This window comes from Pseudomonas sp. JQ36, assembly GCF_053851495.1.
On record NZ_CM132642.1, the window covers coordinates 2,683,406 to 2,912,827 of the forward strand.

Consider the following 229,422-nt stretch of genomic DNA (forward strand, 5'->3'; position numbering starts at 1 on the left):
TGGCACCGCACCTACGGCAACACCGCCGATTACGTCCGCGAAGAAGGCGACAGTCGCAGCGAAGCACGGCTCGTGCTCGGTGTGCGGCTGTGGTTCTGAATTCCCACTGAAAAACACCCCAGAGGTCTTGCATGCGCACGTTGAATATCACCCTTGTACTCGCCAGCGGATTGCTCCTGAGCAGCCTCGCCCAAGCCCACCCGAAACTGCTGTCATCGACCCCGGCCGATGGTGCCGACGGCGCGGCACCCGACAAGATCGAACTGCACTTTTCCGAGAGCCTGCTGACCCGGTTCTCCGGCGCCAAACTGGTCATGACCGAGATGCCCGGCATGGCTCATTCGCCGATGCCGATGAAGGCCAAAGTCAGCGCCGGCAGCGACCCGAAATCGATGCTCGTCACCCCGCTCGCGCCATTGCCCGCCGGCACCTACAAAGTCGAGTGGCGCGCGGTGTCGTCCGACACGCACCCGATCACCGGCAACGTCACGTTCAAAGTGAAGTGAGCGATGGCTGAGTTGATCAACATCATTCTGCGCCTGGCGTTGTATGTGGATTTGTTGCTGTTGTTCGGGGTGGCGTTGTTTGCGCTATACAACGTCAACGCGCCGCTGCGTTTCAAGCCGCTGTTGCGTGGATTGGCGTTGCTCGGTGCCCTGCTGTCAGTCGCTGGACTGCTGCTGATGACGAGCGCCATGAGTGGCGAAACCGAACTCGCCGCACTCTGGCCGCACCTGCAGATGATGCTGCTGGAAACGGACGTCGGGCTGGCATGGGCGCTGCGCATGATTGCGCTGATCGTGGTGCTGGTTCAGCCGGGGAAGTGGCTCGCGTCGATGGCCGGCGCGGTCGCCCTCAGCTCCCTCGCCTGGAGTGGGCACGGGGCAATGGACGAAGGCTGGCTGCGACTCTGGCATTTCCTCAGCGACATCCTGCATTTACTGGCGGCGGGGGCATGGTTGGGCGGCATGCTGGCGCTGGTGCTGCTGACGCGGGATGGTGTGGATGAAGCGCGGACTCGCCTGCTGGCTGCGGCGGTGAAACGCTTCGAGTGGATCGGCGCGGCGATTGTGCTGACGCTGTCGGTGAGCGGCGTGGTCAATTACCTGTTCATCGTCGGCCCGAGGCTGGACGACGTGCTGCTCGGCACCTATGGGATGTTGCTGGCGATCAAGGTTTTGCTGTTTGCCGCGATGCTGGTGCTGGCCGCGCTGAACCGCTTTCACCTTGGGCCTGCGCTGAAGCGATCCATACGCGATGGACAGCACGCAATCGCGGCGAATGCACTCAGGCGCAGCGTGCTGCTGGAACTGGGCCTGGCCCTGCTGATCGTGGCGTTGGTGGCGTGGCTCGGCACGTTGAGTCCGGACGCGGGATGACACCCGCGAAGGCCTTTCACTACACTGGCTCACCGTCCTCTGCAGAAGCCCGATGTCCATGACCATTCTAAAAAGCACGATGATCCTTTGCGGCGCGCTGACCCTGGCCGCCGGCGTTCAGGCGCAGGAAAGCCCTTCGCACCTCGACAGCATCCAGCAACAAGGCCAACTGCGCGTCTGCACCACCGGCGACTACAAGCCCTACACCTTCAAGCGCACCGACGGCGACTTCGAGGGCATCGACATCGCCATGGCGCGCTCGCTGGCCGACAGCCTCGGGGTCAAGGTCGAATGGGTGCAGACCACCTGGAAAACCCTGATGCCGGACATGCAGGCCGGCAAGTGCGACATCGGCATGGGCGGCATTTCGGTGACGCTGGAGCGGCAGAAAAAAGCCTACTTCAGCAACACCCTCGACAGCGACGGCAAGATCCCGCTGGTGCGCTGCGCCGATGTCAGCAAGTACCAGACCGTCGAGCAGATCAACCAGCCCAACGTGCGTCTGGTCGAACCCGCCGGCGGCACCAACGAAGCCTTCGTCCACGCCTTCCTGCCCAAGGCGCAACTGGCGCTGCACGACAACGTGACGATCTTCCAGCAACTGCTCGACAACAAAGCCGACGTAATGATCACCGACGCGTCGGAAGCGCTGTATCAGCAGAAACTCAGACCGGGGTTGTGCGCGGTGAATCCGCACCAGTACATGCAGTACGGCGAAAAGGCGTACCTGCTGCCGCGCGATGACATCAGCTGGAAACTGTACGTCGATCAGTGGCTGCATTTGAACAAAGTGACTGGCAAATATCAGCAGGTCCTTGGCGAGTGGCTTGCGCTGCCGCAGTAATCTCCAAGGCACAAACACTTGTGGCGAGGGAGCTTGCTCCCGCTGGACTGCGTATCAGGCCTTCTCTTGAGGGGCCGCTTCGCGCCCCGGCGGGAGCAAGCTCCCTCGCCACATTGATTTTCAACCAGGAAATCTATCAATCGTCATGCAGCATCCCGGAGCTGTCAAAGACGAATGGCGGAACAAGCGCCCTGCACTGGCGCCGGTAATCGAACGGATCAACGCTGCTTGATTGACACCAAAATCGCGTCAATTCCGACATTTACAATAACCCCATCGGGTTTAACAAAGGTTTACATCAACTGGTTTTTTCATTCGGTATCGTTATTGCAACTCACCGAAAGGAATCAAACGTCAAATGCAGTCGGGCACCCAACTGGTCAATCCAGAACTGATAAAAATTCGACGACTGTTCGCAACCCCATTGGCGAGTATCCAGTACCCGGGTGCAGAAAAACTCAACGCTGAGTTGAAAGCCATCATCTCCAATCACATGGCTCAAGATCGCAACGGTACCCAACGCAGCAACGACGGCGGTTGGCAGTCCGCCAATGACTTCGCAAATTGGGAAGGAGATGCCTGCAAAGCGCTGGTTAAATTCGCCAAAGCATTCGCCGGCCAACTCACCGCCGTTCATAGCGACCTGTATGGACTGACCGAGCCGCACTTCGAATGGAAGCTCAACGCCTGGGTCAATGTAAATGAAGCTGGCCACAGCAACTCACTTCATGGCCACCCCGGCGCGTTCTGGTCCGGCGTTTACTGGGTAGATGCCGGCGGACGAGAAGATGACCCGATCGTCGACGGTGACTTGGAATTCATCGACCCGCGCGGAATGGTTGCCTCGACCTACAACCCGGCCTTGCGCATGAGAGTCGAAGACTGTCTGACTGCCGGCTTCAGCACGGTCTGCGCCGCCAAAAGCGGAACCTTCATCATGTTTCCCTCATGGCTGATGCATTCGGTAAGACGCTTCGAAGGGAAGAGGCCACGAATATCCATCGCGTTCAATTTTGGAACTTGAGACGCCCGCCCCCTCAGTCCTTTACCGGCCTGGGTATCGCAATACGGCTACTGGTCTTGACCTCGCGCAATGCCAGGCTGGACTGGATCGACGCAATACCCACCTGGCGCCTGAGCACTTGCTCGATGAAATCGCTGTAGCTATCCAGATCCTCGGCCAGCACCTGCAACACATAATCGGCATCGCCGGTGATCTTGTGACAGGACAGCACCTGGGGCAGTTGCGCAATCACCGCCTCAAAGGCGTCCGGCGCATGATCGGCGTGGGTGGAAAAACGGATGTGCACGAACGCCATGATATCCAGCCCGAGCATGCGCCGATCAAGGTTGGCCTGATAGCCCTTGATCACCCCGGCCTCCTCCATTCGCTTGCGCCGTCGCCAGCACGGCGTAAGGCTCAGTGAAAGCCGCTCACTGAGTTCAGAGTTGGAAATACTGGCGTCTTCCTGCAGCAACTCAAGAATCGCCAGGTCGGTCTCGTCGAGACTGATGCGTTTGGATATTTTTTTCTGCATGACGTCGATCCTGAGTAAAAACGCCCGAATAATTTACTGAATCAAGAAAACAAAGCAAAGAAAGCGCAGGTCAGCCGGAACAGAATATTTGCACTGGCTCACATTAACGGATGCGCAGAATGTTTACAGTTTTCAGTGATTCCCATCGGTTGCACCACGGCACCGAATTGAAAGATGGCGTGCTCAAACCGTCGTTCGAACAACCGAGTCGGGCCGATACCGTGCATAACCGCGTCAAACAGGTCGGCCTGGGGCAAATCGTCGAACCACGCGCGTTTGACCGCTCGTGCTACGTCAACGCGCACAGCGAGCGCTACGTCAGTTTTCTGGAAAATGCCTGGCGCGAATGGTGCGCAACCGGGCGCACGCACGATGCTTTGCCGCTGGTCTGGCCGGTGCGCGATCTGGGCAACGAGCAAGTGCCGACGTTCATCGATGGCAAGCTCGGTTTCTATGCCATGGATGCCGGTTCGCCGATCACCGCCACGACCTGGCAAGCGGTGAAAACCAGCGCCGATATCGCCCTCACCGGCCTCGCACTGATCGATGAAGGCCATGACAGCGCCTTTGCCCTCTGCCGCCCGCCCGGCCATCACGCCGCGCGCGAATACATGGGCGGTTATTGCTACCTCAATAACGCCGCGATTGCCGCGCAACAGGCCATCACCCAAGGCGCCAAACGTGTCGCGGTGCTGGACGTCGACTTCCACCACGGCAACGGCACCCAGAACATTTTCTACCAGCGCAGCGATGTCATGTTCGTGTCGCTGCACGGTGAGCCCGCGGTGTCCTACCCGTACTTCTCAGGTTACAGCCACGAAGTCGGTGCGGGTGTCGGCGAGGGTTACAACCTCAACTACCCGCTGCCGAAAAACACCACCTGGGAAAGCTACCGCAACGCCCTGATCCACGCCTGCAAAAAACTCCAGCAGTTCGCACCTGAAGTGCTGGTGATCTCCCTGGGTGTCGACACGTTCAAGGACGACCCCATCAGCCACTTCCTGCTGGAAAGTGAGGACTTCATCGGCATCGGAACCCTGATCGCCAGTGTCGGCTGCCCCACCCTGTTCGTGATGGAAGGCGGCTACATGGTCGATGAAATCGGCATCAATGCGGTGAACGTGCTGCATGGTTTCGAGAGCAAACGCAGCTGAACCATCCCGCGCTCTACAGCCTTTCAATGTCTGAATCGGAGAATAAGAACATGACGCTTTTTATAGATGTCGATGACGCTGCACGCCTGTTCACCCAAGTCGGTATCCGCCGCGCCATTCGCGAAATGGCAAGCTACATCGAAGCGGACTACGCACGCTGGGCGCAGTTTGATAAATCGCCGCGCACGGCCAATCATTCGGCAGACGGCGTGATCGAGCTGATGCCCACCGACGACGGCCAGCAGTACTCGTTCAAATACGTCAACGGCCACCCGAACAACGTTCAACAGAATTTGCTGACGGTCATGGCCTTCGGTCTGCTGGCGGATGTGCAGAGTGGTTATCCGACCCTGCTCAGCGAACTGACCTTGACCACCGCCGTGCGCACCGCTGCCACCTCCGCGCTGGTCGCTCAATCGCTGGCTCGCCCGGGCTCGACATCGATGGCCCTCATCGGCAACGGAGCCCAGAGTGAGTTTCAGGCACTGGCCTTTCATGAAATGTTGGGCATCAGCGAAATCCGCATCTTCGACATTGATCGCGACGCCTCACTCAAGCTGAAGCACAACCTCGCGGCGTTTCCGCAGATCGACGTGATTCTGGCCAGCTCGGTGAAGGACGCGGTCAAGGGTGCGGACATCGTCACCACGGTCACCGCCGACAAAACCTACGCAACGATTCTGACACCCGAGATGATCGAGCCCGGCATGCACATCAACGCGGTCGGCGGCGACTGCCCGGGTAAAACCGAACTGCATGCCGAGATCCTGCGCAACGCTCGGGTCATCGTGGAATTCGAGCCGCAAACGCGCATTGAAGGCGACATTCAGCAGTTGGAAGCCGACTCTCCAGTGGTCGAATTTTTCCGGATCGTGCAGGGCGAAGTTCCCGGCCGCGAGAGCGATACGCAGGTGACAGTCTTCGACTCTGTGGGTTTTGCCCTGGAAGATTTTTCGTCACTGCGCTACCTCAACGACCTGGCTCAGCAACGGCAAATCGGCCAGCGTATCCACCTGGTACCGACGCCCGCCAATATCAAAAACCTCTTCCAGTTGCTGGAGCTGCAACCGGCACCAGCCTCGCGTCTGCGCACCGTCAGTTGATTCGGTAATGGCCGCCCCCCCGGCGACTTGGCGGGGGGCCATTCACCGTTCCGGCATCGCCGTGATTAGCCGCTGCCGCTCTAACAAGAACGCTCGACACCTACTTTCTGCCAAAACTCAAAAACATAAAATCAAGAGGTTTTGCAATGAAATCGAACCCTTCCGGGCTGCTTGAACAGCCCGCGCTGCAGCGCACGCTCAGCAATCGTCACATCCAGTTAATGGCCATGGGCGGTGCCATCGGTACGGGTCTGTTCATGGGTTCCGGGAAGATCATCGCCCTCTCCGGGACGTCGATCATCCTCATCTACATGATCATCGGCCTGTTCGTTTTTTTCGTCATGCGAGCCATGGGCGAGATGCTCCTGTCCAACTTGAACTTCAAAACCTTTGCCGATTTTGCCGGCGCCTACCTTGGCCCGCGCGCGGCCTTCTTCCTCGGCTGGTCGTATTGGTTGAGCTGGAGCGTGGCAGTGATCGGCGATGCCGTTGTGGTCGGCGGATTCTTCCAGTACTGGTTTCCCGATGTCCCGGCGTGGATACCCGCCGTCGGCATGCTGGCGACATTGTTCGCGCTCAACGTGCTGACGGTCAGGCTGTTCGGTGAGGTGGAGTTCTGGTTCGCGATCATCAAGATCATTGCCGTCGTGACCTTGATCGGCGTCAGCACCGTGCTGATTGCCAGCTCGTTCGTGTCCCCCAGTGGTGTCACCGCGTCCCTGAGTCACCTGGTGGATAAACAGGCAGCTTTCCCTAACGGCCTGTTCGGCTTCTTTGCCGGATTTCAAATGGCGATTTTCTCCTTCGCCGGCACCGAGTTGATCGGCACCGCTGCCGCCGAAACCCGCTCTCCGGAGAGGACCTTGCCCAAGGCCATCAACTCGATTCCGCTGCGGATCATCCTGTTCTACGTGCTGGCATTGACCTGCATTATCGCCGTGACGTCGTGGCAGCAGGTTTCTCCGGTCAAGAGCCCCTTTGTCGAACTGTTTCTCGTGGCAGGGTTTCCCGCGGCCGCCGGTATCGTCAACTTCGTAGTACTGACATCGGCGGCATCATCGGCCAACAGTGGCGTGTTTTCATCGAGCCGCATGCTGTTCGGCCTGGCCAACCAGCACAACGCTCCGGGCCTGTTCCGGCGATTGTCGGGCAACAGCGTGCCGCTGCTGAGTCTGACGTTCACCACGCTGCTGATGCTGATTGGGGTGCTGGTGCTGTTCATCGTTCCGGAAGTCATGACCGCCTTCACCATCGTCTCCACCGTGTCGGCGATTCTGGTGATTTTCACCTGGTCGACCATCCTCGCGTCTTACATTGCCTATCGCAAAAAACGCCCGAACCTGCATGCGAAGTCGGCTTACAAAATGCCCGGTGGCGTACCGATGGCGTGGTTCTCCCTGGCGTTTCTGGGCTTTGTGCTGTGCTTGCTGGCATTGCGACCTGACACCCGGATTGCCCTGATGGTCATGCCGGGATGGTTCGTATGGCTGGCGATTGCTTACCAGTTGACCCGCTCAAGGCAGGCGAAATCTGCAGTTGAGTCGGCGAGCCAGTTTGGCTGACCCTGCACGCCTGAGCCGTCACCTGAACCTGACGGCTCTGGCTCAACAACGTGCCCCCGTCAAATCGGCTGCCACGCCTGCGCAGGAATCTGCGCCATTGCCTCGAACGCCGGTTTGGCAAACCAGAAACCCTGCATCAGATAAATCCCGCAATCGGCCAAAAAGTCCCTTTCCTCCGGATGCTCGATGCCCTCGGCAATCACCTCGATCCCCAGTTCAGTACACATGCCCACCACGCCCCGCACAATCGCCTGACGCACGCGATCACGGTGGATATCGCGGATCAGCGCCATGTCCAGTTTGATCAGATCCGGCTGAAAGTCCGCCAGCAGGTTCAGGCCGGAATAACCGGCGCCAAAGTCATCGATGGCGGTCTTGAAGCCGAACTCGCGGTACTCGCGCAGAATATTCATCAAGTGTTTGTTGCTTTCGACGTGCTCACCCTCAACCGCTTCGAAGATCAACCGCTCAAGCGGAAACGCATGCGCGCGCGCCGCCTCCAGCGTGCTGCGAATGCACAGATCCGGGCGATAAACGGCGTTGGGCAGGAAGTTGATCGAAAGAAACCCGGTGAGCCCCAACTGCGCTGCCGTGGAGATCGCCCGCACGCGGCACAGTTGATCGAAGCGATAGCGGTTCTGGTCATCGATCTGCTGCAGAACCGATAGCGCCCCTTCGCCCTGCACGCCCCGGACCAGCGCCTCGTGGGCGAAGGTCGATTGATCACGCACATCGACAATCGGCTGGAACGCGAAGGAGAACGCCATATCGGCCTCGCCTTTTTGCCGGCATCCTTGGCACCCCCCGCTGGGCTGGGGGAAGATTGGTGTATTGGTCATGACGCCCCCTGAGAGCGGGTTGCAACCATCCATGGCCCAGAAAAAATTACTGCAAGGACCGGGTGGCGCCGCTTGGCGGCCCCCGCTTATACAGGCTGACCGGTCAATTCCGGCCAAGTTCATTGCGAAATGCCATCAGGTGCGGAAATGCGCCGTCATGCGTTGCAGGTCCTGCCCCAGCGATGCCAGTTCAATGGTCGCGGCAGCACTTTCTTCGCTGGCGACGGCCGACTGATCGGCCACATCGCGCACACTGACGATGCTGCGATTGATCTCATCGGCCACCGCACTTTGCTGCTCGGCGGCGGCGGAAATCTGCAGGCTCATTTGCTGGATCGTGCCGATCGAATGGTTGATCTCGGTGATCGCCTGCTCGGCCTTCTGCGCCAGCACCACGGTGTCCAGCGTGCGCTCGCGGCTGGATGTCATCAGCGTAGATGCCGCTTGCGTACCCTGCTGCAAGGTGACAATCAGCGCTTCGATTTCCTTGGTCGAATCCTGGGTGCGCTGCGCCAGCGAGCGCACTTCATCGGCAACCACGGCAAAACCACGGCCCTGCTCCCCCGCCCGCGCCGCTTCAATCGCCGCATTCAGCGCCAGCAAGTTGGTCTGCTCGGCGACTGCCTTGATCACATCGATGACCTTGCCGATCTGCTCACTGTCCTGGGACAGTACGTTCATCGCTCCGCCCAACTCTTCGATCGCCACCGACAGTTCGCTGATCTGCACAGTCGCCTGCTTGACCACCGCACTGCCGTGACGCGCCTGCTGATCGGCCAGGGTCGCGGCGGCGGATGCGTCGGTGGTGTTGCGCGCCACCTCCTGCACGGTCGAGGCCATTTCGTGCATCGCCGTGGCGACCTGATCCACCTCGACTTTCTGCTGACGCACACCGGCGCTGGTCTGTTCGCTCATCGCCGAGAGCTTCTCCGCCGATGTCGAAATATGCGTCACGCCATTACCGATCCCCTGCACCAGCGTGTTCAAACTTTGCGCCATGTCCTGCATCGCGTTTTGCAGATCGCCCAATTCATCCTTGCGGCTGGATTTGGCTTGCACCGTCAGATCGCCCTTGGCAATCCGTCGCGCCAGCTCAACCGTCAGCGCCAGCGGCCCGGTGATCTGCCGCGAGATCAGCACCGCAGCCAACAGACCGACCACCAGCGCCAGCACCGTCAGCACGGCAATCTGGATAAACGCACGATGTTGATCGTCCCGCGCCAGACGCTGCTGCGTGTCCATCAGGCCGGTCATGATGCTGTCCATGGCCTGGCTCTGCTGATCGACCTGCTGGCGCAGGCTCTGCTTCTGCTCGAACAGCGCGGCGACCTGCACCAGCACCTCACGATAACGGCGCATCCCGGCCTGCGCCTCTTCAAGTTGACTCGACAGAGCCGCCGGCAACCCGCTGCGCGCCTTGCTCATGTCGGCCAGAAACGCATCGGTGGTGTCCAGCAGCACCTTCTTGTTGGCCTCGCTCGGCACAGCGATATAACGCCGCAGCATCAGACGAAACATCGTCATGCCATTGCGCAGATCCGCCACCGTGCGCAAGTCCGCCACCCGCGCGCTGTCGGCAGACGCCAACGCGCTGGCCGTGGTGCTCTCGAACATGCTGTTGAAGGTCTCGGCGTACTTGTCCGACATCGCCCCCAACGGTTTCAGCGCATCGCTGGTCGCCTTGTCCGCCTCGACCAAACGCTTGACCTGCTGATCGTAAGCCAGCGTGGTGTCCTGCAAACGCTTCAAGGCCTGCTGGTTTTCCGCCCGCGTCAGGGTCTGCAACGCCTTGGCGATCAGCCCTTGCAACACCGTCAGCTGCGACTGATAAGCCTCGGCATAAGCGACATCCGCCGCCGCTTCGTACTGCTTCTCCGACAGACGCATGTCCTGCGTCGCATCGTTGAGCGTGCCGATCAGACGCGTGGTGTCCAAACGATCAACCAGCACATTGCTGCTGCTATAGCCAATGAAGGCCACCGCCCCCATCGCCAGCAAAAGAACACCAAACCCGGCCCCCAACTTTCGGGAAACCTTGATGTTGCCCAGGAAATTCGATGCTTCTGCCATGTTCAGCCTCTAACGCCCTGACGCGATTCAGCGTCAGGCACAAAAAGTAGATCTCTGATAACCGGAGTTACCGCTCATATTCGGGGTCGTCGTCCTGGGCGAGATACGGGCAGCTTCCACTGACCCGGCTGCAACTGGCCAATGCGAAAAACCGTACTGACGGCCCACGCACCAGCGGACAAATCCAAGACTGACGCTGGATTTATCGTTTCAGCAAAAGTGTTGGAACGGATGCTATAAATTTTGGGAAAAGTTGTACAACTTTATATTTTTGTATAATCGTTGAACTTTTTTGAGCGCGTGATGACGCATTGCCATCATTTTTTGTGGCACATCGCTATTGCTGTGGAAACAGGCTGAAAACCGCCATTTTGGACGGTTGTTTTGCGCATCGACAGAACGCCCTCCGCGACCACGACCTCGCCGCTCGCCACGGAGGGCAGCGCTCTACGCCTTCAACTCGACGTTATCCAACGCCTGATTCACCGCCAACTCCCCCAACATCACCACCTGAGCAATACCCAGCAGCGTCTTGCGGTGCGAGACATCCAGCAACGCGGCGAAATCGTTGAGCATGGTCGTGGCGGAACCCAGGGATTCGCTGGCGTTGGCGAGCAGAGATTCGGTGTCGTAGGCCGGGTTGGCAAAGAACATTGGTTTGGATTGATCACCGCTGGCCATGATCTGGCTGGCCGGGGTGAGGTAGTGATCGAGGGCGCGTTCGGCGGCTTCGTGGAGTTTGCGGGAATCGAGGGATTCGTAGGGGGATGCGGGGTTGGATTCGGGTGGATTCGGTGTTGGTTTGAACATAGATGGAGCCTCTAGTGCGAATACTAAAAGGAGCCATCACCCTCGCTACCAAACGATAGGTGGCGGCCATACGCGGGTTGGTAGACCGGTCGCACTAGAACCCGGCGCCCACGAATGAGCCCCACGCATGACCACCATGAAATCGGAGCCCTGAGAAAGGACTGCACACGGTGACGCCATGAGTCTAGAAACGAAGCGGGCTACCAAACCCGATCACTGGTTTGCAGTGACACAGGGACGATAGAACCCACGAGCTAGACGCACAAGCCGGCGGATTCTGTCTTAGGTGTAGGGGGTGGCGCAAGGTGGTGTAGGGCTGAGGTAGTACAGACAACCTCATCTTAAACAGACTGAATCTCAACCGTTTAAATTGAAGGCGCTGTACCAAGGCACGAGTCCAAACAAGTCTGATAGAGTCGGCACCGGTTCATTCGTTGACAGGGAGTCAAACATGGCAAAGCCAGCCGCACGCATCACCGATCCCACCAGTTGCCCAATGCCTGGGCACGGCCCCAAGCAATCGCTTCCGGTTCCCCCGACGTATTCTTCGACGGACTTGCGGCTGCTCGAAAAGGCGACGCTTGCACTTGTGGCAGCGCATTAGCTTCAGCGGTTTCAGGGACAGTGTTCATCAATGGAAAAAATGCTGCTCTCGTCGAGACGGTCGGCACTCATGGCGACGTTGTCATTGGAGGTTCAGGTACGGTGATCATTGGTGATTCGCATACCCCTGCCCCTTTCATTCCACCTATACCAATGGTCGTTCATGGCAACTGGATTGGGTTCAAAGTTCCGGCCAACGAAAGCTATGAAGGACTTTCCTGCGTCGCTCATTTTGAAGACGGCTCGAAAATGGAAGGCGTGTTTGACGCAAAAAACACGGTGAAATTTTTAAATCCCACGGGCAAGGCCTGTACTGCCATTGATTATGGAACTGACGAGGTCCAGAGCGGCCCGTCGATTCTGGAAACTATTCTCGGCAAAATTCAGAGATAAGGAATATCTCATGACAGAACCAATGCTCATTACCGGTAGCTACGTCTTGAAGAGAGAGCACGATCTTCATAGCTCACCTTTAGAAATGGCGATCGCTGGGATGGAGGGTGCAGCAGCACGTTTTGCGACTGATGCTATCAAAGACGCTAATACTCGTTTGAAATACCAAGCCAAGATCAAGGAAATGTCTCGCCTGGTTGAGGCTGAGGTCATGGCAGGAAATGTTTCAGCCAAAGGCGGCGTTGCTTACTGCCAAGAAATGCGAAACAACATTATGAACGAGCACCGCAAGTTTACGTCTGCTCAGGGCGTCGCCGTTGCGGAATACATCAAGCTCAACGGCCCAACACTACAGACCACTCTAGACAAATACGCTCACACGCTATTCAAGAGAAAGTTTGACCTTTTGACCGATGCAGAAAAGTCTAAAGTCCATTATCTGATTCTGAAAAAGTCCGGTGTAGACAATGCCAAGGTTACTCGTGGCACGAAGATGATGAAAGTTACCGGTAAAGTCGCATGGATTGTAACCGCTGCCTTCGCTGCCTCTGAGATCTACAAAGCAGACAACAAGCCAAAAGAAGCCGGACGCCAAGGGATTATCCTGGGTGGAGGCGCCGCCGGTGGTGCGTTAGCCGGATTGAGTATTTCTATGCTGTGCGGCCCCGCCGCCCCGGTCTGTGCAATCGCAGTTGTGGTTGCGGGAAGCGTAGTAGGAGGTATTGTTGGGGACTTGGTGGCAGATGGTCTGGATGAAGAACTGGAGGAATTTTTGACATGGGACGTTCAATGACGGATGAGGAACTCGCTTACGTCTATTGGGCGCTGTCTGACGCTTTTGTTGATACAGAAGTTGATTATGAAGCTATTGCGCGTCAAACCGAAGACTATGACCCTGAGGAAATCAGGCGAATTCTTTATCATGAGGTAGCGCCTATCTGTCATACGAACCTTGAGACGGTGATTCCAATGATATGGTCAGCATTCAATTTAGAAAACTTGAAAGCTGACATAAAGGAAATGCTGAAGGCAAGAGAGAAAAGCAACTTCCGCCGACAGCGGGACAAATTACTAATACGCTGGCTTGAATTCAGATATGGCTACATCTGGAAGGAAATCCAAAAACACTATCAAAAATAAATCCCCACACAAAAAAAACAAAGCCAATACACCTACTTCCCTGCAACGAGTTAAAGGACTAAGAAATGGCCCACCTAACAGACAACTGTATAGGCGATGAAAAAAAGAGACAAATCTGCAGCATATACAATATCAATGTCATTTCCAGAATCGCATTGATGCCTGGCACTAAAATACAAGGTTGCTGCAGAGAACTTGAGGACGAACATACTATTTTTCATTACCAGAACAAAACAAAATTAAATGACGAAGGATTTTTTTCAGTTGGAAAGAGCTGCGCCATCAGCTTTACAAAATTGATAGACCAAAAACTTCCACCACTTGTCGACCCCATGCAACATGCGACCCCTTCTATAATTCCAGGCAGCACCAATACGGCCACAACTGGGCAGGCTACCGCTGCGCCACCTGCAATCAACCAAGAACTTTACACTGCAATTAACTTATTTGCGATATTACAGAACACAATACCAAAATATGCTTTACAGCGAATATTATTAACCATTCGTAACTCACCACACAAAGCAATTGATGAAAAAGTTGTGTGGGACTTCATCAAGGTACTGTCGTCGTTCAAGAAAACATTGCATGAACTGATTGAAGAAGCAAAAAGCATACACCCCAACATGAAAACCTACAGCTTTCCAATAATCAACTCCATCGCCAGCAAAAACTGGATCAGCCTACCTTAAATAAAAAAAATAAGAACCGGATTACTATACCGACCTTCTAGATCTCCGCTATCACGGAAAAATGGGGTGAATTTATCGACGCCCCATACCCATTCTTAGGAACAAGTTAATCCGTCACCTTTTTACTCACAGGGGCGAGACTCAACATAAGATCAACTTACTTTAAGCCGTAAAAAACCGCTAGACGCTACTCATCATACATCGAAATCTCTGCTCGCAATTTATTTGCCGTCACGAACCCCGCTAACTGAACAAACATCACTACAAGAACACTAAAAAGACAAGCACCGCGAACTGACAAAGCTGCCCATATCCAATATTTCATATGCTCAATCTTTTGCACAAACGCCATATCACCTATGGCGCCAACAACAAACGCGACCATCAGAAAAACCACAACCAAAATGACATTGACGATAACTTCGCTTTTCAAATCAGTCAAAGAATTAATAACCATTACATAATCTGTTGGTTTTCGCTGCTTCAATTTCTTAGGTACATCCTTCATAACGCCTTCGACATAGTTAAAAAATGCCAAGGAAAGAGCCCCAAAAAGTGCGCCCAAAACAAAAATAACGGGGTTTACATTGCTAAATAATGGGCTCACCGATCCTGCTGTCCCCCACAACGACAGGTAACAGAGGCTGAAAGACGTCATAAAAACAAACAGCAGGCGAACCATTCTAACGCCTCAACAAATCACCTATAGCAGAGTAAACATCAGCCACCATCCGAGCATCGTGAATAGAACGACCCGGTGCAGGCTGTCCAGTTTCAAGTTCCAGTTGATTCTCTTGCATTACCACATCGTCAGAAGGAACATTCAAATCAATTTTCACAATGGCCGATGTACTTTTATGTACTTGCCTGCCGTTGTGATCGCCTTCAGTCGTGACACTCCATTTTCCTTCCCCTTCCTCAATATAGTCTATGTAATCTCCTACCGGGGAAGCCGGAACTTTTAAATCGCCAAATTCGTTACTCAGAGAGATTTTCACCTCATCCTGACCGAAAAGTTCCTTCATCGCCTTGAGGGCATCACGAGCTTTTATGTTAGTTTCTAAAATATTTGGAGAAATGAGTTCCAATTCAATTTCAAAAATCTTTTTATGAGATCTGACCACATTCCAAAACTCCCCTCTGACAGTCTTAGGCTCAATAAATATTGAATAATTGAATTCATTTAGAATGGGATCTTTAAGCCCCGCCTGAATGGCATTAGCGATTTGCTCATCCGTGCCAAACCGCCAATCATGCTGCACAAAAATGTACTGATCCACAGTATCAACCACGGTAATCACTGGAACCCAATCATCAGCGTCGTGGGCCACTATGTCACCGGGAACCTTATCACCAACTTTAGTTAATTTATGTTTGGCCGTCTTTCCTACTAAAAATCTGCCTTTAGGAAATTCGTCAACAATGGGTTCAGCGTATGAAAACCCTACAAAACTATAACGAACTTTGTTCTTCACAAACTCACGACCGTCGTCTTGAAGGGCTGTTACCACCACGGCCCCCTTGGGTTTAGGTAAGGGAGAGAAAACAAGAGCACCCTGCTTATTCTCGATCAGCGAGTATCTCAGAACTAGAAACGGCTTAATTCCTTTCACAACACAATCCTTCGACGACGTTAATAAGACTCAAAAAAGAAAAAAGGAGGTGGATATAATTACCTTCTTTTCCGACAGAAAATGAATCAACCCTCTCTCATCAACTCAGCATGCTACGAAGCAATCAATCAATTTATTAAAACGACTCAACAGGCTTTTTGGCCTCAGCCAAAATCTTATTCGTTTCTAAACGAGGAAACGTAAAGCGAATAATCATCCCCGAATCCGCCCCTTGCCCCGCCATCACCAACTCAGCTGAACGAATATTCTCTGGTGCAGCAGCCAACGCACTAACAGCATTGGTTTGCCCTTTAGCGTTCAGCCCTTCAAGAAAGGTGTAAGTCAGATTCCCAGACGCCAGACCAACCTGTTCAAAATTGGAAATCTTCGTCGTTAGCTCTTCGGTACTTCTCGACTTTCTCGCGGTATCGAACATATCCAGGATGGATTTTTCATCGCTAAGGGAAACCAGCGTGAATGATTTGGAAAGCCCCGCGATGACTTTGACATAGAGGTTCTGATCGAAGGGGCTGATCAGTGAAACCATCATCAGCTTGTCACCGGAAAAGATTAGCGCGACGGTAAATTTCTCTTCCAGGAAATCCACATCGTCGATGCACCTCGCGGTTCCGCCGACGTCTTCGGAGCAGTCGTAGTAACCGGCCGCTTCGGTGAATTTTGCGAGTGGGGTTTGGTAGACGTAGTTCTTGAACAGCTTTTCTTCAGCGAAAGCCCCCTGAGCGGAGGCAAGCATGGCGGCGGCGACGAGAACAGATGATGCGAGTTTTTTCAGCATGGGATCCCTTCCTCACTTTTATTGATAGCCCGATGCTATCAGTCCATTTCAAGGCTGTCTTGCTTAATCCCACACTTGATGAGGTTGTATTTCCGCCGAATATCACTGAGCCCGACCGGTCATTCCTGATAAACTCCCCACCTCCCAGCCCCACCCAATCCAGAACCGCCAATGTCCCCAATCTCCGCCACACCCGCCCCACTCTCCCGCCGCTTCTCCGTCGCCCCGATGATGGATTGGGCGTAGTACCCACCAACGCCCTAGCCAGGCTGGCGAATCCGCCGAAAGCCCATCGCTTTGTAGCAATTTATAAGCAGGCCGCAAGTCCTGCTTGTCGGGGGCACGTCCGATACTTTGCTTCCAGTTTTTCGAAGGGAGTGAACGCGATGCTGGATTACTCGCTACCGGGTGTAGAAAGCACAGATTCGCCCACCCAGGCACAACTTCATGTTTTCACAAACTTCAATGCCTCGCGCGCACGGATGCTTTAAACGGTTGCGAAACTAGTTTTAATTAATGGGACCCTGCCTGCTGCGCGCATTGAAATTTCAACCATACCTTAGAATTATAGCACCTAAAAAATATAGCCGAAAATTCTTAACAAAGAAGACGGCAATCAGAAACAATTATCAAATAATTCAATCACATAAAACAGCGTATGCGCAAATACCTATTTTTTTGTGTCTTACTTGCTTTACACTTTTTGATAAATAAGTGAAACACTTCTATCGCGAGCACAAACCAGGCCAAATGCAACATTTATTTTATGACACCTGCAACTTGAAATGCTCAAAACTCGATCTACAGTAAGGACGGCGGAGGTTAGATGGAAGTCAGCCTTCTTATAAATCACATCTTATGCTCAGTGCGTTCTCTGGAGAATTATTATGGAAAAAGGTATCGAGTGCGGAATTAGATTTAAAGACTCAATACTGACTCTACCAGACGAAGAGTTTTCATACAAACTAGATATCATGATCCCACAGTTAGCAGTGATGATTTCTCAGCAACGACTTGCAGCGCAAGCTCAGCAAACAGCAGCTCAAACTAAGTCCTTTGACGTACCTTTTGAAACATCCCTATCGTACAAGACAGTTGAATTATATTGCGAAGCGAAGTCAGCCGCGTTTGACATCAAAGAAAAAGGCCTAGAGTGCGGAATACGAATTAAAGAATTTGCACTTGACTTCCCTGAAGCGTCATTCAAGGTATATCTAGGCGGCTGCCTTGAGACTTATAAGGAGTCCGTCATACAGCAACGTAAAAATTATCTAGAACCAGTAGGAATCAAGGCTATGGATCTAGAAGAAATTAAGGGAGTAGAGCTTTACTGCTCAATAAAAAATTTCTGCGGATAAGTTAATAAGAGAACAGCCATGACAAACAAAAGAGCACTTATTGTCAGCATCGAAAAATACGCCGATTCCAGACACAATCTTCCAGGATTAGCCAACGATGTGGCAGCTATTATGGCTGTTCTCACTAAATTCGGGGTTACAGACGTCGAGGTTCTTAGAGACTCCAATGCAACAAGTGAAGGAATTCGTAATGGGCTAAACGCCTTAGTAGATGGCGCGTCAGAAAACGATGTAAGGGTTTTCTATTACACAGGTCATGGAACATGGGTCCCTAAAGGGTTTTCCGGTGGCGAAGATGAGCCTGATGGAAGAGATCAAGCGTTTGTACCATATGAAGCCACTACCGCATCACTGATACTGGACAATTGGATGGGCCAATTTCTGAAAACAAAACTACATCCAGGCTCGATTTTTTACGGAATATATGACTGCTGCAACTCAGGACATTTATACAAATCCTTCCTACTCAACTCAACGAAAAATTTTGAAATTGACGCCCCACTTGTCAAAGCAGTAGATTTTTCTAGCTTAAATTTTACCGGGCTTCCAGTGATGTTCAATACACCCGAATCCGGAAATTCCTTAAGCATCAAACGAATTATTCTGGATGAAAATCAGACAAACGCTATTCATGTAGGAGCCGCAGAAGCCGAAAAACCGGCGGAAGTAAAACCGATAAATGGTGTTCGTCGTAGCGTTTTCACATGGGCACTTGAGCAAATTGCATCCCCCGGCATAAATTTAACCGATTTCGCTGAAGCACTAACGAAAAAACAGGCCGAAGTTACCACTGGCCATACTCCACAGATCACATATTCAACAAACAATCGTTATCGTAAATTTCTTGAATAAAGCAACAAAATATCATACTCAATACTGCTAAAAATTTCCAAAAAGACATCTAGGATTTAGTTCTGCTGCTTTAAAACTGCCTGCTGACGGTGTCAGCAGGCTTCTTTTTCTGCTTAACTGGTTCGCTGACTTCATACGCTTTTTCAATCCAACAGATTGATGATGGATGGGGCGTAGTACCTCGCCTGCATCCCGCCCAGCCTTGCCATGCCCTCAAATACAAAATGCTTTGTAGCAATTTTTAAGCATCCAGCGCCCATCGCCCCACGAAACGCATTACCGGTACTAAGCTTTTCCTTTTACCGAACGGGTCGATGTTGTTACTGACGAATATTTGGTTTTGAGCAAATTAGATCGGACAGGAAATTTACCGCATAGCGAAATTCGAAACTTTAACGCTAGGGAGTGAGCAAATGATGCTAGTAAAAAGCTGCGAAAAAAAATTCAATATTAAAAATGGAACCTTAAAGATAGGAACTCTACGCGACTACCAAACCACTGAAAAAGAAGAAATTGCAGATCAAGAAGAGGGACTATTACGCTTCAATATTAACATTGAAGGCCCAGTCACAGTAAGCAACACGTGGGCGAACACACTATTTGGCAAGACCATGTCGTTTGGTAATGGCGATTACTTTAGTTTTTCAGGTGGGTGCAAGGTTTTAGTCAAAAAAATACATCAAGTAGAAACAACAGAAACCCATACAACTTTCAAAGACTCTTCAGCAAGTATCACCAGAAACACTCTAAACTGTTTTATTTTTTGCATGTCAGAACTAGCAGACCTCAAAGAGGCAATAGGTATATTTCCCAAATATGACGACGACTGGTCTATTCCATTGGAGCGAGCCGAAGAATTCGGCTTAGCGCTAGCAGTGTTATTACGCGAAAAACTTCACGAGTCTCGATTGAAAGGAAAACACATTATTCCAGAAGATATCAGCATTGAAAACCTTCACATTAGAATAGAACAGGGAAAAATAGGATATTACTCAAGAAACATAAACATTACAAGCAGCAACACTACCCCTCTAAAAGAACTTTACAATCGACTAGAACACATCGACTTTACAAAGCCACCAGAACCTTTTCAAAAAGAGCATGAGTACAGATTCAAATTCATCCTTATTTCAGATGGAAAGATCATACCTCCACTAGTCGATTATATAATAATAGATTCTTCAAAGCTTTTTCATTTCATAGTGTGATGCCGTGATGAGGCAGTCGGCCAGGCGGTATTTGCCGCCCATCCAACGGGAGAAAATACCGACTCGACAGTCACTCTCGGACTCAAACATCAAAAGCTCCGCCGTCCAGCTATGGCGACGGAGCTTTTGGTGCGTGTCAATGAGTATGTATAGGGATTCAAACCCTTCCGTTGTCGTCTCAGGTCGCTTAAGGCCAAAAAAAACGGATTTTCCGCTCGTTCCTTTGTCGTCAAGCGACCTGATACGGTCTCAAGCTTGCACTAAATTTGCCCTAAACATCATTATGAATTCGCTCGCGATCTAGATGTGAAGTAATACGCCCCAATGGCTTCAGTGCATCCTGAATCGCTGCCATATTTGCCGACGGTTTCAGTGCATCCTGAAGCGCAGCTATATGCGCCATAGGCTTCAGTGCGTCTTGTATTCCAGCCATCGCCGAAAACTTCATTGCGTCTTGAATCGCAGCCAGCGCCGAAGACTTCATTGCTTCTTGAATCGCAGCTATCGCCGAAGGCTTCATTGCTTCCTGAATCGCAGCCAGCGCCGAAGGCTTCATTGCTTCTTGAATCGCAGCTATCGCCGAAGGCTTCATTGCTTCTTGAATCGCAGCTATCGCGGCCGAAGGTTTCATTGCTTCCTGAATCGCATCCAGCGCCGAAGGCTTCATTGCGTCCTGAATCGCAGCCATCGCGGCCGAAGGTTTCATTGCTTCCTGAATCGCAGCCAGCGCCGAAGGCTTCATTGCGTCTTGAATCGCAGCCAGCGCGGCCGTAGGTTTCATTGCGTCTTGAATCGCAGCAATTTGTACCATTGACTTCATTGCATCTTGAAACGCTTCCAACTGCGCCAATGGCATCGCCGTCGCCCGGCGAATAGCGTCCGAAATAGGTTCGGGGGATATGCCGAGGTTTGGAAAATGCCCAGGCGTGCTCACACGATTTTCTCGCACTAGCGGCTGCTGTATTGCGCGCGCTGTGGCGCGGAATGCGTCAAGATGGATAAGTCCCAGTGCGGCCGCCACGTGCTCCGCTTTTTCGAACGGCACACCCCAGTAGCGCGATATACGCAGTGAAATTGGCGCAATGAATTGCTCTATTGCTAGTGATTGGCCGGAATAAACGGGTCCGTTAAGTTTAGCCTGCAAGCGCAGCTCTTCGTATCCTCCATAGCCGAGGATTTGAGCAAAGGTTTGCTGCGCGAAAGAAAGCTTCGGCTTAATAGACTGATTGGGATGGTGCTTACTAAGCTTGGAAATAGAGCTTCTGATGCGACCGCGAGCAAAGTCGGCCGATGTGACGGGAATACGAATCATAAAACACCTCATACAGGGGCACAGAGTTCGTACAGCAGCTGGCGAGCCGTGGTGCACCTGACTAGGGTCAAGTTTCGTATCAAAAGAATAGGTATAGCGACTGAAACAGTTTGGTCTCGTATCCTAAGAATTCGCGCAAGGCCAGCAGCGCCGAACGAGACCAGTCCGGCTTAGCTGAAAGCTTAAAGATCTAAAAAATATTGTCAAGCTAAACCAGAGACGTTCTAGTTTTCGAAGCTCCCAAGCTGATAGCAAGGGTTCGATCCCTTCACCCGCTCCACTTTTTACAATGCCTCCTGCCCTGCGTCACCAAGGTGTCTGTTCCGATTTTTATTGTCCGATAACGAACACAACCTGACACCTCTGCTACCTGCAAGCTATCCTCCACAACTGATCAAGCTTTGTCGTATAGCTCTGACTCATCATCTCGCGCCGCATGGCCCAGTCGGGATTGATCGGCACACCCGCAGACCGAAGTGTTCCCCGCCCCCACCTCTCGTTGATCTTATCTAGCACCGTCATGAGATTTGTCGCCTCGGCCGTTTGCGTGGTGGCGAATAGATCCTCAGTAAATTCACCAGGTTGGCATAGATTGACGAGCATCACTTCTGCCTTGCTGTATTTGAATCCCGGCCGGAACACGCGATCGACAGCATCGACGGCTGCCTTAGTGAGCAGGCGCACATCATCGGTGGGATACGGTAGCTCAACCAGTAAGCCGTTTGCGTACTTGGCCTCGTCCGGATTGAACATGCCAGTACGAATGCTTACGCGGATCTTCTTGCACAGCGAATTCTGCGCACGGAGTTTTTCCGAAGCACGCATCACATAAGTTGCGACAGCCTCCCTGATTGGTGCCAACTCCGTGAGGCGCTTGCCGAACATGCGGCTGCAACAGATCTCCTGCTTTGGCGGATCCGGCTCGTCCAGCTCAAGGCATGCCGTGCCGGCCAATTCCCGAGCAGTCTTCTCGATCACCACACTAAAATTTTTTCTTAGGGTCCAAGCATCTGCCTTGGCGAGATCCATCGCCGTCTTGATACCCATGGCATCCAAGTGCCCTTTCATGCGCCTACCCACGCCCCACACCTCCGCGACGTCCGTGTTGCGTAGCACCCAGTCGCGCTTGACCGAGTCGCAGATGTTCACGACGCCACCGGTTTGCGCCTGCAGGCGTTTGGCGGTGTGGTTGGCCAGCTTTGCCAGGGTCTTGGTGTGCGCGATTCCGACACCAACTGGGATGCCCGTGCAACGCAGTACCTGGCTGCGGATCTTGCGGCCGAGGCTATCCAAGTCGCTGATGCCGGTGAGGTCGACGAAGGCCTCGTCGATGCTGTACACCTCGACGGCCGGCACCATCGACTCGATCAGGGTCATGACTCGCTCGCTCATGTCGCCGTAAAGGGCGTAGTTCGAGGAGAACGGGACGATGCCATGCTGCTTGAGCTTGTGCTTGATCTGGAAATACGGCTCGCCCATTTTCACGTAGGGCTTGGCGTCATAGCTACGTGCGATGACGCAACCATCGTTGTTCGACAGCACCACGATGGGCGTCTTGGCCAGGTCTGGGCGGAACACGCGTTCACAGCTGGCGTAGAAACTGTTGCAATCGATCAGGCCGAATACCGGCTGCGCCTTAGACATGGCTGCGCACGCTGCTTGTGACTACTCCCCAAATCGCCAGCTCGTCACCTTCAAGTACGTAGCGTGGCGGATATTTGGGGTTTTCCGACATCAGAATGACTTCCCTACCGCGGATGCAGAGGCGCTTGCACACAGGTTCATTGTTCAACAACGCAATGACGATGTGTCCGTGGGCTGGCTCGATTGATCGATCGACAATGGCCAAGTCCCCCTCATAGATCCCAGCACCCTGCATGCTTTCACCCGTGAGCGACACCAGGTAAACGTGTGGCGCGCGAATGTTCAGCACCTCGTCCAGTGATATCTGCGCTTCGATGTGATCCGCTGCCGGCGACGGGAATCCGGCCGGGACGCGAAAGAGGCACAGCGGCACCTTCGAGCCGCCCTGACTGATGGGACCTAGAATTGAGTAACTCATAACGCACGACTTCCAGAACTGTACGGATATACAGTTAACTTTCTGAAGGCCTTGCGGTCAATTTTTGTAAGAAATATCAGATAGGCGGGCGAGCGATGTGCAGACGACTTCGCAGTACGATGGCATTGACGACTTCGTGGCCGCTCTAAGGACGCCTATTGCTCACAACAACTCGACCGGTGAGTAACCGTTTCGATACTACAAGGCCGCGCCAACCATGCAGCTCAACCGCTTCTACCAGGAGGAGATTAATTCACGCTGATAGTTATGTGGGATAGCCACCACCCTGGACGAATGACGGCGGCGTACCGATCAATGCTCGAGTGGGAAAGACCTCTCGGGGTCCATTCTTTCGCGTGATCTGGTCACAACGGGCGATGATTGGGGTCAATAACTGGTTCGAATGGTACCGGGAGCGATCCCCATTCTCTGTACGCGGGTATCGCCAATAACCACAGGAAGGGCAAAGTCCTGATGAGCAGCTGGCAAGAGTAGACTCCACACGTCTACACCTGATTTTTTACGTCTTTGCTATGTTTTCGGTGGCAATATCGCTTTGACTTTTCTTATTATAAATACAGCGCCTAATAGATAAGGCACAAAAGACAGTCCAAACAAGACGTATCCATACCACCATAACCAACACCACCCAAGCGTAATGCAAACATTAAAATCTGCCCTCACAGCAACTACTAGCATCGGACATACAATCCCCAACAAAAACACTGCAAGAATATTTACACAAAACCAAACTAGATTTTTTAGATCGAACCTCGACCTCCAGCGGTCACGAACCTTAAGAGCCAACTCCAACGATGGCATAACTGTTTGCGCAAGCCGGTCAATAGTAAGAAAAAAGTGCCTGACTTTGTTTAGATCGGTCTGACTTCTCAACTCATGGTCTTTTAGAATATTTTCGTGCATATCCCGCCGCGCATCGAACACTTCTGAAAGCTGAGGAAGTCTTTCTCTCATTGGTGCCAGACCTTCCTCTCTCATTTCCCTGTCTTCAGAAAACACTTTATCGAGTTTAATCTTCACATTTCGTTGAACTATAGCTATCGCTGTCCCCTCAAGTTTGTCCTTAAACTCTACAAGTTCGCGCATTCGCCTTCTCATATCGTTTAAAGTTTCCATATCGGAGCTCCGCACTAAAACTCCTCTATCTACGCCCGAGGGTGTATACCCCCTTACTACACCTAGAAAAGGATAGGCAAGAAAGGCGTGAGTTGAAAAACGCATAAACCTTTCACACCACCCCCCAAACTTAACATCATCAACACTCCCAGTTAACCGTTTTGTCCGCCAACCCTCCATCCATGTCATCAACCTTATTAATTCATTCCAGTCAAACGTGCGATTAAGTGCAAACTCCTCATATGCACCTTCCACGAAGAAATCTGGAGAGCATACTTTCACTACCTCATCTTTCGCCTGGGCAAATAAGTCCTCAGCCTCTTGGAGCTTTTGTACTCCATAAACAGCTAACCCACAAATTAGCGCGCCAAAAAACCCAAACAAAACTGTATGAATCGTAGGCATTGCCGTTAAAAGCGAGTCCATTTCCCCTCCAGAGCTCTATTGCAAATTTAAGAACAACATGACAGCTACTCCTGCCCTTTATAAATATCTATAATTCTTCAACGAGAATCTTATAAGCTCACGCTCAGCGCCATAATTGATTAATTCTAGTACTAAATAGCTGGCTCGCCATTTCCGGATGTTCGGTCCATCCGTTTACACTAGCGGCAGGAGCAATCGAAAGCAGTTGCCGACCGGCTATACTTGCAGGAACCATCTGTAGGGACGGTGGCCGTTCCGGATGTTGACGCATTCCGATCGGCCGCTCTTTTTCACTTCGGTGTTGAGACTTCTTTGGCGTATGCCTGACAGGCCGCGAGGGCGATCAGCCCCCGGTCGCCGTCGTCGGTGACGCCGATAATTCGTTGAGCATGCGCCGGGTCAAGTTCGGCTCTTGTGGGACCATGAACCACGCCGCCGGCGGCGGTGGTGGCGGGCATCGATCCAGTGCCGGCGCCGCTGGTGGCGTCGAGTAAGACTGACAGGCGCAAATCAGCAGTAGCAAGGCGGTCGCGCAGGCGACCTTGATCACGTTGGGCATCGCTCAAGGCTCGGTAATGGGTCTGTTCGCTGGTCGCTAGGCGCTGCTCAAGCGCGAAACGTTTGTCCTGCTCAGCACGCTGTTGTGCGGCCAAAGCCTGGGCCAGTTGGTTGAGGGTTTCGCTATGCAGCCTGGACTGCTCGCTGAGCCGACTACCGTATCGCCAGTCCTGCACTCGCCAGGCGACGGCAGCGGATCCGCCGACCAGAGTGGCCAGCAGGACCGCGTTGGCCAGCATCCGATACGGCACCGGGATCAGTTCGCCGAGGCGCATAGCACCGCCCTCGCCCGCTCCCACAGCTGCAGACGATCCTGCAGGCCATTCAGACCGCCATTGATCCTGCGGGTGATCGCATTGAATTCGTTCTGATCCGCGAGCGCGTTCAATCCATTCACCGACCAGAACCATGCAGCCGATTCAGCAGCCCATTGCGGCAACTCCAGCAGCTCTGGGGTTCGCAGCAATCGCTCGCCGCCGAACAGCGCCAAGCTGCAGCGCAGGTAATTGTCGTGGCCGGTGATCTGGATCAAGCCGCGACCGCGATAACGCTGGCCATCGCCGTCCGCTGCCGGGGTGTTGCCCAGTTTAGCGGCCAGGGCACCGGTGTCGTATTTGCTCAGGTATTGGTCGCCGCCCAGCTCCCGAACGTACTGCAGCTGACCCGACTCGTGTCCGATTTGAGCTAGGAACGCGGCTTGGCGTTTCGGCGTGTTGATCTGTCGGTGCGCCATGGCAGCGTTGAGTGCAGATACAAAAACGCCCGCTTGGCGGCGGGCGTTGGGCATGATGGATTGCAGTTGCTGTTCGGTCAGTGACATCGATGTCTCCTTGATTTGTGAGGATGCGGCGCTATTGCTTGAGCTGAACGACCTTCAGATCCTTTGCCGCTTTTTTCTTCTTGCCCTTGGCTTTCGCTTTACCTTTCTTGCCGCCGTTGCACTCGACCGTCGTGCTCCAGCCGGCCTGTGTGAACACCTGCTCCACGGAGTCGACCAAGTACTCGCCATCGAGGCCGACCTTGAATCCCTGGGCATTGATCGAGCGTTCGGCGAACAGGTCAGTGCGTCCGACCATCTCCAGCCGGACACCGGCGGTGGAACGGTTGAACGCGGTGAGACGTGCCTTGGCGGCGGCTTCGGCTGCGGACTTGTTCGGGTAGATGTGGCGGTCGGTGTGTATGGGCGGCAAACCGTCGGGTGATTCGTCGTTATTCAAGGTAACCACCGCGAGCTTCCCGGTTTTCTTGTCCTGATGCTTGGTCGATACCGCCTTGTGCGTGTTGCGATCACCGAGCCGAAATTGAAAGCGACTGACGTCGCGCCGCTGGATCAGCAACACACCGAAGGACTTGCCCGAGGCGCTCTGCCCCCCCTGACGTGACATCACCAGAAGCTTTCCGTCGGCGACCTTGGCCGTGCAGTCGTACTGTTTGGCCAGACGCGTGATGAAATTGAAGTCCGATTCATTGAGCTGATCGGCACGCGGCACCTTGGTTTGCATCGGGCACACCGGTTGCCAGCCATTGCGTGCGGCGACGTCAGCCACGATCCGCGACAACGGTACGTTTTCCCAACTACCGCAGCGGATCGTCTTGCCACTGCCGCGCATGTCGCTGGCCTTGCCAGTGATCACCAGCGTATCCGGTGGACCGGATAACTCGATCTCGTCGACGACATAGCGGCCGATGCGGGTCAGTGACGTTTCAGCGTAACCCAGGAATACCTCGATGCTGGCACCGCGCGGTGGCAACACCACCGAACCATCACGGTCATCGATGCGTAACTCGAACTCATCGGATTCCATGCCAGGTTTATCAGTGGTTTTGAGCTGCAGCAGTCGATCGTTGATCCGCTGCGTGATGTCGGCGCCGTCGGCGACGATACGGAAGGTGGGGGTCATTTATTTTTCCCATAAAAAAACCCGCACGAGGCGGGCTTGAAGGAAATGAAACAAGAGAAACGGCGTTCGCCGTAACGTGAATGTAGTTCATTAGTTCCACAGTGCCAGTCCTTCTTCAATCGGACCAGGTAGATCCGGCAGCTCGATCACGATGCCAGCGCGGTAAGGTTGCGGCTCATCGGCTAACCCCTGATTGGCATCGAGCACCGCCTCAACCGTGCCATCAAGGTGCCCAAAAGCGTGGTAACACAATGTGTCCAACAGATCCCCATCAGACGTTCTGCAGGTCGTCGCCATAACGCACAAACTCCAAAGTAAACGCCTGCTTGCGCGGGATCCCGCCCTGCAGCAGCGCGCTCTGTTCTTCTTCAACGCTCTTCAGACACCAGGTGCCGAGCACGTCGCCATAGCCGGTGGTCAAGGTCAGCGGCTTGAGTTGGGCACCGAGGCTGCGCAGAGTGTCCAGTTGTTTGATCCCGCCTTTGAAGCCGGGAAAGATCGCGCCCTTGAGCGTGATCTTTTCCTCACCGATACCGACCGCTTGCTGTGCCGGCCGACGGGTGAGTCGCTCCTGCGAAGCCCATCTAAACTCAGTCGAGCGCCGCAGTTCATCAAAGGCTGCGGTGTCCAGATTGAAGTAGTAGGGCTGCGCCTGCGGATCCTGTGGTTGCACGATCAGTAGATGCGGGAACGGCTTCACCGCTTCCGGCAATGGGGTTGCATCACCACCCAGCGAACCGGTCGGCACGATGTTGGCCAGCGACGGGCTGACCTTGCCGGCGACCTTGTTGATTGCGGCGGACGCCCGGGCGGCCTGTTCCTTCAGCTCGCCCATGCGCTCATCGATCTGCGATACGGCACGCGTAGCTTTGTTGTACGTGGCCACCGCCTGGCCGACCTTGGCCTGAGCCGCGTTGACGCCGCGCATGACACGCTGCAGCTTTGCTCCAATCGCCGAACCGACAAAGGGAATCCCTTCCAGCTCCGAGGCCGCGCCGCTGATCTCGCTGATGGCACCGTTGACTGGCCCCATCATGCCGTCGAGGCTGCGCCGACCGCTCTCTCCTGCTGCCGCCAAATTTTTCAATCCCGACTGCAGCTGTTCCATGTAGGCCATTGGCCCTCCTCGTTACACATGCGGTTCGTCGAACAGCGAGCGGTTTTGCAACTGCTGCGTGGACTGACGCCACTGCTGATCGATGTAGGGTTGAAGCTCTCGCGCCAGTTGCGCCGGATCCTTCACGTCGCCCTGTACGGTGACATGCAGAGGCGCCTGAATATCGAACCGCTGCTCGACCTTGGTTGACTGAGGTTTCGCAGCTGCAGGCGGTGCGAGCATAGTCGGTACCGCTGGGGATGCCGGCTGATTTAATGCACGCGTGACATCCCCCATTGCTGTTGCAGTCGGCTCCCGTTCAGGCAACAGAGGCTTGGAAACAGGTGAATTTGGAACCTGTGCCGGCAGCGCTTGCATCGGAGCCGGTAACGGCTTGCGACTATCGGGAGTCGCTTGAGGTACGGGCGCAGCGCCGGTCAGCAGCGGCAACATTTTCGGCTGCGGCCGAACCATGTCTTTGACGACCGGTACCGGCGCAAATGAACGGGCGATATCGCCCATCACTGGCGGGATGTTTTGCCCAGCATTGACCATCATCAGTGGGCCGGCGTCCGGCACTTTCTTGAGTGAGTCTGGGGTTCCGAACATCTCTTTGCCCGTAAAGCCGCCGAGTGCGTCGCCGCCCATGTACCCGAGATAACCACCGATCAAACCGCCGACGATGTTGCCGATGATCGGCACCGCCGTACCGATGGCCGCACCAGCAGCGGCGCCGGCCAACGTGCCGGCCAAACCACCTGCAGCCTTTCCATAGCCTTCGGCTTTTTCATCCTGCGTCTCGGCGTTCTCATAGGTGTCATAAGCCTGATAACCCGCCTGTGCGACTGCAAGGATTGCTGGGCCTTTCATGCCGCCCACGATCTTGGCACCCCGCCCACCACCTCCTCCTCTCCCGCCGCCTTTACCCCCTTTGCCTTTCTTACCTTCTCCACCGACATCAAGATCACCGCCATTGAGCCCACCACCAGCACCAGGCAGGTTGGTGACAATGACTTTTTGCGGAATGTTCGGGTTGCCCATTAAAGTGCCGCGCCCGATATTCATCAGGCCTTTGCCCATCTTGAATGCACTGACAGCACCTTTGAGCGCGACAAGGCCCGCCACAGCGGTGCCGATGGCCGTCACCAAACGCGGTGACTCGTCGGACAGGCTCGCGAGTTGGCGGCTGACGTTGGTGATGCCCTCCGCGACCGCATCGGTGACCGGTCGAATCGCATCACCGATGCTGCGCATGGCATCGTCCATGCTCTGGGCCATCTCGGACCATTTTTGCGCGGACGTTTGCCGGCGCTCAGCCAGGTTCTTGTCGAGGATCCCGGTGGCATTGGCCGAGTCCTTCTTCAACTGCTCATACAGATCCTTGTTCTGCATGTACGCGGTCAGAGCGGCCTTAACCTGCATGTCGGCGAACAGGTCGCCGGTACGCAAGGCTTCTTCCAGGGACTTCATCATGCCCTTGGCCTTTTCTGGATCACTCTCCTTGCTGATGCCGGCCACAGCTTTGGCCATCTCTGCGGCCCGCTTGGGGTCAGTCGCTTCGATGTATTTCTGGGCCAGCGCGAAACTGGACTCCAGTGTGGATTTGCCGTTCTGCAGACCGGTTTGCATCGACCCCTTGTAGTCAATGCCCGCCTTCTCATAGGCCTTGACCGTTTCGCCGGAACCGATTTTCTCCATCCAGTTTTTGAGGTTGTTGGCCGCTTCGTCCGAGCCGCCGGCAGTCTTCATCTGCACCTGCAACATCGCGCCCAATTGCGACACCGAGTCCATACCGGTGATGCCCAGCTTGCCCATGCCGGCCAACAGCTCTGGGAACCACTTGGCCATGTCGACCGCTTCAAAACTGCCTGCCTGTCCCTGGTAGGCGATGGCTTCCAGCGCCTTTTGCATCACGGCCGGGTCGGTGATCTTGGCGTTCTGGCCCAGGGCGTTGATCATCTTGGCGGTTTCCGTGCCGTCCGATCCCTGCCCCACGGCGAATTTGGCCGCCGTCGGCGCATAGGCCAGTGCCTTGTCCAGCTCCATGCCGGCGCCGACCAGGGCGTTGACCAGCTCGGCGACCTGGTTGCGCGCCATGCCGGTATCACGCGACGTGTCGATCACGGTTTTGGAGAGCTGAGTTTCTTCTGGCGTGTTGGCAATGTTGGCCTTGATTGCGATGTCACGAATGATCGCGCCGTAGTCCGCGCTGACCTTGGTTGGAATCGCTACGGCGGCAGTCAGCGCACCAGCCTGGCCGAGGGTGCTTTTCATCCCCTGCCGACCTTCGTCCAGTTGCCGGTGGCCGAGCGCCTTGAGTTCAGCACCGGCGGCGACACGGCCCATAATGGCGTAGGCCTTACTCAGCCGCCCGACCTCGACGCCCTGTTTCTTGAGAAGGTCGAGGTTCTTTTCGTATTTGGACAACAGCTTGTCGGCACCGGCGGCGCCGGTTGCGTGCGCCTTGCGCCACTCCTCGCGCAGACGCACGGTGTCGCCGATGGTGTTCTGCAGCACGCGGGCTTTGCTGCCGACCGTGTCCAGATGCTTGATCTTGCTTTCGACGTCCTTGAACGCTTTGCCCACCGTCGGATCGACGGCGCCGCCGATGACAAAGCCGAGTGCGAGGTTCTTCGCCATGTGCGTGTCCTGGGGTCGAGGATGATTGGAAATGGCTCAGTCCGTGAGCCACCACACGATGTCGTTGAAGGGCATGGCCATGATCTCGGCTGCCGAGAAACCAGTCTCCTTGGCCAGTCGCTTGGCCAGTCCCTTCAACGTTGGCCCGTCAAATCTCGTCGTCTTGGACCAGACGAAAATAGCCTTTCTGCAACCGCATGTAGTCGACCAGCTTGAGGGCCATCAGATCCTGTTCCGGGGTCTGAGTCAGCGAGGAAAACAGGGACATTTCGCGCTTTTCTTCATCGCCGTTGCAGCTCGCTTGCGCGGCCCGAATGTCTCGCACGCACGGCGCACGAATGGTCAGCGTGTCGACCAGCACACCCGACAGTTCGGTGGGGTGTCGCAGTGAGATGCGAAAGCCCTCCTCGGTCAGTTGCAGCCAGCTTGGCAGTGGTTTTTCTTGAGTGGCTTGATTGGTTTGCGTCATTTCATCGTTTCCTTAAAGGCCGAGGGCCGAACGTTCATCAGCGAGCTGGTCGACGCCGTCGACGACCAGGACCATCCCCAGCATGTCGATCTCGTAAACCACCCGGCCGGCAACTTCGAGCTTGTAGTAGGTCAGTGCCATGGTGTGTTTGGTCTCGGCCTTGTCGCCGGGCTTCCAGTCGCCCATGTCGACTTCCTTGATGCCGCCCCGCATGGTGACGATCACCGGCGTGACCTTACCCTTGAGGCCTTTGAACGCGCCTCGGAACACCGCGCTGCAGGCGGTGCGATCAGACAGGCCGAAAAACTTCAGCGATTCACGGCGCACACCATTGGTAGTGAAACCGGCTTCGAGCTTTTCCACGCCGGTCGGGATCTCCACCTCGCCGGCCATGCCGCCGCCTCGGTAGGTTTCGGTTTTCAGGACCACCTTGGGCAAAGTGAGACTCGGCATTTCACCGGCAAAACTGACGCCGTCGATAAACCCGGCGCAGTTGGAGAGAACTTCAGGAATCATCAGGGTGCCTCCTTAGGCAGCTTCAAGCACTTCGGTCATCCACTCGCTGGTGACCTCGAAAAGGAAGTTCGGGTTTTCCGCCGGCGGCACGTCGGTGAAGCGGATCCGCCAGTACACCTTGCCCTGCTCGATCTGGCTGGCCGTGTTCAATTCGTGATCCGGGAACACTTCGAAGTTGATCACCGCGCCTTGGTTCTTCAGGTCGCGCATGAACGCTTCCAGACCATCGGTGACGTCCTTGACGTAGGTCTTGGTGATGGAGCGGTCAACCGCCCATTTGTGGCCGGCCTGTACCGCATCCATGAGGATGAACAGCGTGCGCACGCGGGTGACGAACGCCCATTTCGGATCGCTCGACAGCGTGCGGTTACCCCAGAGACGGAAACCGTCGTCACGAATGATCGTGGTGATGTTCGCGTTGTTGAGCAGGTTGGCTCGGCAGGTCTCATCGCCATCCAGGTACTCAACCGCACGGGTGGTACCGGTGATGCCGGTGAACTCCTTGTTCGACGGCGAGGCCCAGAAGCCGTAGGCGGCATCCGTCCAGGCAAACAGGCCAGCAGTCCAGGCCGAACCAGGCGCGTCCACCGTCTTGCTTTCGCCGGTGTCCCAGAACTGCACACCGGGGTCGACCATGAACAGATTGCGACTGCCGAAGTTTTTCGCGTAGGCCATGGCGGCCTCGTCGGTGGTACATGGCCCGTCGATGATCCCGATAGCCCGCAGCTTTTGCGCCAGGCTATCCATGGCCGTGGCCACTGCTTGCGTAGCCGAATGGCCGGGGGCGATCAGCAATCGCGGCTGGGCGTTGAACAGGCTCTTGCCATCGAGCAGCGCCTGCAGACCGGTACGCTGACCGGACGCCAACTCACCCCCGATGATGGCCGAGGTCTGCAGCGCCGGGTCGTCCATCTTCGGCACACCGATGGCGACGATTACTGCCTTGGCCTTGGCGTAAATCGCCTTGCAGGCCTTGGTGATCGCTGAATCGGCGCCGAACGCTGCAATGGCTTCACGTTCAGTGGTGATCAGCTTGAGTTCGCCGGCCTTGGCCGTACCGCCACCCACCAAGCCTGGGCTGAAGGTGTCGCACAGGCCGATGATCGACGAGGACGGCAGCGAGATAGTGCGTGCGCCGGTATCGACCGCTGTGGTCGTGACGCCGTGAAAGAAACTCATAAGGCTCGTTCTCCAGAAACGAAAAAGCCCCGCGTGTGTGCGAGGCTCAAGGTGTTTGTATTACGGGTGGCGGAATGAAAAACGCCCCGTGAGTGCGGGGCGTTCAGGCGATTTGCGCGGCCAGCCAATCCGGCGCCGGCGGGCGATGCTCAAGGAATGGAAACTCGCCGCTCTCCGGCCAATTGCGCAACGCCCGGCGATAGCTCTGTAATTCGGCGTACTGGTCGACGGTCAGCGTTGTGGCCGCGCTTTCTTCCAGCTCGTCGCGGTGCCGCGAAACCATTTGGTCAGTAGCCAGCAGCTCGCCGTCGCGCCACTTGCGCTCCTGCTCAGCAAGTTGCTCAACCGTCGGCGCGGGTAGATCGGCCAGCACCGGATAACCCTCTGCATCGGCTGTAATAATCTTGCCCGCTGCCTGACCATCAAGCAGCGCTTGATACTGTTCTACCTCGATCAATTTGGCCCTCTCCGGGATCAAGCAATCCGGGTTATCGACCAACACCATAGGCGGATCGCCGGATTCATCCTCGCTAGGACTCCACTCGGGATCCTGAATCAGCATTTTGCGCGGCCCGTGAAAACTTTCGTCGTAGAACGCACGCGGGTTGTCGTGAAAAAAAAGCGCCATTCTTGTTCCCCTAATTAGTAGCCAATCGCACGCCAATACACCGAAATGGACGGGGCGCTAGCTCGGCCAACAAATCCGTTCAGGTTAGAGTTATTTTCAAGCCACGCGGAGACGGCGCCGGAAGTCGGTGCTATCGCCGTCATCTCAACCGACAGAACGCCCCCCGCAAACGTGATCGGGAACAACACCGAAACGGGCGCGCCAACCGTCGGCGAACTCGTCCAGATCCCCCACTGTTCAATCACTCCGCCGCTGGTTCTCTTATAGCCTTGAACAGCGCGAGATTGCGCATGACTGCCCACACCCACCACCAGCCAAAGCGTGCCGTATTTGGTGATCGATATTTCGTCGCAATACTCCAGAGCAAAGCTGGTGGACGTGCCGGAAATGTTAAATGCACCGATGAAACAATCACCGGCCGGCGAGTTGAACGTGACGCGCCCCACTCCCAGGTTCACAAAGCGGATCGAGGCGCCATCCCCTATCATCGAGAGCGCCGGCATGCTCAAGGTGATATTTGAATTCGAAGAGGTCACGAACTCACAGCCAAAGTCCGCCGCTGTCAGCGCGCGGCCGGCGATAATCGACGTCGATGATCGCTTGTTGCCGATGGCACGCTGTACGAACTCAGTCGTCGCGAGCAACTTGCCATTGTCGAACTGAGCCGGCGTTGAGCCAAACACCTGCGAGTATTGAAGCTGTGCAGAACCCGAAGCCCACCAACTGCCTGCGCCATTGCTGGCAAGATCCAGCGTCGCACCGGGCTGCAGAGTAATCGTGCTAATCGGCGCAACACTGCCGGGGTAAATATTGTCCGTGCCGGCACACATCACCGTAACTAAGCCGCCGCTGACGTTGCGAAAGTGGATCGCCCCGCCCGGGCTGACCGTATTGGCAGCGGGCAGCGTTACGGTGAACGTGCCACTGGTAGACACCAGCGTACCGATCGCCGCCGCCGTTAACACGGTGTTCGCCACCAGAAAGGTAAAGCCGCGATAATTCCCGCTTGCCCGTTGCACGAATTCGGCAGTCGCCAGCGCCTTGCTATTATCGAACTGCGGCGGCGTCTGCCAATTGGCCCCGGTCATGACAGCCGCATATTTCAGCGCGACAGCCCCTCCGACCAGATTCCAGAGCGTTCCAATGCGAACGAATACAGCGGTGTCGCCCTGGCCCAAGACAATATTTCCCGGCGTGCCGACGGCGCCAATGCTGTCACCGGCTGCGGCCGTTGCGGTCACAGTGCCCTGCACGCAAAAGATTGTCACGGTGCAACCCGGTGTCAGCACTGCACCGGTTGGCAAAGTTGCTGTCAGCGGTGCGCTGGGACTGCCAAAGGCCGCTACGCGGCCCACGTCTGCAAGCGTTAGCGCTGTCGATACGGAATAGTTAACGTACCCGCCGTATTCGACCCCGGCGCGCTTCAAAAACGCCGCGTTAACCAGCAGTTGCGAGCTGTCGAACTGAGCCGGCGTGTTCGCCGTAGGACTGATCAGTGCGGGCGAGTTGATCGGTGCAAAACCTTGGGTCACGTTCTGAAAAGCCAGCGCCGTGGCACCCAGGACAATCTGGCCGTCCGTGACCAACTGCCAACGTGTGTCGGCCAGCGTAGCTCCCTGCTCAACCGATACGATCAGCGCCGAGGTCACCTCGGCATTGCTATCAGCATCAGGTGCGCGCTTCCAAGCGGGCGCCGAAGCAATCCAAATACCGTTTTCTTTGGCTTGGGTCTGATTTTTAACCAGCACCCGGTCACCCTCCAACAGCGCCACACCGTCGATGGTCTGAAGCCCTGAAAGCGCAATATTGGCCGTTGTTGCCAGCCGAACAGATTGCTTGCTGTCGAGCTTGTAAAGTTCTTCCTGAATTCGGGCGTCGACGAATTCACGAGTTGCCAACACCACGGACGGGTCAATCTTGAGTGTGATGTTAGCGGTGCTGGAAACGATCAAGCTCATCCGCACCACCTGCGTGCGGCCCGAACCCTGCGACAGGATGGGCTTGAAGCTTGGCGCACAGTTGGCAACTGCCACCAGATCGCCGTCCGCGTCGTACAGGCCGACTTCACGGATCCAGCGCCCGCCTTCATCGGCCGGAATGACCTGCTCGGCAATGATCACCGCCGGGTTGACCGGGTCGATCTTGAGCTGATTCAACGGCCGGCGGCGCCACTCGTTGATCAGTTTGGTTTGCTTGGCGCTGGGCTGCGGGTCGTCACCGTTCGCATCCCCCAGCCCCATTTCCTTGATATTCCACGGCACGCCCAAGACGTTGGCGTTTGCCAGCTTGGCCGCCCCCACGTCCGTCAGGATCGCGAAAAATTTAGAGTTCGCATCAATCATGAATAGATATCCAGAGTGTCTATGGTGTGTTCCCGACCGACCACGCCGAAGGTGCCGGTTATGTCGATGACCTGCATTTCAGGTGGGTAGATGTCGAGTTCGTCGCCGTCGTACAGGCTCACGCCAACATTAAGGTTGCCTTGCGTTTCAAGGCTGATGGCCAACCCAGTAAGTTGCCGGCTGACGGGCTTGGCGTCGTCGATCAGGCGTTCAAGTTCGAGATACATTTCCTCGGTGATGCCAGTGTCCAGCACCCCCACCTTCAACGCGAAGGTGCCCGGCACCCCCTGCGGCACGGTGTTAAACCATTCCACGATCTCGATCAGGTAGCCCAGCGGCTCGACCACACGACGCAAGGCTCCGATAGTGCCCTTGTGCTTGTGGATGAAGAACGAGGCCTTGATGGCAGCACGCTTGACCGACTCAGACCACGCCGGATCCCAGCGGTCGACCGACCAAGCCCAGGCCAGATGTGGCAGCAGGTGCACTGGACAGGTGTCGGGGTTGTACAAGGTGCGCAGCGGAATCAACGTGTTTTCGGCGAATGTCGCCTCGATACCCCGTTCCAGGGGAGTGCTGTTGAGCGGCAAAAGACTACGCACATCAACCTCCCAACACGACGGAATAGCCGGTGCAGTAAGCCGCCTGCGCCTTGGTCGGCTTGAGATCCAGCCAGTCCTTCAGCTCCACGCGAGCCACACCGGCAACGTGCAACTGCGCATCGACGCCAGAGCGCGCCACCTCGACGCCCAAGCGGCGCCGCGGATTGATCCAGGCCTCAAGCCGCTTGATCGCTTCGGAAAGCGCGGCGTCGTTTTCCGGTCCGGTACCTTTCATGTGCAGCACGGCGTCGACGCGGTAGCGCAGGATCTGCGCACCGCGCACCGTGACGCGGTCACCCACCGGGCGCACGTCGTCGTCATTGACGGCCGTGGCAACCAGCTTCAACAATTCAGGCCCAGCCGTACCGTCACCCTCAAGGCCCAACACCGTGACATCCACACAGGCAGGTGATGGGCTTTCCGCCGTGGCATCCGCCACCAGCGCCGAAGCATTGCGCGCGTGCAGAATGTAGCTGTTTCGCGGCCCTGCGGTGGTCAGTCCCTCATAGGCCAATTGCACACGCTCGCGCAGAGCGTCGTGTGATTCCATCACCGACTCGACCGGTGGTACCGCCAGTGGATCGGCAGGTTGAATCACCAGGCGCTTCAGATTGACGTTGGCCGCGAGGTGCTCCAGATCAGCGCCCGTGGCATAAGCCAGCAACTGCGCCTTGGCCGCGTCGTTGACCCGTGCCCGGTTGCCGAGCTTGATGTAGCTGGCGACCTCCAACAGCTTGGTCACCGGATCACTTTCCAGAGAGGCCGTCCAGTTCCCGCCCATGTGGCCGCGAAACACGTCGAGTGCCTCGCCATACACTTCTTCAAAATCCAGCGGTTCCAGCACGTCCGGTGCCGGCAGCTCCGACAGATCCACCAGGGTACTCATACCCACACCTCCAACGTGCCGCGCACACCGAGGTATTCGCCGCTGACTTGTATGTTGATTTTGCCGCCCAGCACGGACAGCACACGCACCCGTTCCAGCTTCAAACGTGGCTCCCACCGTCCCAGCGCCCGGGCCGCCTCAGCCTGCACGGCGCTTTTCCAACCCTCGTTTACTGGCAGGTCGACCATGCGCCGCAGTTTGCTGCCGTACTCCGGACGTTCACGACGGCTCACCAATGGCGTGCCGAGGATGTCCCCGATGGACTGGCGTAAATGCTCGATGCCGGAGATGGGTTGCCCGGTGTGGCGATCCATTCCGATCATCGGGTTTACTCCTTGAGTTGCTCGAACTCGGCATGGGCTTTGAGGGTTTTCAGCGCCACATCGTCGGCGCTATCGACCGTAACCTTGTTTTTCGCCACGGCGAGCGTGCGGCCGTCCGGCAGGATGATCGTGCGCGAGGTGTAGAGCGTGTCGCGAAAGGTCACCGAAGAGGGCAGCACCACTGGGCTGACTGGGGAAGACTCAGATGCAGTTGAATCATCTTGATGTTTAGCCATGGGAACTCCAGGCATGAAAAAGCCCGCACGCTGCGGGCTGGATAAATGTTGAGTTAGTGCTTGTGATGGTTGTCACTTTGGCCGGCGGCCAGAATGTCGGCATCGCTGGTGATGCTTTCGGTAGCGTGCAGTGGGCCGTTGATGTTGACCGGCCCTTTGACGTTCACAACGCCCTCCAGATTGATCGTTCCGGACTTCACGGAGACGGCATTTTCAGTGACTTCGGCCAGGGTTGATCCGACTTTGATCGTGACCGTGCCGCTCGGCACGCTGATGGTGTAGCTGCTCGTCTGCCAGTCGTAGACCAGAGATCCTCCATCGTCGAAACGCCAGACTTCAACGTGATCGCGATTGTCCGGCGGCGCGCCGCCATTCCCATAAAGGCCGGGAATGAATGTGCCCTGCGCCACCTCGCCACTGGCACTGATCAGGGTGCCCTGCTCGTTGAGGCTCGGCGCCCGCCAGTGCCGCGCCTTGCCGGCGGCGATGCTGTGCCATCGTACCCAACCACTGACCCATTCACCGTCCGACACCCGGCACACCGGTGGTGACGCGGCCAGATCCACCGCCACCACATAACAGTCCTTCACCAGCCCAGCGAGCATGCGGTCATGCTGGGCGCTCACATAGCCACCACTCATGCCAGACTCTCCGGCGCAAAATACTTGTCCCGGTTGGCCGGCCCCGCATCAGGATCAACGCCAAACAGCAGCGTGCCCGGCGGCTGATCCGGCCACGGCCATTGTGCTTCGCCAAGGTAGACCTGCTGCATCCATTCCACGACCCATACCGTGTAGCCGTCCAGTTCGGGCTTGGTCCAATCCGGCATGGCCTGAACGAACTCGGCCGGTTCGACCTCGACGCCCCAGGATTGCATCCGCAGTAACACAGCCAATTGCCCGACGATAAACACCGCTTGTTGGTGGTGATCGGGCTGGATCGGATCGGTAATCACCCGCGCCTCGAACTTGCAGGACAGGCCTGTCTCGCCCGTTCCCGGGTCAATGCCTGGCTCTATTTCTGCGAGTTCGACCAGCACCGCCGGCAGTGGAATGCTGCTTTCGATGATCGGCCAAGCCGCGACAATCTGAAGGTCCGGCAGATGATCCTGAATGCGCCGCTCGATGGCTTGATACAGCCGCTCAAGACTGAACGGCTCGTCGACTTCATCCGTCATGTCATTTCCCCTTCAAGTGCTTCTGCACTTCGAAATTGAGTTCCTGTTGCAGGACATGCACCAGGTGTTCGTCAGCTTTGCGCACCCAGCTTTCGAAGTGGGGTCGGGCCTGCTCCACAGACACCTTGGCTTTAGCCAGCGGGAAGCGGTTGTCGTGTTCGGCGATCCAGCCCGAACTCTCGCCACCCGCCCCGCTAACATCACTGTCGGGGTAGTCACTGGCGTCGAAATGCTTGCTCGCTGTGCGAATCCAGACATCCGCGCTATTGCCGTAGACCTTCTTGAAGAACGCGCCTTGAAAGCGCCGGCCTGCCACGGAGACACCGGACCGACTCTGCCGAGGCCGACCGATGCGGCTGGCCTCCATGGCGTTGAGACCAAACCACAATTTGCCACTGTTGGCACCGCCACTGACCGGGTAGGCCCGCAGCCGCTGCCGCACAGCAGCGACCGCAATCCGCTCCTGCCGGCCTACGGCGCGGGCGATGTGGGTGGCGAGCCAGCGCAAGGTTTTGTTGATGGCTCGACGCTGTGCAGCGGCGGCGGCCTTTGGCATAAGGGCGGCAAAATCCTGAAAGGCTTTCAGGTCTGCCGCCGAGGTTTGCAGCGAGATCATCCCGCCACCGGCCGAGGGTTTGAAGTAGCTGCCGACGCTCATGGGCGCTTCCTCAAAATCAAGGCAACCAGACCGTCACCGGTCGGCTCCAGCTGCAGCAGATCGTAGTCCCCACCGCCGTCCAATTCCGGCACCTCGACAGTGACCAGCAACCCTTTGCTCAGGCCTTCCGCATCCGCGACGCGAATCTCGAAGCGTGGCTCACGAATGGCGGTGTTCATCCGCCCCATTCGCGGTTGTAACCATGGCGCCGAGAACATACCGAGTACTGGTTCGCTACGCCCTTCGATTCGCGCGCTGTCACCCAACGTTACGAAAACGATGTCGTCGACATCAGTCATCAGCTCGCGAATGCCCATGACTACATCTCCAACAGGATCTGCGCCAATGGCCGAGTGCACATGTGCAGCGGGTTGGACTGCGCTTCACCGGCCATGCCCTTGTTGAACGGCAAGGGTTCGATCTTGCTGTAGTACGGCACGCCTTCGGTGTTGACCGTCTCCATGTAGTCGGCCGGTGCAAACACCGAGATGTACAGATCCGGGACACCTTCAGGAATCAGCAGCGCTTTGTCGTCGTGCACGAAAGTGATGCCGGCGATCTTGCCGCGGTAGCGCTCCCAGGTAATGCCGCCGTAATCGAAGCTTTCACGCGCGTCACCGCGCAACGATGCCGCTTGCTGCGTATTGAGGTAGGTGTCTTTCACCTCCTTGAGTTTCAACATGGCGTTCCAGAAGTTTTTGCCACAGAACGCGCGCGACCCACTACGGGTAACGCTCCCCAGAGCGTCTTCCTGCAAATCAAGGGCATCACCACACTTGATACGAAAGTCCTCGTCCGAGCCACCAAAGCCCATCGACAAACTTTTTCGTTTAACGCCGAAACGGTCATAGAGGTCGAGCAATACGGTTTTGCCGTCAGCGTCGTAGATCTTGCCGTTCAGCGCACCAAGGCGCTGAAACTCGTGAGTGACGTCCAACTGACGGCGCGCTTTGGCCAGTCGCTTATTGACCACGTCCTGCACCGACTGCAACTCGGAGCGCGTACCGAACGCGCGAATGCCCTGAATCTCGTCAGCCTTGATGGTGAAGCGCTCCGGCAAATGCACGGTGTTGAACGGGATCAAGTTGCGCTTGCTACCCGAAACTACCAGACCAGACGTACCGCGTTCGCCGGCCGGCACCAGGGCCAGAGTGTCGCCGTCCTTCTCGATCTGCACGGTCAGGGTGGTGATGCCCTCTTCCTGAAAAAGTCCGAGGCTACCGATGCGCCCGGGTACGTATTCTTGTTCGTTGATGGCGGCGGTCAACGAGGACACCGAAAACGCCTCGTCGTTGAAGATTTGAATGTCAGCCATGAAGCAGTCTCCAGAAAACAAAAAACCCGCACAGGGCGGGCTGAAAAAATCGAAGGTGAACGACTTAGCGCACGATCACGTTATGAGCGGCCAGCGCTTTCTCAGCAGCCAGATCCAGACCTGTGAGATGCGCTTCGCTGACCTCGGCCAGACGCACCACGGCGCGTCCGCGACGGACAATGTCGGACGTGCTCAGCGGACCGAAAAGAATCGCTTGCGCGTTCTCGCTACCGTCTTCGGCGGTCGGGTTGTACGGAGCGAATTCGCCGGTGGCGGTGACCAGGCCGAGGATCTGGCCAGGTTCCAGCGCGGGACCGGCGGCGACGTTGATCGCTTCGCGAGAAATGGTGCCGGCACCCTCGGACAGTAGGAATTCGCCGGCGTGCATCGGTTCACGTTGAATGTTCATGCAGTAGCTCCAGTTAGAGTGGATCGTTTGCCGGTATGCGCCGCTTGGCGTGCCGACCAGATCGAGGGCTGGTCGATTTGTCTGGCTTGAACCTTCGGCGGTGGGTCATCAGCCAGCGGCAGGCTGTTGTCGATTTCAAAACCCTTGCCACTACCGACCAGCTTGTCGAAGAGCCGGGCACGCACCGCCGAGGCATCCAAGCCGGCCGAAACGTATTCGGCACTGAACTCCGGTAACCGCGCGGCGACGCACAAGTCGTTGATGGCTTTGGCGTGGGTCAGCGCCGCCTGCACCACCGCTTCGCTTTCCAGCTTGGTGACGGCGAGCAGCGGTTCGATCAGGTTGCTGATACCCGCTGCCGTGCAACGCTGGCTGATTAGCACCGCGAGTTGTGCGGCATTGGTCGCCGGCGCCGGCGGGTCATCCGGGATCGGCGGCACTGGCTCCGGTGTGGGTTCAGGCTCCGGGTCCACGGGTTCATCGAGTTGGGCGAGCAGCTCGGCCGGGGCATGGTGAAAGCGCTGCAGTACAGCGCCCTGCCCCAGACACGCCTTGACCTTGACGCCATCGCCGACCTCGTCGGCCAGTCCTAGGGCCACGGCCTCATTCGCCGTCAACCAGGTTTCGGCCGCAACCAAGCGGCGCAATTCGGTTTCGTCAATATCCGGCGCCTTGGCCTTATACGCCGCAATGATGGCCTCCATCGTCTGGTCCAACACATCGGCGACCTTGCGAAAGCTCTCGGCGTCGCCGGCGGCGTAGGTCCAGGGATTGTGAATCATCAGCATGGCATTGGAGGCAATTACCACCCGGTGCGCGCCGCACACGGCAACGCTGGCCGCGCTGGCCGCCAAGGCATCAACCCGGCCAGTGCAACGCTCGCCAAGCCGCGATAGCGCGTTATGCATCGCCAATCCGTCGAACAGATCGCCGCCGACACTGTTGAAGGCGGCGATCACGGGCGACACACCGTCGTCCACCGCGCGCAGATCCTGAACGAACTGGTTTGCGGTGATGCCCCAGGTACCGATCTCGCCATAGACGAACACTTCAATGGTTCGCTGCTCGGCTTCGCCGTTAGACTGCATCGCGTACCAGCTCTTGTCCGAGACCTCCACGCGCTCGCCAGCCTTGTTGTAAATGCGCGGTCGCGCTTGTTTGCTCATGGTTGCTCCTTGTCGTCGAGCGACTCGATGACGTCGAGGGTGTTGTAGTTGAGGCCCAGGCCAACGGCCCGGGCGAGGTCTGCGGCGTTTTCCGCATCGACTGTTTCGGCGTCGTATCCGGTTCGCAGCACCATCTCGCTGCGCGAGGCAAATCCGGCTTTGACTTCCATCGTGCGCGCCTGCACGTCCTGCACGGGCTGTATGTAGGCCCAGCCCTGCGGTACCCAGCGGGTGCGCAGATATTCGCGTCGACGCTGGGCGTAATCCTTGAGTACCAGCGCACCGGACAGCACCGCCATGTCCATCCACGCGGCACGGACCGGACGACACAGCTGATGCACGTAGACGCTGAACTGCAGCTGCTCCAGCCGGCGGCGAAACTCGTTGAGCACCACCCGCAACGCCCGGTCGTTGATCTCACGCATATCGCCGGTGAGGATCTCGTACGGCGTACCAGTACCGGCGGCAGCGGCCATCAATTGCTGTCGCATGAAGTCCGGGTAGTTGTTGCCGGCGTCGGGCGGTTTGGAGAATTCCACCTCCTCGCCCGGTCCGAGCTCCTGCATGGTGCCGGGTTCGAGCGCGACCATCGGCGTGAAGCCATCTCGGTCCGTAACCAGCGGCGCGCCGGTAACCGGGTCACGCGGCATGGGACCCGATTCAGGCGTGGGTCGAGTGATAAAGCCAGCGAACAGGTTGGCCACCTCCTGGCGAAACAGCACCGCGTCGTCGTAGTTGTCCAAGCTGCGCAGGCGCTTGAGCACCGGCGACAAGCGCGGCACGCCTCGCAACTGGCCGGGTTCCAGTGGCTCGAAGATGTGCAGCACTTGCGTGGCCGGCACGCGCACCAGCTGGTTGTAGCCGGAATTCAACGACGAGGGATCGCCCGGGTGCGAGCGGTACATCCAGTACGCCACGCGCTTGCCGGCCGGATTGAACTCAATACCGGCGCGGATCACGTTGCCATCGCGGGTTGTTTCGAACTTGTCGTGCGGCACGAACTCCGGCGCGAGCAACTGCAGTTGCAGCGGCACTGCATGACCGTCGTCCAGGCTGCGTGGCCGCAGACGAATGAAGCACTCACCGGAAGTTTCCACCGTACGTGCGGCTAGCGCCTGCTGGCCATAGAAATCGGTCAGGTCATCGGCATCCGACTCATCGACCCAGTCTTCCCACAGTTCCTGCAGCTGCTTGCGCAGTGCATCGTCGTCCGTCTTCGGCCGCGGATTAATACCGGTGCCGATCAGGTTGCTGACGCGTTTGTCGATGACGTTGAAGGCATACGGATCGTTGCGTACTGCCGCGCGCGAACGTGCACGCAGGTTGCGCAGAGCCGGGGTATTGATGGCGTTCAAGCCACTGTCGGGTGCATCCCAGCCGGCGGAGCGACGGCCCTCCCCGGCGCCCTCGTAACTGGCCTTGATGTTCGACGGCAGCAAGAATCCGTTACGGGTTAGCGTCGGATAACGAGCCATTACAGTCCCTTGCCTCCGTGGTAAAGCCGGACCACGCGCGAACGTGGCCCGGCAGCGTTGAGCAGCGAGGTGCGAATTTCGTCGCGGGCCTGTAACAGCTCGGTGATGGTGCGGTACTCGACGGTGCGGTCGCCGAAGCGAACGGTTTTTTCACCGCGCGCGATGGCCTTCTCGATTACGTCGAGGTGCTGTTGGGTAAAGGACATATCAGCGTCTCTTCAAATAACCGCTGGTAGAGCTGCGGCGTTGTGACGGCGATGCAGCAGGTCGCGGGGGTGCGACAGGTGCTGCCGGTGTAGGCGGTGCCAGCTGGGCTTGCCGGAAAACAGCCGGCAGCGCTGTTTCTGCAGATTGGGCTTGTTCAACACGCGGGGCCTGGACAGGCTGGACCGGTGCATCGTCGAACAGTCCGGATTGTGCCAAGGCTTGCCGCACCCGATCCCAGTCATGCTCCTGGTACCGATTAATGCCCAAGTAATGCGCCATGGCCAGGCAATACACCATCAGGTCTAGTGCTTCGTTGCGCTCGGCTTTGCCCTTGATCCACTCGACACGTTTATGGCCGCGGACGTAGCGGGCGACCTTTCGTTCTGCCACACATTGGGCGAAGAAGTCGTCCGGCAAATCGTTGGCAAAATGCAGCGAGCCGGGTCCATCCGGGAACGGGTAACGGTTGTAGATCCAGTCCTTGGCGGTGTCGGTACCGACGAACCACAGCTCGGCGCCGTGGCGCTCGGTCTGACCCTTCCAGGTCACGTCGACCATCGAGGGCCTCTGGGCAATCACCGGCCTGCCGGGCTTGCTCGCACCTTTGATGGCGAAGATGTTGCGCCAGCGCCGCATGCGGCAGAACTGGTAGACCTCATCGGTGTGATGGCCCCCGGAGTCGACAGCCGTGGCAAGAATCGCCAAGCCGACACCGCAAGGGTGCCGGTAGCGAGCTTTGAGCAAGTCATCAAGTACCGCCCAAGTTCGCTCATCAGCGGGATCGCCTGAGATCACCTTGTGATCAATCACCCAACGCTCCATACCAACGCCCCAGCCCATGACCATCAACTCCAGACGGTTAGCCTGAACGTCGACGGCGGCGGTCAGCATCAGCGAACCGGACGGCATTGAGCCGAGGCCATAGCTTTCCAGACGCGCCCGGTCCATTAGAACATCGGCTTTGGCTTGCTCTTGAGCGCTGTCCCAGACCTTGGCCAGGCGGGTGTTGTAGAACACCTGCATCGGTTCAAGATCGCCTTTCGCCTGTGCCCGCTTGGCCTTCTCGTACTGCCTGGCAAGCGTACGCCAGTCCATCCAGCCTGGTGGCGAGTACAACGCGTTGAGATGGAAGCCAACCGTTTCGCCATCACCTTCGGCATGGGCTATCCACTCGCCATTGGCAAGCATCCAGCCCTTATGGTGCTCCTCGATCAACACGTCGCACTCAGGCCCAGCACACTGGTAGTGAATGAGCTGGTAATCCTTGGAGTAGAGCAAACGTTCCCACTCCAGTACCTGCTTGTGCCCGCAAGTTGGACACGGCACGTAGAAGTAACGTTGATCGCTGGACTCGAACAGATCACTGATACGCGAAGCACCTTTGATCGTTGGTGAGCTGGAGAAGTAGAACTTGGCATTCCGGCCAAAGGTACTGCCCCGAGTCTCTGCCAGCTCGATGGGATCACCCTCCTCTCCGACGTCGACTTCCCAACGATCCACCTCATCGCCGTACACATAGCGCGCTGATAGCTCGGCCAAGTTGGCCGCTGAACCCGCAGTGGTCACGTACAGCGAACCACCTTCAAACTCTTTGGTGTCCATCGTGTTGCGGGAGTCACGAGACCGACTGGACGCCACTCGCTTACGCAGAACGGGCGTGGCCTTGATGGTCTTGCTGATCCTCGATGACACCCGCTTAGCCAGGCTAAGGCTCGGCAGCAGTGTCAGGATATTGGACGGTGCCATATGGATCAGGCCACCAATCCAATTTAAGGCGATTTGGGTTTTCATCAACTGCGAAGCCACCATCGTAACGACGCGCTTGCAGGGGTGAGCTGGCGATAAACAGCGCATCGGCTCACGTGCGTAAGGGGTGCGAGAGGTGCGGTATTGGCCGGGTTCAGCGGCACCTGAATCACGCGGAATACGCATGTATTCGTCGGCCCACTCGTCCACCCACACATCCGGGTCAGGTTGAAGCCCCCGGAAATAAGCCTCGCAGTACACCGTCGCTCCATCAGATCTGGTCAGGTTCATCTATCACCTCCCAGTTAGTATCCAGTGTGTGGCCGAATTCCTCAGAGGACATACGGCCGGCGTCCTCAAGCCGTTGTCTCAATGCTGCAGTCAGGTGTCGTTCGATCTCCCATGGATCCGACATGGCCGCCAGTTCCGGAGCAAGTTGCGGAGGCATACCCAGCAACGTGTCGCGAAGCATGCGACCGGCGTTGTATGCCCCGGACTGAACTGCCGTAACCTCGACTGTTGAGCCCTGTGCTTTGTGAAACTCCATCTCGGCCATCTGCGCCAAGTAGAACTCACGGTGCGCGCGTGCCTTCTGAAAATCCGGATGCTTGTCTGTCGTCGGAGCCGCCAGCGGCGGCGCAGCCATGGAAGTCGGCTCGGTTTGGGTCGACAGTTGGCTGTAAACGTTGCGCTGAATCCGATCTTGTTGATGGCGTTCAGCAACGGCGGCCTTGCTCGGGTCGGCGGTGTCGCGAATCAGCGCTTCGGTGGCATGTACATCAACCTGTTTGCCATTGGGCGAAAGCACCAAACGGTTGTTGTCTTTCAGCCAGGTGATGTAACTCGGCGACCTGCCGAGCCGGGCCGCGAAGGCGCTCTTCGACAGGTAGGTTGGTTCTGTCATGAGTCCTCCTTTTTCAACGTATTTCAATGAATCCTTTCAAGATTTCAGTGATTGAAATTTCAGTAAGCTGGGAAGTCCGCGGCTAACAGTTTCCCGCGGGTTTCCGACCCCGTGTCCTTCAGATCCCCCTAGGGTCCCCGGCGGTTTTCGGCGCCCTAGATCGGTGCATCACCCCTGCGCGCCTCCGGCGGGCGGGACTTCGCTGACGCCCAGCCGCTTGGCGGCCCAGCGTTCGTACAACCCGATGGCCACATCCGCACCGGCCATCGCCGTGAGACACCCCAAGGCGCCCGCCGTCCAGATCGTCATACCGGCGGCGATCATCAGCATCATCGCCGACACTCCGCAGACAATGCAGGCCCCGGACCGAAGCGCGAGGCGGCGCAACAATGCCCAGCCCCGCGCCCCATCCTTGTCGGCTCGCCACATCTCCCCCGATACGCCACCGACCAGAGCCAGGACGATCACTAACCAGATCGGCATCTCTGCCAGCGCTTGTTGCTCGTTTGTCATCGCCAACCCCTAAACGCAAAAACCCGGCGCGATGGCCGGGTTTGGTGGTGGGTGCCTGCCGCTCTCTGCGGTCGCACCTATCGAAGATGACTACTTTTTACAGGTCGATTCCGGTGGCAGCAACCCTGTTTTAATGCCACCCGGTGAATAAGTGGGTAACGCCGGGTGAACGCCTAGCGAATGTCGGTGAATACACCACCACGGCATTCTGTTGCTTCAGCGGTGTCCCATTCGTCCCACTTCCTAGAATCGAAGTGGGACGCCTGAGAGCGCCTAAATTCGGGGCTTCGCCCCACTGTCCTACTTATCTTTCTCCTTTCTCGTGTAAAGGAGGAAATTTAAAGAACACGCATGCGCGTGAAAAGCGCGTACTGCTGCCCGCTACGCTTACACGGGCGGGAGGCACTTTGTAGCAGGACGGTAGGACAGCCCAACAACGACAAGGCCCGCACCTGTCCCACTACATCAAAGCGCAGCGGGACAAGACGGGCCAGTGGGACAACCACAACCGGAGCGATGCCTAGGGTCACGCAGCCGCCCCCATCAGCACCCAGTAGATCTGCAGATGCGCATCATGCAAACGCTGGTAGTACGTGTCACGGCCACAACCGCAGTGCGCGTACCGCAAGCGCATATCCACATCGAGCGTGCAGTAATGCTCCCGCACAACCGTCTCCAGCTCGGGCGCCAGATGCTTGGTCACGATCAGCTCGATGTCGAGAGAACTCTCCAGCGGCGCACGAAAAGCCCGCCGACCACGAATCAGTTGCCCATTGCTCTCCATCATCATGGCAACCATGTTCCCCCCAGCAAGCCCCCCTTTTGAGTGTTCGGAATGCAGCTCCTGCGCCCATAACCGAAGCAGCGAATCGATCCCTTTAATCAAAACAAGGCTCCTCGAACGCTTCCCGCTGCAACGCCGAAGCACCGCCCCACCCTGCCGGCTTCTTGTAAGCCCACGGCCGCTGACCACTTTTCACCAGCGCAGGCAACCGCACACGCCGCCACCCCAGCCGATGCATGATCGCCCCGACACGCATCTGCTCCGGCTTGCCCCAGTGCCCAAAGTCCAGCTTCAGCGCATTGGCCAGCACCTCGCTGCCCGTGGTTGTCTCGCCGATCTGCGACTCCTCAAGCCAGGTCAGAATCGGACCTTCCCACTCATCCACCACAAAGCGCTCGTCCTGCTCCTCACCGAACATCGACGCCTCATCCAGCGTCACCCACCAAAGGTCGCCCGCGTCATAGCAGAACACCGCCTCGGCCCAGAGCTGTTCACGGATCGAACGCAACAATTCCAGATCCACCTTGGTACACGCCACCGGCCAATAACGCCGGTTACCGGTCGCGTCCTTCAGGTACTCGTCCTGGTTAGTCGTACCAACGAACACGCACTGACGCGGCACGTCCATCGTGCGGCGGCCGTAGCTCTCGCGGTAGGTGTCCGTCGACGCGGAGAAAAACTGTTTGGCCTTGGTACTCTCGGCCTTGTTGAAGCTGTCCAGTTCGCCCAGCTCGACGATCCATTTGCCCCGGATCGCCTGAAACCCGTCCTTGTCGCCCAGGGCGAACGGAGTATCCATGAACCACTCACCGCCGAGAATGCTCATCGCCGTCGACTTACCTGCGCCCTGCGCGCCCTCAAGGATCATCACCGAGTCAGCCTTGCAGCCCGGCTTCATCACCCGCGCCACGGCTGACAACATCCAGCGTTTGCCAACCTTGGACGAGTAGTCAGTCGCCTTGACGCCCATAACGTTCGTGAGCCAGCTTTCCAGGCGTGGCACGCGATCCCATTCGAGCTTGCGCAGGTACTGCCGCACCGGATGAAACGCATGGTCATGTGCAACCACACTCACCGCCTCGATCACATGCGAGGCCTTGACCCGCAAGTTGTACTGCTGCGCGAGCCACTTCATCACCCGCACATCATCAATGTCCGCCCAATCGCCGGTGCCACCACCATAAGGTGCCGCACGCAGCTTCACGATCTTCGAACTGAATGCGCTGTAGCTGATCACCCCAGCCCAACGTGGATCATTGGCCAATATCAATTCAACGTTCTGCATGTGTGCGATCAGAGCGCCGCTATCGCTGCGAGCTAGTAGATCTTTCCAACCACCTGCAGCCGGCGGCTTGACCACGGCCAGCACCTGACGGCGCACAGCCTCCAAACCCTCGGCGACATGCAGATCGTTGAAGTCGGTCCACTTCACTTCCCGATCGCTGGAGAAGATCGGCGCAACCACCTGGCCACCGACGATCAGTGCCGCGTTATTCGCCTTCTCTTCACCGGGATTCCAAGCGTCACCGTTTGGCTTCGTGGTCTTCCAGTCATCGTCCCTGCAAATGATCAGAGGGCAACCGGCAAACCGCTCGCGCATGGCCTTACACACGGCCAGCAAGTTACCCGCGTCGAATGCCACCGCCACGGTCAGTGACGTCGCCATATGCAGGCTGGCGCCTGTTGCGTAGCCCTCACATACCAGCACTGGATCACCCGGATCGGCATCCGGACCGATGAGGTGGAAAGCACCCTCTTTTGACATCCCGTAGGGCCAGTAAGACTTGTCGCGACCGGTATCTTCCTGTTTGCTCGGGTAAATCACCTGAAGCCCGACGATATCGTCCCGCGCATTGCTCATGGGAACCAGGACTGCCCCAGAACGCGGCGCGTAGCGTACCCGTAAACCGACAATCTGCTTGCGGTCCAGATACTCGCTACGACCTTTCTCCGGCATGCGCTGGAACAAGCTGTCCGCTCGCTTTGCCGCTCGACGTGCCGCATTGGCCGAGATCTCGGCAGCCCGACGCTTTGCCTCTTCCTGTCGAGCGCGCATGACCTCACGCTCTTCCGGCGACATCCGCCCGGCCTTGACCTTGATCTTCTGCGACTCACCCGAACGCCAATCACCGAATGCGCCGAAAATCAGCGTCTCGCCCTTCTCGGTATGATGCTCATGGGCGATGTACCAGCCGTTCTTTTCCTTGCCCTTGTCCTGCGCCGTCTTGCACCGGGTGAGCTTGCCGAATACCAATGGCTGCGCAGGCTCAAGCCCATAGTCGGCGAATTGCCCCAGAACCTCATCCAGCATGGCGAGCCCCCTTCAGTTCGTCGGCAGAAAGGCATCCCACGCATTGCGTACAGCCGGGCTGCGCCAAACGACGGGCCGCAGGGATCGGATCATCACACGTTTCGCAGAATAGAAACGAATGCGCCGCCAAAGCAGGCTTGGAGGCGTTGCGTGCAGCGAGCGCTTGATCGATACGCTCTTGCACCAGGTCATTAGCGAAGTCAGCGATATCAGCCACGATCAACACCCCGCGTCGTCTGGTTGACATACGTGGCGCGGTTGAATAACCCCAACAACCCCTGAATTCCACGAAACACCTGCAGGCGAATTGCGGCCAGTTCCTCATCAGTGACGACACCGTCACCAATGCTCCTGGCCCAAGTGTCCGCCAGATCTGCCACCTTGCGGAAGTACTCCGCGATACCGGTGGTCAACGTCTCGGGCATGTCATTGGTGTACGCCTCGGCCAGCTCTTGCCATGTTGTGTCACCGACCAACGCATGCACCGCATCTAGAATGCGGCGATCCTTGGTCAGCTCCAGAATCTCGCCGAACTCTTGAATGTTCACCGTGTGGCTTGGGTGAGTTGGGGAAAGCTTGTGTTGCAGCGTGGTGGCATTCCGGCCGGTGGTGGCGGCGATGGCAGCGGCACCGCCGGGGTAGTCCCGTGCGGCATGGTAAAGCGCTAGATCGAGCGGGAGAACTTCCCGCTGCGCCCGGTCTAGAGAGCTCAGAATGATACGGCTCATGGCATTAATCCTTGTAAGTTGCCAGTGCCGCGCGGCATGCAGTGGTGATACATTTGCCGCGTGGCTTGAAAGGGCCCAAACGCCGGCTAGATCTTCGGGATCGACACCGGCACCGTGCCGGGGCGAGCAATCCGTTGCTCACCCTGGCGCAACAGCTGTCCAATCTGTGGTGGAAAAGGCAGCAACACCAAGGCTTCCGAGCCTTGGAAAAGCGCGATAAAGAGAGGAGGTTGCATGTGGTGTGCCCGCCTTCCTTTATCGCGGCCCGACAGCACTGTGGTGGTGCATTTCGGGAGGAACGAGGCGGCCTTAGGGTCGCCTTTTTTCTTAAAATTTCTTTACTGCAAACTCGGTGATTCGAAATGTGCGAGTGCCTCAGATAACGGAGCCCATCCTTAACAGAGCTTTGATCACAGCTACGCGTGGATCCCTTTTTCATCTATTTAGCGGTCATCCTCAAATGGCTTGCTGAAATGACGCATCGTTCCTCCAAGCTCTCAAGCTCCGCTGAGTCAAGGCTAGCTATGTAATGCAAGCCACCGTTTTCTCCTCTTGAACATAAAATTAACCTGAATGGTTGTTTTTTTCAATACCAGAACGGACATTCACCAAAAAGGTTAATCCATACAAAATCAGTGAATGAAAATCTCAGACACTCGACTCCAAAATTTCCGTAGGATCCTTACGGAAAAAAAAATGCGTCTGACCGATGCAGCTGATCTCTTGGGTAAAGCCCCGGCTCAAGTCAGTGCATTTGGTGGGAAAAATCCATCGAAGGGAATCGGTGATCAGATTGCGAGAGAAATCGAAAAGGCGTTTGCTCTACCCACTGGCTACATGGATATGCCATACAGTGTTGGAGAATCCAGCAATGCGACAGTTATCAGCCAAACAGGTCGCAAGCTACCTTTGATAGGCTCAATCGCAGCGGGCCAATGGTGTGAAGCAATTGAAAATTTTGACCCAAACAATGCTGAAGAATGGTTAGAGGCGCCTGGACCTGTCGGCGCCCATGCCTTCGTTCTCCGTATCGAAGGGATTAGTATGGAGCCTAAGTTTTCAGAAGGAGACAAAGTCGTTATTGACCCAGCATTAGAAGCCCTCCCTGGCCACTTTGTTGCCGCGCGTAGGACCAGCGACGACTTTGTCACTTTGAAACAGCTTAAACAGGAAGGAAATGAGCGATATCTTTATGCGCTTAATCCAGACTGGCCCGAACGCATCATTCGTCTCACTGAAGAGTGGAATATTTGCGGAAGGGCCAAGTGGAAAATATCTGATCTATGAACAGGGGGCGTACTCAAATACGCCCGCATCAACTATAGTGCCTTAACCAATACGCATCTCCCCTCTTTCAGGTCTGCGGCAACCTGCTTAAATTTTTTCTCAAAAACTAAATCTCCTGGATATTTCACAAAAACCTTTTGATTCCTTCCAATGTGTCTAAAAGGATCGCTCTCCATACTTGCAATAATTGCTGCCGCCTGTTTTCTAATATCCGGCCATAGACCTGTAAATGGCGACTCAGAAAACACTTGTCTATCGATTATATTTTTCAAACTCACCGCGTATTCAAGAGCAGCATCTCTACTGCCCCTTCGGCCATAAAAGGTCATTGCATAAAAATGAATGAGTGCAGACCATTCTGGATTCTTCCTTTCAATGGGAACCTCATACTTCCTCCATACCGATATTGAAAAGAGAAACTCTTGGAAAAATCCTCTATTCAAGAAATGATTCATAATAAGAATTAGACATTCAATATCATTATCTTGGATTAGATCTGGAGGACACCCAGCATACAGCTCCGTCAAAAAATTAACTTTATACAACTGCAGGTCTTGACTATTAGATGATAATGCTAACGCTCTGTAAACTTTAATTTTATTAAGAGCTGAAGCTCCCTCATTCAAATAACTATCAACACATCTAATCAGAAGTGGGATACCTGTACCTTCGACCTCACTCAACTCGACGCTATCATACAAATCAACAAGCGCATCAAAAACTGTAAGCTTGCCACGATAGTATTTCACCAGTACAAATTTGATCAAACGATCAAATATGGCAAAATCTTCCACGGAACTGACTTCACACAAAGTTAGACCAAGAACTCTTTTACTTAACCCCAGCCCCATTTCGGAAACATGAGCCAACTCAACATCATTGGCAATCAATATATTAACGAGCTCGGAAACAACACTAAGTTTTCCAACTTTGTCTTTGAGTAACTGCGCCTTCGCCACCAGTAGATATGGCATATATTTAATTGGCGAGAACACCAAAGCTTTATCTAGCATATCCAATGCCAGAGACTCTTCACCAACCGAGAGATACATTTTTGAAGAGTTGTAATACGCTGAAACCAAGTAGTCCAACACGGCCTCACTTGAGTCCATTGTGGAAAGCGCGGTGATCAAAGAGCCGCTTAAATCAATCGCCTCGTTCTTATATTCCTGCACCCCAAGCTTACTATAGAGCAACAATAGATTAACTTTTGCGTTTGTCGCTGTTGTCCAACTTGAACCAGCTGCAGCTTCGGAAAGCCAAACGAGAGCTGCCTTGTAGTCTCGTAAATCCATATTGACTACACCCAAATAAAACCGGACGAGCTGCAAAAATTTCTCATCATCAGTTTCTTTCAGGCAAGCTTCAAGTTCGATTACAGCATCTGACTTACGACCAATATAAAAATAACTTAGCGCAAGCTGCAATCTATGTAATTCTGAAACAACTACTTCTTCATTCTTACTCGCGAGCGCATCTTCATAATTACGAATAGCCAATTCATAATTTCGCTGAGCATATGCTTCTGCCGCTGTCACGACTGAAGACTGGCGCGCCGAATTTACATGTTCAATCCATCGATCCGAAAGGGCCTCGTCAATCACACGATTTTTGATGGCGAGTTCACCGCCAACAGTCTTTGTAATCCCGGCAAGAAAAAGCCGACTCTTAATCTTGTCTTCCGGAAATTCTGATTTATTATAGCGAATAGAAACTATTGCGCTCCTGATTTGAGAGTCGTTTTCCACCAACGTCCTAATATGATCTATTGGCGCCTTATCGAACTCTTGCAAATACAACCTGGACACAAGCGCATCTACCACATCAGAATTTAATACGGTGCCTGCTAACGCCATATCCTCTAACTCAGAACACACATCCCAAGTCATTCTCGGATTACCATCAACCCAGTAGAAAATACGACCTGAAACCTCCGCAGAGAAATCCAAGCCTACCTTACATATAAATTCGTCAAACTCATCTCGATTAAAATCTTCTAAATAAATTTTCTCGCCTATATTAAATGGAGAAATATCTTTATTTTTTATCAGGTCTGCAGGCTCAGCAACACCCGAAAGGACATAAGTCAACCTAAGATACTCAGGAAAGTTTACCCGATTAAAATACATGCTCCTCACTTGAGCCAAAACGACATCAGAGTAGCTACAACCAACAAGCGAGTCTATTTCATCTAGAACTATTACCAAATTCTTCTTGGTGGATCTCAACAAAATCCTAAGATGTCGATCATATTCGACATTCGCTTCCAGCCCTGAGTTTTCTCTCTGATCTTTAATTTTGGGCAAATGCGGATCAAATACATCAGGGTCAAACTCAATGAGCATGTCTATGACATTACGAAACCAAAGTCGAGCGCTATCAAAGCGATTTGACAAGTCAAGATACAGTACTAAATCGTTAACTCTCTCCCGCTTCATATTGATCAGAAGATTGGTCTTCCCCATTTGACGGGCAACGAGGACATAAGGAGGGCGCCCCATCCCATCAATTACACTTCGCAGCTGCCTGTCGGCTGCGCGCTCAATGTACTGATGAGCGGACACTATCGTGTTAGGGTTAAGTTTCTTATTAATCACTTTAACTCCTCCTCTACAGACTCAAGCAACTCGATGATATTTTTATCTGTAGAAGCCTCAACTCTAGCCTTTCTAAAAAACGCCTTCACAAAGCGAGGAGATCCTTTGCTTTTACTAATAATCACATCAAACTCATGATCTTGAAGGGAATGACTAAGAGCTGTCGCAATCATATTTGACAGTTTCATTATTTCATCTGGCGACCACAACTGAAAATCGACAAACTGAATTTTATCATGAATTTTATTTCTATCAGGGTGCACATCTTTTTTAGGGCATCTCAACGACGAAAACATCCATATCAATCGACCTTCTGCATTTGCAGTTTCTGCCAATATAATAAGCTGATATGCAATATCGATAAATCTCGTGTACTCCACTCCTGACGGGAGAGGAATTTCCTCAATTAAAACCGCGACCGCACTTGGAGACACTAACGATGATATATATGGCCTGAGATAGCTTATCAGCGATTCAAGGCTTTCAACCTTCCCTATTGAATCGCATTCAACACCGTTTTTTTCCAACAGAATTCGACAAACTTCCCTCATCAGGGTCAGTGCGGAAGGAGCTTCAAAGCTATCCAAGGTAATATGATAAAACTTCCATTTTGAAAGCTCTACTAAACGCCTCAGCGAAGCCGTTTTACCAACCCCAGGCGGACCGCTGACCCAAACATGAGAGCTTTTTATAGCTTTAGACAAGCTCTCATCGGCACTACGGGGCAAATAGAATGGCTCAGCCACTTTCGTATAAGCATCAAACAAAACATCTCCCTCAGGAATCGCGGGGCCTGCAGCGCCCTCCAACGGAAAAAAATTTTGCACAAAGTTTTTGAGAAAAATAAACCTTAAATCCCCCGAGTCTTCGGGCTTGGTTACATTGATATGTCCGTACTCAATAAGAGTACGTACATTATCCGCCCCTATAAATGGGGCTGCACTATCCTTTGAAACAATCGCATCCCCACCGGCAATCAAATTCAAAACCTTTATATCTTTCTCAACTTTCAACTTGACCCAGTCAATATTTAAAGTGTCTAGAAAGTCAGTTCGTTTACACAGTTGTTTTAAATGCGAATGACCGAATGAAAAAACTTTAGCAATGCTAGCCAAACCTGCCCCTGTTAAAGGAGAAGCATAGAGTAGCAAACCAAGGACTTTGTGAGTCCGCCCTTCTTTAACAGCCTCAAGAATGAAATGCCTAGATACAATTCCACCTAAGCTGTGCGCTACAATAATTATTTCTTTTCCAGAATGCTTTGCTTCGATAAATGATTGCAAACCATTTGAAATCTCCTGCACTCCAGACATTTTTTTCATAAAAGGAGCACGCCAAAGAGCCGTTGGATAGGCATAGCAATCATAAGCGATATGCCTTAATTCTGACGACTCACACAAAACCTTCAGCATGGTTCCCCAGGTTCCAGATGCCGACCCGGAGAGACCATGAACAAATAGTATTACTTGATGCCCCTCACCAGTCCTGCTGGTGGGCGCATCATTTTTATCAGACGAAAATAGATTCCTTAGCTTTTTACCGATTCCCATGGGCGCTCCTACATTTAAGAAGCGCCGAAATACGATTCAGCATCATTTTCCATGCCATGACTATGTTCATCCGTCAAATCAAAATGCAGCCATTACCTGCAAAATGATGCCTACAAACTGCCACTATGGCACAAACACGCAGCCTCTAAAAACAACCCATATGGTGGTTTAATCTTGACAAATTAACCTTTAAGGTTAATTTGGTGATCCTCAGTTCACCACAGAGAGATGCGCCACCATGCACACCACTGCCACCTTGCACGTCCACCCTGCCGCAGCTACTCCCCTCCAAATTTTTGATATTCGCCGATTGGCCCTTGAATTCGGCTGCGTGTTTGTCACCACCAAACCGAAGCTGAAGGCTCGCACTGCTACCGCCCCATTTACCCCAAATGGCGGAGGGCACGCAGCATGATCAAGTACAAAATCGACAACCGCACCCTGCAGTTGCTCAACGCCCAGGTCAACCTTAGCGAGACGTTCAACCACGTCCTCCGGACAGCGCCCAAGCGTGATTGCCTGGCGTTCCGTCTCAAGGTCGAACGCGGCACAACGGAGAGTACCTTCGTCGTTGAACTGGGTAGCGAACGCCATACGCTGACCCTGCAGAACGACAAGAAAACGCACCTCAAGCTGGCCGACTTCATCGAAGAAATTGCCAACGGCCCATTCGACGCAAGCAACACCAGTGACCTGGTGCAGCGCCCGCATGCCAGCCGCGAATACGGCCGCTTCGAAGTCTGGGACAAACAACGCGTTTTCGAATTGGTACGTACCGGCGGCGTGCTGAGCCTCGACATGGGCTTCGACTATCCCCTACAGGTCGCGCTGCACCGCACGCAATCGCGTTCAGGCGTCACCACCATCCTGAGCATAGGCAACAAAAGCCCGCACACCCGCTGCTTCACCGCGTACGGGACCGATGTCGAGATCTACGGCAAGGTCACCGAGTCCATCAACCACCTCGCTGCAGCGGCCACCCCAGCCGCGCACGCGGCATAAGGTGGGCGCCATGGAACGCAATCTCGCCCAAGCCGCAGCCCAGCTCGGTATCACCCGGCCAAAGCTCATCGCTCGCATGCGGGAAAAAGGCCTGCTCAACAAGAAAAACCTACCGGCTTACCCCAATCGTGACCGTGACTACCTGCGCATCAAGGACGGCCAGTGGTACCACGACCAGCTCGGCATGCAGTACTGCCGGTCGACCAAGGTGAAACAACCCGGCATCCGCTGGCTGGCCGAACAGTTGGGCATCGACCTGCCTGCCATTCCGGCAGCCCCCCGTGACGTGGCCTAGGGATTACGCCCGCCAGATCATCGCCATGCGGACACGAGAGGAGCGCAACACCGCGCTCCTCGAAGTGCCCGAACATCTGCGCGAGCTGACCAAACGGCACTGCCTGAACGCCTGGATCCACCCGGCCAGAAAACAACGCAAGGAGGTCCAACAAAGCCATGAGTAATACAGCCCAAAACACGCTGCGCCTACACCCGGCTCCGGAGTCAGCCACCGTCGAACTGCTCTACCGCATCTTCGGCGACGTCCTGATCCCGCTGGAGAAAGTGCGCGAGCAGTACTTCCGCAACCTCAACGAGCAATCCTTCGTCGCCGAGATAAGCAGCGGCCGCATCCAGCTCCCCATCACCACGCTAGACACCAGCCGCAAGGCACCGAAGTACGCCCACATCCGCCACGTCGCCTCACTGATCGACATCCGCGCCTACAAGGCCGACGAAGACATGCAGAGACAGCAGGAAGAAACCACCGAGTAACACCTGAAACCGAACGGCTGCCACCACCAGCCAATGAAACCACCAGGAGCACACCACATGACTGCAGTTCAGATCTGCGCACTGATAGCAATCGCCCTTACAGCGGGCGCCCTCTACTGGATCGCCTACAGGGACGGCTTCAAAAGCGGCTGCACCGACAGCTATTCAGAGGGTTACAGCGAGGGCCATGAAGACGGGGGCATCGTCGGGTTTGAAGACGGAATGGAGGAAGGTAAAACCAGACAGCATCATGAGAACTGGGAAGCGATGAAAAAATTGGAAGATTCTACCTACGACGCTCGTGACCAATACAAGCAGCTTTACGCCCATTACGAGCGAGCCCTCGCTGCGTCAAAACTGGGTGAACAAGAACGACTGATCCTACTGGAAATCGCTGAGAAACTTCGGATCGCCTCTGAGACGTTCAGCGCCTTTCGCACCGGCAAAAAACTGGAACGCGACACCCGCGCCCTGCGTGATCAGACGCTCGCCATCGCAGCGCTACTTGAGCCAGCAAATCAGGAGAGCGCCGCATGACCCTGACCTGCCCACAATCCAACACCCACCATAACCCGGCGCACGCCCCACCAGCGGCTGATGAACCAACGCGCAATCGAACCTCGGAGGAAAGCGGTATGCAAAAGGACCAGCAAAACACCCAATCCACGACCGCTTTGCTCCGCAAGGAAACCCGCGTCGACGCATTAGAAACAAACAGCCTCTGCTGCGCAGCAGCAGGCATTATTGCTCATTCCAGCAGCACCACCGAGGCGCTTATACCCCACGAAAAGCTGCGCGAGGCAGCCACACCCAAGGCAACGCTAATCGCTCCGGATCGCCCGCCCGCGCAGCTTGTTCAGGGGTATAAGCGTCCTTCATTGGAGGCCGCGTGAATGAGCTGGCTCTTTTCGCAGGCGCTGGTGGCGGAATACTCGGCGGCCACCTCCTCGGGTGGCGCACCGTTTGCGCCGCTGAGTGTGATGCCTACGCTGCACAGATTCTGGCGCAACGACAAACCGATGGACTGCTCCCGCTTGTCCCGATTTGGTCTGACGTGTGCAGTTTTGACAGACGACCATGGCAAGGCCTTGTTGACGTGGTTTCGGGAGGATTTCCTTGTCAGGACATCTCGGTTGCAGGCAATGGCCTGGGTATCCCCGGCGCCCGCTCCGGACTGTGGCGGCAGATGGCACGAATTACCGATGAGGTACGACCGCGCTACGTCGAACTGGAGAACTCACCATTGCTTGTGGGAAGAGGACTTGCCGTGGTGCTCGGTGACCTTGCCGGAATGGGGTATGACGCGCGATGGGGTGTTATCGGAGCGGCTGACCTCGGTGCCCCTCATCAGCGGGATCGGATCTGGCTCATCGCAGAAGACACGCGTCAGGCGGTGGCCAACACCGGTGGCGAGCATGGCAAAGGGATCCTCCCCTGCCGCACTGTTACGCCGATCAGGCGCCGACCGCTCGAACGATCGCCTGGATCACGCGGTGATGGCACTGGATGGTGGTCATCTGAACCCGGAATGGGCCGAGTGGCTGATGGGCTGGCCCATCGGGTGGACCGACTTAAGGCCATTGGCAATGGACAGGTTCCAGCGGTGGCTGCGAGCGCATTCAAATTACTCTCTGACAGACGATAACCAGGAGGTCGCATGAACACTCTTTTCCTGTTGATGGCCCAGTACAACGGGCAAGCGGTCATCCCCCTGGATCGCGTGTGTGCCGATTACATGAATTTGACCGTGGAAAAATTCAAACAGAAGCGCTTGGCCGGCGAGATCGATATTCCGGTGGTGCGCCTAGGCGCCAATAGCCAGAAGGCTGGGCTGGGCATCCACCTGAAGGACCTTTCTGACTACATCGACCGGCAGCGCGAAAAAGCAGCGAAGGAGCAAAACCAGCTCATGGGTAGAGCGATGTACTAAGGGGCGAATGCCCCTTTTTCAGGCTTTAAACAACCGAAGTTGATTGTTGATCGCTGATTATGAAAGAGAAAATTGCTGTATTTTTTTTCTAACCCATGTGCCTCAGCCCACGAATAAATTTCATCATATTTAGCTTTCGCAGAATTGTACTTTGCTTGATCGTCGCCGCAGTTTGGCTTTGCATTTAAATTGACACCCAAAGCGGAAAACTCAGACATGAGCATCTGGAGTTTTTCCTCTGCAGCCTTATTGATCTGCGCCTTGCTAATAGATTGCTGCTCCACCATGAGTAGGGCCGAAACTTTCTCCTGCTCAAGCTCTTTGGCCTTGAGCTGAGCAGTTTTTTCGACATTCATTGACTCAGTATGCGTTACTAGAAACTCACGTTTTTGCAGCTCCAACTCCCGCTTGAACTGGGCCTCAACGACACTAAGCTTCTCTTTCTCGAAAGCTACCTTTTGCGCATCGAGATCCTTGTAGCCGTTCCAGAGAAACAACGCGCCGCCAGCGAATAGTGTCGCCATGCAAAGCACAGCCGCGCTGTAACGCCTCGCCACAAGATAAATACCTTTTAAGTCCATCAAACAACCACTCGCTCAAATGCTGAAATTTATGCACATAAAACCTAGGCTATGACTCTATCCAGCCATTTCCACATGGAGTACCGATTCCCTCTCCCGCGCAAATGCGTGTATCGCCGAAGTGAATTCCAATCCCGATGCCCGGATACGCTCGATACTCTGGGAATGTCCCAGTCCATCTCGAACAGGCGACTCACGCCTTCATGCCTTAGATCATGGAAGTGCAGATCCTCAATACCCAGCAGCGGACACGCCCGCGTGAACGACGCGGATACCGACTTGGAATTGTACGGAAATATCTCCCGCTCTGTCCTGGGCATGCTCTGCAGGATCGCCCACGCCTCATCGGGCAAATGGCACCACACATCGTTGCCGATCTTCTGTCCGGGGTTCTTCATGTCTCGCACTAGGACGGCCTGCCGGGACTCGTCGAGATCATCCCAGCGGATCCGCGTGATCTCCTCCTGCCGGCGCGTCGAGAAGAGAGCAAACGCAACCATCTTCGGCATGTTGATCGACTCAGGCCGACGTACCTGCATCTCGAAAAAATGCGCCATCAACCTGTCCAACTCGTCGAGCGTGGGCCGACGGTTCCGCTCCTTGCTTTTGCTCACCATCCCGAGCTTTCGCAATACCTTGCGCGCGTCCGGCATGGCCAGAGGATCGACTTCATAGCCCCACGCCGGTCGCGCCACGGACAGCACCGCCCCCAGGTGCGAGAGATCATTGCCAACCGTCTGCGCCTGGACGCCGCCGCCTTCCTTGCCCATCCGCCACTGTGCAAACTCCACCAGCTTCTGGCTGGTCAGGGCCGAGTCGTCTAGGTCGCCCAACCAAGTATCCTTGATCGCCTTCAACGTCGCGTTCTTGGTCTTGCCCAGCGGCCGGATCTTCTCGTACTCGTCCAGGTACTGCTCGATCATCTTCCTGATCGTCACACCCTTACGGTTTGCACGCTCAATCGCACCAGGCTCAGCCAGCTCCGTCTCACGCCGTTTGATCCAAGCCTGCGCGACCTGCTTTCGGTCGAAGGTTTGGCTTTCCTGATAAACTGTGCGCCCGTCCCGATTGATCCGTATCTGCGCCGTGTAGGCCGTCGAGTTGTCCTTGCGCTTGCGTGATGTGATCGTGCCCATTTCCAGTTGCTACATTGCCGATTTCGCTTGCTACATTGTAGCAACCGACTTCAGAAAACAAGGAAAAATGGGTAAAAACCGCTGTATAAAAGATCAGTATGAATGAATTTCGAAAAACCTGAAGTGCCCGTAAATACTAGTTATAACCGTTCCGAGCCCTCTCGCCGCTTCAGTGTGGCTCCGATGATGGATTGGACTGATAGGCATTGCAGATACTTCCTACGCCTCCTGTCGAAGAATGCCCTGCTCTACACCGAAATGGTCACCACCGGCGCCCTCCTTAACGGCGATCACGAACGTTTCCTCCGTCACAACGAAGCCGAGCACCCGCTGGCGCTGCAGTTGGGTGGCAGCGTCCCGCTTGATCTGGCCGCGTGCGCGCGCATGGCGCAGGAGCATGGTTACGACGAGGTGAACCTTAATGTTGGCTGCCCGAGTGATCGGGTGCAGAACAATATGATCGGTGCGTGCCTGATGGGGCATCCGCAGTTGGTGGCGGATTGTGTGAAGGCGATGCGCGATGCGGTGTCGATTCCGGTGACGGTGAAGCATCGGATCGGGATCAATGGGCGGGACAGTTACGCCGAGTTGTGTGATTTCGTCGGGACGGTGCGGGATGCCGGGTGTACCAGTTTTACCGTGCATGCGCGGATTGCGATTCTGGAGGGGTTGTCGCCGAAGGAGAATCGCGACATTCCGCCGTTGCGCTATGACGTGGCGGCGCAGTTGAAGGCGGATTTTCCGGAGCTGGAGATTGTGCTGAACGGCGGGATCAAGACGATGGAGGCCTGCCATGAGCATTTGCAGACTTTTGACGGTGTGATGCTCGGGCGTGAGGCTTATCACAATCCGTATTTGCTGGCGGAGGTCGATCAGCAGTTGTTCGGCAGCAGCGCGCCGGTGATCAGCCGTGCCGAGGCGCTGGCGCAGTTGCGGCCTTATATTGCCGAGCATTTGCAGGCGGGCGGTGCGATGCATCACATCACCCGGCATGTGTTGGGGCTGGGTACCGGGTTCCCGGGGGCGCGTAAGTTCCGTCAGTTGTTGTCGGTGGATATTCACAAGGCCAAGGATCCGCTGGCGTTGCTGGATCAGGCTGGCGAGTTGCTTGAAGGCCGTTGATTGATGGTTTGACTGTGCGGGCAACGAATGAGCGTTGCCCGGAATTTTGCTGTGCTGACAGGATGTCTTTTGTTTATGCCCGCGTTTCGCTGTGTTTCGTTCAAGCGTTTTATCCTCCTCACTTTAATCTCGACTATCTCCTCTAGCGCCTTCGCCTCCTGCGACTTTGTGAAGGGGTGTGGTAAGGGGGATGGTGGCCCTTTCGAGTCGACTCAGCTTTCCGGCTTTCTGTTTTTCACGGCGACGGTGGCCTCGTTCGATGCGACCTCGGATGCGTCCAGACTCAAGAAACGTGTTTACTCGCCAGAGGAAATCGAAGCGGCGCGCTATTACCTCGCCAGCGAGGGCATGCTGCAAGCCGCGTATTTCACATCAGCCTTGCAGCGCTACCGCCAAGAATTGCCCGACTCGGCGTTGAACGACCTCGCGGTTGCTACATTGATCAGCAGTCAGTGATCAGACCGCTGCCTCCGTCCAGTTCACCCAGCCAAACACCCACGTCGCCAGAATCAACAAGCCAAACGCGATCCGATACCAGGCGAACGCCGCATAACTGTGGTTGGCGATGAATTTGAGCAGGCCGCGCACGGCGATCATGGCGAAGATGAAGGCGATGACAAAACCGAGTGCGAACACTGGCAGGTCGCCAGCCTGGAACAGGTCGCGGTATTTGTAGCCGGAGTACACCGCGGCGCCGACCATGGTCGGCATGGCGAGGAAAAACGAGAACTCTGTGGCGGCTTTCCGGGACAAGCCGAACAATAAACCGCCGATGATGGTCGAGCCGGAGCGTGACGTGCCGGGAATCATTGCCAGGCATTGTACGAAGCCGATTTTCAACGCGTCTGACCAGCGCATGTCGTCGACGTGATCGACGCTCACCACGTGGCTGCGCTGTTCGGCCCACAACATGACGATGCCGCCCACCACCAAGGCCATGGCCACAGTGATCGGGTTAAACAGGTATTGATGAATTTTGTCAGCGAACAGTACGCCGAGGACCACTGCCGGCAGGAAAGCTATCAGCAGGTTGAGGGTGAAACGCTGCGCATTGCGTTGGGTGGGCAGACCTTTGACGATGTCGAAGATCTTCGGGCGAAACTCCCAGACCACAGCCAGGATCGCCCCCAGTTGAATAATGATGTTGAACGCCATTGCGCGTTCGCCGCCGAACTCCAGCAGGTCGGCGACGATGATCTGGTGGCCGGTACTGGAGATCGGCAAAAACTCGGTCAGGCCTTCTACCGCGCCCAAAATCAACACCTGGATAAAGGTCCAGAAATCCATTAATCCTCCGTCAGAGCGCTCGTGATGAGCGACCGGTCAACTGTATTCAGGAATTGAGTATCTGAAGTTAAACAATCGGTATAAAGCGACACCCATTGCCTGATCAGGCGACGGAGAATATGTCTTATCAAAAGACACACTCAAGCCATGTTAATAAACGTCCGCCTACGAACTACACGAAAAATATTTAGGGCTATAGTAGAAAAAAGTTCGATTGGCCAATAAAGTGTGATCCAGCTCACATTGTCTCAGGATCGTCCACAGTGGCAATTGGACATGAATAAAGCCGTGGCCATAGATTCAAAATAGTGGCACAATTCCACATCGCCATCATGTAACGACTAGTTCACAACCCCGAGAAAATCAACTAAAAGCTTGAAATGCTTAATTATTGTTAGAAAACTCGGGAGCCACGTCTAAAAATCGCGTGAATGTTACCAATTGTCAGTCACAGATGAGAACCGGTGCTTTAACATCCCGATGTCAGCACCTAATTCGAGTCAAAGCATGATGCTCTCAGGGAACTTGGCGACTAGAAGTCCGCGCCCGACAAACGACGTACCCGGTGTTCTTACTCTGGGTCGTACCCGTGGCGTGGCCGAACATTTCAGGGCGCTGATCGCAAAGCACGTACGCACTGATATGGTACTTGAGGCGGGTTCGTACACTAGTTCCTATAACGATGAACTTTCCGGTTCGTATCGTGCCATCTTCGTCGTTATCGACAGTCCGCAAGCGCTGGAAGACAATCTTGCGCTGATCGAAAACCTGCGCAGCGACAACTTGAAGCCAATTATCTGCGCAGTCATTACCGGTCGCGGCGCGTTCAACAAGATCAAGTACTTCCTGGCCGGGGCCGACTTCTGTATCAAACTCAATACCCTTTCCGACGAGGGCGACGAGTTGCTCGGTGAGTTCTTCAACAGTGAAGAATGGCAGCGGGATATCAATCTGACACTCGACCCGACGCGCATCTGCCTGCTGGGCGGCGCCAGCCAGAAACTCGACATCTCGTTTGCCGAAATGAAGATCCTGGAAGCCTTTGCGCAGACCAGTAATCACATTCTCAGCCATGATGAAATCGCCAGCATCATGGGGCTCAATACCAATTTCTACGATCCGAGGGCGCTGGAAAAATCCATCAGCCGCTTGCGTGGAAAAATCAAGGACATGTATGGTACCAATGCGATTCAGAGTATCCGCGGCTACGGCTATCGCCTGATGCGGGGTCTGATATCGACTGCCTGACTCTCGGGCAGCCATCCTCTTTGCATAATCACGAAGGATCGTCATATGCAACCATACAGCTCAAGTTGTACTTCAAATCTACTAATAATCAAGCCATTGAATGAGCACGGCTACACCGAACCATAACAATAAACTTAACAACATAGCAGCAGAACGAGTGGAACTTATCGAGGCCATTTTGGGCCCAGACCCTGCCTGTCGGTTACTTCCAAGGAAGTCATTGCTCGCCTGCCGATTTACCTTTTCGCCCATTTTGGTGCAAATTTTAGGAGAGAGACATGGAAACTAGTACAACCCTCCCAAGAAAATATTTTGTCGTCGTGACCAACAGTACAACGTCGCAGCGTGAACTTGAGAGCATTCTGTCCAGCGAGCGCTTCAATTCGTTTGGCACGTCTCAGGCACAAATGTTTATTGAAGGTGCTACTTCGCCCTCTTCCGCTCCCATGCTGATGGAGTTCTCTTACCCAAGCGGCGCCCGGAAAAACGTCGCCCGTACGATTGAACACGATACCCAGCGCATACTGGCCACCCTCGAGTCGGAATGGCTCGCAGCACAATCGGCCAATCCGTTTCACCAAGTACCGACGATGAGCGCGGACGCCAGCCACCAGACTTCAGCCAATGAAGACGGCGCTCCCTGCAGCGAGACCTGGCATCTGGACAACGATCAAGGCGCGCTGGTGAAGGAAGGCGTCGAAATCAGTCTTACCGGGCTTGAAACCGCGCTGGTGCGCAAAATGCTCCATCACGAAGAACGCGTGGTCAGTCGAGACGACCTGATCCTCAGCATCGGCCGCGAGCCGGAGCAGTATCGTGGCCTGGAAATGTGCCTGAGTCGCCTGCAGGACAAGTTCAAAAACGCGAGTAATGGTGAGCGATTGTTCCGTGCCGTAAGAAACCGCGGTTATTGCCTCATTCAGGAAATCGTTGCGTAAGTACCGCCGATATCCGCGAACAAACAAACAGAAACAGTGCGATTACAAAAACAACAAGAGCACTCTGTTTGGCTTCACCTCTCCTGGTAAATTCAAGCTCCCTGCCTCCACCCCTCCTACAGTAACAAACACAACATAATTTATTCACCCCCTGCTCTGCGACCTTTTCTAACAGCCTTGTATTTGATTATTAAAAAGTTGGCACTGTGCCATCTTGTTAGAACTCGTCAGACACCCTCTCCAGCAATAACTTAGTCTATTGATTGACGACAGTTCGGCCTATCGACGTTGTTACCTCAGGACACTCGTCCAATAACAACAACAAGCCTATCTAGCAACTCGGACTTCAACTGTCGAAACCTGAATGGACGTATTTCTGGGGATATCTCATGGAACTTTCTCTACGAATCAATCGAAATAACGGCCTCAAGGGACTTACCTTCTGGGGCCAATGGGCATTGGCGCAGGCTTTCATTGTTGCGTTGTTATTCATACTCGCTGAACGGCAGACGGGGACCGTCGAGTTTTATTACCGCATGTGCGCGACACTGGCGGTACTGGCCTCGGTGCCGGCGTATACGTTCAGCGGCGTGTATCGCAAGCAGGACAATTACCTGACCGGGCTTGGACGTTTGTTCATGGGCTGGTCGATGACCATGGTGGCGCTGGCCGGCATCGCGTTCGTGTGCAAGGCCGACGAAGTGTTCTCCCGAGAGGTGACGCTGAGCTGGGCGGTCTACGGCTTCCTCGGTCAGGCGTTGATGTACGCGCCACTGCATGCCTTTTCCAAGTACTACCAGCGTTCCCGCACCAGCGCGCAGAAGACCCTGATCGTCGGCACTGGCGAGCTGGCTCTGGGTCTGGCGAAGAAGATCAGTCAGGTGGAAAACCTGCCGCTGGTGGGTTTGGTCAGCAATGGCGCGAAGCCGAACCTGGATTCGGATGCGCCGCGTGTGGTCGGTGATCAGGAAGATTTGCTCAAGCTGATCAAAGACCATGACATCCGCCGGTTGTACATCACCCTGCCGCTGGCCGAAGCCGCGAAAATCGAAGCGATGTACGTCGATTTGCTCGGCGCCAACGTCGATGTGGTCTGGGTGCCGGACTTGAACAGTCTGACCCTGCTCAACCACTCGGTGAAGGTGGTGGATGGTCTGCCGGCGATCTGCCTCAACGAAAGCCCGCTGACCAGCCGCCCTACTGCTGCGCTGAGCAAGAGTCTGGTGGAAAAAGGCGTGGCGCTGCTGGCGATTATCCTGTTGAGCCCGGTGCTGCTGCTGATTGCGTTGGCGGTGAAGATCAATTCGCCGGGGCCGGTGTTCTTCAAGCAGGATCGTCACGGCTGGAACGGCAAGGTGATTCAGGTCTGGAAATTCCGCTCGATGCGCGTGCACGATGACCGCGAAGTGGTTCAGGCCAGCCGCAATGACTCGCGCATTACTGCGGTTGGCCGCTTCATCCGCCGCACCTCGCTGGATGAGTTGCCGCAGTTGTTCAACGTGCTGCAGGGGCAAATGGCCCTGGTCGGCCCACGTCCGCACGCTGTAGCGCACAACCACTACTACTCGGGGAAAATCCTCGCGTACATGGCCCGCCACCGAATCAAACCGGGCATCACCGGGCTGGCGCAAATCAGCGGCTGCCGTGGCGAGACCGACACCATCGACAAGATGCAGCGTCGGGTGGAGATGGACCTGCATTACATCAACAACTGGTCGTTGTGGCTGGATCTGAAGATCCTGGTGAAGACGCCGTTTACGTTGTTGTCGAAAGATATTTATTGATGGGCTGGTGACAAGCCAGGCGATAGCGCAAGGGGACGAAAGTCCCCTTTTTTGTGCGTGGGATTTGCTGGTGGGTCAGGCTGTTGCGAGGGTGACAGTGCCGCCGCCTTCGCGGGCAAGCTGAACTGGTCAAGTAATCTTGGACACTGATTAAGGTTTCACGCCGCCAACTTCTCCTTGGCGACTGGTGACCGATAGTCGTTGTAGCTATGTGGCCTGGTGATGTTGTAGCGCGATACATAGCGCTGCACATCCGCTCGGGCCTCGTGTTCCGATCCGTAGCCTGCTTCTGGCACCCACTCTGATTTCAAACTTCCAAAGAAACGCTCCATCGCAGCGTTGTCCCAGCATTCGCCTTTACGGCTCATGCTCTGCCGGAGTCCATGTTCCAGCAGTTCATTTCTGAATTTATGGCTGGTGTACTGGCAACCTTGGTCGGAGTGAAACAGTACGTCTTTTGGGCGACCGCGTAGTTCAATCGCCATCCGCAGGGCTTCGCAGGTCAGCGTGGCATCGGAGATCATCGAAAACGACCAGCCCACGATCCGGCGAGCGAACAAGTCCAGAACCGCCGCGAAATACAGCCAGCGCTTGCCGACTTTGATGTACGTCACGTCCCCACACCACACCTGATTGACCGCCGTAACATCAAACTTGCGTTTGAGCACATGCGGTGCCACCAACGCTTCCACGCCGGGTGACTTGTACTTATGGCGCCGGCGTTGACGGCTGACAATGCCTGCTTCTCGCATCAAGCTGCGAGCCATGAACCGCCCGACATCATGCCCGCCGGCTTGCAGCTGTTTAGCCAAGGTACGAGCGCCCGCAGACTCTCTCGACGCCTTGTGGTGCTTGACCAGCATGGCCTTGAGCTGCTCTCGCTTAGGGCTCACTTTGCCTTGGCGCTGACGCCATGCGTAAAAGCTACTGCGGTTTATTCCGAACACACGACAGCAATCGTTAACGCCGTACTGCTCGCCCAGCTCACAGATCAACGAGAGTGATCTTTGGCGTCCAAAAGCAGGAGAGCACTGGCCTTTTTTAGGATTTCGATATCCCGATCTTTTTGCCTGAGCAAGGCTTTAAGTTCCTGAATCTCTCGCTGATCCGCGGTGATCGCCTTGGCTCCCACCGGAGTCGAGCCCAAGCGTTCCTTGCGAACCTGATCGACCCAGCGGCGTAAGGCCGTAGGGCCAATATCCAAACTGGCACAGACCTCGGGAACCGACTGCCCCTCGTCCAGCACCATGCTGGCAGCCTTGAGTTTGAACTCACTTGAATAAGATTTACGCATATCCAAACACCTCAGATTTGGGCGCCATCATAGCGCCCGATTGAGGTGTCCAAAATCATTAGGCCAGTTCAAGCCCGCTCCCACAGGGGATCTCGGTATGGATCGGGTATGTGCCTCACCACAAAACACTGTGGGAGCTTGCCTGCAAGCGATAGCGGTGGGTCAGGCAGCACAGGTGTTGAACGTGCCGCCGCCTTCGCGAGCAAGCCCGCTCCCACAGGGATCTCGGTATGGATCGGGATATGTGCCTCACCACAAAACACTGTGGGAGCGTGGCTTGCCCGCGAAAGCGGTGGGTCAGGCGACAGAGATGTTGAATGTGCAGACGCCTTCGCGGGCAAGCCCGCTCCCACAGGGATCTCGGTATGGATCGGGATATGTGCCTCACCACAAAACACTGTGGGAGCGTGGCTTGCCCGCGAAAGCGGTGGGTCAGGCAGCACAGATGTTGAATGTGCCGACGCCTTCGCGAGCAAGCCCGCTCCCACGGAATCTCGGTATGGATCGGGATATGTGCCTCACCACAAAACACTGTGGGAGCGTGGCTTGCCCGCGAAAGCGGTGGGTCAGGCGACAGAGATCTTGAACGTGCCGACGCCTTCGCGAGCAAGCCCGCTCCCACGGAATCTCGGTATGGATCGGGATATGTGCCTCACCACAAAACACTGTGGGAGCGTGGCTTGCCCGCGAAAGCGGTAGGTCAGGCGACAGAGATGTTGAACGTGCCGACGCCTTCGCGGGCAAGCCCGCTCCCACGGGGGATCTCGGTATGGATCGGGATATGTGCCTCACCACAAAACACTGTGGGAGCGTGGCTTGCCCGCGAAAGCGGTGGGTCAGGCAGCACATGTGTTGAATGTGCCGCCGCCTTCGCGAGCAAGCCCGCTCCCACGGGGGATCTCGGTATCGATCAGAATTTGTGGTCTCCCACAGATCCTTGGGAGGTTACTCGGTAATCTTCGAGAAGTTGCGATAGAACATGTCACCCTCGCGGCTATCGGTCATTGAGTGCAGCTGGAAGCTGCGATTGAGCCTCGCGCCGCCGTCACGGGTCAGCGGAGCCCAGACCAGGTTGGCGCGGCGCATGGTCGACATGCTCATCATTTCGTCGAACGGGATCGACAGGTAGATGCCCTTGTCGAAACTACCCTCCCCGTACTCGGCGCTGCCGGCGGTAGTGATTGTCGCCCAGGCGCCGAAACGCACGCCATTGAAGAACTCGCGGGAGATGTCGAGTGTGCCGCCCCAGTCGCCGGCCAGATAACGACCCACGCTGACCGCAGCCAGCGTGTCGTACGGCAAATCGGTATAGCCGGTGATGTGCCCGGTCCAGACCGAGTAGTCGCGCAGGCCGAAACCCTGGTCGAACTCGCGCTGACGCACGTAGTTCAGATCCGCCCCGACCGACCAGCGCTCACCGGTCGGCCGGAACAGCACCTCACCGCCGACGCCGGCAAACATCGACTCCAGATAGCCGCCGTAGACCATGCCATACAGGTCCTTGTCCAACTGCTCGGCATGACTGACCTGGAACAACGGCATGGTCACTTCCGAGGTGGTCAGGTATTGACGCAAATCAGTACGCACCCGCGGCAGACCGCTCGGCGCGTCGTAGGTGAACTTGTCGAAGTTGTTCACCAGGTTGGCACTGAGCAAACCGTTCCACCAGGTGTTGCGGTTGAAGCGGTACTCCGCGTCCGCGTCGGCACTGAACTGATAGAGCAAGCCATCCGGGCCGCCGACGTTCTGTTTGAAGCCCAGGCCGACGCCATAATTGAAGTGCTGCGGCGCTTCGCTGTAGAGGGTTTTCTCGTTGTGCGGCATCGCCGGGTTGATCTCGGTGGTGCGGTGCAGCGACTCCAGCGGCTCCTCGTTGTTGATCACTTCGCGGAAGGTCTGGCGTGGCACGCTGGTCTCTTCCAGCGGCAGGTCATAGCGCTTGTTGACCACGGTGAACCAGTTGATGTCGTCGTTCACGCTGTTGTCGAGAATCCGGCTCGCGCGACCAACGGCCTTCGACGAATGGAAGTAGCGCTGCTGCTCGCCGTACACGATCAACTCGGAATCACGCTGGCTGATGCGCTCGACCTTGTACCCGGCATTCTGCTGCAGGCGTTGCGACACGTCGGCCCAGTTGACCTGTTCCATCGGTGTGGTCGGCATCTTCGCCGGCAGCGGCTCCGGCGTCGGATCGTAGGTCTTGGCCGGCGCCTTGCGGCTGACGAAATTGGTGTGGAAGGTGATGCCGAACATCGCCGTGTTGCCCCGCTCCCACGCCGCGCTGACGTCTACCGAATCAGCCACCTTGAACACCGCGCCGAAGTTGATCGGCGAGTCCTGCTTGATCACGTTGTCCTTCGGCTCGTGCTTGTAATCGTTGCCTTCGTATTCGAGCTTCAGACTGAGTCGATCCCACGGCGTCTGGTAGCTCACACCACCGAAGAACGACGGCCGACCGCGAAAGTACGAGCCGGAGTTGACGTCACCGGTACCTTCGAGAGCCGGCCGGGTGTCGAAGCGATCACTGACGTAGCCCAGCGGGTTGTCGAGATCACCGCGATTCCCGAGATAACCCCAGGCAATGCCGGCGCTGAAATCGAAATTGTCGAAGCGCTTGTTGGCGACGAAGAACTCACTGGAGAACAAGCCCGTACCACCGATGTCTCGGAAGCCCAGCGCGACTTCCGGAGCCCAGTGGCTTTCCTGCCACAGCCGGACTTTGGCGTCGACCGCCTTGTCCTTGTAGCTCTGGCTGCCACTCAGCGCCTCGGAGCCGTACGGCCGGTTGGTGATCGCGGTGTAACGGAACGAACCTTCGAGCCAGTCCAGTGGCTGCAACGACACACTGTAGCGGCTGTAAGGCTCGGTGCGGTTGGCGTTGACGCTCAGCTCGCCGGCCGGGGCCATGCGCGCGGTCGGGGTCTGCAACAGACCGGTGCCGCCGAAATCATTTTGGGTAATACGCGGTTCGGCATGCACCAGACCGCACGGCAACAACAACACAGCTGCAAAACGTAACTTCAACGAACCACCTCAGCCAGCTGCGTGGCAATCAATTCGGCCAACTGCTGATTCAGTTCAGGAACAGGCGGATCCAGATCATCGTTTTTCACCGGCACCAGAATCTTGCTGCCGGCCACGGGGAACTGCCCGCTCTCGCGATTCCAATGCGCAATGCCCACACGTCGCACCGCACCATTGGGCTGGATCAGCCACAGGTAATCGGCCTCGGCATCGTCCAGCGGCGTGCAGCTTTCCAGATACTCACGCGCTTCCAGCAGGGGCTGATAAGGCAGGTGGCAGGTCTCGGCGACCGCGCCCAACACTTGCACCTCGTCGACCCGTTTCGGGTAGATCAGCCGATCGCCATCGTCCAGACGAATGTTGCGCGCGAAACCGACTTCCACCGCGACCGGATCGAGGTCCGCGACCTGACGCCCGGTGACCGGCATCTGCCGCACCTGCTCGGCCAGGCGCAGCGCCAGCGCCGCGCGACTCGGGCGGTCAAACAACGAGGCCATGCGCTGCAACACATCGAGATCAAACAACACCCCGGCCTTGAGTCGGGCCTGTTCTTCCAGCAACGACTGACGCAGCAACACGCCGGCCAGCCAGTAACCCTCGGCATTCGGCACCGCCACGCTGATCACGTCGAGCAAGCGTCCGCCCGGCGGCAACTCCACCGGCCCCGGATTGGCCACATCACCACTGACCGTGACCGCTGCCTGACTGACGCCGCTGAGTAACAGCAAACCCGCCGATAACATTCGTAAGCGCTTCACGGCAGATGCCTGCGATCAGGGGTCAGTTGCACGATGCGCACACGCATTTGCGTGGTCAGTTGCTGCTCGCTCTGCAGGATGAAACCGTCCAGCGGATCGACCCAGTAATGGTTGGTCGCGCGCAGGCCAATGGCCGGGACGTCGATACGTTCGTCGACACGCAGCACGGTGTATTCCTTGTCGAGAATTTGCAGGGTTTGCGTGGATCGACGGGAGAACCGGCTGTTGACGATCAAACCGATTTCCTGGCCCTTGTACAGGTCGATCCAGCGCTGACTGGTGAAGCCATCGGCGACTTGATGCAGGCCGCGCTTGAACGGCGCGTTGTCGGCCAGCCGCGTACCGTCCAGGTCGCCCTCCACACCGAGGCCGATGGTGCGCACGGCAAGGCCGTCACGCAGCAGCAACACCTGTTTGCCGGAAGCGACCCAGAACTGCAGGTCTTCACGCTCGCGCACCAGCGCCAGCACCCCGGAGCCGGACGGCGTGGTCAGTTTGACTTGCGGGTACTTGACCTCGGCCACCTGGGCCGCGCTCACGTCCAGCTCATCCGGGCCGAGCACCGCCGACTTGAGGTTGCGCACCGAGGCGGTCATCAGTGGGTTACAGCCACACAACATCAAGGCCGCCATCAGGCAGACGCCAACTTTCAAGGTTTTCACAGTCGGCCTTATTTGCTGTTGTTACTGTATTCGCTCCAGTTCTTCGCAGCGGAAGCCCCGGTCCCGACAATCGATGCCGACGGCACCAGTTGGCTGATGAAGCGGTTCCAGCGCGTGACGTTGGCCGGGCCGACGTACACCACATCCTGCGGACGCACTTCAAAGTGCGAAGCGAGTGCCATGGCGGTCGGCGACTGGGCTTCCAGTTGATAGATCTTCGCCGGCTCGACATCAAGGTTTTCCACCCCGCGAATCACGTACACCGCGTTGCCGTTGGAGGTGGTCTGACTCAGACCGCCGACCGAACCGAGCACGTCGGACAGGTTCATCGTCGCGGTCTTGAAGCTCAGCGCACGCGGCTGATTGACCTCACCCATGACGTAGATGCGCTTGTTGTCGTTGTACGGCAGGTACAACTGATCGCCGCCCTTGAGGAAGACGTGCTGCAACTCGGAATCCTGCTGGTTGAGCGAGTCGAGATTGAGCGGATACACCCGGCCATTGCGGGTCAGCAGCAGGCCCGAAAGGTCGGCGTTATTGGTGTCGATGCCGGCAGTGCCGAGGGCCTCGACCACGCTCAGCGGGTTGGTGGAAATCGGCTGCGGACCAGCCTTGGCCACGGCGCCGGAAACCACCACTTTCTGACTGGCGAAACGCAGCACCGCGACATCCACCTGCGGCTCGGCGATGAACGCCGACAGGCGGGATTCGATGTCCGAGCGCAATTGTTGAATAGTCTTGCCGGCCGCCTGCACTTCCTTGATGAACGGGTAGTACAGCGTGCCATCGGAGCGCACCAGTCGACCGTTGGCGTCGATCTGCTGTTGTGCCCCCGATGGCGCGGTCAACTCCGGGTGATCCCAGACCGTGATGTACAGCACATCGTTGCTGCCGATGCGGTATTCGGCAGGCGTGGCCAACAGCTCCGCCGGCACCGTCTCACGCTTCTGCGTGGCGCGGGTCATCGAGATCAGCTTGGGCGTGATCGGGATCAGCTCGACCCGACTGCTTTCACTGGCGCCCTGGCGCGTGATGTCGACGGTGCTCAGGTATTGGCCGGGGGAAAACATGCAACCTTGCAAAGCGATACTTGCCAACAGCAAAAGAGAAAAACTACGAGTCATAATGGCACTACGCTATTCAAGGGCGAATCTAAAAATAAAGTCACCCGACTTGCGTCGGGCGACCCTGTACTGCACTAACAAATGTTCCTGTTAGTTGTGCGTGCCGGTGGTGCCGGTAGTACCGGTGGTGCCAGTGGTACCGCCGTTGGCACTTCCGCCGCTGTTGGACGCCGCGACTGCACTGGCAACCATTGCAGTACTGGCAGCAGGCGCTGTAGAAGCCGCAACACTGCCAGATACATTGGTCACCGCAGTAAGCGGCGCTTCAGCGGCGGACGCCCAGTTGCTCAACATCGTCAACAGGGCAATCGCCATCACTTTTTTCATATCAACTCCTTTCTAACATTCGACCTGTTAAAAACCGGCCTGAGTTAGCGGTGGTAGCGTTCAAGTCCGCGAAAAGCGCGAACAAGATCCGTCGTTCTTTCACAGTCTTACCCAACTGATAAAAGTCGAACGGCAGGTTTATATCTACGGACTTGCAAAAGGCATTTCCAGCGTATTTTCCCGACGATATCTAACAGCTGACCGAAACTAACATTCAGTATTAGAACGACATCATTCGAGATAACCGCGCGGATGATTCGATTGCCAGCGCCAGGTGTCGGCGACCATGTCCTGCAAACTGCGCGTGGCTTTCCAGCCGAGTTCTTTTTGCGCTTTCGAGGCGTCGGCCCAGCTCTCGGCGATATCCCCGCTGCGCCGCGGCATCACCCGGTACGGCACCGGACGTCCACTGGCCTGTTCGAAGGCGTGCAGCACTTGCATCACGCTGTAGCCGTCGCCGGTGCCGAGGTTCCAGGTATGTATGCCCGGGCGGTCGGCAATCGATTGCAAGGCTTTGAGATGGCCATCGGCGAGGTCGACAACATGGATGTAATCGCGCACCCCGGTGCCGTCGATCGTCGGGTAATCGTCGCCGAAAATCGACAGCTCCTGCAGGCTGCCGACCGCGACCTGGCTGATGTAAGGCAACAAGTTGTTGGGGATCCCGTTGGGATCTTCGCCCATGTGCCCGCTGGCGTGGGCGCCGATCGGGTTGAAGTAACGCAGCAAGGCGATGCTCCAGCGCGGCTCGGCCTGGCTCAGGTCGCGCAACACGTTCTCGACGATAAGCTTGGATTGACCATAGGGATTGGTCGGAATGCCGGTGGGGAAATCCTCGCGGATCGGCATCTCTTCAGGCTCGCCGTACACCGTGGCCGAAGAGCTGAACACCAGCCGGAACACCCCGGCTGCGGCCATCGCCTGACACAGCGTGATGCTGCCGCCGACGTTGTTCTCGTAGTAATCCAGCGGCTTGCGCACGCTCTCGCCGACGGCCTTGAGCCCGGCAAAATGCAGCACCGCGTCGATCGCATGCTCGCGGAAAATCCGATCCAGCAACACCCGGTCGCAGACATCGCCGCGAATCATCAACGCGCTTTTGCCGCAGATACCTTCTATAGCGTGCAATGCCGCATCGCTGCTGTTGCAAAGATTATCCAGTACAACAACTTCATAACCTGCTTCAAGCAGCGCAAGTGTGGTGTGCGAGCCGATATAGCCGGCGCCACCCGTTACCAGAGTCTTCATAGCGCGGTCCGTCATTGGATAAGTGACAAGTAGCCTGTCAAGTCCCTTTCATTGAATCTGTGGCGCACCACACAAATAAGGACGACAACAGCCTCAAACAAAATTAGTTCAACCACTGGCAATAAATATTTTTGCAGGTCAAACTGTATTGCCTGGTACTTATTAGCACCCCAAGTACACTCATCACTATCAACAGATACCGACTAAAAATAACTAATAACGTTGTTACCGACATCTCATAACATTGTCATGTTTTACCCCCTGCGCTAATTGCCATTAACAACCTGACTCAGGTATTAAAGTACTCGTTCAATAATCATTGAAACTTGTGCGCTTTCGTAAGTGCGCGCATCCGTTGCCTGTGTTCCATGACTGTCCAGGATACTTTTATGATTCGTAAATGTTTGTTCCCCGCTGCCGGTTACGGCACGCGTTTCTTGCCGGCAACCAAAGCCATGCCCAAAGAAATGCTGCCGATCGTCAACAAGCCGTTGATCGAATACGCCGTTGAAGAAGCACGGGACGCCGGCCTGCAACACATGGCCATCGTCACCGGTCGGGGCAAGCGTGCGCTGGAAGACCACTTCGATATCAGCTACGAACTCGAACACCAGATCCGCGGCACCGAGAAAGAGAAATTCCTCGCCGGCACCCGCGAGCTGATCGACACCTGCACCTTCTCCTACACCCGTCAGGTGGAAATGAAGGGCCTCGGTCACGCGATTCTCAGCGGCCGCCCGTTGATCGGCGATGAACCTTTCGCCGTGGTGCTGGCCGATGACCTGTGCCTGAACCTGGAAGGTGACGGCGTGCTGTCGCAGATGATTCAGCTGTACAAGAAATTCCGCTGCTCGATCGTCGCGATCCAGGAAGTCCCGGCCGACCAGACCCACAAGTACGGGGTGATCGCCGGCGAGCTGATCTCCGAGGGCATCTACCGGGTCAATAACATGGTGGAAAAACCGGCGCCGCAGGACGCGCCGTCGAACCTGGCGATCATCGGCCGCTACATCCTTACCCCGGACATCTTCGACCTGATCGCCGACACCCAACCGGGCAAGGGCGGCGAGATCCAGATCACTGACGCGCTGATGAAACAGGCGCAGAACGGTTGCGTGCTGGCCTACAAGTTCAAGGGCCTGCGCTTCGACTGCGGCGACGCCGAGGGTTACCTGCAGGCGACCAACTTCTGCTACGACAACGTCTACCTCAAGGGCCGCTGAGACGGCCCCCGCCCACTTCTCTTTTCAGGAGGCAACCCATGAACATGGCACAGCATGCAGCAGAGATTGAACGGGAGGTGGGCAACCTCGGGGCGGTGAGCTGGCTGTCGCACCATCAGCCGTTGCCCAGCGCCAACGAGTCGTGGCTGGGCAGTATTTTGCTGGTGGAGCGCATCGGCATGTTTCCGGCGTCCGGCGACATTCGCCGGATGCTGGCGGATCCCTATCCCCTGCTCGCCCATCTGAAACAACTATATGCCGAGCAGGCGCTGGAAATGGACGATCGTGATGGGCTGAAGGTGATCTTCAGCGACTGGCGCTTCCGCGTACGCCTGTGCTGCAACGAGCCGGCGATCATCATCAATGTCGAGACGCGGTGTGCCACGCAACTGATGCCGCAGAAGACTGCGGAGCTCCTGAGCCAGATAGATAACTTCAAATAAAGCACGCCCGTGTAGGAGCTGCGGCACGCTGCGATCTTTTGATCTTGTTTTCAAGATCAGGATCAAAAGATCGCAGCGTGCCGCAGCTCCTACAAGTCGCAACTGTCCGCGTTGATGCCACTGACGATCCAGCGATAGAAGTAATCGGCAATCACTTTCCCGCCCGTGGCCGGCTGCGGATGAATCTTGTCCGGGCCGATCATCGCCGCCGCATAGCTTTTGACGTCAGGGCCGAACGCGCATTGCAGATTGGCAAAACCCAGATGCTGCTCATGCGCCCACGGCTGCAGCACCTGCGCATACGCCGACATCGGATAGGCGCTTGAGCGCGTGGTGTCCTGACGCATGATCAGGTTGATGCTCGCCGCCGGTTGGATCTCCCGGATCATCGTTACCAGGCCCTGAACGTTCTGCAGATACTCCGCAGGTTTGACGCCGAAGCCTTGGTCGTTACCGCCGAGCATGATCAGATAAACGTCGGCGGGGATCTTCGACACGGCGGCTTTCCACTGCACCTGCCATTGCGGGTCGCGGTGATAGAAGTCCGCCGAGGCCGCGCCCGAAGCTGCCAGTTTCGAAACCCGCACGCCGTTCTGTTCGTTGCTCATCCACAAGCCAAACAAGGTCGGTGCGCCCTTCACCACTTCCAGTTTGAACGACCAGTCTGCGGCTGAAGAGAGACCTGCGAGCGGTACTTCCTGTACGCCCGCACCCTTGAGCGTCAACGGTTGCCAGTCTTCCGAGGGTGTCCACCGGTAGCGCAGCTCACTGGCTTCGCCGTTGCCCAGGTAGAGCAATTTCGCCTGGGTGACTTTGGTGTCGATGGCGGGTGTCGGGCTGGCATCGATTTGCAGCCAGGCACCGGGCTTGCCGGTTACCGTGCGGCTGTCGGGGCTGGCCTGACCGAGACCGGACACCTGCCAGCCACCACCGAAGTACTTTTCGCTGCTGCGGGTGTATTTGAAATGCGTGCCGCCCAGCGCCGCGCCGTGGTTGAAGCCGACATAACCGGGGCCGGCAAAACCGACCTCGCCGGCCACGCGCTGCACCAGTTTGTTCAGGTAGAAATCCTGCCCGGCGCTGTAGCTGTCGCCGATCACCGAGACCGACAAAACCTTTCCGGCCTTGCCTTCGCGCCACTGCGCAAAGCGCTCGCGGGCATCGCCCACTTCCACCACCGACGCTGCGACGGGCTGAGCGTCATTTACTGCCAACATGCATTATTTCCTTCAGTCTGGAATGCGGGGACTGGAGTACGACCCAGATCCATTGTAGGAGTGAGCCTGCTCGCGATGGCGTTGGTTCAGACGGTGCAACTCTGATTGACAAACCGCTATCGCGAGCAGGCTCACTCCTACAGAGATTGCGGTCATCTGCTGAATCTGTGTCCAGCACCGAAAACTGTGGGAGCGGGCTTGCTCGCGAAGCTTTTCAACTATTGGCCGGCACCACCGGAGCAATGCTCGCCAGCGGTTTTTTCTTCGCCGCGCGCTCGCCCAAAAACAGCACCGAAGTGACATTGAAGCGACTGAAAATCATCGACAGCACCACCGGCCCCAACAGACCAGACAGCAGTCCGCTGAGCACCAGAATGCTTTCGTCTTTCACCCCCAGCCGTCCCATGACAAACCGCGAAGTCGCCGCGAACAACACATGGAACAGAAAGATCGCGTAAGAGTAGCCGCCCAGCCAGGTCAGCCACTTCGAGCGCATGTCACTCGACAACAAAGCGATGCAGGACACGCAGCCGACAGTCAAGCCGATCAGGCTGCGGCGGTCGACGATCAACTCACGGTCAATCGCCGCTACATACAGCAGCGTCAGCGAAATCAGCACAAACACTAGCGGCCCGATCACCTTGAACCGTTGCTTCAACGCCTCGACATTTTCCTGGCCGATCATCCCCGCCACAAAAAACGGCAGCAGGTAAATCGCACCATTGATGCCGAACGCATCGAGCTTGAACGGCGGCAACAGAAACACTGCCGCGGCGAAGGCGAACAGCAGATACAAGCGCGTCATCGAGCGCAGCATCCCGCGCCATTCCAGCAGACCGACGAACATGAAAATGATGAACACCGCCTGCAGGAACCAGAAGTGATTGACCGGTACCCAGAACGACAGCAACGCATCGATTACGCCGACGTCCTTGTTCACCCCCGGCCCCACCGCCTGCAATACCGAGAACGGCACGCCGACGCAAAACAGCGGCACGATCAGCCGTCGCACCTTGCCGCTGAAGAACGCGGAAAAGTCATTGCCACGGATTTTGTAGATCGAATAGATGTAGCCGGAAATAAAGGTGAACAGCGGCATGCGCACGTACACCATCGAGTCGGCGATCACTCGGAACGGCGAGCCGAGATCGATTTTCAGCCCTCCGCCCAACGGGCCAATGACGTGATAGAGCACCAGCAGCAGGCACGCCAGACCACGCAGGGTTTCGATCTCCAGCGATTTTTTCTTGCTCGACATAAACACCTGCCTCAATTCAGAACTCGTGATTCAACCCGCACCGGTTTGTTCGCGCGCAACATCAGGCCCAGACCGACAAACAGCACCGGCACCACCATGGAAAAGTGCCGGGCGAAGGAACCGAAGTCTGGCTCGAACAGGCCTTGCACCAGCAGGAACGCCAGCGGAATCGCGATCAGTTCCTTGGGTTTGGTTTCGATCGGCGCGCCTTTGTAATCGGTGGAGGTGATGACTTTGAACAGCAGCAGCGCGGTCATGATCATCAGCGCCACAAAGATCACCTGGCCCGGCCCGGACAACAGAATCAGCTCCACCGGGAACGACAACCGGAAAAAGATGATCATCGAGTCCAGCGCCTGCGAGACGAAGTCACTGCCGCTGAGCCACGAGACGATCAGCGATTTCGAGCCCTCCTCGCCCGCCGTGCGCAACTCGTTATTGCTGGCGCGAATCGATGACACCGGGAAGCCCAGCGCCAGTTGAATCGCCATGGCCACCGCCAGGTAAAACAGGAACAGCATCAGGAAGAAAGTGAAGCGCGACACGTACTTTTTCATCACGCAGACGCCGACCCACGACAGCGAAAACAGAATCCAGTAAGGCCGGATCAGCACGCCGTAGATCACCGCCGACAGAAAAAATCCGCCGCGGTACTTACGCGTCAATGCACTGAACAAAATGCTCAGCACCGCCACCGAAACGATGATTTCCTTGGTCAGGTTTTCCAGGAAAAACGAGCGCACCACGCCCCACAGGCACAGGGTGCCGAAGATCGCCAGCGGCATGCGCCGGAACACCACCACTGGAATCGCCGTGAGGAAGAAGTTGCAGAACATCCCGTAGGCCCAGGCGTTGGTCAGGTTGATCCCGGTGGGCCGCAGCAGGAACGCCGAACATTCATAAGAGGAGCGATCCGGCGAGAACGGGTTCCAGAAATTGCAGTTGTCGGCGCGGGCGTAGGACGACCACAAGGTCATGGCATCCGGGCCCGGAGCACGCGGGATCAACAGCGGCATCGCCACCGACAGAAACAACCCGGTGAACAGAATCAGGAACGACAGCGAAGAATCGAGTTTGCGTCCGCGAAACTCGATGCACGGCAACTTCAACCCCATGCCAGCGCCCCTTTGGCACGGGTCGCGCGGGTCAGCACGGCGATTACCCCGAGTTGCACGATGATCGCGAAGACATTGCCCCACGCCGCGCCATAAATCGAATAATGCTTGATCAGCAGGTAGCTGACCGGCACCGACACCAGCAAGCAAATCGCCGCGCTGGCGAATGACACCCGACTGTTTTTCGAAGCGATCAGACCACCCCAGACGATGTCGCCGATGGCCCGCAAGGCAAAGGAAAAGATCAGCACACCAAGGATCGCGTTGTCCGGACGCGGCACGCTGGTGGCGACGTAATCGAGCACCACGTTGAAGAACAGATAGATCAGCACCGCCACCGCCGCCGACACCACTAACGAGCGCATCACCCATTTGTTGACGAACAATTGCCGGACGGTGAACGCCTGCTGATCCGCCTGAAACCGCTTGGCCAACACCGGAATACCGACCACCGCCACCACTGCGTAAGACAACGCCTGCAAGGTGTTCGCCGCCGACCACGCGTACACGTATTTACCGAGGCTGGCGTAGGGTTCGAGGTCGGCAATCAGAAAGCGCTCGGCGTACTGACTGAGCGCGATCAACCCCGTGCCGAAGTAGAATGGCAACCCGGCCTTCCACACGGTCGCCGTCGTCAACGCCGCGCTGACCCGGCCCTTGTGCACGTTCACCACGATCAGGTAACCGGCGACGATCACCAGCACGTTGGCGGCCACCCACAGCCACAGCACACTGGCGATTCCGGAGACCCAGCCAAGCATCATCCCGCCCACCGCCAGCAGCGCCCAGAGACCGGTCTTGATGAAGAACAGCAGCGCACCCGCCGTGGCTTTCTGTGCAGAAAACACGAACGAGTTGATCTCGAACGACAGGTGTTCGGTAAGCAGCACCAGCGTCACGCAGAGGATCAACGCGGTGCTCGCCTCGACCTGCTGGAACAGCGAGTAAATCCCCACCGTTACCAGCGACAGCAGCAGCCCCACCGCAAGGTAGAGCAGCAGGACTTTGTCGACCACCCGCCGCGAGCTGCCGCCAACGCTGATCAACCGATTGATCTCGGAACTGAAACCGACGCTGTAGAACTTCGAGGCGATCAGCGACGCTGCGACCACCACGCCATAAAACCCCAGCGCTTCGTAGCCCAGGTAATGGGTGATGGCCAACACCAGCAAGAACTTCGCGCCCAAGGCTCCGCCGCGCAGCAGCAAGCGAAATATCATCGAACGACGCCTTTGATGATCTCGTCCATCATCACTGTCTTGGCTTCGATTTCGCGGCAAGTGTCGGTCAGGCGCTTGCCGAAATTTGACAGGGCGTTCGGCGCGTACACGGTGTCGATGATCTGCTCGACATTGATGTCGCCGCCGTTGATCACCCAGTCTTCCACGCCCATGTCCTGATAGGCGCCAAAGCCTTTGCGCTCGTAGCTGATGTGGTACGCCGGGACACCGGACAGCAGCGACTCGATGGCGCCGTGCAGGCGCACCGAAATCACCAGGTCCGGCTGATATTTGGCAATCGTCGCCTTCAACGGCAGCAGATCTTCGGTGATGCCCAGCTCACGATAGAACGCACCGTCATCGTTGCCGCGAACGGCACTTTGCACCGCGCAGACCACTTTGCTTTTGTTCTTCAGGCGCTGCAGCAGCAGCTTCAGGTTGGCGACGTAGGCGACCTTCTTGTCCTTGCTCCACTCCGGCGGCTTGCGCAGCACCACGCACACCGTGGCCGGCGATGCGGCGCAGCGGGTGAACTTCGGTTGCTGAAGGATCTTGCTGGCCAGTGACTGCACCGCCAGATCCGGCGCGCGGTAGACGTTTTCGCAGGCATCGAACATCGCCGAGGAACGGTTATCGCGCACGAACACCGCGTCGGCGCTGGCGTAGTGATCGACGATCTTGCGGCTCTCGCCATGGAACGGGCCGATGCTTTGCGGCAGGTACACCGACGGCACCTTGCTGAGGATCGCCGTTTCCAGTTGCTTGGCGTGGCCGAGTTTCAGCTTGATGTGTTCGAAGGCACTTTTCGAGCGCATGTAGCCGCCACCGACGCCGACGATCAGATCGGTCTTGCGCAACAGATCCGCCAGCCCGGCATACGACTGATTGAGGAACACCGCCTGCTTGACCCGCCCCAGGCCCTTGGCTGCCATCACCGGCGCGTCGAAACGCGGGTGCGGCAAGTAGGCGAAAGACTGCGGGTCGGACGCCACGACATTGATCGCGGTGTCCTCGCCAAAGTTGCGCTGCACCAACGCGATGGCCAGATCGACGAGCAGGCCGTCACCGGAGTTGGAGGCACTGTAGCCATGCAAAATCGTTACGTTCATAAGCTGAGTTCTACTTAATAAGTGGGAGCGCAATACACGTCGTAGGTCTGGCGGATCATCAGCGCGGCGCTGAAACGCTCGCGCACGATGTTCCGGCCTTCACTGCCGAGGTCGAGCAACCGCGGCTTCTGGATTCGCGCCAGCACATCGGCCAGCGCCTGGTGATCACCGGTGGGAAAGACGTAGCCGGACACTTCATGGGTGACCAGTTCGGGCAGCGACGTGCAGTTACTGGCGATCACCGGCAACCCCATGGCCATGCCTTCCAGCGGCACCATGGCAAAACCTTCCCAGCGGCTCGGAACGATCAACGCGTCGGCCTGCTGATACAGCGCCTGCACTTCGGCTGGCGTGACCCACGGCAGGTACTCGACGGCGTCCATCTCGGGGCACTCGACCTTGTCCTCGTTGACCGCACTGCCGACCACCGTCAGTTTCAGATCACTGCGCTGCACCTTGGCAAAGGCCTTGAGCAACACGTCGAAACCTTTCTGGTAGTCCAGACGACCGACGAACAGCAGATGAATCGGCGCGGGGCTCTCGGCCTTCGGCGCTTCGTCGCGTTGGTGGATGCCGTTGTAGATCAGCTTCATGCGCTTGCGCTGAATGCCGAACCGCGCCGCCTTGTCCATTTCGTAACGGCTGACGCAAATGATCACGTCGGTGACTCTTTGCAGGACCCGCTCGATCCACGCGTAGAGCTTCTGCTTGGTCGGCGAGCTTTCCATCAGGAACGAAAAGGCGTGCGGGCAGTAGACGATTTTCGGCTTGCGCCAAGGCCGCAGAAGCACGCAGACCACGCGGCCGATCACCCCGGAAAAGGTGCTGTGCAAATGCACCACATCGGGTTTTTCCTTGAGCATCACTCGGGTCAGTTGCCAGGCAAATCGCAGCAGCGAACGCACATCCCGCCCGCTGCGTTCGAAGGTGCGAATCTGCTGTGCATCGATGCCGTGCAGCTCTTTTTTCTGGTCGAGCGGCACCAGGTAGACCAGCTCGTAGTTCGAGTCATGGCCTTCGGGCGACGCCGAGATGGTGCGGATAACGGTGGCGACTCCACCTTTTATCGTTTCAGCCACGTGCAGTATTTTCTTCACAACCCACCCACTTTCATGCCTGTTGGAACGTCCCTGAATCTCAGGATTTGTCCGACGCGTATTCGTAGTTGTAATAGCCGTAGCTGCCATTGCCGTAATAACTGGCAGCGCGCTTCTCGACGCCGTTGAACACCGCGCCCTTGAGCTCGATGCCGTTCTGCGCGAAGCGGCGAATGGTCGCTTCAATTTCCTTGGCCGGGTTTACCGCAAACCGGGTGACGATCAGGCTGATGCCGGCTTCGCGCCCGACAATCGCCGCGTCGGTCACCGCGAGCAATGGCGGCGTATCGATGATCACCACGTCGTAGCGTTCACTGAGTTCGGCCAGCAGATCGCGGAAATTGGCGTGCATCAACAGCTCGGAGGGATTGGGTGGAACCTGGCCACGGCTGATGAAGTGCAGGTTGTCGATTTCCACCGTGTTGACCGCCTGCTCGATGCTGCAGCGCTTGACCAGCAGATCCGACAGGCCATTGGCGATCGGCACATTCAACGTCTTGTGCAGGTGGCCCTTGCGCATGTCGGCGTCGATCAGCAGCACGCGCTGACCGCTCTGCGCCATGACCGCTGCGAGGTTGGACGAGACGAAGGTCTTGCCGACCTGTGGGCTGGGGCCGGAGATCATGATGCGGTTGTTGGTCGAGTCCAGCGCGGCAAAGTGCAGACAGGTGCGCAGGCTGCGGATCGATTCGATGGACAGGTCGGTCGGGTTGCGCAGGGCCAACAGATAGGCCGGCGTCTCGGCGGTGCTTTTGACCCGGCCCTTTTTCGTGTCCTCGTCGCGCTGCAAGGCGCTGTAAGGAATCGAGGCGTACACCGGCAGCCCGAGCTGCTCGATGGCTTCCGGCCCCTCCAGACCTTTGCTCAACGATTTGCGCAACAGCACCAGGGCCACCCCGACAAAGGCGCCGAGGAACGTTGCGATCAGCACGATCAAAGCTTTTTTCGGTTTGACCGGACTGCTCAGGTCAACATCCGCCGGATCGATCAGGCGCACATTGCCCACCGCCCCGGCACGGACGATGTCCAGTTCCTGGGACTTGTTCAGCAACTGCGTGTAGATCTGCGAAGCCACTTCCACATCGCGGGTCAGGTTGAGCAATTCCTGCTGGGTGGCCGGCAGATCGCCGACCTTGCCTTCCAGCGACTTCTGCTGCTGGGTTAATTCACCGATCTGCGACATCAGCGCGCGATATGCCGGATGCTGTTTGGTGAACTTGCGATCCATTTCCGCCTGCTGCATTTTCAGCTCGGAAATCCGCGTTTCCAGCGCCACGGACTGACCGAGCACCGATTGCGTTTCCATGGAAATGTTCACGGTCTTGCCATGGGTCTGATAGGCGTTGAGCGCATCGCTGGCTTTGGCCAGATCGCGTTTGACCTGCGGCAACTGGCTTTGCAGGAACGCCAGGCTCTGCGCCGCTTCCGCCGAGGTGCGGCGCACGTTCTGATCGACGTACAGCGCGGCGATCTTATTGAGGATCTTCACCGCCTCGGCCGCATCGGCGCTGGCCAGTGCCAGACGGATAATCCCCGACTCTTTACCTTGCTCGGAAATATCCAGCGCATCCTGGTAACCCTGAATGGTCACGATCCGTGGATTGCGCACCACTTCGAAACGGGCACCCGGATTGGCTTGCAGGCGCTCGATCAAACCCTCGACGCCATCCTGGGCGAAGGCTTCGCCGGCGACGCCCTCGACCAGCAGGTTGTCGTTGTCATCGAGCAACTGAAAATGCTGTTGTTCGCCAGCAATCAGGGTGAGCTTCTTGCCCAACAGTTCTTTGGGCAGATTGAGCCGGGCGAACTCCAGACGCTCACCGCCCCAGGCGTAGCTGTTGAAGCCAAAACGCGGCGGCGCCACGCTGAACTCGGTTTCACCGCGATAACGCCGGGCGAGAAAACCGCCGATGACCGGGAAGGTGTTGGGGGTGACGTCAATGTCCAGGCGCAGGTCATCGACAGTTTTGCCGATCACCGCGCGGGACTTGATGATGCCGATTTCGGTCACCGACGGCGATTGCCCGCCAAGCATGCTGCTGAGGTCGGAAAAGCCGAGCATGTCGTTCTTTTTCGGTTCGACCTGAACCAGCGCGTTCGCCAGGTACACCGGCGTCGCCAATACCGCATAGGCAACGCCGGCGGCCATGAAGGCACCGGTGAATGCACCGATCAGCCATTTCTGGTCGATCAAACTGCCGAATATGCCGAGAAGATCAATACTGTCTTGATTGTCATCACGGTTGGCGATTACTGACGGTAACTGCATAAGTCTTTCTTACCATTCACTGATCTGAAGAATATTCATCAATGTCCGAGGCGCTGCGCCCACGAGCTAACAGCATCTTCAATCAATGCATGGGCATGAATAAAAGCGGCCTTACCTTGACGATACGGATCCTGTATTTCTCGTTCGCTCTGCCACTTGCCGAGAAGAAATACTTTGCCCCGGGCGTGCGAGGCAATCTTCAGCACCTGATTCACATGTTGTTTTTCCATGACCAGAATCAGGTCTGATTCATTGACGATATCGGCGGTCAATTGCCGGGCCTGGAAACCTTCGGCGCTGTGCCCGTGGTCTTCCAGCACCTGACGTGCCGACGCCTCCATACCTTCGCCAACCCGCGCAGCGAGGCCTGCGGAAGTCACCGAGATGGTTGAGGGGGTCAGCGCGTTACGCAGCAGAAGTTCTGCTGTCGGACTTCGGCAAATATTGCCAACGCACACGACAAGGATCTTTTTGAACAAGGTTTACATTCCTGTGTAATATCATTCTGCCAACATCTAGAGCGGATCTTAATGAACCCACTAGATCATTCTGCACTCAGAAATAGATTCGCCCTGTTAGTACCAGCGTATTAAGTACCACAGGGTCAAAAGCCGCCAAAACACAATTACCGGACTAAAAATAACTGTGATTTTCAGGTTGGCTTTTCCTGACAAAAAATAACATTCATGCACTAAGCACTCTTGTCAGTTTCGAAACTGGAGTAAGGGGATAACTATTCGTCGTTGTCATTCTCATCCGGAGAGCAGACATGAAATCAGCCCATCTCAAACAGCTCGGCGCCTCGGCGCTGCTGGCACTCAGTGTTGCCACTCATGTTCACGCCAGTGAACTGTTTCCCAATCTTCCCGCCAGGACCATCGGCGTCCAGGTGAAGATCCAGAACTTCACCGCCGACGACGCCGCCAACATCAAGGCTGCCGGCTTCAGCTTCGTACGTTTCGGGGTATGGAGCGACAGCCTCAGCGCCAAGGCCTATCAGAAACAGGTCAGCGACGCATTCGCCGCCGCCCGGGCCGCTGGCCTGCCGGTGCTCCTGACCGTGCGCGCGATCAAGCCATTGACTGCAACGCCGGCCAACACCAATGAACTGGCGACGGCGGGCGAAGCATTTGCCAACGCCCTGACCAACCTTGAAACCACCTACAGTTCGCAGCTGGTCGCCATCGAGATCTGGAACGAGCCGGATCTGGAAACCTACTGGCCAACGCGCAATTTCGACACGACGTTTGTGCCGTTCATGAGTGCTGTGTGCAAAACACTTCAGGACAAACCGCAGTCCGCACCGCGAATCGGCTACGGTTTCGCGCGGCCGCCAACCGCCGGTTCGGCGTCCACCGTGGCGTTGAACCGCATCGTCAGTGAGCACCCCAAATGCCTGAATGCGATTTCCTACCACCCCTATGGCATGACGGCTACGCAGATCAGCAACGCGCAATCGTTCATCCAGCAGAACTTCCATCTGCCGGGGGTCATCAGTGAATGGGGAATTTCGGCGCTCGGTTCCAACGGCGGGATTGAAGGGCAAGCCAGCAAAGTCGGCGCGTTCATAGCCGACGTCAAAAGACTGAACATTCCGCTGACCTCGATCTATGAATGGAAAAACAGCGACTCGGGCAGCAATGAACGGGAGAAGAACTTCGGCTTGCTGACCTCGGACGGCCAGCCAAAACCCGCGAGAGCGGCGGCCGAATTGCAGCTCAACGCCCAATAAGTCAGCGGCAACTGGCCTGGTCACAGGTCAGTTGCTTTGAACCTGCGGCCGATTTTGGCATCGTATTCATCGATACCGCGCCCCACCGTTCAAACAGCCGTTCTCAGGTTGTTGCCCCCGGGGAACCCGTTACGCCTTGATGCCCTTGAGTGGCCGTCAGCGCTCGGGTAATGTCGTCAAACCCACAGGACAGAGCACACCCATGACTTCCAAGCTGGAACAACTCAAACAGATGACCACCGTGGTTGCCGACACCGGCGACTTCGAAGCGATCGCCCGGGTCAAGCCGGTCGATGCCACCACCAACCCTTCCCTGCTGCTCAAGGCAGCCGCCATCCCGGCCTACGCCGAGCTGCTGAACGCCTGCGTCAGCGACTGCAAGGGTGACGTGGGCCTTGCCAGCGACCGCTTCGGCGTCGCCGTGGGCCAGGAAATTCTCAAAGTGATTCCGGGCCGGATTTCCACCGAAGTGGATGCGCGCCTGTCGTTCGACCAGGACGCCGTGCTCAAGCGCGCGCATCGCCTGATCGAGCTGTACGACAAGGCCGGCGTCGGTCGTGACCGTGTACTGATCAAGATCGCTTCGACCTGGGAAGGTATCCGCGCTGCCGAGATCCTCGAGAAGGAAGGCATCCAGACCAACCTGACCCTGCTGTTCTCCTTCGCTCAGGCTGCCGCTTGCGCTGACGCCGGGGTGTTCCTGATCTCGCCGTTCGTGGGCCGCATCTACGACTGGTACAAAAAGGCCAACGGCAACGACTACACCGGTGCCGATGATCCGGGCGTGCAGTCGGTCACGCGCATCTACAACTACTACAAGGCCAATGACTACAAGACCGTGGTCATGGGTGCCAGCTTCCGCAATCTGAGCCAGATCGAGCAACTGGCCGGCTGCGACCGTCTGACCATCAGCCCGGACCTGATCGACAAGCTCGCGGCAGACACCGGCAAACTGGAGCGCAAACTCGCCCCGGGCCACGCCGGCGAAGCGCGCCTGAGCCTCAACGAAGCACAATTCCGCTGGCTGTCCAACGAAGATGCGATGGCTACCGAGAAACTGGCCGAGGGCATCCGTCAGTTCGCCCGTGACCAGGAGAAGCTTGAGGCGCTGTTGCAGGCCAAGCTGTGATCTGAATCGCTGAAATGCAAAAAGGGCGAACCCGGTTGGGTTCGCCCTTTTTTTGTGCCTGTGTCCCGTCCTGAATAAGGTTTACACCTTCTGATCTGTTTTTCAGGAGGACGTAATGGAATCAGCAAAAAGGCGTAGTCAGCGAGACTACACGCTGACCTTTAAATTGTCGGTCGTCGATCAGGTCGAAAAAGGCGAGCTGAGTTATAAAGAGGCTCAGGAGCGCTACGGGATTCAAGGCAAAACGACCGTTCTGACGTGGTTACGCAAGCACGGTCGGCAGGATTGGAGCCCAGGCAGATACATTGGCTCGCCGAGGATGGGGTCTATGCCCGACAAAAACCGACCATTAACGCCAGAGCAACGCATCAAAGAGCTTGAAGAGCAGTTAGCTCTGTCCAATCAGAAAGCGCAGTTTTTCGAGGCGGTCGTGGATGTCTTGAAGAATGACTACGGTCTCTCTGTCGTAAAAAAGCGTCCCGGCAAGTCCTCGCGCAAAAACGAATCAAAAACCTGAGCATCAGCAGGGCTTGCCAGTTCATGGGGATAAGCCGACAGGCTTACTACAAACGCAATCGCGCCGATGCTGCTCGTCTGGGGCTGGATCAGAAGGTTGCCGATTTCGTTCAGCAAAAACGTCAGCGGCAGCCGCGTTTGGGCACCCGAAAGCTGCATTACTTGCTGCATTGCCAGCCCCAACTTGAACTGCAAGTGGGTCGAGATCGGCTGTTTTCGATTCTGCGGGAAAGACGTTTATTGGTAGCTCGCAAGCGGTCTTATCACAAGACGACCAATAGTCATCATCGCTTTCACCGCCACCCGAACCTGCTCAAGCCAGGTCCTGATCAGGTTGTTCCAAGCGGCCCGGAACAAGTCTGGGTGGCTGACATCACCTATTTGCCCACTCAGGACGGTGTGGCCTATCTGAGCCTGGTAACGGATGCTTTTTCGCGAAAGATCGTGGGCTATCACGTCCATGAAAGCCTTCACACCGAGTCGGTAGCACAGGCACTGCGCCGGGCGGTAAAGCACCGTCGGACAGAGCAGCCGTTGGTGCATCATTCAGATAGAGGTATCCAATATTGCTCGGGGATGTACCAAGCGTTGCACGCGAAGTACGGTATTCGATGCTCAATGACGGACGGCTATGACTGCTACCAAAATGCCTTGGCAGAGCGGGTCAACGGGATATTAAAGACAGAGCTTATGCTCCAGCGACCACAGGATTTAACGCAGGCGAAGAAGATGGTGAGTGAGTCGGTATCGATCTACAACGGTGAGCGTCCGCACCTGTCTTTGAAATACAAAACGCCCGATGCGGTGCATCGGGCGTCAGGGTGAAACAGGTGTAAACCTATTTCAGGACTAGACACTGCTGGATTATTAGTGTTTTGGCGAGAGCTATCGCGAGCAGGCTCACTCCTACAGTGGATCTGTAGATTACTCAAGATTATGCGTCGAATGAGAAACCCTGTAGGAGTGAGCCTGCTCGCGATAGGGCCAGCAGGCCCTACCCACATTTCAGGCCATCAATGGCGCTCGAGGGCATTCACCAGATCATGGAAGGCTTCACGATTGGAGTCGTTCAGGCCCATGAGGATCTTGTGCGCTTCGAGCACCTTGATCCGCACCACTTCTTCTGACTGATCCTGATCCGGCAGGTCGTCCAGGCACTCGGGGCACGGCACCGGGTGGTTGACGATGTTGAACACCTGCTCGAAGCCCATCGACTGCAGCAGACGGGTAATGTCTTCGTGGGTGGTGACGACGGTCGGCAGCAGGCCGACCTTTTGCCGCGACAGGATCGACAGCTTGGCCAGCAGGCCCAGGGTGGTGCTGTCGATGCTGCGGGTTTCGGTCAAATCGATCACGATCGCGTTGAAATTCAATGCGGTGAAGATTTTCTCAATAGTCGCATCCAACGCCGAACACAGGGTCAGGCGAACTTCACCGACGAACTTCAGGACGAAGGTGCCGTCCTGCTCGGCGAACTGGATTCTACCGGTACTCATTGAAGGTTCCTGCTCAACACCAACAGGGCGATATCATCCGGCATCTCCCCTAGCGTGGCCAATCCAAACACTTGCCGCAGACCATCCAGGCTGCCGCCCGCCGCCTTCACCCGTTGGGGCAAAGCGGCTTCTTTATCTTTGAGCGTAGGTTCTGGCAATAGATCCAGAATACCGTCAGACATCAGCGTCAGGCTGAACGTCGGTGGCAGCTCAAGCACGTGATCTTCGTAGGTGGCCTCGTTGAAAAGGCCCACCGGTAAACCGCGGCCTTCGAGGTAACGAACACTGTCAGGCGTGTACAACACAGGCAACGGCAGATGGCCGCCGATGCTATAGGTCAACAAACCGGTCTCCTCGTCGATGACTCCACCGACCATTGTGACGTGTTTGCCCAGCTTACAACTGATCAGCCCCCGGTTGATATGACCAAGGACTTCCGAAGGCTTGAATTCCGGCAAGGTGCCGTTGCGCTTGGACTCGAACAGCAGGCGCGTGGTCATGAACTTCAGCAGCACCGTGACGAACGCTGAAGAGGCGCCATGCCCCGATACGTCGGCCAGGTAGAACGCCACCCGACGCTCGTCGACACGGAAGTAGTCGACAAAATCACCCGACAGGTACAACGACGGGATGATCTGGTGGGCAAACTGGAACTCATCGATGCGCCACGGGCTTTCCGGCAGCATGTTCATCTGCACCTGGCGACCGGCGTTCTGGTCTTCCTGGAGCAGGTTCAGGCTGGCTTCGAGCTCGCGGTTGGCCTTCTCCAGCTTCTCGCGGTAGCGCTGGTTCTCCAGCAACAGGCGCGCACGATCCAGCGCGCGACGCACCGAATGCTCGAGCACGGCCAGGTCTTCGAGAGGCTTGATCAGGTAGTCCGCCGCACCGAGGCGCAGCGCCTCGACCGCGTCGTTCATCACGCCGGCACCCGAAACGACGATCATCGGCGTTTGCGGTGAGCGCTCGGTGACCTGACGGATGAGTTCGAGACCGCCCATCTGCGGCATGCGCAGATCGCAGATGACCAAGTCGGGCTTGTCTTGCTCGAATACCTGAAGACCCTGTTGGCCGTTGCTGGCCTGCAGGACGCTGAAACCACTGTCTTCCAAATAGGCCGCGAGGCTCGCGCGCACTACTTCGTCATCATCGATTATCAGCAGCGTGGCACTGGTTTTTGGCATGTGGGCAAACGGCGCCAGAATTAGGTTGGCGTAGCAGGCGGGGCATTGGCCCGGCTCAGACTACTGGATTCGCTTTCTAGCCTCTCTGCTGCACCGCTTTCGAGCATTGAGCCGGAACGCGATTGCACCAGAGGTGCCCTTCTAAGGCGCAGACGGTACTCCCATCCGCGGGGCGTTTCAAGCATGCGCCGATGGTCGCTTGACGACTTTACTTGTCAAATCACCGAGAGTTATAAGAACAGCTCAAACCGTAACCCAATGGAAGGTCGAAGCCATGAGTCAAACCGGTCGGGACTACAGCGAAAAGCGCGATTTCATCCGCATGCGGGTCGATGCCGATGTGGTGTTGATTCATGAAGGTGATGAGATCGCCGGCGTGTGCATCGACCTCTCCAGCAGCGGCATGCAGGTCGAAGCGCCGCGCCAGTTCGCGGTCGGTGACCGTTTGAGCGTGCGCATCGATTCCGATCATGCGGCGCTGAGCGGGCTGGAGGCGGAGACCGAAGTGGTCTGGGTCAAGTCCCAGGACGGCGCCAGCCAGAAGCTCGGCCTGACCATTCTGAAGATGAAATAAGCGCACACAAAAAAGGCGGCCTCATGGGCCGCCTCCTTGTCATCGGTCGAGATTAAAAATCGTCTTCGACCTGACCATCCTTCACTTTGAACTCGCGGTTCTGCAAGTAAGCGTTGCGGATGAAGGTGTACTTGTCGCCGCTGATCAGCTTCTCGCTCGACAGCAGGCTGGCGCGAGTGTCGACGATGTTCAGGCCGAAGATCGAGTTACGCGTCGGCACGTCGTCGATGTAGCGGTACATCCCGGTGAAGCTGTCGACGTATTTCGACGGCGCGTCACGCAGGGTGCTTGGGCCCATCAGCGGCAGCATCACATAAGGACCGCTGCCGACGCCCCAGTAGCCGAGGGTCTGGCCGAAGTCTTCGTCGCTGCGGTTCAGGCCCATCTTGGTGCCGACATCGAAGAAACCGAGCAGGCCGAAAGTGGTGTTGAAGATCAGGCGAGCGGTGTCGACGCCAGCGGCAGCGGGCTTGGCCTGCAGGATGTTGTTGGCAAGGTTGGTGACGTCACCGACGTTGCGGAACATGTTGTGGATGCCGTCTTCGAGGAACTGCGGCGTCACGAACTCATAGCCCTGCGCCAGAGGCTTCAGCGCATAGGTGTCAACGAAGTCGTTGAACTGGAAGATCGGGCGGTTGACGCTTTCCCAAGGGTCTTCTTCCGTTGCCGCCTGAGTGGCGAACGGCGCCAGCAACAGACCGGCACATACACTTAGCTGAGCGAGCGGATAGCTCCAGCGCATAGAAAAACTCCTTGGATTTGTACTGTCGCGGACATCGGAGCCCGGGCATTAAGGCCGCTAGTATAAGCGCAAAAGCCTGTTTGGACAGTCGGCCAATTGTGCAAAGTTGTAGGAGGCTTCCCACACCGCGCGTCACATAGCAGTCACGCAACTGTCACCTGGAATGACTAGCCTAATCGCTATTTCAGGGACGTAGCCATGTCACATGCCGAAACCTTGCCCCTCGCCGCGCCCGGCCTGACAGCCGTACTGTTCGGACTCAGCGGCTGTCTGGTGGATTTCGGTGCGCGCGCCCGGCAACAGACGATCGCCTTGCCCGAACATACCGAGGCCACGCCAGGTGCGCTTGACAGTCTGCACAGCTTGCAGCGCCAGCAAATTCCCTGCGCCTGGCTGGATGACCTGCCCCCTGCCCTCGCCCAATCGTTGTCGGCCGCACTGCCAGCGTCAATCAAGCCTGCGCAACATTCGGCAACAATCAATCCATGGCCCGCGCCGAATGCCTGCTGGCAAGCCCTGATGGATTTAAATGTCGGCAGCCTGGACGGTTGCGTTCTGGTCAGCGGCGAGCCGCGCCTGCTGCAATCGGGCCTCAACGCCGGGCTATGGACCATCGGCCTGGCGTCCTGCGGTTCGCTGTGCGGCCTGTCGCCGAGCGAGTGGCAAGCGCTGAGCCAGAACGAACGCGACCAACGACGCGGCAAGGCAACCCTGCAGTTGTTCGGGCTGGGCGTGCATTCGGTGATCGATCATCTGGGCGAACTCGACACCTGCCTGGCCGACATCAACCTGCGCCGCCTCAAGGGCGAAAAGCCCTGACCGGGATCATGCAGGTTGCAGCAGAGTGGATTAATCTAAAGGTCAGCCATAGACCTTTGGCGCGCGGCTGCGGTCAATGCCAGTGCCTCTTGATAAAAGGAACCCCACCATGCCCGCCCAAGAACTGCAAAAACAACTCGACACCCTGCGCGAGCAACTGGAGCAGAATCCGCCGCTAACCGAAGCCGAGCGTGAAGATCTGCATGCGCTGATGGCGCAGATCGAGTCGGAAATCGAACTGGAAAGCGTCACGCAGGAAACCAGCATCGCAGACGGTGTGAACCTGGCGGTGGAACGCTTTGAAGTTGAACACCCGGCCATTGCCGGCACCCTGCGCAATATCGTCAATGCGCTGGGTAGCATGGGCATTTGACTGCCCTGCGCTGAAACGCAAAAAGCCCTGCCAGCGATGGCAGGGCTTTTTCATTTCCACAACTTGAAACGCATTCCAATGTGGGAGCGGGCTTGCTCGCGAAAGCGGTCTGTCAGCCAATGCATCATCGACTGACAGACCGCTTTCGCGAGCAAGCCCGCTCCCACAATTCAGATGTTTATTGGCGGACCAGACGGTGGTTCGGCAGTTGTTCCGCTTCAGTGCTGCGATACGGGTTGATGTCGAGCCCGCCGCGACGCACATATCGTGCAAACACCGTGAGCTTCTCCGGCTTCAGCAAACGCTGCAGGTCGAGGAAGATCCGCTCCACGCACTGTTCGTGGAAGTCCGAGTGTTGGCGGAAGCTGACGATGTATTCCAGCAGACTGGCGTGATCCAGCGCCGCACCGCGATATTCCACCACCACGCTGCCCCAGTCCGGCTGACTGGTCACCGGGCAGTTCGATTTGAGCAGATGGCTATGCACGGTCTCTTCGACAATCTTCGAATCATCGCAACGCAGCAGCTCCGGACGCGGATGCTCATAGTTGCTGACGCTGATGTCCAGATCATCAATGCACACGCCCGGCAACGCCACGACGCCTTCGGCTTCGACGTCCTTCAGGCTGCGTACACGTACGCCGACCGGTTTGCCGGCAGCGGCCGACAGGTCCTTGACCAGCGTCGCTTCCAGGCTGGCGGTGTCGGCAAACGAAGTCTGGTTCAGCGAGTTCAGGTACAGCTTGAACGACTTCGATTCGATGATGTTCGGCGAATCGGCCGGAATACTGAATTCACCGATCGCCACCACCGGTTTGCCCGAGGGCAACAGCCACGACAGCTCAAAGCAGTTCCAGAAATCCACACCTTTATACGGCAGGGTTTCGGCGGTCAGCCCCAGTTCGGCCCATTTCGCGGTGCGCGGAATCGGGAACAGCAAGGACGGCGTGTACGTGGCGATGTATTCGCTGGATTTGCCCAGCGGCGAATGTTCGGCTGCGGGATGCATGGCGGAAACCTGACTGAATAATCAGCGGATTCTATCAGCCTTTGCGCCCGCCTTTGAGTGCTTACTGACTGACAGTCAGTTTGCCGACCATGCCCGCCTGGTAGTGACCGGGAATATTGCAGGCAAATTCCAGACTGGTGGCTTTGCTGAAAGTCCAGGTCAGCTCGGCGCTCTTGCCCGGGTCGACCAGCACGCTGTTGGGGTCGTCGTGCTTCATGCCGTGGCCCATGCTGCCGTGATCCATGCCTGCCATGTCGTGGGACATTTCTTTCATGCCGGTAGGCGTGAGCATGCCGCTTTGCTGCATCTGCAACATTTCCTGCTGGTGTCGGGCATGCATCGCCGCGTCACCGAGGTTGAATTCGTGCAGCAACTGACCTTTATTCACCAGCACAAAGCGAACCGTCTCACCGGCCTTGACCTGAATCGCCTTGGGCTCGAACGACATGTCGTTCAGCACCACCTCGATGCTGCGGGTGGCCTGGGCCGCCGGGGCCGGCTGGCCGAAGTCATAGCTGTGCGCGGGCGCGGCCCAGACAGGTGAACTCAGCGCCAGCAAACAGGCGGCAACGGCCAGAGGGTTGCGCAAAAACATAGTCATACTCCAACAAGATAAGGTTCAGCCTGTGGGAAACTCTAGCCCGCGTGCGCTGGCAGCTACCTGACAGGCAGATTACAACTTTGTCAGGTTGGCGCGTGTCGCCTGCTCCCACGGTATAACGCCTTTGTTCCTACAACCCGAGCCGCCCATGAAACTGCTGATCGTCGAAGACCAACCGAAAACCGGCCACTACCTGCGCCAAGGCCTGACCGAGGCCGGCTTCAACACGGAACTGGTGGCCGACGGCGTCAGCGGTCAGCAACTGGCGTTGAGCGGTGATTATGCGCTGTTGATCCTCGACGTGATGCTGCCCGGGCGCAGTGGCTGGCAGATTCTGCAAGCAGTGCGCAGCGCCGGCCTCGACACACCGGTGCTGTTTCTCACCGCCAAGGACGCCGTGGAAGACCGGGTGCACGGCCTCGAACTCGGCGCCGACGATTACCTGGTCAAACCCTTCGCCTTTTCCGAATTGCTGGCCCGGGTGCGCAGCCTGCTGCGCCGGGGCAGCGCGACGCCGCAGGAAACCAGCCTGCAACTGGCCGACCTGCGTCTGGACCTGATTCGCCGCCGGGTCGAACGCAATGGCCAGCGCATCGACCTCACCGCCAAGGAATTTGCCCTGCTGGAAATGCTTCTGCGCCGCCAGGGTGAAGTGTTGCCGAAATCGCTGATTGCCTCGCAGGTCTGGGACATGAACTTCGACAGCGACACCAATGTGATCGAAGTCGCGATCCGCCGCCTGCGCCTGAAGATCGACGATGACTTCCCCAACAAACTGATCCACACCGTGCGCGGCATGGGTTACGTGCTTGAAGAGCGTCCGGCCTGATGCGTCGCCTGTCCCTGAGTTCTCGTCTGGCCTTGCTGTTTGCCGCCTGCACTGCCGTGGTCTCGCTGTTCGCCGGTGTGCTGTTCAACCGTGCCAGCGAGGCGCATTTCATTGAGCTCGATCAGCAATTGCTCGATGGCAAGCTGATTGGTCTGCGCCGGGCCTTGCAGGATGTGCAACCCGCTCAGCGTGAGGCGCGGCTGGCGGATGAGCTGAGCCGTCAGGCCGATCTGGCGCTGCGTATTACCGGCAGTGACGGCCAGCGCTGGTACGACAGTTCGACGCAGATCCCCACGGATTTGCCGAAACAATCCGGCCTGGCGACCGTGAGTCAGCAAGGCACTGACTACCGCGTGCTCAACGCCCCGCTCCACCCGGATCAACTCGATTCGCCGCAACTGACGCTGCTGCTGGACATCACCCATCACCAGCACTTCCTGCAGCGCATGCAGCATCTGATCTGGCTGACCATCGGCTTGTCGGCCCTGGCCACTGCGCTGCTCGGCGCGTGGGCCGCGCGCAGCGGTTTGCGCCCGTTGCGCCGTATGAGCGCAGTCGCCCGTGGGATTTCTGCGCATTCGCTCAACGCCCGACTGCCGGAAGCGCAAATGCCGCCGGAGCTTGCGCAAATGGCCCACAGCTTCAACGCCATGCTCGGACGCCTCGATGACTCGTTTCAACGGCTGTCAGCGTTCTCGGCCGACATCGCCCATGAACTGCGCACACCGCTGTCGAACTTGCTGACCCACACCCAAGTCACCCTCACCCGCCCACGACCGCTCGAGGATTACCGCGAAGCCCTGCACAGCAACCTCGAAGAACTGCAATGGATGGCACAACTGGTCAACGACATGCTCTATCTGGCCAAGGCTGACCATGGTTTGCTGATGCCTAAGCGTGAGGTGCTGGAGCTGGCGGATGAGAGCGATGTGTTGCTGGAGTTTTTCGCGCCACTGGCCGAGGACGCCGGGGTGACGCTGAGCCGCGAAGGTCATGCGCGTATAGAGGGCGATCGCAGCATGCTGCGCCGGGCCTTGTCGAATCTGCTGGATAACGCGCTGCGCTTTACTCCGGCGGCGGGCAGCGTGAGGCTGTCCATTGTCGATCAACTGGATGCCGTGCAGGTGTCGGTGGAGAACAGTGGCGAGGGCATTTCAGCAGAGTTGTTGCCGCGGCTGTTTGACCGGTTTTATCGGGCGGATCCGGCTCGGCAGGAAGGCAGCAGTGAGCATGCGGGGTTGGGGCTGGCGATTACCCAATCGATCGTCCGCGCGCATGGTGGGCAGATTCATTGCGAATCGGCTGCGGGGTGGACGCGGTTTGTGATTGAGTTGCCCAAGAAGGATTGAGGCCGACAGTTCCGGCCCCTTCGCGAGCAAGCCCGCTCCCACATTGGATCTGCGTTAACCCTGAATTTGTATCACTGTGGGGGTTAGCTAGCCACACAGGGGATCTGTGTCATACACAAATTCCCTGTGGGAGCGGGCTTGCTCGCGAAGGCGGTATTGAAGCTCAGGAATATCTCAGCGCGTGAGCCGGTTCGATCTTCGCCGCCCGCAACGCCGGATACACCGTCGCCAGGAAGCTCAGAACAAAGCCCGCCGAGCAGATCAACAGCACATCCCCGCCCTGCAATTCCGAAGGCAGGTTGCTGACGAAGTACACGTCGGAACTGAAGATATGCTGCCCGGTAACGCGCTCGACCCAGCCGACCATCTCGCTGACATTCAGTGCCGCGATCACGCCGAGCACGCCGCCAATCAGTGTGCCGACAATCCCGATCACCGTGCCCTGCACCATGAAGATCGCCATGATCTGCCGTGGCGTGGCGCCGATGGTGCGCAGGATCGCGATGTCCGCGCCCTTGTCGTTCACCACCATGATCAGCGTGGCAATGATGTTGAACGCCGCCACGGCGACGATCATCAGCAACAGCAGGCCGATCATGGTTTTTTCCATTTTCATCGCGCTGAACAGGCTGCCCTGGGTGTGAGTCCAGTCGTCAGCCTTGAACTCGGCACCGAGGCCTGCGGCGATGTCCGAGGAGACTTTCGGCGCGGCGTACAGATCCTTCACCGCCAGGCGCACGCTCTGCACCTGATTCGGTTGCCAATGCTGCATGGTCGCGGCATCGGCCACGTGGATCAGGCCCATCGAACCGTCCAGTTCGGCGCCGACCTTGAACACACCGACCACGTTCAGGCGCTGCATGCGCGGGGTGATGCCACCCGGTGCGGTGCTGACTTCCGGGACGATCAGGGTGATCTTGTCGCCGACATTGAGACGGAAGCGGCGCGCGGTGATTTCACCGATCACCACGCCGAACTCGCCCGGTTTCAGGTCATCGAGACGCCCCTGCACAATGTGCTGGGCAACGATCGACACCTTGCCTTCCTGGGCCGGATCGACGCCGCTGATCTGGATCGGCTGCATCAAACCCTTGTAGGACAGCATGCCTTCCATCTCGGTGAACGGCACGGCGGCGGTCACTTCAGGATTTTTCAGCGCGGCGGCGGCGACCGGCTGCCAGTCATCGATCGGCTTGACGCCGACGATGGTCGCGTGCGGCACCATGCCGAGGATGCGCGAACTCATTTCACGCTGGAAGCCGTTCATCACCGACAGCACCACAATCATCGCCAGCACGCCGAGGGCGAGCCCGATCATCGAAGTCATCGAGATGAACGAAACAAAGCGATTGCGGCGCTTGGCGCGGGTATAGCGCGTGCCGATAAAGATCGATAACGGTCTGAACATTCGCTGGGGCACCGTATAAAAATAAAAGACCCGATGCCTTACACAGGCACCGGGTTTCGGTCGGTCAAATGGCGGTCAGGCAACCTTCTTGCAACTGCAGGACGCGGTCCATCTGGCGGGCCAGATTCATGTCGTGAGTCACCACCAGGAACGCGGTGCGCATCGAAGTGCTGAGTTCCAGCATCAAGTCCTGGATGCCTTCGGCGGTGTGCGAATCAAGGTTACCGGTTGGCTCGTCGAGCATCACCAGGCCTGGATTGTTCACCAGCGCCCGGGCGATGGCCACACGCTGGCGTTCGCCACCGGACAGCTCGGCCGGTTTGTGCTCCAGACGATGGCCCAGCCCCACGCGCTCCAGCAACGCGGTAGCGCGCTGACGTGCTTCCGGGATCGCGGTCTTGCCGATCAGCAGCGGCATGCAGACGTTTTCCAGCGCGGTGAACTCCGGCAGCAAGTGGTGGAACTGGTACACGAACCCCAAGGCACGGTTACGCAGCAGGCCACGCTTCTTCTCGCTCAGCGCCGACAGCTCTTCGCCGTCGAGCCAGACGCTGCCCTCGGTTGGCGTGTCGAGACCGCCCAGCAGGTTGAGCAAGGTACTTTTGCCCGAGCCGGACTTGCCGACGATCGCCACACGTTCGCCCGGGCGCAACTCCAGTTGCAGACCGGCCAACACTTGCACCGACTCCGGGCCTTCCTCGTAGGATTTGCCCAAGTTGCGGCAGCTCAAGATTGCTTTATCACTCATGCCCGACTCACTCATAACGTAGCGCCTCCGCCGGCTGGGTGCGCGCGGCACGCCAGGCGGGATACAGGGTGGCGAGGAAACTCAGGACCAACGCAGCGGCGCAGACCATGACCACATCCTGGCTCTGCACCTGCGACGGCAGGTAATCGATGAAATACACGTCGGCGTTGAGGAACTTGTGGCCGATCAGCCCTTCGAGGGCGGAAATCGCCGCACTGACGTTGAGCGCGGCGAGAATACCGAGCACCGCACCAATCGCCGTACCGACCACGCCAATCACGGTGCCCTGCACCATGAACGTGCGCATGATCGTCCCTGGTGTGGCGCCGAGGGTACGCAGAATGGCAATGTCGCTCTTCTTGTCATTCACCACCATTACCAGCGTGGAAATGATGTTGAACGCAGCCACTGCGACGATCAGCAGCAACAGCAGGCCGATCATGGCTTTTTCCATGCGGATTGCCTGATACAGGTTGCCGTGGGTGCGGGTCCAGTCGCGGGCGTAGTAATGGTCTTCGCCCAGCTGCTGGGCGATGGTCCAGGCCACGCGTGGCGCCTGGAACAGATCATCGAACTTCAACCGGATGCCCTGCACCTGATCAGGCTTCCAGCGGTGCATCTTCGCCAGATCCTGCAGGTTGGTGACACCCAGATAGCCGTCCAGCTCACCGGCGCCGACATGGAAGATGCCGACCACGGTAAAGCGCTTCATGCGCGGGAACATCCCGGCCGGGGTCACGCTGACCTCCGGCGCGACGAAGGTGACCTTGTCACCCAGGCCTACGCCGAGCTTGGTCGCGGCCTTGTCGCCGATGACGATGCCGAAGCTGCCCGGCGTCAGGTCGTCGAGTTTGCCCTGCTTCATGAAGTTGTCGATGATCGACACATTGCGTTCGAGCGCGGGGTCGATGGCGTTGAGCAACACCTTGGACACCTGGCCGTTGTTGGTCAGCAAACCCTGCATCTGGGTGAACGGCGCAACCGCCGTCACCTGCGGGTTCTGCTTGACCTTGGTCGCCAGGCTTTGCCAATCGTTGATCGGTTCGCCGGTTTCAAGAGTCGCGTGGGGCACCATGCCCAGCACGCGGGTGCGCATCTCATGATCGAAGCCATTCATCACCGATAGCACCACGATCATCACGACCACGCCAAGGGCGAGCCCGATCATCGAAGTCAGGGAAATGAATGACACAAAATGATTGCGACGCTTTGCACGGGTATAACGCGTGCCGATAAATACGAAGAGAGGTCTGAACATGTCGGGGCTTGTTCGGAGGGAAAAGGAACGTCCTTGTGGCGGGGGTCGATAACCAGCTTTACACTCAGACCACCGCCGCTACCATGGGTTCGCCATGTCGACATTAGATGAAGAAGATCGCCGCGAATACTACCGTATCGAGGACACGATCGCACTGGAAATTCGGCCCCTGTCCGCTCCCGAAGCCGCAGGCCAGGAAGTGTTGCAGGATGCTTCCCCGCTGTTCAACCTGCTCAGCGAACTGCACCTGAGCGAATTCGAGTCGCAGCACCTGTTGCGCCAGATCAGCGAGCGCGACCGGGCGATCGCTGCGTTCCTCAAATCCCAGAACAAACGCATCGACCTGCTCAGCCAGGTGGTCGCCCTGACCGTGCTCGGCCATATCGGCGAGCCACAACCGGTGATCATCTCCGAAGGCGGGATCGACTTTCAGCACCCGACCCCAATCGCCACCGGCGCGCACCTGTCGGTGAAACTGGTGCTGATGCCCCAGGCGCTGGGCCTGCTGCTGCGCGCCCGGGTCACCCATTGCGACCGCAAGGGCGACGGCTACGACGTCGGCACCGAGTTCGAACACTTGACCGACGCCCAGCGTCAGTTGCTCGCCCGCTATATCTTGCAGAAACAGGCCCAGGAACGACGCCTGGCCCGTGAACAGAACGAATCCGGCATTTAAATTAAGGAAGCACCGTGACCCTCATCTACGGCCACCGCGGCGCCAAGGGCGAAGCACCGGAAAATACCCTGACCAGTTTTCAGGAATGTCTCAAGCACGGCGTGCGCCGTTGCGAACTTGACTTGCACCTGTCCAAGGACGGCGAGTTGATGGTCATCCATGACCCCACCTTAAAACGCACCACCGAGCGGCGCGGCAAAGTCGTCGAGCACAGCGCCGCCGAACTGGTGACCTACGACGCGCGCAAGGGCGGCCCGGGCTGGATCAAGCCGTGCCCGATTCCGACGCTGGAAGAGCTGTTCGAGAAGTGTGATTTCGAGCACTGGCAGCTTGAAGTCAAAAGCGCTTCACGCACCCGCGCGGCCACCACGGTGCTGGCAATTCGTGAAATGGCTCAGCGCCACGGCCTGCTGGACAAGGTGACAATCACGTCGAGTTCGCGGGAAGTGCTGAAAGCGGCACTGGACTTGGTACCGGACGTGTCACGGGGACTGGTGGCCGAATACGCCTGGCTCGACCCGTTGAAGGTCGCCGCCAGCTATGGCTGTGAGATTCTGGCGCTGAACTGGACGCTGTGTACGCCGGAACGCCTGCAGAAGGCGCAGCGTCAGGGGCTGCATGTGTCGGTGTGGACCGTCAACGAGCCTGCGCTGATGCGCAGACTCGCCGACTTCGGCGTTGACAGCCTGATTACAGACTTTCCCGGTTTGGCCACTGCCACCCTCGAGAATTGCTGAAATCGGTCTCCCCGGCCGGCTCAGGCCACCGGCCGGAGCCCGTCAAAAAAGCCGGTTGAGGCCGTCGTACGCCGCTACCCGATAGGCTTCGGCCATGGTCGGGTAGTTGAACGTGGTGTTGACGAAGTACTTCAGGGTGTTCAACTCGCCCGGCTGGCTCATGATCGCCTGACCGATGTGCACGATCTCCGACGCCTGATAACCGAAGCAGTGAACGCCCAGCACTTCCAGGGTTTCACGGTGGAACAGGATCTTCAGCATGCCTTGCGGCTCGCCGGCGATCTGCGCACGCGCCATGCTCTTGAAGAACGCCTTGCCGACTTCGTACGGCACCTTGGCCTGCGTCAGCTCCTGCTCGTTCTTGCCGATCGAGCTGATCTCCGGAATGGTGTAGATGCCGGTCGGCACGTCATTCACAAAGCGCCAGCTACCGTTATCGACGATGCTGCCGGCAGCCGAACGACCCTGGTCGTGGGCGGCACTGGCCAGGCTCGGCCAGCCGATCACGTCGCCGGCGCCGTAGATGTTCGGCACGCAGGTGCGGTAAGCCTCGTCGACTTCGATCTGGCCACGGCTGTTGACCTTGACCCCGATGTTTTCCAGACCGAGCTGGTCGGTGTTGCCGGTACGGCCGTTGCACCAGAGCAAGGCATCGGCCTTGATTTTCTTGCCGGACTTGAGGTGCAGGATCACACCGTTGTCCACGCCTTCAACGCGATCGTAATCCTCGTTGTGGCGCACGGTGATGTTGTTGTTGCTGAAGTGGTAGCTTAACGCCTGGGAAATTTCCGAGTCGAGGAAGCTCAGCAACTGACCACGGTTGTCCACCAGTTCAACCAGTACCCCCAGACCGCTGAAGATCGAGGCGTATTCGCAACCGATCACGCCAGCGCCGTAAACGATCAGTTTGCGCGGGGTGTGGCCGAGGCTGAGGATGGTGTCGCTATCGTAGATACGCGGGTGATTGAAATCGATGTCCGCCGGGCGGTACGGGCGCGAACCGGTGGCGATGATGATGTGCTTGGCCACCAGCTTCTCGACAACACCGTTGGCGCAGACCACTTCGATGGTTTGCTCGTCGGCGAAGCTGCCGGTGCCGAAGAACACGTCAACGCGGTTACGGGCGTAGTAGCCAGTGCGCGAAGCGACTTGTTTGGAGATAACCTTTTCAGCGCTTTTCAACACGTCCGGGAAGGAGAACCAGCGCGGCTCGCCGATTGCCCGGAACATCGGGTTGGTGTTGAACTGCATGATCTGCCGCACCGAGTGACGCAGGGCCTTGGACGGGATGGTACCGAGGTGGGTGCAGTTACCGCCGACCTGGCGACGGCTGTCGACCATCGCCACCTTGCGCCCTGCTTTGGCGGCGTTCATTGCCGCGCCTTCTCCCGCCGGGCCGGAACCCAACACCACCACGTCGTAGTTGTAGACAGCCATGCGTACTCCTCAGAACAGGCCGCGGTGCCAGCAGCACCTGCGGCTAAATCACGCCGAATCGCGGCGCGAAGGAACAATTGGGGGTCAGTAAAGAACCCGGACACAGTCTATAGAAGCGTCAACGCCGCGCACATTAACCCTTGGTCGCGTCGTAGGCTACTTTTGCCTGCACTACAACGCCAGCTTTCGTACTGTTTTCAGTCAACTTTTGCGCCACTGAGGCGCTCGAAAGCTGCACTGGTGCGGATAACAAAACCTGTATCGGCACGAATCACGAAGAATGCACCAATGTCGTATTTTTCGGCATAGTCCCAAGCCCTTTCAGGCCCGAGAATCAGCAACAGCGTCGATAGTCCATCGGCCATCAACGCTGAAGGATGAATCACCGTGACTGACGCCAGGTTGTGTAGGACCGGTGCCCCGCTCCGCGCATCGAAGGTGTGGGAATAACGCCGGCCATCCTGCAGGAAATAGTTGCGGTAATCACCGGACGTGGACACGCCGTAGCCATCAACATTGATGATGCGCTCGGCGACTTGCTGATCGTCGCGTGGCGCTTCCAGGGCGATGCGCCATGGCGAGCCGTCGAGTTTTTTGCCCTTGGCCTTCAGCTCGCCGGTAGCTTCGGCGAGGTAATCGTGGATGCCCAGGGCTTCGAGCCGGGCGGCGATGGTGTCAACGGCGTAGCCGGCAGCGATGCTGTTGAAGTCGACTTCGACAGCGGCGTCCTTGCATAAACGGTCGCCGTCGATATGCAAATGACGGGAGCCGACCCGCTGCAGGGTTTCGGCCAGTGCGGCGGGACTGGGGACTTTCTCTTCACGCCCTTGCGGGCCGAACCCCCAAAGATTCATCAGCGGCTCGACAGTCAGGTCGTAGGAACCTTCACTTTGCGCTGACAGCTGTTCGCCGACGCGAACCAGTTCGAGCACCGAGGCCGGCATGGTCTGACAGTTGTTCGCCGGCAAGGCATTGAAGCGTTCAATGTCGGAGTCGTTGCGGTAGGTCGACATCTGCCGATCCACTTCCGCGAGGATGCCCTCTACTTCCCGGCGCACGTGCGCCGGTTCGGCATTACCTGCGCGTCGCACGTACTTGATCGAATACGTGCTGCCCATGGTCGGCCCCCCAAAGCTTTCCATGGAATCACCGTTGCCACAGGCAGCGAGGACCACCGCAGTACTCACAAGCCAAACCCACCGTCCAGTGAACAATTCTTCATCTCCCCATAAAAGCGCGCCGGCCATTATGGATCAAAGGCCCGCACGCTCCCCAGCGGATGCAACGCGTCATCAGAAACCAATAATGAGTAACTGAAAATGTCCTCGACCACGGGCAAAGGCAAAGGCAAAGCGATTTTTCGCGTTGTCAGCGGCAATTTTCTCGAGATGTTCGACTTCATGGTCTATGGCTTCTACGCCACGGCGATCGCCAAGACCTTCTTTCCCACCGACAGCGCCTTCGCCTCGCTGATGCTTTCGCTGGCGACTTTCGGCGCCGGCTTCCTGATGCGTCCATTGGGAGCGATTTTCCTTGGCGCTTATATTGACCGCCACGGTCGTCGCCAAGGCCTGATCATCACATTGGCGTTGATGGCTGCTGGCACAGTGCTTATCGCCTGTGTGCCGGGCTACGCCACCCTCGGCGTTGCTGCGCCGCTGATTGTACTGTTCGGTCGCTTGCTGCAAGGCTTCTCGGCCGGCGTCGAGTTGGGCGGTGTTTCGGTCTATCTGGCGGAAATCGCCACGCCGGGCCGCAAGGGCTTTTTCGTCAGTTGGCAGTCCGCCAGCCAGCAAGCGGCGGTGGTGTTCGCCGGCCTGCTCGGTGTTGGCCTCAATCACTGGCTGAGCCCGGAACAGATGGGTGACTGGGGCTGGCGCGTGCCGTTCCTGATCGGCTGCATGATCGTTCCGGTGATCTTCGTGATTCGTCGCTCGCTGGAAGAAACGCCGGAATTCCAGGCGCGTAAACATCGCCCTACCCTGCGGGAAATCGTCCGTTCGATCGGCCAGAACTTTGGCATCGTCATCGCCGGCATGGCGCTGGTGGTGATGACCACGGTTTCGTTCTACCTGATCACCGCCTACACCCCGACCTTCGGCAAGGCTGAACTGCATCTGTCGGATTTCGACGCGCTGCTGGTGACCGTGTGCATCGGTCTGTCGAACTTCTTCTGGCTGCCGGTGATGGGCGCGGTGTCCGACAAGATCGGGCGCAAACCCCTACTGCTGGCGGCGACCCTTCTGGCGATCCTGACCGCTTACCCGGCACTGTCGTGGCTGGTGGCGAACCCGAGCTTCAGTCATTTGCTGATAGTCGAACTGTGGCTGTCGTTCCTGTACGGCTCGTACAACGGCGCGATGGTGGTGGCGCTGACCGAAATCATGCCGGTGGAAGTGCGTACCACCGGGTTCTCGTTGGCTTACAGCCTGGCGACGGCGACCTTTGGCGGCTTTACACCGGCAGCCTGTACTTACCTGATTCATGTGCTGGACAACAAGGCTGCGCCGGGGATCTGGCTCAGCGGCGCGGCGGTGCTGGGGTTGATTGCGACGCTGGTGCTGTTCCGCGGCAACAAGCATGAACTGCGGACAGCGCAAGCGGCTGTGGCTGGTGGCGCCCGATAAGAAGCCTTCGGGAGCAAGCCCCCTCCCACAGGGTCCGGTGGTGCCAACACGATTGTTTGAACACCGCCAGACCTAGTGGGAGGGGGCTTGCTCCCGAAGAGGCCGGCACAGGCAATAGAGATTCAGCAGGCATAAAAAAACGCCCCGACCGAAGTCGGGGCGTTTTCATGTGCAGCGAGTGCTTAGCGCGGGAACGCTGGCGGATTTACATCAGCCATGTCTTCCATCACGCGAACCACCTGGCAGCTGTAGCCGAACTCGTTGTCGTACCAGACGTACAGCACAACGCGGTTGTCCTGAACGATGGTCGCTTCAGCGTCGACCACACCGGCGTGACGCGAACCCACGAAGTCCGTGGACACCACTTCCTGCGAGTTGACGAAGTCGATTTGCTTGTGCAGATCGGAGTGCAGCGCCATGTAGCGCAGGTACTCGTTCATCTCTTCACGGCTGGCGGCTTTCTCAAGGTTCAGGTTGAGAATGGCCATCGACACGTTTGGCGTCGGAACGCGGATCGCGTTACCGGTCAGCTTGCCGGCCAATTCAGGCAGAGCCTTGGCAGCAGCGGTGGCAGCACCGGTCTCGGTGATGACCATGTTCAGCGCGGCGGAACGGCCACGGCGATCGCCCTTGTGGAAGTTGTCGATCAGGTTCTGGTCGTTGGTGTACGAGTGAACGGTTTCGACGTGACCGTTGATGATGCCGAACTTGTCATTCACAGCCTTCAGCACCGGCACGATGGCGTTGGTAGTGCAGGAAGCGGCAGACACGATCTTGTCGTCAGCGGTGATTTCGTTGTGGTTGATACCGTGAACGATGTTCTTCAGCTTGCCTTTGCCAGGCGCGGTCAGCACAACGCGAGCGACACCCGGGCATTGCAGGTGCTGGCCCAGGCCATCGGCGTCACGCCATACACCGGTGTTGTCTACCAGCAGCGCGTCTTTGATGCCGTACTGGGTGTAATCCACCTCGGTCGGGTTCTTCGCGTAGATCACCTGGATTAGGTTACCGTTGGCGGTGATGGTGTTGTTTTCTTCGTCGATGACGATGGTGCCGTTGAACGGACCGTGTACCGAATCGCGACGCAGCAGGCTGGCGCGTTTGGTCAGGTCGTTTTCGGCGCCCTTGCGCACGACGATGGCACGCAGACGCAGACCGTCGCCACCACCGGTTTTCTCGATCAGGATGCGCGCCAGCAGACGCCCGATACGACCGAAGCCGTACAGCACAACGTCAGTGCCTTTGCGGGCCGAAGCGTTTTGCTGGCCAACCACGTCAGCCAGTTCTTCACGCACGAACTGCTCGGCGCTGCGGCCATTGCCTTCGCTGCGGAATTTGAACGCCAACTTGCCCAGGTCTACCGAAGCCGCGCCGAGCTTGAGCTCGCTCATGGCTTTAAGCAGAGGGAATGTTTCGTGGACGGAGAGTTCGCTATCGTCGGAGGAACGGTGGCGAGCAAAGCGGTGAGCTTTGAGAATCGCGATGACAGACTGGTTGATCAGGCTGCGGCCATAGATCGAGCTCACCACGTTGTTATTGCGGTAGAGCTGACCGATAAGCGGAATCATCGCTTCTGCGAGTGCTTCACGGTCGATCCATTCACCAAGACACTGGTCGGGCTTCTGAGTCACGGGAACCTTCCACATGTAGGGGCAGAAAAAAGGGGCTACATTATGCCGCCGAGAACCTCTTGTAGCAATGCGCGCTTGTCGCGCAATCGGTAACAAAATTCCGTTCAAAAAAATTACGCCTCGCGCCAGCCCAGTAAAACCGGGGCTTTCAGCGCAGTCAATTTTTCGACGACTGTTAGACGATGTCTGTAACCCTCCGTAACACGAGTCGATTTCGGCACTACATAACCACTAAAAAAGTGCTCGTTTTTATGGTTACCACTACATTTCGCGCAAACCGCGAAGATAGACGCAGTCTGCAACTGACAGCCGGCACCTGACGCCGCTACAATTACCGACTTTGTCGCAACGCCTGGAGCTCAACCTTCCGTGCCTGTTCTGCGTCTACCGCTTCTCCCTGCCGAGGCAGGTAAACAGCACTGGGGCAACCTGCCCGGTGCCGCCCTGAGCCTGGCGATTGCCGAGGCTGCCAGCGCTGCCAAGCGCTTCACCCTGCTACTGACCGCCGACAGCCAGAGTGCCGAACGGCTGGAACAGGAGCTGAGTTTCTTCGCCCCGGATTTGCCCGTGCTGCATTTTCCCGACTGGGAAACCCTGCCGTACGATCTGTTCTCGCCGCACCAGGACATCATTTCCCAGCGTATCGCCAGCCTTTATAGACTGCCGGAACTGGCGCACGGCGTGCTGGTGGTGCCAATCACCACCGCCCTGCACCGCCTGGCGCCGACCAAATTCCTGCTCGGCAGCAGTCTGGTGCTGGATGTCGGGCAGAAGCTCGATGTCGAACAGATGCGCTCGCGACTCGAAGCCAGCGGCTATCGCTACGTCGATACGGTCTACGAGCACGGCGAGTTCACCGTACGCGGTGCGCTGATCGACCTGTTCCCGATGGGCAGCAAACTGCCCTATCGCATCGACCTGTTCGACGACGAAATCGAAACCCTGCGCACCTTCGACCCGGAAAACCAGCGCTCCATCGACAAGGTCGAATCGGTCAAGCTGCTGCCGGCGCGAGAATTTCCGCTGCAGAAAGATGCGGTGACCCGCTTCAAGGCGCGGTTTCGCGAGCGCTTCGACGTCGACTTCCGGCGCTGCCCGATCTTCCAGGACTTGAGCAGCGGCATCACGCCCGCCGGTATCGAGTACTACCTGCCGCTGTTCTTTGATGAAACTTCGACGTTGTTTGATTACCTGCCGCAGGACACCCAAGTGTTCTCGCTGCCGGGCATCGAACAAGCGGCGGAAAATTTCTGGAACGACGTGCGCAATCGCTACGAAGAGCGCCGCGTCGATCCATCGCGTCCTTTATTGCCGCCCGCAGAATTGTTCTTGCCGGTAGAAGACTGCTTCGCCCGCCTCAAGAGCTGGCCACGGGTAGTCGCCAGTCAGCAGGACGTCGAATCCGGTGCCGGTCGCGAGCGCTTCCCGGCGCAAGCGCTGCCGAACCTGGCGATCGAAGCCAAGGCCACACAACCACTGGCGGCGCTCTCGACATTCCTCGACGAATTCCCCGGACGCGTGCTGTTCACCGCCGAATCCGCGGGCCGGCGTGAAGTCCTGCTGGAGCTGCTGGAACGTCTGAAGCTGCGGCCGAAAACCGTCGACAGCTGGCCGGATTTCGTTTCAAGCAAGGATCGTCTGGCAATCACCATTGCCCCGCTCGACGAAGGCTTGATGCTCGACGACCCGGCGCTGGCGCTGGTGGCGGAGAGTCCGCTGTTCGGTCAGCGCGTCATGCAGCGCCGCCGTCGCGAAAAACGCGCCGACGCCAACAACGATGCGGTGATCAAGAACCTCACCGAACTGCGCGAAGGCGCGCCGGTGGTGCACATCGATCACGGTGTCGGGCGTTATCTGGGCCTGACGATTCTGGAAATCGACAATCAGGCGGCCGAATTCCTCACCCTGGAATATGCGGAGAACGCCAAGCTCTACGTGCCGGTGGCCAACCTGCACCTGATCGCCCGTTACACCGGCAGCGACGACTCACTGGCGCCGCTGCACCGCCTCGGCTCCGAGACCTGGCAGAAAGCCAAGCGCAAGGCGGCCGAACAGGTTCGCGATGTCGCTGCTGAGCTGCTCGACATCTATGCCCGTCGCGCCGCGCGCGAAGGCTATGCATTTGCCGACCCGAAAGCCGATTACGCAACCTTCAGTGCCGGCTTCCCGTTCGAAGAAACCCCGGATCAGCAAGCGACCATCGAAGCCGTGCGCGAAGACATGCTCGCGCCGAAACCAATGGATCGCCTGGTCTGCGGCGACGTCGGTTTCGGCAAGACCGAAGTGGCGATGCGCGCCGCGTTCATCGCCGTGCACGGCGGGCGTCAGGTAGCGATTCTGGTGCCGACCACCCTGCTCGCCCAGCAACACTACAACAGCTTCCGCGACCGCTTCGCCGACTGGCCGGTGACCGTGGAAGTGATGAGTCGCTTCAAGTCGGCCAAGGAAGTCAACGCGGCGATTGCCGATCTGGCGGAAGGCAAGATCGACATCGTCATCGGTACGCACAAGCTGCTGTCCGACGATGTGAAGATAAAAAACCTTGGTCTGGTGATCATCGACGAAGAACACCGCTTCGGTGTCCGGCAGAAAGAACAGCTCAAGGCCCTGCGCAGCGAAGTCGACATTCTCACCCTGACCGCCACGCCGATTCCGCGCACGCTGAACATGGCGGTGTCGGGCATGCGCGACCTGTCGATCATCGCCACCCCGCCGGCGCGACGCCTGTCGGTGCGCACCTTCGTCATGGAGCAGAACAAGAGCACGGTCAAAGAGGCCTTGCTGCGTGAGCTGCTGCGCGGTGGTCAGGTGTACTACCTGCACAACGACGTGAAGACCATCGAGAAATGCGCGGCGGATCTCGCCGAACTGGTGCCGGAAGCACGGATCGGCATCGGTCACGGGCAGATGCGCGAACGCGAACTCGAACAGGTGATGAGCGACTTCTATCACAAGCGCTTCAACGTGCTGATCGCCTCGACCATCATCGAGACCGGCATCGACGTGCCAAGCGCCAACACCATCATCATCGAGCGCGCCGACAAGTTCGGCCTGGCGCAGTTGCACCAGTTGCGCGGACGCGTCGGCCGCAGTCACCACCAGGCCTATGCTTACCTGCTGACACCGCCGCGTCAGCAAATCACTTCGGACGCGGAAAAGCGTCTGGAAGCGATTGCCAACACCCAGGATCTGGGCGCCGGTTTCGTGCTGGCGACCAACGACCTGGAGATCCGTGGCGCCGGCGAACTGCTCGGCGATGGCCAGAGCGGGCAGATTCAGGCCGTGGGCTTCACGCTGTACATGGAGATGCTCGAACGCGCGGTGAAGTCGATCCGCAAGGGCGAACAGCCGAACCTCGATCAACCGCTCGGCGGTGGCCCGGAGGTCAACCTGCGGGTGCCGGCGCTGATTCCGGAAGATTATCTGCCGGACGTCCACGCCCGTCTGATCCTATACAAGCGCATCGCGTCGGCCACCGACGAGGAAGGCTTGAAGGACCTGCAAGTGGAGATGATCGACCGTTTCGGTCTGCTGCCGGAGCCAACCAAGAATCTGGTGCGCATCACTGCGCTGAAATTGCAGGCCGAGCAGCTGGGCATCAAGAAAGTCGATGGTGGCCCGCAGGGTGGGCGCATCGAGTTCGCCGCGCAGACGCCAGTCGATCCGATGACCTTGATCAAACTGATCCAGACTCAGCCAAAACGCTACAAATTCGAAGGCGCTACGATGTTCAAGTTCCAGGTGCCGATGGAACGCCCGGAAGAGCGCTTTAATACTGTAGAGGCGCTGTTCGAGCGCCTCCTCCCGAAAACTGTTTGAAGGACGCCGCATGCGCCTGTTTCGCTCACTGACTTTGCTACTCACTTTCGTAGCACCGATGGCGTTTGCCGATGACACCTACATGGTCGAAATGATTCTGGTGCGGCAAAACGCCGTGCCGGCTATCGTCAGCCGTGCCGCCCCGGAAGACTGGGCCGCTGGCGCCCAACGCTTGGGCGATGACAGCCTGCGCACGCCTGCACTCGGCGACGTTGCCAGCAAACTCAGCGCCAGCGGTGATTACAGCGTGCTGATGCACAAGGCCTGGCAGCAGACCCTCGGCGAAGCGCCGACTAAAGTTGCGGTCAGCGACGGCCAGGAGCAGTTCGGCCAGTTCCCGATCGAGGGCACCCTGGAAATGAAACTCGGGCGCTTCACCGACGTGAATGCCGACTTCTGGGTCAACCAGATCGACGCCAACGGCATGGTCACCGCCAGCGAACGCCTGAAGCAGGACAGCCACACCAAAAACGGCCAGCTCAACTATCTCGACAACGGGCACCTGGCGCTGCTGATCAAGATCACTTCCCTGACGGCGCCCGCCCCACGGCAAGCCCCTGAAGCGATTCCGGACTGATCGAAGTCCTTATGCCCCCGCCCCTGAGTAAACCGTTGGCACCCTCCTGGGTCAGCCGATTCAAGGAACAGAGCCTGGAGCGTGGCCGCCGCTACGCCCTTGAGAACCGGGTACGCATCGCGCAGGTCGGCGATGCGACCATCACCGCCAGTTGCGAAGGCTCTGGCGGTAACGTCTACCGTCAGACCATTCACCTGCGCGAGTCAGCCAAAGACACCCTGCTGCTGGTTGACGCCACCTGTACCTGCCCGGTGCGCAACAACTGCAAGCACTGCGCTGCGGTGCTGCTGCAAGTGCAGGAAACCCTCGAATACCCTGCCGCCGCCAAAGACGCCGAACTGCTGGAAAAGCTCCAGGCCGTATTGGAGAACCGTAGCCCCAAAGCGCCACCGCAAGTGCTGGTGGACAACGTGCAACCGCTGCCGCGCCTGTGGCTGGCCAGCGTCGAGTTCAGCGCGTTCGAACCGCGCAACGGCAAGATGCAGCGCTACATCCAGCATCGGGCGGCGTTGTCGTTCAGCTATCTGGATGAGTACGTCAGCGGGCAGAAAAACAGCGACATTCTGATTCGTCAGGAAACCCAGACCCTGCGGATAAAACGCCACCCTGAAGTCGAACAGTCCTACCGTGAACAGTTAAGAATCCTCGGCTTTCGCATCGCCACGCGCCAGAGCAAAGCGCTGCCCGAAAGCGCCGGTGAGCTGTATGAAATGGTCAACGACAGCGCCTGGCTGACGTTCACCCTCAACGAGTTGCCGAAGCTGCGCACCCAAGGTTGGGAATTGCAGATCGACGAGGAGTTCGGTTTCGACCTGACCGCCGTCGACGACTGGTACGCCACCGTCGAACAGGCGCCGGAGCGCGACTGGTTCGATCTGGAATTGGGGATCATCGTCAATGGCGAACGCCTGAGCCTGCTGCCGATCCTGCTCAACCTGATGCGCTCGCACGCGGAAATCCTCAACCCGGAACGCCTGGCGCGGCGACGCGATGACGAGCTGATTCTGGTCAATATTGCGCAACGCAACAGTGAGCACGGGCCACTGCAAGTGGCGCTGCCCCTGGGCCGACTGAAACCGGTACTGGCGACGCTGGGCGAGTTCTACTTGCAGGAGCCGGGCGAAACCACCCTGCGCCTGAGCAAGGCCGACGCCACGCGGCTCAATTCGCTGGAAGGCCTTCCCCTGTTGTGGGAAGGCGGCGAACAGATTCGCAGCTTCGCCCAACGCCTGCGCGACATTCGCGACTTCAGCGCCAAAGCGCCGAAGGGCTTGAACGCGACGTTGCGTCCCTATCAGCTCGAAGGCTTGAGCTGGATGCAGTCCCTGCGTCAGCTTGAGGTCGGCGGGATTCTGGCGGACGACATGGGTCTGGGTAAAACCCTACAGACCCTGGCGCATATTCTCAGTGAGAAAAACGCCGGGCGCCTGGATCGACCGTGCATGGTGGTGATGCCCACCAGCCTGATCCCGAACTGGCTCGATGAGGCCGCGCACTTCACGCCGCAACTGAAAGTGGTCGCGCTGTACGGAGCCGGCCGTAAAAAGCATTTCGAGCATCTGGCCGACTTCGACCTGATCCTGACCACCTATGCACTGCTGCCCAAGGACGTCGAACGGCTGGCACAACAGCCGCTGCACGTTCTGGTGCTCGACGAAGCGCAGTACATCAAAAACCCCAACAGCAAGGCCGCGCAGGCCGCTCGCGAACTCAACGCGCGTCAGCGCCTGTGCCTGAGTGGCACACCGCTGGAAAACCACCTGGGTGAATTGTGGTCGCTGTTCCACTTTCTACTGCCGGGCTGGCTGGGCGACGTGAAAAGCTTCAATGCCGACTACCGCGTGCCGATCGAAAAACGCGCCAGCGAAGTCAGACTGCAGCACCTCAACGGCCGGATAAAACCGTTTCTGCTGCGCCGCACCAAGGAACAGGTGGCTACCGAACTGCCGCCCAAAACCGAGATCATCCACTGGGTCGATCTCAACGAAGCTCAGCGCGACGTGTACGAAACCATGCGTCTGGCGATGGACAAGAAAGTCCGCGACGAGATCACTCGCAAGGGCGTGGCGCGCAGCCAGATCATCATTCTTGAAGCCCTGCTCAAACTGCGTCAGGTCTGCTGCGATCTGCGCCTGGTCAACGACGCCACCCTGCCCGCCCGCGGCAGCACCTCGGGCAAGCTCGACAGCCTGATGGAAATGCTCGAAGAGCTGTTTGAGGAAGGTCGGCGGATTCTGTTGTTCTCGCAGTTCACCTCGATGCTGACGCTGATTGAGGAGGAACTGAAAAAACGCAACGTCGCCTACGCCTTGTTGACTGGCCAGACCCGCGATCGGCGCACGCCGGTGAAGGAGTTCCAGAGCGGCAAGCGTCAGATCTTTCTGATCAGCCTGAAGGCCGGCGGCGTCGGCTTGAACCTGACCGAAGCGGACACAGTGATTCATTACGATCCGTGGTGGAACCCGGCCACCGAGAACCAGGCGACCGATCGCGCCTATCGAATCGGCCAGGAGAAACCGGTGTTCGTCTACAAGATGATTGCCCGGGGCACGGTGGAAGAGAAGATTCAGCACCTGCAGAAGGAAAAATCCGACTTGGCGGCAGGCGTGCTGGATGGGCGCAAGGCCGGGGACTGGAAACTGCAGAGCGATGATATTGAAGCGCTGTTTGCGCCGTTACCGGACAAGTTCGACAAGCGTTGAGATTTGCAATTTTTTGCTAGATCGCTTTCGCGAGCAAGCCCGCTCCCACAGTTGGATCGCATTTCCCCTTGTGTGCGAGCCTGCTCGCGAACGGATCACCTCGGTTGAAGGTTCAAACTGAAGCTTACTGCCTGGAAGCGGGTAACGGCGCAAACAGCGCTTCGATATCACTCTGTTCCAGTTTGAATCCACCCGTCGTACCACCTTCAAGCACCGCCCCGGCCAACGCTGCTTTCTCCTGCTGCAACGCCTGGATTTTCTCCTCTACTGTGCCGCGAGCGATCAGCTTGTAAACGAACACCGGATTGTTTTGCCCGATTCGATACGCACGATCGGTGGCCTGATTCTCCACCGCCGGGTTCCACCAAGGGTCGAAGTGAATCACCGTGTCAGCAGCGGTCAGGTTCAAACCGGTACCACCCGCTTTGAGACTGATGAGAAACAGCGGCACCTTGCCGCCCTGAAAATCCTTCACCGGTGTTCGACGATCCGTGGTGTCACCGGTCAGCAGCGAAAAGGCAATGTCACGTTGCTGCAGTTCTTCCTCAATCAAGGCGAGCATTGAGGTGAACTGCGAGAACAGCAGGATCCTGCGACCTTCGCCGAGCAGCTCTTCGAGCATCTCCATCAAACTGAGCAGCTTGCCACTGCCGGAGCGCAGTGCCTTCGCCGTCAGCGGCATCTTGATCAGGCGCAAGTCGCAACAGACCTGACGCAGCTTGAGCAAGGCATCCAGAATGATGATCTGACTGCGCGCCACACCACTGCGGGCAATTTCGTCGCGCACTTTCTTGTCCATCGCCACGCGAACGGTTTCATAGACATCGCGCTGGCCGTCACTGAGATCAACCCAATGGATGATTTCGGTTTTCGGCGGCAGTTCGGTGGCCACCTGATCCTTTTTGCGGCGCAGTAAAAACGGCTTGATGCGCGCTGTCAGGTGCTGCATACGCTGAACATTGCCGTGCTTCTCGATTGGCGTGCGGTAATCGCGATTGAAGGACTTGCTGTCGCCGAGCCAACCGGGCATGAGGAAATGAAACTGCGACCAAAGCTCGCCCAAGTGGTTTTCCAATGGCGTGCCGCTCAGGCACAAGCGCTGGCGGGCCTGCAAATCGCGTGCGGCCTGCGCGGCTTTGCTGAGCGGGTTCTTGATGTTCTGCGCTTCGTCGAGAATCAGCACGCTCCACAACTGCGGCTGTAGAACCTCGAGATCCCTCGGCAGCAAAGCGTAAGTGGTCAGTACCAGATCGTATCCAGCCAGATCAGCGAAATCCTTTTGCCGCCCCGAGCCGTGCAGCGCCAATACTTTCAACTGGGGGGTGAAACGCTCGGCCTCGTCGAGCCAGTTGGGAATCAGGCTGGTCGGCATCACCGCCAGTGCCGGGCAATCGAGGCGTCCGGCGTGTTTTTCCGTGAGCAGATGCGCCAAGGTTTGCAGCGTTTTGCCCAGCCCCATGTCATCGCCCAGAATGCCGCCTACTTCAAGCTCGCGCAGGGTTTGCATCCAGTTCAGACCTTCGAGCTGATACGGGCGCAGTTGCGCGTTAAGGCCGGCCGGCGCAGCAACGTGGGTGTGACTGGCATCCTGCAGGCGCTTGGCAAAGGTGCGCAGCCGCTCGCCACCCTGCCAATCCAGCGGTACGCCATCAAGCATACTCAAGCGCGCGGCGTCCGGGACACTCAAGCGCAGTGCATCGCCCTGATGACCGCCCAGGTACAACTCGCCCAGCGTGGCCATCAGCGGTTTGATCCGACTCAGCGGCAGCGCGACCTTGGCGCCCGATGGGTCGCCAAAACCGCTGGGCTTCAGTTCGATCAGGAGTTTTTCGTCATCGCTGCGTTGTGCAAGATTGACCGGGTCAAGCAAGCGCGGCTGGGTGCGCAACAAGTGCAGAAGGATCGGTAGCAAACTGTAGCGCTGGCCATTGACGACGATACCCAACTGCAAATCAAACCACTGATGCCCAGCCTCTTCCTCGACCTCCGCGTACCAATGCTCGACTGGCTGCACATTGAAATGAAAGCCGGGACTCATCTCGACTTCCCAGTTCGAGGCGCGCAACGTGGCAAGCCCTTCGTGCATAAACCCGAGCCAGGCGGAATCATCCGGCAACGTGAACATTTCGCCGGGACGATCCAGCGAGCTCTTGCGCGTGGTTTTCTTGAAGCCGAACTTTTGCAGGATCTGACGCAGTTTCTTTTCCACCGCAGGCTGGCGTTGAATGCGCTGGGTTTCGGTGCCGTTGAGGATCATTACTTCCGGGTTGCGATCCACCGTCGGCTGGCCGTTGTAGGTAAACACCAGGGCGGCGCGGTGCTCAAGAACGTATTCCCAGCGCGAGCGCTCCCGACCGCTGACGAGGGTGAGTTGCGGCTGCGGTAGTACGTCGTCGATGATTCGTTCGGTCAGTTGGTGTGGCGGCGGGATTCTCGTTGCGGCGCTCATGCGATGACTGAACTGCATGGCCTGACGCGCCGGAATGTCCGGCGCCAGAGTCAAATGACTGGCCAGTTTTTCATCCAGTTCATTGAACAGAGGGCCAATCTGCCGCTGTTCACGATCCAGGTAATAAAGCGGCTCCAGCGCCAGCACGGTTTCCTGCGCAGCCTCGGCACTGCTCCACTGCGCGCGGAACCCGCCGTCGGCCTGCTCGGCCCAGGCGAACTGGCCGATGCGTTTCGCGCCAGACATCAACGGTTGCAGATCCTCGAAATCGAGGAACAGCCGCGAGGTGCGCAGGAGCATTTCCAGCAGTTCGGCGCCGCTGCAGCCTTCCAGCGGATAGCCGCTGTAATAGGCGTGATGGGAGTGCATGGCAACCAGCAGCCTGGCGACGCGCAGATCCAGCTCGGACAGGTAGCCGGGCTGACGCATGAGCATTTCCGCCAGCGAATACATCGGTTTGACTTCGCGCAACTCGCCGCTCTTGAGCTGGGAGACCTTGAAAATATCGAGCAGCCACTTGCCGCTCACTGACGTCGGCTTGAGCTTGTAAAACAGGCGCGTGCCTGCAGTTTGCGCGCCTTCTTCGATGGGCTTGGCCGGCACGGGAATGGTCGAAAGCCAATGTTCCAGCGCCCGCCCCAACTGGGTCTGTGCGTTACTTTCGGACGCTTCATGATCACTGCCCTGCAGGTGATAGAGCACCGCAGCGCAGTGTTTGCAGTCGATTGAGACAGGACAGGTGCACAGGCAACGCAAGTTGACGGAACCCAGCCGATCTTCGGACAGGTAAATGGTTTGTTCATACGCCTGATCTTCCGAACCGACGCAGAACGCCTCGATCTTTCTGTCATCGATCTCGATGATCTCTACCCGATCATCGGCGGCATAAGCCCGAGCCTTGGCCAGCGCGTTGCTAGTGAATGCCCGGGCCCAGGCCAACGACTTAAGCTGTTCGATGATAATGCTCATGGGCAGTCCTTAGCCGGCCAACACCCGCGCCAACGCCGACTTAACCTTGCCCATGCCGTCATGCAAGGCCTGCTCGATCTCGGCCATGGTGATTACTTCGGTGGTTTTTCCCGCTGCCGGGTTAACCACCAGCGCCAGACAGGCGTAATCCAGATCCAGCTCGCGGGCCAGTGCAGCTTCCGGCATGCCGGTCATGCCGACGATGTCACAGCCATCGCGCTCCAGACGCACGATCTCCGCCACGGTTTCCAGACGCGGGCCCTGAGTGCAGGCATACACGCCTTGATCGCTGTATTCACAGCCTTCGGCCGCCAGTGCGGCGATCAGTTGCTGACGCAGCGGCTCGCTGTAAGGGAAACTGAAATCGATGTGGGTGACGTGCTCCAGATCATCGGCGAAAAACGTGTGTTCGCGACCGCTGGTGTAATCGACGATCTGGTGCGGCACGCAGAAATGCCCGGTGCCCATGGCCGAATGAATCCCGCCCACCGCGTTGACCGCAATGATCGCCTCGGCGCCGGCCTGCTTCAGCGCCCACAGGTTGGCGCGGTAGTTGACCTTGTGCGGCGGGAAACGGTGCGGATGGCCGTGACGGGCGAGGAACAGCACTTCCTGGCCGGCGTATTCGCCGATCTGCACGTCGGCCGATGGCGCGCCGTAGGGCGTGTCCACAGCCAGCGACTGGCGAATGGTCAAGCCGTCGAGTTGTGTCAGGCCGGTGCCACCGATGATTGCGTAAACCGTCATAGCAAAAATCCTTAATCGATCAGTTGAGCGTCTTTGAGCGCGCCGATGGCGGTGAGCCAGCGTGGATCCTGGCGGTAGTCGGTGCTGGCGAACGACTGCCCGCGCATCCGCGCGATGCGCGCGGATGGCTTGACCTTCATCCGTTGCGCAGCGCTCAAGGCCAGTTCGGCTGCCGCGCGGTCGTTGCACACCAGGCCCATGTCGCAGCCGGCAGTCAACGCGGCTTCGATACGGCTGGCTGCATCGCCGACCACATGGGCGCCGGCCATCGACAGATCGTCGCTGAAGATCACGCCATCGAACTGCAACTCGCCGCGTAAAATGTCCTGCAACCAGCGGCGGGAGAACCCGGCCGGCTGCGAATCGACTTGCGGATAGATAACGTGGGCGGGCATCACAGCGGCCAGTTGTTTGCTGAGCCTGGCGAACGGTACGAGGTCGTTGGCGCGGATCTCGTCGAGGCTGCGCTCGTCATTCGGAATCGCGACGTGGGAGTCCGCCTCCGCCCAGCCATGACCTGGGAAATGTTTGCCGGTCGCAGCCATACCCGCGCTGTTCATGCCGCGAATGAAGGCGCCGGTGAGCAACGCGGCGCGCTCGGGATCGCCTTCGAAAGAACGGGTGCCGACTACGGCGCTGCGCTGGTAATCCAGATCCAGCACCGGGGCGAAACTCAGGTCGAGGCCGACCGCCAGCACTTCGGTGGCCATGATCCAGCCGCACTGCTCGGCGAGGTATTCAGCGTTGGGGTTGTCGGCGATGGCACGCATGGCCGGCAGGCGCACAAAGCCCTGACGCAGGCGCTGCACGCGACCGCCCTCCTGATCGACTGCCAGCAGCAGATCCGGGCGAATCGCTCGAATCGCTGCGCTGAGCTCACGCACCTGGCGCGGGTGCTCGATGTTACGCGCGAAAATGATCAGGCCGCCCACTTCGGGCTGACGCAACAGTTGGCGATCTTCGGCCGTCAGCCAGGTACCGGCGACGTCCACCATCAACGAGCCTTGCAGGCCAGCAGTCATAGAGATTCCTTGAAAACGAAAAACCCGATCCGCGAGAAATCGCTACCGTGAGCAATGCTCGGCAGGTTGGCAATTTCCATGGATTTCGGGTTCAGAACGAGAGTCGGCATGGGCGGCTAGCTTAGCGGATACAAGCAGCCGCGCCCACCCGTGCGCGGTTAAACCTTGGCGGCCACCGGGGTCGATTTGCTGCGCGGGCGAAGTTGCGCAGTCGCCATCGCCGGGTCGGTGACACCGGTTTCGGCACGCATGCCGGCGGCGAGGAACGGCACCATCAGGCGCATCACCTGTTCGATCGAGGTGTTGACGCCGAAATCCGTCTCGGCAATCGCGCGCAAGGCCTTGATCCCGGACATGCTGAACGCCGCAGCGCCGAGCATGAAGTGCACACGCCAGAACAGCTCGATGGGAGGAATGCGCGGCGCGGCTTCGTTGACCAACAGCATGTAGCGGCGGAACACCTTGCCGTACATGTCTTCCAGATAACGACGCAAGTGCCCCTGACTCTGGCTGAACGCCAGACCGAGCAAGCGCATGAAGATCGACAGGTCGTTACCGCTGCGTGGCTGTACCACCAGCGCCTGTTCAACGAGGATTTCAAGCAGTTCTTCAAGCGTCGGCTTGTTTTCCGGCTTGGCCTGACGACGCTCCAGCTCTTTATCGAGACTGATGCAGAACGGCCCGAGGAAGCGCGAGAAAACCGCCTGAATCAGGGCTTTCTTGGAGCCGAAATGATAGTTCACTGCCGCCAGATTTACCCCGGCCTTGCTGGTGATCAAACGCAATGAGGTTTCAGCGAAACCTTTCTCCGCGAACAACTGCTCGGCAGCATCAAGAATGCGTTCAACGGTTTCCGACTGGGCCATGGCTACTCCGCCTGACAAACACTTGTTTGAAACATACGTTTCAGCCTGTGCCTTGTCAAGCCTGCCAGTCCGTTTTGGGAATGGTCGGTCAGCTATTTAACCACACTCGCCCGGCGCATTAATAAGCACGGCAACCGACCGTCCGGCGGGCTGCAAAAAAAACGGGCATTGCCAAGACGGTTTCACTGTATATAATCCCAGTCACTGTATAAAAAGACAGAGCGATCAATATGCTAAAGCTGACGCCACGCCAAGCCGAGATTCTGGCCTTTATCAAACGCTGCCTCGAAGACAACGGCTACCCGCCAACCCGCGCGGAAATCGCTCAGGAACTGGGTTTCAAGTCGCCCAACGCGGCGGAGGAACACCTCAAGGCCCTCGCCCGCAAAGGTGCAATCGAAATGACTCCGGGCGCCTCCCGGGGTATTCGCATCCCGGGCTTCGAAGCCAAGGCTGACGACTCTACCCTGCCGATCATTGGCCGGGTCGCTGCCGGCGCACCGATCCTCGCCCAGCAGCACATCGAAGAGTCCTGCAACATCAATCCTGCGTTCTTTCACCCACGGGCCGATTACCTGTTGCGCGTACACGGCATGAGCATGAAGGACATCGGCATTTTCGACGGTGACCTGCTGGCGGTGCATACCACCCGCGAGGCCCGCAACGGCCAAGTGGTGGTAGCACGCATCGGCGATGAAGTGACGGTCAAACGCTTCAAGCGCGAAGGCAGCAAAGTCTGGCTGATTGCCGAAAACCCTGAGTTCGCCCCTATCGAAGTCGACCTGAAAGATCAGGAACTGGTGATCGAAGGCTTGAGTGTCGGCGTAATCCGCCGCTAAAGGAGGTTTTATGCAGTTCCCACACGCACCTCAGCAAACACAACTGCCTTTATTCGAAGCGTTTCTGGCACAACCGATGGCGCCGATCCTGAAGGATGTGGTCGAGCGCCCATGGATTGCCGAACCGGAAGTATTCAGTGAGCTGTCACTGCGCGGTGCGGCCGGGAACTGCCTGAACCTGCTCGCCCCGATTCTTCGCGAACTGAGCGAGGATCAGGATGCACGCTGGCTGACGCTGATCGCCCCTCCAGCCAGCCTGACCCAAACCTGGCTGCGAGAGGCCGGCCTGAACCGTGAACGCATTCTGCTGCTGCAACCACGTGGCGCGCAAAGCGCTCAGCAACTGGCCTGCGAAGCACTGCGCCTGGGTCGTAGCCACACGGTGGTAACCTGGCTCAATCCGCTGAACACAAGTTCACGGCAACAACTGATCAGCGCAGCCCGCACGGGCGACGCTCAGAGCCTGAACATTCGACTGGGTTGATTCACTTGTAACGCGCGCTGTGTGAAGCGCATGGCTTCTCCAGGGACAGAGAAGCCGACTTGATGCGGTAGCGGCAAGCGCCTACAGGCGGGGTTCAGTGAAGAACCCGCGGCCCTTCTTCCTTATCAAATTCGCCCTCGACCATACGACCGGCCATCTGAACGCCGACGCTCAACATCGCCTTGGCGATTTCCACGTGCTGGCCTTGCAGGAACGCCTTGGCATCCTCGGAGAAATCCAGCGTCACCAGAGAACCCTCGTCCTCAGCCCTGCGCAGCTCGATTCGGCCATCTGGTAACTCGACAATTTCTAGAAAGGACGTTGGCATATAGGTCTGTTCTCCACGAAAGGCAGGGATTATATAGACATCATTCAGGCTTCGCTCGGGATCTTGACCAGCAGCATGTTTCAGATTGCCACCGCGCCAATTGCCGTCAGCATTCGTTCAAGCCTTCGCGAAAGCGGATGGCCAGACCTTTGAGATTCTGCCGCCAGCTCTCCAGCTCTTCGCGACTTAACTCCTGTGGCGCCTCTTCTTCATCCAGATTAACCGCCTGAATCAATGGCTGCGTCACATCACCCTTGGGCTTGCGTGGTGCCCGTGGCGGCAGGAACAACGCCGAGTGCTCCGCCAACAATTTCGCCAGCCAGGTTTCAGGGTTGCCGGCCAGCTCCACCATCTCGGCCAGCTCAGGGATCGCAATCGATTCCAGGACTTCGCCAGTCAGTAACGCTTCGGCCCGCGACGCATTGGCCTGAGGCAGACGATAGAAACCAGCGATCTCATGGCACAGCCCCAACAGCGCGCCGTAGAGGTGAAACAACGCCGACTCACGTCCAGCCTGAATCAACGCCAACGAATTCATCGCCCGCCCCTCTTCGGCGCGAGCCAGAGCTTCAAGCGACAGACCGGCGAAATAGATCTTCTGATTGGTGCGGGTATAGAGTTCGTGCGCCATGCCGGCAGTCTCCACAGCGAAATAATTGCGTCACACAGACCCGACAGTGTCATGGATCAGCCGATCCCACCGCAAGCACAAAACAAAAAGGCCGCATGAAAACCCGAGGGGCATCATGCGGCCTTTTGTGGATCAGGCTAACGCTTACTCAGCCTTGGCTTTCGTGCGCTTGTCTTCAACAGTCCACTTGCCACCATCGTAGAACGCTTTCCAGCCGGTAGGCTTGCCGTCGACCTCGGTCTGCACGTATTGCTCCTTGGTCTTGCGGCTGTAGCGGATGACCGCTGGCAGACCATCAGGATCCTTCTGTGGCGCTTCGCAGAGGAAGTGGTACTTCGGATCGATCTCGTCCTTGTGCGGCAAAATCTCGATCACCAGCGGAGCACGGGTTTCACGGTTTTTCGGGAACTGGCTGGCCGCCAGGAACAGACCCGAAGCACCATCGCGCAAGATGTAGGTGTCGTTGACCTTTTCGCATTTCAGCTCAGGCATCTTCACCGGGTCCATCTTCGGCGGCGCCGCATCACCGCTCTTCAGCAGCTTGCGGGTGTTCTTGCAGGTCGGGTTGGTGCAACCGAAGAACTTGCCGAAACGACCGGTCTTGAGCTGCATCTCGCTACCGCACTTGTCGCATTCCAGGCTCGGACCTTCGTAGCCCTTGATGCGGTAGTTGCCCTCTTCGATTTCGTAGCCGGCGCAATCCGGGTTATTACCGCAGATGTGAAGCTTGCGCTTTTCATCGAGCAGGTAAGCATCCATCGCCGTGCTGCAGATCGGGCAGCGATGCTTGCCGCGCAGTACCAGCGATTCCGACTCACCCTCGTCGTCCGCTGCGATTTCGTCGCCCGGTACCAGGTTGACGGTGGCCTTGCAGCGCTCTTTCGGTGGCAGGCTGTAACCCGAGCAACCGAGGAACACGCCGGTCGATGCAGTACGGATCTGCATCGGACGGCCGCACGTAGTGCATGGAATATCAGTCATGACCGGCTGGTTGGCACGCATGCCGCTTTCCGGGTTCTCGGCTACTTCGAGCTTCTTCTTGAAGTCGCCATAGAACTCGTCCAGCACGTTTTTCCAGTCGCGCTCGCCCTGAGCCACATCATCGAGGTTCTCTTCCATGCCGGCGGTGAAGCCGTAGTCCATGAGGTTCGAGAAGCTCTCCGACAGACGCTCGGTGACGATGTCGCCCATCTTTTCCGAATAGAAACGACGGTTGTGCAAAGTCACATAACCGCGATCCTGAATGGTCGAAATGATCGCCGCATAGGTCGAAGGACGACCGATGCCGCGTTTTTCCATTTCTTTCACCAGACTGGCTTCCGAGTAACGGGCCGGTGGTTTGGTGAAGTGCTGCGACGGATCGAGCTTGATCAGCTTCATCGCGTCGCCCTGCGCCATGTCCGGCAGAACATCGTCGTCGCCAGGCTTGGTGATTTGCGGCAGAACGCGGGTGTAACCGTCGAACTTGAGGATGCGGCCCTTGGCACGCAGCTCGAAGTCGCCAGCGGCAACGCTGACGGTGGTCGACAGGTATTGCGCCGGCAGCATCTGGCAAGCGAGGAACTGGCGCCAGATCAGCTCGTAGAGGCGCTCCGCATCACGCTCCATGCCTGCAAGCTTGCTTGGCGTGGTGTTGGCATCGGAAGGACGAATCGCTTCGTGAGCCTCTTGTGCGCCTTCTTTGCTGCTGTAGACGTTCGGCGTTTCCGGCAGGTACTTCTTGCCGAACTCGTCTTCGATGTAAGTGCGCGCCATCGCCACGGCATCGGCCGAAAGGTTGGTCGAGTCGGTACGCATATAAGTGATGTAGCCGGCTTCGTACAGACGCTGGGCCATCATCATGGTTTTCTTCACGCCGAAGCCCAGGCGGTTGCTCGCGGCCTGTTGCAGGGTGGACGTGATGAACGGCGCCGACGGCTTGCTGCTGGTCGGCTTGTCTTCGCGCTTGACGATGCTGTAGCTGGAGGATTTGAGCTTCTCCAGCGCGGCCGTGGCCTGGGCTTCGTTCAGCGGTTTGAAGGCTTCACCCTTCTCGCGCGCCACTTCGAAACGTACGGTCGAGCCCTTGGCGGTGCCGAGGTCGGCGTGCACTTCCCAGTACTCTTCCGGGTTGAACGCACGGATCTCGCGCTCACGCTCGACCACCAGCTTCACCGCAACCGATTGCACGCGACCAGCCGACAGGCCACGGGCGATCTTGGCCCACAGCAACGGCGAGACCATGTAGCCCACAACGCGATCGAGGAAACGACGCGCCTGCTGGGCATTTACACGATCGATGTCCAGCTCGCCCGGCTCGGAGAAGGCTTCCTGAATCGCCTTCTTGGTGATTTCGTTGAACACCACGCGCTTGTAACGGCTGTCGTCACCACCAATGGCTTCGCGCAGGTGCCAGGCAATGGCTTCCCCCTCGCGATCCAAGTCGGTTGCGAGATAGATGGTGTCAGCATCCTTGGCGAGCCGGCGCAGCTCTTCGATGACCTTCTCTTTGCCCGGGAGGATCTCGTACTGGGCTTTCCAGCCATGCTCCGGATCGACACCCATGCGCGAGACCAATTGCTTGCGCGCTTTCTCTTTCGGCGTGAGCACCGGCCCTTCGCCCGCGGCAGCCTTGCCGCGCTTGGCGGCTGGCTCTTTGCTGGCGCTAGCCGAACCGCTGGTGGGCAGGTCTCGGATATGGCCGATACTCGACTTCACCACGTATTGGTTGCCCAGATACTTGTTGATGGTCTTGGCCTTAGCCGGGGATTCCACAATGACCAGCGATTTGCCCATGGATCAGAAAATTCCTGAATTCTAGAAGTGAAAGGCGGTTGGCGCCTGACGCGGCACCGCTATATATAGTGGCTACAAGGTGAGGTCAAGCACAGGGTTGCGTGCGCACTCGCCTCATGGCTTGGAAAAAAGGCTCGGTTCGGCTTGCACCAAAGCAAAGCGTGGCACCTGCTCGCCGTCAACCTCGACCGACTCGACGAACATGCTCAATGGGCGTACCCAAAAGCCGTAATCGTCATACAGGGCTTGGTAAAAGACCACTTCTTCTTCGGTCTCGGAATGCCGCGCAACACTGAATACGCGGTACCGCGGACCTTTGTAATGTTGGTAGAGCCCAGGTTGTATCGGCATGCTTCGGCCCTCACTCAAATTTTTTCAAAATAAATACAAAAATAAATCCGCAAAAACAAAAACCGGGGCACTTGGCCCCGGCTTCCATCGACGAGACGCTTAAACGCGTTCGAAGACGGTGGAGATGCCTTGGCCGAGACCAATGCACATAGTGGCCACCCCGAAGGTGCCGCTATTCTGCTTCATCACGTTCAGCAAAGTGCCGGAGATACGGGCACCGGAGCAACCGAACGGGTGACCCAGGGCGATCGCGCCGCCGTGCAGGTTAACCTTCTCGTTCATCTTGTCGAGTACTTTCAGATCTTTCAGCACTGGCAGGGCCTGTGCAGCGAAAGCTTCGTTGAGCTCGAAGAAGTCGATATCGTTGATGCCAAGACCCGCACGCTTCAGGGCTTTTTGTGTAGCCGGCACTGGACCATAGCCCATGATTGCCGGATCCACACCCGCCACTGCCATCGAACGGATCACGGCCATCGGCTGGATCCCCAGATCCTGCGCACGCTGCGCCGACATCACGATCATGCACGAAGCACCATCGGTGATCTGCGACGAAGTACCGGCAGTCACGGTGCCGCCCTTTGGATTGAAGGCAGGCTTGAGGGCCGCCAGGCTTTCCAGAGTGGTTTCCGGACGAATGGTTTCGTCGTAGTCGAACAGCTTCAGGAAGCCGTTTTCGTCGTAGCCCTGCATCGGGATGATTTCGTCTTTGAACTTGCCTTCCAGCGTCGCCTTATGGGCGAGCTGGTGGGAGCGCACGCCAAAGGCGTCCTGCTGTTCGCGAGTGATGCCGTGCATCTTGCCGAGCATTTCAGCGGTGAGGCCCATCATGCCCGAGGCTTTCGCCGCGTACAGCGACATGTGCGGGTTCGGATCGACACCGTGCATCATGCTCACGTGGCCCATATGCTCGACGCCGCCAACCACGAATACGTCACCGTTGCCGGTCATGATCGCTTGCGCTGCAGTGTGCAGGGCACTCATCGACGAGCCGCACAGACGGCTGACGGTCTGACCGGCCGAGGTGTGCGGAATCTGGGTCATCAGCGACGCCATGCGCGCGATGTTCCAGCCCTGCTCCAGGGTCTGGTTCACACAGCCCCAGATCACGTCCTCGACTTCAGCAGGATCGACCTTGGCGTTGCGTTCCAGCAGTTTGCTGATCAGGTGCGCCGACATGTCTTCGGCGCGGGTGTTGCGGTGCATGCCGCCCTTGGAGCGGCCCATCGGAGTACGACCGAAGTCGACAATCACGACGTCTCTAGGATTCAAGCTCATAAGTTCACTCTCACTCTAGTTGGGGGCGCTTAACCGAAGAAGCTCTGGCCGTTTTTGGCCATTTCGCGCAGCTTCGCGGTCGGGTGGTACAGCGCGCCCAAATCAGCGTACTGGTCAGCCAGGGCAACGAACTCGGCAACACCGATCGAATCGATGTAGCGCAGCGCACCGCCACGGAATGGAGGGAAACCGATACCGTAAACCAGACCCATGTCGGCTTCGGCCGCGGTTTCAACGATGCCGTCTTCCAGGCAACGCACGGTTTCCAGGCACAGCGGGATCATCATCCAGTTGATGATGTCTTCGTCGGTGACTTCGCGCTGCTCGTAAACGATCGGCTTGAGCACTTCCAGCACCGACGGATCGGCCACCTTCTTCTGCTTGCCTTTCTTGTCGGCCTCGTAGGCGTAGAAGCCCTTGCCGTTCTTCTGGCCCAGACGCTTGGCTTCGTAGAGCACGTCGATGGCCGAGCGACGGTCATCCTTCATGCGATCCGGGAAACCTTCAGCCATCACGTCACGACCGTGGTGACCGGTGTCGATGCCGACCACGTCCATCAGGTACGCCGGGCCCATCGGCCAGCCGAATTTTTCCATGACCTTGTCGATGCGGACGAAATCCACACCGGCGCTGACCAGTTTGGCGAAACCGCCGAAGTACGGGAACAGAACGCGGTTGACCAGGAAGCCCGGGCAGTCATTGACGACGATCGGGTTCTTGCCCATTTTCTTGGCGTAGGCAACGGTGGTGGCAATCGCCAGCTCGCTGGACTTCTCGCCACGGATCACTTCCACCAGCGGCATCATGTGCACCGGGTTGAAGAAGTGCATGCCGACGAAGTTTTCCGGACGCTTGAGGGCCTTGGCCAGCAGGCTGATGGAAATGGTCGAGGTGTTGGACGCGAGGATGGTGTCCTCTTTGACCTTGTCTTCGACTTCAGCCAGTACCGCTTGCTTGACCTTCGGGTTCTCGACCACGGCTTCAACAACCAGATCGACGTGACCGAAGTCGCCGTAGGACAGGGTCGGACGAATGCCGTTGAGCACTTCAGCCATTTTCGCGGCGGTCATGCGGCCTTTGTCAACGCGGCCAACCAGCAGTTTGGCGGCTTCGGCCAGACCCTGCTCGATACCGTGTTCGTTGATGTCCTTCATCAGGATCGGCGTGCCTTTGGAGGCCGACTGATAGGCGATACCGCCGCCCATGATGCCGGCGCCGAGCACGGCAGCCTGCTTCACGTCCTTGGCGATTTCGTCGTAAGCCTTGGCCTTTTTCTTCAGTTCCTGATCGTTCAGGAACAGACCGATCAAGCTCTGCGCGGCAGAGGTCTTGGCCAGTTTGACGAAACCTGCAGCTTCAACTTCCAGCGCCTTGTCGCGACCGAAGTTCGCGGCTTTCTGGATGGTCTTGATCGCTTCAACCGGCGCCGGGTAGTTCGGGCCAGCCTGCCCTGCCACGAAACCTTTGGCGGTTTCGAAAGCCATCATCTGTTCAATGGCGTTCAACTTGAGTTTTTCAAGTTTTGGCTGACGCTTGGCCTTGTAATCGAACTCGCCGGAGATGGCGCGCTTGATCAGTTCAAGGGCAGCTTCCTGGAGCTTCTCCGGAGCAACCACGGCGTCGACGGCGCTGACTTTCAGCGCGTCTTCAGGACGGTTTTCCTTGCCAGCGGCAATCCACTCGATGGCGTTATCGACGCCGATCAGACGTGGCAGACGCACGGTACCGCCGAAGCCTGGGTAGATGCCCAGTTTGACTTCCGGCAGACCGATCTTGGCTTTGGTCGACATGACGCGGTAGTCCGCCGCCAGGCACATTTCCAGACCGCCACCCAGGGCGATGCCGTTGATCGCGGCCACGGTCGGAACGTTGAGGTCTTCGAAATCGCTGAAGATCTTGTTGGCTTCGAGATTGCCAGCAACCAGCTCGGCATCCGGCAGCTTGAAGTTGTCGACAAATTCGGTGATGTCGGCGCCGACGATGAACACGTCCTTGCCACTGCTGACGATCACGCCCTTGATCGAAGCATCTGCCTTGATGGTGTCCACGGCCTGACGCAGTTCGTTCAGGGTAAGACGGTTGAACTTGTTGACGGACTCACCCTTGAGGTCGAATTTCAATTCGACGATGCCACTTTCAAGAGCTTTAACCGTGATGGCTTTACCTTCGTAAATCATCAACTGATCTCCACGATATGGAAGCTGAACAGTACACGTCGGACGCAGGTAAACGGCTCGGCAGGACGCTTTTTCGTCGATGCTGACGCCAATCCACCCGGCACACCCGCCAACGCGATAGTCGGGATTCTGTAGGAGCAGTCTGTAAGACAAACGCTCAATTCATACGCCCGTTTGATTTGGGTACGTCACCTTCACGGAATTTCCAACAATTGTCAATCGCCCAAAATACGGGTTGAAATGCGACTTTGTGGTCATTTCCGTTGCACACAGATCCGCAACACGCAGGTGCATGCAAAGCCATTCATAGAATCAATAGTTAGAAAAGTCGCCCTAATTCCTGACGAGCCCTGTTTAACAGGCTACGCTGGCGGGACTACAGGGAAAGTCGCTGCCCGTAAACAGCCGAGTCAGCGATAAAAAACAGTTACCGGCCTGCCTGGCCAACCCCGCCCGATGAATCATGTCGGGCTTTTTATTGCTCGTCTGCCGGACGCTCCCCACCCTTGCAGTGGGAAAAGTCCGCGGGTCAAGCCAGCGCTTTCAGAGTCGCGTCGATATCCTGCAAAACCGTGGCTTCGCCCTTCTCGCCCCAGTACAAGGCGATCATCTGCTTGTCGGCCTCGACCTTGAACACGTTGCCCGGCAACTTTTCGAAATGATCGAGCAGCAGGCGGTCCTCGCAGACCTCCTGCCACTGATTGACCCACACACCCGGCGATTTCTGCCAGTAGGTCCAGCAAGCGGGCTGGGTGCCACGCCGTGGTCGATGATATTGCGCACACGGACTGGGCGGCTCCTGAGACAGCCAGTGCGGCCACTCCTGAGGCGCCAGCTGCATGGCCAGCCCGATGCGGCGCGCCTCCATACGCAGAGCCATTCGGCCACTCTGCACGCGCGACGGGCGCAACCATGCCAGTGGACTCAAAACCACCAGCAGGATTGACACCACCAACCAGACCGTCATATCTCTACTCCCGACTTAAGGTGAGCGCATTGTGTCACTTTGGAACCAATGCGCTTGAAACCAGCCATACTTAACAATATCGAACCGTCACGAGGAGCACCTCATGCCCTACAACCATATCCTGGTCGCCGTAGACCTGACCGAAGAGTGCGACCCTGTGATTCACCGCGCCCGCGAGCTGTCGAAGAGCAATGGCGCCAAGCTGTCGCTGGTGCATATCGTCGAACCGATGGCCATGGCGTTCGGCGGCGATGTGCCGATGGATCTGTCACAACTGCAACAGCAGCAGTTCGATCAGGCCAAGGAGCGTCTTGAGCGCCTGAAAGCCAAATATGCCGAGCTCGAAGGCGCCAATTGCCACCTGACCTATGGCCAGCCACGTCAGGAGATCCATCATTTCGCCAAGGAAAACACGTGCGATCTTATCGTGGTCGGCAGCCATGGCCGGCACGGTCTGGCACTGTTGCTGGGCTCTACGGCCAACGACGTGCTGCACGGCGCACCTTGCGATGTGCTGGCGGTGCACCTGATCAAACGCTGAAACACAAAAACCTGTGGGAGCGGGCTTACTCGCGAAGGCGGCGTTGAATTCAACATTAATGCTGCCTGACACATCGCTTCCGCGAGCAAGCCCGCCCCCACATTGAATTTTCACCGATACCCGTATATGAAAAGCCCGGCGCTCATCACTGAGCGTCGGGCTTTTTTGTTACCGGATCAATCAGGCATCCAGCTCGGCCCAACGCTCCACCAGCGCATCCAGCTCAGCCTGCAATTGCTCCAGCGAAGCAATCACCTTGGCCGTCTCTGCCGGCGGACGCTGATAGAAACCGGCCTCGGCCATTTCAGCCTCGACGGCCGCGATCTGCTGCTCCTTGGCATCGATATCACCCGGCAACGCTTCCAGCTCGCGCTGCAGCTTGTAGCTCAGCTTCTTCTTGGCTGCCGGTGCGGCAGCGGCAGGTGCGGCAACTACGGCTGGCTCAGCGGTGACCACCGCCGAATTCAGGTCAGCCTTGCCCGACTTGCTCTCGGTCACGCCCAGCAGGCGCGGCGAGCCGCCCTGACGAATCGAGTCCTGATAGCCACCGACGTATTCCCGCACCTTGCCTTCACCTTCGAAGACCAGGGTGCTGGTGACCACGTTGTCGAGGAATGCCCGGTCGTGGCTGACCATCAGCACAGTGCCGTTGAAGGTCAGCAGCACTTCTTCGAGCAGCTCGAGGGTTTCCACGTCGAGGTCGTTGGTCGGTTCGTCGAGTACCAGCAGGTTCGCCGGTTTGCTGAACAGTTTGGCCAGCAGCAAGCGCGCACGCTCACCACCGGACAGTGCCTTGACCGGCGTACGCGCACGCTGCGGGCTGAACAGGAAGTCACCGAGGTAACTCAGGACGTGGCGGCTCTGGCCGTCGATATCGATGAAGTCGCGACCTTCGGCGACGTTGTCGATCACGGTCTTTTCCAGATCCAGCTGATGGCGCAACTGGTCGAAGTAGGCCACGTCAATCCGGGTGCCCTCTTCCACTTTGCCGCTGGTCGGTTGCAGTCCATTGAGCATCAGCTTCAGCAGGGTGGTCTTGCCGGTACCGTTGGCGCCGAGCAGGCCGATACGGTCGCCGCGCTGCAGGACCATCGAGAAGTCCTTGATCAGGTACGGACCGTCCGGGTGATGGAAGCTGACATTTTCCAACACCATCACTTGCTTGCCGGACTTGTCGGCAGTTTCCAGCTGGATATTCGCCTTGCCGGTACGCTCGCGACGCTCGCTGCGCTCAACACGCAGGGCTTTCAGGGCGCGCACACGGCCTTCGTTACGGGTCCGACGAGCCTTGATACCCTGACGGATCCACACTTCTTCCTGAGCCAGACGCTTGTCGAACAGCGCGTTGGCGGTTTCTTCAGCGGCCAGCGCGGCCTCTTTGTGCACGAGGAAGCTGGCGTAATCGCCGTTCCAGTCGATCAGGCCACCGCGATCCAGTTCGAGGATGCGCGTGGCGAGGTTCTGCAGGAAGGAACGGTCGTGCGTGATGAACAGCACGGCGCCCTGGAAATCCTTAAGGGCTTCTTCGAGCCAGGCAATCGCACCGATGTCCAGGTGGTTGGTCGGCTCGTCGAGCAGCAGCAGATCCGGTTCGGACACCAATGCCTGCGCCAGCAGCACGCGACGACGCCAGCCACCGGACAATTCGGCGAGGGTCTTGTCGGCCGGCAGTTGCAAGCGGCTCAGGGTGCTGTCGACCAGGGTCTGCAAGCGCCAGCCGTCACGGGCTTCGAGGTCGTGCTGGACGTGCATCAGCTTGTCCAGATCGGCGTCGGTGACGATGTTCTGGCTCAGGTGATGATATTCGGCGAGCAAGGCGCCAACGCCGTCGAGGCCTTCGGCAACCACGTCGAATACGGTCCGCCCGTCGGCCACTGGCAACTCTTGCGGCAATTCGCCGATTTTCAGACCGGGGGCACGCCACACCGAGCCGTCATCGGGCTTCTGGTCGCCCTTGACCAGTTTCATCATGCTGGATTTGCCAGTGCCGTTGCGGCCGATGATGCACACCCGCTCACCACGGGCGATCTGCCAGGACACCTTGTCCAACAACGGCATCGCGCCGAATGCAAGGGACACATCGCTGAATTTGAGCAGGGTCATGAGCTTCTCCAAAAACCGGGCGCGCATTCTACCTGATTCAGGCTCTCAGCAGGCCGGCAATTTGTCTGCCGAAGCACTCTGCACAACATTTGTTGCGAACTTGTGCTGCGGGACCGGCAAAGCTTTCGCCCGTTGCTGGCAAAAGGCTAAGCTACAGACAATTCAGTGCTGGCCGCGGCCGGTGCTTGTCATGATTTCTCTGCCCGGATGTCTCATGCGCAGTCGCCTTTTCAGTGTCTTGTCCTGTTTGCTACTTACCGCCGCTGCCGCTCAATCCGCCCAGGCGGTGGACCTGTCCACCCAACGCCAGTATTACGATGAAGCCAAACGCGCCCTGGCCAAGGGCGATACCGGCCCGTACTTCCGTTACAGCCAGGCCCTCGCCGATTACCCGCTGGAACCGTATCTGGCCTACGACGAACTGACCGCGCGTCTGAAAACCGCGAGCAACGCCGAAATCGAGAAGTTCCTCGCCGAGCACGGCGACCTGCCCCAGGCCAACTGGATGAAGCTGCGCTGGTTGCGCTGGCTCGCCGACCGTGGCGATTGGGCGACCTTCACCAAGTATTACGATCCGAAACTCAACTTCACCGAGCTGGACTGCCTCAATGCGCAGTACCAGATCAGCAGTGGCCACAAGGCCGAGGGCTATGCCAACGCCGACAAACTGTGGCTGACCGGCAAATCGCAACCGGTCGCCTGTGACGGGCTGTTCGGGATCTGGGCCGCCGACGGCCAGTTGACCGAACAGAAACGCTGGGAACGCACCAAACTCGCCGCCCAGGCGCGTAACTATCCACTGGCCAACAGCCTGATCAACGGCCTGACCACCCTCGCCCCGCGCGGTCGGCTGCTGGTGGATGTCGCGCAAAAACCCGAGCTGCTCAATCAACCATCGCGCTTCACCCCGGCCGACGAGCCGATGTCCGACGTGGTCAGTCTCGGCCTGCGCCGCCTCGCCCGTCAGGATCCGGACAAGGCCATGGCGCTGCTCGACGGATACGCGAGCAGCATGCATTTCTCCCGTGACGAGAAAGTCGCGATCGCCCGGGAAATCGGCCTGACCCTGGCCCGGCGTTTCGACAGCCGCGCGCTGGACGTGATGACCAAGTACGATCCGGAACTGCGCGACAACACCGTGTCCGAATGGCGCCTGCGTCTGCTGCTGCGCCTGGCACGCTGGGACGATGCCTATCAGTTGACCCGACGCCTGCCGCAGGATCTGGCGACCACCAACCGCTGGCGCTACTGGCAGGCGCGCAGTCTGGAACTGGCCCAGCCACAAAACCCGGAAGCACAGACCCTTTACAAAAACCTTGCGCGCGAACGTGACTTCTACGGTTTCCTCGCCGCCGACCGCTCGCAATCGCCGTACTCGCTGAACAACAAGCCGCTGGTCCTCAGCCAAGCGTTGATCAACAAGGTGCGCAACACCCCGGGCGTACGCCGCGCGCTGGAATTCCATGCGCGTGGGCAGATCGTCGACGGGCGCCGCGAGTGGTATCACGTCAGTCGCCATTTCAATCGTGACGAAATGGTCGCCCAGGCCAAATTGGCCTACGACCTGAAATGGTACTTCCCGGCCATCCGCACCATCAGTCAGGCGCAATACTGGGATGATCTGGATATCCGCTTCCCGATGGCCCACCGCGACACCCTGGTGCGTGAAGCCAAAACGCGTGGCCTGCATTCGAGCTGGGTGTTCGCCATCACTCGTCAGGAAAGCGCCTTCATGGACGACGCCCGCTCCGGCGTCGGCGCCAGCGGTCTGATGCAATTGATGCCCGCCACTGCCAAGGAAACCGCGCGCAAGTTCAGCATCCCGCTGGCCTCGCCGCAGCAAGTGCTTGATCCGGACAAGAACATCCAGCTCGGCGCCGCTTACCTGAGCCAGGTGCACAGCCAGTTCAACGGCAACCGCGTGCTCGCCTCCGCCGCCTACAACGCCGGCCCCGGCCGTGTGCGCCAGTGGCTGCGCGGTGCCGATCACCTGAGCTTCGATGTGTGGGTGGAAAGCATCCCGTTCGACGAAACCCGCCAGTACGTGCAGAACGTGCTGTCGTACTCGGTGATCTACGGGCAGAAGCTCAATTCGCCGCAGCCGCTGGTGGATTGGCATGAGCGGTATTTTGATGATCAATGACAGGTGCTGAATACCTGAAATGAAAAATGCCCGCATCAATCGATGCGGGCATTTTTTTGTCTTCAGCAAACGCCTGGGGCAGTTCTACACCGCCACCGCATGCCCATCATTGAACTGCAACGACGCCAGCCGCGCATACAACGGATTGCTTACGATCAACTCCTGATGCGTACCGATCGCCACCAAGCTGCCCTGATCCATCACCGCGATCCGGTCGGCGTTCTTGACCGTGGCCAGGCGATGCGCGATCACCAGTGTGGTGCGGTTCTGCATCAGGCTGGGCAAGGCTTCCTGGATCAGGTGCTCGCTCTGCGCATCGAGGGCGCTGGTGGCTTCGTCCAGCAGCAGAATCGGCGCATCCACCAGCAACGCGCGGGCGATCGCCAGGCGTTGACGCTGGCCGCCGGAAAGTCCGAGGCCAGCGTCACCCAAATGGGTCTGATAGCCGTTGGGCATTTTCTCGATGAAGTCATGGGCGTGGGCAATTCTCGCCGCTTCCTTGACCTGCTCCAGTGTCGCGCCCGCATTGCCGTAACGAATATTCTCTTCGACGCTGCCGAAAAACAGCGCAGGCGATTGCGAGACCAGAGCGAAATTGCGGCGCAGATCCAGGGGATCAAGGCTGGTCAGCGGCACACCGTCGATCAGAATCCGCCCTTCAAGCGGGTCGTAGAAGCGCAACAGCAAGTCATACACCGTGGACTTGCCGGCCCCGGATGGCCCGACAAGGGCCAGAGTCTCGCCGGCCCTGATGGTCAGGCTGAGGCCGTTGACGGCGTAGCTGTCCGGACGTGACGGGTAGGAAAAGCGCACATTCTGCAATTGCAGTTCGCCCTTGATCCGTTCTGGCAACGTCACCAGTCCGATAGTCGGTGGCTGGATGATGTTCTGCGAACTGAGCAGTTCCGCGATGCGCTCGGCGGCACCCGCCGCACGCTGCAATTCGCCAATGACCTCGCTCAACGTGCCGATCGCGCTGCCCACGATCAGGCTGTAGAAAACGAACGCCGCCAGTTCACCACCGGTAATGCGCCCGGCAATCACGTCCATGCCGCCGACCCACAACATCACCGCCACCGCGCCGAGCACCAGCACGATCACCACGGTGATCATCCAGGAACGCTGAAAAATCCTTTTGCGCGCGGTGTCGAACGCGTCCTCGACGGTTGTGGCGAAACGCCGCTCATCCTGCACCTGATGGTTGTAGGCCTGCACGGTCTTGATCTGACCGAGGGTCTCGGAGACATAGCTGCCGATGTCGGCGACCCGATCCTGGCTCAGCCGCGACAGATTGCGCACGCGCCGACCGAAAATCAGAATCGGCGCGACCACGAACGGCAAGGCAATCACCACGATGCTGGTGAGTTTCGGGTTGGTCACGAACAGCAGCACCACCCCGCCGATCACCATCAACAGGTTGCGCAGAAACATCGACAGTGACGAGCCGATCACCGATTGCAGCAACGTGGTGTCGGCGGTCAGTCGTGACTGAATCTCCGAACTGCGGTTGTTTTCATAGAACCCGGGATGCAGGTACACCAGATGGTTGAAGACCTCGCGCCGAATATCCGCCACGCAGCGCTCACCGATCCACGACACCCAGTAAAACCGTGCAAACGTGCCGATCGCCAGGCCCAGCACCATTAGCATGAAGATGCCGATGCTCTGGTTCAGCTGGTGCGGCGACTGGGTCATGAAACCCCGATCGACCAGCAGTTTGATCCCCTGCCCCATCGACAAAGTCACGGCCGCGGTGACGATCAGCGCCAGCAGCGCAGCGCCGACTTGCCAACGATAAGGCGCCAGAAACCGGCTGGTCAGACTCAGCGCTCGACGGTGCCGGGAAGAAAGCTTCGAGATCATTCAGGTACACATCCGTGTTGGTGAAAGGGCTAGCCTAAACCTTCTATGGGGCGGAACTCTGTAAATCACAATGAGTCAGGTTAAATATGCCCCCAAAGACTAGGCCATAGTTGCTATTGGTCTAATGTCCCGGTTGAGACGAGCGGTCATTTCTGTTGGACTGGAGATGCCGCTTTTGACAGACCCTGAGGGTGTTGTCACAGCCTGGTCACGTGGCGGTTTTAATCTACGTGCACAACCTGATGAGGAGACAGGCCATGTCCTTGCAACACAGCAGCGAAGACAAAATTGAAGTGATCCGCACCAAACCCGGCCAACCTCTGGGTTGCTCGATTATTGACAAGGATGGGCGTGAGGTACCGATCACCGAAGACATGATCCAGGACGCATGTCGCGAACTGGACAAGCGATTGGTCAAGCCTGCCGAACAAAAGTGATATAGCCACCGTCTTCCTGACCCGGCCCCCATTTGGCCGGGTTTTTTCTGCCTGCCGTTCTCTCCTGTGTAGGAGCTGCCGAAGGCTGCGATCCTTTGATTTTGTTTCTCAGAGGCAAGATCAAAAGATCGCAGCCTTCGGCAGCTCCTACAGGATTTTCAGACAGCCACCGCCCCCAGCGCCGCCACAATCTTGCGCAACACCGGCGAATCACCGTCGATCCGCACCTTCAGCCCCTCGATCTCGCGTCGTACCGGATATTGCTTGCGCAACACGTCAAACGCTGCACGCTGTTCAGCGACATTGCCTACAAGACTGCGGCGAAAATCCGCGTCATCGCGGCGCGGGTCGTACACGCCACGGCACAACATCGCCAGCGCCCAGGCCGGATCGCTGTCGGCGTGCAGGTTCACTTCTGACAGCCAGGGTGCCGGCAGCAGGTCACTGAGCTGGATGCTCGGTGGTTGACCGATAAATTCGCAATAGGCCTGATAAATCTGCGCCGTCCCGCGTTGCTTGCCATCGAGGCTGTAGCCGGCAATGTGCGGCGTGGCCAGCACGCAGAGTTCGGCGAGGGCGACATCGACTTCAGGCTCGGCTTCCCAAACATCAAGCACCGCTTGCAGGTCTTCGCGCTGCAGCAGCACTTTGCGCAATGCAGCGTTATCCACCACCGGGCCACGGGCGGCATTGATCAGCCAGGTACCAGGTTTGAGCTGTTGCAGACGCTGTTCGTTGAACAGGTGCCAGGTCGCGCCTTCGCCGGTGCGCGTCAGCGGCGTGTGCAGGCTGATCACGTCGCACTGCTCGATGATCTGCTCGAGGCTCACATAATCGCCGCCCTCGGCCGCCTGACGCGGCGGATCGCAGACTTTGACATTCCAGCCCAGTCCTTTGAGCACCTTGATCAGCCGCCCGCCAACTTCACCGGCACCGATCACACCGTACGTACGTTGCGGCAAATCAACGCCTTCGATTTCTGCCAGAGTCATCAGGCTGCCGAGCACGTAGTCGACCACGCCCCGCGCATTGCATCCGGGCGCACTGGACCAACTGATGCCGGTCTCATTGAAATAATCGAGATCCAGATGATCGGTACCGATGGTGCACGTGCCGACGAAACGCACTTTGCTGCCTTCAAGCAACGCGCGGTTGACGTTGGTCACCGAACGTACCAGCAACACATCGGCCTGCTCGACCGTCGCACGGTCGATGGAACGGCCCGGCACCCGGCGGATCTCGCCGAAACCGGCAAAAAAGGCATCGAGCAGCGGGATATTTTCGTCGGCAACAATCAGCATGGCGGGCTCCTTGGGGGGATCGGCAGTTTAGGTGCAGATCCACCGTTGAGCCAGCGCAGACTGCACTGTGGCGAGGGAGCTTGCTCCCGCTCGACTGCACAACAGGCGGAAAGTCTGCAATCGGGATTTTCCTGATCCACCACGCCGGATGATTCCAGATCCGCTTCGCACCCCAGCGGGAGCAAGCTCCCTCGCTACAGTGGATCGCATCGATGATTACAAATCCGCAACAGAGGATTTTTCCTGACTGTCACGTCAGCGGCGTAGAATGCGGCGCCTTGCGCATCAACACCTGTGGACGCTTTGCCTGTGAATTCTGTTACTGATCAACCTCTCGCTGCCTCACTCACCCGCCCCGCGCGAATTCGCCTGGAGTTCAGGAACCTGCTCGCCCTGGCCTTGCCGATCATCATCGCGCAACTGGCGACTACCGCGATGGGCTTCGTCGATGCGGTGATGGCCGGCCGCGTCGGGCCGAAAGATTTGGCGGCGGTAGCGCTGGGCAACTCGATCTGGGTCCCGGTGTTTCTGCTGATGACCGGCACCCTGCTGGCCACCACGCCGAAAGTCGCTCAGCGTTTCGGCGCCGGCACCCACAGCGAGATCGGCCCGATCGTGCGTCAGGCGCTGTGGCTGGCGCTGGTGGTCGGCCTGATCGCCACGTGCATGCTGGTCGCCGCCGAACCGGTACTGCACCTGATGAAGGTCGATCCCGAGCTGATCGGCCCGTGCATGCAATACCTGCACGGCATTGCCAGCGGCCTGCCGGCGGTGGCGTTCTATCACGTGCTGCGCTGCACCAGTGACGGCATTGGCCGTACCCGCCCGGCGATGGTGCTGGGCCTGTGCGGTCTGGCGCTGAACATTCCGCTGAACTACATCTTCATCTATGGCCATTTCGGCGTACCGGCCATGGGCGGCGTTGGCTGCGGCTGGGCCACGGCCATCGTGATGTGGGTCATGGCGCTGGGTCTGGCGGGTTACGAGCGCTGGGCGCCGGCCTATCGTTCGAGTGAAATCTTCAGCCGCTTCGACTGGCCACAATGGGCGGTGATCAAGCGTCTGCTGGCGATCGGTCTGCCGATTGGCATCGCGGTGTTTGCCGAGTCGAGCATCTTCGCGGTGATCGCCCTGCTGATCGGCAGCCTTGGCGCCACCGTGGTGGCCGGGCATCAGATCGCGCTGAACGTCAGCTCGCTGGTGTTCATGATTCCGTATTCGCTGGGCATGGCGGTGACCGTACGCGTCGGCCAGGCACTGGGTCGTGAAGAGCCGCGTGAAGCACGTTTTGCCGCCGGTGTCGGCATGGGCACTGCGCTGGCCTACGCCTGTATTTCGGCGAGCATGATGCTGTTGCTGCGCGAGCCGATTGCATCGATCTATACCGCCGATCCGACGGTGATCCACATTGCGGCAATGCTGATTGTGTACTCGGCGCTGTTCCAGTTTTCCGACGCAATCCAGGTCACCGCCGCCGGCGCGCTGCGCGGTTATCAGGACACCCGGGTAACGATGATTCTGACCTTGTTCGCCTACTGGGGCATCGGCCTGCCGGTGGGTTACGCGCTCGGTCTGACCGACTGGCTCGGCGAACCGCGTGGCCCGAGCGGCTTGTGGCAGGGTTTGATCGTTGGTTTGAGCTGTGCAGCGCTGATGCTGTCGATCCGCCTGACCCGCAGTGCGCGCAAACGTATTCGGATCAGTCGCAGCGCCGGCTAAACCCCTTACGCAGGACAAAAATGTGGGAGCGGGCTTGCTCGCGAAAGCGGTGTTTCAGTCGACATCTTCAGTGACTGACACACCGCCTTCGCGGGCAAGCCCGCTCCCACATTGGGATTTGCGTTTGCCTGAGGGTCAGGCTTGTTTTTTGCGGATCCAGTACAGATAAGTACCGGCCTCTTCGTGCTGGCCCACCAGTTCATGGTCGAGAAACACACAGAACTTGGGAATGTCGCGACGGGTCGAGGGATCGGTGGCGATCACCTTGAGCAAGCCGCCAGGCACCAGGTCACGGATGTGCTGATGCAGCATCATCACCGGCTCCGGACAATTGAGACCGGTGGCATCGAGGGTGCCGTCGACCGGGGTATCGATCATTTCACTCATGATTAACTCCTGAAACTGGCCGGCATTGTCGCGCATTGCCGGGTGCTCAGTCATCTGTAGCGAGGGGATTTATCCCCGATGGGTCGCGAAGCGGCCCCAAAGGCTGGGGATGCGCTGCATCCCATCGGGGATAAATCCCCTCACCAGAGATCATTCCCACAGGGTTTAGTGGTGACTTAGCGGGATTTGGCTTTCTTGATGTCATGCCGACGCAAATGGCAGGTCACTTCCTCGCGGTCGTGATACAGCTGCTTGCAACCAATATCGACCTTGATCCCGCGCGCCTTGAAGCCATCGGCGATGCGTTCGAGCAAGCGCTTCACTTCGGCATAACGCTGCTTCATCGGCAGCTTGAGGTTGACCACTGCTTCGCGGCAGTGGCCGTCGCCGATCCACTCTTCAAGCATCGCCGCGTTACGCGCCGGCTTCTCGACGATGTCGCAGACCATCCAGTCCACCGGTTGCTTGGGCTTGAAGGTGAAACCGTCGGCCATCAAGTGCTGCACCAGTCCGGTGTCCATCAGGCTTTCAGCCATCGGGCCGTTGTCGATGGCAGTCACCAGCATGCCGCGGTTGACCAATTGCCAGGTCCAGCCGCCCGGCGCCGCGCCGAGGTCGACACCGGTCATGTCGCTGTGCAGGCGCTCGTCCCACTGATCACGCGGGATGAAGTGGTGCCAGGCCTCCTCCAGTTTCAACGTCGAACGGCTGGGTGCCTCGCGCGGAAACTTCAGGCGCGGAATACCCATCGGCCACATCGCCGAGTTGCCGGCATCGGCCATGCCGAGGAACACTTCGCGGCCACTTTTGAAGGTCAGCAGCAGGCGCGGCTTGTTTTCGCCTTCCACCAGTTTGCCGGCGCCGGTCAGCGCCTTGCGCAGCGGGCCTTCGAATTTCTTGCAGAAGTTCGACAGCTCTTTGCCGTCGTTGGTGTCGACCACTTCCAGCCACAGGCTGCCGCAGACCGGGAAGTCCGCCATGTGCTCGAGGATCACGCTGATGCGGTCGGTTTCCGGCAGATTGATGAAAACGCCCCGCGCCCATTGCCGCGGGAAAATCAATTCGGCGAATCGTTGGCCGCGCATCAGCCGTTCGGCACCATCGGCTTCGCTGCAGACAAACTCGGCGTACGCGGTGGCCGGTTTGGCCTTGGCGTAACCGGCGACATTGAGTTGGGCGGCGAGGTCGGAAATCTCCGAACAGACTTCGCCTTCGAAGCCTGGCCGGCAATGCATGAATAGGGTGTTCATTCTTACTCCTGGGCAGAGGGCGGACATTCGGCCCCTGCACGCTGCTCAAGCCTTGCGGTGAAGCAAAGCCTGTCACGAAAACCGGCGCATGATAGCCGATGTCGGAACCTTGGACTTGCCCATAGAGTCCAGTTATTAGCCAGCTACTGAAAACAGGGCTACGTTGATAGCTCTGCCCGTCCCCTCCGTCCGTAGCCGTGCGGACTCAAAGGAGTGATCGTAATGCCGTCCCTCGATAGTCTGAAGACCCTTAAAACTCTACAAATCGACGATAAGACCTACCACTATTTCAGCCTGCCCGATGCCGCCAAGAGCCTTGGCAATATCGACCAGCTACCGATGTCGCTGAAAGTCCTGCTGGAAAACCTGCTGCGCTGGGAAGATGAAAAAACTGTCACCGGCGCCGACCTCAAGGCCATTGCTGCCTGGCTCAAGGAGCGCCGCTCCGACCGGGAAATCCAGTACCGCCCGGCCCGGGTATTGATGCAAGACTTTACCGGGGTACCCGCCGTGGTCGACCTCGCCGCGATGCGCGCCGCCATGGCCAAGGCCGGCGGTGATCCGCAGCGAATCAACCCGCTGTCGCCGGTGGATCTGGTGATCGACCACTCGGTGATGGTCGACAAATTCGCCACCCCGAGCGCCTTCGAACAGAACGTCGACATCGAGATGCAGCGCAACGGCGAGCGCTACGCGTTCCTGCGCTGGGGCCAGAGCGCCTTCGACAACTTCAGCGTGGTGCCGCCGGGCACCGGCATCTGCCACCAGGTCAACCTCGAATACCTCGGGCGCACGGTGTGGACCAAGGATGAGGACGGCCGCACCTACGCCTTCCCCGACACCCTGGTCGGCACCGACTCCCATACCACCATGATCAACGGCCTCGGCGTACTCGGCTGGGGCGTCGGCGGGATCGAGGCGGAAGCGGCGATGCTCGGCCAACCGGTGTCGATGCTGATTCCGGAAGTGATCGGTTTCAAACTCACTGGCAAACTCAAGGAAGGTATCACCGCCACTGACCTGGTGCTGACCGTCACGCAGATGCTGCGCAAGAAAGGTGTGGTCGGCAAATTCGTCGAATTCTACGGTGACGGTCTCGCCGACCTACCACTGGCCGACCGCGCAACCATCGCCAACATGGCCCCGGAATACGGCGCGACCTGCGGCTTTTTCCCGGTCGATGACGTAACCCTCGAATACCTGCGCCTGTCCGGTCGCCCTGCCGAAGTGGTGAAACTGGTCGAGGCCTACACCAAGGCTCAGGGCCTGTGGCGCCTGCCCGGTCAGGAACCGGTGTTCACCGACAGCCTGGCGCTGGACATGGGCAGCGTCGAAGCCAGCCTTGCCGGGCCAAAGCGCCCGCAGGATCGGGTCTCGCTGCCGAACGTCGCGCAAGCCTTCAGTGACTTCATGGACCTGCAATTCAAACCCACCAGCAAGGAAGAAGGCCGTCTGGAAAGCGAGGGTGGCGGTGGCGTGGCCGTGGGCAACGCCGATCTGGTCGGCGAAACCGAGTACGAGTACGAGGGCCAGACCTATCGCTTGAAAAACGGTGCGGTGGTGATCGCAGCGATTACCTCGTGCACCAACACCTCCAACCCGAGCGTGATGATGGCGGCGGGTCTGCTGGCGAAAAAAGCCGTGGAGAAAGGCCTGACCCGCAAGCCGTGGGTCAAGAGTTCGCTGGCACCCGGTTCGAAAGTGGTCACCGACTACTATAAGGCGGCGGGGCTGACGCAATACCTCGATCAACTGGGCTTTTCGTTGGTCGGCTATGGCTGCACCACGTGCATCGGCAACTCCGGGCCACTGCCGGAACCGATCGAGAAAGCCATTCAGAAAGCTGACCTCACCGTGGCGTCGGTGCTCTCCGGCAACCGCAACTTCGAAGGCCGGGTGCATCCGCTGGTCAAGACCAACTGGCTGGCCTCGCCACCGCTGGTGGTCGCCTACGCCTTGGCCGGCAGCGTGCGCACCGACATCAGCACTGAAGCGCTGGGTAACGACCAGCAAGGCAATCCGGTTTACCTGCGCGACATCTGGCCGAGCAGCAAGGAAATCGCCGAGGCGGTGAATCAGGTGAACACCGCGATGTTCCACAAGGAATACGCCGAAGTGTTTGCCGGCGACGAGCAATGGCAAGCGATCCAGGTGCCGCAGGCCGCCACCTATGTGTGGCAGGACGATTCGACCTACATCCAGCATCCACCGTTCTTCGACGATATTTCCGGCCCGTTGCCGGTGATCACCGACGTCAAAGGCGCGCGAGTTCTGGCGCTGCTGGGCGATTCGGTGACCACTGACCACATCTCCCCTGCCGGCAACATCAAGGCTGACAGCCCGGCCGGGCGCTATCTGCGCGAGAAAGGCGTGGAGCCGCGGGACTTCAACTCCTACGGCTCACGGCGTGGCAACCATGAAGTGATGATGCGCGGGACGTTTGCCAACATCCGCATTCGTAACGAAATGCTCGGCGGCGAAGAAGGCGGCAACACGATCTACATTCCGACTGGCGAGAAAATGCCGATTTACGATGCCGCCATGCGTTATCAGGCCTCGGGCACGCCGCTGGTGGTGATCGCCGGTCAGGAATACGGCACCGGTTCCAGCCGCGACTGGGCCGCCAAAGGCACCAATCTGTTGGGGGTCAAAGCGGTAATCGCCGAAAGCTTCGAGCGCATCCACCGTTCCAATCTGGTGGGCATGGGCGTATTGCCGCTGCAGTTCAAGCTCGATCAGAACCGCAAAAGCCTGAACCTCACTGGCAAGGAAACCCTGGATATTCAGGGCCTGACCAGCGTCGAGCTGACGCCGCGCATGAACCTGAATCTGGTGATTACCCGTGAAGACGGGCGCCAAGAGAAAATCGAGGTGCTGTGCCGCATCGATACATTGAATGAGGTGGAGTACTTCAAGTCCGGCGGGATTCTGCATTACGTGTTGCGCCAACTGATTGCTTCCTGAAAACACGTTTCCCTGTAGGAGCTGCCGCAGGCTGCGATCTTTTGATTTTGGCTTTCAAAAGTAAGATCAAAAGATCGCAGCCTGCGGCAGCTCCTACAGGGTGATGTACTTTTCTACAGGCGAAAAAAAACCCGCCGAAGCGGGTTTTTCCCAAGACCATTATCGACTCCCTGTCGGCAGCGATCCTTGCTATGGTCGATCATCCGTGATCCTGAAACACTCCCTGTGTCTCAGTTGATGGGTGTAGATTACGCGGTGGATCCAATCGGCAATAGTCGCAAAAGCTACCACCGCGTGTAAGACATTCGCTATAGAAGCCCTTCCGTAAACCCTTAGCCCTCTCAGTCATCCAGCAGGCAAGCGGCGATTTGCGCGACCTGCAGCTGTTCGGCAGCCTGTTGCTGCGCATCGTCCTCCAGGAACCAGGCGGCCGACAATCCGGCAAACGCCAGCACCCATTGCAGCAAGCGTCGGCGATCAAGCCCGGACGCCTCGACGATCACCTCGACCTGCCGGCGCAATCGCTGTGAATCGCCAGCCGTCGGCAAGTCCGGGTTGCAGATCAGGTTGGCGTAGTCATAACCGCGCTCGCCGCGTATTCGTTTGGGATCAATAGCGAGCCAGCCGTGTGCAGCGAAATCGAGAACATTGTCGTGGTGCATGTCACCGTGCAGCACCACCACGTCCTGCGGATCTGCGAGCAAGGCTTCAGCCGCTCGCAGGCTCAGGGCATAGGTCCCGCCATGTTCGGCCGCGGCCACGCGCAGCGAGGCGAACCACGGTGCCAGCTCCACCAGCGGCGGTGGCGGCGTCGGGCGCGGCGCATGCAAGCGCGCTAGTGTCGTGCACATGATCTGCGTGGCTTCGTCGTCTTCACCGTTGAGCGCCATGTGCATCAACGAACGCCGGCCCATGGCCCGTTCCAGCAACAAACCTTCCTCATGATGGGCCAGTACCTGCGCTGCGCCCTCACCGTTCCACCAAGTCATCAGTCGATTACCGAATTGCTCGTCGGTATCCAGCGCAACCTTGAGCATGGCCGGCGTGTCGCCAAAACGCACCGGCAACAGACGGCTGCCGGGGGTGATGATCGGCTCACCGTCCGGCACCAGCGCCCAGCGTTGCAACCAGGGTTCGAAGACTGCGCAGTCAGTCACCGTCATGCTCGCGGGTCTTGGCGCTTTCAGCGAGAAACTTTTCAAGTCGACTCAGCTGTTCCTCCCAGCCACGGCTGTCCATGTAATACGCCTCCTTCTGCCGCACATCGGGAATGTGCGCGAAGCCGGACTCAGACACTTTGAGCAAAGTGCCGCCCTCGTAATCCTGCAGCTCGAACTTGACCAGCGTCGTCGGCTCCTGTGAATAGTCGATCTTTGGATTGACCGCGTACGGGTGCCAGCGAAACGAAAACAACTGCTGTGGCTCGACCCGCTCGACGAGCACGTTCCACAACACGTGTTCATAACCTGGATACGTGACCTGCCCTTGCGTCCACTCCCCGGCAATGAACCGCCTGTCCTCCAGCGCTACACCAAACCACTGGCCAAACGCCTCGGCATCGACCAATGCGCGCCAGACATAAGAACGCGATGCCTTGAGCATGATTTTGCGTTCGAAACTATTGGGTACCGGTTTCATAAGTCACCTCCTGTTTTGAACAGTAGGCTTGTATGACCACATGTCCAACCTGAAGTTGTATCAAAGAGCTGCACCTGTTCAGTCCAAAGGAAACATTCGGCGGCATTTCCGATCGTTGAATGAGTGAATGAGTGACGCAACCTTCCCGCTGAACCTGTTACCTTTTCCAGCGAAATGGATACAAACAAGGACGAAGCATGCAGCCATCTCTATCCGAACGTTATCGCGGCGCCCTGCTCGGTCTCGCTTGCGGCGACGCCGTCGGCACCACGGTGGAGTTCAAGCCGCGAGGTTCATTCCAGCCGCTGACGGACATGGTCGGCGGTGGCCCCTTTCACTTGAAGCCCGGGCAATGGACGGATGACACCTCGATGGCGCTGTGCCTGGCCGAGAGTCTTCTGAGCAAAAACACATTCGATGCGGCGGACCAGATGGGACGCTATCTGAACTGGTGGCGATGGGGGTATCTGAGCTCGACTGGGGATTGTTTCGATATCGGCATGACCGTCAGTCAGGCACTGTCGCAGTATCAGCAAACCGGTCAGCCCTTTGCAGGGTCAACCGACCCGTTTACCGCCGGCAACGGCTCACTCATGCGTTTGGCGCCGGTGGTGCTGTTTTTCTTCCCTGACGTCCAGCAGATCCGCCAGTTCGCCAGCGACAGTTCGCGGACAACCCACGCGGCCCCTGAAGCCATCGAATGCTGTCAATTGTTTGCCGAACTGATCGCCAACGCGCTGTTCGGTACCTGCAAAAGCGAACTGTGCAGGCTGCCGCGCTCAGCTTTCACTGAGCCTAAAGTTGCCGCGATTGCTCGAGGAGATTATCTGGCAAAATCAGTCAATGATATCCGTGGCAGCGGTTACAGCGTCGAGTCCTTGGAAGCCGCGCTGTGGTGTTTTCACCACACCGACAGTTTTACAGCGGCGATCCTGCAAGCCGCCAACCTCGGCGATGATGCGGACACCACTGCCGCGATCGTCGGTCAATTGGCCGGGGCCTATTATGGCGTTCGGGCGATTCCTGCCCACTGGCTGGAAATACTTCATGACGGCGAGGAAATTGCAGCCGCCGCGGATCGCCTGCTCGAAGCCTCCCGACTGCGAGTTCCTGAATAGCCGCACCACAGCCGCTAAACTGCTCTGCACTTTTATCCGACACAGTGAGATTAACCATGCTCCCACGCCTGCTCCTGGCCCTGACCCCCTTCCTGTTAACACCTTTCGCCCACGCCGCCGTCGACTGCGCCAACGCCAGCGATCAGGCCACCATGAATCAGTGTGCCGGGCAGGAATTCAAGACGGCGGACAAGGAATTGAACGCGGTATATCAGCAGATCACCGGTCGTTTGAAGGACAACGCCGACGCCAAAAAGCTGCTGGTAAGCGCGCAGCGGGCGTGGATCGGCTTTCGTGATGCCGAGTGCAAGTTTTCCGCGTCCGGTGTGGACGGCGGGAGTGTTTATCCATTGATTTACAGCAACTGCCTGACCGAGGTGACCAAGGTGCGGGTCGAGGCGCTGAAGCAGTATTTGAAGTGTCAGGAAGGTGACATGAGCTGCCCGGTGCCAGGGGCCTGATGTCGCAGGGGTTTCAGTTTCGCCGACAGGTTTGTTGATTCCCCACTCGGAGCACCTGTCGGCGCGCTGGCCAGCCTACCGACTCCCCGCACCATTGCGAGCGACCATGCGGAGCCGGATCAGAAGAGGATGCTCAAGCAACAAAATCAAAATTAATTATTGTTATTAGATAATTTATCATCGAGAATTCGCTACCAAATTGTAGCAACCAGGAATTTTCATGAGTACTCACATCAACGGATTGGCGCTGCAGCGCATGCATTGGATCGGGCTGCTGGCAGCAATTCTCGTCTGGGTTCTGGGGGTAACGGAGGTCGGCGGCAACGCAACGATCTGGTTCTTCAAAAAGGATGAAATGCTGGCGGGCCTGCTCTATGCCTTTGCTGAGGGCTCGCCGCAATTGCTTGACCCGTTTGTCGAAGGTGCACTGCTTGATCCCGACACTTGGCTGTCATCAACGGTCACGGCGCTGATCGTCTTTCTGGATTTCCTGCCCGTGGTCCTGTCGGCTTACGCGTTATGGCTGACCGGTTTGTTTTTTCTGCGCTTGTCGCGCGGCGAAACCTGGACCGACCGCAACATCAGGGTCCTCTGGCGAGTAGGCGTACTCTGCATCGTTTCTCCGGCAACCTACCCGTTAATAGAGACCTTGCAAGGTCTGGCGTTGTCGATAGATCTACCGCCGGGGGATCGGATTTTCCAGTTCTCTATCGGAATGTCTTCCGCTTCTGCCTACGAAATAATCAAAGGCGTATTACTCTGTATTTTTTCAATTATCATGCGTGACGCAAAAGTACTCAGCGATGAGCAAAGCCAATACATATAGAACAATATAATGACCATTATTGTCCGCCTTGACGTAGTCATGGCCACGCAAAAAATTCGTTCAAAAGAGTTAGCCGCCCTGCTCGGGATCACCGAGGCGAATCTGTCATTGCTCAAAAACGGCAAAGTCAAAGGCGTGAAGATGGCAACTCTGGACAAACTCTGCGCTGCGCTCGATTGCCAGCCGGGCGATCTGCTGGAATACCAGAAAGACTAGCCCGCTGGCGGCGGTTTATTTATCGCCGCCTCATCCGTTTAACTTTTATTCAATCCTTAGTTGCAAGGCGTCTTTGTCATGTCCCGTTATTTGTTCTGCGTCCTATTAATGCTGACCGCGTTGCTTGGCGGCTGCGCCACGCAAATAGACGTAGCACTCAACGCAATACCTGATCCGGACTATCAGTTCGATCGAAAGGCAACCGTGCTGGTGACCTCGGCCAACGGCGCCGATGAGAACGCACTGAATGCCCGCTACTATCTTCGCGACATGGTCAACGCACTGAAAGACAGAGGCTTTCAGGAGGTTTATACCGACGCCAGCCTGCCCAGGAGTCACGCGCCGATCAAAATGACCATTACTCTCGATATCGGCAGCCGGCAAGTGTCTTACCGCTATACCGCCACCGACTATGGGCAAGTGCCAACCAGCACTACGACCGTGTGCAAGAACGCCAAGAAGAAAGATGACCGACTGACCTGCACCAGTAAGCCCAATACGACCTATGGCCCGGTGGGAACTTCAGAGCGTATTGGTTACACCACCCTCAGTACGTTCATTGCCACCGCCCGGGATGAAGCGAGCAAGCGCACGGTGTATCTGCTGCGGGCGTCGTCTTATAACGAGGACTGTCAGGCCGCCAAGGTCGAAGCGTTTCTGGTCGAGCAGGGCCTGCAGAATTTGAACTTCCAGGATCGCATGCAACGCAACTACAGCGTCACGATGCCCGAGGGTTACAGCTGTAAGTAGTCAGTTGCCCAAACGTAAGAGCTTCACAGCTCAGCCGGCGTGAGGCGGTGCTGTGAAGCTGGCTCGGGTTAGACGTGGGGATCACCCGGCGGCTTGGCCGGCGCCGCGTATTGCGGCTTGAGGTGGCCGTCCTGGTCCAGTAACCAGGCGTCCATGATCTGCCGCACCACAGGGCCGGCCACTCGACCACCGGCCTCACCGTTTTCGATCATCACCGAGATGGCGATCTTCGGGTGCTCCGCCGGAGCGAAACCGACAAACAAGGCGTTGTCGCGATGACGTTCGAGGGTTTTCTCGCGGTTGTAGCGCTCGCCCTGCTTGATCGCTACCACCTGCGCGGTACCACTCTTACCGGCAATGCGGTACTGCGCACCTGCCGCTGCGGCGCGCGCGATACCCCGGGCATCGTGCATTACCATCTGCATGCCGTGGTTGACCTGATCCCAGTCACGCGGGTTTTTCAGCAGGATATTCGGCATCGGATGCTCGTCGACCGGTGCCACGCCATCGACCGTTTTCGCCAGGTGCGGGCGATTCCATACGCCCTTGTTGGCAATCAGCGCGGTGGCCTGAGCCAGTTGCAACGGCGTAACCTGCATATAACCCTGGCCGATACCCAGAATCACCGTTTCCCCAGGGAACCACGCCTGACGACGTGTGGCACGTTTCCAGGCCTGAGATGGCATCAAACCGGGCGACTCTTCGAACATGTCCAGCGAGACTTTTTCGCCGAGGCCGAACATCGCCATATAGTCGTGCAGACGATCGATGCCGAGCTTGTGTGCCAGGTCGTAGAAGTAGGTGTCGTTGGAGCGCATGATCGCCGCGTCCATGTCCACCCAGCCATCGCCACTGTGGTTCCAGTTGCGGTACTTGTGATCGAAATCCGGGAGTTGGTAGTAGCCTGGGTCGAAGACGCGGGTCTGCGGCGTCACTACACCGGCATCGAGGCCGGCGATTGCCACTTCCGGCTTGATGGTCGAGCCCGGCGCATAAAGGCCGCGCAGCACACGGTTGAACAGCGGGCGGTCGATGGAATCGCGTAGCGCCGAGTATTCCTTGGAACTGATACCGGTCACGAACAGGTTCGGGTCGAAACTCGGATTGCTGACCATGGCCAGCACTTCACCGGTGGATGGATCAAGCGCGACCACCGACCCACGACGATCGCCCAGCGCGGCTTCGGCAGCCTCCTGCAGTTTGACATCGAGACTCAGAACAATGTTTTTGCCAGGCACTGGATCGGTGTGCTTGAGCACTCGCAGCACGCGGCCTTGGGCGTTGGTCTCAACCTCTTCATAACCGACGTGGCCGTGCAGCTGCGCTTCGTAGAAGCGTTCGATACCGGTTTTACCGATGGATTGCGTGCCACGGTATTCAACCGAATCGAGCGTCTTGGATTCTTTTTCGTTGATCCGGCCAACGTAGCCGATCGAATGCGCGAAGTGCGCCCCCAACGGGTAATGCCGAACGAACTGCGGCTCGACATCAAGGCCCGGCAGACGGAACTCGTTAACCGCCAACACGGCGATTTGTTCCTCCGTCAGCTCGTAGAACAGCGTCACAGGGGTAAATGGGTGACGGGACTGCTTCATGGCCTTATCGAAAACCGTACGATCTTCGGCGGGCAAATGCAGCAGATTGATTACCTCGTCCAGCTCCTGATCAACATTAGTGGCGCGCTCGCGGGTAATGATCAGGTTGTAACTGGGACGGTTATCGGCGAGCAGCACGCCATTGCGATCGTAGATCAGGCCTCTTGTCGGCGGAATCGGCAGGACGTGCACGCGATTGTTTTCAGAGATGGTCGAGTGGTAGTCGTATTCAACCACTTGCAGGATGTACAGGCGTACCACCAGCGCGCAACTGATGGCAAAGACGAACAGAGCGCAAGCGATCAACCGCTTGTTGACCAGACGCGTCTCTTTTTCGTGATCCTTGATCGGGATGGGTTCAGGCATTTCTACAGCAACTCTTTGACATAATTTGAGTGCCGATCCGTGGGCATGACATCAGTCCGTTAAAAAACGAGCTGCACCATACCAAAAACCGAGTGGTCAGTTCAGATGGTTTTTCCCTAATGGCAGTCCCTGGTGACAGCTGGGACGCTCATACCGCATGAATTGGCAGGCAAACCACTTTCCTGCGGGCAAAACAAAACCCCAACTGCTTTCGCAATTGGGGTTTCGGAATTTAATCTTGACGATGACCTACTCTCACATGGGGAAACCCCACACTACCATCGGCGATGCATCGTTTCACTTCTGAGTTCGGGATGGGATCAGGTGGTTCCAACGCTCTATGGTCGTCAAGAAATTCGGGTACTGACTCGTGGCACGTTGGCCTCGCTTCAGCAAATCGGGTATGTGATACAGGTGTTTGTGAGCAGCGCGAACTTTCGGTTCATTGCGTCTTCACACACCGCAATCTGGTCTCTTTCGAGCATTCAGATTGCTTGGGTGTTATATGGTCAAGCCTCACGGGCAATTAGTATTGGTTAGCTCAACGCCTCACAGCGCTTACACACCCAACCTATCAACGTCGTAGTCTTCGACGGCCCTTCAGGGAACTCAAGGTTCCAGTGAGATCTCATCTTGAGGCAAGTTTCCCGCTTAGATGCTTTCAGCGGTTATCTTTCCCGAACATAGCTACCCGGCAATGCCACTGGCGTGACAACCGGAACACCAGAGGTTCGTCCACTCCGGTCCTCTCGTACTAGGAGCAGCCCCTCTCAAATCTCAAACGTCCACGGCAGATAGGGACCGAACTGTCTCACGACGTTCTAAACCCAGCTCGCGTACCACTTTAAATGGCGAACAGCCATACCCTTGGGACCGGCTTCAGCCCCAGGATGTGATGAGCCGACATCGAGGTGCCAAACACCGCCGTCGATATGAACTCTTGGGCGGTATCAGCCTGTTATCCCCGGAGTACCTTTTATCCGTTGAGCGATGGCCCTTCCATACAGAACCACCGGATCACTAAGACCTACTTTCGTACCTGCTCGACGTGTCTGTCTCGCAGTCAAGCGCGCTTTTGCCTTTATACTCTACGACCGATTTCCGACCGGTCTGAGCGCACCTTCGTACTCCTCCGTTACTCTTTAGGAGGAGACCGCCCCAGTCAAACTACCCACCATACACTGTCCTCGATCCGGATAACGGACCTGAGTTAGAACCTCAAAGTTGCCAGGGTGGTATTTCAAGGATGGCTCCACGCGAACTGGCGTCCACGCTTCAAAGCCTCCCACCTATCCTACACAAGCAAATTCAAAGTCCAGTGCAAAGCTATAGTAAAGGTTCACGGGGTCTTTCCGTCTAGCCGCGGATACACTGCATCTTCACAGCGATTTCAATTTCACTGAGTCTCGGGTGGAGACAGCGCCGCCATCGTTACGCCATTCGTGCAGGTCGGAACTTACCCGACAAGGAATTTCGCTACCTTAGGACCGTTATAGTTACGGCCGCCGTTTACCGGGGCTTCGATCAAGAGCTTCGCGTTAGCTAACCCCATCAATTAACCTTCCGGCACCGGGCAGGCGTCACACCCTATACGTCCACTTTCGTGTTTGCAGAGTGCTGTGTTTTTAATAAACAGTCGCAGCGGCCTGGTATCTTCGACCGGCATGAGCTTACGGAGCAAGTCCTTCACCCTCACCGGCGCACCTTCTCCCGAAGTTACGGTGCCATTTTGCCTAGTTCCTTCACCCGAGTTCTCTCAAGCGCCTTGGTATTCTCTACCCAACCACCTGTGTCGGTTTGGGGTACGGTTCCTGGTTACCTGAAGCTTAGAAGCTTTTCTTGGAAGCATGGCATCAACCACTTCGTCACCCAAAGGGTAACTCGTCATCAGCTCTCGGCCTTAAGATCCCGGATTTACCTAAGATCTCAGCCTACCACCTTAAACTTGGACAACCAACGCCAAGCTGGCCTAGCCTTCTCCGTCCCTCCATCGCAATAACCAGAAGTACAGGAATATTAACCTGTTTTCCATCGACTACGCTTTTCAGCCTCGCCTTAGGGACCGACTAACCCTGCGTCGATTAACGTTGCGCAGGAAACCTTGGTCTTTCGGCGTGGGTGTTTTTCACACCCATTGTCGTTACTCATGTCAGCATTCGCACTTCTGATACCTCCAGCAAGCTTCTCAACTCACCTTCACAGGCTTACAGAACGCTCCTCTACCGCATCACTTGCGTGATACCCGTAGCTTCGGTGTATGGTTTGAGCCCCGTTACATCTTCCGCGCAGGCCGACTCGACTAGTGAGCTATTACGCTTTCTTTAAAGGGTGGCTGCTTCTAAGCCAACCTCCTAGCTGTCTAAGCCTTCCCACATCGTTTCCCACTTAACCATAACTTTGGGACCTTAGCTGACGGTCTGGGTTGTTTCCCTTTTCACGACGGACGTTAGCACCCGCCGTGTGTCTCCCATGCTCGGCACTTGTAGGTATTCGGAGTTTGCATCGGTTTGGTAAGTCGGGATGACCCCCTAGCCGAAACAGTGCTCTACCCCCTACAGTGATACATGAGGCGCTACCTAAATAGCTTTCGAGGAGAACCAGCTATCTCCGAGCTTGATTAGCCTTTCACTCCGATCCACAGGTCATCCGCTAACTTTTCAACGGTAGTCGGTTCGGTCCTCCAGTCAGTGTTACCTAACCTTCAACCTGCCCATGGATAGATCGCCCGGTTTCGGGTCTATTCCCAGCGACTAGACGCCCTATTAAGACTCGCTTTCGCTACGCCTCCCATATTCGGTTAAGCTCGCCACTGAAAATAAGTCGCTGACCCATTATACAAAAGGTACGCAGTCACCCAACAAAGTGGGCTCCCACTGCTTGTACGCATACGGTTTCAGGATCTATTTCACTCCCCTCTCCGGGGTTCTTTTCGCCTTTCCCTCACGGTACTAGTTCACTATCGGTCAGTCAGTAGTATTTAGCCTTGGAGGATGGTCCCCCCATATTCAGACAAAGTTTCTCGTGCTCCGTCCTACTCGATTTCATGACTAAGAGATTTTCGCGTACAGGGCTATCACCCACTATGGCCGCACTTTCCAGAGCGTTCCGCTAATCTCAAAGCCACTTAAGGGCTAGTCCCCGTTCGCTCGCCACTACTAAGGGAATCTCGGTTGATTTCTTTTCCTCAGGGTACTTAGATGTTTCAGTTCCCCTGGTTCGCCTCTTGCACCTATGTATTCAGTACAAGATAACCATCTTATGATGGCTGGGTTCCCCCATTCAGACATCTCCGGATCAAAGTCTGTTTGCCGACTCCCCGAAGCTTTTCGCAGGCTACCACGTCTTTCATCGCCTCTGACTGCCAAGGCATCCACCGTATGCGCTTCTTCACTTGACCATATAACCCCAAGCAATCTGGTTATACTGTGAAGACGACATTCGCCGAAAATTCGCAAAACTCTTAAGAGTCACTCACAAATTTTACCTTAGCCTGATCCGTTACCAGTGAAAGTAACGTTCAGTCTATCTTTCTATCACATACCCAAATTTTTAAAGAACGATCTAATCAAAAGACTAGAAATCAGCATTCACCATCACAGCGATGGAATGCTCATTTCTAAGCTTTCAAACTTCAGAAGCAGTGGTGGTGGAGCCAAGCGGGATCGAACCGCTGACCTCCTGCGTGCAAGGCAGGCGCTCTCCCAGCTGAGCTATGGCCCCGTATTTCTACAGGTTTCCCACACAAAAATTGGTGGGTCTGGGCAGATTCGAACTGCCGACCTCACCCTTATCAGGGGTGCGCTCTAACCAACTGAGCTACAGACCCAATTTCGGGCTGCTTCTATCGTCTTCTTCAATGAATCAAGCAATTCGTGTGGGAACTTATGGAGCAGCTGATGTCGTCGATTAAGGAGGTGATCCAGCCGCAGGTTCCCCTACGGCTACCTTGTTACGACTTCACCCCAGTCATGAATCACACCGTGGTAACCGTCCTCCCGAAGGTTAGACTAGCTACTTCTGGTGCAACCCACTCCCATGGTGTGACGGGCGGTGTGTACAAGGCCCGGGAACGTATTCACCGCGACATTCTGATTCGCGATTACTAGCGATTCCGACTTCACGCAGTCGAGTTGCAGACTGCGATCCGGACTACGATCGGTTTTGTGGGATTAGCTCCACCTCGCGGCTTGGCAACCCTCTGTACCGACCATTGTAGCACGTGTGTAGCCCAGGCCGTAAGGGCCATGATGACTTGACGTCATCCCCACCTTCCTCCGGTTTGTCACCGGCAGTCTCCTTAGAGTGCCCACCATTACGTGCTGGTAACTAAGGACAAGGGTTGCGCTCGTTACGGGACTTAACCCAACATCTCACGACACGAGCTGACGACAGCCATGCAGCACCTGTCTCAATGTTCCCGAAGGCACCAATCCATCTCTGGAAAGTTCATTGGATGTCAAGGCCTGGTAAGGTTCTTCGCGTTGCTTCGAATTAAACCACATGCTCCACCGCTTGTGCGGGCCCCCGTCAATTCATTTGAGTTTTAACCTTGCGGCCGTACTCCCCAGGCGGTCAACTTAATGCGTTAGCTGCGCCACTAAGAGCTCAAGGCTCCCAACGGCTAGTTGACATCGTTTACGGCGTGGACTACCAGGGTATCTAATCCTGTTTGCTCCCCACGCTTTCGCACCTCAGTGTCAGTATCAGTCCAGGTGGTCGCCTTCGCCACTGGTGTTCCTTCCTATATCTACGCATTTCACCGCTACACAGGAAATTCCACCACCCTCTACCATACTCTAGCTTGCCAGTTTTGGATGCAGTTCCCAGGTTGAGCCCGGGGATTTCACATCCAACTTAACAAACCACCTACGCGCGCTTTACGCCCAGTAATTCCGATTAACGCTTGCACCCTCTGTATTACCGCGGCTGCTGGCACAGAGTTAGCCGGTGCTTATTCTGTCGGTAACGTCAAAATTGCAGAGTATTAATCTACAACCCTTCCTCCCAACTTAAAGTGCTTTACAATCCGAAGACCTTCTTCACACACGCGGCATGGCTGGATCAGGCTTTCGCCCATTGTCCAATATTCCCCACTGCTGCCTCCCGTAGGAGTCTGGACCGTGTCTCAGTTCCAGTGTGACTGATCATCCTCTCAGACCAGTTACGGATCGTCGCCTTGGTGAGCCATTACCTCACCAACTAGCTAATCCGACCTAGGCTCATCTGATAGCGCAAGGCCCGAAGGTCCCCTGCTTTCTCCCGTAGGACGTATGCGGTATTAGCGTTCCTTTCGAAACGTTGTCCCCCACTACCAGGCAGATTCCTAGGCATTACTCACCCGTCCGCCGCTGAATCCAGGAGCAAGCTCCTTTCATCCGCTCGACTTGCATGTGTTAGGCCTGCCGCCAGCGTTCAATCTGAGCCATGATCAAACTCTTCAGTTCAAACATCTTTGGGTTTTTAAGAAACCCTAAACTTGGCTCAGCAATCGTTGGTTACATCTTTGATTTCTCGCGGAGTAACTTGTGATGCTGATAATCTTGTTGACTATCAGTCTGACTCCACAAGCACCCACACGAATTGCTTGATTCAGTTGTTAAAGAGCGGTTGGCTAAGATCTTTCGTCTCAACCGAGGCGCGCATTCTACAGCAGCCTCATTTGCTGTCAAGTGATTATTTTCAGAAGTTTTCGAAGAATTCTTCAATAACTTCAACCACTTGCGCTTCCGATCTCTCGTCAGCGGGAGGCGAATTCTACAGCGTTACACGCTGCTGTCAACACCTCTTTTTCAACTTCCTTTTGGCTTCGATGAACTGAAGCAACTCGTTATCGAAACCTACATAACTCATTGAATTTCAAGGAGTTTTCCGTTTCGACTGCGCCGGAAGTGGGGCGAATTATAGACCTCCTGAATCTGCCGTCAACCGTTAATTTCAGTTTTCTATCAATGCATCGAAAAAGCCTGCTTGTATATAGATGCAACGTCAGCGAATGCGCAGTATATTGCCCAACACTTAAAACAACACTCTGCTCTCACCTTCGGATGATGCCTCGCAATGACTGACCAACCTCGCTCCCTGGCCTCAACGCTGTTCCCGGTTGGCCTCTTGTTAATAGCCATGGCATCCATCCAGTCTGGCGCCTCTCTGGCCAAGAGCATGTTTCCGGTGGTTGGCGCCCAAGGGACGACCACCCTACGCCTGGTCTTCGCCAGCGTAATCATGCTGCTGTTATTGCGCCCGTGGCGCGCAAGGCTGACGGCTCAATCCCTGCGCACGGTGATCGTTTACGGAATGGCGCTGGGCGGGATGAATTTCCTCTTCTATATGTCACTGCGCACCGTGCCCCTTGGTATTGCAGTCGCGCTTGAATTCACGGGTCCGCTGGCCGTCGCCATCTACGCCTCTCGCCGCGCGATCGACTTCATCTGGATTGCTCTGGCGGCAGTTGGCCTGCTGCTGTTGATCCCGACCGGAGCGACATCCACGGGGATTGATCTGGTCGGTGCCGGTTATGCCTTGGGTGCCGGCGTGTGCTGGGCGCTGTACATTCTGTTCGGCCAAAAGGCCGGTGCCGACAACGGCGTGACGACTGCGGCCCTGGGCGTGATGATTGCCGCACTGTTTGTCGCCCCGATCGGCATCGTGCATGCCGGCGCGGCATTACTCACCCCGTCGCTGATCCCGGTGGCCATCGGCGTCGCTATCCTCTCAACCGCTTTGCCCTACACGCTGGAGATGGTCGCCCTCACCCGCATACCGGCCCGCACCTTCGGGACTTTGATGAGCATCGAACCGGCCTTTGGCGCGTTGTCCGGGCTGCTATTCCTGCAGGAGTACCTCACGCTGTCACAATGGATGGCGATTCTGTGCATTATTCTGGCCTCCGTCGGGGCAACCATGACCATGGGCAGTAACGCCAAACCCGTTGTTGCAGCAGATTGAAACAGTATTTGACGAAGGTCTGGCAATTGACGTTCATTTAGGCCATGTTTAAGCCCCTTAACTCAGTGCCAGACATGGATTTTTTCGGACAGGGATATCAAACCGCTTAAAGCGCAGGCGAATACAGGCAGACCCGAGCGCCAGACTCGTGGCTACCATAAGGACGGTAATGAAACGAATTTTGATACTGATCGCTGTATTGGCAGTAGCGGGGTGCGCAGCCACCTCCAAGACCCAAGTGAAGCACGGTAAAAAAGGGCTGCACATCAACTGTTCCGGGCTGTCGTCCTCTTGGGACAAGTGCTACACCAGCGCCGCCAATGCTTGCGCTCCAAAGGGCTACAAGGTCATCGCCAAATCAGGGGACACCGTGGAAGAGCCCGGCGACTACCCGTTCGGTCTCAATCCGGCCGGCTATACCAGCCGCAGCATGATCGTCATCTGCAAATGAATCATTCTGGCTGCTCACTTTGCCGAGCAGCCAGTTGACGCCCGATTTCCGCATGACTGGATTTCAATACCGTCCGTTGAATGTCCGGCGTCACCAGCATCCGCGCTACTACCAGCGCCCCGACGCATTGCGACAGAATCGACCATGCCAGGCTGTCGCTCTGCAGAGTCTGCGCCCAACTGGCTTGCAGCCGACAAATCCACAGTTCTGCCTGCTCGCGAACCTGGTCGTCTGAACGGGCAATTTCCGCGCCCAGCGTCGGCAAAGCACAGCCCGATTCTGGCTGCTCCACGTGAGCCATGCTCAGGTACTGTTTAAGACAGCGTTCCAGCCGCTCGCGATCCTGCCCTCCTCCACCACCGAGTCGCTCCAGGCTCTGACACAGCTCGCGCTCGACGATGGCCGTGAACAGCTCGTTTTTTGACGAAAAGTGGCTATAAAACGCCGCGCCACTCAGGCCGATTGCCTTCATCAATCCATCGACACCGACCGTGGAAAAGCCTGAACGCTTGGCTGATAGAGCGCTGCTGTTGAGCAGTTTTTCTCGGGTTTCCAGCTTGTGACCGGCGGAGTACCGCATGTGCTTGCCCTCTTGATCGACCGCCTTGACGTTGTCCGGATCCTAGCATAACGTTCGTTCACTTAACGATCGTTTACTAAAGGGATCTACCCATGAATAACAAGAAGGTCGTGTTGGTGGTGGGTGCTGGCGATGCCACCGGCGGAGCGATTGCCAAGCGCTTTGCCAGAGAAGGTTTTATCGCTTGCGTCACCCGGCGCAGTGCCGACAAATTGCAGCCGCTGGTCGAGGCGATTCAGGCCGAGGGTGGAGAAGCACACGGCTTTGCCTGCGATGCGCGCAAGGAAGAAGACGTCATTGCGTTGATTGAAGAGATCGAAACTCGCCTTGGTCCGATCGAAGCGTTCGTTTTCAACATCGGCGCCAATGTGCCTTGCAGCATTCTTGAAGAAACTGCGCGCAAGTATTTCAAGATCTGGGAGATGGCCTGTTTCTCCGGCTTCCTCAATGCCCGCGAAGTGGCCAAGCGCATGGTCACCCGCAACCGGGGCACCATTCTGTTCACTGGCGCCACCGCCGGACTGCGCGGTGCTTCCGGATTCGCCGCGTTTGCCGGGGCCAAACACGGTATCCGCGCACTGGCACAAAGCATGGCGCGCGAGCTGGGGCCGATGAACATCCACGTCGCGCACGTGGTGGTCGATGGCGCCATCGATACCGACTTCATCCGCAACAGTTTCCCCGAGAAGTACGCGACCAAGGATCAGGACGGTATTCTCAATCCCGAGCACATCGCCGAAAACTACTGGTATCTGCACAGTCAGCCACGGGACGCCTGGACGTTCGAGCTGGATCTGCGCCCGTGGAACGAACGCTGGTAAGCCCCGCCTCCTCCATAACAATAAATAGAGAGCAGCGAAGATGACGAAAACCGTAGAGTTCTATTTCGATCTCGGCAGCCCTGCCACCTATCTGGCCTATACCCAGTTGCCGAAAATCTGTGCCGACACCGGCAGCCAACTGATCTACATCCCGATGCTGCTGGGCGGCGTGTTCAAAGCGACCGGCAACGCATCACCGGCGATGATTCCGGCGAAGGGCCGCTACATGTTTCAGGATCTGGATCGCTACGCCAAACGTTATGGCGTACCGTTGAAATTCAATCCGCACTTTCCGATCAACACGTTGATGCTGATGCGTGCCGTCACTGGCATACAACTGCGCCAACCGGAACGCTTTCAGACGTTTATCGACTGTCTGTTCAAGGCATTGTGGGTGGAGGGACGCCCGCTCGATGAGCCGGCGACTGTCGCTGCGGTTTTGAGCGAACAGGGCTTCGATCCCAATGAAGTCCTGGCCCTGACCAACGACGAGACAGTCAAGGCAGCCCTGAAGGACAACACCGAGACAGCCATTAAACGCGGTGTATTTGGCGCGCCGAGCATGTTTATCGGCAATCAGTTGTTCTTCGGCCAGGATCGCCTCGACTTCGTCGAAGAAGCCCTGCGTCAGGCTTAGAAAAACCACAGAACCCAGGCGCTGCCAGCAGCGCCCGGGTTTCAGCCATTCAGATCGCTGCTGTGCGCGTGTTCAGCCACTCCAGCGCGGCCCCCTCCAGCAACGGACTCAGACGCTCACGCACTTCGGCGTGATAGGCGTTGAACCACTGCTTCTCTTCCTGCGTCAGCAAGGACGGCTCCAAGCAGCGCGTGTCGATCGGGCACAGGGTCAAGGTTTCAAACTTGAGGAACTCACCGAACTCGCTGCTTCCCGCCTCGCGGTTCATCGCCAGGTTCTCGATGCGCACGCCCCAACGACCCGGACGATAGGTGCCCGGTTCGATCGAGGTGATCATCCCCGCTTGCATCGCCGTTTGCGGTGCCGGTGCTGCCTGATAGGCGATCACCTGTGGGCCTTCATGCACGTTGAGGAAATAGCCGACGCCATGACCGGTGCCGTGACCGTAATCCACGCTTTCCGCCCAGATCGGTGCGCGGGCGATGGCATCGAGCAACGGCGAGAGAATGCCTTTCGGGAACTGCGCCCGCGACAGGGCAATCACGCCTTTAAGCACACGCGTGCAGTCACGCTTCTGCTCAGCCGTCGGCGTACCGACCGGCACCATTCGAGTGATGTCGGTGGTGCCGCCCAGGTACTGGCCGCCCGAGTCGATCAGCAGCAAGCCGTCGCCCTCGATCACCGCGTGTTCTTCTTCGGTGGCGTGATAGTGCGGCATCGCGCCATTAGCGTTAAACGCGGCAATCGTGTTGAAGCTCAACGACACGTAATCCGGACGACGCTCACGGGCAGCGGTGAGTTTTTCGTCGATGGTCAGTTCGGTGATGCGTTCACGGCCCCAGGCCGATTCCAGCCAGGCGAAGAATTCGCACAACGCCGCGCCATCCTGCTCCATGGCCTTGCGGATGTGTTGCGCATCAGCTTCGCTCTTCTGCGATTTGGCGAGGGTAGTCGGGTTCAGGCCTTCGACCAGTTTCACCGCGCTGTCGAGGTTATCCAGCAAACCGCTGGTCACCCGCGCCGGATCCACCAGCAGGCTGGCGCCGCCTGGTACAGCGCGCAAGGCGTCGGCGACCTCGCGGTAATCGCGCAGAGTCACGCCGTCCTGTTCCAGCACTGCACGCAGCTCGGCATCGACTTTGCTCAAGGCCACAAACAGCGTGGCCTGCTGTTGATTGATCAACGCAAAAGAAACAAACACCGGGTTGAACGACACGTCGCCGCCGCGCAGGTTGAACAGCCAGGCGATGTCATCAAGGGTGGCGATGAAGTGCCAATCGGCGCCTCGCTCCTGCAGGGTCTCACGCAGTTTGGCGAGCTTCTCGCCACGACTGACCGTCGCTTGCGGTGGCAGATGTTGATAGATCGGCGCATTCGGCAGGCTCGGGCGATCGGCCCAGACTTCATTCAACAGGTCGATGTCGGTGCGCAGACGCGCGCCACGCGCTTCAAGCTTGCTACTCAGGGTACGCGCCGAAGCCACGGCCATCACCGCACCGTCGACCGCCACCACGCCACCTTCGGGTGTCTGCTCTGCCAGCCAGTCCAGCGGGCTCGGCTGACCCGGTTGCAGCTTGACCAGCTCGATGCCGCTGCCCTTGAGCTCCTTGGTCGCCTGTTCCCAGTAACGACTGTCGGCCCAGACTCCGGCGAAATCAGCAGTCACGATCAAAGTGCCGACCGACCCATGAAAACCCGACAGCCATTGCCGCCCTTGCCAATAACCCGGCAGGTATTCCGACAGATGCGGGTCGGCCGATGGCACCAGCAACGCATGAATGCCTTCGCGGCGCATCAGTTCACGGGTTTGCGCCAGGCGCTGGGGAACCGTTCCTTCGGTCAAAGTCTGGGTACTCATCATGTCTCCTGCCAATCACTTCATCGTTATTGTTCGTAGCCGTGAAACCGGCTGGTTAAAGCCCTGTCGCCCAGAATGCCGGGGCACTGGCGCAGGCGCCTTTGATCAGTTCTGCCGCCTGATCGACATCGGCGGCGGTGGTGAAACGGCCGAGGCTCAGGCGAATGGTGCGCCCGGCCAGCCGGGCGTCGTGCCCCAGCGCCAGCAGCACGTGAGAAGGCGTGTTGCTCGCCGAGTTACAGGCCGAGGTCGCGGAAAAGGCGATCGACTGGCTCAAGGCCGCACTGTTGAATTCACCTTCGCTGAAGGTCAGGCTCAACGTGTGCGCGATGCGCTGGCTGGCGCTGCCGTTGAGGCGTACGCCCGGCAGACTCAGCAACTGTTCGAGCAGCCGTTCACGCAGCGCCACGATGGACTTTTTCTCGGCATCGAATTCCGCTGCCGCCAAAGCGAATGCCGCGCCCATGCCGGCGATCTGATGCGTCGCCAGGGTCCCGGAGCGCAGCCCGCCTTCGTGGCCGCCGCCATGAATCTGCGCCTGCAAACGCTGCTGCGCCCGTGGGCCGACATACAACGCGCCGATCCCCTTGGGGCCGTAGAGCTTGTGCGCCGAAAACGACATCAGGTCCACCGGCCACTGCTGCAGATCGATCGCCACTTTGCCGGCGCCCTGCGCGGCATCGACATGGAACAACGCGCCACGGCCACGCACGACTTCACCGATGGCCGGGATGTCATTGAGGGTGCCGAGCTCGTTGTTGACCAGCATCAGCGATACCAGAAAGGTGTCGTCGCGCATTGCTTCGCTGACCGCCTGCGGGGTGATCAGGCCTTCGGCGTCCGGCACCAGATAGGTCACCGCGACGCCGGCATCCTGCAATTGCCGGGCAGTATCGAGAATGGCTTTGTGTTCGATCTGACTGGTAATGATGTGGCCGCCGGCAACGCCGCGCGCCTGGGCCACGCCCTTGAGGGCGAGGTTGTTGGACTCGGTGGCGCCGGAAGTCCAGACGATCTGCGTGGCCTCGGCGCCGACCAGTTCGGCGACTTGCCGACGGGCCTGCTCGACCGTGTGCCGGGCCTGCTGGCCGAAGGCATGGGAGCTGGACGCCGGGTTGCCGAAGTTACCGTGAAACCCCAGACAATCGATCATCACCTGGATGACCCGCTCGTCCACCGGGGTGGTGGCGGCGTAATCGAAATACAACGGACGTTTATTCATAAAAGACTCGCAGAGCGTGTTCCGGGATCAGGAGGCTCGTGTCTGCAAACGGCACAGCGCAGCCTTGTGAGCTGCGCCTGGGTTCGAGACCGTCATCAATACCTGATCGGATGCCGTTAAAGAAGAACAACTTCATTTAAAAGTGCGTAGGAACGCTCCTGAAGCCGAGCTTAACAGGCATCGGGCCGGCGGTTGAAGCAATGCGTCAGTGAAAGCTTTCGAGAAGTAACGGGTACAGCGAAATCACCAACAGCGCCGCCATGCCCCAGTTGAACACGCGCAACCAGCGCGGATCCTTCAGCACGTTGCGCAACAACGTGCCGCACGCAGCCCAGACACCGACGCTGGGCAGGTTGATGATGGCGAACACCGCGGCGATCACCACCACGTTGGTGAAGTAACCCTGCATCGGCGTGTAAGTACTGATCGCGCCGATGGCCATGATCCAGGCCTTGGGATTGACCCACTGAAACGCGGCGGCACCCAGATAGCTGATCGGTTTGGCCTCGCCATCCACGCCATCACCCACCGGGCCCGAATGAGCAATTTTCCACGCCAGATACAACAGATACGCGGCGCCGACATAGCGCAGTACCGTGTAGAGAATCGGGTAAGTCTGGAACACAGCGCCCAGGCCAAAGCCCACCGCGACCACCAAAACGAAGAAGCCGCAGGTGATGCCGAGCATATGAGGAATGGTGCGGTTGAAGCCGAAGTTCACGCCCGACGCCAGCAACATGGTGTTGTTCGGCCCCGGTGTAATCGAGGTGACAAGGGCAAACAGGGCAAAGCCCAACAGCAGATCAAGCGAGAGGGTCATGGGGCAATCCGTCAGGGTCATTCAGGTGTTGACCCTATCGCACGGCAGCGCGCAAACCCACGGACAGTTACGCGAAAATTCGAGCAGTACAGTTTTCGATTAACTTGGACGACCGTGTAGCTGTATGGCTCGACCGGCGCTCATTTCAGCTTTCTTGTCGAATGGCGACTCGCCCAGCAGTGCGGCTTTCTTCGCGTGATATTCGTCGAAAGACAAGCCGCTGCGGTTCAGCGCCTCCATCGCCAACTCGCGGGATTCTTCAGCGGTGTACGGCCGTTGTTCGGGGGAAACGTGGGTCGCGCAACCGGCGAGTACGGAGACAGCGAGCAGCAGCGAAACAGTCAGTAAACGATTCATGGGGAGCGTCCTGGCGAGCAGTAGTAGTCGATGGACAAAGGCTACGCCCGCGCCCGCCCGGGCAAAAATCAACGCTCTCAATAGTGGCTATCAGGATTTCAGCTTGATCCGCGCTATATCTCCTAACGATCTATAAATATCTATTAACGTTCTTTTACGGAATAACCAGCAGCCGCTATAAATCCCTGCACACGGCGAACAACTGTTGCTCCAGCAACTGTTGCCCAGGCAACAGCAGATCAACAAACCCGCCTGATATCTGCACAACCGACTCACGCCAGAACGCTCAAGCCCAAGTAAACCGGGCCTCTCAGGAATTGGTACAGCACTTGCTCAAGCCTTGGCACTTACTCACTGCTCGCTGAGCAACTGTTGATAAAAAGGAACTCATCATGTCGCGTCCCCTGAAAGTCGTCGCCCTCTCCGGTGGCACCTGGCGTCCATCGCGCACGCTGGTGCTGACCCAAGCGCTGTTGGCCGAGCTGGCCGGGCACTTGCCGGTCGAGAGTCATCTGATCGAACTCGGTGACATCGCCCGTCCGCTCGGCGCCGCGCTGTCGCGTCAGGAGCTGAGCGCCGTGGTCGAGGCCGAACTGCAAGCCATCGAACAGGCGGATCTGCTGATCGTCGCCGCGCCGGTGTATCGCGGTTCCTACCCGGGCCTGCTCAAGCATCTGTTCGACCTGATCGACCTCAACGCGCTGATCGACACCCCGGTGCTGCTCGCCGCCACCGGTGGCAGTGAGCGCCATGCGCTGGTGCTCGATCACCAGTTGCGGCCGCTATTCAGTTTCTTCCAGGCCGTGACCCTGCCGATCGGGGTGTACGCCACCGAAGCCGATTTCGCCGACTACCAGATCACCAGCGAACCGCTGAAAGCGCGGATCCGTCTGGCCGCCGAACGCGCCGCGCCACTGTTCGGCACACAAATCAAACCGTTGCTGAAAATCGCTTAAGGAGCTGTGCATGGATGTTTTCTGGTTCCTGCCGACCCACGGTGACGGCCATTACTTGGGCACCACCCAGGGCTCGCGCCCGGTCACCCTGAATTACCTGAAACAAGTGGCGCAAGCCGCCGACAGCCTCGGCTATCACGGCGTGCTGATTCCTACCGGGCGCTCCTGCGAAGACTCGTGGGTGATCGCTTCGGCGCTGGTGCCGCTGACCGAACGCCTGCGTTATCTGGTAGCGATCCGTCCGGGGATCATTTCGCCCACCGTTTCGGCGCGCATGGCGGCGACGCTTGATCGACTGTCCAACGGCCGTCTGCTGATCAACGTGGTGACCGGCGGCGACCCCGACGAAAACCGTGGCGACGGCAGCTTCCTGAGCCACAGCGAACGCTACGAAGTCACCGACGAATTCCTCAAGATCTGGCGCCGGGTGTTGCAAGGCGAATCGGTGGATTTCGAGGGCAAGCACCTGAAAGTGCAGAACGCCAAAGCCTTGTATCCGCCGGTGCAGAAACCGTATCCGCCGTTGTATTTCGGTGGCTCGTCCGACGCGGCGCATGACCTCGCTGCCGAGCAAGTCGACGTGTACCTGACCTGGGGCGAACCGCCCGCCGCCGTTGCCGAAAAACTCGCCGATGTACGTGAACGTGCCGCACGCCATGGACGCAAGGTGAAGTTTGGAATTCGCCTGCATGTGATCGTTCGCGAGAGCGCCGAAGAGGCGTGGAAGGCTGCGGACAAACTGATCGAGCACATCAGCGACGAGACCATCGAAGCCGCGCAGAAATCCTTCTCGCGCTTCGACTCCGAAGGCCAGCGGCGCATGGCGGCGTTGCACGACGGGCGTCGCGACAACCTGGAAATCGCTCCCAACCTGTGGGCCGGCGTCGGTCTGGTACGCGGCGGTGCCGGTACCGCGCTGGTGGGCGATCCGCAGCAAGTGGCCGCGCGGATCAAGGAGTACGCCGACCTCGGCATCGAGAGCTTCATTTTTTCCGGTTATCCGCATCTGGAAGAGGCTTATCGCTTTGCCGAACTGGTGTTCCCGCTGCTGCCCGAGCCGTACGCGAGCCTGGCCGGACGCGGCGTGACCAACCTCACCGGGCCGTTTGGCGAAATGATTGCCAACGATGTGTTGCCCACCCAAGCCAAGGCCTAAAACGCCCCCTGTAGGAGTGAGCCTGCTCGCGAAAGCGGTGTGTCTCCGACGGTGATGACGACTGTGCTGACCACATCGCGAGCAGGCTCACTCCTACAGAGAATCGCGTCGATTTGATGAGGAACACCGCGTGACCGCCAAACCACAAAGCACCCTGCTCTCCCCGCTGCAGACCGCGCGCCAACTGGCCGCCGAATTCGCTCTCACCGCCGTCGAGCGTGACGAGCGCGGCGGCACGCCGAAGGCCGAACGCGATGCCCTGCGCGACAGCGGCCTGCTGGCCCTGAGCATTCCCACCCGTTACGGCGGCCTCGGCGCAACATGGAGCGAAACCCTGCAAGTCGTGCGCGAGTTCGCCAAGGTCGACAGTTCCATCGCCCACGTCTTCGGCTTTCATCACCTGATGCTCGCCACCGTGCGCCTGTTCTCGCGGCCGGAACAATGGCAGCCGTGGTTCGAACAGACCGCGCGGCAGAACTGGTTCTGGGGCAACGCCCTCAACCCGCTCGACACCCGCACCGTGGTCAAGGACTTCGGCGGCTGGCGCGAGTTTTCCGGGAAGAAAAGCTTCTGCTCCGGCGCCAGCGATTCGCAGATGCTGATCGCTTCGGCCGTCGACGAAAGTGCCGGCGGCAAGTTGCTGATCGCGGCGATTCCCAGCGGTCGCAGCGGCATCACCCTGCACGATGACTGGAACAACATCGGCCAGCGCCAGACCGACAGCGGCAGCGCTACGTTCGAACGGGTGCGGGTCGAAGAATCCGAGCTGCTGCTCGATCCCGGCCCGTTGAGCACACCGTTCGCTTGCCTGCGTCCGCTGATCGCGCAACTGACCTTCACTCACATGTTCCTCGGCATCGCCGAAGGTGCGTTTGAGGAAGCGCGCCAGTACACGCTGAGCGAAACCCGGCTCTGGCACAAATCCGCCGCCCGCACTGTGCGTGAAGACCCGTACGTGCTCGCGCATTACGGCGAGTTCTGGGTCGCGCTGGAAGGCATCCGCCTGCTGGTCGAACGGGCTGCCGCGCTGCTCGACGACGCCTGGGTCCAAGGCCCGAACCTGACGGCAGAAGAACGTGGACATCTGGCCACGGCGATTGCCACCGCCAAGGTCGCCGCCAGTCGTCAGGGGCTGGACATTTGCAGCCGCTTGTTCGAAGTCACTGGCGCGCGCTCGACCCACGCCTCGCTGCGCCTCGACCGGCACTGGCGCAACCTGCGCACGCAGACCCTGCACGACCCGCTCGATTACAAACTCCACGAGCTGGGCGACTGGGCGCTGAACCAGGCGCTGCCGGTGCCGACGTTCTATTCCTGATCTTGCCTTTAATGGAGCGAGCCCCATGCAATTGCTGACCCTACCGCCCTCACCCGCTCTGGCGACGTCGATCCGCGCCACCGCGCAGGTCTTCGAAGACCCCAAGTCCCAGGCCCTGCTCGCCCATCTACAACAGGTCGCGCCGAGCGAAGCCAGCGTGCTGATCATCGGCGAGACCGGCACCGGCAAGGAACTGGTGGCGCGGCACATCCACAATCTGAGCCACCGCCGGCATCGGCCGTTTGTTGCGGTCAACTGCGGTGCGTTCTCCGAATCGCTGGTGGAAGCCGAGCTGTTCGGCCATGAAAAAGGCGCCTTCACCGGCGCGCTCAGCGCCAAGGCCGGCTGGTTCGAAGAGGCGGACGGCGGCACCTTGTTCCTTGACGAAATCGGCGATTTGCCAATGGCGATTCAGGTCAAGTTGCTGCGCGTGTTGCAGGAACGCGAAGTGGTGCGCCTCGGCTCGCGCAAGAGTATTCCGATCGATGTGCGCGTGCTGGCCGCGACCAACGTGCAACTGGAGAAAGCGATCAATGCCGGCAACTTCCGCGAAGACCTGTTCTACCGTTTGAACGTGGTCAATCTGGAACTCAGCCCGCTGCGCGAACGGCCCGGCGATATCCTGCCGCTGACCCGGCATTTCATCGAGGCCTACAGCCAGCGCCTCGGTTACGGACGGGTCAGCATCAGCCCCGGGGCCGAACAGAAACTGCGCAGCTACAGTTGGCCGGGGAACATCCGCGAACTGGAAAACGTCATCCATCACACCCTGTTGATCTGCCGCAACGGTGTGATCGAGCGCGACGATCTGCGCCTGTCGAACCTGCGCATCGAGCGCCCGGACGATCAGCAGTCGAGCGCCGACGATTCACCGGAGGCGTTGCTGGAGCGGGCCTTTCAAAAACTCTTCGAACAACAGGCCGGCGCCCTCCACGAAAAGGTCGAAGACGCCCTGCTGCGCGCCGCCTATCGCTTCTGCCATTACAACCAGGTGCACACCGCCGCGCTGCTCGGTCTGAGCCGCAACGTCACGCGCACGCGGCTGATCAAGATCGGCGAACTGGCGGTGAACAAGCGGCGACTGACGGAGAACCTGCACGGCGAGCGCCTGATCCAGTTGTCGATCTAGCCGACCAGGTTGCAATGCAGCGCATCGTCATGACTGCGGGCGATGCTGCTCAACACCTGGAATGAATTGAAGGTCACGGTTCTCGCCTGGTGGGCGCGGATCAGCTGCCAGAAATCCTGCTCGCCGCTTTCATAGCGACAGAACGCCGCCTCCCCGGCCTCGCGGCTCTGCCACTGCAGCAGGCTCAGCACCCGCCGACCGTCGTCGCTGACCTGAACGCTGGCGCTGACAAAGCCTGCGTAGCGCTGCGCCAGATGTTCGCTCTGCTGCGCCAGCGCACAGACCAATGCCGGTTGCTGGCGCGGCTCGATCTCGAATTCGATCAATTGGGTAAAACTGCGATTTTTCGCTGAGGTTTGCATGAGAAGTCCCCACTCATCGTAAGCCGAGTCTTGCGACTCGAAGGCCTGCAGGGTAAAACCTCTAGTTAAGTCAAGGTCAAGAGTCCTTTTGCAAAATGATCACCCAGGAAAACCTGCACAAACAGCTCACCGTCGGCGAAGTCGCCGCGCGCAGCGGTGTGGCGGTGACTGCCCTGCACTTCTATGAATCGAAAGGCCTGATCAGCAGCCAGCGCAATGCCGGCAATCAGCGCCGTTACCCACGGGCGGTCTTGCGCCGGGTGGCGCTTATCAAGGTCGCGCAACGCCTGGGCATTCCGCTGGCGGAGATTGGCGAAGCGCTAAAAATGCTCCCGGATGATCGCGCTCCGACAGCGGCGGACTGGAAAGTCCTGTCCGAGCAATGGCGGCGTGAGCTGGATGAGAGAATCAACCAATTGACGCTGTTGCGCGACCGGCTCACCGGTTGCATCGGTTGCGGGTGTCTGTCGATGGAGGCCTGCCCGTTGCGCAACCAGGGCGATGTGCTCGGTGATCAGGGACCGGGGGCGCATTTCCTCGGCTGACTGCTCGTCGGGGAAAAATGCTGTCCGCGCAGACAGTTCTATAGTGAATCTTCCACAAATCCGGTGGAGCCACACCCCGAAAACAAAGAACAGGGAGAACGTCATGAGCGTCAAACCCATTCCCGAGGGGTATCACAGCATTACCCCGTACCTCGGCATCCTAAAGGCTGCCGAAGCCATCGAGTTCTACAAGAAAGCCTTCGGCGCGACCCAGGTCATGCGCCTGGACATGCCCGACGGGCGCGTCGGCCACGCCGAACTGCGCATTGGCGACAGCGCGATCATGCTCGGCACACCGTGCGATCAAGGGCCGTTGAGCGATCCGGACAACGCAGTGTCGGTCGGTCTGCATCTGTATGTCACCGATGTCGACAAGTCTTTTCAGCGGGCGCTGGATGCCGGGGCGAGTGCGGTGTCGGAGGTCAAGGATCAATTTTATGGTGATCGCAGCGGGACGCTGAAGGATCCCTATGGTCACCTGTGGTTTCTGGCGACGCGCAAGGAGGATCTGACGGAAGAGCAGATCAAGCAGCGGGCGATGGAGATGTTCAGCCAAGGTTGAGATCTTCAGGGGCTGGGCTGGCCTCTTCGCGGGCAAGCCCGCTCCCACAGTGTTTTTCTGTGTGACACAAATCGTATAAACACCAGAGATGCCTGTGGGAGCGGGCTTGCTCGCGAAGGCGTCGTGTCAGTCGACATCAATGTTGAATGATCTACCGCATTCGCGAGCACGCTCGCTGACTGGGGGAATTGCGAAACATTTGCTTTCATATCGTCTTTCGGGATTTGCCCGGCTCATCCGTCCTATATAGATGCAGGCCGTTCGCACAGGCAACAGCCACGACCGCGCCTTTCACGGACACCCGCGCTGCGAAGCCCGTAGCCACGTGGCCTTTCATCGAAATCAAGACGCGCAATCATGTCGAAGAAATCCCGTTCCAAACTGTGGTTCCTGGTGCATAGCTGGCTCGCGCTGCCGATCTGGTTTTTTGTCCTGATCGTGTGTGTCACCGGCACGCTGGCGGTGGTCAGCCAGGAAATCGTCTGGCTGGCCAACCCGCAGATGCGCGCCAGCCAGCCATCGGACGACGCGCCGCGGCTCAGTTACGATCAGGTGCTGGCCGCGATCAAACAGGCCGAACCGCAGACGCTGGTGGAAAGCATCAGCCGTCCCGACGAGTCGCACTTCGCCCTCGATGTCGAAGTCAGCTACCCCGACGGTCGCTCGCAGACGGTCTACGTCAACCCGTACACCGGGGTGATCCAGGGCCCGGCGCCGGACTTCAACTTCAAGGCGTTCACCCGCGCCCTGCACGGCTGGTGGCTGGTGCCGTTCACCAACGGTTTCAGCTGGGGCTGGTACCTGGTGTCGTTCCTCGGCCTGCCAATGCTCGCTTCGCTGGTGACCGGGCTGGTGGTGTACAAGCGCTTCTGGAAAGGCTTCTTCAAGCCCACCCTGCGTTTTCGCCACGGCGCGCGGATCTTCTGGGGCGACTTCCATCGACTGAGCGGCATCTGGTCGATCTGGTTCATCGCGGTGATCTCGATCACCGGCACCTGGTTTCTGATCCAGGCCATTCTGGCCGACAACCAGGTATCGATCAGCAGCGAACCGATCATTCCTGCCATGTCCCGGGAAAGCGTACCGATGTCGAGCGACGCGAGTCCTCCCCCACGGATCAGCCTCGATCGCGCGGTGCAGATCGCCGAACAGCACATCCCCGGGCTGGAAGTCAGCTTCGTCAGCCTGCCGGGCAATGCCTACAGCCACTTGAGCGTTGGCGGGCGCGGCTGGTATCCACTGATGTTCCAGACCGCCACGCTCAACCCGTACAACGGCGACATGGCCGCCACGCGACTGCTGACCGACCGTTCCTCGCTGGAGTTTGTCACCGAGTCGATGCGCCCACTGCACACCGGTGATTTCGGCGGTCTGTGGATCAAACTGATCTGGTTCTTCTTCGGCCTGCTGCTGAGCATGATGGTGCTCAGCGGCCTGTTGATCTGGACCAAGCGCACCGCGCTGGCCACCGCCAACGCCCTCAAGCGCGAGAATAAAAAGGCCCGCAGCCCCCGCGTCAGCCGTGAACCGGCGGAGGTCAGCCTGTGAGCCCGTCCAACCGCACTGCCCAACCGTCCGCCCTGCGCCGCTTCTGGCACAAATGGCGTTTTCATCTGAACGCACTGTTGCTGCTGATTCCGCTGGGGTTCATGCCCAAGTACTTCGCCGACGCCGCGCTGTTTCGCGGTGACGTCGGCCTCGGTGAGCATGAGGTCGGCGAAATCCAGGTCGGCCCGTGGAGCCTGCGCCTGGCCGAACTGCGCAACGAAGCGCCGCGCCTGAGTGGCCCCGCCGGCTACATGAAGGACTTCAATGCCGCGCTGTGCGACGCCTGTGTCGAACAGGTCAAGGCCACCTACCTGCGCATCGGCAAACCGCGCAGCCTGCGCGCCGCCGGGGTGATTTTCTTCGGCACCCCGTATCGCATGGGCGCGCAATTGCCGGTGGCGGAAAAGACCAAAGCCGATGCCGAACTGTGGATCACCATGGAAGGCTGGGACGGCAGCATGCATCAGGCCTCAATTCCCCTGAGCCAGGCCTCCCCCGCGACCCTCGCCTGGCTGAACCAACAAGGAGCCAAACCATGAACCGCGTTCAACGCCCTTCCCGCCTGCGGTTGCGCGCCGCGTTGCTGATGCTCTGCGCAGGTTTCAGCGCCGGCGCCCAGGCCCATAACCCGATGTGCGAATGCAAGGCCGTCGATGCCGAGCAGATCAAATGCACCGGTGGCTTCTCCGACGGCAGCGGCGCGCCGGGGGTGACCCTCGATGTGATCGGTTACGACGAAACCATCCTGCTGCCGGGTAAGCTCGGCGCCGACTCAAGTCTGACCTTCAAGAAACCGGCGGCCGAGTTTTATGTGCTGTTCGACGCCGGCCCCGGCCACGTTGTGGAAATCGACCAAGCCGACATCGAGGCACCATGAGTACGCCCACCACCCAAGTCGTCCGCCCGGCCGGTGCCGGGCATGAAACCCTCAATGTTCTGCTGTTGTGCTTGCTGATCCTCGCGGTCGCCGGCTCGGTGGTGGCATGGCGTGGGGTGTCCCATGAACCGGAACCGGTCGCCAGCCATCAGTTCGATGCGCGGCGCGATCTCAGCGCTGCCGAGCAAGGCATCTATGCCGATCTGCGGGTGACCCTCGATGAAATTCGCTTGCTGCGTGAAGAACAGCAAAGCCTGCCGACACCACAGACCCTGGCTGAAGAAGGTTTCGCCCCGTTCGCCCAGGACGCCAGTTCGGTCAGCCGTGGCGGGCATGCCTGGCAATTGCTGGCGGACACGGTCTATTTCGGTCACAGCCAGGCGCCCGCCGTTGCCGGTTCGTTCGTGATGCGGCTAAGCGCCGACGCCACTGCCGCACCGGATATCTGGCTCAACCGCGCCGCCGATCTGCGGACGCCCGCCGAACTGACCGACGCCGCGCTGTCCGCTGCTGGCTGGAAACAGATCGTCGCGCAGTTCGATGCCGGCGTGACCCGCGAGCATCGCCACTGAACCTTCGCCTTCACCCGAGAGAAGACCGCTTGCCCATGCTTATTTCACTGACTCGCCGTCCCCTCCTGCGCACCCTGCTTTTAGGCCTGTGCGCGTGCCTGCTGAGCCCGCTGGCCAGCGCCGAACCGGGCAAACGCCTGCGCATCGGCATCACCCTGCACCCGTATTACAGCTATGTGGCGAACATCGTCGGCGACAAGGCCGAGGTAGTGCCGCTGATTCCCGCCGGTTTCAACCCGCACGCCTACGAGCCACGTGCTGAAGACATCAAGCGCATCAGCGGCCTGGATGTGATCGTGCTCAACGGGGTCGGTCATGACGACTTCGCCGACCGGATGATCGCCGCTAGCGAAACGCCGAACATCAAGACCATCGAAGCCAACGAAAACGTGCCGCTGCTGGCCGCAACCGGCACCGCCGCGCGCGGCGCCGGCAAAGTGGTCAACCCGCACACCTTCCTGTCGATCAGCGCTTCGATTGCCCAGGTCAACAACATCGCCCGCGAGCTGGGCAAACTCGACCCGGACAACGCCAAGACCTATACCCAGAACGCCCGCGCCTACGGCAAACGCCTGCGGCAGATGCGCGCCGATGCGCTGGCCAAACTGACCCAGGCACCGAACGCCGAACTGCGCGTGGCCACGGTGCATGCGGCTTATGACTATCTGCTGCGCGAATTCGGCCTGGAAGTGACGGCCGTGGTCGAACCGGCCCACGGCATCGAACCGAGCCCGAGCCAGTTGAAAAAGACCATCGACCAACTGCGCGAACTCGACGTGAAGGTGATTTTCTCGGAGATGGATTTCCCCTCGACCTACGTCGAAACCATCCAGCGTGAGTCCGGGGTGAAGCTGTACCCGCTGTCGCACATTTCCTATGGCGAATACACCGCCGACAAGTACGAAAAGGAAATGACCGGCAACCTCGACACCGTGGTGCGGGCGATTCAGGAGTCCGGGGCATGACAGCAAAAGAAACCCTCTCTGACACCCCGCCATCCCCTGTGGGAGCGGGCTTGCTCGCGAAGGCGTCCGGTCAGTCAGCATCATTATTGAATGAACCACCGCATTCGCGAGCAAGCCCGCTCCCACAAGGGGGAAATGGGCCGACTCTGGATTTTGCGGAGGTCAGCCTGACCCTCGGGCGCACCACGATTCTCGACAACGTCACCTTCCAGGTGCAACCCGGCCACGTGCACGCCCTGGTCGGCCCCAACGGCGGCGGCAAGAGTTCGCTGATCAAGACCCTGCTCGGCCAGATGCCGCATCAAGGCCAGTTGAGCCTGCACTGGCCCGCCGAGCCCGGCACCATCGGCTACGTGCCGCAGGCGCTGGAGTTCGATCGCGGCCTGCCGATGACCGTCGACGATTTCATGGCCGCCATGTGCCAGCGTCGGCCGGCGTTTCTCGGTTTGAGCAAGCATTACGCCAAGGCCATCGGCGAGGCGCTGGAACGGGTCGGTATGCAGGACAAACGCAAGCGGCGCATGGGCGCGTTATCCGGTGGCGAACGGCAGCGCGTATTGCTTGCTCAAGGCCTGATCCCGGCCCCGCAATTGCTGGTGCTGGATGAGCCGATGTCAGCCCTCGACGAAGCCGGGATCCAGGTGTTCGAACGCCTGCTCGGCGACTGGCGCGCCGCCGGCATCACCGTGCTGTGGATCGAGCACGATCTGGAAGCGGTCAAGCGTCTGGCCGACCGGGTCACCGGTCTCAACCGCCGCGTGCTGTTCGACGCCACGCCGCAACAGGCGCTGACCCCGGAACGGCTGCTGAGTCTGTTTTCCACCCATCCACGGAGCGCGGTCTGATGAGTTACGAAGCCTTTCGTCTGATGGTTCAGGGCTGGGCGTCGTCCGGTTACCTGCCGGAAGCGCTGGCCTACGGCTTTGTGGTCAACGCGCTGCTCGCCGGCCTGTTGATCGGCCCGGTGCTCGGCGGCCTCGGCACGCTGGTGGTGGTCAAGCGCTTCGCGTTTTTCTCCGAAGCGGTCGGGCACGCAGCACTGACCGGCGTGGCCATCGGCATTCTGCTCGGCGAACCCTACACCGGACCATACGGCAGCCTGTTCGGTTACTGCCTGCTGTTCGGCATCCTGCTCAACTACCTGCGCAACCGCACCGGCCTGGCGCCCGACACCCTGATCGGCGTGTTTCTCTCGGTGTCGCTGGCGCTCGGCGCGAGCCTGCTGTTGATTCTGGCCGGCAAGATCAACGTGCACATTCTGGAGAACGTGCTGTTCGGTTCGGTGCTCACCGTCAATGGCAATGACCTGCTGGTGCTGGCGATCGTCGGTTCACTGATCATGGCCCTGGCGTTGCCGCTGTACAACCGGATCATGCTGGCCAGTTTCAACCCGCAACTGGCGGCGGTGCGCGGCGTGGCGGTGAAGACCCTGGATTACCTGTTCGTGATTCTGGTGACGCTGATCACCGTCGCGGCGGTAAAGGTCATCGGCGCGATTCTGGTCGGCGCATTGCTGGTGATTCCGGCGGCGGCAGCGCGGTTGCTCAGCCAGTCGCTCAAGGGTTTCTTCTGGTGTTCGGTACTGATTGCCACCGTCAGCACGCTGTGCGGGATTCTCGCGCCGATCGTCTTCGATCTGCCGATCCCGTCCGGCGCCGCGATCATTCTGGTCGCCGGCATCGCCTTCGCCCTCGCCGCCATTGCGCGCGGGGTTGTCCCGAGTCTGAAAGGGAACCTTGGATAAATGACTTTCTCACTGCGAAAACTGACCCTGGCCATGGTCCTGTTCGGCGTGGTCGGCAGCCCGTTGCTGGCGGCTGAAAACCCTCAACCGCTACGCGTACTGGCCTCGTTGCCCATCACCTATGGCCTGGGCGAAGTGCTGCTCAAAGGCACCGACGTCAGCCTGGAGCGCGCGGCCCCGGCGAATCTGCCGGGCAGCCGTCAGACCGCGTATTTCACCGGTCGCGGTGCGCCGGCGCTGGGCAAACTGGCAACCGATGCCGACGCGGTGATCGGCATACGTTCGCTGTGGGCGGATGATCCGCTGTACCCGATCGCACGGCGCAGCAACATTCGCATTGTCGAGGTCGACGCGGCGCGCCCGGTGGACGGCGCCCTGCCAGGGATCGCCGTACAACCGGGGCTGAAGGTCGATGGCTTGAACAGTCAGCCATGGCTGGCGAGCAACAACATGGGGCGCATGGCTGACGTAATCGCCGCGGATCTGGTGCGCCTGGCGCCGTCGGCCAAACCGAAGATCGAGGCCAATCTGGCGGCGCTGAAACAGCGCCTGCTCAAGCTCAGCGCCGACAGCGAAGCGCGCCTGGCCGAGGCTGACAACCTCAGTGTGCTGAGCCTCAGCGATCACTTCGGTTATCTGATCGGCAGCCTGAATCTGGAGCTGATCGGTCAGGATCCTCGGCCTGATAGCGAGTGGACGGTGCAAGAGCTGAAGCAACTCACGGCGACGCTCAAGGACAACGACGTGGCGCTGGTGCTGCATCATCGTCAGCCGTCGGAAGCGGTGAAAGCGGCGATTGCCGAGTCGGGGAGTCATTTGCTGGTGTTGAGCACCGATGCCGAAGATCCGGTGGCGGAGCTGGAGGGGAATGTCGATTTGCTGCTCAAGGGCTTGAGCGGAGCGTAGTTTCAGTAACACCGCGTTATCGTTCTTCGCGAGCAAGCCCGCTCCCACAGGGGAGTTGTGTGCACCACAGATCCAATGTGGGAGCGGGCTTGCTCGCGAAGAGGCCCGCCAGAACAACACCATTGCCAGCCATGAAAAAACCCGCTGCCTGTCACCAGTCCAGCGGGTTTGTTTTGTCTGTCGGATTACTGAGCAGCCGTTTGCCCTTCCATCTTCTGGCGCAGGCTCAGCGGACGCATGTCGGTCCAGACTTCTTCGATGTAGGCCAGGCATTCCTTCTTCAGGCCGCTCTTGCCCACGGTGCGCCAGCCCTCCGGCACGGCTTTGTAATCCGGCCAGATCGAGTATTGCTCTTCGTGGTTGACCACGACCTGAAAGAGGATGTCCTCGCGGTCGAATACTGACGTCATGCTGGTTCTCCATCGTTGTAAGGGTGGGCTGCACCGGGGGTGCAGCCGGGTATGTAGTAAGAACGTTCGGCGCTGCGAAAAATTTACTCGGCGGCGGTGGCGGCGGCCAAGGCCCGGCCGAAGATCTCGGCGACGCGGTCGATTTCGGCGGCGGTGATCACCAGCGGCGGCAGGAAGCGCACCACCGCACCATGCCGGCCGCCCAGCTCGAGAATCAGTCCGCGCTTGAGGCATTCGCGCTGCACCAGCGGTGCCAGACGCGCGAACGCGGGTGGATGACCGAGGGCGTCCAGCGCGCCGTTCGGGTCAACCAGTTCGACACCGAGCATCAAGCCACGACCGCGGATGTCGCCCAGTTGCGGGAAGTCGCGTTGCAGGATGCGCAGGTGTTCGCTCAGGCGTTCGCCCATGGCGGCGGCGTGTTCGCAGACCTTGTGCTCAAGCAGATAACGCATCACCGCGGAACCGGCGGCCATCGCCATCTGATTGCCACGGAACGTGCCCGCATGGGCGCCCGGTTGCCAGGTGTCGAGCCAGTCGCGATAAACCACCACCGCCAATGGCAGGCTGCCGCCGATGGCTTTGGACAACACCACCACGTCAGGGACAATGCCGGCGTGTTCGAAGGCAAACATTTTGCCGGTGCGTGCGAAACCGCTCTGGATCTCGTCGACGATCAGCGCCACACCGGCCTTCTCGGTGATCCGACGCAAGCCGCGCAGCCACTCGATATCGGCCGGGATCACCCCGCCCTCGCCCTGCACCGCTTCGACGATCACCGCCGCCGGTAACTGCACGCCGGCCTCAGGATCGTTGAGCAGGTTTTCCAGGTAACTCAGGTTGGCTTTGACCCCGGCCGCGCCGCCGAGACCGAACGGGCAACGGTAGTCGTAAGGGAACGGCATGAATTGCACACCGTTGCTGAGCAAGGCGCCCAGCGGCTTTTTCGGTCCCAGGCTGCCCATCAGGCTCAAGGCGCCCTGACTCATGCCGTGATAACCGCCGGAGAACGACAGCACGGTGCTGCGCCCGGTGGCGGTGCGCACCAGTTTCAACGCGGCTTCCACCGCATCGGTGCCGGTCGGGCCGCAGAACTGGATTTTCGCTTCGGCCGCCAGTGCTGGCGGCAGCAAACCGAACAGGTCCTGGACGAACTGATCCTTCACTGGCGTGGTCAGGTCGAGGGTGTGCAGCGGCAGCTCATCCGCCAGCACTTGCTGGATCGCCTCGATTACCACCGGGTGATTGTGCCCCAGCGCGAGAGTGCCGGCGCCAGCCAGGCAGTCGATAAACGTACGACCTTCAACGTCCTCGACATACAGGCCTTTGGCACGCTTGAGTGCCAGCGGAATGCGTCGCGGGTAGCTACGGGCATTGGACTCCTGCTGACTCTGCCGGGCCAGCAGCGGTGACTCGTTGAACTGATACAGAACTTCGGCCGGCGCGGCAGTGATCCGGGCCGACGACTCTTCGATAAGGCTGGTGGCGACTGACATCTCTCGACCCCTCAATACGCTATGGATAGTGACCAAAACAGCACACCGCACAGGTGCGCGTTCCGGTCGCGGGGCGCACATGCAGGTTTTCCTGTTCTGGAAACGCTTAAGCGGGGCGAGGATTTAGACCCTTGATCGAGATGTCAGCCAGGCAATGGCAACAGCTTGTGCAGCGTAACGCGGTGCAAGCCCTGATCGCTGGCGGGTAGCGCCGAGTCGCAGTAGCCCAGATGTCGATAAAAAGCCGCGCCGGTGCGTGTACTGGCGATGCACGCCCGCGCCACACCGCGAATCCGCAGCCAGCCTTCCAGTTCGCTCATCAGGGCGCGGCCTGCACCACGGCGAAACCATTCCGGCTGCACATGGCAAAAGCCGATGTCGCCGCTGGCCGTGGCCATGCCGACACCCACCGGTTTGTCCTGCAACAAGGCGATGTTCAGGTAGCAATGCGGGTCGGCAAGGCGCGCGCTGATGATGTCGGCAGATTGCCGGTCAATCCAGTGGCTGACCAGTTGCGGATCGTTGCGGTGATCAAGCACACAACCGACGCGAATCGAACGCTCGATGATGCGACTGATGAGGCCGGCGTCGGCAGGTTTCGCCGGACGAATGCAGATCGTTGCTTCCATGGCGCGTTCCCTCAATCCATTGAGTCAGAGCAGCCCAGACCTTAACGCCGCCATTGCCAAATCACCAACGCACAGACGTTACATTTGATGTGCCACACCACAAATCCCAATTGTGGGAGCGGGCTTGCTCGCGAAGGCGTCCGGTCAGTCGATACGTCGCAGACTGGTACGCCGCCTTCGCGAGCAAGCCCGCTCCCACAGGGGATTTTCGCTGGCTCAGACAGGTTGCAGCGGCATAGTCAACTCGACGCGCAAGCCATCCGTGCGGCTGTCGAAATGCAGGGTGCAGGCGCAGCGCTGGACGATGGCTTGCACGATGGCCAGGCCGAGACCGCAGCCGGTGCTCTGGCCGTTGCGCCAGAAGCGTTGGGTCAGGTGCTGCAGATCTTCCGCCGCAATCCCCGGCCCGTGGTCGCGCACCACAAAACGGGCGCGCTGACCGACGGTTTCCAGACTCAGCTCCACCTCAGCGTCCGCCGGGGTATGGCGAAGGGCGTTGTCGAGCAGATTGCGCAACGCGGCAATCGACAGCACCGCCGGCATTTGCACCGGTGCGCTGGAGAGCTGCTTGGGCAATTGCAGTTTGATGCGCTGACGCTCGCCGCCGGCCGCATCCTGCATCGCCAGTTTCGCCACCTGTTCGGCGCTGCATTGCACGCCGTCATCGAACGACAGACTGCCCTCGACCCGCGCCAGCAACAGCAGTTGCTCCAGCGTGCGGTGCATGCGGTCGGCGCCCTCTTCGGCCCGTGCCAGCGACTGATCGCGGGCACTGCCTTCGGTCATGCGTGCCACTTGCAGGTGGGTCTTGATCGCCGTCAACGGGCTGCGCAGTTCGTGGGCGGCGTCGCCGGTCAGGCGGCGTTCACGCTCAATGGTCTTGCCGATGCGCTGGAACAGCTGGTTCTGCGTATCGAGCAACGGTTTCAGTTCGCTGGGAAAAGATTGTAATTGCAACGGTTCCAGCGAGTCGGCATTGCGTCGCATCAGCGCCTCGCGCAGTCGATTGAGCGGCGCCAGGCCCTGACCGATTCCCAGCCACAACAGGCACAGACAACCGAGCAACGCTACGCCGACCGGCACCGAGGCCGCCAGCAGGATCGACATGTTCAGCGCTTCGCGTTCGATCTGCCGGTCGGCCGTGGTGATCCGCACGTCGCCCCGCGCGAGAGTAAAACTGCGCCACGGCGCGCCATCGATCATCTGATCGTGGAAGCCCATTTTTTCCGCTTCGAGGGTTTGCTCGGGGCTGCTGTGGCTGCGGGCCAGAATCTCCCCGCGCAACGAACTGACCTGACAGGCCATGCCACCGGGAATGTTCAATTGTTCGGCACTGAAATGGGTGCCCTCGCCCTTGCTCGGCAGCGCCGGCAGTTGCTCCAGCAGCCCGGCGACCATGCGCGCCGAGGCCACCAGCCGCTGGTCAAGGGAAAACATCATCTGATTGCGCAAGTCGCTGAGCATCCAGGCCGCGGCCAGCGCCCAGATCAGGGCGAACGCGGCGCCGAGGGTCAGACTCAGGCGCAGACGCAGACTCATCACTTCTGTTGCTCTCCACCATCGGCCGGCCCGAGGCGATAACCCAGACCGCGCACGGTTTCGACGATGCCCTTGCCGAGTTTGCTGCGCAGGTGATGGATATGCACGTTCAGCGCGTTGCTCTCCAACTCGTCATTGAAACCGTAGACGCTGTCCTTCAACTGCTCGGTGGACAGCACCCGGCCACGGTTGTGCAACAGCGCCTGCAACAGCGATTGCTCGCGGCGCGACAAGTCCACCGGTTGCCCGGCCAACGTGGTTTCGCGGCTGCTTGGATCGTAGGTCAGTGCACCGTGTTCGATCAGGTTGACGCTGCGCCCGGCGACCCGGCGCAGCAGGGTTTGCAGGCGCGCGAACAACTCACGCAGATCGAAAGGTTTGAGCAGGTAATCGTCAGCCCCGGCCTGCAAGCCATCGACCCGGTCAGTGACCGAGTCGCGTGCGGTCAGGATCAACACCGGAATTTCCAGGCCCTGCTGACGCAGTTGTTGCAGCAACTTGAGGCCATCTTCGTCAGGCAGGCCGAGATCGAGCACCATCACGTCGAATTCGGCAACTTTGAGCATCGCCCGTGCTTTCGAGGCGGTGTTGACGTGCTCGACCGTCAGGCCCTGCGCCGTGAGACCGGCAACGATACCGCTGGCGATCAGTTCATCGTCTTCGCAAACCAGTACGTGCATGATCCGTCCCATAGAAAAAAGCCGATTAGGCCGTTGGCCGATTAAGCTGACATTATGGCGCCCAACGCCATAGCGACAAGGGCGTGACGGTTAATCATCGGTTAATCGCCATCCACCATTGTGCCCACACTTGCACAGGGACAAGGCTCCTCCATGCGTCATTTTTTTCTTTTGTTTGCACTGCTGATCTCCGGCCTGGCCCAGGCGGGAAACAATCCATTCGAGACCAAACCGGAGTTTCTGCCGGTCGACAAAGCCTTCGTGCTGACTTCCGAACGCCTTGAATCCGGGGAAACCCAGCTGTTCTGGCAAATCACCGACGGCTATTACCTGTACCAGAAACGCCTGAAATTCGACGGTTTGACGGCAGAGCAGCAGCCGGCGTTGCCCGAGGGTGAGTCACACAGTGACGAGTTCTTCGGTGAACAACCGGTGTATCGCCAAGGGCTGGAGGTAAAAATTCCGGCCGCGGCCAGCGGTCAGATCAAGGTCAGTTACCAAGGCTGCGCCGATGCCGGCCTGTGTTATCCGCCGCAGACCCGGGTCATCGATCTGGGCGGCAAAGCCACGCCAACAACCAGCGCTGAAGCACCGGATCAGGCCTTGGCCAGCAGCCTGCAACAACGGGCGCTGGGCTGGAGCCTGCTGGTGTTCTTCGGCCTCGGCCTGTTGCTGGCGTTTACTCCGTGTTCGTTGCCGATGCTGCCGATTCTGGCGGGCATGATTGTCGGCAGCGGTGCAACACCGCGTCGTGGTTTCGCCCTGGCCAGCAGCTATGTGATCTGCATGGCGCTGGTGTATGCGGCGATGGGGGTGATCGCCGCGCTGCTCGGCGCCAACCTGCAGGCGTGGCTGCAAAATCCATGGCTGCTCGGTGCATTTGCAGCAGTGTTCGTGGTGCTGGCGCTGCCGATGTTCGGTTTCTTTGAATTGCAATTGCCGGTGGCCCTGCGTGACCGCCTCGAACACGCTTCGCGCAGTCGCAGCGGCGGCAGCCTGATCGGTGCCGGGGTGCTCGGCGCGTTGTCCGGTCTGTTGGTCGGCCCGTGCATGACCGCGCCACTGGCCGGCGCTTTGCTGTACATCGCGCAGAGCGGCAATGCGCTGCACGGTGGCTTGATTCTGTTCGCGTTGGGCATCGGTATCGGGGTGCCGCTGTTGCTGCTGGTGACCGTCGGCAATCGCTTCCTGCCAAAGCCTGGCGCGTGGATGAACCTGCTCAAGGGCATCTTCGGTTTCCTGTTCCTCGCGACCGCACTGCTGATGTTGCGCCCGGTGCTGGACTCGTCGCTGTGGCTGGGCCTGTGTGGCGCGCTGCTGCTGATCGCGGCGTTCTGCGCCTGGAAGCAATCGGAAGGTTTCGGTCGGGTTGCCCAGGTGTTCGGCGCCAGTTCGTTGCTGCTCGGGCTGTGGGGCAGCCTGCTGCTGATCGGTGCTGCCGGTGGCAGTGACGACCCGTATCAGCCCTTGCAGGTGTACAGCGCCGGGCGGGTCGCCAGCACCACGCCGAGCGGGCATGACGCGTTCACCACGATCAAGGATCCGGCCGCCCTGCAGCGCGAACTGGATAGCGCCAAGGCTCAGGGCCAGTGGGTGCTGCTCGATTACTACGCCGACTGGTGCGTGTCGTGCAAAGTCATGGAGAAACAAGTGTTCGGCAAGGACAAGGTCATGCAGGCGTTGAGCGATGTGCGCCTGCTGCGCCTCGACGTCACCGCCGACAATGCCGCCAGCCGCGAGCTGCTCGGCCGCTACAAAGTCCCGGGGCCACCGAGTTTTGTCTGGATCGGCACCGACGGCGAAGAACGACGTAGCCAGCGCATCACCGGTGAGGTGGATGCCGAGACGTTCCTGCAACGCTGGGCCACTACCCGAGACGCCAATTAAATGCTGACGTTCACCCTCGGCACCTTTGCCATCGCGCTTAACCATCTGCTGCTGATCAGTGCCCTGGCGCTGGCGACCTTTGTCGGCTGGCGGGTGGCCAAGCGCGGCGGCGATAACCCCGAGTCGGCGCTGTTCAGCCTGTTCCTGCTGGGCATGCTTGCGGCGCGCGTGGCGTTTGTCGCCCTGTACTGGGGCCACTATCGTAACGATCCGTGGCAGATCATCGACCTGCGCGATGGCGGCTTCCTCGCCTGGCCGGGGGTGGTCGTGCTGCTGCTCGCCGCTCTCTATCGCGGCTGGCGCCGTCCGGGTCTGCGTCGGCCACTGGGCTTTGGCGTGGCCAGCGGTGTGCTGTTCTGGTTGTTGGCGACCCTGTCACTGAACATCTACGAACAAGGCACGCGCCTGCCGGAAATCACCCTGCGCAACGCCGCAGGCGAGACCATCCAGCTCAGCGATTATCAGGGCGGTCCACTGGTGATCAACCTGTGGGCAACCTGGTGCCCGCCGTGCCGGCGCGAGATGCCGGTGCTGGAAAATGCTCAACAACAACGCCCGGATCTGACCTTTCTGTTCGTCAATCAGGCCGAAAGCATGCAAAGCGTTGCCACCTTCCTTGAAACCCAGGGCCTGAGCCTGAACAACGTGCTGTTCGACCGCAGCGGTCGATTGGGTCAGGCCGTGGGCTCCATGGCGCTGCCGACTACGCTGTTCTATAGCCCTGACGGTCGCTTGCTGAGCAGCCACCTGGGCGAACTGTCGAACGCCAGTCTGGCCCGCGCCCTGGAAAACTTCGATATCCCGAATCCAACCGCCGCCCCGGCGACCTCTGCAAGGAAACTGCCATGCCCCGCCTCCGCCACCTGCTGACGCTGACTCTGGGCACTGCCCTGCTGCACCTGCCGTCGGTGCAGGCCGCCGAAGAATTGCCCGCCGCGATCAAGCAGATCGAGGCCAAGGGCGCAAAAATCGTCGGCCAGTTCGACGCGCCGGACGGCTTGCGCGGTTATGCGGCGCAGTACCAGAACCGTGGCATGGCGCTGTACCTGACGCCGGACGGGAAACACGTGTTGCTCGGCAATCTGTACGACGCCGACGGCAAGGATCTGAGCAGCGAGCCGTTGCAGAAACTGGTCTATGCACCGATGGCCAAGGAAATCTGGGGCAAGTTCGAAGCCAGCAACTGGATTCAGGACGGCAACAAGGACGCGCCGCGCACCGTGTACCTGTTCAGCGATCCGAACTGCCCGTACTGCAACATGTTCTGGGAACAGGCGCGACCATGGGTCAAGGCCGGCAAAGTGCAACTGCGGCACATCATGGTCGGGATCATCCGCGAAGACAGCCCGGCGAAATCCGCCGCGCTACTGGCGGCAAAAGATCCGGCCAAGGCCCTGGAAGATCACGAGAAGGCCGGCAAGGCCAGCACCCTCAAGCCATTAAAAGACATTCCAAAAGCGGTGCAGACCAAACTGGCGGCGAACATGCAGTTGATGGAAGACCTGGAACTGCAGGCGACACCGGCGATTTTCTACATGGATGACAAGGGCGAGCTGCAACAGCAGCAAGGGGCGCCTTCGCCGGAGAAACTGGCGAAAATTCTCGGGCCGAAGTAAGTCCGGATCCGTTGTTGCCTGATCTGGCCTCTTCGCGGGCAAGCCCACTCCCACAGGGATCACCGCGGTCACTGTGGGAGCGGGCTTGCTCGCGAAAAGAACGATGACTCGGTTTAACGATTGCGCTCGTTCAGGAAAGTCAGCAACGCCCCGGTGACAAACGCCGGGTTCTCCAGACTGGAGATATGCCCCGCCTCCGGCACCAGCACCCACGGACACCCGATCAATTCAGCCATTTCCTGTGCCTCCGACGGCGGTCGAGGTTTGTCCTGATCGCCGCACAGCACCAGAGTGTTCGCGGCATTCAATTCGCCCAGACGCGGCAACAGGTCATCACGACTGAACGTCATACGCCCCATCGGCACGATGCTTTCGCGCAGGCGATCCGCGGTATATGCCGCCAGTTTGGCGCGGAAGTCCTGATACAGCGCCGACTGCGGATCGATGCCCGGGCGGAAGAAGATCGGTACCACGATGTCGAGCAATTGTTCGGAGATCTCGCCGCTTTCCTCGATCTGCTTGAACAGCGAGAAGTAGTACTGACGGGTTGGCTCAGGCTCCACGCCGACGTAGGTGTCGAGCAGCACCAGCCCGTTGATCCGCTGCGGTGCCGACAACGCCAGACGCACGCCCCACATGCCGCCAACCGACAGCCCCGCCAGCGTTATCTGCTCGATCTGCAGGTGATCGAGCAAGGCCGCGACCTGGCGTGCGATGTCATCCAGCGAGGTGGTGCCTGGCGGCAAGCGCCCGGATTCACCGTGGCCCCACAGGTCCAACGCAATCACCCGATAGTGCGGCGACAGCGCAGCGATCTGCGGCGCCCACATGGCCGTGTCCCACAGATAGCTGCCCGCCAGCAACACGGCCGGGCCGGTGCCTTGATCAATGTAGTGCAGCGCTTGTCCGTCAACCGTGAAGAAAGGCATCGACCACCCCCGCGACAAAAAAGAGAACCGGCAGACTGAGCTGCCGGTTCATGATCGTCAACCGTGTAAATGTCTGAAAATGTGCCGCCCCCAATCGCGAGCAGGCTCACTCCTACAAGGGAACGCATACCCAATGTAGGAGTGAGCCTGCTCGCGAAGGGGCCGGTACAGACGCCGAAGATTACAAGCCCTCCAGCTCCGCCATCAGATCATTCAAGCGATCCACCTTGTCCTCGGTCATGTCACCGGCCGCCAGGCCTTCGATGTACTCGGCCAGTTCCTGCACCGTGCTGCACTCGAACATCGCCCGCAGCGGCACATCGCGTTGCAGGGTTTTCTGCACTCGCGAGGCGATCTGCGTGGCCAGCAACGAATGCCCGCCCAGCTCGAAGAAGTTGTCGCGCACCCCGACCTTGTCGACCTTGAGCACCTCGGCCCAGATGTCGGCCAGGGTCTGCTCCAGCTCGTTGCGCGGGGCCAGGTAATCCTCGCTCTGCAACTGGCCGATCTCCAGCGCCGGCAAGGCCTTGCGGTCGAGTTTGCCGTTGGCGTTGTGCGGCAGCTGATCGAGCCACAACCAGTGCAGCGGCACCATGTATTCCGGCAATTCGCTGCGCAGGCGTTGCTTGATCCGCTCCAGACGTTCGCTCGGGTTGAGCGCCGAATCCGCCGCGACCAGATAGCCGACCAGATGCTTGCCATTGGCCCCTTCCTGCACGCCAACCGCCGCATCGCGGACTTCCGGCTGTTCATGCAGACGCGCCTCGATTTCACCCAGTTCGATCCGGTAACCGCGAATCTTCACCTGATGGTCGACCCGGCCGACGTACTCCAGCACCCCGTCGCTGCGCCGCCGCGCGAGGTCACCGGTGCGATACAGACGCTCGCCCGGCGCGCCGAACGGGTTCGGCACAAACACTGGCGCAGTGCGCAGCGGATCGCTGACGTAACCGCGACCGACGCCGGTCCCGGCCACGCACAACTCACCCACCGCGCCCAGCGGCACCAGTTCCAGCGCGCCATCGACCAGATACAGCAAGTTGTTGTCGGTCGGCGTACCGATCGGCAAATAGCTGCCGCGGGTCGAGGCCAGATCGACGCGGAAGAACGCCACGTCATCGGAGCATTCCGCCGGGCCGTAAGCGTTGACCAGACCGATCTGCGGATAACGCAGCAGCCACTGGTGCGCCAGTTCCGGCGGCATTGCTTCACCGGTCGGCAGCATCCAGCGCAGACCGTCGAGGCTCAGGCGCTCCGAGGCGAGCATGCCTTGAATCAGCGACGGCACGCTCTCCAGCACGGTGATGCCCTGGGCCTGCACATGTACCAGCAACCCCTGCGGATCGTGAGCGATAGTGTTCGGCACAATGTCCACCCGCGCCCCGAACAGCGGCGCGGCGAGGAACTGCCAGACCGAAATATCGAAGCTTTGCGAAGCGGTCTGCGCGATCACGTCGGCGTCCGTCAGTTGCAGGTACGGCACCTTGCTCAACTGGTTGTTGAGCATGCCGCGCTGCTCGACCATTACGCCTTTCGGCAGACCGGTCGAACCCGAGGTGTAGATCACGTAGGCCAGGTTGTCCGGGGCACTGTAGATTCCCGGGTTCTGCAGCGATGTCGCCAGCGCCTGCACTTCTTCCCAAACCAACAGCCGTGGACGGTTGGCGCAGCTGAATTCATCGAGCAAAGTCTGCGCCTGTTCGCGGCAGGCTTCGCTGCACACCAGCACCGGCGTGCGGCTCAGCTCGATGATCCGCTGCAGACGCTGGCTCGGCAGGCCCGGATCCAGCGGCAGGTAACCGGCACCGGCCTTGAAGCTGCCGATGATCATCCCCAGCAGATCGAGATTACGCTCGGCCAGCAGCGCCACCGGTTGATCCATCTGCACCCCGGCCGCGACCAGTGCATGGCCGAGGCGGTTGGCGTTCTGGTTCAGCTCGGCATAGCTCAGTTGCTGATCGAGGCAACTGGCGGCAATGCGTTGCGGATGTTGCGCGACCTGCGCTTCGAACAGCGCCACGTAGCTGTGCTCCAGCGGATAATCGTGCGCGCTCTGGTTGCAGCCGTGCAGCAGGAAGTCCTGCTCATCAAAGCCCAGCAGCGGCAGGTCAGCCATGTCGCCATGGAAGCCATCGACCAGTGCCAGCAGCAGGCGCTTGAACTCGCCGAGCATGCGCTCGATCGTCGATTCGTCGAAATAACGCTGGTCATACGACAGGTGCAGACCGAGGTCATCGCCCGGGTAGCACACCGCCGTCAGCGGGAAGTTGGTGTGGGTACGGCCGGAGTCCGAAGTCGCGTTGAGACTCTGCGCTCGGTCCAGCACCGAGACTTCCACTGGCGCGTTCTCGAACACGAACAGGCTATCGAACAGCGGCTGGCCTTTCGGCAATTCGCTCTGTTCCTGGATATTCACCAGCGGCAGGTATTCGTACTCGCGCAACTGCATGTTGCTGTCGAGCAGAGCGCTCAACCACTGGCGCACACTGGCACGCTGATCGTCCGCCGGGATCTGCACCCGCAGCGCAATGCTGTTGATGAACAGGCCGACGGTGCGTTGCATCTCCGGCATTTCCACCGGGCGCCCGGCCACGGTGACGCCGAACAGCACGTCGCGATCACCGCTCAGGCGGCGCAGCACCAAGGCCCATGCCGCTTGAGCGAAGGTGTTGATGGTCAGTTGATGAGCCTGGGCCAGCTCTCGCAGGCGAGCACCGTCCTCGGCATTCAATCGAGTGTAACGGTCACCAACGATCATGCCGCCACTTTCGCCGGCGTGTTCGCGCAGGAACGGTCGGTCGCTCGGGATCGGCGTGGTGCGTTCGAAACCTTGCAGGTTCTGCTGCCACCACTGGCGCGCCTCGGCCAGGCTCTGGCGTTGCAGCCAGCCGATGTAGTCGCGGTAACGCGGCGGCAGCGACAACTGTGCTTCGCGACCTTCACCAAGAGCAGTGTAGATCTCGAAGAAATCGTTCATCAGCAGCGAACGACACCAGGCATCGATGAGGATGTGGTGGTTGCTCATCATGAACCAGTAGCGCGCCGCGCCGACCTTGATCAGGCGCAGGTGGAACGGTGCCTGATTGAGCAGATCGAACCCGGCCTCGCGCTCGCTTTTCAGCAGCGCCTGCAGCTTCGGTTCTTGCTCGTCCTCGGCGATGGCGCTCCAATCCAGATACTCGATCGGCGTGTGCCCCGGAATGTGGATCACTTGCAGCATGTCTTCGCCGACGTTCCAGCAGAACGATGCACGCAACGCTTCATGACGGGCGACCACCGCTTGCCAGGCCTGAGCGAAACGCTCGGGATCCAGCTCGCTGTTGATGCGGTAGCGATCCTGCATGTAATACAGACCGGTGCCCGGTTCGAGCAAGGTGTGCAGCAACATGCCTTCCTGCATCGGCGTCAGCGGATAGACGTCTTCGATCTGCGCCGCCGGCACCGGCAGTGCATCAAGTTGCGCCTGGGTCAGTTTCGCCAGCGGGAAGTCCGACGGTGTGAGGCCTCCAGCTGTGTCTTGCAGGCAATGTTCGATCAGGCTTTGCAGCTCGCCGAGGTAAGCGTCGGCCAGATCGTTGATGGTTTGCGCCTCGTAACGCTCGGCACTGAAGGTCCAGCGCAGCAGCAATTCGCCGCCGTACACCTGACTGTCGATGCTCAACTCGTTGGGCAACGGCGCCTGCGGATCGTGGGCCGCACCGACCGATTCATCCAGCGGACGGAACAGCGCATCGCTGGCGAAACTCTGATCGAACTGGCCGAGGTAGTTGAAGGTCACCGGGGCGTTCGGCAACGCCGCCATGCTGCGCTGGCTGAGGTCATCGGCCAGATAACGCAGCACGCCATAGCCGAGACCTTTGTGCGGTACCGCGCGCAGTTGCTCCTTGATCGCCTTGATCGAAGCGCCCTGCCCGGCAGCCTCTTCGATGTTGTGCGGGGTCAGGCGTAATGGATAGGCGCTGGTGAACCAGCCGACGGTGCGAGTCAGGTCGATCTCGTCGAACAGGGTTTCGCGGCCGTGGCCTTCCAGTTGAATCAGCGCCGACGGCTGCCCGCTCCAGCGGCACAGCACGCGTGCCAGCGCAGTCAGCAGCAGATCGTTGACCTGCGTGCGGTAGGCGCGCGGTGCCTGTTGCAGCAGTTGTTGGGTACGCTCGGCATCCAGGCGCACGCTGACGGTTTGCGCGTGACGATTCTGCTGTCCGCCCTGCGGGTTTTCGCACGGCAGATCGGCGTTCTGCCCGGCCAGTTGCGTCTGCCACCAGTTCAGTTCTTCACGCAACGATTCGCTGCCGGCATAGGCCTGCAAACGTGCCGTCCAATCCTTGAAGGCACTGGTTTTCGCCGGCAGTTTCACCGACTGTTCGGCTTCGAGCTGGCGATACACGGTTTGCAGATCGTCGAGCAAAACGCGCCACGACACACCGTCGACCACCAGGTGATGGATCGCAATGAACAGGCGTTGCTGACCTTGCGGCCCGTCCACCAGCAAGGCGCGCAGCAGCGGGCCGTTTTGCAGATCGAGACTGCGCTGGGCATCGGCGAATAGTGCTGCGCACTTGTCCATCGCCGCCACCCGCACCTGCCACAACACCTCGCCATCGGACACGGATTGATGCGTGGCCTGCCATTGATCGCCGGCCTCGGTGAAGCGCAGACGCAGGGCGTCGTGCTGTTCGATCACTGCCAGCAGCGCCTGCTCCAAACGATGCGGTTCCAGCGCCACTGTCGGTTCCAGCAGCAACGCCTGGTTCCAGTGTTGACGCTCAGGAATATCAGTGTCGAAGAACCAGTGTTGAATCGGCGTCATCGCCGACTCACCGAGCACCAGTCCCTGCTCTGCAGTGACTTGCTCGCTGCGGCTGGCGACAGCGGCGAGGGTCTGCACCGTCTGATGCTGGAACAGATCCCGTGGACTGAAATGAATGCCCTGCTGCCGCGCCCGGCTGACCACTTGGATCGACAGAATCGAGTCGCCGCCAAGTTCAAAGAAATTGTCGTTGAGCCCGACCTGCTCGACGTTGAGCACCTCGCACCAGATCTGCGCCAGGGTCTGTTCCAACGCGTTACTCGGGGCGACGTAGTCCTGACGATTCAACTCAGGATCCGGCGCTGGCAAGGCGCGGCGGTCGAGTTTGCCGTTGGCGGTCAGCGGCATGCTCGCCAGCAGGATCAGATGCGTTGGCACCATGTAATCCGGCAGTTGCGCCTTGAGGTGCGACTTCAGTGCTTCGCGCAGTTCGGCTTGTTGTGCTTCACCTTGCTCAGCGACGTCGCTGACCAGGTAGCCCACCAGTTGCTTGCCGCTCGGCGCATCCAGCGCCAGCACCACCGCTTCGCGGATCGAGTGGTGATCGAGCAGTCGGGTTTCGATCTCACCCAGCTCGATACGGAAACCGCGGATTTTCACCTGATGGTCGATCCGCCCCAGGTACTCCACCAGCCCATCGGCACGCTGGCGCACCAGATCGCCGGTGCGGTACATGCGCCCGCCATCGGCGGCAAACGGATCAGCGACAAAACGCTCGGCGCTGATGCCCGGACGGTCGTGATACCCCTGCGCCAGACCGGCGCCGCCGACGAACAACTCACCGGTCGCGCCTTGCGGTACCAACGCCAGATCGGCATCAAGAATGTACGCCACGCGGTCACCGATCACGCTGCCGATCGGCACGCTGCCGGCGCCCTCTTCCAAGACCTCTGGCGCAAGACTGGCGAGCGGCATGACCACGGTTTCAGTCGGGCCATAGGCGTTGAAGAACAGACTCGGTTTGAACGCGGCGCGAATCCGTTGCAAGTGTTCGCCGGTCAGCGCTTCGCCGCCGGTGATGATCATCCGCACCGGGAGAACCTGGTTTTGCGTGGCGAGGAACTGCGCCAACTGGCTGCCGTAGCTCGGGGTGAAGCCGAGCACATTGATCCGATGGGTGCGGATCAAGTTGCAGATTTCTTCCGCGTCCCACTGCCCTTGCGCTCGCAAAACCACCTGCGCGCCACTGAGCAGCGGCACCAGCAGACGCTCGGTGGCGGCGTCGAAGTTGATCGAATAGAAGTGCAGTTCGCAGTCGTCCGGACGCATGCCGAAACGCTTGATCACCGCCTGACAATGCATGGCGATTTCACCGTGGGACACCACCACGCCTTTCGGCTTGCCGGTCGAGCCCGAGGTGTAAATCAGATAGGCCTGATGCTGCGGCAGGCTGATAAATGGCAGCTCAGTGGCTGGGTGATCGGCCAGTGCCGCGCTGTCATCCTCCAGGCACCAGCGCGCCACGCTCGACGGCAAATCGCCGAGGGCTTTGAACATCGCCCGGTCGCTGAGCAGCAGACCGATGCGGCTGTCTTCGATCATGTAGTGCAGGCGATCGAGCGGGTATTCCGGGTCCAGCGGCACATAAGCGCCGCCTGCCTTGAGAATCGCCAGCAGGCCGACGACCATTTCCAGCGAGCGCTCCAGCGCCAGGCCGACCCGCACCTGCGGGCCGACCCCACGCTCGCGCAGGGCCCAGGCCAGGCGATTGGCACGGGCGTCGAGTTCGGCGTAGCTCAGAGTCTGTCCGGCGAAAGTCAGGGCCGGCGCGTCTTTGCGCGCCAGCGCCTGCTCGGCGAACAGATGATGGATGCACTGATCGAGACGACGCTCGCCCGGTTCAACGCCGAGGCTGTCGAGCAACTGCTGTTGTTCAGTCGGATCGAGCAGCGGCAACTGGCTCAGACGCTGTTGCGGATCGGCGATCAACGCTTCCAGCAAGTTGCGCCAATGTTTGGCTATGCGCGCAATGGTCGGTTCATCGAACAGATCGGTGCTGTAGGTCAGGCAGCAACCGAGACGATGGTCGAGGTCGGTGACTTCCAGGTTGAGGTCGAACTTGGTCGCCCGCGCATCGTTGGCCAGATACTCGACGGTCATCCCGGCGAGCATGCGGCTCTGCTGGAATTCCCAGCGCTGCACGTTGCACATCACCTGGAACAACGGGTTGTACGCCGCACTACGTGGCGGTTGCAGCGCTTCGACCAAATGATCGAACGGCAGATCCTGATGCGACTGGCCTTCGATCACCGTGTGGCGCACTTGCTCGAACAACTCGCCCACCGACATCTGCCCGTCGAGCTGGCAACGCAGTACCTGAGTATTGAGGAATGCACCGATCAACCCTTCGCTTTCCGGGCGAATCCGGTTGGCCACCGGCGCGCCGATGCGCAGGTCGGTCTGGCCGCTGTAGCGGTAGAGCAAGGTGGCGAGCGCAGCGGTCATGGTCATGAACAGGGTCAGACCGTTCTGCGCATTGAACGCCCGGACGCGGGCGGCGAGATCATCACTGAGGTCGAAACGGAACAGCTCACCCTGGTGGCTTTGCACCGGCGGACGCGGACGGTCGCCGGGCAGTTCCAGCAACGGATGTTCGCGACCCAGTTGCGCAGTCCAGTAGTCGAGCTGGCGCTGACGCTCACCGGACTCCAGCCACTGTCGTTGCCAGACGCTGTAATCGAGGTACTGCACCGGCAGCGGTTCCAGCGGCGAATCGCGCTCATCGACGAACGCCTCATACAGCGCGCTGAGTTCGCGGGCAAAAATATCCATCGCCCAGCCTTCAGTGACGATGTGGTGCAATGTCAGCACGAAGTAATGCTCGTGCTCGGCGGTCTTCACCAGACAGGCGCGCAGCAGCGGGCCGCTTTCCAGATCGAACGGCAGATGCGCTTCGTCATCGGCCAGTTGCTGGACCTGCTGTTCACGCTGGTCAGCCGGCAGTTTCGAGAAATCTTTCCAGCCCATGCGCACGCCGGTCTCGGCATGCACCTGCTGACGGGCCACGCCATCGACGCTCGGGAACGTGGTGCGCAGGGTTTCGTGGCGCAGGATCAACGCCTGCAAGGCTGCCTCGAAATGCTCGACGTGCAACACGCCGCGCAGGCGCGCCATGCCCCCGACGTTGTACGCCGGGCTGTCCGGCTCCATCTGCCAGAGGAACCACATGCGCTGTTGCGAGTACGACAACGGCACCGCTTGGCTGCGATCGACTTTGGCAATCGGCGGCTGTTTGTTGGTCTGGCCGCTGGCCTGGATCAGGCGGATCTGCTCAGCGAAATCGCCGAGTTCGCTGTGCTCGAACAAGGCGCGCAACGGCAGCTCGACGTCACAGGCCTGACGGCTGCGCGAGATGATTTGTGTGGCCAGCAACGAGTGCCCGCCGAGGGCGAAGAAGTCGTCGCGCAGACCGATCCGTGGCAGACCCAGCACTTCGCGCCAGATCGCGGCGATCTGTTGCTCCAGCTCGGTGACCGGTTCGACGTGTTCACGCACCTGCCACTGCGGCTCCGGCAAGGCGCGACGGTCGAGTTTGCCGCTCGGGCTCAGGGGCATTACGTCCAGGCGCATCAGTTGCGCCGGGACCATGTATTCCGGCAGTTCGGCGGCCAGCGCAGTTTTCAGATGGGCGATCTGCGCGTGCTGATCTTCGCTGGCATCGACAGCGGTGAAGTAGCCGATCAGTTGCGCGCCGGCTGCGGTTTCACGCACCAGCACCACCGCTTGGGCGACGCCGTCCTGGGCCAGCAGCCGCGCTTCGATTTCTTCCGGCTCAACGCGGAAACCCCGCAGCTTGACCTGCTGATCGAGGCGCCCGAGGTATTCGATCACACCGTCGGCGGTCCAGCGTGCACGGTCACCGGTGCGATACAGCCGTGTGCCCTGCTCGCCCAGTGGATCGACCACGAAACGTTCGGCAGTCAGTGCCGGACGACCAAGGTAACCCCGGGCCAGACCGATGCCGCTGATGCACAGCTCACCCGGCACACCGACCGGCACGGGGTTGAGATCAGCATCGAGAATGCGGCAGATCACGTTGCCCAGCGGCCGGCCAATCGGCGAGCGCTCGCCATCGGCCGTGGTGCAGTGCCAATGGGTGACGTTGATCGCGGTTTCGGTCGGGCCGTAACGGTTGTGCAGTTGCACCGCCGGCAGCTGCGCCAGCACGCGGTTGCGCAGTTCCGCCGGCAACGCTTCACCGCCGGAGAACACCCGGCGCAAACTGGTGCATTCGGCGCTCAGCGGCTCGTCGATGAACAGCGCGAGCAGCGGCGGCACAAAGTGCAGCGTGGTCACCCCGTATTCCTGCACCAGTTGCGCGATGCGATGCGGGTCGCGGTGTTCACCGGGGCCGGCGATCAACAGACGCGCGCCAGTGATCAGCGGCCAGAAGCACTCCCACACCGACACGTCGAAACTGATCGGCGCCTTTTGCATCAGCACGTCGCTGTCGTTCAGGCGATAGCTGTTCTGCATCCATTGCAGACGTTCGGCCAACGCAGCGTGGGTGTTGCCGACGCCTTTCGGTTGGCCGGTGGAGCCGGAGGTGTAAATCACGTAGGCAAGGCTGTCGCCGTGCAGATGCAGACCCGGTACCTGGCTCGGCCAGTTTTCCAGGTGCAACGCGTCCATGGCGATCACGCTGACGCCGTCACTGGCCGGCAGACGGTCGAGCAATGCAGTCTGAGTCAGCAGCAATTCGACACCGCTGTCGCTGAGCATGTAGGCCAGACGATCGGCCGGGTAATCCGGGTCCAGCGGCACATAGGCGCCACCGGCCTTGATGATCGCCAGCAGGCCAATCAACAGTTGTGGTGAACGCTCGGCAGAGATCGCCACACACACGTCCGGGCCGACGCCCTTGTCGCGCAGATAGTGCGCGAGGCGGTTGGCCTGGGCGTGCAACTCGGCGAAATCGAGACTGCCGCCGTCCCACAACAGCGCAGTGCGTTCCGGAGTTTGCCGCGCCTGTTCGTTAAGCAGTTCTGGCAGCCATTGTTGCGCCGGGGTGCACGGGGCGACGCTCCACGCTTGTTGCTGTTCCTGCTCGCACGGAGTGAGCAATGGCAGGTCGCCGATCGCCTGTTGCGGCTGCTCGCAGACCGCGCGCAGCAGGTTGCTGAAATGTTCGGCCAGACGCTCGATGGTCGCTGCTTCGAACAGTTCATCGGCGTAGTCGAAGGACAGGGTCAGGCGCCCGTTGCGATCTTCTTCGCTGTGCAGTTGCAGATCGAACTTGGCTTCGCGGCTGTGCCACGGCAGCTCTTCGGCGAGCAGCCCCGGCAGGCGCTTGAGCGCACTCAAGTCGCGTTGCTGGTGGTTGAACATGACCTGGAACAGCCCCTGTTCGCGAGCCTGCGGGAACGCTTCGAGCAGTTGTTCGAACGGCAGATCCTGATGGGCCTGCGCACCCAGTGCAGCCTCGCGGGTCTGCGCCAGCAACTCGATAAACGACAGCCGCGAATCAACCTCGGCACGCAGCACCTGGGTGTTGATGAAGAAGCCGATCAAGCCCTGGGTTTCCAGACGCGGACGGTTGGCGTTGGGAATGCCGATGCGGATGTCGCGCTGGCCACTGTAGCGGTGCAGCAGGCTCTGGAATGCCGAGAGCAACAGCATGAACGGCGTCGATTGATGCGCTTGCGCGGTCTGCTTGATCGCGTCGCTGAGGCTGACACCGAGGCGCACGCTGTGGCGCGCGGCGCTGTGCAATTGCTTGGCCGAGCGCGGGTGGTCGGTGGCCAGTTCCAGCACCGGATGTTCGTCGCCCAGCTGGGTTTTCCAGTAGGCCAGTTGCCGCTCGCCCTCGCCTTGCGCCAGCCATTGACGCTGCCAGTTGCCGTAGTCGGCATATTGAGTGGGCAGCGGCGCGAGTTCAGCGCGCTGGCCTTGAGATGCCGCAGCGTACAGGCGCGAGAATTCGTCGATCAGCACGTTCAGCGACCAGCCGTCGGCGATGATGTGATGCAGGGTCACCAGAAGCTGATGATCTTCGTCATCGAGGCGTACCAGCGTCACCCACAGCAGCGGGCCTTTTTCCAGATCGAACTGAGTGCGCGCCTCGTCCTCGCGGATCTGTTGCGCGCGGACTTCACGCTCGTGCGCGGGCAGGTCGCTGATGTCGATCAGTTGCAGGTTGAATTCAGGTGCGGCGTCGACTTGTTGCAGCGCTACGCCGTCGCGTTCGAAGAAGCGCGTGCGCAGTGACTCGTGGCGCTCAATCAGTTGCTGGAAGCTGGCGCGCAACGCGTCTTCGTCCAGCTCACCGCGCAGACGCAGGGCGCCGGGAATGTTGTAGGCGCTGCTGTGCGGGTCGAGTTGCCAGGTGATCCACAGTCGGTTTTGCGCCAGCGATTGCGGCAGTGCTTCGCTGCGCGACAAGGCGTTGATTGCGCCTTGGGCGTTGCCGCCATCCTGTTGCTGCTGCGCCACGGCAGCGGCGAACGCGGACAGGGTCGGCGCTTCGAACAGCAGGCGCAGGTTCAACTCCAGCGCCAGTTCTTCGCGGACCCGGGCGATCACTTGCGTGGCGGCAATCGAGTTGCCGCCGAGCAGGAAGAAGTGGTCGTCGGCGTTGACCTGTTTGACGTTGAGTTGCTCGGCCCAGATCTTGCCGATCAGGGCTTCCAGCTCGGAAGCCGCCAGGGTCGATTCGGTATTTTGCACCTCGGCGGACGGGAACACCGCGTAGCTGTCGAGGCTGCCGTCGGCCAGACGATTGCGGCACGCCGAGCGTTGCAGCTTGCCGCTGGACGTCTTCGGCAGCGCGCCCGGGTTGAGCAGCACCACCACGCTCGGCGCCTCTTGATACGCCTCGGCCACTGCCTGGCGAATGGCTTTGATCAGTGCTTCTGGCGGCAGGATTTTTTGCACGCTGCGGCTGATTTCTGCGGCGATGCCAATGCCTTCTTCACCGTCCTGAGAAACCGCGAATGCCGCGACGCGACCTTTGCGCACCACCTCCACTTCGTTCTCGACGGTCTTCTCGATGTCCTGCGGATAGAGGTTGTGGCCACGCACGATCAGCATGTCTTTCAGGCGCCCGGTGATGAACAGTTCACCGTCGCGAATGAAGCCCAGGTCACCGGTACGCAGCCAGGTGCGACCGGCGTGCTGAACGAAAGTCTTGGCGCTGGCCTCGGGGTTGCGCCAGTAGCCGTGGGCGATGCTCGGACCGGCGGCCCAGACTTCGCCGACGAGATTGTCAGCCAGTTCGTTCAGCGTGACCGGCTCGACGATCAGCACCGCATGTTCCGGCTGGCTGATGCCGCAACTCATGATCGGGCTGCCGTTGCCCGGCTCGGCACGGTTTTGCGCCAGCGCCTGATCATCGACACGCAGAGCAGGAATACCGGTGCCACGCGGTGTGCCGGCGACGAACAAGGTCGCCTCGGCCAGACCATAGGACGCCATGAAGCTGTCTTCGCTGAAGCCGCACGGGGTGAACTTCTCGGCGAAGCGCTCAAGGGTGTCAAGACGGATCGGTTCGGAGCCGGAATAGGCCACGCGCCAGCGGCTCAGGTCGAGGCGCTCCAGTGCTGATTCGCTGACCCGCTCGCTGCACAGACGGTAGGCGAAATCCGGCCCGCCACTGATGGTGCCGCCGTATTGGCTGATCGCTTCAAGCCAGCGCAACGGGCGACCGAGGAAATACGCAGGCGACATCAGGATGCACGGCACGCCGCTGAAAATCGGCTGCAACAATCCGCCGATCAGGCCCATGTCGTGGTACAGCGGCAGCCAGCTGACGATCACGTCGTCGGGGTTCACGTCGATGCCGAAACCGTGGCGAATCAGCAGCTCGTTGGCCACCAGATTGCCGTGGCTGACCTGCACGCCTTTGGGCAGCGCGGTGGAGCCGGAGGTGTATTGCAGGAAGGCGATGTGGTCTTGCGGCAGAGCCGGTTCGCTCCAGCGCTCGGCCAGGGTGCTGTCGAGGGTATCGACGCACAGCAACGGCGGCGCGCCGTCGATTTGCTGCAAGGCATCGCGCAGGTCGGCGCTGGTCAGCAGCAGACGCGGTTCGGCGTCGGCAATGATCGACAGCAGGCGTTCCTGGTGATGCCGACGGGCGGACTCCGGCGGATAGGCCGGCACTGCGATCACCCCGGCGTACAGGCAACCGAAAAACGCCGCGACGTAATCCGCGCCGCTGGGAAACAGCAGCACCGCGCGATCACCGAACTCAGCCTGGGCCTGCAGCGCGGTAGCAATGGTGCGCGCACGTTGATCCAGTTCGCGGTAACTGAGCACCACGCCCTGCTCCTCGGTTTCGGCGAGAAAGCGCAGGGCCAGGCGATCCGGCGTCTGTGCCGCACGGCGCTGGAGGGCTTGGACCAGAGTGCTGGGGAGTTCGAACGCGTCGGTCATGAGGTTTCCTGCCTGAATTCGGCTTGCTAAGTGGAATCGGGTTGCTGCGTCACGCCGGTCGAGGGCGTGCAGGGCGCGGTCTGTGCCGACCGCGCAAGGCATCGGAATGCTGTCTGGCCGGGGCTCGGTACCCGGAACCATTCACCAATGAGAACGGATGACGTCTTGAAATAATTAGTCGGCAGGCTGGATCGCCAATGGGGCTGGGGTGTGGCGGTGTGTCGCAGTTCTCGATTCGCACCTTTACGGAGCATTAGTTCTCTTTCTCAATTGACAATCATTATCATTCAACATAATTTGTCGCTCGATGTGTAGGACGGCCCCGTCCCCCAGGCGTCCCACTAACCTATTGGCAGCAAGGTGATTTCCATGACGGAACAAGTATCCACAAGCAGGTGCGATTCACCGCTACTTCAGGCCTTCGTCGACAATCGACTGATTCTGGTGAAGATTGCAGCACGCATTACCGGCTGCCGTTCACGCGCCGAAGACGTGGTGCAGGATGCGTTCTTCCGCTTGCAGTCGGCCCCGCCGATCACGTCGTCGATCAAGGCGCAATTGAGTTACCTGTTCCAGATCGTGCGCAACCTCGCCATCGATCACTACCGTAAACAGGCGCTGGAACAGAAGTACTCGGGTCCCGAAGAGGAAGGGTTGAATGTGGTCATTCAAGGCGCTTCGCCGGAAACCTCGCATATCAACTTCTCGACGCTGGAACACATCGCCGACGCGCTGACCGAACTGCCCAGCCGCACCCGCTACGCCTTCGAGATGTACCGTTTGCACGGCGTGCCGCAAAAGGACATCGCCAAGGAACTCGGCGTCTCGCCGACGCTGGTCAACTTCATGATTCGCGATGCGCTGGTGCACTGCCGCAAGGTGTCGGGCAGTCGTGGGGACGCGGCCTCGATGGGGCGTCGCTAAGCCCTGAATTCGGCGTCAAGCCATTCGCGAGCAAGCCCGCTCCCACATTTGACCGGCGTACACCGGTCGATGTGGGAGCGGGCTTGCTCGCAAAGGCAGACTTGAGACCGCAATAGATCCCAGGCCTTGTCACCTCACGCCAGCTTGCACCGATCAAAAAACCGCTCGCGCCCCAGAATCATCAACGCCGCACGCTTGTGCGGAAAGTCGAACTCCTTCTCGCAGTGGAAGCACTGGTTGTGCATGTGGCCGATCATCTTCGCGTTGTCGGCACGCGGTTCGGCGACCACACGCTGGGTCCGCGGATCATCCAGAAACAGGTAGTGCACCAGCGCCGACAACCAGCTCGCGACCTTGTGCGGGCCACGGTGATTTTCCTCCCCCACCAGCATGTGAATGCCACGGTCGTAATTGTCGGCGTCGTAGAACGGCGCGATGCGATCTTCCTTGGCCCAGTAGGCTTCGAAATAAGCGAACGGCTGATCGTCGAAACAGCCGATCAGCGTCAGGGTGTGCGGATCGGCGTCGAGCTTGCTCAGGTATTCGCGATGCTGTTCAAGACTGCCCTCCTCCTGCCAGAAACTGGCGACTCGCGGACTGTTCTGCCAGCGATTGAAACGTGCCAGATCCTGCTCGATCTCCACCGTGCGCAGGGAAATCCACGCACCGAGGCGCGCATCGAAGCGTCGATAGACTTCACCGCGCGGCTTGACCGGACGCAGCGGATGGCGCTTGCCCTGGCTGATCACCATTTGTTGCGGGTAGCTGCCCGTCAGCGAGGTGCCCAGCCAGGGTTGTGGCAACTGCCAGAACAGGGTGCGTTCGCAGCGGTACTCGCCAGCCACCTCGGTGCTGACCAGCAGGCCGCTGAGCAACGCTTCGGTGGGTGACTGATCGAGTTGCCAGATCAATTGCTGGCAGTCCGGATCACGGGCAAACAGCCAGTAACAGGCCGCCCAAAGCGCTTGGCCCACAGGCAGCGCATAACGCTCGTCGAGCTGGATCGGGCCTTTCGCCTGGCGATCCAGGCGCAAGCGAATCAGCGGTTGCCCGTCCAGGCTCAGGCACAGACGGCTTTCGGTGGCATCGGCTACCAATTGACTGCCCGAAGGCAAGGCCAGGGCAGTCAGGTCATTCAGATTGGACATGGGTCGGGCTCACGATAATCGTCGACAGTTCAACGATGGGACGTGAGCCGAGAGGAGAAATTTAGCCGCCCGGGTGAAAATCGCTCAGTCAGGCGGCACCGGCACCACGGCTATTTTGTACGGATCGAAGATCTTCTGCATCTGGCCGTTGTCGCGCAAACCCTGCAGCAACTTGCCGAACACCGCCCCGGTGATCGGTGCAGCCGGACGCAAAATGGCGTAGTGGTGGTAGATCTGGTCGATGCGCTGCGACACCAGCAAATCGTCACCCACCTTCTCGTTGCGCAGCAGGTAATCGGACAGGTAGGAACGGGTCACCAGCGCGATGTCGGCTCGTCCGCGCAGGACCATCAACAGGTTGCTGTCATGGGAATAGGTCAGCGAGGCATTGAACGTATCCGCAAGAAATTTGGGATCGGCGTTGAAGTTGGCGAACTCATAGTGATAACCGCTGTACAACGCCAGGCGCTTGCCCTTGAGGTCGGTGAAATAACTCTCCTGGCGACCGTCTTTGCGTTGCGCGACGAAAATTTCCGCATCTTCCAGGCCCATATCGACCGTGGTGTGGGGAGTGTCCTTCCAGCCCCACTCCGGGTTCTCGAAAATCGCCATGTCGGTGCGCCCTTCCTTCAAGTCGCCGAAGCGCCGGGGAATCGAGGTGGGCACCAGCACGAACTGATAGTCCTTTTGCAGCGTATTGAGCGCCTCGACCAATTGCGGCAGCAGGCCAGTGTCGGCACCACTTTCCGGACGCACGGTGTAAGGCGGAAAATGCGCCGCGCCGACCCGAACCAGTTGCGCTGCCTGCGCGGGCAACACCCAAGATACCGCCAGCGCTACGAGCAAAAGCCCTGCGGTCGTCCGAATTGGCGAAGACTTCAAAACACCCCACTCCCCGAAAAAATAACGATCAATGCATTCAAGCTAGGCGGTTTCGCCCAGTTAGCCAGTTTCCCGACCTGTCAGAAAGTGGACTAGCGCTCTTCGAGCACCAGAATCAGCGCTTCATCAGCCAACTGATCGAGACTCAGGCTGCCGCCGGCACGAAACCAGGTGGTGGTCCAGGACAGCGCGCCAGTGAGAAAACGTCGGGTAACAAATACATCGCCACGGATAAACCCCGCCTCCTTGGCTTCGCCCAGCACCTGCAACCAGATGTCTTCATAGACATCGCGCAAGGCCAGCACTCTGGCCTGACCATCCTCGGACAGCGAGCGCCACTCATAGACCAGCACCGCCATGGCTTCGCCGCTGCCGCCCATGATCGACTGCAACTCGCAGCGGATCAGCGCCAGCACCCGCTCGCGCACGTTACTGGCTTCGGCCAGAGCGGCGCGCATCAACGCGGTGTTGTAACGGATGGTTTCTTCCATCACTGCCCGGAGGATTTCATCCTTGCTTTTGAAGTGATGAAAAATGCTCCCGGACTGGATCCCCACCGCCCCGGCCAGATCGCGCACGGTGGTGCGTTCATAACCCTTGTTGCGGAACAGGTGAGCGGCCACTTGCAGCAGTTTGCCGCGGGCGCTGTCAGGGTCGGTCAACTGGCCCTGGTCGACCAGTTCGCGCATGACCCTCAGGGCTTTTTGCTCGTCCACCCGTTCTCTCCTACAGTCGATCAGTCTGTTGCCCCCTGAACACGCAGGGTTGCGCGCAATTTAAGCCGCAGGCGGCAACCAAGCAAGCGCTTGGGCAGAAGATATTTGAGTGGTTTACAAACCAAGCGCTTGCTTGGTAGCCTCCAGACACTTCTGTCGCAGGTTCCTGAGTCGGAGATAATAATGCCAACTACCGTTCGGATCGGATGCGCCAGCGCATTCTGGGGTGACACCAGTACCGCCGCCGCACAACTTGTGGCCGGCGGGCAGCTGGATTATCTGGTGTTCGATTACCTCGCCGAGATCACCATGTCGATCATGGCCGGCGCGCGCATGAAGGACCCGCAGGTCGGATTCGCCGGGGACTTCGTCGAGGTGCTCGCCCCACTGTTGCCGCAACTGGCCGAACAGAAGATCCGCGTCATCAGCAATGCCGGCGGAGTCAATCCACAGGCCTGTGCCGCCGCCCTGCAAGCCGCCTGCGACAAGGCCGGGGTCAGTCTGAAAATTGCCGTGCTGCTCGGCGACGATCTGCAACCGCAATTCAAGCAACTCGCCGCCCAAGGCATCCACGAAATGTTCAACGGCGCGCCGCTGCCGCCGATGTGTGTATCGACCAACGCCTACCTCGGCGCACCGGGCATCGTTGAGGCTCTGCGCCTGGGCGCCGACATCGTCATCACCGGACGCGTGGTCGACAGTGCGGTGGTCAGCGCGGCGCTGGTGCATGAGTTCGGCTGGGCCTGGCATAACTACGACAAACTGGCCCAGGCCGCGCTGGCCGGGCACATCATCGAATGCGGCGCGCAATGCACCGGGGGCAATTTCACCGACTGGCGCGACGTGCCGGACTTCGAACACATCGGTTTTCCCATCGTTGAAGTCAGCGCCGACGGCCAGTTCATCGTCAGCAAACCCGAAGGTTCCGGCGGCCTGGTGACACCGCTGACGGTTGGCGAGCAGATGCTTTATGAAATCGGTGATCCACAGGCCTATCTGTTGCCGGATGTGGTGTGCGATTTCACTCAGGTCAAACTGCAGCAACAGGGCAAAAACGCCGTGCATGTCCACGGTGCCAGAGGCTTGCCTGCGAGTGACAAATACAAGGTCAGCGCAACTTACCTGGACGGTTTCCGCTGCACCGCCAGTTGCCTGATCGCCGGCATCGATGCCGTGGACAAGGCGCGCCGCGTCAGTCAGGCAATCATCGACAAGACCTCGGAAATGTTCAGCCAACGCGGCTGGCCACCCTACAGCGAAGTCGACATCGAACTGCTCGGCAGCGAAGCCACCTACGGCCCGCACGGCCAGCGTCGGGACAGCCGCGAGGTGGTGATCAAACTCGCCGTGCGCCATCCGCTCAAACAGGCGCTGGTGCTGTTCTCACGGGAAATCGCCCAGGCGGCCACCGGCATGGCACCGGGACTGACGGGAATCGTCGGCGGACGGCCGACGGTATACCCGCTGATCCGTCTGTTCTCGTTCCTGATCGATAAAACCGCCTGCACCCTGCACATCGACATGGCCGGTGAACAGCATCCCTGCGCCCTCCCCGCGCAGACACCGCTCGACAGCCACGATCTGCCAATTCCCGACCAGCCACCCAAACCCCAGGGCCACGCCGACGCCAGTGTGCCGTTGGTGAAACTGGCGGTAGCGCGCTCCGGCGACAAAGGCAATCACAGCAACATCGGCGTCCTGCCGCGCCGGCCGGAATACCTGCCGTGGATTGCCGAAGCGCTGACGCCAGCGGTGATCGTCGACTGGATGCGCCACGTGCTCGACCCGATCCATGGCCGGGTCGAGCGCTGGTACCTGCCCGGCACCCACAGCCTGAATTTTCTGCTGGAGAACGCGCTTGGCGGCGGTGGCGTGGCGAGTCTGCGCATCGACCCACAGGGCAAGGCCTTCGCCCAGCAGTTGCTGGAAATCCAGATCCCGGTGCCGCAGAGCATCGCCGAACAACTCGACTAGAGGTTGGGCTTCATGGCTTACGCATCGATTTTCAAAGCCGATCTGTTCAGCGGCCAGACCATCATCGTCACCGGTGGCGGTAGTGGCATCGGGCGCTGCACCGCGCATGAACTGGCGGCGCTCGGGGCCAATGTGCTGCTGGTCGGACGCAAGCCGGAAAAACTGCAAAAGGTCGCCGCCGAAATCGCCGAGGACGGCGGCCGCGCCCATTGGCAGGCCTGTGACATCCGTGACGAAGACGCGGTGAAACAACTGGTCACCGAGTTGATTGCCGAACACGGGCCGATCCACGGTCTGGTCAACAATGCCGGCGGCCAGTACCCGTCGCCACTGGCCTCGATCAATCAGAAAGGCTTCGAAACCGTACTGCGCACCAATCTGGTCGGCGGCTTCCTGATAGCCCGGGAAGTGTTCAACCAGTCGATGAGCAAGCACGGCGGCAATATAGTCAACATGCTTGCCGACATGTGGGGCGGCATGCCCGGCATGGGCCACTCGGGCGCGGCACGTTCGGGGATGGACAACTTCACCAAAACCGCCGCGTTCGAGTGGGGCTACGCCGGGGTGCGAGTCAACGCGGTGGCGCCGGGCTGGATTGCGTCCAGCGGCATGGACACTTATGAAGGCGCGTTCAAAGCGGTGATTCCGACGCTGCGCGAACACGTGCCACTCAAACGCATCGGTACCGAATCGGAGGTCAGTGCAGCGATCGTTTTCCTGCTCAGTCCGGCGGCGGCGTTCATCAGCGGCAGCACCTTGAAAATCGATGGCGCGGCCAGTCTCGGCAGCCGCGCATGGCCGTTGCACAAGGCAAGCCACAGCGAGTCGTTCAACGGTTTCCATCGGGCGTACCTGCCCGACGTGCTCAAGGACAAGGAGTAAGCCATGCCGCAGATCCAGTCCCAACTCGATCCGCACAGTGAAGCTTTCGCGCGCAACTGCGCGGCGATGCTCACGGCCATCGAGCAAGTCCAGCAACTGGAACAGAACCTGCTGAACAAGGCTGCCGAAGCCAAGGGCAAATTCGACAAGCGCGGGCAACTGCTGCCCCGCGAACGCCTGAACCTGCTGCTCGACCCCGGCGCGCCGTTCCTCGAACTGGCGAGTCTGGCCGGCTACAAGCTGCACGACGACAAGGACGGCAGCGCTGCCGGTGGCGGCCTGATCGCCGGCATCGGTTACGTGTCCGGCATACGGGCGATGGTGGTGGCCAACAACAGCGCGATCAAGGGCGGCACGATCTCCCCCACCGGCCTGAAAAAATCCCTGCGCCTGCAACAGATCGCCCTGGAAAACAAACTGCCGGTGATCACTCTGGCCGAAAGCGGCGGTGCCAACCTCAATTATGCGGCGGAGATATTCGTCGAAGGCGCACGCAGCTTTGCCAATCAGGCGCGGATGTCAGCAATGGGCCTGCCGCAGATCACCGTGGTGCACGGCTCGGCCACGGCCGGTGGCGCCTATCAGCCGGGGCTGTCGGATTACGTGGTGGTGGTGCGCGGCAAGGCCAAGTTGTTTCTTGCCGGGCCGCCGCTACTCAAAGCCGCAACCGGCGAAGTCGCCACCGATGAACAACTGGGTGGCGCCGAGATGCACGCACAGGTCGCCGGCACCGCCGAGTATCTGGCCGAGAACGATGCGGATGGCGTGCGGCTGGTGCGCGAAATCCTGCGCATGCTGCCGTGGAACGAGCAACTGCCGTGGCTGCCAGAGCCGCAATACAAAGCGCCGCTGTACCCGATCGACGAGTTGCTCGGGCTGATTCCCGACGACCCGAAGAAGCCCTACGACGTGCGCGAAATCATTGCGCGGATTGCCGATGAATCGGAGTTTCTCGAATTCAAGGGCGAGTTCGATCAGCAAACCATCTGCGGCCAGTTGAAAATCCAGGGCCGTGCTTGCGGCTTGATCGGCAACAACGGCCCGATTACGCCGGCTGGCGCGAGCAAGGCCGCGCAGTTCATTCAGCTGTGCGATCAGAGCCAGACGCCGCTGCTGTTTTTCCACAACACCACCGGGTTCATGGTCGGCACCGAGTCCGAGCAGCAAGGCGTGATCAAACACGGCTCGAAACTGATTCAAGCGGTGGCCAATGCCCGAGTGCCTAAACTGACGATTGTCGTCGGTGGCTCCTACGGTGCCGGCAACTATGCGATGTGCGGACGCGGTCTCGATCCACGTTTCATCTTCGCCTGGCCCAATAGCCGCACCGCGGTGATGGGCGGCGCGCAGGCCGGCAAGGTGCTGCGCATCGTCACAGAGGCCAAACAGCTCAAGGAGGGACTGGTGCCGGATCCGAAAATGCTCGACATGCTCGAACAGGTCACCGCGCAGAAACTCGACAGCCAGTCCACCGCGCTCTACGGCAGCGCCAACCTGTGGGACGACGGCCTGATCGACCCACGCGACACGCGCACCCTGCTCGGTTACCTGCTGGATATCTGCCACGAAGCCGACATCCGCACGCTGCAACCCAACAGCTTCGGCGTCAGCCGCTTCTGACTGCCTCGGACTACAAGGAGAACAATAAAAATGATCTTCACCCCGGAACACGAAGCCCTGCGCCGCACCGTCCGCCAATTCGTCGAACACGAGATCAATCCGCACGTCGATGAATGGGAAAAGGCCGGACGCTTTCCGATCCACGAGATTTTTCGCAAGGCCGGCGACCTCGGTCTGCTGGGGATTTCCAAACCGGAAAAATTCGGCGGCATGGGCCTCGACTACAGCTACTCGATCGTCGCCGCCGAAGAGTTCGGCACCATCCATTGCGGCGGCATTCCGATGTCGATTGGCGTGCAGACCGACATGTGCACCCCGGCGCTGGCCCGCTTTGGCTCCGATGAATTGCGCGACGAATTCCTCCGTCCGGCGATCACCGGCGAGCAGGTCGGTTGCATCGGGGTCTCGGAAGTCGGTGCCGGTTCCGACGTCGCCGGGCTCAAGACCACCGCGCGCAAGGACGGCGACGACTACGTGATCAACGGCAGCAAGATGTGGATCACCAACTCGCCCAGCGCCGACTTCATCTGCCTGCTGGCCAACACCTCGGACGACAAGCCGCACATCAACAAGTCGCTGATCATGGTGCCGATGAACACCCCGGGGATCAGCCTCAGCTCGCACCTGGACAAGCTCGGCATGCGCAGCTCGGAAACCGCCCAGGTGTTTTTCGACAACGTGCGTGTGCCGCAGCGCAACCGCATCGGCCACGAAGGCGCCGGGTTCATGATGCAGATGCTGCAGTTCCAGGAAGAACGCCTGTTCGGCGCGGCGAACATGATCAAGGGCCTGGAATATTGCGTCGACAGCACCATCGAGTACTGCAAGGAGCGCAAGACCTTCGGCAATGCGCTGATCGACAATCAGGTGATCCACTTCCGCCTCGCCGAACTGCAGACCGAAATCGAATGCCTGCGGGCACTTGTCTATCAGGCCACCGAGCAATATGTGAAAGGTCAGGACGTCACGCGCCTGGCGTCGATGGCCAAACTCAAGGCCGGGCGTCTCGGCCGTGAGGTCAGCGACAGCTGCCTGCAATATTGGGGCGGCATGGGCTTCATGTGGGACAACCCGGTGGCTCGCGCCTATCGCGATGTGCGCCTGGTGTCGATTGGCGGCGGCGCCGACGAAATCATGCTGGGGATCATCTGCAAACTGATGGGCATCCTGCCGGGGAAAAAGAAATGAGCCCCCTGCCCGACTGCCAGACTCTGCTGCTGGAACAGCACGGCGGCGTGCTGCACATCACCCTCAATCGCCCGGACAGCCGCAATGCGATGAGCCTGCAGATGGTCAGCGAACTGCGTGCGGTGCTGGCGGCAGTGCGTGATGACCGCGGGGTTCGCGCTCTGGTCCTCAGCGGTGCCGGAGGGCATTTCTGTGCCGGTGGCGATATCAAGGACATGGCCAATGCCCGTGCCCAAGGGGCCGACGCTTACCGCGAATTGAACCGCGCCTTCGGTGCCCTGCTGCAAGAAGCTCAGGACGCACCACAAGTGCTGATCACCGTTTTACAGGGCGCAGTGCTCGGTGGTGGTTTCGGGCTGGCATGTGTCAGTGACATCGCCATGGCCGATCATCAGGCGCAGTTCGGCCTGCCGGAAACCAGTTTGGGTTTGCTGCCGGCGCAGATTGCGCCATTCGTGGTGCAGCGCATCGGCCTGACCGAAACCCGCCGCCTGGCACTGACCGCTGCGCGCTTCGATGGCCATCAGGCGAGGCGGTTAGGGCTGGTGCATTTCGTCGAGCAGGATCCGCAGGCCCTGGCAGAACGCCTCGACGAAGTGCTCGATCATGTTCTGTGCTGCGCGCCCGAGGCGAATGCGGCGACGAAAAAACTGCTGTTGGCCAGTGCCGGACAACCGTCGAGTGAATTGCTGGATGAAGCAGCGCGGTGGTTCAGCGAAGCGGTGACCGGGGCCGAAGGGATCGAGGGCACCATGGCTTTCGTGCAAAAACGTAAACCTGGGTGGGCCCCTTAAAAGCTTCGCGAGCAAGCCCGCTCCCACAGACGAAACGCATTCCAAATGTGGGAGCGGGCTTGCTCGCGAGGAGGCCAGCACCGACACCGCAAATTCCGAGGGAACAGCCATGCCCACCATCCACAAAATCCTGATCGCCAACCGCGGTGAAATCGCCTGCCGCATCCAGCGCACCGCACAGGCCCTCGGCTATCGCACCGTCGCCGTATTCAGCGATGCCGACGCCGATGCCCTGCACGTGCAGATGGCCGACCAAGCGGTAAACATCGGCCCGGCAGCGGTGCAACAGTCCTACCTGAACATCCCGGCGATCCTTGACGCCGCACGCCGCAGCGGTGCCGACGCGATCCACCCAGGCTACGGCTTTCTCTCGGAAAACGCCGGATTCGCCCGCGCCTGCGCAGAGGCAGGCCTGACCTTTATCGGCCCCAGCGCCGAGGCCATCGAGCTGATGGGCAGCAAGCGCCTGTCGAAAATCGCCATGCTCGACGCCGGCGTTCCCTGCATCGCCGGCTATCAAGGCGCAGCGCAAGACGACGCCACCTTGCTGCGCGAAGCCGAGCGCATCGGCTACCCGCTGATGATCAAGGCCAGCGCTGGCGGTGGTGGGCGCGGCATGCGTCTGGTGCACAACAGTGAAGAGTTGCCAGCGCAACTGCGCACCGCCCGCTCGGAGGCGCTGAACGGTTTCGGCAGCGACGAACTGATCCTCGAACAGGCGCTGATCGAACCACGACACGTCGAGGTACAACTGTTCGGCGACCGCCACGGCAACCTGATCTACCTCGGCGAGCGCGATTGCTCGGTGCAGCGCCGCCACCAGAAAGTCATCGAGGAAGCACCCTGCCCGGTGATGACCCGCGAGTTGCGCCAGGCCATGGGCGAAGCGGCATTGAATGCTGGTCGGGCAGTGAATTACGTCGGTGCCGGCACCGTCGAGTTTCTGCTCGATGCCGGTGGGCAGTTCTACTTTCTGGAAATGAACACCCGTCTGCAAGTCGAGCATCCGGTGACCGAGTTGATCACCGGGCAGGATCTGGTCGCCTGGCAATTGGCCGTCGCCGAAGGCCAGCCGCTGCCGCTGACTCAGGAACAGATCACGCTGAACGGCCACGCCATGGAAGTGCGTCTGTATGCCGAGGATCCGACACAGAATTTCCTGCCGCAGACCGGTCGTGTACAGGCCTGGGAACCGGTGTTGGGTCCGGGGGCGCGGATCGATCACGGCTTGCGCGAAGGTCAGTCGATAAGCCCGTTCTACGACCCGATGCTCGGCAAACTTATTGCCCACGGCGCCACCCGCGAGGAGGCACGCCGCAAGCTGCTGCGCGCGGTGCAGGACAGTGTGCTGCTCGGCGTCCAGAGTAATCAGCGTTTGCTGGTCAGCCTGCTGCAACATCCGCAGTTCATCAGCGGCGAATTCAGCACCGCGTTCATTGCTCAGCACTTCACTGACCACCCGTCTCTGCATGCTTACGCCCCCACCGCCGAGGAACTGGCCATCGCCGCCGTGCTGTTTTATCAGTCTGGCGCGCAGGCGCATCGTGCGCCGCTCAAGGGCTGGCGCAACAATGTCGGCGCGCCACTTGATTACCGCGTCGGGCTTGAACAGCAGGACTGGATCGTGCAAGTGCTCGCTGGCAGCGATGATCGCTTCACCGTGAACGTGATGCAGCGCGCACTTGCGCTGACCGTCATCGATTGCGACGAGCGCGCGGTGACACTGGAAGTCGACGGCCTGCGCCAACGTCACGCCTACCGGATCGATGGCGAAGAACTCTGGCTGTTCACCCACCCCGGCAACCTGCGCCTGGAGGATCGAACTCATGCGCTGATCAGCAGTCAGAGCAGCGTCAGCTCCGGCACACTGAAAGCGCCGATGGACGGTGCCATCGTCGACGTGCTGGTCAGCGAAGGCAGCCCGGTCAGCAAGGGTCAGTTGCTGGTGGTGCTGGAGGCAATGAAAATGGAGCATCCGCTCAAGGCCGGCATCGACGGCGTGCTCAAGCGGGTGCAGGTCAAGGTCGGCGATCAGGTAAAAAATCGTCAGGTTCTGTTGCAGGTCGAGTGAGTCGCCAGGCGCAAACGCAAGGTTTGACTACGCTCTGATCTATCAGGACGCGTAAATCAGGAAACCTGCGATGCCCCATTGGCTGGTCATTGATCTGGAAGCCACCACAGATGAAGGTGGCTGGCCGGTTACGGAAATGGAAATCATCGAAATCGGCGCGACGCTGGTCGACCGTGCCGGTCGCGAGCAGGATCACTTTCAGCGCTTCGTCAAACCGACCCGGCGGCCGTTGCTGACGCCGTTCTGCCGTGAGCTCACGCACATCACCCAGGCCAACATCGACGCCGCGCAGCCGTTGAACGAGGTCTGGCCGGCCTTCGAACGCTGGCTCGGCCAACACCAGACGCGCCTCGAAGGCTGGGCCAGCTGGGGCGATTACGACCGCAAACAGTTGCTCCAGGAATGGCAGCGCCTGCAACTCGACAGCCTGCTGAGCCGGGTGCCGCACATGAACCTCAAACAGCGCTTCGCCAAGGCCCGGCGCCTGGAGCGACCATTGGGGTTGAACGGTGCGCTGCAACTGGCCGGCATGCAGTTCAGCGGGCAACAGCACCGGGCCCTGGAAGATGCGCGCAATACCGCGCGGTTATTGCCGTTGGTCTTGCCACTCTGAAGTCATGGCGAGAACTCGCCGGACACGCCCCGGGCAGGTGACGGCGCCGGGAGCGTTGTGCATACTGGCCAGCCCTTTTTAACCCCTGTTTGCCCTTTTCGAGAGGAATCGCCCATGTTCAAAGTCAACGAGTACTTCGACGGCACCGTCAAGTCGATCGCTTTTGGCACCGCTGAAGGTCCGGCGACCATCGGCGTCATGGCCCCGGGCGAATACGAATTCGGCACCGCTCAGCGTGAAATCATGCACGTGGTCTCCGGCGCGCTGACCGTCAAACTGCCAGACAGCAGCGACTGGGAAACCTTCGCCGCCGGCAGCCAGTTCAACGTTCCGGCCAACAGCAAGTTCCAGCTGAAAGTCGCCGTTGATAGCGCTTACCTGTGCGAATACCGCGGCTAAGTCCACGGCTTTTTCCGGTGCAAAAAAATGCCCGTGTCCATGGACACGGGCATTTTCATTTCCGACCTCGGTTACTCGAGGATTTCCACCGGCATTCCGACTTCCAGTTGACCATTGCTGTCATTGACCAGGTTCTGCCCGAACATCGCCCCATCGGCCTGCGCACGGTATTTCTGCAGGGTTGCCAGTGGTTCGCGATCAGCACTGCGTTCGCCGGTCTGCGGATCGATGGTGGTCAGAATGCAGCGTGAGCAAGGTTTCACCACGCGGAACTCGACATCACCGATGCGAATGCGCTTCCAGCCATCCTCGGCGAACGCCGCGCTGCCTTCGATCACCAGATTCGGCCGAAAGCGCAGCATCTCCAGCGGCCGTCCGACCTTTTGCACCAGATCCTCAAGTGACGCTTCGCCAATCAGCAATAGCGGGAAACCGTCGGCGAACGCGACCTGATCGTCCTCACGGCCATAACCGGCCTGCGTCATGCGCGCGCGATCAAGTGGCACCTGCACCAGACGGGTCGGCTTGCCGATGAAATCGCTGACCCAACGGGCGGCATCATCACCCGCATCCGGAACCCGCAGGGTGTCACGCCAGATGGTCACACCGCGCAAGTCGGAATCGGCCTCGGGCAATGGCACGTCCAGCGCGGCAAGCCCGGGCGCGCTGAGGGTCAGACCGCCCTGTGCGTTCCACAACGCCGACAGCTGACTCATTTTCGCTTCGGCCCGCTGGGTCAGAAAGCGCCCGCTGGCCTCGTCCACGAGCATCCAGCGTCGGTCCCCTGCAAGGCCCAGTTTGTCCAGGCCAATCGATTGCAGAATCTCGGGTTTGCCGGATTTCAACGGGTAACGATAAAGCGCGCTCAGACGCAGCATGGCCAGCTCCCTGGTGGGCAAAAATGCCACCCTATACGAGCTTTATCGGCGAATCAAAGCCTGATGCACGCACCCGCAAAGATAGTTTGTGGCGAGGAGATTTATCCCCGATGGGGCGCGAAGCGGCCCCACTTGAATCAAGAAAGCGGGACTGCTGCACAGTCCATCGGGGATAAATCCCCTCGCTACAGGTTTTCGTCAGGCCGGCACTTCATCGAGCATCAGACGCTGACGCACCACGTCGACCAGTTTGTCTGGCTGGAACTTGGAGAGGAAGTTGTCGCAACCGACCTTCTTCACCATCGAGTCGTTGAAGCTGCCGGACAGCGAGGTGTGCAACACCACGTAAAGACCGCGCAGACGCGGATCGTTGCGGATCTCGGTGGTCAGACGATAGCCGTCCATTTCCGGCATTTCCGCGTCGGTGAACACCATCAGCAGCTTGTCGGTCATGTTCACGCCGGTATCGGCCCAGCCCTTGAGCATGTTCAGCGCCTTCAGACCATCACTGGCGATGTGCATCTTCACCCCGAGCTGGCCGAGGGTGTCACGCAATTGCGAGAGCGCGACGTTGGAGTCGTCCACCAGCAGCACTTCGCGACCACGGGCACGCTCCAGTACCGGATCGTCGAGCTTGTCGCGCGAAACCTTGGCGTTGTACGGGACGATTTCAGCGAGCACTTTCTCGACGTCGATGATTTCCACCAGTTGATCGTCAACCTTGCTGATCGCGGTCAGGTAGTGCTGGCGGCCAGCACTGGTCGGCGGCGGCAGAATGGCTTCCCAGTTCATGTTGACGATGCGATCCACACCACCGACGAGGAAAGCCTGCACCGAACGGTTGTACTCGGTGACGATAATGGTGCTGTTCGGGCCCGGCACCAGCGGGCGCATGCCGATCGCCTGAGACAGGTCGATCACCGGCAGCGTCTGGCCGCGCAGGTTGACCACGCCGCAGACAAACGGATGACGCTGCGGCATCAGGGTCAGCTTCGGCAGTTGCAGAACTTCCTGAACCTTGAACACGTTAATCGCGAACAATTGGCGTCCGGCCAGTCGAAACATGAGAATTTCCAGGCGATTCTCACCCACCAGTTGCGTGCGTTGGTCTACCGTGTCGAGAATGCCGGCCATCAATGACTCCTGGGCTTGTTCTGATGAATTCATTACTAAGTGGGGTTATCGGCTGTTTATGGCGATTCTTGATCCCCACAAAATTCACCATCAAAATGCCACACACGGGCATTGATGTCACATTAACATCATGGTTTACTGACCCGGTGTTTTCATCTGCTGCATTCTCTTCTGGCGCGACCATAGTTTGCGCCACAGGTTCCCGTGTGTAAGGGAATCCCCTAGGAACAATCAGGCCCAACCTGATGTTCGCAATATCCAATAGCCATTAATGTGACGCCATTCTCATTGCATGAACGGAGTCAGGCTATTGTGTGCGATCGCAGGTCAGTGGAACCCCACCCTCTGGAAAACCTCAGCCAGTGCACTTGCACGGTGGGGCGCGATCTCCCGACGATCCACGAACGTCGACACACACGGCATTCCCTCATCAGACAAGACGCTGTGGAGATAAGCATGCCAATCGACCGTAAAGACTGGGCGCAACGCTTTCCCGAATTTCTCGTCGAAGCTGAAACACTCCTGGCCAAGTCCGAAGAGTGCCTGAGCCACCTGCAATTGATCAGCAACGACAAGGACGCCATCGACTGCATGCGCAACACCCTGCTCAAGCTGGCGAGCCGGGCTGAAGCGCTGGCACTGGAAGCGATTTCCGAGTTTTCCCTGCATATCCACAGCCTGCTCGACGCTGCGCCGGATCACATCGATCTGCACGCACAGGCGCTGAATGCACTGCAGGACTGTTTCACCTTGATGGCCTGGCAGATCGAACTGGTCGATCACAACACCGGCCAGTTGAGCCTGGATGGCAGCGAACAAACTTCACTGATCGAAGCCTTCGCGTTTCAGGTCGGTCAAAGCCAGTTCAAGCCACCACTCCCAACCCGGCCGCTTCCGCTTTTGTCTTACTCCGAGCGTCAGGCCTGATCCGCCGCATTCAACGCGTAAATCCAGGCTGAACATCGGAATCGCTGAATGTCGCAATTGAATAGTTCATACCTGCCAGCGACAATTCGAATTAAATAATCACACCTGACCCCAGCGGATATTTTGCCGCGGCCTCAGGGTTTGCCTGTGTCTGTATAACCATCAACTTCGCACCGCACGGATCTCTATCAAGCACAATAAAGCGACATTTTCCATAATGGAACTCACGTCCAACATGGCGTATTTCCTGACTCGTTGGACATATATAGCAAACGCGACCAACGGTATCTTAAGTGGTATTATGCCGACCGTTAGTTGCTTTCAACTAATGGCACAGTGATTCAGCGACTGTCATCCATCGAACTTGATGGTCGAATATCGTTCACTGTACTTCGTTAAAATCAATAACATAATTGACAGCATTTTCAGACAGAGATCCGCCAGCCACCGGCCGGTCTGCCCGTAGCGAACATCCATTGGCTCCATCCGTTATGTACGCCAGCCTCAAGTCAATCATCAAATGGCCACCGTCCCGGGAAAATGCACGCCGGTTCACACTCATATTGAGTGTGGTCGCAGCCCTTGGCAGCCTGCTGACCTACGGATTATCTGCTCCGCTTTCACTGGGCCTGCTGCTGTTGAATATTGCCGCCACTGCTTGTGTCTGGGTGCAATACCGGCTGTCACGCAAATCGATCAAGTTTCAGCCTCAGGAACTCGCCGACCGTTTGCTGGAAGTCCAGGAAAACGAACGCCACCGTCTCAGCCGTGAACTGCACGACGACATCGGTCAGTTACTGACAGCGGCCAAGCTGCAAAGTGAATGGCTGAAAAGACGTCTGCCACCCGACTTGCAAGAGCAATGCTCGACACTCTGCGACACCCTTGAAGAAACGCTCAACAAGGTGCGCGATGTCTCGGCCATTCTCAACCCGCGCCAACTGACCAGCCTCGGCCTGGAAGCCAGCCTGCGTGCGCATTTGCTCAAGACGCTGGCCAACACGTCGGTGCACTGGAGCCTCGATTGCCAGCAGCGGCTCAACGGCATTCCGGAAGAAATGGCGGTCGCTGCTTTCCGCATTACTCAGGAAGCGGTGACCAATATTCTGCGTCACGCGCAGGCCAGCAACCTGTTGATCCGCGTGCAACGCCTGCCACAAGGGCTGACGCTGCTGATCAGCGACGATGGCCAAGGCTTTGCGCCTGCCGCGGATCCAGGTCGGGAAGGACAACGCGGCATGGCCGGGATGGCCGAAAGGATCGAACAGTTGGGCGGTACGCTGAACGTCATCAGCGAACCGGGCAAAGGCACTCAAATCGAAGCACTGTTCCCCTGGGCGCCCCGTGCACTCGAACGGGCCAGTACGAATAAGGTTATGCGTTGACTTGTAACTTACTTCTGGTGGATGACCACTCGCTGATCAGGGCCGGCGTGCGCGCTCTGGTGCTCGACATTCCCGGTTACGCCGTCGTTGGCGAAGCCAGCGATGGCTCGCAACTGCTCGAAATGGTCGAGCAACTGGCACCCGATATCGTATTGCTGGATATCTCGATGAGGGAAACCGGTGGCCTGGAAGCCCTGCAACGGCTCAAGCGCGTAAGGCCACATAGCAAGGTGCTGATTCTGTCGATGCATACCGATCCGGCGCTGATCATGCAGGCGCTGGAATGCGGCGCGCACGGCTATCTGCTCAAGGACACCACGGCCACCGAGCTTGAACATGCCCTCGAAGCCCTGCGCAACAACGAGCGCTACCTGAGCCCGGCGATCGCCCATACCGTAATCAATCAGGCGCTGACCCGCACGCAGAAAAACCAGCCCGAGGTGGCCGACTCGCACAACCTGACGGCACGTCAGCTGGAAATCCTGCGGTTGATCGTGCGCGGTAAATCCACCCGGGAAATCGCCAACGGCCTGGGCCTGAGCATCAAGACCGTCGAAACTCACCGCTCACAGATCATGAAACGCCTGCAGATCTACGACGTGGCGGGTCTGGTGCTGTTCGCGGTGCGCGAACAGATCATCAGTCTGGACGACTGATCAAGCCCGCGCCGCCCAACAGCGGCGAATGCTCCGGCAAATGCACCTGCAAGGCGGCGGGGCGCGCCTCGAAACGCAGGCTGTCGCCCTCCAGCGGCTCGCCGTCAAGGTTGATGCTCAGCCCCTCGGCGACCTTGATTTCAACCCAGGGCAAACGGGCCCGGACAAACATACTGTCGAGGCCGAAGCCGTCGCTGAGCAGATTCTTCAGCGTGCCCACCAACTCCTGTGGCGCCGGCAGAATACTGATGTCCAATAGACCATCGTCCGCCAGTGCCTGCGGGCACAGGACGTGTCCGCCGCCCGCCTGACGACCGTTACCGATGCCCAATGCGAGCAGCTCGCCACTCCAGTGAAAGTCCGGCCCTTGCAGTTCGCCGTAGGCCGCGTGCAGCTCACTGAAGCGCGACAAACCAGTGAACAGATAAGCGGCCCCGCCGAGCACTTTTTTCAGATCTTCAGAGGTATTGGCCGTGACCTGACTGCCGAAACCACCCGTCGCCATGTTCAGGAAAATCTGCCCCCCGACTTCGCCCAGGTCAATCTTGCGCGGTGGCACGTCGAGCATTTCCAGCGCCTCGGCCGGTTCCAGCGGGATCCCCGCCGCGCGGGAAAAATCGTTAGCCGTTCCTAGCGGCAACAGCACCAGACTGGCCTCATCCGGATGCGCGGCAAGCGCTTCGGCGATATCGCGCAACGTGCCATCTCCGCCGCCGGCGATGATCTTCCGATAGCCGCCCGCCAGTGCTTCTTCCACCAGACGCTGAGCGTCACCGGCCTCCCAGGTCAGCCGTACAGCCAACTCCCAGCCCTGCTTGCGCTTGCTTTCGACGGCGGCGCGCACCGCCTCATTGAGTGCCTGCTTGCCATGCAGAATCAACAGCGCCCTGCGTTCACTCATATCGGTCACTCCCCACGATTGAATCGGTGTGAAACATCTTGACCACTGGCGCAGGCAAAAAAGCCATGGCAGCACCATTTAATTCAAGCGAATGACCTGTCGCGTCCTACGCGACGGTATTTTTTCTTACAACATGTGAGGAATCGGCTCAATTGACCGGACACGATCCTTGATTCACCTTGTGCAGGTGGTATCAATTTTCGAATTTAACAACACAAGGATGTGCAGGTAATGATTGGATACACCCTCGGAACTGATGACAGTCTGGATGACGGCAAGGCCAATGTGCTTGCGATTGGAACAGCCGATGGACATTTCCATGCCAAGCCATGAAGCCAGAATTGCAAATAGCCCGGTTGCCCCTCTGGACGAAAGTCGCGCCAGTCACAAATCCGATTTCAGAAAGAATGCCAGAACCGCTGGAGAGGTAGATATGGAACCGCGCGTTACCGAGCTGGAAACCCACCTCAAATACATTCGTCGGGATATGGACGAAGTCCGCGCGGATGTTAAGACCATCAAGCACCGTCTCGCCTATTCGGCGGGTGCAACGGCGGTGGTCCTGGGACTGCTGGGATGGGTTGCCAACAGCCGGTTCGATCAGTTGGTCACACTGATGAGCCATTGACAGGGACATGCAGGCATCGACGCAGTATCGGTCGAGCCTGCAATGACCAGGCGCGAATCAGCCGAGCAGGTCGCTCAGGGGAATAAACCCGACCTCATCGCCCTCCACCAGCGTGCGGCCTTCCAGCACTTCTACCAAACCATCCGCCCAGGCCGCGCTGCGCAGCACACCGGAGCTTTGATTGCGGTAGATGATCGCCCGCCCTAGCTCGAGGCGACCGCGCAGATATTCGCGACGATTGCCGGCCACAGGCCAGACAAAACCTGCCGGAACCGTAAACTTCAGAGGTTCGACATCTTGGACGCCCTGACGCCGCAACAAATAGGGCCGCGTGAGCAGAGCAAAGGTCACCAGCGTCGAAGCGGGGTTGCCCGGCAGGCCGATCACCGGCACCTTGCGAAAATGACCAACTGTCAGCGGTTTGCCCGGTTTGATGGCCAGTTTCCACAGCGCCAGCTCGCCCTCTTCCCGCAATGCGATGCCAAGAAAATCCGCTTCACCGACCGACACGCCTCCGGTCGAGAGAATCAGGTCGACATCCTGCATGTCGCCCAGGCGCGCCCGCGTGGTCGCCAGATCATCCGGAAGAATACCGGCATCGATCACTTCACAACCCAGGCGCTGCAACCAACTGCACAGCACCACCCGATTGCTGTTGAAAATCTGCCCCGCTCCCAACGGCTGACCCGGCTCGACCAGTTCATCGCCGGTGGACAGCACCGCCACTCGGACCTTGCGTACCACATTCAGCCCGGCACATCCCAGCGAAGCCGCCAGACCTTGTTCGATCGGTCCCAGTCGGGTACCTGCCGCCAGGATCAACTCACCAATGGTGGTTTCTTGCCCCTTCAGACGAATGTTCTGGCCGACGCTGATGGTTTCGATGAAGCGCACGCTGCCGTCGTCCTGAACCTCGGCGTTCTCCTGCATTTCCACGCAATCGGCCCCGGCTGGTACTGGCGCACCGGTGAAGATCCGCGCACAGGTACCGGGTTTCAACGGCTCTGGCGCTTGCCCGGCGAAGACTTTCTGGCTGACCGGCAGTGGTGCGCCGGTCCAGTCCGCCAGATTCAGGGCATAACCATCCATGGCGCTGTTTGGCCAGGGCGGCAGATCCAGGGTCGAAATCAGGTCTTCGGCCAGCACCCGCCCCTCGACCTCGGCCAATGGCAGAAACTCGCGCTCGACAATCGGCGAGGCTTCAGCCATTTGCAGCAGGCGGGCCAACGCTTGCTCGACAGGCATCAGGCTGCCGGTCTTGCCCGGCTTACCCACGGGATTCACAAGGCGCCGCCTGCTTCAGGTGAGGGACGAAGTTGCACGGGCGATGCCGCGAATCCAGCTGTTCGGCGAGAATGCCGTCCCAACCGGTGCGCACCGCATTGGTCGAACCTGGCAGGCAGCACACCAGCGTGCCATTGGCCAGACCGGCCAATGCCCGCGACTGCACGGTCGAGGTACCGATATCAGCCACCGAAATCTGCCGGAACAACTCACCAAACCCGTCAACCTGCTTGTCGAGCAGACAAGCCACGGCTTCAGGCGTGCTGTCGCGCCCGGTGAAACCGGTGCCGCCGGTAATCAACACCACCTGCACCACGTCCTCGGCAATCCAGTGGGCAACTTGCGCACGGATCTTGTACAGGTCATCTTTGAGCAAGACCCGCTCGGCCAAGCGGTGGCCGGCAGCAGTCAGGCGGTCGACGAAGACCTGGCCTGAGGTGTCGGTTTCCAGGGTTCGGGTATCGCTGACAGTCAGCACCGCAATGTTCAGCGGCGCAAAAGGTACATCGGCCTTGGCTTTCATTAGGCTCGTCCAGTTGTAGGAGAAACAGCCCGGTGTTATATCACAGCGCCTGAATTTTTCGCCGCCCCGCTGGAGAGCTGCCATGACCTCGAATACGCCATTGCCCCCCTGCTCCATTCTGCTCCTGGCAGGCGGACGCGGCCAGCGCATGGGCGGCCAGGACAAAGGGCTGGTCGAATGGCAGGGTGAGCCGCTGATTGCGAATTTGCAGCGCAAGGTGCGACCGCTGACCGACGATCTGATCATCTCCTGCAATCGCAATCACGAGCGTTATGCCGCTTACGCCGATCAGTTGGTCAGCGATGAGGTAGGCGATTTTCCTGGTCCGCTGGCCGGCATCCTCGCCGGACTCAAGGTCGCCCGCCGCCCGCACCTGCTGGTCTTGCCTTGCGATGTGCCGCGAATCGACGCCGCGCTCTTGCAGGACATGCGTGAGACCGCCGGCCAGTTTCCTGAAAAACCTTTAATGTTGCGTCACGACGACCATTGGGAACCCCTGCTGTGTGTGATTCCCGTCACCCTGTTCCCCGCCTTCGAAACCGCGTGGAACGCCGGTGAACGCAGCCCCGGCCGGGTCATGCGCAATCTCGGCGCGACTGCCCTGCAATGCCCGGACAATGACCCGCGACTGGCCAACCTGAACACCCCCGAACTGTTAAATACGCATAACACTGTGTCAGACTGACAGCATTCAAGGAACTCTCACGCCTTGTATACGTCTCAAGCTCAGTAACCAAAAGTATTCCCATTCGGAGACACACCCATGACTCAACGGACCCTCGCCACTTTCATGCTCGCACTGGGCCTGGCTACCCTCGCTGGTTGCTCCTCGCCAACAGTGCTCACCTTGAATGACGGTCGCGAAATCCAGGCCGTCGACACCCCGAAATACGATGAAGATTCGGGCTTCTACGAGTTCAAGCAACTGGACGGCAAAGAGACCCGCATCAACAAGGATCAGGTTCGCACCGTTAAAGAGCTGTAAGCTTTACGTCGATACCGGATACAGAAAAGCCCGCATTGATGCGGGCTTTTTCATGGGCGCTGGATAGTGGATGGCGTCACCATTGCAAGGTGATCCGGCTCTCGAATTCACGATCCTCACCGGTCACCGGGTCGATAAACCGCAGCCCCTGCGCCAGCAGCTTGAGCGGGTTGGCATAGTCATCCTCAACGTCTTTCAGCACATCCGGGTAAAACGGATCATTGCAGATACTCGCTCCCAGCGCGGTCATGTGTACCCGCAACTGATGCTTCTTGCCGGTCACCGGGTACAGGCCGTAGCGCCACAGATCGCCGTTCTTTTCCCGGACTTCCACCGCAGTTTCCGTATTGGCGACGCCTGGCCCTTCCTGCATGCGGAAAAACGGTTCGCCATCAATCAGGCGACTTTTGTGCACGAGGGGAAATTCCAGTTCAGGCAGCGCACGGGCGATCGCCTCATAGCGCTTGTCGATCTGCCGGGTCGGGAACAACGACTGATAGGCCGAACGGGTCTGCGGATTGGCCGAGAAAATCACCAGCCCCGCCGTGTGCCGGTCGATTCGGTGCAACGGCACCAGATGCGGGTTGTCGAGGCGGCGGATCAGACGACGCAGCAACGTCTGCTCGACGTACTCGCCGGCCGGCGTCACCGGCAGGAAGTGCGGCTTGTCCGCCACCACCAGATGTTCGTCCGCGTACAGGATCGATTCGAGCACCGGGATCGGCTTTTCATCCGGCACCTCACGGAAGTAGTGAATGCGCAGCCCTTCCTTGTACGGCAGATCCAGCGCAATCGGCTGTCCCTGCCCATCCAGCACCCGGCCCCGGGCGATCCGGTCCAGCCATTGCTCGCGACTGATCGCACTGAAATGCTCACACAGGCAATCAAGGACGGTAGGCCAACTCCCCGGAGGAAGGTAAAGGGTGCTGGCCTGATTCTGCGCAGCGCAAAACGTTGGTGTGGACATACGGAAATTCGAACCCTCAATGCAGGTCGGCATTATCCAACACTGAGCGATACGAACCTAGCGCCGATTCCACCACCCGCCTCAGGCCGGAATCGACTTGAGCGCGGCGGCTTCGGTGAATTCCTTGAGCCAGCGCAGCACATCGACCGCCTCCCAGCGTCCCGGGTCATACAACGCATAGAGCAGGCCCTGGTAACCGACCACATCCAGTTGCTTGTGATAACCGGCACGCTGGAACAACGCCTCGATCTCGGCAAAACAGGTGTTGAAATGCAATTTGTTGAAAGGCGTCTTGCCCTCCGTGACCAGCCCGTCCAGGCGCAGCTCGAGGACCGCCTCGCGCACCACGTCAACCGACATCCGGTTCACGCTGTTCTTCAACTGTTCGACATTGACCACGGTTCGTCCCTCTGACTGCCGGATTCACCTGCTCAAGTGATGAAAAGCAGCAGGCCCACCCAATTACTGTATGCACATACAGTAACCGAATAATCCGCAAAGTGCCAAGGGATGGATAACGGTCGCGACCGGCGGACGACAGTGTCATGCCACCGGGAAATAGCTCAGCGCAGGAAGGCCACCACCTGATCGGCACTGAAAGGCCAGCTCAGCTCCGCGCCGGTGTCAGTTCGGCGCAGTACCGGAATCCGCAGGCTGTAAGCCTCGAACCAGGACTCATCGTCAGCAATATCCACCAGTTCGACCAGCAGACCATGCTCGACAAACGGCATCAACTCGGCCTCTGCCACCTCACACAAATGGCATCCCAAGGTGCCGAACAACTGACATTCAGGAGGCATGATCGCTCAACCGGAAAAATGAGCATTCATTCTAGGCCTGCCTCGAAAACCCGTCGAGCCGCTGCCGCCCAAAGGCCCGAACACGACACCCCGTACGCAAAACCCTGACGCAAATCAGTCCACAGAAAAGCCAATCAGGCCATGCTCCCGCGCTTTTTGCCTCTACGCTTGAGAGGCCTGAACCTGATATCGGAGCGTCTTGTGTTTGCCAACCTGCTGATCATCCTCGCCTCATCCCTGGTGATGATTGCCCTGTTTCGCCGTCTGCGCTTGCCGCCGGTGCTGGGCTACCTGTGCGTAGGCTTGTTGGTAGGACCAACTGCATTCGACTGGATCAACGAGAGCGAGCACCTGCCGGACGTGGCCGAACTGGGCGTAGTGTTTCTGCTGTTTTCGCTGGGCCTGGAGTTTTCTTTGTCGAAAATGATCGCGCTGCGCCAGGTCGTTTTTCGCCTGGGCAGTCAGCAGGTGTTGCTCAGTACGGCGTTACTGGGATTGGTGCTGATCCTGCTGGGCATGCCGGTGACCCCGGCCCTGCTGCTTGGCGCAGGGCTGTCGCTGTCATCGACGGCGATTGTCACCAAGGAGTTGAGCAGCCTGGGCGAAGTGTTCAGCAGTCACGGACAGAACGCTGTCG

Annotated in this window: 208 protein-coding genes, 2 tRNA genes, 3 rRNA genes and 3 pseudogenes (2 of these 216 only partly in view); 93 read left to right on the top strand and 123 right to left on the bottom strand. The window is 58.7% G+C overall.

Annotated features, from left to right (window positions below; translation table 11 throughout):
- From ACS4NR_RS11910 to ACS4NR_RS11930, 5 genes are all read left to right on the top strand, one after another.
- Positions 1 to 99: the final stretch of a copper resistance protein B gene (locus tag ACS4NR_RS11910; RefSeq protein ID WP_456020192.1), read on the top strand. It extends 768 nt beyond the left edge of the window; only the last 99 of its 867 coding nucleotides appear in the window; the start codon falls outside the window, past its left edge; the stop codon is at positions 97 to 99.
- A gap of 32 nt (positions 100 to 131) precedes the next feature.
- Positions 132 to 506, top strand: a complete 375-nt coding sequence (copC, locus tag ACS4NR_RS11915; RefSeq protein WP_456020193.1) for a copper homeostasis periplasmic binding protein CopC — start codon at positions 132 to 134, stop codon at positions 504 to 506.
- Between the two features lie 3 nt (positions 507 to 509).
- Positions 510 to 1,379 carry a copper homeostasis membrane protein CopD gene (copD, locus tag ACS4NR_RS11920; RefSeq protein WP_456020194.1) on the top strand — a complete coding sequence of 290 codons (870 nt, stop codon included), beginning with the start codon at positions 510 to 512 and terminating at the stop codon, positions 1,377 to 1,379.
- Between the two features lie 58 nt (positions 1,380 to 1,437).
- Positions 1,438 to 2,223 (top strand): transporter substrate-binding domain-containing protein, encoded by a 786-nt coding sequence (locus tag ACS4NR_RS11925; protein ID WP_456020195.1) that lies wholly within the window; start codon positions 1,438 to 1,440, stop codon positions 2,221 to 2,223.
- Positions 2,224 to 2,581: 358 nt separating this feature from the next.
- A complete protein-coding gene (locus ACS4NR_RS11930; RefSeq protein ID WP_166497887.1) occupies positions 2,582 to 3,247 on the top strand; it encodes a TIGR02466 family protein in 666 nt (221 codons plus the stop codon).
- 13 nt (positions 3,248 to 3,260) lie between these two features.
- Here the strand turns inward: ACS4NR_RS11930 and ACS4NR_RS11935 are convergent, their stop codons facing one another.
- A complete protein-coding gene (locus ACS4NR_RS11935; RefSeq protein ID WP_443535976.1) occupies positions 3,261 to 3,761 on the bottom strand; it encodes an Lrp/AsnC family transcriptional regulator in 501 nt (166 codons plus the stop codon).
- A 119-nt stretch (positions 3,762 to 3,880) separates the two neighbouring features.
- Here ACS4NR_RS11935 and ACS4NR_RS11940 point away from each other — a divergent pair, with 119 nt between their 5' ends.
- From ACS4NR_RS11940 to ACS4NR_RS11950, 3 genes are all read left to right on the top strand, one after another.
- Positions 3,881 to 4,915, top strand: coding sequence for a histone deacetylase family protein (locus ACS4NR_RS11940; protein ID WP_456020196.1), 1,035 nt, complete (start codon positions 3,881 to 3,883; stop codon positions 4,913 to 4,915).
- Between the two features lie 50 nt (positions 4,916 to 4,965).
- Positions 4,966 to 6,018 (top strand): ornithine cyclodeaminase, encoded by a 1,053-nt coding sequence (locus ACS4NR_RS11945; protein ID WP_456020197.1) that lies wholly within the window; start codon positions 4,966 to 4,968, stop codon positions 6,016 to 6,018.
- A 146-nt stretch (positions 6,019 to 6,164) separates the two neighbouring features.
- The gene (locus ACS4NR_RS11950; protein WP_456020198.1) at positions 6,165 to 7,580 is read left to right on the top strand and encodes an amino acid permease; all 1,416 of its coding nucleotides are present in this window, start codon (positions 6,165 to 6,167) and stop codon (positions 7,578 to 7,580) included.
- Positions 7,581 to 7,639: 59 nt separating this feature from the next.
- Here ACS4NR_RS11950 and rimA read toward each other — a convergent pair whose 3' ends face one another.
- From rimA to ACS4NR_RS11970, 4 genes and pseudogenes are all read right to left on the bottom strand, one after another.
- Entirely contained in the window at positions 7,640 to 8,419 is a 780-nt protein-coding gene (gene rimA / locus ACS4NR_RS11955) for a S6 modification regulatory phosphodiesterase RimA (RefSeq protein ID WP_456020199.1), read from the bottom strand.
- Positions 8,420 to 8,554: 135 nt separating this feature from the next.
- Positions 8,555 to 9,427 (bottom strand): methyl-accepting chemotaxis protein, encoded by an 873-nt coding sequence (locus ACS4NR_RS11960; protein ID WP_401065649.1) that lies wholly within the window; start codon positions 9,425 to 9,427, stop codon positions 8,555 to 8,557.
- Positions 9,413 to 10,489: pseudogene (locus ACS4NR_RS11965) on the bottom strand (methyl-accepting chemotaxis protein); the annotation flags it as partial. The gene ACS4NR_RS11960 and the pseudogene ACS4NR_RS11965, both read right to left, overlap by 15 nt.
- Before the next feature lie 447 nt (positions 10,490 to 10,936).
- The gene (locus ACS4NR_RS11970; protein ID WP_456020200.1) at positions 10,937 to 11,299 is read right to left on the bottom strand and encodes a DUF6124 family protein; all 363 of its coding nucleotides are present in this window, start codon (positions 11,297 to 11,299) and stop codon (positions 10,937 to 10,939) included.
- Positions 11,300 to 11,750: 451 nt separating this feature from the next.
- Between ACS4NR_RS11970 and ACS4NR_RS11975 the strand changes: the two are divergent.
- The 4 genes and pseudogenes from ACS4NR_RS11975 (at position 11,751) to ACS4NR_RS11990 (ending at position 14,127) form a co-directional block, all read left to right on the top strand.
- Positions 11,751 to 12,295, top strand: a pseudogene (locus ACS4NR_RS11975) (PAAR domain-containing protein).
- 10 nt (positions 12,296 to 12,305) lie between these two features.
- Positions 12,306 to 13,088 carry a hypothetical protein gene (locus tag ACS4NR_RS11980; protein ID WP_456020201.1) on the top strand — a complete coding sequence of 261 codons (783 nt, stop codon included), beginning with the start codon at positions 12,306 to 12,308 and terminating at the stop codon, positions 13,086 to 13,088.
- A complete protein-coding gene (locus ACS4NR_RS11985; protein WP_443536000.1) occupies positions 13,085 to 13,435 on the top strand; it encodes a DUF7079 family protein in 351 nt (116 codons plus the stop codon). The genes ACS4NR_RS11980 and ACS4NR_RS11985 overlap by 4 nt, the downstream gene beginning before the upstream one ends.
- Positions 13,436 to 13,500: 65 nt before the next feature.
- The gene (locus ACS4NR_RS11990) at positions 13,501 to 14,127 is read left to right on the top strand and encodes a hypothetical protein (protein WP_456020202.1); all 627 of its coding nucleotides are present in this window, start codon (positions 13,501 to 13,503) and stop codon (positions 14,125 to 14,127) included.
- Positions 14,128 to 14,314: 187 nt separating this feature from the next.
- Here the strand turns inward: ACS4NR_RS11990 and ACS4NR_RS11995 are convergent, their stop codons facing one another.
- The 3 genes from ACS4NR_RS11995 to ACS4NR_RS12005 all read right to left on the bottom strand — a co-directional run bounded on the left by ACS4NR_RS11995 (position 14,315) and on the right by ACS4NR_RS12005 (position 16,536).
- The gene (locus ACS4NR_RS11995; protein WP_456020203.1) at positions 14,315 to 14,809 is read right to left on the bottom strand and encodes a hypothetical protein; all 495 of its coding nucleotides are present in this window, start codon (positions 14,807 to 14,809) and stop codon (positions 14,315 to 14,317) included.
- A gap of 1 nt (position 14,810) precedes the next feature.
- A complete protein-coding gene (locus ACS4NR_RS12000; RefSeq protein ID WP_443535984.1) occupies positions 14,811 to 15,740 on the bottom strand; it encodes a hypothetical protein in 930 nt (309 codons plus the stop codon).
- Positions 15,741 to 15,876: 136 nt separating this feature from the next.
- Positions 15,877 to 16,536, bottom strand: coding sequence for a hypothetical protein (locus ACS4NR_RS12005; RefSeq protein ID WP_456020204.1), 660 nt, complete (start codon positions 16,534 to 16,536; stop codon positions 15,877 to 15,879).
- 887 nt (positions 16,537 to 17,423) lie between these two features.
- Here ACS4NR_RS12005 and ACS4NR_RS12010 point away from each other — a divergent pair.
- The 3 genes from ACS4NR_RS12010 (at position 17,424) to ACS4NR_RS12020 (ending at position 19,954) form a co-directional block, all read left to right on the top strand.
- Positions 17,424 to 17,894, top strand: a complete 471-nt coding sequence (locus tag ACS4NR_RS12010) for a hypothetical protein (RefSeq protein WP_456020205.1) — start codon at positions 17,424 to 17,426, stop codon at positions 17,892 to 17,894.
- A gap of 18 nt (positions 17,895 to 17,912) precedes the next feature.
- Positions 17,913 to 18,746 (top strand): caspase family protein, encoded by an 834-nt coding sequence (locus ACS4NR_RS12015; protein ID WP_456020206.1) that lies wholly within the window; start codon positions 17,913 to 17,915, stop codon positions 18,744 to 18,746.
- Positions 18,747 to 19,159: 413 nt separating this feature from the next.
- On the top strand, positions 19,160 to 19,954 hold the full coding sequence (locus tag ACS4NR_RS12020) for a hypothetical protein (protein ID WP_456020207.1): 795 nt from the start codon (positions 19,160 to 19,162) through the stop codon (positions 19,952 to 19,954).
- Between the two features lie 271 nt (positions 19,955 to 20,225).
- Here ACS4NR_RS12020 and ACS4NR_RS12025 read toward each other — a convergent pair whose 3' ends face one another.
- The 35 genes from ACS4NR_RS12025 to ACS4NR_RS12195 form a co-directional block, all read right to left on the bottom strand.
- Positions 20,226 to 21,266, bottom strand: a complete 1,041-nt coding sequence (locus ACS4NR_RS12025) for a hypothetical protein (protein ID WP_456020208.1) — start codon at positions 21,264 to 21,266, stop codon at positions 20,226 to 20,228.
- Between the two features lie 366 nt (positions 21,267 to 21,632).
- Positions 21,633 to 22,910: a translesion error-prone DNA polymerase V subunit UmuC gene (umuC, locus tag ACS4NR_RS12030; RefSeq protein ID WP_456020209.1), complete on the bottom strand. Its 1,278-nt coding sequence runs from the start codon at positions 22,908 to 22,910 to the stop codon at positions 21,633 to 21,635.
- A complete protein-coding gene (locus tag ACS4NR_RS12035) occupies positions 22,903 to 23,328 on the bottom strand; it encodes a LexA family protein (protein WP_285416497.1) in 426 nt (141 codons plus the stop codon). The genes umuC and ACS4NR_RS12035 overlap by 8 nt, the downstream gene beginning before the upstream one ends.
- Before the next feature lie 531 nt (positions 23,329 to 23,859).
- On the bottom strand, positions 23,860 to 24,891 hold the full coding sequence (locus tag ACS4NR_RS12040; protein WP_456020210.1) for a hypothetical protein: 1,032 nt from the start codon (positions 24,889 to 24,891) through the stop codon (positions 23,860 to 23,862).
- Between the two features lie 290 nt (positions 24,892 to 25,181).
- Positions 25,182 to 25,724 carry a lysis protein gene (locus ACS4NR_RS12045; protein WP_456020211.1) on the bottom strand — a complete coding sequence of 181 codons (543 nt, stop codon included), beginning with the start codon at positions 25,722 to 25,724 and terminating at the stop codon, positions 25,182 to 25,184.
- Positions 25,706 to 26,269, bottom strand: a complete 564-nt coding sequence (locus ACS4NR_RS12050) for a glycoside hydrolase family 19 protein (protein WP_456020212.1) — start codon at positions 26,267 to 26,269, stop codon at positions 25,706 to 25,708. The genes ACS4NR_RS12045 and ACS4NR_RS12050 overlap by 19 nt, the downstream gene beginning before the upstream one ends.
- 31 nt (positions 26,270 to 26,300) lie before the next feature.
- On the bottom strand, positions 26,301 to 27,350 hold the full coding sequence (locus ACS4NR_RS12055; protein WP_456020213.1) for a phage late control D family protein: 1,050 nt from the start codon (positions 27,348 to 27,350) through the stop codon (positions 26,301 to 26,303).
- Positions 27,351 to 27,440: 90 nt separating this feature from the next.
- Positions 27,441 to 27,647: a tail protein X gene (locus tag ACS4NR_RS12060; RefSeq protein WP_456020214.1), complete on the bottom strand. Its 207-nt coding sequence runs from the start codon at positions 27,645 to 27,647 to the stop codon at positions 27,441 to 27,443.
- Positions 27,622 to 28,467 carry a phage tail protein gene (locus ACS4NR_RS12065; RefSeq protein ID WP_456020215.1) on the bottom strand — a complete coding sequence of 282 codons (846 nt, stop codon included), beginning with the start codon at positions 28,465 to 28,467 and terminating at the stop codon, positions 27,622 to 27,624. The genes ACS4NR_RS12060 and ACS4NR_RS12065 overlap by 26 nt, the downstream gene beginning before the upstream one ends.
- Before the next feature lie 12 nt (positions 28,468 to 28,479).
- Positions 28,480 to 31,086, bottom strand: a complete 2,607-nt coding sequence (locus ACS4NR_RS12070) for a phage tail tape measure protein (protein WP_456020216.1) — start codon at positions 31,084 to 31,086, stop codon at positions 28,480 to 28,482.
- A 148-nt stretch (positions 31,087 to 31,234) separates the two neighbouring features.
- Positions 31,235 to 31,555 carry a phage tail assembly protein gene (locus ACS4NR_RS12075; RefSeq protein WP_456020217.1) on the bottom strand — a complete coding sequence of 107 codons (321 nt, stop codon included), beginning with the start codon at positions 31,553 to 31,555 and terminating at the stop codon, positions 31,235 to 31,237.
- 12 nt (positions 31,556 to 31,567) lie between these two features.
- Positions 31,568 to 32,071 (bottom strand): phage major tail tube protein, encoded by a 504-nt coding sequence (locus ACS4NR_RS12080; RefSeq protein WP_456020218.1) that lies wholly within the window; start codon positions 32,069 to 32,071, stop codon positions 31,568 to 31,570.
- Between the two features lie 12 nt (positions 32,072 to 32,083).
- A complete protein-coding gene (locus ACS4NR_RS12085) occupies positions 32,084 to 33,250 on the bottom strand; it encodes a phage tail sheath subtilisin-like domain-containing protein (protein ID WP_456020219.1) in 1,167 nt (388 codons plus the stop codon).
- A gap of 103 nt (positions 33,251 to 33,353) precedes the next feature.
- Complete coding sequence (locus tag ACS4NR_RS12090; RefSeq protein WP_456020220.1) at positions 33,354 to 33,878, bottom strand: hypothetical protein; 525 nt, start codon at positions 33,876 to 33,878, stop codon at positions 33,354 to 33,356.
- A 14-nt stretch (positions 33,879 to 33,892) separates the two neighbouring features.
- Complete coding sequence (locus ACS4NR_RS12095; RefSeq protein WP_456020221.1) at positions 33,893 to 36,220, bottom strand: phage tail protein; 2,328 nt, start codon at positions 36,218 to 36,220, stop codon at positions 33,893 to 33,895.
- Positions 36,217 to 36,822: a phage tail protein I gene (locus ACS4NR_RS12100; protein WP_252144034.1), complete on the bottom strand. Its 606-nt coding sequence runs from the start codon at positions 36,820 to 36,822 to the stop codon at positions 36,217 to 36,219. The genes ACS4NR_RS12095 and ACS4NR_RS12100 overlap by 4 nt, the downstream gene beginning before the upstream one ends.
- 1 nt (position 36,823) lies before the next feature.
- Positions 36,824 to 37,708, bottom strand: a complete 885-nt coding sequence (locus ACS4NR_RS12105; protein WP_456020222.1) for a baseplate assembly protein — start codon at positions 37,706 to 37,708, stop codon at positions 36,824 to 36,826.
- Complete coding sequence (locus ACS4NR_RS12110) at positions 37,705 to 38,031, bottom strand: GPW/gp25 family protein (protein WP_047598902.1); 327 nt, start codon at positions 38,029 to 38,031, stop codon at positions 37,705 to 37,707. The genes ACS4NR_RS12105 and ACS4NR_RS12110 overlap by 4 nt, the downstream gene beginning before the upstream one ends.
- A 5-nt stretch (positions 38,032 to 38,036) precedes the next feature.
- Positions 38,037 to 38,267: a hypothetical protein gene (locus ACS4NR_RS12115; RefSeq protein WP_252144032.1), complete on the bottom strand. Its 231-nt coding sequence runs from the start codon at positions 38,265 to 38,267 to the stop codon at positions 38,037 to 38,039.
- A gap of 53 nt (positions 38,268 to 38,320) precedes the next feature.
- The gene (locus ACS4NR_RS12120; RefSeq protein ID WP_456020223.1) at positions 38,321 to 38,908 is read right to left on the bottom strand and encodes a phage baseplate assembly protein V; all 588 of its coding nucleotides are present in this window, start codon (positions 38,906 to 38,908) and stop codon (positions 38,321 to 38,323) included.
- The gene (locus ACS4NR_RS12125) at positions 38,905 to 39,444 is read right to left on the bottom strand and encodes a hypothetical protein (protein WP_456020224.1); all 540 of its coding nucleotides are present in this window, start codon (positions 39,442 to 39,444) and stop codon (positions 38,905 to 38,907) included. Before ACS4NR_RS12125 ends, ACS4NR_RS12120 begins: the two co-directional genes overlap by 4 nt.
- 1 nt (position 39,445) lies before the next feature.
- Positions 39,446 to 40,102: a hypothetical protein gene (locus tag ACS4NR_RS12130; RefSeq protein WP_456020225.1), complete on the bottom strand. Its 657-nt coding sequence runs from the start codon at positions 40,100 to 40,102 to the stop codon at positions 39,446 to 39,448.
- Positions 40,099 to 40,419: a head-tail joining protein gene (locus ACS4NR_RS12135; protein WP_456020226.1), complete on the bottom strand. Its 321-nt coding sequence runs from the start codon at positions 40,417 to 40,419 to the stop codon at positions 40,099 to 40,101. The genes ACS4NR_RS12130 and ACS4NR_RS12135 overlap by 4 nt, the downstream gene beginning before the upstream one ends.
- A 2-nt stretch (positions 40,420 to 40,421) precedes the next feature.
- On the bottom strand, positions 40,422 to 41,417 hold the full coding sequence (locus ACS4NR_RS12140) for a major capsid protein (RefSeq protein ID WP_456020227.1): 996 nt from the start codon (positions 41,415 to 41,417) through the stop codon (positions 40,422 to 40,424).
- A gap of 64 nt (positions 41,418 to 41,481) precedes the next feature.
- Entirely contained in the window at positions 41,482 to 41,826 is a 345-nt protein-coding gene (locus ACS4NR_RS12145; protein ID WP_095139914.1) for a head decoration protein, read from the bottom strand.
- Positions 41,823 to 42,992, bottom strand: coding sequence for a head maturation protease, ClpP-related (locus tag ACS4NR_RS12150; protein WP_456020228.1), 1,170 nt, complete (start codon positions 42,990 to 42,992; stop codon positions 41,823 to 41,825). The genes ACS4NR_RS12145 and ACS4NR_RS12150 overlap by 4 nt, the downstream gene beginning before the upstream one ends.
- Positions 42,989 to 44,467 carry a phage portal protein gene (locus ACS4NR_RS12155; protein ID WP_456020229.1) on the bottom strand — a complete coding sequence of 493 codons (1,479 nt, stop codon included), beginning with the start codon at positions 44,465 to 44,467 and terminating at the stop codon, positions 42,989 to 42,991. The genes ACS4NR_RS12150 and ACS4NR_RS12155 overlap by 4 nt, the downstream gene beginning before the upstream one ends.
- Positions 44,467 to 44,673 (bottom strand): phage head-tail joining protein, encoded by a 207-nt coding sequence (locus ACS4NR_RS12160; protein ID WP_096796982.1) that lies wholly within the window; start codon positions 44,671 to 44,673, stop codon positions 44,467 to 44,469. Before ACS4NR_RS12160 ends, ACS4NR_RS12155 begins: the two co-directional genes overlap by 1 nt.
- A 1-nt stretch (position 44,674) precedes the next feature.
- Entirely contained in the window at positions 44,675 to 46,711 is a 2,037-nt protein-coding gene (locus tag ACS4NR_RS12165) for a phage terminase large subunit family protein (RefSeq protein WP_456020230.1), read from the bottom strand.
- The gene (locus ACS4NR_RS12170) at positions 46,692 to 47,324 is read right to left on the bottom strand and encodes a terminase small subunit (RefSeq protein ID WP_095139909.1); all 633 of its coding nucleotides are present in this window, start codon (positions 47,322 to 47,324) and stop codon (positions 46,692 to 46,694) included. The genes ACS4NR_RS12165 and ACS4NR_RS12170 overlap by 20 nt, the downstream gene beginning before the upstream one ends.
- A 168-nt stretch (positions 47,325 to 47,492) precedes the next feature.
- A complete protein-coding gene (locus ACS4NR_RS12175; RefSeq protein WP_456020231.1) occupies positions 47,493 to 47,837 on the bottom strand; it encodes a phage holin family protein in 345 nt (114 codons plus the stop codon).
- A 526-nt stretch (positions 47,838 to 48,363) separates the two neighbouring features.
- The gene (locus tag ACS4NR_RS12180; protein WP_456020232.1) at positions 48,364 to 48,723 is read right to left on the bottom strand and encodes a PA0613 family protein; all 360 of its coding nucleotides are present in this window, start codon (positions 48,721 to 48,723) and stop codon (positions 48,364 to 48,366) included.
- Entirely contained in the window at positions 48,716 to 50,932 is a 2,217-nt protein-coding gene (locus ACS4NR_RS12185; protein WP_456020233.1) for a VapE domain-containing protein, read from the bottom strand. The genes ACS4NR_RS12180 and ACS4NR_RS12185 overlap by 8 nt, the downstream gene beginning before the upstream one ends.
- Positions 50,922 to 51,149, bottom strand: a complete 228-nt coding sequence (locus ACS4NR_RS12190) for a TraR/DksA family transcriptional regulator (protein WP_456020234.1) — start codon at positions 51,147 to 51,149, stop codon at positions 50,922 to 50,924. Before ACS4NR_RS12190 ends, ACS4NR_RS12185 begins: the two co-directional genes overlap by 11 nt.
- Positions 51,142 to 51,660, bottom strand: a complete 519-nt coding sequence (locus tag ACS4NR_RS12195) for a phage regulatory CII family protein (protein WP_171061909.1) — start codon at positions 51,658 to 51,660, stop codon at positions 51,142 to 51,144. The genes ACS4NR_RS12190 and ACS4NR_RS12195 overlap by 8 nt, the downstream gene beginning before the upstream one ends.
- A gap of 696 nt (positions 51,661 to 52,356) precedes the next feature.
- Between ACS4NR_RS12195 and ACS4NR_RS12200 the strand changes: the two genes are divergently transcribed.
- Positions 52,357 to 52,947 carry a LexA family protein gene (locus ACS4NR_RS12200; RefSeq protein WP_456020235.1) on the top strand — a complete coding sequence of 197 codons (591 nt, stop codon included), beginning with the start codon at positions 52,357 to 52,359 and terminating at the stop codon, positions 52,945 to 52,947.
- Positions 52,948 to 52,979: 32 nt separating this feature from the next.
- On the opposite strand, the gene ACS4NR_RS12205 is transcribed toward ACS4NR_RS12200, so the two are convergent.
- The gene (locus tag ACS4NR_RS12205) at positions 52,980 to 55,544 is read right to left on the bottom strand and encodes an AAA-like domain-containing protein (RefSeq protein ID WP_456020236.1); all 2,565 of its coding nucleotides are present in this window, start codon (positions 55,542 to 55,544) and stop codon (positions 52,980 to 52,982) included.
- Positions 55,541 to 57,094 carry an alpha/beta fold hydrolase gene (locus tag ACS4NR_RS12210; RefSeq protein WP_456020237.1) on the bottom strand — a complete coding sequence of 518 codons (1,554 nt, stop codon included), beginning with the start codon at positions 57,092 to 57,094 and terminating at the stop codon, positions 55,541 to 55,543. Before ACS4NR_RS12210 ends, ACS4NR_RS12205 begins: the two co-directional genes overlap by 4 nt.
- A 411-nt stretch (positions 57,095 to 57,505) precedes the next feature.
- Between ACS4NR_RS12210 and ACS4NR_RS12215 the strand changes: the two genes are divergently transcribed.
- The 7 genes from ACS4NR_RS12215 (at position 57,506) to ACS4NR_RS12245 (ending at position 60,797) form a co-directional block, all read left to right on the top strand.
- A complete protein-coding gene (locus ACS4NR_RS12215) occupies positions 57,506 to 58,096 on the top strand; it encodes a hypothetical protein (RefSeq protein ID WP_456020238.1) in 591 nt (196 codons plus the stop codon).
- Positions 58,097 to 58,106: 10 nt separating this feature from the next.
- Complete coding sequence (locus ACS4NR_RS12220) at positions 58,107 to 58,391, top strand: phage antirepressor KilAC domain-containing protein (RefSeq protein WP_456020239.1); 285 nt, start codon at positions 58,107 to 58,109, stop codon at positions 58,389 to 58,391.
- 158 nt (positions 58,392 to 58,549) lie between these two features.
- Positions 58,550 to 58,867, top strand: coding sequence for a pyocin activator PrtN family protein (locus ACS4NR_RS12225; protein WP_456020240.1), 318 nt, complete (start codon positions 58,550 to 58,552; stop codon positions 58,865 to 58,867).
- A 57-nt stretch (positions 58,868 to 58,924) separates the two neighbouring features.
- Positions 58,925 to 59,404, top strand: coding sequence for a hypothetical protein (locus tag ACS4NR_RS12230; RefSeq protein WP_456020241.1), 480 nt, complete (start codon positions 58,925 to 58,927; stop codon positions 59,402 to 59,404).
- Positions 59,401 to 59,760, top strand: a complete 360-nt coding sequence (locus ACS4NR_RS12235; RefSeq protein WP_456020242.1) for a hypothetical protein — start codon at positions 59,401 to 59,403, stop codon at positions 59,758 to 59,760. The genes ACS4NR_RS12230 and ACS4NR_RS12235 overlap by 4 nt, the downstream gene beginning before the upstream one ends.
- Positions 59,757 to 60,512, top strand: a complete 756-nt coding sequence (locus ACS4NR_RS12240; protein WP_456020243.1) for a DNA cytosine methyltransferase — start codon at positions 59,757 to 59,759, stop codon at positions 60,510 to 60,512. The genes ACS4NR_RS12235 and ACS4NR_RS12240 overlap by 4 nt, the downstream gene beginning before the upstream one ends.
- A gap of 12 nt (positions 60,513 to 60,524) precedes the next feature.
- Positions 60,525 to 60,797: a pyocin activator PrtN family protein gene (locus ACS4NR_RS12245; protein WP_150369257.1), complete on the top strand. Its 273-nt coding sequence runs from the start codon at positions 60,525 to 60,527 to the stop codon at positions 60,795 to 60,797.
- Here the strand turns inward: ACS4NR_RS12245 and ACS4NR_RS12250 are convergent.
- Positions 60,794 to 61,378, bottom strand: coding sequence for a hypothetical protein (locus ACS4NR_RS12250; protein WP_456020244.1), 585 nt, complete (start codon positions 61,376 to 61,378; stop codon positions 60,794 to 60,796). The genes ACS4NR_RS12245 and ACS4NR_RS12250 overlap by 4 nt on opposite strands.
- A 44-nt stretch (positions 61,379 to 61,422) precedes the next feature.
- Entirely contained in the window at positions 61,423 to 62,514 is a 1,092-nt protein-coding gene (locus tag ACS4NR_RS12255; RefSeq protein WP_456020245.1) for a site-specific integrase, read from the bottom strand.
- 102 nt (positions 62,515 to 62,616) lie between these two features.
- Between ACS4NR_RS12255 and dusA the strand changes: the two genes are divergently transcribed.
- Together dusA and ACS4NR_RS12265 are read left to right on the top strand one after the other, a co-directional pair.
- Entirely contained in the window at positions 62,617 to 63,636 is a 1,020-nt protein-coding gene (gene dusA, locus ACS4NR_RS12260) for a tRNA dihydrouridine(20/20a) synthase DusA (protein WP_456020246.1), read from the top strand.
- Between the two features lie 75 nt (positions 63,637 to 63,711).
- Complete coding sequence (locus ACS4NR_RS12265; protein WP_456020247.1) at positions 63,712 to 64,092, top strand: DUF2388 domain-containing protein; 381 nt, start codon at positions 63,712 to 63,714, stop codon at positions 64,090 to 64,092.
- On the opposite strand, the gene ACS4NR_RS12270 is transcribed toward ACS4NR_RS12265, so the two are convergent.
- A complete protein-coding gene (locus ACS4NR_RS12270; protein WP_456020248.1) occupies positions 64,093 to 64,923 on the bottom strand; it encodes an undecaprenyl-diphosphate phosphatase in 831 nt (276 codons plus the stop codon). It lies immediately after the preceding gene.
- 507 nt (positions 64,924 to 65,430) lie between these two features.
- On the opposite strand from ACS4NR_RS12270, the gene ACS4NR_RS12275 reads away from it, so the two are divergent.
- From ACS4NR_RS12275 to ACS4NR_RS12285, 3 genes are all read left to right on the top strand, one after another.
- Positions 65,431 to 66,171, top strand: coding sequence for a winged helix-turn-helix domain-containing protein (locus ACS4NR_RS12275; protein ID WP_443536121.1), 741 nt, complete (start codon positions 65,431 to 65,433; stop codon positions 66,169 to 66,171).
- 278 nt (positions 66,172 to 66,449) lie between these two features.
- On the top strand, positions 66,450 to 67,109 hold the full coding sequence (locus ACS4NR_RS12280) for a winged helix-turn-helix domain-containing protein (RefSeq protein WP_253149643.1): 660 nt from the start codon (positions 66,450 to 66,452) through the stop codon (positions 67,107 to 67,109).
- A 389-nt stretch (positions 67,110 to 67,498) separates the two neighbouring features.
- Positions 67,499 to 68,893, top strand: a complete 1,395-nt coding sequence (locus tag ACS4NR_RS12285; protein ID WP_456020249.1) for an undecaprenyl-phosphate glucose phosphotransferase — start codon at positions 67,499 to 67,501, stop codon at positions 68,891 to 68,893.
- Positions 68,894 to 69,051: 158 nt separating this feature from the next.
- On the opposite strand, the gene ACS4NR_RS12290 is transcribed toward ACS4NR_RS12285, so the two are convergent.
- From ACS4NR_RS12290 to galE, 8 genes are all read right to left on the bottom strand, one after another.
- Positions 69,052 to 69,888: an IS3 family transposase gene (locus tag ACS4NR_RS12290; protein ID WP_256584971.1), complete on the bottom strand. Its 837-nt coding sequence runs from the start codon at positions 69,886 to 69,888 to the stop codon at positions 69,052 to 69,054.
- Complete coding sequence (locus ACS4NR_RS12295) at positions 69,885 to 70,187, bottom strand: transposase (protein ID WP_225595758.1); 303 nt, start codon at positions 70,185 to 70,187, stop codon at positions 69,885 to 69,887. Before ACS4NR_RS12295 ends, ACS4NR_RS12290 begins: the two co-directional genes overlap by 4 nt.
- A 945-nt stretch (positions 70,188 to 71,132) precedes the next feature.
- Positions 71,133 to 73,211, bottom strand: coding sequence for a YjbH domain-containing protein (locus ACS4NR_RS12300; RefSeq protein WP_027611486.1), 2,079 nt, complete (start codon positions 73,209 to 73,211; stop codon positions 71,133 to 71,135).
- Positions 73,208 to 73,969, bottom strand: a complete 762-nt coding sequence (locus tag ACS4NR_RS12305; RefSeq protein WP_456020250.1) for a capsule biosynthesis GfcC family protein — start codon at positions 73,967 to 73,969, stop codon at positions 73,208 to 73,210. Before ACS4NR_RS12305 ends, ACS4NR_RS12300 begins: the two co-directional genes overlap by 4 nt.
- A complete protein-coding gene (locus tag ACS4NR_RS12310; protein ID WP_456020251.1) occupies positions 73,966 to 74,631 on the bottom strand; it encodes a YjbF family lipoprotein in 666 nt (221 codons plus the stop codon). Before ACS4NR_RS12310 ends, ACS4NR_RS12305 begins: the two co-directional genes overlap by 4 nt.
- Before the next feature lie 8 nt (positions 74,632 to 74,639).
- Complete coding sequence (locus ACS4NR_RS12315) at positions 74,640 to 75,755, bottom strand: polysaccharide biosynthesis/export family protein (RefSeq protein ID WP_456020252.1); 1,116 nt, start codon at positions 75,753 to 75,755, stop codon at positions 74,640 to 74,642.
- Positions 75,756 to 75,845: 90 nt separating this feature from the next.
- The gene (locus tag ACS4NR_RS12320; RefSeq protein ID WP_003226528.1) at positions 75,846 to 76,082 is read right to left on the bottom strand and encodes a hypothetical protein; all 237 of its coding nucleotides are present in this window, start codon (positions 76,080 to 76,082) and stop codon (positions 75,846 to 75,848) included.
- 231 nt (positions 76,083 to 76,313) lie between these two features.
- Entirely contained in the window at positions 76,314 to 77,330 is a 1,017-nt protein-coding gene (gene galE, locus ACS4NR_RS12325; RefSeq protein ID WP_456020253.1) for a UDP-glucose 4-epimerase GalE, read from the bottom strand.
- A gap of 389 nt (positions 77,331 to 77,719) precedes the next feature.
- On the opposite strand from galE, the gene galU reads away from it, so the two are divergent.
- Together galU and ACS4NR_RS12335 are read left to right on the top strand one after the other, a co-directional pair.
- Positions 77,720 to 78,553, top strand: coding sequence for a UTP--glucose-1-phosphate uridylyltransferase GalU (galU, locus tag ACS4NR_RS12330; protein ID WP_027611481.1), 834 nt, complete (start codon positions 77,720 to 77,722; stop codon positions 78,551 to 78,553).
- Positions 78,554 to 78,591: 38 nt separating this feature from the next.
- Positions 78,592 to 78,996: a mannose-1-phosphate guanylyltransferase gene (locus tag ACS4NR_RS12335; RefSeq protein WP_456020254.1), complete on the top strand. Its 405-nt coding sequence runs from the start codon at positions 78,592 to 78,594 to the stop codon at positions 78,994 to 78,996.
- A gap of 89 nt (positions 78,997 to 79,085) precedes the next feature.
- On the opposite strand, the gene ACS4NR_RS12340 is transcribed toward ACS4NR_RS12335, so the two are convergent.
- The 8 genes from ACS4NR_RS12340 to ACS4NR_RS12375 all read right to left on the bottom strand — a co-directional run bounded on the left by ACS4NR_RS12340 (position 79,086) and on the right by ACS4NR_RS12375 (position 88,760).
- Complete coding sequence (locus tag ACS4NR_RS12340; protein ID WP_456020255.1) at positions 79,086 to 80,213, bottom strand: GDSL-type esterase/lipase family protein; 1,128 nt, start codon at positions 80,211 to 80,213, stop codon at positions 79,086 to 79,088.
- A 214-nt stretch (positions 80,214 to 80,427) separates the two neighbouring features.
- A complete protein-coding gene (locus ACS4NR_RS12345) occupies positions 80,428 to 81,471 on the bottom strand; it encodes an acyltransferase family protein (protein ID WP_456020256.1) in 1,044 nt (347 codons plus the stop codon).
- A gap of 11 nt (positions 81,472 to 81,482) precedes the next feature.
- Positions 81,483 to 82,586 carry a hypothetical protein gene (locus tag ACS4NR_RS12350; RefSeq protein WP_414905024.1) on the bottom strand — a complete coding sequence of 368 codons (1,104 nt, stop codon included), beginning with the start codon at positions 82,584 to 82,586 and terminating at the stop codon, positions 81,483 to 81,485.
- The gene (locus ACS4NR_RS12355; RefSeq protein WP_456020257.1) at positions 82,577 to 83,806 is read right to left on the bottom strand and encodes a phosphoribosylaminoimidazole carboxylase; all 1,230 of its coding nucleotides are present in this window, start codon (positions 83,804 to 83,806) and stop codon (positions 82,577 to 82,579) included. Before ACS4NR_RS12355 ends, ACS4NR_RS12350 begins: the two co-directional genes overlap by 10 nt.
- Positions 83,803 to 84,915 carry a polysaccharide pyruvyl transferase family protein gene (locus tag ACS4NR_RS12360; protein ID WP_456020258.1) on the bottom strand — a complete coding sequence of 371 codons (1,113 nt, stop codon included), beginning with the start codon at positions 84,913 to 84,915 and terminating at the stop codon, positions 83,803 to 83,805. The genes ACS4NR_RS12355 and ACS4NR_RS12360 overlap by 4 nt, the downstream gene beginning before the upstream one ends.
- Positions 84,916 to 84,929: 14 nt before the next feature.
- Entirely contained in the window at positions 84,930 to 86,012 is a 1,083-nt protein-coding gene (locus ACS4NR_RS12365) for a glycosyltransferase (protein ID WP_115986930.1), read from the bottom strand.
- A 40-nt stretch (positions 86,013 to 86,052) separates the two neighbouring features.
- Positions 86,053 to 88,281 (bottom strand): polysaccharide biosynthesis tyrosine autokinase, encoded by a 2,229-nt coding sequence (locus ACS4NR_RS12370; protein WP_115986929.1) that lies wholly within the window; start codon positions 88,279 to 88,281, stop codon positions 86,053 to 86,055.
- Positions 88,282 to 88,319: 38 nt separating this feature from the next.
- Positions 88,320 to 88,760, bottom strand: coding sequence for a low molecular weight protein-tyrosine-phosphatase (locus tag ACS4NR_RS12375; RefSeq protein ID WP_003226547.1), 441 nt, complete (start codon positions 88,758 to 88,760; stop codon positions 88,320 to 88,322).
- A gap of 290 nt (positions 88,761 to 89,050) precedes the next feature.
- Here ACS4NR_RS12375 and ACS4NR_RS12380 point away from each other — a divergent pair, with 290 nt between their 5' ends.
- The 3 genes and pseudogenes from ACS4NR_RS12380 to ACS4NR_RS12390 all read left to right on the top strand — a co-directional run bounded on the left by ACS4NR_RS12380 (position 89,051) and on the right by ACS4NR_RS12390 (position 92,511).
- Complete coding sequence (locus tag ACS4NR_RS12380) at positions 89,051 to 90,013, top strand: cellulase family glycosylhydrolase (RefSeq protein ID WP_095139873.1); 963 nt, start codon at positions 89,051 to 89,053, stop codon at positions 90,011 to 90,013.
- A 202-nt stretch (positions 90,014 to 90,215) separates the two neighbouring features.
- Entirely contained in the window at positions 90,216 to 91,142 is a 927-nt protein-coding gene (tal, locus tag ACS4NR_RS12385; protein WP_115986927.1) for a transaldolase, read from the top strand.
- Between the two features lie 115 nt (positions 91,143 to 91,257).
- A pseudogene (locus ACS4NR_RS12390) lies at positions 91,258 to 92,511 on the top strand (IS3 family transposase).
- Between the two features lie 160 nt (positions 92,512 to 92,671).
- Here the strand turns inward: ACS4NR_RS12390 and rssC are convergent.
- Both rssC and rssB read right to left on the bottom strand, forming a co-directional pair.
- Entirely contained in the window at positions 92,672 to 93,154 is a 483-nt protein-coding gene (rssC, locus tag ACS4NR_RS12395) for an anti-sigma factor antagonist RssC (RefSeq protein WP_003226553.1), read from the bottom strand.
- Positions 93,151 to 94,335, bottom strand: a complete 1,185-nt coding sequence (gene rssB, locus ACS4NR_RS12400; protein WP_095140052.1) for a two-component system response regulator RssB — start codon at positions 94,333 to 94,335, stop codon at positions 93,151 to 93,153. The genes rssC and rssB overlap by 4 nt, the downstream gene beginning before the upstream one ends.
- Positions 94,336 to 94,609: 274 nt before the next feature.
- On the opposite strand from rssB, the gene ACS4NR_RS12405 reads away from it, so the two are divergent.
- The gene (locus ACS4NR_RS12405) at positions 94,610 to 94,909 is read left to right on the top strand and encodes a PilZ domain-containing protein (RefSeq protein WP_095140051.1); all 300 of its coding nucleotides are present in this window, start codon (positions 94,610 to 94,612) and stop codon (positions 94,907 to 94,909) included.
- A gap of 52 nt (positions 94,910 to 94,961) precedes the next feature.
- On the opposite strand, the gene ACS4NR_RS12410 is transcribed toward ACS4NR_RS12405, so the two are convergent.
- A complete protein-coding gene (locus tag ACS4NR_RS12410) occupies positions 94,962 to 95,651 on the bottom strand; it encodes an MlaA family lipoprotein (protein WP_166497676.1) in 690 nt (229 codons plus the stop codon).
- 198 nt (positions 95,652 to 95,849) lie between these two features.
- On the opposite strand from ACS4NR_RS12410, the gene ACS4NR_RS12415 reads away from it, so the two are divergent.
- Both ACS4NR_RS12415 and ACS4NR_RS12420 read left to right on the top strand, forming a co-directional pair.
- Positions 95,850 to 96,470: an HAD family phosphatase gene (locus ACS4NR_RS12415; RefSeq protein WP_115986925.1), complete on the top strand. Its 621-nt coding sequence runs from the start codon at positions 95,850 to 95,852 to the stop codon at positions 96,468 to 96,470.
- Between the two features lie 109 nt (positions 96,471 to 96,579).
- Positions 96,580 to 96,843 (top strand): DUF4404 family protein, encoded by a 264-nt coding sequence (locus ACS4NR_RS12420; protein WP_103368827.1) that lies wholly within the window; start codon positions 96,580 to 96,582, stop codon positions 96,841 to 96,843.
- 178 nt (positions 96,844 to 97,021) lie between these two features.
- Here the strand turns inward: ACS4NR_RS12420 and queF are convergent, their stop codons facing one another.
- Positions 97,022 to 97,852 (bottom strand): NADPH-dependent 7-cyano-7-deazaguanine reductase QueF, encoded by an 831-nt coding sequence (gene queF / locus ACS4NR_RS12425; RefSeq protein ID WP_456020259.1) that lies wholly within the window; start codon positions 97,850 to 97,852, stop codon positions 97,022 to 97,024.
- Between the two features lie 61 nt (positions 97,853 to 97,913).
- Positions 97,914 to 98,447, bottom strand: coding sequence for a copper-resistant cuproprotein CopI (copI, locus tag ACS4NR_RS12430; protein ID WP_456020260.1), 534 nt, complete (start codon positions 98,445 to 98,447; stop codon positions 97,914 to 97,916).
- Positions 98,448 to 98,601: 154 nt separating this feature from the next.
- Here copI and ACS4NR_RS12435 point away from each other — a divergent pair, with 154 nt between their 5' ends.
- Together ACS4NR_RS12435 and ACS4NR_RS12440 are read left to right on the top strand one after the other, a co-directional pair.
- On the top strand, positions 98,602 to 99,282 hold the full coding sequence (locus ACS4NR_RS12435) for a heavy metal response regulator transcription factor (protein WP_095140045.1): 681 nt from the start codon (positions 98,602 to 98,604) through the stop codon (positions 99,280 to 99,282).
- On the top strand, positions 99,282 to 100,631 hold the full coding sequence (locus ACS4NR_RS12440) for a heavy metal sensor histidine kinase (protein WP_456020261.1): 1,350 nt from the start codon (positions 99,282 to 99,284) through the stop codon (positions 100,629 to 100,631). Before ACS4NR_RS12435 ends, ACS4NR_RS12440 begins: the two co-directional genes overlap by 1 nt.
- 163 nt (positions 100,632 to 100,794) lie before the next feature.
- Here ACS4NR_RS12440 and ACS4NR_RS12445 read toward each other — a convergent pair whose 3' ends face one another.
- The 3 genes from ACS4NR_RS12445 to ACS4NR_RS12455 all read right to left on the bottom strand — a co-directional run bounded on the left by ACS4NR_RS12445 (position 100,795) and on the right by ACS4NR_RS12455 (position 104,045).
- On the bottom strand, positions 100,795 to 102,039 hold the full coding sequence (locus tag ACS4NR_RS12445) for a lipoprotein-releasing ABC transporter permease subunit (RefSeq protein ID WP_096797167.1): 1,245 nt from the start codon (positions 102,037 to 102,039) through the stop codon (positions 100,795 to 100,797).
- A 64-nt stretch (positions 102,040 to 102,103) separates the two neighbouring features.
- Positions 102,104 to 102,787 (bottom strand): lipoprotein-releasing ABC transporter ATP-binding protein LolD, encoded by a 684-nt coding sequence (gene lolD / locus ACS4NR_RS12450; protein WP_166497682.1) that lies wholly within the window; start codon positions 102,785 to 102,787, stop codon positions 102,104 to 102,106.
- Between the two features lie 7 nt (positions 102,788 to 102,794).
- Positions 102,795 to 104,045 (bottom strand): lipoprotein-releasing ABC transporter permease subunit, encoded by a 1,251-nt coding sequence (locus ACS4NR_RS12455; RefSeq protein WP_095140043.1) that lies wholly within the window; start codon positions 104,043 to 104,045, stop codon positions 102,795 to 102,797.
- Between the two features lie 94 nt (positions 104,046 to 104,139).
- On the opposite strand from ACS4NR_RS12455, the gene ACS4NR_RS12460 reads away from it, so the two are divergent.
- Both ACS4NR_RS12460 and ACS4NR_RS12465 read left to right on the top strand, forming a co-directional pair.
- Positions 104,140 to 104,721, top strand: coding sequence for a PilZ domain-containing protein (locus ACS4NR_RS12460; RefSeq protein ID WP_039772787.1), 582 nt, complete (start codon positions 104,140 to 104,142; stop codon positions 104,719 to 104,721).
- 14 nt (positions 104,722 to 104,735) lie between these two features.
- Positions 104,736 to 105,458, top strand: a complete 723-nt coding sequence (locus ACS4NR_RS12465; protein WP_253149818.1) for a glycerophosphodiester phosphodiesterase — start codon at positions 104,736 to 104,738, stop codon at positions 105,456 to 105,458.
- A gap of 42 nt (positions 105,459 to 105,500) precedes the next feature.
- On the opposite strand, the gene sthA is transcribed toward ACS4NR_RS12465, so the two are convergent.
- Together sthA and ACS4NR_RS12475 are read right to left on the bottom strand one after the other, a co-directional pair.
- Positions 105,501 to 106,895 (bottom strand): Si-specific NAD(P)(+) transhydrogenase, encoded by a 1,395-nt coding sequence (sthA, locus tag ACS4NR_RS12470; protein WP_003226580.1) that lies wholly within the window; start codon positions 106,893 to 106,895, stop codon positions 105,501 to 105,503.
- 197 nt (positions 106,896 to 107,092) lie between these two features.
- Entirely contained in the window at positions 107,093 to 108,142 is a 1,050-nt protein-coding gene (locus ACS4NR_RS12475; protein WP_456020262.1) for an FAD:protein FMN transferase, read from the bottom strand.
- A 72-nt stretch (positions 108,143 to 108,214) separates the two neighbouring features.
- Between ACS4NR_RS12475 and tcuC the strand changes: the two genes are divergently transcribed.
- Complete coding sequence (gene tcuC, locus ACS4NR_RS12480) at positions 108,215 to 109,522, top strand: tricarballylate/proton symporter TcuC (protein ID WP_456020263.1); 1,308 nt, start codon at positions 108,215 to 108,217, stop codon at positions 109,520 to 109,522.
- Between the two features lie 182 nt (positions 109,523 to 109,704).
- Here tcuC and ACS4NR_RS12485 read toward each other — a convergent pair whose 3' ends face one another.
- The gene (locus ACS4NR_RS12485) at positions 109,705 to 111,168 is read right to left on the bottom strand and encodes a glyceraldehyde-3-phosphate dehydrogenase (RefSeq protein ID WP_095140040.1); all 1,464 of its coding nucleotides are present in this window, start codon (positions 111,166 to 111,168) and stop codon (positions 109,705 to 109,707) included.
- A gap of 354 nt (positions 111,169 to 111,522) precedes the next feature.
- On the opposite strand from ACS4NR_RS12485, the gene mfd reads away from it, so the two are divergent.
- Genes mfd through ACS4NR_RS12500 form a run of 3 tightly spaced genes read left to right on the top strand, consistent with a single transcriptional unit; the run spans position 111,523 to position 118,251 of the window.
- Positions 111,523 to 114,972, top strand: coding sequence for a transcription-repair coupling factor (gene mfd, locus ACS4NR_RS12490; protein WP_095140039.1), 3,450 nt, complete (start codon positions 111,523 to 111,525; stop codon positions 114,970 to 114,972).
- A 10-nt stretch (positions 114,973 to 114,982) separates the two neighbouring features.
- Entirely contained in the window at positions 114,983 to 115,549 is a 567-nt protein-coding gene (locus ACS4NR_RS12495; RefSeq protein WP_456020264.1) for a CsiV family protein, read from the top strand.
- 11 nt (positions 115,550 to 115,560) lie between these two features.
- Positions 115,561 to 118,251 carry a DEAD/DEAH box helicase gene (locus tag ACS4NR_RS12500; RefSeq protein WP_456020265.1) on the top strand — a complete coding sequence of 897 codons (2,691 nt, stop codon included), beginning with the start codon at positions 115,561 to 115,563 and terminating at the stop codon, positions 118,249 to 118,251.
- A 124-nt stretch (positions 118,252 to 118,375) separates the two neighbouring features.
- Here the strand turns inward: ACS4NR_RS12500 and ACS4NR_RS12505 are convergent, their stop codons facing one another.
- From ACS4NR_RS12505 to ACS4NR_RS12520, 4 genes are all read right to left on the bottom strand, one after another.
- On the bottom strand, positions 118,376 to 121,669 hold the full coding sequence (locus tag ACS4NR_RS12505; protein WP_456020266.1) for a DEAD/DEAH box helicase: 3,294 nt from the start codon (positions 121,667 to 121,669) through the stop codon (positions 118,376 to 118,378).
- Between the two features lie 9 nt (positions 121,670 to 121,678).
- On the bottom strand, positions 121,679 to 122,416 hold the full coding sequence (locus tag ACS4NR_RS12510) for an S-methyl-5'-thioinosine phosphorylase (protein ID WP_456020267.1): 738 nt from the start codon (positions 122,414 to 122,416) through the stop codon (positions 121,679 to 121,681).
- A gap of 11 nt (positions 122,417 to 122,427) precedes the next feature.
- Complete coding sequence (gene nagZ / locus ACS4NR_RS12515; protein ID WP_456020268.1) at positions 122,428 to 123,438, bottom strand: beta-N-acetylhexosaminidase; 1,011 nt, start codon at positions 123,436 to 123,438, stop codon at positions 122,428 to 122,430.
- Positions 123,439 to 123,596: 158 nt separating this feature from the next.
- Entirely contained in the window at positions 123,597 to 124,304 is a 708-nt protein-coding gene (locus tag ACS4NR_RS12520) for a TetR/AcrR family transcriptional regulator (RefSeq protein WP_007961819.1), read from the bottom strand.
- Between the two features lie 230 nt (positions 124,305 to 124,534).
- Here ACS4NR_RS12520 and lexA point away from each other — a divergent pair, with 230 nt between their 5' ends.
- The gene (gene lexA, locus ACS4NR_RS12525; protein ID WP_003226590.1) at positions 124,535 to 125,143 is read left to right on the top strand and encodes a transcriptional repressor LexA; all 609 of its coding nucleotides are present in this window, start codon (positions 124,535 to 124,537) and stop codon (positions 125,141 to 125,143) included.
- Positions 125,144 to 125,153: 10 nt separating this feature from the next.
- Positions 125,154 to 125,627 carry an SOS-induced cell division inhibitor SulA gene (gene sulA / locus ACS4NR_RS12530; RefSeq protein ID WP_095140033.1) on the top strand — a complete coding sequence of 158 codons (474 nt, stop codon included), beginning with the start codon at positions 125,154 to 125,156 and terminating at the stop codon, positions 125,625 to 125,627.
- 94 nt (positions 125,628 to 125,721) lie between these two features.
- Here sulA and ACS4NR_RS12535 read toward each other — a convergent pair whose 3' ends face one another.
- From ACS4NR_RS12535 to ACS4NR_RS12565, 7 genes are all read right to left on the bottom strand, one after another.
- A complete protein-coding gene (locus ACS4NR_RS12535) occupies positions 125,722 to 125,955 on the bottom strand; it encodes a hypothetical protein (protein ID WP_003226592.1) in 234 nt (77 codons plus the stop codon).
- 106 nt (positions 125,956 to 126,061) lie between these two features.
- Complete coding sequence (locus ACS4NR_RS12540; protein ID WP_456020269.1) at positions 126,062 to 126,586, bottom strand: DUF6586 family protein; 525 nt, start codon at positions 126,584 to 126,586, stop codon at positions 126,062 to 126,064.
- Positions 126,587 to 126,730: 144 nt separating this feature from the next.
- Complete coding sequence (gene topA / locus ACS4NR_RS12545) at positions 126,731 to 129,361, bottom strand: type I DNA topoisomerase (RefSeq protein ID WP_095140031.1); 2,631 nt, start codon at positions 129,359 to 129,361, stop codon at positions 126,731 to 126,733.
- Between the two features lie 114 nt (positions 129,362 to 129,475).
- Positions 129,476 to 129,712 (bottom strand): DUF1653 domain-containing protein, encoded by a 237-nt coding sequence (locus ACS4NR_RS12550; protein ID WP_095140030.1) that lies wholly within the window; start codon positions 129,710 to 129,712, stop codon positions 129,476 to 129,478.
- A 99-nt stretch (positions 129,713 to 129,811) separates the two neighbouring features.
- A complete protein-coding gene (gene fadA / locus ACS4NR_RS12555) occupies positions 129,812 to 130,987 on the bottom strand; it encodes an acetyl-CoA C-acyltransferase FadA (protein ID WP_166497691.1) in 1,176 nt (391 codons plus the stop codon).
- Between the two features lie 29 nt (positions 130,988 to 131,016).
- Positions 131,017 to 133,164, bottom strand: a complete 2,148-nt coding sequence (fadB, locus tag ACS4NR_RS12560; RefSeq protein ID WP_024013640.1) for a fatty acid oxidation complex subunit alpha FadB — start codon at positions 133,162 to 133,164, stop codon at positions 131,017 to 131,019.
- Positions 133,165 to 133,693: 529 nt separating this feature from the next.
- Positions 133,694 to 134,131, bottom strand: coding sequence for a hypothetical protein (locus ACS4NR_RS12565; protein WP_027611444.1), 438 nt, complete (start codon positions 134,129 to 134,131; stop codon positions 133,694 to 133,696).
- 103 nt (positions 134,132 to 134,234) lie between these two features.
- Between ACS4NR_RS12565 and ACS4NR_RS12570 the strand changes: the two genes are divergently transcribed.
- The gene (locus ACS4NR_RS12570) at positions 134,235 to 134,672 is read left to right on the top strand and encodes a universal stress protein (protein ID WP_095140028.1); all 438 of its coding nucleotides are present in this window, start codon (positions 134,235 to 134,237) and stop codon (positions 134,670 to 134,672) included.
- Positions 134,673 to 134,852: 180 nt separating this feature from the next.
- Here the strand turns inward: ACS4NR_RS12570 and ACS4NR_RS12575 are convergent, their stop codons facing one another.
- Complete coding sequence (locus ACS4NR_RS12575) at positions 134,853 to 136,775, bottom strand: ATP-binding cassette domain-containing protein (protein ID WP_456020270.1); 1,923 nt, start codon at positions 136,773 to 136,775, stop codon at positions 134,853 to 134,855.
- Between the two features lie 214 nt (positions 136,776 to 136,989).
- On the opposite strand from ACS4NR_RS12575, the gene ACS4NR_RS12580 reads away from it, so the two are divergent.
- Positions 136,990 to 138,918, top strand: a complete 1,929-nt coding sequence (locus tag ACS4NR_RS12580) for a transglycosylase SLT domain-containing protein (protein ID WP_456020271.1) — start codon at positions 136,990 to 136,992, stop codon at positions 138,916 to 138,918.
- Between the two features lie 84 nt (positions 138,919 to 139,002).
- On the opposite strand, the gene ACS4NR_RS12585 is transcribed toward ACS4NR_RS12580, so the two are convergent.
- On the bottom strand, positions 139,003 to 140,781 hold the full coding sequence (locus ACS4NR_RS12585) for an ABC transporter transmembrane domain-containing protein (RefSeq protein ID WP_095140026.1): 1,779 nt from the start codon (positions 140,779 to 140,781) through the stop codon (positions 139,003 to 139,005).
- A gap of 257 nt (positions 140,782 to 141,038) precedes the next feature.
- On the opposite strand from ACS4NR_RS12585, the gene ACS4NR_RS12590 reads away from it, so the two are divergent.
- Complete coding sequence (locus tag ACS4NR_RS12590) at positions 141,039 to 141,218, top strand: PA1571 family protein (RefSeq protein WP_095140025.1); 180 nt, start codon at positions 141,039 to 141,041, stop codon at positions 141,216 to 141,218.
- Positions 141,219 to 141,376: 158 nt separating this feature from the next.
- On the opposite strand, the gene pdxB is transcribed toward ACS4NR_RS12590, so the two are convergent.
- On the bottom strand, positions 141,377 to 142,519 hold the full coding sequence (pdxB, locus tag ACS4NR_RS12595) for a 4-phosphoerythronate dehydrogenase PdxB (protein ID WP_456020272.1): 1,143 nt from the start codon (positions 142,517 to 142,519) through the stop codon (positions 141,377 to 141,379).
- Positions 142,520 to 142,828: 309 nt separating this feature from the next.
- On the opposite strand from pdxB, the gene ACS4NR_RS12600 reads away from it, so the two are divergent.
- Entirely contained in the window at positions 142,829 to 144,238 is a 1,410-nt protein-coding gene (locus ACS4NR_RS12600) for an MATE family efflux transporter (protein ID WP_166497694.1), read from the top strand.
- Between the two features lie 135 nt (positions 144,239 to 144,373).
- On the opposite strand, the gene tusA is transcribed toward ACS4NR_RS12600, so the two are convergent.
- Positions 144,374 to 144,625 carry a sulfurtransferase TusA gene (gene tusA, locus ACS4NR_RS12605; RefSeq protein ID WP_003226616.1) on the bottom strand — a complete coding sequence of 84 codons (252 nt, stop codon included), beginning with the start codon at positions 144,623 to 144,625 and terminating at the stop codon, positions 144,374 to 144,376.
- A 176-nt stretch (positions 144,626 to 144,801) separates the two neighbouring features.
- Positions 144,802 to 145,875, bottom strand: a complete 1,074-nt coding sequence (gene rlmM, locus ACS4NR_RS12610; protein ID WP_456020273.1) for a 23S rRNA (cytidine(2498)-2'-O)-methyltransferase RlmM — start codon at positions 145,873 to 145,875, stop codon at positions 144,802 to 144,804.
- A gap of 222 nt (positions 145,876 to 146,097) precedes the next feature.
- Between rlmM and acnA the strand changes: the two genes are divergently transcribed.
- Positions 146,098 to 148,839, top strand: coding sequence for an aconitate hydratase AcnA (gene acnA / locus ACS4NR_RS12615; RefSeq protein WP_456020274.1), 2,742 nt, complete (start codon positions 146,098 to 146,100; stop codon positions 148,837 to 148,839).
- Between the two features lie 341 nt (positions 148,840 to 149,180).
- On the opposite strand, the gene ACS4NR_RS12620 is transcribed toward acnA, so the two are convergent.
- Complete coding sequence (locus tag ACS4NR_RS12620; protein ID WP_456020275.1) at positions 149,181 to 150,002, bottom strand: aminoglycoside phosphotransferase family protein; 822 nt, start codon at positions 150,000 to 150,002, stop codon at positions 149,181 to 149,183.
- Positions 149,989 to 150,477, bottom strand: a complete 489-nt coding sequence (locus tag ACS4NR_RS12625) for an SRPBCC family protein (RefSeq protein ID WP_456020276.1) — start codon at positions 150,475 to 150,477, stop codon at positions 149,989 to 149,991. The genes ACS4NR_RS12620 and ACS4NR_RS12625 overlap by 14 nt, the downstream gene beginning before the upstream one ends.
- Before the next feature lie 197 nt (positions 150,478 to 150,674).
- Between ACS4NR_RS12625 and ACS4NR_RS12630 the strand changes: the two genes are divergently transcribed.
- The 5 genes from ACS4NR_RS12630 to ACS4NR_RS12650 all read left to right on the top strand — a co-directional run bounded on the left by ACS4NR_RS12630 (position 150,675) and on the right by ACS4NR_RS12650 (position 153,848).
- Positions 150,675 to 151,595: an ADP-ribosylglycohydrolase family protein gene (locus tag ACS4NR_RS12630; protein WP_456020277.1), complete on the top strand. Its 921-nt coding sequence runs from the start codon at positions 150,675 to 150,677 to the stop codon at positions 151,593 to 151,595.
- A 56-nt stretch (positions 151,596 to 151,651) separates the two neighbouring features.
- On the top strand, positions 151,652 to 152,056 hold the full coding sequence (locus ACS4NR_RS12635) for a lysozyme inhibitor LprI family protein (protein ID WP_097088532.1): 405 nt from the start codon (positions 151,652 to 151,654) through the stop codon (positions 152,054 to 152,056).
- A 220-nt stretch (positions 152,057 to 152,276) separates the two neighbouring features.
- Positions 152,277 to 152,882 (top strand): DUF2975 domain-containing protein, encoded by a 606-nt coding sequence (locus ACS4NR_RS12640; protein WP_095140016.1) that lies wholly within the window; start codon positions 152,277 to 152,279, stop codon positions 152,880 to 152,882.
- Positions 152,883 to 152,891: 9 nt separating this feature from the next.
- Entirely contained in the window at positions 152,892 to 153,098 is a 207-nt protein-coding gene (locus ACS4NR_RS12645) for a helix-turn-helix domain-containing protein (RefSeq protein ID WP_003226632.1), read from the top strand.
- A 78-nt stretch (positions 153,099 to 153,176) separates the two neighbouring features.
- The gene (locus ACS4NR_RS12650) at positions 153,177 to 153,848 is read left to right on the top strand and encodes a hypothetical protein (protein ID WP_166497700.1); all 672 of its coding nucleotides are present in this window, start codon (positions 153,177 to 153,179) and stop codon (positions 153,846 to 153,848) included.
- Between the two features lie 68 nt (positions 153,849 to 153,916).
- Here the strand turns inward: ACS4NR_RS12650 and mrdA are convergent, their stop codons facing one another.
- The 6 genes from mrdA to ACS4NR_RS12680 all read right to left on the bottom strand — a co-directional run bounded on the left by mrdA (position 153,917) and on the right by ACS4NR_RS12680 (position 161,253).
- A complete protein-coding gene (gene mrdA / locus ACS4NR_RS12655; RefSeq protein ID WP_456020278.1) occupies positions 153,917 to 155,809 on the bottom strand; it encodes a penicillin-binding protein 2 in 1,893 nt (630 codons plus the stop codon).
- A gap of 236 nt (positions 155,810 to 156,045) precedes the next feature.
- Positions 156,046 to 156,161 (bottom strand): 5S ribosomal RNA (gene rrf / locus ACS4NR_RS12660).
- Positions 156,162 to 156,314: 153 nt separating this feature from the next.
- Positions 156,315 to 159,206 (bottom strand): 23S ribosomal RNA (locus ACS4NR_RS12665).
- A gap of 247 nt (positions 159,207 to 159,453) precedes the next feature.
- Positions 159,454 to 159,529: transfer RNA gene (locus ACS4NR_RS12670), tRNA-Ala, on the bottom strand.
- A 29-nt stretch (positions 159,530 to 159,558) separates the two neighbouring features.
- A tRNA-Ile gene (locus ACS4NR_RS12675) sits at positions 159,559 to 159,635 on the bottom strand.
- Positions 159,636 to 159,716: 81 nt separating this feature from the next.
- A 16S ribosomal RNA gene (locus ACS4NR_RS12680) occupies positions 159,717 to 161,253 on the bottom strand.
- Together the 16S, 23S and 5S rRNA genes with 2 tRNA genes alongside form the textbook arrangement of a ribosomal RNA operon.
- Before the next feature lie 613 nt (positions 161,254 to 161,866).
- Here ACS4NR_RS12680 and rhtA point away from each other — a divergent pair.
- Together rhtA and ACS4NR_RS12690 are read left to right on the top strand one after the other, a co-directional pair.
- Complete coding sequence (rhtA, locus tag ACS4NR_RS12685) at positions 161,867 to 162,754, top strand: threonine/homoserine exporter RhtA (RefSeq protein ID WP_456020279.1); 888 nt, start codon at positions 161,867 to 161,869, stop codon at positions 162,752 to 162,754.
- Between the two features lie 169 nt (positions 162,755 to 162,923).
- Entirely contained in the window at positions 162,924 to 163,205 is a 282-nt protein-coding gene (locus tag ACS4NR_RS12690; RefSeq protein ID WP_095137376.1) for a hypothetical protein, read from the top strand.
- Between the two features lies 1 nt (position 163,206).
- Here ACS4NR_RS12690 and ACS4NR_RS12695 read toward each other — a convergent pair whose 3' ends face one another.
- The gene (locus ACS4NR_RS12695; RefSeq protein WP_253150025.1) at positions 163,207 to 163,785 is read right to left on the bottom strand and encodes a TetR/AcrR family transcriptional regulator; all 579 of its coding nucleotides are present in this window, start codon (positions 163,783 to 163,785) and stop codon (positions 163,207 to 163,209) included.
- Positions 163,786 to 163,877: 92 nt separating this feature from the next.
- Here ACS4NR_RS12695 and ACS4NR_RS12700 point away from each other — a divergent pair, with 92 nt between their 5' ends.
- On the top strand, positions 163,878 to 164,606 hold the full coding sequence (locus ACS4NR_RS12700) for an SDR family oxidoreductase (RefSeq protein ID WP_204896516.1): 729 nt from the start codon (positions 163,878 to 163,880) through the stop codon (positions 164,604 to 164,606).
- Between the two features lie 40 nt (positions 164,607 to 164,646).
- Positions 164,647 to 165,243: a 2-hydroxychromene-2-carboxylate isomerase gene (locus ACS4NR_RS12705; RefSeq protein WP_443536320.1), complete on the top strand. Its 597-nt coding sequence runs from the start codon at positions 164,647 to 164,649 to the stop codon at positions 165,241 to 165,243.
- Positions 165,244 to 165,292: 49 nt separating this feature from the next.
- On the opposite strand, the gene ACS4NR_RS12710 is transcribed toward ACS4NR_RS12705, so the two are convergent.
- The 4 genes from ACS4NR_RS12710 to ACS4NR_RS12725 form a co-directional block, all read right to left on the bottom strand.
- Complete coding sequence (locus ACS4NR_RS12710) at positions 165,293 to 167,101, bottom strand: aminopeptidase P family protein (RefSeq protein ID WP_456020280.1); 1,809 nt, start codon at positions 167,099 to 167,101, stop codon at positions 165,293 to 165,295.
- A gap of 55 nt (positions 167,102 to 167,156) precedes the next feature.
- The gene (locus ACS4NR_RS12715) at positions 167,157 to 168,323 is read right to left on the bottom strand and encodes an aminotransferase class V-fold PLP-dependent enzyme (protein ID WP_166497953.1); all 1,167 of its coding nucleotides are present in this window, start codon (positions 168,321 to 168,323) and stop codon (positions 167,157 to 167,159) included.
- A gap of 205 nt (positions 168,324 to 168,528) precedes the next feature.
- A complete protein-coding gene (locus ACS4NR_RS12720; protein ID WP_095137370.1) occupies positions 168,529 to 169,143 on the bottom strand; it encodes a LysE family translocator in 615 nt (204 codons plus the stop codon).
- A 99-nt stretch (positions 169,144 to 169,242) separates the two neighbouring features.
- Positions 169,243 to 169,500 carry a hypothetical protein gene (locus ACS4NR_RS12725; protein WP_095137369.1) on the bottom strand — a complete coding sequence of 86 codons (258 nt, stop codon included), beginning with the start codon at positions 169,498 to 169,500 and terminating at the stop codon, positions 169,243 to 169,245.
- A 392-nt stretch (positions 169,501 to 169,892) separates the two neighbouring features.
- Here ACS4NR_RS12725 and msuE point away from each other — a divergent pair, with 392 nt between their 5' ends.
- From msuE to ACS4NR_RS12745, 4 genes are all read left to right on the top strand, one after another.
- Positions 169,893 to 170,456: an FMN reductase gene (gene msuE, locus ACS4NR_RS12730; RefSeq protein ID WP_443536324.1), complete on the top strand. Its 564-nt coding sequence runs from the start codon at positions 169,893 to 169,895 to the stop codon at positions 170,454 to 170,456.
- A gap of 10 nt (positions 170,457 to 170,466) precedes the next feature.
- Positions 170,467 to 171,612, top strand: a complete 1,146-nt coding sequence (ssuD, locus tag ACS4NR_RS12735; protein WP_456020281.1) for an FMNH2-dependent alkanesulfonate monooxygenase — start codon at positions 170,467 to 170,469, stop codon at positions 171,610 to 171,612.
- Between the two features lie 130 nt (positions 171,613 to 171,742).
- On the top strand, positions 171,743 to 172,930 hold the full coding sequence (locus ACS4NR_RS12740; protein WP_456020282.1) for an acyl-CoA dehydrogenase family protein: 1,188 nt from the start codon (positions 171,743 to 171,745) through the stop codon (positions 172,928 to 172,930).
- A 25-nt stretch (positions 172,931 to 172,955) separates the two neighbouring features.
- Positions 172,956 to 174,059: a sigma-54-dependent transcriptional regulator gene (locus ACS4NR_RS12745; protein WP_115983952.1), complete on the top strand. Its 1,104-nt coding sequence runs from the start codon at positions 172,956 to 172,958 to the stop codon at positions 174,057 to 174,059.
- Here the strand turns inward: ACS4NR_RS12745 and ACS4NR_RS12750 are convergent.
- The gene (locus ACS4NR_RS12750) at positions 174,056 to 174,421 is read right to left on the bottom strand and encodes an antibiotic biosynthesis monooxygenase (RefSeq protein WP_456020283.1); all 366 of its coding nucleotides are present in this window, start codon (positions 174,419 to 174,421) and stop codon (positions 174,056 to 174,058) included. The genes ACS4NR_RS12745 and ACS4NR_RS12750 overlap by 4 nt on opposite strands.
- A 95-nt stretch (positions 174,422 to 174,516) precedes the next feature.
- On the opposite strand from ACS4NR_RS12750, the gene soxR reads away from it, so the two are divergent.
- The 10 genes from soxR to ACS4NR_RS12800 all read left to right on the top strand — a co-directional run bounded on the left by soxR (position 174,517) and on the right by ACS4NR_RS12800 (position 182,140).
- Positions 174,517 to 174,966, top strand: a complete 450-nt coding sequence (gene soxR / locus ACS4NR_RS12755) for a redox-sensitive transcriptional activator SoxR (protein WP_443536332.1) — start codon at positions 174,517 to 174,519, stop codon at positions 174,964 to 174,966.
- A gap of 103 nt (positions 174,967 to 175,069) precedes the next feature.
- Positions 175,070 to 175,528, top strand: a complete 459-nt coding sequence (locus ACS4NR_RS12760; protein WP_095137362.1) for a VOC family protein — start codon at positions 175,070 to 175,072, stop codon at positions 175,526 to 175,528.
- A 357-nt stretch (positions 175,529 to 175,885) separates the two neighbouring features.
- The gene (locus tag ACS4NR_RS12765) at positions 175,886 to 177,076 is read left to right on the top strand and encodes a PepSY-associated TM helix domain-containing protein (RefSeq protein WP_095137358.1); all 1,191 of its coding nucleotides are present in this window, start codon (positions 175,886 to 175,888) and stop codon (positions 177,074 to 177,076) included.
- Complete coding sequence (locus ACS4NR_RS12770) at positions 177,073 to 177,615, top strand: hypothetical protein (RefSeq protein ID WP_027613388.1); 543 nt, start codon at positions 177,073 to 177,075, stop codon at positions 177,613 to 177,615. Before ACS4NR_RS12765 ends, ACS4NR_RS12770 begins: the two co-directional genes overlap by 4 nt.
- Positions 177,612 to 177,953, top strand: coding sequence for a hypothetical protein (locus ACS4NR_RS12775; RefSeq protein WP_456020284.1), 342 nt, complete (start codon positions 177,612 to 177,614; stop codon positions 177,951 to 177,953). Before ACS4NR_RS12770 ends, ACS4NR_RS12775 begins: the two co-directional genes overlap by 4 nt.
- Complete coding sequence (locus ACS4NR_RS12780) at positions 177,950 to 178,525, top strand: DUF6162 family protein (protein WP_456020285.1); 576 nt, start codon at positions 177,950 to 177,952, stop codon at positions 178,523 to 178,525. Before ACS4NR_RS12775 ends, ACS4NR_RS12780 begins: the two co-directional genes overlap by 4 nt.
- A 35-nt stretch (positions 178,526 to 178,560) precedes the next feature.
- Entirely contained in the window at positions 178,561 to 179,490 is a 930-nt protein-coding gene (locus ACS4NR_RS12785; protein ID WP_456020286.1) for a metal ABC transporter substrate-binding protein, read from the top strand.
- A complete protein-coding gene (locus tag ACS4NR_RS12790) occupies positions 179,487 to 180,335 on the top strand; it encodes a metal ABC transporter ATP-binding protein (protein ID WP_456020287.1) in 849 nt (282 codons plus the stop codon). Before ACS4NR_RS12785 ends, ACS4NR_RS12790 begins: the two co-directional genes overlap by 4 nt.
- The gene (locus ACS4NR_RS12795; protein ID WP_456020288.1) at positions 180,335 to 181,234 is read left to right on the top strand and encodes a metal ABC transporter permease; all 900 of its coding nucleotides are present in this window, start codon (positions 180,335 to 180,337) and stop codon (positions 181,232 to 181,234) included. The genes ACS4NR_RS12790 and ACS4NR_RS12795 overlap by 1 nt, the downstream gene beginning before the upstream one ends.
- Complete coding sequence (locus ACS4NR_RS12800) at positions 181,235 to 182,140, top strand: metal ABC transporter substrate-binding protein (protein ID WP_456020289.1); 906 nt, start codon at positions 181,235 to 181,237, stop codon at positions 182,138 to 182,140. It abuts the gene before it with no gap.
- A 185-nt stretch (positions 182,141 to 182,325) separates the two neighbouring features.
- Here the strand turns inward: ACS4NR_RS12800 and ACS4NR_RS12805 are convergent, their stop codons facing one another.
- The 5 genes from ACS4NR_RS12805 to ACS4NR_RS12825 form a co-directional block, all read right to left on the bottom strand.
- Entirely contained in the window at positions 182,326 to 182,550 is a 225-nt protein-coding gene (locus ACS4NR_RS12805; RefSeq protein ID WP_183785470.1) for an MbtH family protein, read from the bottom strand.
- Between the two features lie 83 nt (positions 182,551 to 182,633).
- Entirely contained in the window at positions 182,634 to 184,046 is a 1,413-nt protein-coding gene (locus ACS4NR_RS12810) for a diaminobutyrate--2-oxoglutarate transaminase (RefSeq protein WP_456020290.1), read from the bottom strand.
- Between the two features lie 143 nt (positions 184,047 to 184,189).
- Positions 184,190 to 184,675, bottom strand: a complete 486-nt coding sequence (locus tag ACS4NR_RS12815; protein ID WP_456020291.1) for an N-acetyltransferase family protein — start codon at positions 184,673 to 184,675, stop codon at positions 184,190 to 184,192.
- A 216-nt stretch (positions 184,676 to 184,891) separates the two neighbouring features.
- A complete protein-coding gene (locus tag ACS4NR_RS12820; protein WP_456020292.1) occupies positions 184,892 to 186,214 on the bottom strand; it encodes an ATP-binding protein in 1,323 nt (440 codons plus the stop codon).
- Positions 186,214 to 186,894 carry a response regulator gene (locus ACS4NR_RS12825; protein WP_007969056.1) on the bottom strand — a complete coding sequence of 227 codons (681 nt, stop codon included), beginning with the start codon at positions 186,892 to 186,894 and terminating at the stop codon, positions 186,214 to 186,216. Before ACS4NR_RS12825 ends, ACS4NR_RS12820 begins: the two co-directional genes overlap by 1 nt.
- 153 nt (positions 186,895 to 187,047) lie before the next feature.
- Between ACS4NR_RS12825 and dsbD the strand changes: the two genes are divergently transcribed.
- The 3 genes from dsbD to dsbG are packed head-to-tail and all read left to right on the top strand — an operon-like array spanning position 187,048 to position 190,397.
- Positions 187,048 to 188,781: a protein-disulfide reductase DsbD gene (gene dsbD, locus ACS4NR_RS12830; RefSeq protein WP_456020293.1), complete on the top strand. Its 1,734-nt coding sequence runs from the start codon at positions 187,048 to 187,050 to the stop codon at positions 188,779 to 188,781.
- Positions 188,782 to 189,651 carry a TlpA disulfide reductase family protein gene (locus ACS4NR_RS12835; RefSeq protein WP_095137347.1) on the top strand — a complete coding sequence of 290 codons (870 nt, stop codon included), beginning with the start codon at positions 188,782 to 188,784 and terminating at the stop codon, positions 189,649 to 189,651.
- Positions 189,627 to 190,397 carry a thiol:disulfide interchange protein DsbG gene (dsbG, locus tag ACS4NR_RS12840; protein WP_027613399.1) on the top strand — a complete coding sequence of 257 codons (771 nt, stop codon included), beginning with the start codon at positions 189,627 to 189,629 and terminating at the stop codon, positions 190,395 to 190,397. The genes ACS4NR_RS12835 and dsbG overlap by 25 nt, the downstream gene beginning before the upstream one ends.
- A gap of 113 nt (positions 190,398 to 190,510) precedes the next feature.
- On the opposite strand, the gene ACS4NR_RS12845 is transcribed toward dsbG, so the two are convergent.
- Complete coding sequence (locus ACS4NR_RS12845) at positions 190,511 to 191,326, bottom strand: alpha/beta fold hydrolase (protein WP_456020294.1); 816 nt, start codon at positions 191,324 to 191,326, stop codon at positions 190,511 to 190,513.
- A gap of 181 nt (positions 191,327 to 191,507) precedes the next feature.
- On the bottom strand, positions 191,508 to 204,506 hold the full coding sequence (locus ACS4NR_RS12850; protein WP_456020295.1) for a non-ribosomal peptide synthetase: 12,999 nt from the start codon (positions 204,504 to 204,506) through the stop codon (positions 191,508 to 191,510).
- Between the two features lie 369 nt (positions 204,507 to 204,875).
- On the opposite strand from ACS4NR_RS12850, the gene ACS4NR_RS12855 reads away from it, so the two are divergent.
- The gene (locus tag ACS4NR_RS12855) at positions 204,876 to 205,430 is read left to right on the top strand and encodes an RNA polymerase factor sigma-70 (protein ID WP_027613402.1); all 555 of its coding nucleotides are present in this window, start codon (positions 204,876 to 204,878) and stop codon (positions 205,428 to 205,430) included.
- A 134-nt stretch (positions 205,431 to 205,564) separates the two neighbouring features.
- Here ACS4NR_RS12855 and ACS4NR_RS12860 read toward each other — a convergent pair whose 3' ends face one another.
- From ACS4NR_RS12860 to ACS4NR_RS12870, 3 genes are all read right to left on the bottom strand, one after another.
- Positions 205,565 to 206,578, bottom strand: coding sequence for a GNAT family N-acetyltransferase (locus ACS4NR_RS12860; protein ID WP_456020296.1), 1,014 nt, complete (start codon positions 206,576 to 206,578; stop codon positions 205,565 to 205,567).
- Positions 206,579 to 206,662: 84 nt separating this feature from the next.
- Positions 206,663 to 207,460 (bottom strand): substrate-binding periplasmic protein, encoded by a 798-nt coding sequence (locus ACS4NR_RS12865; protein WP_166496812.1) that lies wholly within the window; start codon positions 207,458 to 207,460, stop codon positions 206,663 to 206,665.
- Positions 207,461 to 207,552: 92 nt separating this feature from the next.
- Positions 207,553 to 208,176: a TetR/AcrR family transcriptional regulator gene (locus tag ACS4NR_RS12870; protein WP_095137340.1), complete on the bottom strand. Its 624-nt coding sequence runs from the start codon at positions 208,174 to 208,176 to the stop codon at positions 207,553 to 207,555.
- A 183-nt stretch (positions 208,177 to 208,359) separates the two neighbouring features.
- Here ACS4NR_RS12870 and ACS4NR_RS12875 point away from each other — a divergent pair, with 183 nt between their 5' ends.
- The 8 genes from ACS4NR_RS12875 (at position 208,360) to ppnP (ending at position 217,717) form a co-directional block, all read left to right on the top strand.
- Positions 208,360 to 210,150 carry an acyclic terpene utilization AtuA family protein gene (locus ACS4NR_RS12875; RefSeq protein ID WP_456020297.1) on the top strand — a complete coding sequence of 597 codons (1,791 nt, stop codon included), beginning with the start codon at positions 208,360 to 208,362 and terminating at the stop codon, positions 210,148 to 210,150.
- 12 nt (positions 210,151 to 210,162) lie between these two features.
- Entirely contained in the window at positions 210,163 to 211,032 is an 870-nt protein-coding gene (locus tag ACS4NR_RS12880) for an SDR family oxidoreductase (protein WP_456020298.1), read from the top strand.
- 3 nt (positions 211,033 to 211,035) lie between these two features.
- Entirely contained in the window at positions 211,036 to 212,652 is a 1,617-nt protein-coding gene (gene atuC, locus ACS4NR_RS12885) for a geranyl-CoA carboxylase subunit beta (protein WP_095137337.1), read from the top strand.
- Between the two features lie 30 nt (positions 212,653 to 212,682).
- Complete coding sequence (gene atuD, locus ACS4NR_RS12890) at positions 212,683 to 213,840, top strand: citronellyl-CoA dehydrogenase (protein WP_115983977.1); 1,158 nt, start codon at positions 212,683 to 212,685, stop codon at positions 213,838 to 213,840.
- Positions 213,837 to 214,634, top strand: coding sequence for an enoyl-CoA hydratase/isomerase family protein (locus tag ACS4NR_RS12895; protein WP_456020299.1), 798 nt, complete (start codon positions 213,837 to 213,839; stop codon positions 214,632 to 214,634). Before atuD ends, ACS4NR_RS12895 begins: the two co-directional genes overlap by 4 nt.
- Positions 214,635 to 214,743: 109 nt before the next feature.
- On the top strand, positions 214,744 to 216,705 hold the full coding sequence (locus ACS4NR_RS12900) for an acetyl/propionyl/methylcrotonyl-CoA carboxylase subunit alpha (RefSeq protein ID WP_456020300.1): 1,962 nt from the start codon (positions 214,744 to 214,746) through the stop codon (positions 216,703 to 216,705).
- Between the two features lie 70 nt (positions 216,706 to 216,775).
- Positions 216,776 to 217,318 (top strand): exonuclease domain-containing protein, encoded by a 543-nt coding sequence (locus tag ACS4NR_RS12905; RefSeq protein WP_027613412.1) that lies wholly within the window; start codon positions 216,776 to 216,778, stop codon positions 217,316 to 217,318.
- A gap of 114 nt (positions 217,319 to 217,432) precedes the next feature.
- On the top strand, positions 217,433 to 217,717 hold the full coding sequence (gene ppnP, locus ACS4NR_RS12910) for a pyrimidine/purine nucleoside phosphorylase (RefSeq protein ID WP_115983980.1): 285 nt from the start codon (positions 217,433 to 217,435) through the stop codon (positions 217,715 to 217,717).
- 71 nt (positions 217,718 to 217,788) lie between these two features.
- On the opposite strand, the gene ACS4NR_RS12915 is transcribed toward ppnP, so the two are convergent.
- Together ACS4NR_RS12915 and ACS4NR_RS12920 are read right to left on the bottom strand one after the other, a co-directional pair.
- The gene (locus ACS4NR_RS12915) at positions 217,789 to 218,595 is read right to left on the bottom strand and encodes an MOSC domain-containing protein (protein ID WP_095137332.1); all 807 of its coding nucleotides are present in this window, start codon (positions 218,593 to 218,595) and stop codon (positions 217,789 to 217,791) included.
- Between the two features lie 198 nt (positions 218,596 to 218,793).
- Entirely contained in the window at positions 218,794 to 219,729 is a 936-nt protein-coding gene (locus ACS4NR_RS12920) for a chemotaxis protein CheV (protein ID WP_095137331.1), read from the bottom strand.
- A gap of 456 nt (positions 219,730 to 220,185) precedes the next feature.
- Between ACS4NR_RS12920 and ACS4NR_RS12925 the strand changes: the two genes are divergently transcribed.
- From ACS4NR_RS12925 to ACS4NR_RS12935, 3 genes are all read left to right on the top strand, one after another.
- Complete coding sequence (locus ACS4NR_RS12925; protein ID WP_456020301.1) at positions 220,186 to 220,656, top strand: hypothetical protein; 471 nt, start codon at positions 220,186 to 220,188, stop codon at positions 220,654 to 220,656.
- Between the two features lie 491 nt (positions 220,657 to 221,147).
- On the top strand, positions 221,148 to 222,041 hold the full coding sequence (locus ACS4NR_RS12930) for a sensor histidine kinase (protein ID WP_456020388.1): 894 nt from the start codon (positions 221,148 to 221,150) through the stop codon (positions 222,039 to 222,041).
- Entirely contained in the window at positions 222,038 to 222,697 is a 660-nt protein-coding gene (locus ACS4NR_RS12935; RefSeq protein WP_095137328.1) for a response regulator, read from the top strand. The genes ACS4NR_RS12930 and ACS4NR_RS12935 overlap by 4 nt, the downstream gene beginning before the upstream one ends.
- On the opposite strand, the gene yegS is transcribed toward ACS4NR_RS12935, so the two are convergent.
- Positions 222,681 to 223,598 (bottom strand): lipid kinase YegS, encoded by a 918-nt coding sequence (gene yegS / locus ACS4NR_RS12940; protein WP_166496819.1) that lies wholly within the window; start codon positions 223,596 to 223,598, stop codon positions 222,681 to 222,683. The two genes, ACS4NR_RS12935 and yegS, sit on opposite strands and share 17 nt — an antisense overlap.
- A gap of 319 nt (positions 223,599 to 223,917) precedes the next feature.
- Here yegS and ACS4NR_RS12945 point away from each other — a divergent pair, with 319 nt between their 5' ends.
- Entirely contained in the window at positions 223,918 to 224,226 is a 309-nt protein-coding gene (locus ACS4NR_RS12945; protein WP_177439995.1) for a hypothetical protein, read from the top strand.
- A 57-nt stretch (positions 224,227 to 224,283) separates the two neighbouring features.
- Here ACS4NR_RS12945 and ACS4NR_RS12950 read toward each other — a convergent pair whose 3' ends face one another.
- Together ACS4NR_RS12950 and moaB are read right to left on the bottom strand one after the other, a co-directional pair.
- Positions 224,284 to 225,510: a molybdopterin molybdotransferase MoeA gene (locus tag ACS4NR_RS12950; protein ID WP_456020302.1), complete on the bottom strand. Its 1,227-nt coding sequence runs from the start codon at positions 225,508 to 225,510 to the stop codon at positions 224,284 to 224,286.
- The gene (gene moaB, locus ACS4NR_RS12955; RefSeq protein WP_003226719.1) at positions 225,494 to 226,033 is read right to left on the bottom strand and encodes a molybdenum cofactor biosynthesis protein B; all 540 of its coding nucleotides are present in this window, start codon (positions 226,031 to 226,033) and stop codon (positions 225,494 to 225,496) included. The genes ACS4NR_RS12950 and moaB overlap by 17 nt, the downstream gene beginning before the upstream one ends.
- An 82-nt stretch (positions 226,034 to 226,115) precedes the next feature.
- Between moaB and mobA the strand changes: the two genes are divergently transcribed.
- Entirely contained in the window at positions 226,116 to 226,718 is a 603-nt protein-coding gene (gene mobA / locus ACS4NR_RS12960; protein ID WP_456020303.1) for a molybdenum cofactor guanylyltransferase MobA, read from the top strand.
- A 78-nt stretch (positions 226,719 to 226,796) separates the two neighbouring features.
- Positions 226,797 to 227,018, top strand: a complete 222-nt coding sequence (locus ACS4NR_RS12965; RefSeq protein WP_027613420.1) for a YgdI/YgdR family lipoprotein — start codon at positions 226,797 to 226,799, stop codon at positions 227,016 to 227,018.
- A 76-nt stretch (positions 227,019 to 227,094) separates the two neighbouring features.
- On the opposite strand, the gene ACS4NR_RS12970 is transcribed toward ACS4NR_RS12965, so the two are convergent.
- From ACS4NR_RS12970 to ACS4NR_RS12980, 3 genes are all read right to left on the bottom strand, one after another.
- Positions 227,095 to 227,985, bottom strand: coding sequence for a pseudouridine synthase (locus ACS4NR_RS12970; protein ID WP_456020304.1), 891 nt, complete (start codon positions 227,983 to 227,985; stop codon positions 227,095 to 227,097).
- Positions 227,986 to 228,066: 81 nt separating this feature from the next.
- Positions 228,067 to 228,384, bottom strand: coding sequence for a transcriptional regulator (locus ACS4NR_RS12975; RefSeq protein ID WP_003226726.1), 318 nt, complete (start codon positions 228,382 to 228,384; stop codon positions 228,067 to 228,069).
- Positions 228,385 to 228,548: 164 nt separating this feature from the next.
- Positions 228,549 to 228,785: a glutaredoxin family protein gene (locus tag ACS4NR_RS12980; RefSeq protein WP_166496823.1), complete on the bottom strand. Its 237-nt coding sequence runs from the start codon at positions 228,783 to 228,785 to the stop codon at positions 228,549 to 228,551.
- A 201-nt stretch (positions 228,786 to 228,986) separates the two neighbouring features.
- On the opposite strand from ACS4NR_RS12980, the gene ACS4NR_RS12985 reads away from it, so the two are divergent.
- On the top strand, positions 228,987 to 229,422 hold the start of the coding sequence (locus tag ACS4NR_RS12985) for a cation:proton antiporter (protein ID WP_456020305.1). The gene runs 1,277 nt beyond the window's last position; 436 of the gene's 1,713 nt are visible here — the first part of the coding sequence; it begins with the start codon at positions 228,987 to 228,989; the stop codon falls past the right edge of the window.

Coding starts and splice junctions, on each gene's coding strand:
- queF (WP_456020259.1), bottom strand. CDS start 97,852: ATGCATCCCGCAGCCGAACATTCGCCGCTGGGCAAATCCAGCGAATAC.
- ACS4NR_RS12815 (WP_456020291.1), bottom strand. CDS start 184,675: ATGGAAGCAACGATCTGCATTCGTCCGGCGAAACCTGCCGACGCCGGC.
- ACS4NR_RS12135 (WP_456020226.1), bottom strand. CDS start 40,419: ATGGGCATTCGCGAGCTGATGACTGATGTCGACGACATCGTTTTCGTA.
- ACS4NR_RS12165 (WP_456020230.1), bottom strand. CDS start 46,711: ATGAACCTGACCAGATCTGATGGAGCGACGGTGTACTGCGAGGCTTAT.
- ACS4NR_RS12055 (WP_456020213.1), bottom strand. CDS start 27,350: ATGACCCCCACCTTCCGTATCGTCGCCGACGGCGCCGACATCACGCAG.
- ACS4NR_RS12440 (WP_456020261.1), top strand. CDS start 99,282: ATGCGTCGCCTGTCCCTGAGTTCTCGTCTGGCCTTGCTGTTTGCCGCC.
- copD (WP_456020194.1), top strand. CDS start 510: ATGGCTGAGTTGATCAACATCATTCTGCGCCTGGCGTTGTATGTGGAT.
- ACS4NR_RS12725 (WP_095137369.1), bottom strand. CDS start 169,500: ATGAATCGTTTACTGACTGTTTCGCTGCTGCTCGCTGTCTCCGTACTC.
- ACS4NR_RS12170 (WP_095139909.1), bottom strand. CDS start 47,324: ATGACAGAACCAACCTACCTGTCGAAGAGCGCCTTCGCGGCCCGGCTC.
- ACS4NR_RS12010 (WP_456020205.1), top strand. CDS start 17,424: ATGGAAAAAGGTATCGAGTGCGGAATTAGATTTAAAGACTCAATACTG.
- ACS4NR_RS12775 (WP_456020284.1), top strand. CDS start 177,612: ATGAACCGCGTTCAACGCCCTTCCCGCCTGCGGTTGCGCGCCGCGTTG.
- ACS4NR_RS12215 (WP_456020238.1), top strand. CDS start 57,506: ATGATCAAGTACAAAATCGACAACCGCACCCTGCAGTTGCTCAACGCC.
- ACS4NR_RS12930 (WP_456020388.1), top strand. CDS start 221,148: ATGTACGCCAGCCTCAAGTCAATCATCAAATGGCCACCGTCCCGGGAA.
- ACS4NR_RS12795 (WP_456020288.1), top strand. CDS start 180,335: ATGAGTTACGAAGCCTTTCGTCTGATGGTTCAGGGCTGGGCGTCGTCC.
- ACS4NR_RS12360 (WP_456020258.1), bottom strand. CDS start 84,915: ATGAACGTAACGATTTTGCATGGCTACAGTGCCTCCAACTCCGGTGAC.
- ACS4NR_RS12540 (WP_456020269.1), bottom strand. CDS start 126,586: ATGGCGCACGAACTCTATACCCGCACCAATCAGAAGATCTATTTCGCC.
- ACS4NR_RS12620 (WP_456020275.1), bottom strand. CDS start 150,002: ATGACGGTGACTGACTGCGCAGTCTTCGAACCCTGGTTGCAACGCTGG.
- msuE (WP_443536324.1), top strand. CDS start 169,893: ATGTCGCGTCCCCTGAAAGTCGTCGCCCTCTCCGGTGGCACCTGGCGT.
- ACS4NR_RS12710 (WP_456020280.1), bottom strand. CDS start 167,101: ATGAGTACCCAGACTTTGACCGAAGGAACGGTTCCCCAGCGCCTGGCG.
- ACS4NR_RS12510 (WP_456020267.1), bottom strand. CDS start 122,416: ATGACGGTTTACGCAATCATCGGTGGCACCGGCCTGACACAACTCGAC.
- rhtA (WP_456020279.1), top strand. CDS start 161,867: ATGACTGACCAACCTCGCTCCCTGGCCTCAACGCTGTTCCCGGTTGGC.
- ACS4NR_RS12380 (WP_095139873.1), top strand. CDS start 89,051: ATGAAATCAGCCCATCTCAAACAGCTCGGCGCCTCGGCGCTGCTGGCA.
- ACS4NR_RS12285 (WP_456020249.1), top strand. CDS start 67,499: ATGGAACTTTCTCTACGAATCAATCGAAATAACGGCCTCAAGGGACTT.
- ACS4NR_RS12925 (WP_456020301.1), top strand. CDS start 220,186: ATGCCAATCGACCGTAAAGACTGGGCGCAACGCTTTCCCGAATTTCTC.
- ACS4NR_RS12705 (WP_443536320.1), top strand. CDS start 164,647: ATGACGAAAACCGTAGAGTTCTATTTCGATCTCGGCAGCCCTGCCACC.
- ACS4NR_RS12970 (WP_456020304.1), bottom strand. CDS start 227,985: ATGTCCACACCAACGTTTTGCGCTGCGCAGAATCAGGCCAGCACCCTT.
- ACS4NR_RS11980 (WP_456020201.1), top strand. CDS start 12,306: ATGACAGAACCAATGCTCATTACCGGTAGCTACGTCTTGAAGAGAGAG.
- ACS4NR_RS12625 (WP_456020276.1), bottom strand. CDS start 150,477: ATGAAACCGGTACCCAATAGTTTCGAACGCAAAATCATGCTCAAGGCA.
- ACS4NR_RS12690 (WP_095137376.1), top strand. CDS start 162,924: ATGAAACGAATTTTGATACTGATCGCTGTATTGGCAGTAGCGGGGTGC.
- ACS4NR_RS12650 (WP_166497700.1), top strand. CDS start 153,177: ATGTCCCGTTATTTGTTCTGCGTCCTATTAATGCTGACCGCGTTGCTT.
- ACS4NR_RS12455 (WP_095140043.1), bottom strand. CDS start 104,045: ATGTTCAGACCTCTCTTCGTATTTATCGGCACGCGTTATACCCGTGCA.
- ACS4NR_RS12015 (WP_456020206.1), top strand. CDS start 17,913: ATGACAAACAAAAGAGCACTTATTGTCAGCATCGAAAAATACGCCGAT.
- ssuD (WP_456020281.1), top strand. CDS start 170,467: ATGGATGTTTTCTGGTTCCTGCCGACCCACGGTGACGGCCATTACTTG.
- ACS4NR_RS12095 (WP_456020221.1), bottom strand. CDS start 36,220: ATGATTGATGCGAACTCTAAATTTTTCGCGATCCTGACGGACGTGGGG.
- dsbG (WP_027613399.1), top strand. CDS start 189,627: ATGCCCCGCCTCCGCCACCTGCTGACGCTGACTCTGGGCACTGCCCTG.
- lexA (WP_003226590.1), top strand. CDS start 124,535: ATGCTAAAGCTGACGCCACGCCAAGCCGAGATTCTGGCCTTTATCAAA.
- ACS4NR_RS12155 (WP_456020229.1), bottom strand. CDS start 44,467: ATGGCTCGTTATCCGACGCTAACCCGTAACGGATTCTTGCTGCCGTCG.
- ACS4NR_RS12075 (WP_456020217.1), bottom strand. CDS start 31,555: ATGACGCAAACCAATCAAGCCACTCAAGAAAAACCACTGCCAAGCTGG.
- ACS4NR_RS12485 (WP_095140040.1), bottom strand. CDS start 111,168: ATGTGGAAGGTTCCCGTGACTCAGAAGCCCGACCAGTGTCTTGGTGAA.
- ACS4NR_RS12340 (WP_456020255.1), bottom strand. CDS start 80,213: ATGTTGGCAGTAAATGACGCTCAGCCCGTCGCAGCGTCGGTGGTGGAA.
- ACS4NR_RS12785 (WP_456020286.1), top strand. CDS start 178,561: ATGCTTATTTCACTGACTCGCCGTCCCCTCCTGCGCACCCTGCTTTTA.
- ACS4NR_RS12570 (WP_095140028.1), top strand. CDS start 134,235: ATGCCCTACAACCATATCCTGGTCGCCGTAGACCTGACCGAAGAGTGC.
- ppnP (WP_115983980.1), top strand. CDS start 217,433: ATGTTCAAAGTCAACGAGTACTTCGACGGCACCGTCAAGTCGATCGCT.
- ACS4NR_RS12475 (WP_456020262.1), bottom strand. CDS start 108,142: ATGGCCGGCGCGCTTTTATGGGGAGATGAAGAATTGTTCACTGGACGG.
- ACS4NR_RS12780 (WP_456020285.1), top strand. CDS start 177,950: ATGAGTACGCCCACCACCCAAGTCGTCCGCCCGGCCGGTGCCGGGCAT.
- ACS4NR_RS12130 (WP_456020225.1), bottom strand. CDS start 40,102: ATGAGCGTCGGCAGCTACTTCAAACCCTCGGCCGGTGGCGGGATGATC.
- ACS4NR_RS12345 (WP_456020256.1), bottom strand. CDS start 81,471: ATGTCGAGCAAGAAAAAATCGCTGGAGATCGAAACCCTGCGTGGTCTG.
- ACS4NR_RS12085 (WP_456020219.1), bottom strand. CDS start 33,250: ATGAGTTTCTTTCACGGCGTCACGACCACAGCGGTCGATACCGGCGCA.
- ACS4NR_RS12800 (WP_456020289.1), top strand. CDS start 181,235: ATGACTTTCTCACTGCGAAAACTGACCCTGGCCATGGTCCTGTTCGGC.
- ACS4NR_RS12495 (WP_456020264.1), top strand. CDS start 114,983: ATGCGCCTGTTTCGCTCACTGACTTTGCTACTCACTTTCGTAGCACCG.
- ACS4NR_RS12850 (WP_456020295.1), bottom strand. CDS start 204,506: ATGACCGACGCGTTCGAACTCCCCAGCACTCTGGTCCAAGCCCTCCAG.
- ACS4NR_RS12900 (WP_456020300.1), top strand. CDS start 214,744: ATGCCCACCATCCACAAAATCCTGATCGCCAACCGCGGTGAAATCGCC.
- ACS4NR_RS12700 (WP_204896516.1), top strand. CDS start 163,878: ATGAATAACAAGAAGGTCGTGTTGGTGGTGGGTGCTGGCGATGCCACC.
- ACS4NR_RS12535 (WP_003226592.1), bottom strand. CDS start 125,955: ATGCCAACGTCCTTTCTAGAAATTGTCGAGTTACCAGATGGCCGAATC.
- ACS4NR_RS12590 (WP_095140025.1), top strand. CDS start 141,039: ATGTCCTTGCAACACAGCAGCGAAGACAAAATTGAAGTGATCCGCACC.
- ACS4NR_RS12845 (WP_456020294.1), bottom strand. CDS start 191,326: ATGCCTTTCTTCACGGTTGACGGACAAGCGCTGCACTACATTGATCAA.
- ACS4NR_RS12070 (WP_456020216.1), bottom strand. CDS start 31,086: ATGGCGAAGAACCTCGCACTCGGCTTTGTCATCGGCGGCGCCGTCGAT.
- ACS4NR_RS12895 (WP_456020299.1), top strand. CDS start 213,837: ATGAGCCCCCTGCCCGACTGCCAGACTCTGCTGCTGGAACAGCACGGC.
- ACS4NR_RS11960 (WP_401065649.1), bottom strand. CDS start 9,427: ATGCAGGACATGGCGCAAAGTTTGAACACGCTGGTGCAGGGGATCGGT.
- ACS4NR_RS12370 (WP_115986929.1), bottom strand. CDS start 88,281: ATGCAGTTACCGTCAGTAATCGCCAACCGTGATGACAATCAAGACAGT.
- ACS4NR_RS12035 (WP_285416497.1), bottom strand. CDS start 23,328: ATGAGTTACTCAATTCTAGGTCCCATCAGTCAGGGCGGCTCGAAGGTG.
- dusA (WP_456020246.1), top strand. CDS start 62,617: ATGAATTTCGAAAAACCTGAAGTGCCCGTAAATACTAGTTATAACCGT.
- ACS4NR_RS12295 (WP_225595758.1), bottom strand. CDS start 70,187: ATGCGTAAATCTTATTCAAGTGAGTTCAAACTCAAGGCTGCCAGCATG.
- ACS4NR_RS12630 (WP_456020277.1), top strand. CDS start 150,675: ATGCAGCCATCTCTATCCGAACGTTATCGCGGCGCCCTGCTCGGTCTC.
- ACS4NR_RS12250 (WP_456020244.1), bottom strand. CDS start 61,378: ATGGACTTAAAAGGTATTTATCTTGTGGCGAGGCGTTACAGCGCGGCT.
- ACS4NR_RS12090 (WP_456020220.1), bottom strand. CDS start 33,878: ATGGCGCTTTTTTTTCACGACAACCCGCGTGCGTTCTACGACGAAAGT.
- ACS4NR_RS12150 (WP_456020228.1), bottom strand. CDS start 42,992: ATGAGCAAACAAGCGCGACCGCGCATTTACAACAAGGCTGGCGAGCGC.
- ACS4NR_RS12060 (WP_456020214.1), bottom strand. CDS start 27,647: ATGGCGACGACCTGCAGAACGTCTGATGGGGATCTGTTGGACACATTG.
- ACS4NR_RS12220 (WP_456020239.1), top strand. CDS start 58,107: ATGGAACGCAATCTCGCCCAAGCCGCAGCCCAGCTCGGTATCACCCGG.
- ACS4NR_RS12855 (WP_027613402.1), top strand. CDS start 204,876: ATGACGGAACAAGTATCCACAAGCAGGTGCGATTCACCGCTACTTCAG.
- mrdA (WP_456020278.1), bottom strand. CDS start 155,809: ATGCCTGAACCCATCCCGATCAAGGATCACGAAAAAGAGACGCGTCTG.
- ACS4NR_RS11940 (WP_456020196.1), top strand. CDS start 3,881: ATGTTTACAGTTTTCAGTGATTCCCATCGGTTGCACCACGGCACCGAA.
- ACS4NR_RS12270 (WP_456020248.1), bottom strand. CDS start 64,923: ATGGATTTCTGGACCTTTATCCAGGTGTTGATTTTGGGCGCGGTAGAA.
- ACS4NR_RS12965 (WP_027613420.1), top strand. CDS start 226,797: ATGACTCAACGGACCCTCGCCACTTTCATGCTCGCACTGGGCCTGGCT.
- ACS4NR_RS12025 (WP_456020208.1), bottom strand. CDS start 21,266: ATGATTCGTATTCCCGTCACATCGGCCGACTTTGCTCGCGGTCGCATC.
- ACS4NR_RS12905 (WP_027613412.1), top strand. CDS start 216,776: ATGCCCCATTGGCTGGTCATTGATCTGGAAGCCACCACAGATGAAGGT.
- ACS4NR_RS11925 (WP_456020195.1), top strand. CDS start 1,438: ATGACCATTCTAAAAAGCACGATGATCCTTTGCGGCGCGCTGACCCTG.
- ACS4NR_RS12420 (WP_103368827.1), top strand. CDS start 96,580: ATGCCCGCCCAAGAACTGCAAAAACAACTCGACACCCTGCGCGAGCAA.
- ACS4NR_RS12255 (WP_456020245.1), bottom strand. CDS start 62,514: ATGGGCACGATCACATCACGCAAGCGCAAGGACAACTCGACGGCCTAC.
- ACS4NR_RS12520 (WP_007961819.1), bottom strand. CDS start 124,304: ATGGCCCAGTCGGAAACCGTTGAACGCATTCTTGATGCTGCCGAGCAG.
- ACS4NR_RS12115 (WP_252144032.1), bottom strand. CDS start 38,267: ATGGCTAAACATCAAGATGATTCAACTGCATCTGAGTCTTCCCCAGTC.
- ACS4NR_RS12320 (WP_003226528.1), bottom strand. CDS start 76,082: ATGAAAAAAGTGATGGCGATTGCCCTGTTGACGATGTTGAGCAACTGG.
- ACS4NR_RS12335 (WP_456020254.1), top strand. CDS start 78,592: ATGAACATGGCACAGCATGCAGCAGAGATTGAACGGGAGGTGGGCAAC.
- ACS4NR_RS12695 (WP_253150025.1), bottom strand. CDS start 163,785: ATGCGGTACTCCGCCGGTCACAAGCTGGAAACCCGAGAAAAACTGCTC.
- ACS4NR_RS11985 (WP_443536000.1), top strand. CDS start 13,085: ATGACGGATGAGGAACTCGCTTACGTCTATTGGGCGCTGTCTGACGCT.
- ACS4NR_RS12820 (WP_456020292.1), bottom strand. CDS start 186,214: ATGAGTCTGCGTCTGCGCCTGAGTCTGACCCTCGGCGCCGCGTTCGCC.
- ACS4NR_RS12760 (WP_095137362.1), top strand. CDS start 175,070: ATGAGCGTCAAACCCATTCCCGAGGGGTATCACAGCATTACCCCGTAC.
- fadB (WP_024013640.1), bottom strand. CDS start 133,164: ATGATTTACGAAGGTAAAGCCATCACGGTTAAAGCTCTTGAAAGTGGC.
- ACS4NR_RS12065 (WP_456020215.1), bottom strand. CDS start 28,467: ATGGCCTACATGGAACAGCTGCAGTCGGGATTGAAAAATTTGGCGGCA.
- lolD (WP_166497682.1), bottom strand. CDS start 102,787: ATGAGTGATAAAGCAATCTTGAGCTGCCGCAACTTGGGCAAATCCTAC.
- ACS4NR_RS12005 (WP_456020204.1), bottom strand. CDS start 16,536: ATGCTGAAAAAACTCGCATCATCTGTTCTCGTCGCCGCCGCCATGCTT.
- ACS4NR_RS12105 (WP_456020222.1), bottom strand. CDS start 37,708: ATGAGTACCCTGGTGGATCTGTCGGAGCTGCCGGCACCGGACGTGCTG.
- ACS4NR_RS12580 (WP_456020271.1), top strand. CDS start 136,990: ATGCGCAGTCGCCTTTTCAGTGTCTTGTCCTGTTTGCTACTTACCGCC.
- ACS4NR_RS12805 (WP_183785470.1), bottom strand. CDS start 182,550: ATGACGTCAGTATTCGACCGCGAGGACATCCTCTTTCAGGTCGTGGTC.
- soxR (WP_443536332.1), top strand. CDS start 174,517: ATGATCACCCAGGAAAACCTGCACAAACAGCTCACCGTCGGCGAAGTC.
- ACS4NR_RS11995 (WP_456020203.1), bottom strand. CDS start 14,809: ATGGTTCGCCTGCTGTTTGTTTTTATGACGTCTTTCAGCCTCTGTTAC.
- ACS4NR_RS12125 (WP_456020224.1), bottom strand. CDS start 39,444: ATGACGGATGAAGTCGACGAGCCGTTCAGTCTTGAGCGGCTGTATCAA.
- rlmM (WP_456020273.1), bottom strand. CDS start 145,875: ATGAACACCCTATTCATGCATTGCCGGCCAGGCTTCGAAGGCGAAGTC.
- ACS4NR_RS12445 (WP_096797167.1), bottom strand. CDS start 102,039: ATGTTCAGACCGTTATCGATCTTTATCGGCACGCGCTATACCCGCGCC.
- ACS4NR_RS12460 (WP_039772787.1), top strand. CDS start 104,140: ATGTCGACATTAGATGAAGAAGATCGCCGCGAATACTACCGTATCGAG.
- ACS4NR_RS12140 (WP_456020227.1), bottom strand. CDS start 41,417: ATGGCTGACATTCAAATCTTCAACGACGAGGCGTTTTCGGTGTCCTCG.
- ACS4NR_RS12980 (WP_166496823.1), bottom strand. CDS start 228,785: ATGCCTCCTGAATGTCAGTTGTTCGGCACCTTGGGATGCCATTTGTGT.
- ACS4NR_RS12835 (WP_095137347.1), top strand. CDS start 188,782: ATGCTGACGTTCACCCTCGGCACCTTTGCCATCGCGCTTAACCATCTG.
- ACS4NR_RS12410 (WP_166497676.1), bottom strand. CDS start 95,651: ATGCGCTGGAGCTATCCGCTCGCTCAGCTAAGTGTATGTGCCGGTCTG.
- ACS4NR_RS12810 (WP_456020290.1), bottom strand. CDS start 184,046: ATGTCAGTCGCCACCAGCCTTATCGAAGAGTCGTCGGCCCGGATCACT.
- ACS4NR_RS12435 (WP_095140045.1), top strand. CDS start 98,602: ATGAAACTGCTGATCGTCGAAGACCAACCGAAAACCGGCCACTACCTG.
- ACS4NR_RS12315 (WP_456020252.1), bottom strand. CDS start 75,755: ATGACTCGTAGTTTTTCTCTTTTGCTGTTGGCAAGTATCGCTTTGCAA.
- mobA (WP_456020303.1), top strand. CDS start 226,116: ATGACCTCGAATACGCCATTGCCCCCCTGCTCCATTCTGCTCCTGGCA.
- ACS4NR_RS12235 (WP_456020242.1), top strand. CDS start 59,401: ATGACCCTGACCTGCCCACAATCCAACACCCACCATAACCCGGCGCAC.
- tal (WP_115986927.1), top strand. CDS start 90,216: ATGACTTCCAAGCTGGAACAACTCAAACAGATGACCACCGTGGTTGCC.
- ACS4NR_RS11945 (WP_456020197.1), top strand. CDS start 4,966: ATGACGCTTTTTATAGATGTCGATGACGCTGCACGCCTGTTCACCCAA.
- ACS4NR_RS12920 (WP_095137331.1), bottom strand. CDS start 219,729: ATGGCCGGCATTCTCGACACGGTAGACCAACGCACGCAACTGGTGGGT.
- rssC (WP_003226553.1), bottom strand. CDS start 93,154: ATGAGTACCGGTAGAATCCAGTTCGCCGAGCAGGACGGCACCTTCGTC.
- ACS4NR_RS12565 (WP_027611444.1), bottom strand. CDS start 134,131: ATGACGGTCTGGTTGGTGGTGTCAATCCTGCTGGTGGTTTTGAGTCCA.
- ACS4NR_RS12765 (WP_095137358.1), top strand. CDS start 175,886: ATGTCGAAGAAATCCCGTTCCAAACTGTGGTTCCTGGTGCATAGCTGG.
- ACS4NR_RS12415 (WP_115986925.1), top strand. CDS start 95,850: ATGTCACATGCCGAAACCTTGCCCCTCGCCGCGCCCGGCCTGACAGCC.
- ACS4NR_RS12915 (WP_095137332.1), bottom strand. CDS start 218,595: ATGCTGCGTCTGAGCGCGCTTTATCGTTACCCGTTGAAATCCGGCAAA.
- rimA (WP_456020199.1), bottom strand. CDS start 8,419: ATGACCAATACACCAATCTTCCCCCAGCCCAGCGGGGGGTGCCAAGGA.
- ACS4NR_RS12045 (WP_456020211.1), bottom strand. CDS start 25,724: ATGCGCCTCGGCGAACTGATCCCGGTGCCGTATCGGATGCTGGCCAAC.
- ACS4NR_RS12585 (WP_095140026.1), bottom strand. CDS start 140,781: ATGATCTCGAAGCTTTCTTCCCGGCACCGTCGAGCGCTGAGTCTGACC.
- ACS4NR_RS12020 (WP_456020207.1), top strand. CDS start 19,160: ATGATGCTAGTAAAAAGCTGCGAAAAAAAATTCAATATTAAAAATGGA.
- ACS4NR_RS12790 (WP_456020287.1), top strand. CDS start 179,487: ATGACAGCAAAAGAAACCCTCTCTGACACCCCGCCATCCCCTGTGGGA.
- ACS4NR_RS12225 (WP_456020240.1), top strand. CDS start 58,550: ATGAGTAATACAGCCCAAAACACGCTGCGCCTACACCCGGCTCCGGAG.
- ACS4NR_RS11950 (WP_456020198.1), top strand. CDS start 6,165: ATGAAATCGAACCCTTCCGGGCTGCTTGAACAGCCCGCGCTGCAGCGC.
- galU (WP_027611481.1), top strand. CDS start 77,720: ATGATTCGTAAATGTTTGTTCCCCGCTGCCGGTTACGGCACGCGTTTC.
- copI (WP_456020260.1), bottom strand. CDS start 98,447: ATGTTTTTGCGCAACCCTCTGGCCGTTGCCGCCTGTTTGCTGGCGCTG.
- ACS4NR_RS11930 (WP_166497887.1), top strand. CDS start 2,582: ATGCAGTCGGGCACCCAACTGGTCAATCCAGAACTGATAAAAATTCGA.
- ACS4NR_RS12860 (WP_456020296.1), bottom strand. CDS start 206,578: ATGTCCAATCTGAATGACCTGACTGCCCTGGCCTTGCCTTCGGGCAGT.
- atuC (WP_095137337.1), top strand. CDS start 211,036: ATGCCGCAGATCCAGTCCCAACTCGATCCGCACAGTGAAGCTTTCGCG.
- ACS4NR_RS12040 (WP_456020210.1), bottom strand. CDS start 24,891: ATGGACTCGCTTTTAACGGCAATGCCTACGATTCATACAGTTTTGTTT.
- atuD (WP_115983977.1), top strand. CDS start 212,683: ATGATCTTCACCCCGGAACACGAAGCCCTGCGCCGCACCGTCCGCCAA.
- ACS4NR_RS12550 (WP_095140030.1), bottom strand. CDS start 129,712: ATGCCGATACAACCTGGGCTCTACCAACATTACAAAGGTCCGCGGTAC.
- ACS4NR_RS12645 (WP_003226632.1), top strand. CDS start 152,892: ATGACCATTATTGTCCGCCTTGACGTAGTCATGGCCACGCAAAAAATT.
- sthA (WP_003226580.1), bottom strand. CDS start 106,895: ATGGCTGTCTACAACTACGACGTGGTGGTGTTGGGTTCCGGCCCGGCG.
- pdxB (WP_456020272.1), bottom strand. CDS start 142,519: ATGCTGATTGTTGCCGACGAAAATATCCCGCTGCTCGATGCCTTTTTT.
- ACS4NR_RS12160 (WP_096796982.1), bottom strand. CDS start 44,673: ATGTCCTTTACCCAACAGCACCTCGACGTAATCGAGAAGGCCATCGCG.
- dsbD (WP_456020293.1), top strand. CDS start 187,048: ATGCGTCATTTTTTTCTTTTGTTTGCACTGCTGATCTCCGGCCTGGCC.
- ACS4NR_RS12825 (WP_007969056.1), bottom strand. CDS start 186,894: ATGCACGTACTGGTTTGCGAAGACGATGAACTGATCGCCAGCGGTATC.
- ACS4NR_RS12350 (WP_414905024.1), bottom strand. CDS start 82,586: ATGGGGTTGAAGTTGCCGTGCATCGAGTTTCGCGGACGCAAACTCGAT.
- ACS4NR_RS11970 (WP_456020200.1), bottom strand. CDS start 11,299: ATGTTCAAACCAACACCGAATCCACCCGAATCCAACCCCGCATCCCCC.
- ACS4NR_RS12265 (WP_456020247.1), top strand. CDS start 63,712: ATGCCCGCGTTTCGCTGTGTTTCGTTCAAGCGTTTTATCCTCCTCACT.
- ACS4NR_RS12880 (WP_456020298.1), top strand. CDS start 210,163: ATGGCTTACGCATCGATTTTCAAAGCCGATCTGTTCAGCGGCCAGACC.
- ACS4NR_RS12280 (WP_253149643.1), top strand. CDS start 66,450: ATGGAAACTAGTACAACCCTCCCAAGAAAATATTTTGTCGTCGTGACC.
- ACS4NR_RS12500 (WP_456020265.1), top strand. CDS start 115,561: ATGCCCCCGCCCCTGAGTAAACCGTTGGCACCCTCCTGGGTCAGCCGA.
- ACS4NR_RS12210 (WP_456020237.1), bottom strand. CDS start 57,094: ATGGGAATCGGTAAAAAGCTAAGGAATCTATTTTCGTCTGATAAAAAT.
- tcuC (WP_456020263.1), top strand. CDS start 108,215: ATGTCCTCGACCACGGGCAAAGGCAAAGGCAAAGCGATTTTTCGCGTT.
- rssB (WP_095140052.1), bottom strand. CDS start 94,335: ATGCCAAAAACCAGTGCCACGCTGCTGATAATCGATGATGACGAAGTA.
- ACS4NR_RS12715 (WP_166497953.1), bottom strand. CDS start 168,323: ATGAATAAACGTCCGTTGTATTTCGATTACGCCGCCACCACCCCGGTG.
- ACS4NR_RS12245 (WP_150369257.1), top strand. CDS start 60,525: ATGAACACTCTTTTCCTGTTGATGGCCCAGTACAACGGGCAAGCGGTC.
- ACS4NR_RS12185 (WP_456020233.1), bottom strand. CDS start 50,932: ATGCTGGATGAGGTTCTGGGGCAATTCGCCGACTATGGGCTTGAGCCT.
- ACS4NR_RS12080 (WP_456020218.1), bottom strand. CDS start 32,071: ATGATTCCTGAAGTTCTCTCCAACTGCGCCGGGTTTATCGACGGCGTC.
- ACS4NR_RS12750 (WP_456020283.1), bottom strand. CDS start 174,421: ATGCAAACCTCAGCGAAAAATCGCAGTTTTACCCAATTGATCGAATTC.
- ACS4NR_RS12120 (WP_456020223.1), bottom strand. CDS start 38,908: ATGAGTGGTGGCTATGTGAGCGCCCAGCATGACCGCATGCTCGCTGGG.
- ACS4NR_RS11990 (WP_456020202.1), top strand. CDS start 13,501: ATGGCCCACCTAACAGACAACTGTATAGGCGATGAAAAAAAGAGACAA.
- ACS4NR_RS12110 (WP_047598902.1), bottom strand. CDS start 38,031: ATGATCGGAATGGATCGCCACACCGGGCAACCCATCTCCGGCATCGAG.
- ACS4NR_RS12230 (WP_456020241.1), top strand. CDS start 58,925: ATGACTGCAGTTCAGATCTGCGCACTGATAGCAATCGCCCTTACAGCG.
- ACS4NR_RS12275 (WP_443536121.1), top strand. CDS start 65,431: ATGATGCTCTCAGGGAACTTGGCGACTAGAAGTCCGCGCCCGACAAAC.
- galE (WP_456020253.1), bottom strand. CDS start 77,330: ATGAAGACTCTGGTAACGGGTGGCGCCGGCTATATCGGCTCGCACACC.
- yegS (WP_166496819.1), bottom strand. CDS start 223,598: ATGAGTGAACGCAGGGCGCTGTTGATTCTGCATGGCAAGCAGGCACTC.
- ACS4NR_RS12050 (WP_456020212.1), bottom strand. CDS start 26,269: ATGTCACTGACCGAACAGCAACTGCAATCCATCATGCCCAACGCCCGC.
- topA (WP_095140031.1), bottom strand. CDS start 129,361: ATGGGCAAATCGCTGGTCATTGTGGAATCCCCGGCTAAGGCCAAGACC.
- ACS4NR_RS12720 (WP_095137370.1), bottom strand. CDS start 169,143: ATGACCCTCTCGCTTGATCTGCTGTTGGGCTTTGCCCTGTTTGCCCTT.
- nagZ (WP_456020268.1), bottom strand. CDS start 123,438: ATGACTGCTGGCCTGCAAGGCTCGTTGATGGTGGACGTCGCCGGTACC.
- ACS4NR_RS12145 (WP_095139914.1), bottom strand. CDS start 41,826: ATGAACATTCAACGTGAACCGATGCACGCCGGCGAATTCCTACTGTCC.
- moaB (WP_003226719.1), bottom strand. CDS start 226,033: ATGAAAGCCAAGGCCGATGTACCTTTTGCGCCGCTGAACATTGCGGTG.
- ACS4NR_RS12200 (WP_456020235.1), top strand. CDS start 52,357: ATGCGTCTGACCGATGCAGCTGATCTCTTGGGTAAAGCCCCGGCTCAA.
- ACS4NR_RS12875 (WP_456020297.1), top strand. CDS start 208,360: ATGCCAACTACCGTTCGGATCGGATGCGCCAGCGCATTCTGGGGTGAC.
- copC (WP_456020193.1), top strand. CDS start 132: ATGCGCACGTTGAATATCACCCTTGTACTCGCCAGCGGATTGCTCCTG.
- ACS4NR_RS12355 (WP_456020257.1), bottom strand. CDS start 83,806: ATGATATTTCGCTTGCTGCTGCGCGGCGGAGCCTTGGGCGCGAAGTTC.
- fadA (WP_166497691.1), bottom strand. CDS start 130,987: ATGAGCTTGAATCCTAGAGACGTCGTGATTGTCGACTTCGGTCGTACT.
- ACS4NR_RS12640 (WP_095140016.1), top strand. CDS start 152,277: ATGAGTACTCACATCAACGGATTGGCGCTGCAGCGCATGCATTGGATC.
- ACS4NR_RS12505 (WP_456020266.1), bottom strand. CDS start 121,669: ATGAGCATTATCATCGAACAGCTTAAGTCGTTGGCCTGGGCCCGGGCA.
- ACS4NR_RS12195 (WP_171061909.1), bottom strand. CDS start 51,660: ATGAGCCGTATCATTCTGAGCTCTCTAGACCGGGCGCAGCGGGAAGTT.
- ACS4NR_RS12635 (WP_097088532.1), top strand. CDS start 151,652: ATGCTCCCACGCCTGCTCCTGGCCCTGACCCCCTTCCTGTTAACACCT.
- sulA (WP_095140033.1), top strand. CDS start 125,154: ATGCAGTTCCCACACGCACCTCAGCAAACACAACTGCCTTTATTCGAA.
- ACS4NR_RS12575 (WP_456020270.1), bottom strand. CDS start 136,775: ATGACCCTGCTCAAATTCAGCGATGTGTCCCTTGCATTCGGCGCGATG.
- ACS4NR_RS11935 (WP_443535976.1), bottom strand. CDS start 3,761: ATGCAGAAAAAAATATCCAAACGCATCAGTCTCGACGAGACCGACCTG.
- umuC (WP_456020209.1), bottom strand. CDS start 22,910: ATGTCTAAGGCGCAGCCGGTATTCGGCCTGATCGATTGCAACAGTTTC.
- ACS4NR_RS12175 (WP_456020231.1), bottom strand. CDS start 47,837: ATGACAAACGAGCAACAAGCGCTGGCAGAGATGCCGATCTGGTTAGTG.
- ACS4NR_RS12945 (WP_177439995.1), top strand. CDS start 223,918: ATGCCAAGCCATGAAGCCAGAATTGCAAATAGCCCGGTTGCCCCTCTG.
- tusA (WP_003226616.1), bottom strand. CDS start 144,625: ATGAGTGAAATGATCGATACCCCGGTCGACGGCACCCTCGATGCCACC.
- ACS4NR_RS12745 (WP_115983952.1), top strand. CDS start 172,956: ATGCAATTGCTGACCCTACCGCCCTCACCCGCTCTGGCGACGTCGATC.
- acnA (WP_456020274.1), top strand. CDS start 146,098: ATGCCGTCCCTCGATAGTCTGAAGACCCTTAAAACTCTACAAATCGAC.
- ACS4NR_RS12405 (WP_095140051.1), top strand. CDS start 94,610: ATGAGTCAAACCGGTCGGGACTACAGCGAAAAGCGCGATTTCATCCGC.